We start from the raw sequence: 226,024 nt of genomic DNA on the forward strand, positions 1-226,024 counted from the left end.
CCGAATTTCTCAATCCCGGTGGTTCGATCAAGGATCGCGCGGCGCTCGCCATGATCGACGATGCCGAGCGGCGCGGCAAGCTGATGCCGGGCGGCGTCATCGTCGAAGGAACGGCCGGCAATGTCGGCATCGGCATAGCGCTTGTGGCGAATGCGCGCGGCTATCGCAGCGTGATCGTGATGCCTGACACGCAAAGTCAGGAGAAGAAGGACATGTTGCGGTTGTGTGGTGCCGATCTGCGGCTGGTGCCCGCTGTGCCGTATTCCAATCCCGGTCATTACGCCCGCTATTCCGGTCAGCTCGCCGAGGAGCTCGGCGCGTTCTGGGCCGATCAATTCGACAATGTCGCCAATCGGGAGGGCCACTATCGCACGACCGGTCCGGAGATCTGGCAGCAAACGGGCGGACGTATTAACGGCTTCACATGTGCCGTCGGCAGCGGCGGGACCTTGGGTGGAGTCGCGCGAGCGCTCAAAGAACGAAATCCGAGCATTAAAATCGCGCTCAGCGATCCCATGGGCGCCGCTCTCTACAATTGGTTCACCAAGGGCGAGCTGACGACGGACGGAGACTCCATCGTCGAAGGGATCGGGCAAGTGCGCGTGACCAGGAATTTGGAAGGTACGCCGATCGATATCGCCTATCGGATCACGGACGAGGAAGCCTTGCCCGTTCTGTTCGACCTGATCGCGCACGAAGGACTGGTGTTGGGCGGCTCGAGCGCGATCAACATCGTCGGAGCGATGCGGCTTGCGCGCGACCTCGGTCCCGGTAAAACCATCGTGACCATCCTCGCCGATGGCGGACAGCGCTATCAATCCAAGCTGTTCAACCCGGAATTCCTGCGCCAGAAAAACCTGCCCATCCCACGCTGGATGCGATAGCAGGCCGCGGGCCGAATGACCGTCAACTCACGATTTCCGCGAACGGGCGATGTCGCTCCTGAGCGCTTCCAGCTCCTTGTGCACGGCGCGCGCGGCGTCGCGCTCGATCTTGCGGTAGCGCGCAACGAGTTTTTCGCCGAAGGGCGTGAGCATCGCGCCGCCGCCGTTCTTGCCACCGGCCTGTGGCTCCACCGCGGCATGCCCGCAGATGCGGTTGATCTCGTCGACGAGATCCCAGGCGCGCTTATAGGACATGTCCATGGCCCGGCCTGCCGCCGAGATCGAGCCGTGCTCGCGGATCTGCTCCAACAGCTCGATCTTTCCGGGGCCGATCCGGTCCTCGCTGTCGAGGTCGATCCGAACGCTCAGTTGGGGCAGCGGTTTGGCGCTCGCGCGCGACATGACGAAGTCTCTTGAGCCAATTGCTTGCGACATTGCCACTCTTGCCCGCCGCGGACAAGGTGAGCGCGCCCTTCATCACCGCACGGCGTGCATCTCCAGAAACGCCTTCACGCCGGTCACCGCGCCGGTATCGGACGGTACGTAGCCGGGCAGGGTGGCGATCGCGGCGCGAAAGTCGGCGCTGCGGATGATTTCGAGGATGCGCTGCATCGGCCCGGTATCGAGGAACGCGCGCTTGCAGACGAAGAAATAATCCTCGGTGAGGATGCGGATGAAATCGAGGCCGAAATGCCGTGCGGCCGCCTCGACGCCGAAACTCGCATCCGCCATGCCGCTCGCGACATAGGCCGCGACGGCGGCGTGGGTGAACTCGATCTGCTGCGCGCCATTGATCCTGCTCTCGTCGATGCCGTTTGCGGCGAGCAACTGGTCGAACAGCAGGCGCGTGCCGGAATCATGGTCGCGATTGACGAAGCGGACGTTTGGTCCGGTGAGGTCATGAAGCGAGGCGACGCGCAGCGGATTGCCGCGCGCGACCATCAGGCCCATCTCGCGGGTGACGAAACTGATGATGCGGTCCTCGCGCGGATCGAGCCATTCGCGCGCCGCCTTGATGCCTTGCGCGCGTAGCGCGCCGTGCGGCAGATGCAGGCCGGAGAGATCGCAGGCACCTTGCGCCAGCGCGACCAGCGAATGCTGGTTGCTGACATAGCGCAGATCGACGCCGATGCCGGGCTCGCGGTCGAGGAATTCGCGCAGCTTTGCCACCGCAAAGCCGTGGCTGGCATGGACGCGGATCACCGACGGGCGCTGCTCGAGGAACGGCTTGATCTCGCTCGCGAGCTCCTGCGCCAGGTTTTCGAGCTGCGGCCCGAGCCGGGCCTGCATGCGCTCGCCGGCCCACACCAGCCGCTCGCCGAACGGCGTGAGTTTTGACCCCTTGCCGCGCTGGGTTTCGACCAGGGGAGTGCCGAAGAACTCCGACCACTGTTCGATCAGATTCCAGACATGGCGATAGGAGAGCTGCGCGTCGCTGGCCGCGCTGGTGATCTTCCCGGTCCTGCGGATTTCGTTGAGGACGCCGAGCATGACGACCACGGAGCGTGGATTGCCCTCGCGGCGAAACCGCCAGACGGCCTCGATCTCGATCTGAAGCATCGGCCTGCCTTATGAACTTGGCTTCATATATGGGGCACCCAATTGCAAACCATATCATATTTACTCCGGCCAATAGGCGCCTATCCTGGTATGCCAGAACAGGGAGAAATATGATGTCAGTTGCATATGACTTTGCGCATTCGCCGGCAACCGAGTTCATGGCCCGGCCACAGCATCTGCTCATCGACGGCCGCCGCGTTCCCGCCAGCTCCGGCCGCACCTTCAAATCCCTCAATCCCGCCACCGGGCAGGTCATCGCAATCGTCGCGGAAGGCAACGAGGCCGATGTCGAGCATGCGGTCGCCGCCGCGCGCCGGGCGTTCGAAGGCCCCTGGCGCACGATGCGCGCCTCCGAGCGCGGCCAGATCCTGCTGCGTTGGGCGGAGTTGCTCAAGCAGCATGCCGATGAGATTGCCGAGATCGAGTCCATCGATGCGGGCAAGCCGATCTCCGCGACGATGCGCCAGGATTTTCCGGCCGCCGTCGACACGCTGACCTACTACGCCGGCTGGGCCGACAAGATCAGCGGCGACGTCGTGCCCGTGCGCGATGATGCCCTGACCTACACTGTGCGCGAGCCGGTCGGCGTGGTCGCGGCGATCGTGCCGTGGAATTTCCCACTGATGATCGGGATGTGGAAACTCGCGCCGGCGCTGGCCTGCGGCTGCACCGTGGTCATGAAACCGGCCGAGCTGACCTCGCTGTCGGCGCTGCGAATCGCCGAGCTCGCGCTCGAAGCCGGCCTGCCGGCGGGCGTCTTCAATGTCGTCACCGGTCCCGGCCGCGTCGTAGGCGACGCGCTGGTCAATCATCCTGATGTCGACAAGGTCACCTTCACCGGGTCGCCTGGCGTCGGCCGCGGAATCATGAAAGGCGCGGCCGGCAATTTCAAGCGTGTCTCGCTCGAGCTTGGCGGCAAGTCCGCTAACGTCATTTTCGACGATGCCGACCTTGAAGCAGCAAGCAAGGCTGCGGCCTCCGGCATCTTCTTCAATGCCGGCCAGGTCTGCTCGGCCGGCTCGCGCGTGCTGGTGCAGGAGAAGGTCTATGACGAGGTCGTCGAGCGGATCGCGGCGCGCGCGAAATCGCTCAGGATCGGCGATCCGCTCGATCGCAAGACCGCGCTCGGCCCCGTCATCTCCGAGAAGCAGATGAAGTCGATCCTCGACTATGTCGATATCGGGAGGGCAGAGGGCGCGAGCCTCGTCACCGGCGGCGAACGTGTCGGCGACCGCGGCTACTTCATCAGCCCGACCGTGTTTGCAAATGTCGCGCACGAGATGAGGGTCTCGCAGGAGGAGATTTTTGGACCTGTCGTCAGCCTCATCAAGTTCAGGGACGAGGCCGACGCGCTCAGGATCGCCAACGGCACGGCCTATAGCCTCGCCGCCGGCGTCTGGAGCCGCGATATCGGCAAGCTGCAACGCTTCGCCAAGCGGGCACGCGCCGGCACGGTCTGGATGAACACCTATGGCTACACCGATGTGCGGCTGCCCTGGGGCGGTGAGCGAGATTCCGGCCTCGGCCGCGAGCACGGCACCGCCGCGATCGACAATTTCACCGAGCCCAAGGCGGTGTGGATGAATCTGGCCGTCTGATAACCTCCCGATCGGCCAAGCCTGGAGCCCGCCTGATCCGGTCAGGCGGGCTTCTTTTTCGAGATCGATAAAATTGTCTGCATTCCGCTCAGGAGCGGCAAACCCTGCGGACAAGAAGGCGACCGCCTTAAACCTCGGTTTTGGAACCGGCATGCATCCTCGCCTCAAAAGGTTGGGGCATCAGCATGTCTATTTTCAGGGAGATCGTCGCTGCGATCGCGGGCGTCTACGCGCTCCTGTTCGTCTGCGACGCATTGTTCGGCGTCGGTGAGGCGCGCTTCGACGACGCCTATTACCGTGCCAGCTTCTACGCGCCGAAGCCGAAGGAATTCCGTTTCGCCGGCGACACGCCGCCGGCCGTCCGCGTCAGCGACGCTTTTGCGCAATTCGCGCCGGGCGAAGCCAAGCCGAACAGGCGCTACTCGTCGCTGACGACGATTATCCGCTGACGCTCACTCCCCCTGGATCCATTCCGCGACGCCGCGCCACAGCGTGTCGCGGTGCTCGGGGCGGAAGAAGCCGAAATGGCCGATGGCCTTGGTGCCGACCTCGGATGGTTTGACCGTCAGTACCTCCGGCTTGATCGCGGTGAAGCCGCCCGTGAGGAGCTCGACTGCGGGCCGTGTCGCCCAGGGATCGTCGGAGAAGCACAGCGCGCGCAGCTCGCCCTTGAACTTCGCGAAGTTGTCGAGCGCCGGCAATTTTGAATCGAAGAGATAGCGCGGACTCGACACCCACTCGGCCCATTGCAGAAAGACGCCCTTGGGCAGATCCTCGCCGATGCCGGCCCAGCCGGGCGCATAGCCGAGCGCGTGGACGAGCGGCACGCCGACAAAATTCATGAAGGCGAAGACGCGGTATCTTTCCGGCGAATTCATCAGCCGCCAGGTCGCGGCCTGCGAGGCCACGAAGGCGGCGCGCGCGATGTCGCTGTTGTTTTCGATCAGCCCGAGCGCCTGGCCGCCGAAGGAATGGCCGACATAGGCGAGCGGCAGGCCATGATAGCGCTCGCGCATCCAGCGCACCGCGGCAGTGACGTCGAGCGCGGCCCAGTCCGACATCGAGGCCTTGAAGCCGACCAGCGATTTCGGCTGGTTGTAGCCGACCATCGCCGGCAGGCGGGAGTCGCCGATGCCGCGATAGTCGTAAGTCAGGACCGCGCAGCCGCGATGGGCGAGATAGGAGGCAAAGCCGCGATAGATTTTTCGCGGGACGGCGGTGGCGGAGTTGATCAGCACGGCATGGCGCTTGGTGCCGCGCGGCAGGAACAGGGTGCCGGTCAGCACATACCCGTCGGTCGCCGGGAAGCTGATCTCGTCGATGAAAACGTCGTCCAGTGCCGCGCCCATGGGCAGAAGCTGTCCTGCCAGTTTCCTCAAGCTTTCCCAGCAAATGCGAATTTGACTTTTCCTGCAAGGGTTTGCAGTGCCAAATGGATTTACAACTGGCGGGCCGCGGCCAGCCTGTGTATAAGGCGGCCCTCGCAACCCCTAGATCAGGTTGTGGTTTTTGCTTCACGGAGAGATTGCGATGTCCGAGCGATGGACGCCCGAGTCCTGGCGCAGCAAGCCGGTTCTGCAGGTGCCCGATTATCCCGACGCCAAGGCTCTGGCCGACGTCGAGGCGCAGCTTGCGACATTTCCGCCGCTGGTGTTCGCGGGCGAGGCACGTAATCTGAAGAAGTCGCTGGCCCGCGTTGCGGCCGGCGAAGCCTTCCTGCTCCAGGGCGGCGACTGCGCCGAGAGCTTCGCCGAGCACGGCGCCAACAACATCCGCGACTTCTTCCGCGTGCTGCTCCAGATGGCGGTGGTGCTGACCTATGCCGGCGCCGTCCCGGTGGTGAAGGTCGGCCGCATCGCCGGCCAGTTCGCCAAGCCGCGCTCCTCGCCGACCGAGAAGGTCGATGGCGTCGAGCTGCCGAGCTATCGCGGTGACATCGTCAACGACATCGCCTTCACCAGGGAAGCGCGCGTCCCGGATCCGCAGCGCCAGCTCATGGCGTATCGCCAGTCGGCCGCGACGCTGAACCTGCTGCGCGCATTCGCGACCGGCGGCTTCGCCAATCTCGGCAGCGTGCATCAATGGATGCTCGGCTTCCTCAAGGACTCGCCGCAGTCCCGCCGCTACAAGGAGCTGGCCGACCGCATCTCGGACGCGCTCAACTTCATGCAGGCCTGCGGCCTCGATCTCGAAAGCCATCCGGAGCTGCGTGCCACCGATTTCTACACCAGCCACGAGGCGCTGCTGCTCGGCTACGAGCAGGCCATGACCCGGGTCGATTCCACCACCGGCGACTGGTACGCGACGTCAGGCCACATGATCTGGATCGGCGATCGCACCCGCCAGCTCGATCATGGCCATGTCGAATATTTCCGTGGCATCAAGAACCCGATCGGCCTGAAGTGCGGCCCCTCGCTCAAGCCCGACGAGCTCTTGAAGCTGATCGACGTGCTCAACCCCGACAACGAGCCGGGCCGGCTGACGCTGATCAACCGCTTCGGCTCCGACAAGGTGGCCGACCACTTGCCGGGTCTGATCCGCGCGGTGAAGCGCGAGGGCAGGGTGGTGGTCTGGTCGTGCGATCCGATGCACGGCAACACCATCACCTCGACGTCAGGCTACAAGACGCGCCCGTTCGACCGCGTGCTGTCGGAAGTGAAATCGTTCTTCACCATCCATGCGGCGGAAGGCACTCATGCCGGCGGCGTGCATCTGGAGATGACCGGCCAGGACGTCACCGAGTGCATCGGCGGCGCCCGCGCCATCACCGACGAGGACCTCAACGACCGCTATCACACGGTCTGCGATCCGCGCCTGAATGCCGAGCAGTCCATCGACATGGCTTTCCTGGTCGCGGAGCTCCTCAAGCAGGAGCGCGCCGGCAAGGTCAGGCCGATGCCGGCCGCAGCGGGGCTCTAAGATCTTGCTGCGGATCTGGAAGGCCACGATCAATTCCCGTAACGGTCTGGCCTTTGCGTTCCGATCGGAGCAGGCCGTCCGGGAGGAGATTTTTGCGCTCCTCGCGTCACTGCCGCTCGCCTGGTTCGTCGGCGCGACCGCGATGCGCGCGGTCGAGCTGGTCTGTGCGGTCGCGTTCGTGCTGGTGGTCGAGCTGCTCAACACCGCGATCGAGAAGCTCGCCGACCGCCTGACCATGGATCACGACAAGCAGATCGGGCGGGTCAAGGACATGGGCTCGGCCGCGGTCGGCGTTGCGTTGCTGATGGCCGGCGCGTTCTGGATCATCGCCATCATCGAGCGATTGGGGTTCCTCTAGCCCGACAATTGGAGTGCGGCGGCCATGACCGAACGTCTCACCACATTCGCGGTCACGCTCGCCCAGCTCAATCCGACCATGGGCGACATCGAGGGCAACGCCGCCAAGGCGCGCGCAGCGCGTGCGCAGGCTGTCGCCGACGGCGCCGAACTCGTGCTGTTTCCGGAATTGTTCATCGCCGGCTATCCGCCGGAAGACCTGGTGCAGAAGCCGGCATTCCAGGTTGCCTGCCGCACCGCGATCGAGGCGCTCGCGCGCGAAACCGCCGACGGCGGCCCGGCCATGCTGGTCGGCACGCCCTGGGTCGAGGATAACAGGCTCTACAATGCCTGCGCGCTGCTCGACGACGGCCGCATCGCCGCGCTGCGCTTCAAATGCAATCTGCCGAATTACGGCGTGTTCGACGAGAAGCGGCTGTTTTCGCGCGGCCCTGCGGCGGGCCCCGTGACCGTGCGCGGCGTCCGCATCGGCGTGCCGATTTGCGAAGACATCTGGCTGGAAGAGTCCGAGGACTACGAGAACGTGGTGGAGACGCTGGCCGAGACCGGCGCCGAGATCATCCTGGTGCCGAACGGCTCGCCCTACGCCCGCGACAAGAGCGACGTGCGCCTGTCGGTCGCGGTGGCACGCGTCACCGAGAGCGGCCTGCCGCTGGTCTATCTCAATCAGGTCTGCGGCCAGGACGAGCTGGTGTTCGACGGCGCCTCCTTCGCGCTCAACGGCGACCTCTCGCTCGCAGCGCAACTGCCGGCGTTCGCGGAAAGCGTCACGACGCTGCGCTTCACCCGTAACGGTGACGACTGGCGTTGTGCGGGTCCGATCGCCGAGCAGCTGGAAGGCGACAGGGCCGACTACGCCGCCTGCGTGCTGGGCCTGCGCGACTACGTCGCCAAGAACGGCTTTCCCGGCGTGCTGCTCGGCATCTCCGGCGGCATCGACTCCGCCCTGTGCGCAGCGATCGCGGTCGATGCGCTCGGCGCCGACCAGGTGCACGGCGTGATGCTGCCTTATCGCTACACGGCAGCACACTCGATCGCGGATGCCGGCGAGCTCGCCGGCCATCTCGGCATCCGCTACGAGGTGCTGCCGATCGCGGAAGCCGTGACCGGGTTCGAGACCATCCTGTCCGGTCTGTTCAAGAATCTGCCGCCCGATATCACCGAGGAGAATCTCCAGGCGCGGACCCGCGGCACGCTGCTGATGGCGATCTCCAACAAGACCGGGCTGATGGTGGTGACGACGGGCAACAAGTCGGAAATGTCGGTCGGCTACGCCACGCTCTATGGCGACATGAACGGCGGCTTCAACCCGATCAAGGACATCTACAAGACGCAGGTGTTTCGGCTGGCGGCGTTGCGCAACAGCTGGAAGCCCGATGGCGCGCTCGGACCGGCGGGCGAGGTGATTCCGCCCGACATCATCACGCGTCCGCCGACGGCGGAGCTGCGGGAGAACCAGACCGACCAGGATTCGCTGCCGCCCTACGACGTGCTCGATGCCATCCTGCAAGGCCTCATCGAACGCGAGGAGCCGCTCGACAAGATCATCGCTGCCGGCTTCGATCGCGACACGGTCACCCGCATCGACCATCTGCTCAACGTCGCCGAATACAAGCGCCGCCAGGCCGCGCCCGGCGTGAAGGTGACGGCCAGGAATTTTGGCCGCGACCGCCGTTATCCCATCACCAACCGCTTTCGCGACAAGGGCGAGCCGTTGCCTGCGGCGGACGAGACGCTGGTCTCGCGCGGGAGCAAGGCGTCGATCGACGCGTTCGAGGGCTGAACATAAGTCTTGAGCGACAGCGGGGGCCCTATGACGGGGTTGCGAAGAACAGCACCCGCAGGAAGTGCGTGTATTCAGATTCGAGCACCATGATTGTCACAAACACCATTACCGCGATCGGTGGCAGCAGGATGGCATAGGTGAGGGCCAGCCGCTCCCAGGCCATGTGCATGAAGACGGCAACGATCAGGCCGGCCTTCAACACCATGAACAGCAGGATCAGCGACCACCTGAGGTAGCCGTGTAGGCCAAAATAGTCGACAAGGTAGGAGCACGTGCTGAGGACAAACAGCCAGCCCCAGACCACGAGGTAGAGCCTGATCGGGTGCTGTTGCCCCTTGGCGTGCACGGCTGCTGTTGCGACTGCGCCGTGCGCTGGAGCGTGAAGCTGGCCTTCCATGTGTACCGCCGCGTTTGTCATGCGCCGACCTCACCAAAGATAGAACAATGCAAAGATGAACACCCACACGAGATCGACGAAGTGCCAGTACAGGCCCATGATCTCGACGATCTCGTAATAGCCCTTGCGGCTCGTGAAGAAGCCGCGCCTCTCGAGGTCGAAGTCGCCGCGCAAGACCTTCCGCGCAATGGCGATCAGGAAGATCACGCCGATCGTCACGTGGGTGCCGTGGAAGCCAGTTATCATGAAGAAGCTTGCACCAAACTGCGGTGCACCCCACGGATTGCCCCAGGGCCGGACGCCCTCCATGATCAGCTTGGTCCATTCGAAGGCCTGCATTCCGACGAAGGTTGCGCCGAAGGCTGCCGTGACCAGCATCAAGGCCGCGGTTCTGACGCGATCGCGGCGGTAGCCGAAATTGACGGCCATCGCCATCGTGCCGCTGCTGCTGATCAGGATAAAGGTCATGATGGCGATCAGGATCAGGGGGATGTGGTTGCCCCCGATATTGAGGGCGAAGACTTCGCTGGGATTCGGCCACGGCACGGTCGTGGACATGCGCGCCGTCATGTAGGAGAGCAGGAAGCAACTGAAGATGAAGGTGTCGCTGAGGAGGAAGATCCACATCATGGCCTTGCCCCAGGACACGTTCTTGAAGGCGCGCTGATCGGACGCCCAGTCGGCGGCGATGCCGCGCCAGCCTTCAGGCCGCGCAGGCGATTGGCCCGAATGTGTCAGCACGGTTTCAGCCATCTGGTCTCGCCTCCCTAGCTCAGCAATTGACGGCAGACGTTGACGAAATCGTCGGTCCAGCCCGTGAGAAGACCGAGCAGGACAAGCCAGACCAGCAGCAGGAAATGCCAGTAGATGGCGCACAGCTCCACGCTCAATCGCACCTCGGCGATCTCGGTGCCGCGCCACACCTTGGCCGAGGTTCGCCCGAGGGCCACCAGGCCGCCCGTCAGATGCAGCCCGTGCACCGCGGTCAACAGGTAGAAGAAGGAATTCGCCGGATTGGACGCCACGAAATATCCGGCAGCCCCGAGCCGTTGCCAGGCCAGGAGCTGTCCGGCGAGGAAGATCGCGGCGGATGCTCCGCCCGCGAGCAGGCCGATCTTGACGCTCTCGGTGTCGTGCCGCCCGGCAGCCACGTACGACCATTGCAGCGCGACGCTGCTCAGGACCAGGACGCCTGTGTTGACCCAGAGCAGCCGCGGTACCGGCAGCGGCCGCCAGTCCACCACGCTCATGCGCATCGAGTAGGCGCTGATGAAGAGGACGAATAATGCGCTCGCGACGGCGAGAAACACGCCAAGTCCGACCTTCGCTGCCGGCCAGGTCATGCTATCGCCGCCCGGGAAATCACCGACCGAGCCTTCCTCCAGCCAGGGCTTGGACATCAGCCGCTGCTGCGACAGCCACCATCCGGCGATCACCGCAAGCACAGCCAGGAACAGGATGATGGCGCTCACGAAGCAGCCCCCTGAACGAGCTGCGTCGCGCGTGGTGGCTGGTTCTGCGGAATGAAGTCCTCCGCGGCGCCGGGCACACTGTAGTCATAAGCCCAGCGGTACACGACCGGAAGCTCCTTGCCCCAGTTGCCGTGCCCCGGGGGCGTCTCCGGCGTCTGCCACTCCAGCGTTGTCGCCCGCCACGGATTGCCGCCTGAGGCCTCACCCTTGAACAGACTCCAGGCAAGATTGAACAGGAACACCATCTGGCTGAAGCCGACGGTCAAGGCCACCACGGAGATGAACGCATTCAGTGAATGGGCCGAGGACGGGATGAACGCCGCGTCGCCGAGTTCGAAATACCGGCGCGGAACCCCGAGCAGTCCAAGATAGTGCATGGGGAAGAAGATCAGGTAGGCGCCGAGGAAGGTGACCCAGAAGTGAAACTTGCCCAGGACGTCGTTCAGCATCCGCCCCGTGACCTTGGGGTACCAATGATAGATCGCGCCGAGCACGACCATGATCGGCGCCACGCCCATCACCATGTGGAAATGCGCGACCACGAACATGGTATCCGAGAGGGGCACGTCCACGACGACGTTGCCGAGGAAGAGGCCGGTGAGGCCGCCATTCACGAAGGTGATGATGAACCCGAGGGCGAACAGCATCGGCACCCTGAGATGAATGTCGCCGCGCCACAGGGTCAGCACCCAGTTGTAGACCTTGATCGCGGTGGGGATGGCGATGATGAGCGTCGTGGTGGCGAAGAAGTACCCGAACTGCGGGAACATGCCGCTCACATACATGTGGTGTGCCCATACGATGAAGCTGAGCGCGCCGATGGCCACGATTGCCCAGACCATCATGCGGTAACCAAAGATGTTCTTGCGTGCATGCGTGCTGATCAGATCGGAGACGATGCCGAAGGCGGGCAGGGCGACGATGTAGACCTCGGGGTGGCCGAAGAACCAGAACAGGTGCTGGAAGAGCAGCGGGCTGCCGCCGCCATATTTCGACAGCTGGCCCATCTCGACGAGGGAGGGCATGAAGAAGCTGGTTCCCAGGAGACGGTCGAGCAGCAGCATGACCGAGGCGACGAAGAGTGCAGGGAATGCCAGCAGCGCCATGACGGTCGCCGTGAAAATGCCCCACACCGTCAGGGGCAGGCGCATCAACGTCATGCCGCGGGTGCGCGCTTGCAGCACCGTGACCACGTAATTCAGTCCGCCCATGGTGAAGCCGATGATGAACAGGATCAGGGACGACATCATGAGAATGATGCCCCAATCCTGTCCGGGCGTTCCGGAGAGGATGGCTTGCGGCGGGTATAGCGTCCAGCCGGCGCCGGTGGGGCCGCCGGGCACGAAGAATGTCGAGGCCAGCACGAGGACTGCGAGCAGGTAGACCCAGTAGCTCAGCATGTTCACATAGGGGAAGACCATGTCCCGGGCGCCGACCATCAGCGGGATCAGGTAGTTGCCGAAGCCGCCCAGGAACAACGCGGTGAGCAGATAGATCACCATGATCATGCCGTGCATGGTGATGAACTGGAGGTACTGGTTGGCATCGATGAAGGAGAAGGTGCCGGGGAATCCCAGTTGCAGTCGCATCAGCCACGACAGCACCAGGGCCACCAGCCCGATGGCCGAGGCCGTCAGCGAATACTGAATGGCGATCACCTTGGCGTCCTGCGAGAAGACATACCGTGTCCACCAACTCCTTGGATGATAGAGTTCGACTTCAGGTACTTCGGCAGGCGGGATGCCTGCGATCCCTTCATATGGAATATCGACCATAGAAACCTCCTCGGTCGTTTCCATCGGGGGTGAGGGGTTGGCCTCGTGCACCCGATCGATCTTCGCAGCGGCAGCTTGCTACTTGCCACCGGATTGGTACGTCGCCTTCACGACAGCTTTTGCCGGCGACAATTCGGCAAACGTCTTTTGTTGCTCCAGCCAAGCGTGATATTCACGCTCTTCGTCGACGATGACCTTGGCCCGCATCTGATAATGAGCAGCGCCACAAAGCTCCGCACATAGAACGTCGAACGTTCCGGTTCGGATCGGCGTGATCCAGAAATAGGTCACCATGCCCGGGACCATGTCCATCTTGGCGCGGAATTCGGGCACGTAGAAATCGTGCAGGACATCAACCGAGCGGAGGAGAACCTTGACCGGCTTTCCCATTTGAAGGTGCAGGTCGCCGTTCTCGATCACGACGTCGTCCTGCGCGTGCGGGTCGTCACGATTGAGTCCCATCGGATTGTCGGAAGCGATGTTGCGGACATCGGATGTGCCCAGCCGTCCATCCTTGCCCGGAAGGCGGAAGCTCCATTGCCATTGCTGGCCCATGACCTCGACCTCGGTGGCATCCGCAGGCACCGTCACGAACTGGTGCCAGACCACGAGGCCAGGCGCCAACATGGCCGCGACGCCGACGCCGGTCCCGACGCTCAGCCACCATTCGAGTCTTTTGTTTTCCGGATTGTAGTCAGCCCGTCTTCCCTCTTTGTGGTGAAAGCGGAAGACGCAATAGGCCATGAAGGCGATGACCGCGACGAAAACAAAGCCCGTGATCCAGAACGTGATGTTGATGGTGTGATCGATATAGGCCCAGTTCGTGGCGATCGGCGTCCACCACCACGGGCTGTAGAGGTGAAACAGCACCGAGCCGATCGCGACCAGAAGCAGTATCAGTGCGACAGCCATCCTGATCCATCCTTGCCATCGAAGGCTACGGATACGAATCCAGGGCGGAGCTCATGTCTGTCGCGATGGTTGGCCTTTCTTGACTGGCATCTATGCCATCGCCGGCCTTTTGCCTCGCCCATTCCTCTTGGTCGCGAAATCAAGCGAACGCTCGCGACCATCAATTTCATCGGAGCTAAGGGCGTCTGGGTCTAAGATGGTCCCAGCCTGATCCGGCGTCAATAGAGCATGTAGGCGTGGGGACGTGGCGTGGGCGTTGTCGCCCGGCAGGTCGACAAAGCCTCAGGTGCGCGTGTTGGGTGGCGGCGTCCCGGGCGATGCAGCGCACAAATCAGGTGCACATTCACCCAACCGTGAGTGCAGCCGTGCCCCGCGCGCGCTAAGCTGGCGGAGCAGGTCGCGACGGGTTCCGTCCGGCCAGGCTCCTTTCGCTGAACCTGACTTGCCGTACTCGACCCACCGCGTTTCCTGCTCGACAGGCGGACACGCGTGGCTGGAAAGCGCGTGTGATCGAAACCGCGATTTTCAGCACGGGAGGGTTCATTCATGGCCACTCTGTACTCCCACGACATCATCAGGCGGCACGTATTCGGCGAAGCGGCCTCCTATCCCATTCGCAAGATCAGCTTGCCCGACCTGACCGAGGCCCTACGCCTGGGTTGGGAGGATTTCCAGGCGATGCCGAGCCACGCGATCGTCGTGTGCGTGATTTATCCCGTTCTCGGTCTCATCCTGTTCCGGATGGTTCTCGGCTATTCGGTGCTGCCGCTCCTGTTTCCGCTGGCTGCCGGCTTTGCCTTGATCGGCCCCTTTGCCGCGATCGGTCTCTACGAACTCAGCCGGCGTCGCGAGCGCGGCGAGGAGGTCGATGCATGGGATGCGATCAAGGTGCTGCGCGCACCGTCGTTCGGCGCCATGCTCGAGCTCGGCGTGCTCCTGCTGGTCCTGTTCGGGGCCTGGATCGGTGTCGCGAACGCAATCTATGTCACGATCTTCGGTCACGCGGCGGCCGCAAGCATCCCCGATTTCGCAACGCGCGTGCTGACGACACCGGAAGGCTGGTCGCTCATCATCGTCGGTTGCGGTGTCGGCTTCCTGTTTGCGGTTGTGGCATTGTGCGTCAGCGTCGTGTCATTTCCGTTGATGCTCGACCGGCATGCGACTGCGATCGACGCGATCCGCACGTCGCTCCGAGCGGTGGCCGCGAATCCGGTTGCGATGGCTGGGTGGGGCATCATCGTGGCGGCGCTGCTCGTGATCGGCTCGCTACCGCTCTTCGTTGGTCTCGCTGTCGTCCTGCCGGTGCTCGGTCATGCCACCTGGCACCTCTATCGGCGGGTGGTCGAGCCGAATCCGAATCCTCCGGACGAGCGGCCGCCGCGCCCGAAGGGAAAGCGCTACGCGGCGGACTTTCCGGCCAATCTCTTCCCGTGGAGCCGCGAGGGGGAGCAGTAACAGTGAAACGGCTGCGCCTGGCGGCCGCCTTCGCGGGGCATGACGGGTGAGGGCCTACTTCTGCTGCTGCGGCAGGAACGTCGGCCCGACCGAGCGGATCGGCTTGTTCTCCGACGGCGTGGCGGCCGTTCCGGTATCCGCCGGCGGTGTCGCGGCCGGCGCCGTGGCCGTCGTTGGCGCGGGAGCTGCGCCCTTCTTGCCATTCGCAGGCGTGCCCTTGTTGAGCCGCTGCTGCTGCATCCTCTTGGCGCTCTCCTCGGTGACGATGATGTCACCCTGCTGCTCGGCGGCCGCCTTGTCGTCCGCCGATTTCAGCGCGTCGGCCCAGGTCTGGCCTGCGGCCTTGCAGGAGCAGGACGGGTTGAACTCGCTGCGGAATTTGAACGCGGTCGGCAGCGCCGTGTAGGGCTGGCCGCTGATGGAGACCGCGGAGTTCATGTCCTCGCCGGGATTGCGATGGGTGTAGAGCACCGCTTCCGCGGCCGGGCACAGCGCCTTGCAGGTCTTCTCGTCGTCGGGGAAGCGCGCCGGCACGGTGGCGAACGAGACCGGGAAATAGGCGCCGTCGCAGGTGCGCACGCATACGGTGCGGTAGGTGCCGGATTGCGGCCCGAGATCGGACGGCGGCATGGCCTGCGGATTGCCCGCATTGTTGCCGCCGAACAGATTGCTCAGGAAGTTGCCGCCGCCTTGCGACTGCGCGGCGTTGGCATATTGCGGGCCGCAATTGTTCTGGGCCAGCGCCGCCAGCACCGAGCGGCGCTGGTTGTCGCGCTCCGGACTGAAGCCGCCGGAGCCGCCGCGCAGGCGCTCGAGATTGCCGGTGATCTGGTCAAGGTTGGCGCGCATCTGCTGGATCTGGGTGTTGACCGGGCCGCATTGCGCCGACTGGCCGTTGAACAGCGAGAAGAAGCCGGAGGAATCGCAGCCCATGCGCTTGGCCTGCATGGTGACGCGGTCGAGCTCGGCCTGCTGCTTGGCCTGGGAATCCTGGTAGCGGCGGATCTGGTCTTCGCGCGCGGGATCGCCACCGCCGCCGCCCCGATCGAGCGCGGCGAGTTGGCCTTCCAGCCGCGAGCACATCGGGTTCGGCCCAAGTCCGTTTTGAGGCGCAGGTCCCGGCGGGCCCGCCTGCGCAAAAGCGCCGGTGGCGAGCACGACGGTGCCGAGGAGCACAGTGCAGGCAAGGAGGAAGGGGGCACGGGAGAGCGACAAAAATTCAGGCATATCCGCCATTCTAGCGAGGTCACGGCCCGGCATGACTTGGGGGGCCGAAGCGCGCCCTCCAATAGCCGCTTCCTGCGGCATCGTCACGTCGTTTCAGGGGCCAAAGATTGGGCCTAAGGTCCGCCAGTTCCGAGCGAATTCAGCGCTGGCAGGTGATTGCGACATATTCGTCGCAACGGCCATGGGAGCAGTTTGCGCCGGTTTTGGGGACAGAGCCGGTAATTTCGTCGGGATCGACCCGGCGATAGCTTGATGCCTGGGCAAAATCGCGTGACTGGCAATAAGTCCGCGCGACCTGCGCGCCGCACTTGTCACCCCGGGCGAGGCACTGATCGACGCCGTAGCCGTCCGCCTGGTTGGCGATGATGAAGACGCGGGTCTCGGCGCATGCGCTGGATGCCGCAAGCATGGAGGCGCAGGAAATGAGCGCGAGCAAGGATCGCATGAAAACACCTGGGGGCAAAAACGGGGAACCGCCGGTTCCAGAATGGGCTCAAATGGTTAAGGATGATGAACCATCAAGGCGGGCGGCTGCGCTTTGCGGAGATAGGACGGCATTTTCGCGGCTCTCTTGACGCGGGGCCGCCTCATAGCCCATATGTGGCCGCATGAACGGTCTCCTCGCCATTTGCGCCATTTGCCGCGAGATTACGAGCTAGCGATTCGCTGGCTGGAGCCGTCTTTTCTCAAAACCATTGAGAGCCCTGGACGCCCGGCCAACAGCCGACGGGTATCCTTATGGAATTGCGCCTTTACGATACGCTGAGCCGGGAAAAGCGCACCTTCGTGCCGCTCGATGCGAAGGACGTCCGCATGTATGTCTGCGGACCGACGGTCTACGACTTCGCCCATATCGGCAATGCGCGTCCGGTGATCGTGTTCGACGTGCTGTTTCGGCTGCTGCGCCATCTCTATGGCGAGGCGCACGTCAAATATGTCCGCAACATCACCGACGTCGACGACAAGATCAACGATCGCGCCGCGCGGGATTTTCCCGGCCTGCCGCTGAACGAAGCCATTCGGAAGGTCACCGAGCAGACCGGCAAGCAGTTTCACGCCGACGTCGATGCGCTGGGCGCACTGCGGCCGAGCGTCGAGCCGCGTGCGACCGAGCATATCGGCGAGATGCGCGAGATCATCGAAAGGCTGATCGCCGGAGGCTTTGCCTATGCCGCCGAGGACCACGTGCTGTTCTCGCCGCAGGCGATGAACGCCGCCAATTCCGGCCTGCCGCGCTATGGCGCGCTGTCCAATCGCTCGCTGGACGAGATGGTCGCCGGCGCCCGGGTCGATGTCGCGCCCTACAAGAAGGGCAACACCGACTTCGTGCTGTGGAAACCGTCCAAGCCTGGCGAGCCGTCATGGCCGTCGCCGGCCGGCATCAAGGCCGAGGGGCGTCCGGGCTGGCACATCGAGTGCTCGGCCATGGCCTGGAAGCATCTCGGCGAGCACTTCGACATCCACGGCGGCGGCATCGATCTCGTGTTTCCGCATCACGAGAACGAGGTCGCGCAGACCTGCTGCGCGTTCCACCGGGAGCGCATGGCGAACTACTGGATGCATAACGGCTTCCTGCAGGTCGAGAGCGAGAAGATGTCGAAGTCGCTGGGCAACTTCATCACGATCCACGAGCTGCTCAAGGACTGGCCGGGCGAGGTGCTCCGGCTCAACATGCTGAAGACGCATTACCGCTCGCCGATCGACTGGACCATGAAGTCGCTGGAGGAGAGCGCCAGGACGCTCGACGACTGGTATCGCGTCGCCGCCGACGTCACGCCCGGCAAGCCAGCTCCGACCGTGGTCGAGCCGCTGCTCGACGACCTCAACACGCCGCTGGCGATCGCGGCGCTGCATGGCCTGCGCGGCAGCGACGTCGGTGCCTTGGCGGGATCCCTGCGGCTGCTCGGATTCCTGTCCGAGAGCGCCGCGCAGTGGGAAGGGCGCAAGCAGCAGGCGAGCGGCGTCGATGCCAGGGAAGTCGAGCGCCTGATCTCGGAGCGCACGGCTGCGCGTGCACGGAAGGATTTCAAAGAGTCCGACCGTATTCGCGATCTGCTCGCCGCGATGGGCGTTGCGATCAAGGATTCCAAGGACGGGACGACCTGGGAGATCGCGCGATGAAGCGGCCCGATACGCCGTTCCCGCGGCATTGGCTCTATTACATCGCGCTGAAGATCCTGCTGCTCGGCGCCGCCGTGGCGATCGTGCTGAAGCTTTATGGGATGTGGTGAGGACGATGGGACAGACTTTGCCAAAGCCCGGTTTGCGGCCGTTCCTGCCTGATGACGTGCCGGTGCTCGCCGCGATCTTCACCGCCAGCATCGAGGAGCTGACCGGCGACGACTACAGCGAAGCGCAGCAGCAGGCCTGGATGGAGGCGGCGGAGGATGAAGAGTTCGGCAAGCGGCTCGCGGCGGACCTGACGCTGATCGCGACGCTGGAGGGCTCGCCCGTCGGTTTTGCGTCACTCCGCGGTGCCGATCACATCCGCATGCTCTATGTGCATCCGGCCGTCCGCGGGCAGGGCATTGCGACCATGCTGGTCGATGCGCTGGAGAAGCTGGCCGGCGGCCGCGGCGCGACGAGCCTCACGGTCGATGCCAGCGACACCGCGGAGGGCTTCTTCGCCAAGCGCGGCTACACCGCCCAGCAGCGCAACAGCGTTACCATCAACGACGAGTGGCTCGCCAACACCACCATGAAGAAGACGCTTGGAGCTGCGCAATGAGCAGGGAGCGCCTCTATCTGTTCGACACCACGCTGCGCGACGGCGCGCAGACCAACGGCGTCGATTTCACGCTTGAAGACAAGCAGGTTATCGCCGCGATGCTCGATGATCTCGGCATCGACTATGTCGAGGGCGGCTATCCCGGCGCCAATCCGACCGACACCGAGTTCTTCGGAAGCAAGCCCAAGCTCAAGCATGCGCGCTTCACCGCCTTCGGCATGACGCGCCGGGCCGGGCGCTCGGTCTCCAACGATCCGGGCGTTGCCGGGTTGCTCGAAGCGAAAGCCGATGCGATCTGCTTCGTGGCAAAATCCTCGGCCTATCAGGTGCGCGTCGCGCTGGAGACGACGAAGGAAGAGAACCTCGCCTCGATCCGCGACAGCGTCGCGGCCGCGAGGGCCGCAGGCCGCGAAGTGATGCTCGACTGCGAGCACTTTTTCGACGGCTACAAGGAGGATTCGATTTTTGCGCTCGCCTGCGCCAAGGCCGCCTTCGATGCCGGCGCGCGCTGGGTGGTGCTGTGCGACACCAATGGCGGCACCATGCCGAACGAGATCGAGGCCATTGTCAGCGAGGTGACGAAGCACATCCCCGGCGACCACGTCGGTATCCACGCCCATAACGACACCGAGCAGGCGGTGGCGAATTCGCTCGCTGCAGTGCGCGCCGGTGCGCGGCAGATCCAGGGCACACTGAACGGCCTCGGTGAGCGCTGCGGCAACGCCAATCTCTGCTCGCTGATCCCGACCCTGAAGCTGAAGAAGGAGTTTTCGGACGCCTTCGAGATCGGGGTCACCGCAGAGAAGCTGGCGACGCTGGTCAAGGTGTCGCGCACGCTGGACGACATGCTCAACCGCGTGCCGAACCGGCACGCCGCCTATGTCGGCGAGAGCGCCTTCGTCACCAAGACCGGCATCCATGCCTCCGCCGTGCTGAAGGATCCGCAGACCTACGAGCACGTGCTGCCGGATCTGGTCGGCAATCACCGCAAGGTGCTGGTGTCCGACCAGGCCGGCCGCTCCAACGTCATCGCCGAGCTCGACCGCGCCGGCATCGCTTATGAGAAGAGCGATCCGAAGCTGACGCGGCTGGTCGAGGAATTGAAGGAGCGCGAGGCGCAAGGCTACGCCTATGAATCCGCCAACGCCTCGTTCGATCTCCTGGCGCGCCGCACGCTCGGCAAGGTGCCGCATTATTTCGAGGTCGAGCAGTTCGACGTCAATGTCGAGCAGCGTTACAATTCGCATGGCGAACGCGTCACCGTGGCGCTCGCGGTGGTGAAGGTCGACGTCGCCGGCGAGCATCTGATCTCCGCGGCCGAAGGCAACGGCCCCGTCAACGCGCTCGACGTCGCCTTGCGCAAGGACCTCGGCAAGTACCAGAAATACATCGAGGGCTTGACGCTGATCGACTACCGCGTGCGTATCCTCAACGGCGGCACGGGGGCGGTCACGCGCGTGCTGATCGAGAGCGAGGACGAGAACGGCGACCGCTGGACCACGGTCGGCGTCTCCCCGAACATCATCGACGCCTCGTTCCAGGCGCTGATGGATTCGGTGATCTACAAGCTGGTGAAATCGGGAGCGCCGGCGTAGGTCACGACGGCTGTCATACCCCGCGAAGGCGGGGTATCCGGTACGCCGCGGCTTCTCGGTCGCTCTCGGGCGTCTCGGAATACCGGGTCGCCCGTTCCTAGTGCGCAATTGCGCACTGGCCGGGCGATGGCAGTTGAGGTGAGGAGGGGGCAGCATGATCGACCACATCTCCGTCGGCGTCAGCGATCTCGAACGCGCCGCACGCTTCTACGAAGCAACGCTCGCCGCCCTCGGGCTCACGCGCCTCGTCACGCGGCCGCGGACGGTCGGCTTCGGCAAGGCCTATCCGGAGTTCTGGATCAATCTGCGCGAAGGCATGCCGGCTGTTGCGCCTTCGAGCGGCGTGCACATCTGCCTGCGGGCGAAGACGACAAGCGAGGTCGATGCGTTTCACGCCGCGGCGCTGTCGGCCGGCGGCGCATCCGACGGCGCGCCGGGCATCCGCCCCCACGACCGCGTGCGATATTATGCGGCCTTCGTCACCGATCCTGATGGCAACCGGATCGAGGCGGTGACGTTTCCGCAAGGATGATCAGAGCTTGCGCGCCACTTCCGGGGCGAGCTGCTTTTCGGACTCGGCGATCTGTGCCGCAGCCGCCTTCAGCTTCGGCAGGATCTCCTCGACGCGATCGGCCTTGAGGATGTCGACCGAAAGGCCGGCGCGGATGAACTCGGTCTGGCGCATGTGCGACAAGAGCGAGAACAGCGGCTCCCAGAAATTGTCGATATTGGCGAGCAGCACCGGCTTGGCGTGACGGCCGAGCTGCTTCCACGTCAATTGCTCGACCAGCTCTTCCAGCGTGCCGACGCCGCCCGGCAGCGCCACGAAGGCGTCGGAGCGCTCGAACATCAGGCGCTTGCGCTCGTGCATATCGGGGGTGACGATCATCTCCTGCACGCGGGTCAGCGCGTTCTCGCGCATGCGGAGGAATTCGGGAATGATGCCGGTGACGGTGCCGCCGTGATCGAGCACGGAGGTCGCGACCGACCCCATCAGGCCGAGCGATCCGCCGCCATAGACGAGGCGGACGTTGTTCTCGGCGAGGGCCTTGCCGAACGCTTTTGCGCCTTCGGTGAAGCGGGGGTTGGTTCCGGGGCCGGAGCCGCAATAGACGCAGACGGTTTTGATGATGCTCATTGGTGTCATGATGCATTGCAGCGAAGGGGCGTCAAGCCCAATCGGTGATTCGGATCACCCGGAAATCTACCGGTAAATGGCGACAAACAATCGAAGATTCGCCATCTGGCGGGGTGCGCTGGCATCGGGAAGGCTTTATATGACGGGCGAAAATCGCAAATCGTGACGCTGCCCGCATCCGGCGGGCTTTCAGGCTTTTTGATGGACCAACCTCAATCGTTCGACGGCGCCGACGTTCCCGATCCTTCCGCTGGGGGGCCATTGGAACGGGCTACGCTGATGGGCACGCTGGCGCATCTGTGGCCCTATATCTGGCCGGGCGACCGCTTCGATCTGAAGATGCGGGTGGTCTGGTCGATGGTGCTGCTGCTCGCGGCCAAGCTGATCACGCTGACGGTGCCGTTCAGCTTCAAATGGGCGACGGACGCGCTGACCGGCGCCAACACCGCGCCGGTCGCGGCCGACAATTGGCACCTCTGGGTGATCGCCTCGCCGTTATTGCTGACCGCCAGCTACGGCGTGATGCGCATCGTGATGGCGGTGCTGACGCAATGGCGCGACGGCATCTTCGCCCGCGTCGCCATGCATGCGGTGCGCAAGCTCGCCACCATTACCTTCGTCCACATGCACGAGCTGTCGCTGCGCTTTCACCTCGAGCGCAAGACCGGCGGCCTGACGCGCGTGCTGGAGCGCGGCCGCGAGGGCATCGAGGTCATCGTGCGCATGGTGATCCTGCAACTGATCCCGACCATCGTCGAGGTCTCGCTGCTGATGGCCGTGCTGCTCTGGCAGTTCGACTGGCGCTACGTGGTCGCGACGCTGATCACGGTCACGGTCTACATGTACTACACCTACATCGCGACCGAATGGCGGATCGGCATCCGCCGCAAGATGAATGATTCCGACACCGAGGCGAACACCAAGGCGATCGACTCGCTGCTCAACTACGAGACCGTGAAATATTTCAGCGCCGAGACGCGCGAGGCGCAGCGCTACGACAAGTCGGTCGCGCGCTACGAGGAGGCGAGCGTCCACACCTATACCTCGCTCGCGGTGCTCAACACCGGACAGGCCGTGATCTTCACGCTGGGGCTGACCGCGACCATGCTGATGTGCGCGATCGGCGTGCGCAACGGCACCAACACGGTCGGCGATTTCGTGCTGGTCAACGCCATGATGATCCAGCTCTACCAGCCGCTGAATTTCATGGGCATGGTCTATCGCGAGATCAAGCAGGCGATCATCGACATCGAGAAGATGTTCGGCGTGATCGGCCGCGAGGCCGAGATCAAGGACGCGCCCGGTGCGCAGCCGCTGACCGTTTCCGCCGGCACGGTGCGCTTCGAGGACGTGCGCTTTGCGTACGAGCCGACGCGCCCGATCCTGAAAGGCATCAGCTTCGAGGTGCCGGCTGGGAAAACCGTTGCGATCGTCGGCCCGTCCGGCGCGGGCAAGTCGACCATCTCGCGGCTGCTGTTCCGTCTCTACGACGTCTCCGGCGGCAAGATTTTGATCGACGGCCAGGACATCCGCGAGGTCACGCAGGCCAGCTTGCGCGCCTCCATCGGCATGGTGCCGCAGGACACGGTGCTGTTCAACGACACCATCCGCTACAACATCCGTTACGGCCGCTGGGACGCGACCGATGCCGAGGTCGAGGAGGCCGCGAGCCTCGCGCAGATCGACAATTTCATCCGCATGGCGCCGATGGGCTATGAGACCCAGGTCGGCGAGCGCGGCCTGAAACTGTCCGGCGGCGAGAAGCAGCGCGTCGCGATCGCGCGCACCGTGCTGAAGGCGCCGCCGATCCTGGTGCTGGACGAGGCGACCTCGGCGCTCGACACCCACACCGAGCACGAGATCCAGGGCGCGCTCGACCGCGTGGCGAAGAACCGCACCTCGCTGGTGATCGCGCACCGGCTCTCCACCATTGTCGGCGCCGACGAGATCATCGTGCTGGACCAGGGCCGGATCGCCGAGCGGGGCACCCACGCCAAGCTGCTGACGCAGGGCGGCCTCTATGCCAGCATGTGGAACAGGCAGCGCGAGGCCGAGGCGGCGCGCGAGAAACTGGCCAAGATGGCCGACTCTAGCGAGGCGCCCAACCGGGAGCCGCCGCCGGTCAATGACGCCCTGACGACATCAGCGGCCGCGGAGTGACCTTGTCTCCGGTCCCAACTCTGGCCTAAACAAGCCCACCGCACGGGGACGCCCCGCGCGCCATCAACTCCTAGGCGGCAGATAACGATGTCCATTCTCGATTCGATCCAGCGTCAGATCCCGCCGATCCACAAGGAGGGCTATCCCTTCATCGGCGGTTTTGCGCTGGCAAGTCTCGTCCTGTTCTGGCTGTGGTCGCCTCTGGGGTGGATCGGCACGATCCTGACCGTGTGGTGCGCGCTGTTCTTCCGCGACCCGGTTCGTGTGACGCCGGTGCGCGAGGGGCTCGTGGTGTCGCCGGCCGACGGCCGCGTCTCGATGATCAGCATGGCACTGCCGCCGGCCGAGCTCGGGCTCGGCGACCGGCCGCTGCCGCGCATCTCGGTGTTCATGAGTGTGTTCAATTGCCACGTGAATCGCAGTCCGATCGCGGGCAGGGTGGATCGTATCGCCTACCGGCCCGGCCTGTTCATCAACGCCGAGCTCGACAAGGCGAGCGAGGACAATGAACGCAACTCGCTCGTGATCACGACGCCGACGGCGCGGATCGGCGTGATCCAGATCGCTGGGCTCGTCGCCAAGCGCATCGTCTGCTTCGTCAAGGAGGGGCAGGCCATCGGCGCCGGCGAGCGCTTCGGCCTGATCCGCTTCGGCTCGCGGCTCGACGTCTACCTGCCGCTGGGCACCAAGGCGTTGGTCTCGGAAGGGCAGACCGCGATCGCCGGCGAGACGATTTTGGCCGATCTCGCCGGAGACGACCCGAGCCGCGCCTATCGCGCCAATTAACCAATAAGTCGGTGCTGGAGGGCCTTCCGCCGCAATGGCGGAGGGGAGCGCGGCTTGCTATATCTCACTTGAGGTAAGCCATGACGCCCTATGATTTCAAAGACCCTGACGTACGCCGCCGGCGGTTCCGCCCGATCCCGGTGCGCATGCTCGTGCCCAACGTCATCACGCTGCTGGCGATCTGCGCCGGCCTGACCTCGATCCGCCTGTCGATCGAGGGGCGGATGTCGCTCGCCGTCTACGCCATCGTGTTCGCGGCCGCGCTCGACGGCATCGACGGTCGCGTCGCACGCATTCTCAAGGGCCAGTCCAAGTTCGGCGCCGAGCTCGACAGCCTCGCCGACTTCGTCAATTTCGGCGTCGCGCCCGGCCTGATGCTGTACTTCTGGCAGCTCCACGAGCTCGGCAATGCCGGCTGGATCGCCGCGATGGTGTTCGCGATCTCCGGCGGCTTAAGGCTCGCGCGGTTCAATGCCACCATGGACGATCCGAACAAGCCGGCCTTCGCCGCCAATTTCTTCACCGGCGTGCCGGCGCCCGCCGGCGCGATCACCGTGCTGCTGCCGATCTATATCGCGTTCCTCGATCTCGGCCGGCTGCCCGCGGCGGTGACGGCCGCCTATACGCTGCTGATCGCCTTCCTGATGGTGTCACGCCTGCCGGTGTTCTCCGGCAAGACCAAGCGTATGCGCGTGCCCCCCGAGCTGGTGCTGCCGGCGTTCGTCGCGGTCATCGTCTTCATCGCGCTGCTGATCGCCTATCCCTGGCACGTGCTCTCGATCGGCACGGTGCTGTATCTGCTCGCCCTGCCGCTCGGTTACAAATCCTATCGCGACCAGGCGCGCGCGATGGAGGCCTCCGCGCCATCGGGAGGCGAGGTCCCGTCGCCGCCTTCGGCGCCGACGCTGGCCAATTTGTCGGAGCCGCCGCACGACGACGACCGGCCCGGACGGCTGCACTGAACGGCAAGACGCGGATATCTGCCATGAGGCGCCCTGAGTTGGGTTGAGACCCGATCTCGGCTATATCGCCCTGTGCCGGCGGCACCGCGCCAACAGCGGCCGCCAATCTGGGAGAGAACGCTGTGACTGATACTGCGACCGGGCCGCTGCCCGCTTCCGTCCTCGAAGCGCTGGGCCGCTATGACACCCCGACGATCTGCAACGCCATGGAGATCGTGGCACCCGAACGCCGCTTGATCGGCTACACCACCAAGCAACTGGTCTGCCCGTTCCCCGAGTTGCCGCCGATCGTCGGCTATGCCCGCACGGTCGCGATCCGCTCGGTGCTGAAGTCTTCGCTGCCGGCCGAAGAGCAGTCCAGGCGCCGCATCGAATATTACGAATATGTCGGCACCGGCTTTGGGCCGCGCATCTCGGTGATCCAGGACATCGACGGTCCCGATGTCGGCTACGGCGCGTTCTGGGGCGAGGTGCAGAGCAACGTGCACAAGGCGCTCGGCTGCCTCGGCGTCATCACCGACGGCTCGATCCGCGACATCCCGCAATGGGCCCCTGGCTTCCAGGCGCTGGCCGGCTCGATCGGCCCGTCGCATGCATGGGTGCACGCCGAGAGCTTTGGCGGCGAGGTCCGCGTCGCCGGCATGACCGTGAAATCCGACGATCTCATCCATGCTGACCAGCATGGCGCCATCGTGATCCCGCGCGACATCGCGGCCAAGCTGCCCGAGGCCGCCGAGCTCTGCGGCCGCCGCGAAACGCCGATCCTGGAGATCGCCCGCAGCCCCGACTTCTCGCTGGAGAAGCTGAAGGCCGCGCTGAAACGCTCGGCTGAGATCCATTAAAGGTCTGAATAAGGCCTACGGCCGCGATGCCGGCCGTGGGCCGCCGTGTTCCAGAAACAGGGCGGCCTGATCCGGCTCGCCGAACACTGCGGCGGCGCATCCGATCAGGGTGAAGCCGCCGGCGAGATCCCACAGGGTGATATCGTCCGCATTGTCCGGCAGATGAATCAAGTGTGCCGCGATCACGGCGAAGCCGGCCTCGACAAAGAGCAACACGCTGAATGCCGGCAGGACCAGCTCCGGCTCGAGCAGGTGAAGCGCCAGGACCGCGGGCAGCGCGGTGAGAAGGCTGAACAGCGTCAACATTGTAAAACGGCTCCCGTGATGGAGCATGTCGCACGGCCACAGAATACTGCATCGTCTCTCGCCGCGGATGTGGCGCAGGGCCGCAGCCGGAGGACGCACGATGAAGATGAATGGCAAGACGATCCTGGTCACCGGCTCGACCGACGGCGTCGGCCGCTACGTCGCGCGCCGGCTGGCCGAAGACGGTGCAAGGGTCCTGATCCATGGCCGTAATGCGGCGCGTGCGAAGGTCTTGAGCGACGAGATCGCGAAGGCCGGCGGTGCCGCGCCGACCTTCTACCAGGCCGATCTGTCGTCGATGGCGGGCACGCGCGCGCTTGCCGACGCTGTGAAACGCGATCACCAGCGCATCGACGTCCTCATCAGCAATGCCGGCATCGGCTCGCAGAACGATGGGCCGGAACGACAGGTCAGCGCCGACGGTCACGAGCTGCGCTTTGCCGTGAATTACCTCTCCGGTTTCCTGCTGGCCCATCTGTTGCTGCCGTTGCTCAAGGCTGCGGCGCCGTCGCGTATCGTCAATGTCGCTTCCCTCGGCCAGCACCCGATCGATTTCGACGACGTCATGATCACGAAAGGCTACAGCGGCTCGCGTGCCTATGCGCAGAGCAAGCTTTCGCAGATCATGTTCACCATCGATTTCGCGGACGAGTTGAGAGGGGCCGGTATCACGGTCAACTCGCTGCATCCTGCGACCTACATGAACACCACGATGGTGCGTGCCGGCGGCGTCACGCCGATCTCGACGGTGGAGCAAGGCGGTGCAGCGATCCTGCACCTCGTCGAGGGCGACGATGTCGCTGACAAGAGTGGCCTGTTCTTCAACGGCATGAGCGAGGCGCGCGCTAATCCGCAGGCCTACGATGCCGACGCGCGCAAGCGCCTCCGTGCCCTCAGCCTGGAACTGACGGGCCTGTCGTCCTAGTGCGCCGCAATTATGGTTAGCGAAGCGTTGAAATTCCTGTTGGCGGGCGGCAAAGCCGGCCTTCATTCAGCGCGCTGCGCACCTCTGGCGCGCCGCCTCAACTTAACCTTTACGCGGCTTTAAGGGCGGCGCTCTAGGGTTTCCGGTGCGGTTCGGGGTTGGGCCGCGCCAGCGGCCAGGACGGCCGTTGTTGCGTTCGCGTTGGAGTGTCCCATGGATATCATGACGAGCGTCGGGCTCATTGCGGGCATCATCGTCATCACGATGATGATCTTCATGGGCGGCGACCTGCATATGTTCATCTCCGAACATGCCATGATCATCATCTTCGGCGGCTCGATCTCCGCCACCATGATCCGCTTTCCGCTCTCGGCGCTGCTGCACGGCCTTCCGCTCGGCGCCAAGTTCGCCTTCACCATGAGCCGCCTGTCCGCCCACGACCTCGTCGACGAGCTCGCCCGCATCGCCGAGATCGCCCGCAAGCAGGGCCCTGTGGGCCTCGAAAAGGTCGAGACCGACGAGCCGTTCCTCGCCAAGGGCATCCGCTACGTCGCCGACGGCTACGACCTCGACTTCATCCGCGACAATCTCGAGCGCGACCGCGACAACTTCCTGATGCACCTCGACGAAGGCAGCAAGATCTACCGCGCCATCGGCGACTGCGCACCGGCCTTCGGCATGATCGGCACGCTGATCGGCATGGTGCAGATGTTCGCGAACATGACCGACCCCTCCAAGCTCGGTCCGTTCATGGCGACCGCGCTGCTTGCGACGCTCTACGGCGCGCTCGTCGCGAACCTGTTCTGTCTGCCGATCGCCGACAAGCTGCACGGCAAGCTGCTCGACGAGGAAACCAACCGCACCCTGATCATCGACGGCATCCTGATGATCCGCGACTCCAAGAGCCCGACGCTCGTGCGCGAAATGCTGCTGGCCTATTTGCCGGAGAAGCATCGTCACGCCGAAGGCGAGCCGGTGCCGGCCTAAGGCCGCCCGGTCCGGATATTGAGAGATGGCCAAGAAGAAGCGCGGCGATGCTCACGGTGGCGGTCACGGCTGGTTCGTGACCTTCGCCGACCTGATGGGCCTGATGATGAGCTTCTTCGTGATGCTCGTCGCGTTCTCGACCCAGGACGCCAACAAGCTGAAGATCGTCGCCGGCTCGATGCGCGACGCCTTCGGCGTGCAGAGCGAAGCGCGCTACGCCGGCATCGTCGAATCCGACGGCCTGCCGACCCGCCCGCGGCTGAAGAACGTCGATCACATCCAGCCCGAGGATGCCTCTAACACGCCGACGCCGGATCAGGAGGACCGCGACAAGACGTCAGGGGCGAAGATCAAGGTCGACCGCAATTTCGCGCTCGCTGCGGCCTCGCTGCGCCAGGCCTTGCAGGACATGCCGGAACTGACCGAGATGTCCAAGCACATCATGTTCGAGGAGACCAAGCAGGGCCTCAATCTGGAGATCGTCGACCAGGACGGCCGCTCGATGTTCGCCGACGGCTCCAAGGTGCCCTATGACCGCACCCGCCGCCTGATCGAGAAGCTCGCGATTCCGCTCAAGGCGACGCCGCTCCGCGTCTCCATCGCCGGCCATACCGCGGCCGGCTTCGTGCCGGTCCGCAGCGATTACGGTGCCTTCGACCTGTCGGCCGACCGCGCCAATGCCGTGCGCCAGATCCTCGAGCGTGAGGGGCTGCCGGCCTCGCACGTCTTTGCCGTCGCCGGCAAGGCGGACACCCAGCCGCTGTTTCCGGACGATCCCTCGCTCGCCGCCAACCGGCGGGTGACCATCACCCTGATGCGCGAAGATCCGCCGCTGCCGCCGAATTTGAAGCCGTAGAGCGTTTTCGAGGGAGGGGAGCCATCGACTCGCGCCCTAGGCGCTTGCGCTACCATCCTACCTGAGGCATGTCGTCGCGCTGGCAACGACCGTTGCTGCATCGTCACAGCATCTGCCCCGCCGGCTGCTATGGTGGGGCTCCGATTGACAGGCGCGCCGGAACCGTCAAAAGGCGCCGGATCAATTCTCGGGAAGAAGCGTTTCCAGTTTCACATGACGGCGAGCATCACATCGACCGAAGCTCAGGACGGGCCGGTCACCTCGGGTTTCTGGGGCCTGACGCTCGGGAGCATCGGCGTCGTCTTCGGCGATATCGGCACATCACCGCTCTACGCATTCCACGAGGCGGTCAGGGGCGCGGCCCATGGCGAGCCGGTCTCACGGGTCATGGTGCTCGGCGTGCTCTCGCTGATCCTCTGGGCGCTCTTGATCGTCGTCACCGCCAAATACGTCCTGCTGCTGCTGCGCGCCGACAATAACGGGGAGGGCGGCACGCTCTCGCTGATGGCGCTCGGCCAGCGCGCGCTCGGACGGCGGAGCTGGTTCCTGCTCGCCCTCGGCGTGGTCGGCGCCTCCATGTTCATCGGCGATTCCATGATCACACCGGCGATCTCGGTGCTGTCGGCGGTCGAGGGCCTCAAGCTCGCAACGCCTGCCTTCGAGCACTACGTCGTGCCGCTCACCGTCCTCATCCTGGCATTGCTCTTTGCGGTCCAGAGCAAGGGGACGGCGCTGGTGGCTTCGGCCTTCGGGCCGGTGATGGTGATCTGGTTCACCGTCATCGCGGTGATGGGCGCCGTTCACATTGCCGACGATCCGTCGGTACTGGCCGCGATCAATCCCTATTACGCCCTGCAATTCCTGCTGTCGCACGGCACGATCGGCCTGGTGACGCTGGGTGCCGTGTTCCTCGCGGTGACCGGGGGCGAAGCGCTCTACGCCGATCTCGGCCATTTCGGCCGCAAGCCGATCCAGTCGGCCTGGATGTTCTTCGTGCTGCCTGCGCTCTTGATCAACTATTTCGGGCAGGGCGCGCTGGTGCTGTCCGATCCCGGCGCGATCGAGCATTCGTTCTACCGCATGGTGCCCGAGAGCCTGGTGCTGCCGCTGGTGGGCCTGGCGACCGCCGCAACCGTGATCGCGAGCCAGGCGGTGATCACCGGCGCCTACTCGCTGGTCTATCAGGCGGTGCAGCTCGGCCTCCTGCCGCGATTCGAGGTGCGCTACACCTCCGAAACCCATGCCGGTCAGATCTATCTGCCGCGCGTCAACCGGCTGCTGCTGATCGGCGTGATGTTGCTGGTGCTGCTGTTCCACACCCCCAGCAACCTGGCCTCGGCCTACGGCATCGCGGTCTCCACCACCATGGTCGCCGACGGCATCATGGGCTTTATCGTAATCTGGAAGTTGTGGAACTGGCGTGCTGCCGCGGCTGCGGCCGTGATCTTGCCCTTCGTCGTCGTCGACATAAGTTTTTTCAGTGCCAATCTGCTCAAGCTGCTCGAGGGCGCCTGGGTGCCGCTGCTGTTCGGTGCCGCCATGGCCGGGACGATCTGGACGTGGCGGAAAGGCTCGGCAATCCTGATCCAGAAGACGCGGCGGATCGAGGTGCCGCTCGACGATCTGATCCGGAGCCTGGAGAAGCGGCCGCCGCACATCGTCAAGGGCACCGCCGTATTCCTCACCAGCGATCCCTCTTTCGTGCCGACCGCGCTGTTGCACAATCTCAAGCACAACAAGGTGCTGCACGAGCACAACGTGATCCTGACCATCGAGACCGCGCATACGCCGCGGGTCGATCTGTCGGAACGTTTCCGGATGGAGAAGATCAGCGACAAGTTCTTCAAGGTCCGCCTGCGCTTCGGCTACATGGAACAGCCGAACGTGCCCAAGGCACTTGCGATCGCGCGCAAGCAGGGCTGGCAGTTCGACATCATGTCGACGTCGTTCTTCGTGTCGCGGCGGTCGCTGAAGGCCTCGGCGCAGTCGGGCATGCCGCTGTGGCAGGACCATTTGTTCATCGCGCTGAGCCGGTCCGCCAATGACGCCACCGACTATTTCCAGATTCCCACAGGGCGGGTGGTTGAAGTTGGCACGCAAGTCACCATTTGAACGCAATCGGCGGACCCATGCAAAATTCGCATGGCGAGGGCCCAGATTCGGGCTAGGCTATGCCGGCGGCGCAGGACTATAAGCCGCGCGCTCTTCCGCCGTTGTGCAGCGAAGCATTTTTTAGAGGCCACTGGGCTCTCCCATGACAAGCGACGTAGCAATCCCCGCCCCGGAAACGGCGGCGGCCAATGGGCATGGCGACGCCCACACCACCGCCCGCTTCGGCGCGCTGACGCTCGGCAGCATCGGGGTCGTCTATGGCGACATCGGTACCAGCCCGCTCTACGCGTTCCGCGAGGCGGTGACGGCGGCCTCGGGCGCCGAAGGGCTCGCGACGCCCGCGGCCGTGCTGGGCGTGCTCTCGCTGATCCTGTGGGCGCTCATCGTCGTGGTGACGCTCAAATATGTCGTGATCCTGCTCCGGGCCGACAACAACGGCGAGGGCGGCACGCTCGCGCTGATGGCGCTGGCCCAGCGCGCGGTCGGCACTGGCGGAGCGACCATCGTCCTGCTCGGTATCATCTCCGGCGCCCTGTTCTACGGCGACGCCGTCATCACCCCCGCACTTTCCGTGCTGTCGGCCATCGAGGGCATGAAGGACGTCACCCTGACGTTCGAGCCTTATGTCGTGCCGCTGACTGTGGTGATCCTGGTCGGCCTGTTCGCCGTGCAGTCGCGTGGCACCGCCCGTGTCGCCGCGTTCTTCGGCCCGATCATGTGCGTCTGGTTCGCGGTGATCGCGATCGCCGCGATCCACCCCATTATCCAGCAGCCGCAGGTGCTGTTCGCGCTGAACCCACTCTACGCCGTGTCCTTCATGCTGCACCACGGCATCATCGGCTTCGTGACGCTGGGCGCCGTGTTCCTGGCGGTCACCGGTGCCGAGGCGCTCTATGCCGATCTCGGCCATTTCGGCAAGCGGCCGATCCAGACCGCCTGGCTCTTCATCGTGCTGCCGTCGCTGGCCCTGAACTATCTGGGGCAGGGCGCGCTCGTGCTTGGCGATCCCGGCGCGATCGTCAGCCCGTTCTTCCAGCTCTTCCCGCAAGGCTTTTTCCGCGGCTGCATGGTCGTGCTCGCGACCGCTGCGACCGTGATCGCGAGCCAGGCGGTCATCACCGGTGCCTATTCGCTGACGCGCCAGGCGATCCAGCTCGGGCTGCTGCCGCGCTTCGAAATTCGCCATACATCCGAAGCCCATTCCGGCCAGATATTCATCCCGCGCATCAACCAGCTGCTGCTGGTGGCGGTGGTGCTGCTGGTGCTGCTGTTCCGTTCCTCCAGCGCGCTGGCCTCCGCCTACGGCATCTCCGTCACCGGCACCATGGTGGTCACGGCGATGATGGGCTTCGTCGTGATCTGGAAGGTCTGGCGGTGGTCGCCGTTCGCCGCCGCCGCCCTGATCGTGCCGTTCCTGTTCCTCGACCTGACCTTCCTCGCCGCAAACCTGCTCAAGGTGTTCGAGGGCGGCTGGGTGCCGCTGGCGCTCGGCGCGCTCATGATCATCCTGATGTACACGTGGCGGCGCGGCAGCCGGCTGCTATTCGAGAAATCGCGCAAGCTCGAATTCCCGCTCGCCGACCTCGTCGCGATGCTGGAGAAGCGGCCGCCGCAGCGGGTGCCCGGCACGGCCGTGTTCCTGACCAGCGATCCCCTCAGCGCGCCGACCGCGCTGATGCACAGTCTGAAGCACTACAAGGTGCTGCACGAGAAGAACGTCATTCTCACCATCGAGACCGCGCAGACCCCGCGGATCGATCCGGCCGAGCGCGTCAAGCTGGAGCAGATCTCGCCGACCTTCTCCAAGGTGACGCTGAAGTTCGGCTTCATGGAATCGCCCAACGTGCCGAAGGCCCTCGCCATCGCCCGCAAGCTCGGTTGGCAGTTCGACATCATGTCGACCTCGTTCTTCCTGTCGCGCAGAGCGCTCAAGCCCGCCGCCCATTCCGGCATGCCGCGCTGGCAGGACCGGCTGTTCATCTCGCTCAGCCGCTCCGCCAACGACGCCACCGACTATTTCCAGATCCCGAGCGGCCGTGTGGTCGAGGTCGGCACCCAGGTGACGATCTAGCTCCACCGACGTCGTCGCCCGGCTTGACCGGGCGACCCAGTACGCCGAGACGTTTGTGGTTGAACCGAGGAGCCGCGGCGTACTGGATTCCCCGCTTTCGCGGGGAATGACACCGAATGCGCGGTGCGGGCCGGAGCAGGTTTTTCAGGGTCCCGAAAGCCACACTTCAAGTCGCTGCGATTTAGCTTTAACTTGCGCCGCGCGGCTCAAGCCTTTGTAGCGCTTGATTTTCGCCGGCCGAGAGGCGAGGTTGCCGCCGGCCGGGATCGCCCCGGCCGGCAGGCGCGACGTTGGAGGATGATGTGGCAAACCAGGTACAGGATCTGACCCCGGACGAGGTCTCCAAGGGTGTCGAGGAAGGCCGCTATCTGCTCGTCGACGTGCGCGAGCCGAACGAGGTCGAAGCCGAAGCCTATCCGTACGGCGTCGTGGTTCCGCTCTCGACCTTCGACCCCAAGGCGATTCCCGATCCGCAAGGCAAGCAGGTCGTGTTCGCCTGCCGCTCCGGCAAGCGCTCGGTCACGGCCTCGCTCGCGGCGCAGGCGGCGGGCCTGCCTTACGACAAGCATTTGGCCGGCGGCATGCTCGGCTGGAAAGCGGCGGGGCTTCCCAGCAAGGTCGGTGGCTGACCGGGCCGATGTCGAAAAGCTCTTCCCTGAACAAGGTCTTCTCCGACCTTCCCGTCACCATCTTCGAGGCGATGTCGCAGGCCGCGCGCGACAATGCCGCCATCAATCTCGGCCAGGGCTTTCCTGACGATCCCGGCCCCGAGGATATCCGCCGCGCCGCGGCCGAGGCCTCGCTGAACGGCTACAACCAGTATCCGTCGATGATGGGCCTGCCGGAGCTGCGCCAGGCGATCGCGACCCATTACGGCCACTGGCACGGCCTCAAGCTCGATCCGATGAGCGAGGTGATGGTCACCTCCGGCGGCACCGAGGCGCTGACTTCGGCGATCCTCGCGGTGGTCCAGCCGGGCGACGAGGTGGTCTGCTTCCAGCCGGTCTATGATTCCTATCTGCCGATCATTCGGCAGGCCGGCGGCATTCCGCGTCTCGTCCGGCTCGAGCCGCCGCACTGGCGGCTGAATGAGGACATGCTGAAAAGCGTCTTCAATTCAAAGACCAAGGCGGTGCTGTTCAACAATCCCCTGAATCCGTCCGCGGTGGTCTATCCGCGCGAGGATCTCGAGCTGCTCGCGCGCTACTGCCAGGAGTTCGACGTCATCGCGATCTGCGACGAGGTCTGGGAGCACGTCACCTTCGACGAGCACAAGCACATCCCGCTGATCACCATCCCCGGCATGCGCGAGCGCACCATCAAGGTCGGCTCGGCCGGCAAGATCTTCTCGCTGACGGGCTGGAAGATCGGCTTCGTCTGCGCCGCGCCGCCGCTGCTGCGCGTCGCCGCCAAGGTGCACCAGTTCCTGACCTTCACCACCGCACCGAACCTGCAGGCCGCCGTCGCCTACGGTCTCGGCAAATCCGACGACTACTTCCTGTCGATGCGCAAGGATTTGACGCGGAGCAGGGATCGGCTGACCAAGGGCCTCGAAAGCCTCGGCTTCCCCGTGCTGAAGTCGCAAGGCACCTACTTTCTCACCGTCGACCTGTCGCCGCTCGGGCTCAACGAGAGCGACACCGAGTTCTGCTGGCGGATCGTGAAGGACTACAAGGTGGCGGCGATCCCGGTCTCGGCCTTCTACGAGCAGGACCCCGTGACCTCGGTGGTGCGCTTCTGCTTCGCCAAGAAGGACGAAACCCTCGACACCGCGCTGGAGCGGCTGTCGGATGCGGTGCGCGGACGCAAGAGGTAGATCCAGATGACCAACGTCAGCCGCTCCAGGCTTTGCCTTGGTTTTGCAATCGCCGCCGTGCTGACGTTGCTCTCACCTCCCGCAGGGGCCGAGGAGCGCGTCGTCAACTTCTACAACTGGTCCAACTACATGGCGCCGGACGTCCTGGAGGCCTTCACCAAGGAGACCGGCATCAAGGTGGTCTACGACACCTTCGATGCCAACGAGACGCTGGAGACACGCCTGATGGCCGGCAAGTCCGGCTATGACGTCGTGGTTCCCACCGCCTATTTCCTCCAGCGCCAGATCAAGGCCAACATCTTCCAGAAGCTCGACAAGTCGAAGCTGCCCAATCTCGCCAATGCCTGGCCGGTGGTGACGCAGCGGCTTGGCATCTACGACCCCGGCAATGTCTATGCCGCCAATTACATGTGGGGCACGACGGGGATCGGCTACAACGTCGCCAAGGTGAAGCAGATCCTCGGGCCGGACGCGAAGATCGACAGCTGGGACATCGTCTTCAAGCCGGAGAACCTCGCCAAGTTCAAGGACTGCGGCGTCCACATGCTGGATTCCGCCGACGACATCTTTCCGGCGGCGCTGAGCTATCTCGGGCTCGATCCGAACTCGACCAGGCAGGCGGACCTCGAGAAGGCCGCCGATATCGTCGCCAAGGTCCGGCCCTCGGTGCGCAAGTTTCACTCCTCCGAATATTTGAGTGCGCTCGCCACCGGCGAGATCTGCTTCGTGGTCGGCTGGTCAGGCGACATCATGCAGGCCCGCGCCCGCGCCGCGGAAGCCAAGAGCGGCGTCGAGATCGGCTACACCATTCCGAAGGAGGGCGCGCAGATGTTCTTCGACAATCTCGCGATCCCCGCGGATGCCAGGAACGTCGCGGAAGCCTACGCGCTGATCAACTATCTCTACCGTCCTGATGTCGCCGCCAAGAACTCGGACTTCCTGTCCTACGCCAACGGCAACCTCGCCAGCCAGAAGCTGGTCGATCCGAAGATCTTGAACGACAAGAACATCTATCCGGACGAGGCGACGCTCGCAAAGCTGTTCGTCATCACGGCGCGTGAGCCGGCGACGCAGCGGATCATCAATCGGCTCTGGACCAAGGTGAAGACGGGGCGGTGAGGGCTGCTCTCAACGTCGTTGCGAGGAGCTAAGCGACGAAGCAATCCAGACTGTTTCTGCGGAAAGATTCTCGATTGCTTCGCTGCGCTCGCAAGGACGGAGCAAAGTTCACCGCCACCTTCGGTGCAGCCACAGCCACTGCTCGGGATGCTCGCGGACCCAGCTTTCCACCACGCTGGTGATCGCCTGCGTCGTGCCCTGGATGTCGATCTTGCCCTCGGCATCGCGCACCGGCGGGACCTCTTCGGTGAGCTCGGCGGTGAAGCGGCCGTCGGGCAGGCGGATGATGCGGACGCCGTGGATCGGGCATTCGACCTGGCGGAGCAGGCGGGCCAGCATCGGGTTGGCGCGGGTCTTGCGGCCGAAGAAGGTGACCTCGACGCCACCGGTCAGATACTGGTCGATCAGCATGGCGACGTGCTTGCCGTCCTTGAGCGCCTGCGCGAGGCGCAGCGGCGCATCACGTCCCGCCGGGATCAGCGTGCCCATGTTGACCTGGCGCATCTCCTGGATGATGCGGTCGGCAGAGGCGATGTTGGGCCGGCGGTAGAGGATCGCGGCATCCAGCCCGTGCGCGACGGCGGCGAGCGCGGGCAATTCCCAATTGGCCAGATGCGCGGCGAAGATCAGCGCCGGCTTGCCGTCGTCGCGGATCTGGTCGAACAGCTCGATACTGCGCGGCGGCAGCTCGATCCGGCTCTTGTCCGGATTGTCGCGGTCATAGTCCCAGACGCGGTCCATATGGGCGAATTCGGCGCCGACGCGGCCGAGATTGTCCCACACGCCCATCAGGATCTGCTCGATCTCTTCCGGCGATTTCTCGGGAAAGGCAGCGGTGAGGTTGGCGCGGCCGATGCGGTGCTCGCGCAGGCGCGGCCCGATCAGTTTGACGACGCGCGCGAAGAAGTCCGAGGTCTTGGCCGGATCGAAATAACGCGTGGTGCGGAGCAGGCCGACGGTGGCCGCGCCGATCAGGCCTCCGCCGATCGACTTTGCTGCCTCCCGCGCGCGGGCCTTCGTGCTCGCAGGAAGCAGCGCCATGCGTCCGGTCAGGCCGGTTCGCGGGTCAGGATCAGCGAGGCGTTCTGGCCGCCGAAGCCGAACGAGTTCGACATCACCGCGGTGACGCGGGCGTCGCGCGCCTTGTTGCCGACCACGTCGAACAGGATCGTGGGATCCGGATTGTCGTAGTTGATCGTCGGCGGGATGCGCTGATGCTCGAGGGTGAGCAGCGAGAAGATCGCCTCGACTGCGCCTGCGGCCGAGATGGTGTGGCCGACCATCGACTTGTTGGAGGTGACCGGGATCTTCGAGACGAGATCGCCGAACACGGCCGATGTCGTGTTGTACTCCATCTTGTCGTTCTCGGGCGTCGCGGTGCCGTGCGCGTTGATGTGGTCGATCTGGTCCGGCGTCATGCCGGCATCGGCCAGCGTCTTGTTCATGCAGCCGATGATCGGCTTCCCATCAGGAGACGAGCGGGTGCGATGGAAGGAATCGGTGAGCTCGCCGCAGCCGGCGATCACGCCGAGAATCTTTGCGCCGCGCGCGGTGGCAGCCTCGTAGCTTTCCAGCACGAGCGCACCGGCGCCTTCAGCCATGACGAAGCCGTCGCGGTTCTTGGAGAAGGGACGGGAGGCGGCCTGCGGCGGATCGTTCTGGGTCGACAGTGCCGAGAGCAGCGAGAAGCGTACCAACGCTTCCGGATTCACGGTGCCGTCGGTCGCGACGCACAGCGCGGCATCGGTCTCGCCGCGGCGGATCGCCTCGACGCCGAGCTGGATCGAGGTCGCGCCCGAGGCGCAGGCCGTCGACAGCGAGATCGGCGAGCCCTTGGTGCCGAAGGTCTCGGCGAGGTGCGCGGCCACCGAGCCGAACATGAAACGGTGATGATAGGCGCTGTATTTGCCGCCGCCGGAGATGCGCAGGAGATCGTCATAGGTGAAGTCGGGCGCGCCGACGGCGCGGCCAAGCTCGCGGCGCTGCGGCCATTCGACCTCGACCGGCGCAACGGCGAGGAAGAGGGGACCGGGGAAATCGGCCTTGGCGCCGATGCCGGCCTGCGCGAGCGCTTCCTCCGTCACGAGTTCGGCCATCCGCTCGGACAGGCCGGTGGAGGAGAACGGATCGACGCTGACGAAATCCACCGTTCCGGCCATCGTCGTCTTCAGGCCGTCGACCGGAAAGCGCGTGATGGTGCGGATGCCGGATTCGCCGGCGACGAGCTTGGCCCAATTGTCGGCCTTGCCGGCACCGAGCGAGGTCATGATGCCCATGCCGGTGACGACGACGACGGGACGCCCGAGTTTGTCGCGTGGTGCAGTCATGTCGATCCCCCGATCAAGCTAGAGCATCATCCGGCCAAAGCGCAGGCGCGCTTCAGCTCACGGCCTCGACCAGCGCCATGCCTTCGCCGCGCCAGTGTCCGGCTCCCACCACCACAATCTGGGTGGGCGCCCCCTGCATTTCAATCTCGGTCCCGGTCGAATCATTCGGCGGGAACAGCGCGCCGCGCGAGATCGACAGCGCAGCGAGCGCAATGCCAAGCGGGAATTGCGTTTCCATGGTGTGACCGAACATCGTGCCGGTCGAGCGCACCGGGAAGTCGGCGTGGCTCTTCAGGAAGCCGCGCTCTTCCGAGGTCGCGGGCTCCGCGCCGGTCGCGCCTGAGATGATCGCGCCCTTGCCCTCGCGCCTGGGCAGCTTGTCCCAGAGCTTCTCCAGCGTCGCGGCCATGTCGCCGGGCTGCTTGCGCCGGGCGAGGTCGGCAACGACGCTCGACAGCTTTGCGAACGGCTTTGCGCCGCGTGCCTCCGCATGCGCCTTCGATTCCAGCACCAGGAACGCGCCGGCAGATCCCAGTGCGAAGCCGGCGTGGTCCTTGCGCGCCCACACCGGAGCGAACTTGTCCTTCAGATTGAAGTCGCCGAATTCGTAGAGGACCATGAGATCCTTGCGCTCGCCATTGTGCGAGCCGCCGATCAGCGCGATGTCGCTCTCGCCCGAGGCGATGCGCGCCAATGCGATGCGGGCGGCATCGGCGCCCGCGACCTCTTCGCCCATGAAGGTGCGCGAGGTGCCGCCGAGACCGTGCACGATGGCGATGTTGCCGGCGAGCAGGTTCGAGAGCTGGGCCAGGAACAGCGTCGGCCGGAGATCGCTCATCAGCCGTTCGTTGAGGAAACCGGGCGCATTGGCGCCCTTGGCCTCAGCCGTGAGCACGCCGGTATCGACGTTGAGATCGCGCTCGCCGCCGCCGGCGGCGACCACCATGTCGATCTTCGACAGGATGTCCTTGTTGCCCTTGATCCCGGCGGAGTCGAGCGCAAGCCCCGCGGCATAGGTGCCGATGCGCTGCCAGGCTTCCATCTGGCGCTGGTCGCCCTTCTTCGGGATCTGGCTGTCGAAGCTCACGGGCATCAGGGGATGCACGATGTAGGGCGCAAAGCCCTTCTCGTCGACATTGATGCGCTTGTCCTGAAGCGCGGCCCAATTGGCGTCCAGGCCTTCGCCGAGTGAGGTGGCAAGGCCAATGCCGGTGATCCAGACTTCCGTCTGGCCGGGCTTCGAAGCAGTGTCAGTCATGGCGATACGGCCTGTTGCGGAAAGCCGACGCGTTTGGCGACCGCGTCCATGTAGCCGCGCATATCCGCATTGGGGAAGGGGATCTGCGTGAAGGTGAGCGTCGAATTCGCGCGCAGCTTGCCGCCGACCCTGATCTTGGCCTCGGTCACCGCGTAGCCCGAGCCCTGATGCGACAGGGTCGCCTCGATGCTCATGAGATCGCCGGGGAACACCGAGCCGCGGACCTTGGCCTCCTTGACGGCGGCCAGGATCGGCATGCGCTCGAACTTGAGCACGCCGAGCTGAAGCCAGCCCGAGGCCTGCGCCATCGATTCGATCAGGAGCACGCCGGGCATCAGCGGATAGCCCGGGAAGTGCCCCTCGAAGATGGTGCTCTCCTTCGGGACCTGCGCCTCGACGACGATCGTCTTCGCGTCGACGTTGAGGTCGACGACGCGATCGATCATGTGGAAGTATTCGAGTTGCATGACTGCGCGCTTAGGCGCCCGCGCCCTTGGCCGCAACCAGTTCGTCGATGCGGGCGCACAGATTCTTCAGCACGAAATACTGTTCCGTGGTCGCCTTGCCGTCGTTGACCTCCTGGGTCCACTTTTCCAGCGGCAGCTTGATGCCGAACTGCTTGTCGATCGCGAACGCGATGTCCAGAAAATCGAGGCTGTCGATGCCAAGGTCATCGATGGCGTGGCTATCGGGCGTGATCGTGTCGCGCGGAATGTCGCAGGTTTCAGCGATGATCGTAGCGACCTGATCGAATGTGGAGGACATCACTAAGCCTTTGATATATTGCGGATATTTGTCAGATTTTCCAGAGTGGCATGGTGGGTGGGCATCGCGCCCCTGATGACGCCCTCAACCCCCCCTCTGGCCGGGTCGAAAGCCCGTATATCGGAGCGCCGCCCTGAGTTCAATGGAGCCGGACGGCCTCGGGGACAGGGGCTGGGGATGCCGTCGGCTGGGCTTTCGCCGGGGGACTGGAGGCGGGCCGTGGCTAAATCTGCGGCGTCGCGATCCTGGCGCAGTCCCGGCGGCCCATCAGCACGCAATCCTGGGTCCGGCGCAGGTCGGCGATGCTCACCGCGAGCCAGATCCCGACCGCAGTCAGCGCGATGGTGAAGGCGAGCGCGGCGATATTGGCGAGCATGCGGTGGCGGAAATGGTCCGGCTCGGGGCGGGGCCGCTCGTAGCGCGACAGGTCGAGCGGCTCGGGTGCGACGCGCAGCGGCTGCACGGTGCCGCTGCCCCGTTGCACCGCCGGCGAAGGCGCGTTGCGCGGCCTGAACTGGAGCACCCGGTGCTCCTCATCCGAGCTGATGGGCCGCTGGGTTTTCATGGTGCGGGGATCACTCCGAAGCAGCGATTTCAGATAGCACACGTGGCGAAGGCGTTGCAGAAAATCTTCTCAACGCGCACGTGCATTGCGCTTTCGCACTATCTTTCATGGTCGTTCCCGGGGTGCGCCGCAGCAACCGTCCTGGAAGGGCGTCGAACGCATTTTGCCGCCGCAGGGCCCATGGCATAATCGAGGGAACCGGATCACCCATTACAACCAGGCGAGGGCCCTTCGACCATGACCACCAACGCGCGCGAGCCGAGAGTGCATCCGGTGCCGATCCTGTCGCTCCGGCCGACGCAGATGACGGTCGGCATGCGCGAGGTCAAGGAGAAGCGCAAGCGCTGGCGCGAACACGGCAAGAAGAAGCAGTCCGAGCTGCTCGGCAGCCACATGATCCCCGTCGTCTACGGACCCGACCAGCGCTACTACGTGATCGACCATCATCATCTCGGCCGCGCGCTGCATGACGAGGGCATCGAGGAGGTGCTGGTGACCGTGGTCGGCGATCTCAGGATGGTCGAGCGCGAGGCGTTCTGGGGCGTGATGGACAACAAGCGCTGGGTCTATCCCTACGACGCCAAGGGCGAGCGGCGGCCGTTCCGCGATTTGCCGAAATCGGTGGTCGACCTCAAGGACGACCCGTTCCGCAGCCTTGCCGGCGAGCTCCGCCGCATGGGTGGCTTCGCCAAGGACACCACGCCGTTCTCGGAATTCCTGTGGGCCGATTTTCTGCGCCGGAAACTCTCGCGCAAGGCGGTGGACGCCAATTTCGACACGGCGCTCGAAAAGGCGTTGGCCGCGGCCAAGAGCAAAGATGCGATCTATCTGCCGGGCTGGTGCGGGCCGGCGGACGATGATTAGGCGCGCAGCATACGCATCAGTCGCGCTGGTAGATCTTGGCGCCGGGGTAGGCGCGGCGAGCGTAGTTGACGACCAGCGCGCGGTCCTGGGTTTCCAGGAAGGGCGTTCGGATCTGGCATGACCCGACAATGAGATGCCACAGACCATTGAGCTTCCGAATAACGACTTTCATTTGAGTATTCCCTGATCACTCCACATGCCGGCAGATGCTGCTTGTCGCTGCAGTCTTGCGAATCGCGATCGTGATGGCACAGGGAGAATTCCCGGCACGCGCACGGTCGCAGGACAACGACCACCATGATTAGTTGGTTACGGGCGCGCGGCCGGATAAGCCGGATCTCATCACAGCCGCTTGAGCGACACCATTTTCCGCGCCGACGAAGCCGTCCTGAAACAGAGCCGTCCCATCCTATGGGGTAGCCGAGCTCACACAGGAGGCCGAAATGCGCCGTCTGGTTTTCGCCATCGCCTTGCTCGCCGTCGCTTCAGCAGGAATTTCGGCATCGTTTGCCGCGGTTCACCACGCCAAAACCCTGACATTCTCCGAGCGCTTTGCCCCGGCGCTCGACTTGATGGCGAAACGCTAGCGCCGTAGCGCTCGGGCAGCCGCAAGCAGCACAGCGGCCGCTCCATCACTTCGGATTTTGCGACGCGGGTGTGGACAGCAGGCGCTCCATCTCCGCGGCGGCCTCGCCGTCGCGCACCTTCTGCAGCAGCGCGTGGCGCTCGGCGCCGGCCGGCTTGTCCTTGGCGGCGTCGCGGGCTTCCTGCGTGAACTTGTTCAGACGCTCCTGGAGCGTCAGGGCTGGTCGCGTACGGTTGCGCTTCTTGGTCATGATTTGCCTTTGTCAGCGCAAAGACAACCATGGGCCGGCAAGCCGCGTCCTTAACTTTTGTTGGAACCGGGGACGCGGATCGCGGGTTTTCGTTGCACGCGCTGCGGCGCAGAGTCCATGAATAACGCGGAGTACCCCCGTGCCCAGCGACGCGATCCGCGCGGCGCTAATTAGTCGCCTGCGCGTCTCTTCCGGCATCTCGGAGGACGACGTCAAGGAAATCGAAGCCCTTCCGATTTCGGTGCGGCAATTTCCCGCCGAGACGCCGGTCGTGCGGGACGGCGAGCGGGCAACCGATTGCTGCCTGATCGTCGATGGCTTCTGCGTGCGCTCCAAGACGATTTCGAGCGGCAAGCGGCAGATCCTCTCCATCCACATTCCCGGCGAAATTCCGGACCTGATGAGCCTGTTTCTGCATGTGATGGATCACGATTTGACGACGCTGACGCCGTGCACGCTGGGCTTCATCAATCACGAGACCCTGCGAAAACTGCACCATCGCCGGGTGACGCTTGCCGAGATGTTCTGGCGGGACACGCTGATCGATGCCGCGATGTTTCGCGAATGGATCGTCAATGTCGGCCAGCGTCCTGCGCCGGCGCGGCTCGCCCACGTCATGATCGAGCTCCGCGAACGCCTCAGGCTCATCGACCGCGTCGACGGCAGCAGTTTCGAGATGCCGCTGACGCAGGAGCAGATCGGCGAAGCCCTGGGAATCACCGCCGTACATGCCAATCGCGTGATCAAGCAGTTGCGTCAGGATGGCATCGTCGAGTTCCATCGCGGCCGCGTCACTGTCCTCGACGAGCCAAAACTTTTGGAACTAGCCGATTTCGACGGCCGTTATTTGCACCAGTCGCCAACACTTTGAGCCGCTGATGCCGCGATTCCATTTCGACATCCATGAGAACGGCCGCTTTATTCCGGACGAGGACGGGCAGGATTTCGTGAATATGGAAGGCGCGCGCAAGGAAGCGGTTGTCACCGGCGCATCCATCGCCCGCGACGCCTTCATCGCCGGCAGCGCGCATCGTGTCGTCGTCGATGTCCGCGAGGACGGCTCGCCCCGCATGAAGATATCGATCACGCTCGCGGTCGAGGAGGCCTAGCCTACGTCTTCGGCAGGCGCCCCATCAGGTAGAACTCCTCGTTCGGTCGCATGCCGGTGAAATTGGCGAGGCGGTTCGACAGCGCGAAAAAAGCGGAGATCGCGGCGATGTCCCAGATGTCGTCGTCGCTGAAGCCGTGGGGCGCAAGCGCTGTGAAATCCTCCTCGGAGACGCGCTGTGCGTCCGCCGAGACCTTCATCGCGAAGTCGAGCATCGCCTTCTGCCGCGGCGTGATGTCGGCCTTGCGGTAGTTTGCCGCGACCTGGTCGGCAATGAGCGGATTCTTGGCGCGGATGCGCAGGATGGCGCCGTGCGCGATCACGCAATACTGGCACTGGTTGGCGGCCGAGGTCGCCACCACGATCATCTCGCGCTCGGCCTTGGTGAGGCCGCCGTCCTTCTCCATCAGCGCGTCGTGATAGGCGAAGAACGCGCGGAACTCGTCCGGCCGGTAGGCCAGCGTGAGGAAGACGTTCGGCACGAATCCGCTCTTTTCCTGCACGCCCAGAAGGCGCGTGCGGATGTCGTCGGGGAGCGTGTCGAGCGCTGGGGCGGGGAAGCGTTGTGCGGCGGTTTTTGTCATGAGCATGGTTCCGGCTAGGGGCCGGCGCAACCATAGTCGATGCGGGCAATGGCCTCAATGTGCAGCGATATTCCGCGGGGCGCGCCATACACTCGGTGTCATCGCCCGAAAGCGGGCAATCCAGTATTCCGAGACGGTGATGAAATACGGAGAAGCTGCGGCATACTGGATGTCCCGCTTTCGCGGGGCATGACAGCGGAATTTGCGGCCTTACCGCAGCGGCTTCTTCAGCAGCGAGAAGCGGTCGGGGTCGAGCCCCATCGAGGGTTGCAGCATCGGGGCTTCGAGGCTGGACATCGACTTCGCGGGCGGAGCCGAGAACACCGGGTCGTTCGGCACGTCGCGCTGCGAGGTGGCGCCGCGCCAGCGCTCGAGCACGGCGCCGACGAAATGCATGTCGTGGCCGGAGGTGACGGACGGCACGCTGCTGATGGTGGCTTCACCGCGCGGCAATTGGTGCGGCGGCACCTCCTTGAAGCGCAGGCGCGTCGGCAGTGCGACGCCTTCGCCGAACGCCAGCACCTCGCGGGTGCCGAGCGAGGGGACGAAGGAGAGCAGGTTCGCGGCGGCGTCCGACACCGCGGCGCGCAGCAGTGCCTGGTCGCGCTCGTTGGCAAGACGCATCGTGAACAGCGTGTTGCACTGGGAGATGATGGTGGCGTCGAGCTCGGCCGGACGCTGGGTGATGAGGCCGAGATAGACGCCGTATTTGCGGCCTTCCTTGGCGATGCGCGACACCGCCTTGCGGGTCGGGCCGAAGCCGACGTTGCGGTCGGCGGAAGCGTAGCGGTGGGCCTCCTCGCAGACGAACAGCATCGGCGAGACGCCGTCGCTCCACAGGCCGAAGTCGAAAGCCATGCGACACAGCACCGAGACGACGGAGTCGATGACCTCGGCCGGGAAGCCGGCGAGCTGCATCACCGTCATCGGCTTGCCGTTGGCGGGCAGGCGGAACAGATGGCTGATCACCTCGGCCATGGTGTCGCCGCCGACATTGGCGTTGTCGAACATGAAGGCGTAGCGCGGGTCGTTGCGGACCGCCTCGATGCGCGAGATCAGCTTGTGATAGATGATGCGCGAGGAGCGGTTTTCGAGCTTGCCCATGCGCTCGTCGATCAGCGAGATCAGGTCGACGAGGCGGTACGGCACCGGCGTGTCGACGGTGAAGCCGACCTGCTTGGGATCGATGCGCTTGAGGCCGATGCGGTCGGCGTTCTGGTACTGGGTGTAGACGCCCTTGGCGATCGGAATCACCTCGGCGAGGACGTCGAGCTCCTCGGGCACGCCGGCGCGGCCGCCGAACAGCACGTCGACGATCTCTTCGAAATTGAACAGCCAGAACGGCAGCTTCAGGTTCCGCGGGTTGAGCACCAGCGCGCGGTCGCCGAAGCAGCGGCCATATTCGTTGTGCACGTCGAGCAGGAAGATGCGCAGGTTCGGCCGCGCCTTGAGGATCTCGTTGAGCAGCAGCGATACGCCGGTCGATTTGCCGACGCCGGTCGATCCCAGCACGGCAAAATGCTTGGACAGCATCTCCTCGATGTCGACATAGGCCACGACGGAGCGGTCCTGCTGGAGGAAGCCGACATTGATCTGGTCCGACCCGGTCGGCGCGTAGATCGTGCGCAGCTCCTGGCTGGTGATCAGGTCGACGGCATCGCCGATGGTCGGATAATTGGTGACGCCGCGCTGGAATTTCGGCTTGTCGGCGGCGTTGAGGATCTCGCCGAGCAAATCGACCGAGGCGGCCGCGATGTAGTTGTCGCTGCTCGACAAATTCTCGCAGGACACTTCGGTGATCATGGCGACGATGACCGAGCTCGAACTGCGGATGCTGACGAAACGGCCAACGGTCGCCCGAACCTCCGAGACCGGCATCCGGCTTTCCGCCAGGAGGCCGACCCGGGCGAGCGATCCGCGAACCGAAATCACGCGTCCAAAAGATGTCACGATGGATGAACCCGAGAAGACAAGATGTTTTCCCGACTATGCGCGGCGGTGGCTGCACAAACGGTTAAACGGCAGATGCGGGCGCTTTGTTAAATCCGCGACAATTCGGTCGTGAAGTTTGTTCCCAATGCATACTTGTGGGCAGAAAAGGCGGGAAAATGTTGCATCTCTAGGCCGGCAGGCGAAATTGAAATTAAGGAGTATTTTACCATTCGCGCAGTCCGTCCGCCCCTCGCGGGACAATCCTCCTCGCCCGGCGAGGCCGGCATCGGTCGCGGGAGACGCGCTTTGGTTTGTTGACGAGACCTAATCATTTGTACATTAGTGCAAATGAACCCGCGGTCGCGGGCGCCGACCGGGCGCGCCCGTTAACGTTTGCGGTCGGCGCCGATTGCGCGCCTCCGTGACCGGGATCGCAAGCCACGCCTTGTCTAGCCACGCCTGGAGGAGACCATGCAGCCCGAACCGATCCTCGATCTCGCCCATCTCGGCCACATGGAACTGCTGACGCCCAAGCCCGATGAGAGCCTGAAGTTCTTCGTCGACGTCATGGGCATGACCGTCAGCGGCGAAAAGGGCGAGTCGGTGTACTTGCGCGGCTGGGACGATTACGAGCGCTATTCGCTCAAGCTCACGGCGTCGAAGACATCAGGCATGGAGCACATGGCGCTGCGCGCGCGCAGCCAGCAGGCGCTGGAGCGCCGTGTCGCCGCCCTGAAGGGCTCCGGCTTCGATATCGGCTGGATCGACGGCGACATGGGGCAGGGACCGACCTTCCGCTGCCGCGATCCCGACGGCCATATCGTCGAGCTCTATTACGAGACTGAATGGTATCAGGCTCCGCCGGAACTGAAACCAGCGCTGAAGAACCAGGCGCAACGCTTTCCCGCGCGCGGCGTCAATGTGCGCCGGCTCGACCATCTCAACTGCCTCGCCGTCGACATCAAGGCCAACCGCGAGTTCTTCGAGACTTATCTCGGCTGCCGGCTCACCGAGCAGATCGTGCTCAACGACGGCCGCGAAGCCGCGATGTGGCTGACCATGTCGAACAAGAGCTACGACTTTGCCTATTCGCTCGACCATTCCGGCACGCCCGGCCGCTTCCACCACGTCACCTACGCGCTCGACAGCCGCGAGGAGATCCTTCGCGCTGCCGACATCTTCCTGGAGAACGGCATCCACATCGAGACCGGTCCGCACAAGCACGCGATCCAGCAGACCTTCTTCCTCTACGTCTACGAGCCCGGCGGCAACCGCGTCGAGGTCGCCAATGCCGGTGCGCGGCTCATCCTTGCGCCCGATTGGAAGCCGATCGTGTGGACCGAGGAGGAGCGCAAGAAGGGCCAGGCCTGGGGCCTCAAGACGATCGAGTCCTTCCACACCCACGGCACGCCGCCGGTGGAGATGAAGAAGCACGGCTGATTTAGTGCATTGACGTCCTCACGCGCGCGATGGTCTCGCGCACGCCGGTCCACGCCGGCTTGTCGGGCGCGAACTGCCTGCGCAGGAACGTGACGAGCTCTTCGATCTGCACGTCGCTCATGCTGTTTTTGAATGCCGGCATGTAGCCGAGATCGCTGGACACAGGCTCCGCGATGCCGTGCAGGATCACCTGCACGAGATTGTCCGATGTCGCGCTGTGCAGATTGCTGTTGAGCGCGAGCGAGGGCCGACTGCCGAACAGCGGCAGGCCGCCGACCTCGTGGCAGACGGCGCAGGCGCCCTGATAGAGCCGCGCGCCCGTGGACGAGGCGACGGTGACTTGCGTTGCGCTCTCGAGCTTCGTTGCGAGTGCGGGCGCGTCGGCCGCATTGTCGTTGAACGCGTTGAGATAGACCGCCATCGCGCGAATGTCCTGGTCGGGCAGGGCCTTGAGGTCCCTGACAACAGGCGCCATCGGACCCGCCGCAACGCCGTGATAGCGCGAATGGCCGGTGCGCAAATAGGCGAACAGCTCGTCCTCGCTCCATGGGATCGGCGCGTGTGAGAGCGAGGCCAGCGGCGGTGCCTCCCAGCCTTCGGCGAAACCGCCGGCGAGATAGGCCCCACGCTGCTCGGCGCCGAGTGCATTGCGCGGCGAATGGCAGCCGCTGCAATGGCCGAGGCTCTCGACGAGATACGCGCCGCGATTCCAGGCCTCGGATTTGGCGGGATCGGGCGTGAATTCTTTCGTCTGGTGGAACAGCGCATTCCAGCCCGCGAGCAGCGGACGCAAGTTGAATGGGAAGGTGAGCGTGTTTGAAGGCGCCGTCGCGCGTATCGCGGGCTGTGCCATCAGGTAGGCGTAGAGCGCCTGCATGTCGGCATCGCTGGTCTTGGAAAAGTGCGTGTAGGGGAAAGCGGGATAGAGCTGTCGTCCGTCGCGATGCAGCCCGTCGCGCATCGCGCGCTCGAAGGCGGGATAGGACCAGGCGCCGATGCCAGTCTCGACGTCGGGCGTGATGTTGGTGGAGTAGATCGTGCCGAACGGCGTCTCCAGCGCGCGGCCCCCGGCGTTGCGCACGCCCGTGAGGCTGGTGTGGCACTCCGCGCAATTGCCGAGCGCCGCAAGCTGCTCGCCGCGCGCGATCGTCGCGGCGGAATAGACCGATGCATCGGGCCGTGCGATCGGCGCGATGGCGCGCACGGGCAGCAGCGCCGCGCCGATGCCGATCGCGGCGGTGCAGACGGCCGCAATCGTCGCGACAATGCCGGCGCGTTTGGCGAACGGATTTTCCCAGATGCGGGACGGTCTTGGCGCAGCGGGTGCAGGCAAAGCCTGCGGCACGGGCGATGCCTCACCGTGCAATCCCTTCAGAATTCGTTCCGGCGTGAACGGCGGCTCGCGAAAGCGGACGCCGGTGGCATCGAAGATTGCGTTGGCGATTGCCGCGGCGCTCGGCACCGAGGCGGACTCGCCGACGCCGAGCGGCGGCTGGTCCTGATGCGGCAACATCAGCACGTCGATCTTGGGGACGTCAGGGAAGGGGATGATCGGATAGGCGCCCCATTCCCGCGCCGCCACCGTACCGCGCTCGAACGAGACCTCCTCCATCAGCGCGCGGCTGGTGGACTGGATGACGTTGCCATGGATCTGGTGGCGCACGCCGTCCGGATTGATCATCAGGCCGGAGTCCTGCCCCGCGACGACGCGCGTAACGCTGACATCGCCGGTGGATTTGTTCACGGCAACGTCGGTGACCCACGCCGACCACGCCGCGCCGTAGCCCGGAAATTTGCTGTGGACATAGAGCGCATAGGCAAAGCCGCGCCCGTGCACGATTTCGCCGTCCTTCTCCTCGCGAACCGGACGCGGCGTCCAGCCTGCGCGTTCGGCGACCGCGTTGACGAGATCGACCGCGCGCTGGTCCTTCAGATAACGCAGGCGATATTCGATGGGATCGACGCCGGCCTCGGACGCGGCCTCGTCGATGTAGGATTCATGCGCAAAGGTGTTCGGCAGCGCCGAGACGCCGCGAAACCAGGACGCGCGCACGATCGGCGGCATGTCGTGGGCGACGACGCGCATGTTGTCGTAATCATAGGGCGGGATCGCGGTGCGGTCGCCCATCTGCAGCACGGCGGGCTCGGATGAGATGCGACCGGTCAGCAGGAGTGCGAGCGTCGGCGCGGCGTTCGAGGGATAGCGCGTGGCGAGATCGTAGGCCGCGATGCCGCCGTCGGCATCGAGGCCGCCATTGACGTCGATGAGCTGCGCCGTGCCCTTGGGCTCCCAGGCGTGCTCCTGCTCGCGCGTCAACTGTACGCGCACGGGCCGGCCGACCGCGCGCGAGAGCAGCAGCGCGTCCGCGGTGACGTCATCGGCGCAGTTGCGGCCGTAGCAGCCGGCCGCTTCCAGCCTGGTGACCTCGATCTCGCTCTCGGGACGCTCGATGAGGAGTGCAAGATCGCTGCGCAGAATGTGCGGGTTCTGCGTGCCCGACCAGACGCGGATGTTGCCGTCCTGGAAGTCGGCGACCGCGCACGAGGGACCGATCGAGGCGTGCATCTGGTACGGCCAGACGTAAGTGCGCTGCATCGGCGTGGCCGCGCTCGAAATCGCCGCATCGACGTCGCCCTTGTCGATGAGTGTGCGCGGGGTCGATGGATTGGCGCGGAGCGCGGTCTCGACATCGGAAAGATCGGTCAGCGCCGGTGTCGGCTTCCAGCTCACCGCGAGTTGCTCGGCCGCGCGGATCGCATTCTCCTCGCGTTCGGCGACGACGCCGATGAAATCGCCGATGCGCACGACGGCGATGATACCGGGAACGTCTTGCACCGAGGATTCATCGACCGCGATCAAGCTGGTGCCGACGAACGGGCCGGCATCGACGCCGGCATAGGGCGGTCGCACCACACGGCCGTGCAGCATGCCCGGCACGCGGATGTCGTGGACGAAGGTCAGCTCACCCGTGGCCTTGGCGGGCAGGTCGACACGCGGCATCGACTGGCCGACGATGGCGTAATCGCCGACTGGCTTGACCGCCACGTCGTCGGCAAGCTCGAGGCGAATGGTCTCGCCACCGATCAGCTCGCCATAGCTGACGCTGCGATTGTCGTGCCCGCGCACGAGGCCGTCTTCGATTTTGAGGTCATCCGCCGGCAGTTCCAGCCGGTCCGCCGCAAGCGCAATCAGGAAGTGGCGCGCCTGGGCAGCCGCCTTGCGCAGCGGGACAGCGGTGATCTGGATGGTTTCGCTGGCGATCGTCGCGCCCTGGTTCGGAACGACGGCGGTGTCACCGAGCACGACGACGACGCGGGCAAAGGACACATCCAGCTCTTCGGCGACGATCTGGCCGAGGGCGGTACGGATACCGGTGCCGAGATCGACATGGCCGTTATAGGCCGTGACCGAACCGTCCGCGGTGATGCGGACGAAGGTCTCGGCTGTGACCTCGTCCACGGTGCGGACGACGACGAGCGAGCCCCGCTCAGCTCCGTTCGAAACTGGGGAGGCCATCAATCACCGGCCTCGGCGAGCTGGCCCGACGCCCGCATCACGGCGCGCAGGATTTCGATATGGGTGCCGCAGCGGCAGAGATTGTAGCGCAGCGCTGCCAGCGCCTCCTGCTCCGTGGGCTGCGGGTTGATCGCGAGCAGCGCCTTGGTGGTCATGATCATGCCGTTGAGGCAGTAGCCGCATTGTGCGGCCTGCTCGTCGATGAAGGCCTGCTGCACGACATCGGGCTTGTCGCGCGTGCCGAGCCCTTCGAGCGTCACGATGTCGCGCCCAGCGCAGCCGCCAATGGGAAACACGCAGGAGCGCGCGGCCGCACCGTCAATCAGGACAGTGCAGCTGCCGCATTCCCCCAGGCCGCATCCATATTTCGGTCCGTTGAGCGCGAGATCGTTACGCAGGACGTAGAGCAGCGGCGTGTCGCGCGCCGCTGTGATCTCGTGGATCCTGCCGTTCACGGTGAGGCGGATCGGTGTCTGCGTCATCGTCGTTCCCAAGCCCAAGACTATGCAATCAAGACTATGCAATCGCGAAAGTTCTGCGTCGTGACGATACCGTTTGTACACAAACGTGCAAGCCGTGCATGCCGCACTGCAACGCGACTGCCTTCTTTGTGGACAGAGCGGATAGGCAAATGAGGTTTTATGCGGCAGCTGCATCTTTTGCGCCGCACCGCCGCTTGACAGTCCTCCGGAGCGCGCGCAACATCGTTCGTATACGAATGATAACCGCAGTGTCCGCTGACTTTGGCATGGTGATGGAAACAACGAGCGCTGCCATCGACAAGATCCGCTGCGATGCCTGTCCGGTGATGTGCTACATCAAGCCGGGCGCGGCGGGCGCTTGCGATCGCTACGCCAATCACGACGGCAAGCTGGTCCGCGTCGATCCGCATGTGATCCTGGAGCGCACGGTCTCGCATGGCGGCAAGCTCGTCCCGTTCAGCCGCACCGAAGACTGGGACGGCAAGATCGTCCACGAACCCTCAACCTTTGTCACGGCGATCGGCGCGGGCACGACCTATCCCGATTACAAGCCGGCCCCGTTCATCGTCTCTGCGGAGGTCGATGGTGTCGACATGGTGACCGTGGTCACCGAGGGCATCTTCTCCTATTGCGGCATCAAGGTGAAGATCGATACCGACCGCTATCTCGGGCCGGAAACCGCGACCGTCCGCGCGCAGGGCGAGGCCGTCGGCCACGTCACGACCAGCGAATACGGCTCGCAGATGCTGTCGCTCGGCGGCGTGCATCATCTCACCGGCGGCTCCAAGAAGGAGGGCCGCGTCACCTGCGACACGCTGATGGACCTCGCCAATTGCAAGCCGGTGGAACTGACCATCGACGGCGGCGCCAGCGTGGTGGTGCAGGCCGGGCAGCCGCCGATCGTCAACGGCGTGAAGGAAGAGCGCATGCGGGTCGGCTGCGGCTCGGCGACGATCGGCATGTTCGCCAAGCAATGGCACGGCAAGGTCGACGAGGTCGTCGTGGTCGACGACCACATCACGGGCGTGCTCAGCGAGCATCAGGCCGGCAAGCTGCTCGACATCGCGGACACCGGCATCAAGATGAAGGGGCGGCGCTCGACGCCCGGCCGCTATTTCCAGGTCGCCGATCCCGGCACGGGGTGGGGCGGCACCAACATTTCCGATCCGCTCGCGATCCTCGGTCCTTTCGACAAGAAGGAGGCGAAGGCCGGCCTGTCGATGTTGATGGTCTCCACGACCGGCGAGCATTCGTCCTATTACGTGCTCGACGAAGCCTTGAATCCAGTCGCGACCGAGATGCCGGCCGACCTGAAGTTTTCGGTCGAGCGTATCCAGGAAAATTGCGAGCCGGCGCTGTGCACGGTGCTGTTCATGGCGGGTGCCGGCGGCTCGCTGCGCGCGGGCGTCACCGATAATCCGGTGCGGCTGACGCGCTCGGTGAAGGATGCGTTGACGCGCGTCACCAGCGGCGGCGCGCCCGTCTATGTCTGGCCGGGCGGCGGCATCACCTACATGGTCGACGTGACGCAGATGCCGGCGGGTGCGTTCGGCTATGTGCCGACGCCGGCGCTGGTCGCGCCGATCGAATTCACGATGAAGCTGTCCGACTACGCCGCGCTCGGCGGGCACATGGATTATGTGAAGCCGCTGGCCGAAGTGCAGAATGGCGACGATGTTCGCCAGTTGCCCTGGCAGAATCCGATTCCGGGACCGCGGGCATGACGAGGCTCCCGCAAATCGCATTGCTGTCAGATGGCCGGCGGCTGCATTTGCAGGATGGACCGATTGACCTGATCATCGAGGCAAGGGGGCCTGTGGACGAAGTGCGTGCGGCCTATGAGGCTGCGGCGCACCGTTTCACCGGTCTGCTCGATGAGCTCTGCGCGGAATTGCTCGAACTGCGCATGGCCGCTGAGAAGCGGACCGCACTGAAAGGCGTGGTCGCGCGTCGCATGCACGCCGCTGTCGTGCCTTATGCGTCTGATGGCTTCATCACGCCAATGGCGGCGGTTGCCGGCAGCGTGGCGGAGGAGATTCTCGGTGCGATGCTCGGGGCTGCGACGCTCGATCAAGCCTATGTCAACAATGGCGGCGACATCGCGCTGCATCTCGGTCGGGGTGAGCATTTCACGGTTGGCCTGATGGATCGCCCTGACCGCGACGGCGTGATGCGGACGTTACGGATCGATGCGGATGATCCCGTGCGCGGCATCGCGACCAGCGGACGCCACGGCCGGAGCTTTTCCCTCGGCATTGCCGATGCCGTGACGGTGCTGGCGGCGAGGGCCTCGCAGGCCGATGCGGCCGCGACGGTCATCGCCAACGCCGTCGATCTGCCCGGGCATTCCGCCATCATTCGGCACCCCGCGAACGAGCTTCAGCCCGATAGCGATCTCGGCGCGCGTCTTGTCACCCGCGGCGTCGGTGAATTGTCGCAGAACGAGATCGCGGCCGCGCTGGAATCTGGCTCGGAATGTGCACGGCAATTGTTCGATCGCGGATTGATCGAGGGTGCCGTGTTGCAGCTTTGCGGTGATATGCTTGTCATCGGACCGAAAGATATTGAACGGCAGCGATCGCGCCCACTTGTGCTGGAGAATGCGGTTGCCTGAACAGGGAAGCGAAACATGAGCGCGATCATCCGCAAGATCGTCACCGTCGTCGAAGAGACGCAGATGGAGATGGGCCGCCAGGTCTCGCCGCCGACCCGGCGCGCGGCTGCGATTGCCGTGATCGAAAATCCCTTTGCAGGGACGTATGTCGAGGATCTCTCGCCCCTGATCGCGATCGGCGAGGAGCTCGGCGAGCTCCTGTCGAAGCGCGCGGTGGCCGCGCTCGGCATCGACGGTGCGAAGGCGCAGAGCTATGGCAAGGCAGCCGCCGTCGGCGAGAATGGCGAGCTGGAGCACGCCGCTGCGATCCTGCACCCGAAGATGGGTGCACCGGTGCGGAAAGTGCTGAGCAAGGGCGCGGCGCTGATCCCGTCGTCGAAGAAGCGCAGCGGCCCCGGCACGACGCTCGACATTCCGCTCGGCCACAAGGACGCGGCCTTCGTGCGCAGCCATTTCGACGGCATGGAAGTCCAGATCAACGACGCGCCGCGCGCCAACGAGATCATGGTCGCGGTCGCCGTCACCGACAGCGGCCGTCCGCTGCCGCGTGTCGGAGGCCTGACCGTTGCGGAGATCAAGGGCGAAGACGGTTTGAGATAGAGCATGATCCGGAAAAGTGGGAACCGGTTTTCCGATAAGATCATGCTCAAGAAATAGTTCAAAACTGGAGGTTGGGATGCGAGCAAGAAATTACTTCGTCGGCGCGGCCTTTGCGCTTCTGGCGGGCGGCATGGCTCATTCGGCCATGGCACAGGACATCAAGATCGGCGAGATCAACAGCTATTCGCTGCTGCCGGCGTTCACCGAGCCCTATCGCAAGGGCTGGCAGCTCGCCGTCGAGGAGATCAACGCCGCCGGTGGTATCAACGGCAAGAAGCTCGTGGTCGTCTCCAAGGACGATGGCGGCAAGCCGGCGGACGCGCAGACCGCGGCCAATGAGCTGATGTCGAGCGAGGGCGTTGCGATGCTCACAGGCACTTTCCTGTCGAACATCGGCCTTGCCGTCAGCGACTTCGCCAACCAGAAGAAGGTGTTCTTCCTCGCGGCCGAGCCGCTGACGGACGCCGTCACCTGGTCCAAAGGCAACAAATACACCTTCCGTCTGCGGCCTTCCAACTACATGCAGGCGGCGATGCTGGTGGAAGCCGCCAGCAAGCTGCCGGCCAAGCGTTGGGCGACGATCGCGCCGAACTATGAATACGGCCAGTCGGCCGTTGCCGTGTTCAAGAAGTTGATGTCGGAGAAGCGCCCTGACATCCAGTGGGTCGACGAGCAGTGGCCGCCGCAGGGCAAGATCGACGCAGGTCCCGTGGTGCAGGCGGTTGCCGCCGCCAATCCCGAAGCGATCCTCAACGTCACCTTCGGCGCCGATCTCGTGAAGCTCGTGCGTGAAGGCAACACCCGCGGCCTGTTTAGGGGACGCGAGGTGGTCTCGTTCCTGACCGGCGAGCCCGAATATCTCGATCCGCTCAAGGACGAGACGCCCGAGGGCTGGATCGTCACCGGCTATCCCTGGTACTCGATCAAGACGCCGGAGCACGACGCGTTCCTGAAGGCGTATCAGGCCAAGTACAACGACTATCCGCGTCTCGGCTCGATCGTCGGCTACCAGACCATCAAGGCTGCGGCCGCGATCCTCGCGAAGGCCGGCTCGACCGATCCGGAGAAGCTGATTGCCGCAGCGGAGGGGCTGTCGATGCCGTCGCCGTTCGGCGAGATCACCTTCCGCAAGATCGACCATCAGTCGACGCTCGGGGCCTATGTCGGCAAGACCGCGCTGAAGGACGGCAAGGGCGTGATGGTGGACTCGTCCTACAAGAAGGGCGCGGACTATCTGCCCAGCGACGCCGAAGTCGAGAAGCTGCGTCCGAAGGATTGATGCGAGGAGAGACCGGGGCCTCGTGGTTCGAGACGCGCGGCGTTGCCGCGCTCCTCACCATGAGGGTCCCGGCCCTCATCCTGAGGAGGCGCGCAGCGCCGTATCGAAGGATGAAGCCCAGAACTCAGACTTAACTAACCCGGATCGCCGATGGCATTTTACGTCGTACAGTTTCTGACCGGTCTCGCCAGCGCAGCGTCGCTGTTTCTGGTGGCCTCGGGCCTGTCGATCATCTTCGGCGTGACGCGGATCGTGAATTTCGCCCATGGCGCCTTCTACATGATCGGCGCCTACATCGCCTTCACGCTCACCGAGCGCCTGTCGGGTGCGCTCGGCTTCTGGGGCGCGATCGTGATGGCCGCGTTTGCCGTGGCCTTGATCGGAATCATCGTCGAGATGGTGCTGCTCCGCCGCATCTATCACGCGCCCGAACTGTTCCAGTTGCTCGCGACCTTCGGCCTGACCTTGATGGTCGAGGACCTCGTCGTGCTGATCTGGGGGCCTGACGATCTCGTCGGCCGCCGCGCGCCGGGCTTCAAGGGCGCCATCGACTTCTTCGGCCAGAACATTCCGAGCTATGATCTGTTCCTGATCGTGCTCGGACCGGTCGTGCTCGGCATTCTCTGGCTATTGTTCCAGCGCACGCGCTGGGGCGTGCTGGTGCGCGCGGCGACGCAGGACCGCGACATGGTCGCAGCGCTGGGCGTGAACCAGAAATGGCTGTTCACGTCGGTGTTCGCGGTCGGCGTCTTCCTCGCCGCCCTCGGCGGCGCGCTCCAGATCCCGCGCGACGCCGTGCATCACGCCATGGACCTGCGCATCATCGTCGAGGTCTTCGTCGTCGTCGTGATCGGCGGCCTCGGCAGCATCGTCGGCGCCTTCGTCGCGGCCGTGCTGGTGTCCGAACTGAATGCCTTCGGCATCCTGATCTTCCCGAAGATTTCCATCATCCTGGTCTTCCTGGTGATGGCGGTCGTGCTGATCGTCCGTCCCTGGGGCCTGTTCGGCAAGCCGGAGGCGGCCGCGCGCAAGACGCCGGGCCTCACCGTCAATCCCTGGCGGCCGCTGACGTCGAACGAGCGGCTGGCGTCGCTTGTGGTGCTCGTCATCGCGGCGACGCTGCCGCTGTTCGCCGGCAATTACCTCCTCACCGTCGGCTCGGAGATCGCGATCTTCGTGATCTTTGCCGCCAGCCTGCACTTTCTGATGTCGGTCGGCGGGCTCGCGTCCTTCGGTCACGCCGCCTATTTCGGCCTCGGCGCTTACGGCGTTGCGTTCCTCGCCAAGATGGCGGGGCTGCCGATGATTGTATGTCTCCTGCTCGGGCCGCTGCTCGGCTGCATGGGCGCCGCCGTGTTCGGCTTCTTCGCGGTGCAGCTCTCCGGCGTCTACTTCGCGATGCTGACGTTGGCCTTTGCGCAGATCGTCTGGTCGATCGCGTTCCAGTGGGTGAGCGTAACGGGCGGCGACAACGGCATCCTCGGCGTCTGGCCGGAGAAGTGGGCGGCGAGCCCGTCGAGCTTCTATTGGCTGGCGCTGGGCGTCGCGGCGCTCGTGACGATCGCGTTGCGGGCGATGGTGTTCTCGCCCTTCGGCTATGCGCTCCGCGCGACGCGCGACTCGTTGCTGCGCACGGAAGCGATCGGTATCAACGCCAAGCGCATCCAGTGGACGGCGTTCGTGATCGCGGGAACGACGGCCGGGATCGGCGGCGCACTGTTCGCCTATCTCAAGGGCAGCGTCTTCCCTGACAATCTCGGCATCTCGCTGTCGGTCGATGCGCTGGTCATGGTGCTGCTCGGCGGTGTCGAGACGGTGTCGGGCGCGGTGATCGGCGCCATCGTCTACAAGGCTCTGAACATCTGGCTGGTCAGCCAGACCGATTTGTCGAAGCTCGTGCTCGGCGGCTTCATCGTGCTGATCGTCGTCGTCTTCCCCAAGGGCATCGTCGGCATGCTGGAGATGCTGGCGCAGCGCCGCAGGAAGGCATCGCCGCCGGGATCCCCCCTGCTTGCCAAGCCGATCGAGTCCGCCGAATGAGCGTTGCACCCCCACTTCTCGCGGTCGAAGGCCTGACCAAATCCTATGGCGGCATCCATGCCGTGCGCGGTGTCTCGTTCTCGCTGCGCGCTGGCGAAATCCTGGCGCTGATCGGACCGAACGGCGCGGGCAAGAGCACCTGCTTCGACATGCTCAACGGCCAGAACAAGCCGGATACCGGCCACGTGCGTTTGGCGGGCGAGGAAATCACCGGCAAGAAGCCGCGCGAGGTCTGGCGGATGGGCGTGGGCCGTACCTTCCAGATCACCGCGACCTTTGCGACCATGACGGTGCGCGAGAACGTGCAGGTCGCGCTGATCTCGCACGGCAAGCAGCTGTTCAATGTCTTCGGCTCGGCGCCGAATTTCGACCGTGGCGAGGCGGGGCGGCTGCTCGAACTGGTCGGCATGGGCGGCTACGCGGATCGCCCCTGCGGAGAGCTCGCCTATGGCGACCTCAAGCGGCTTGAGCTTGCGGTGGCGCTCGCCAACCAGCCGAAGCTGCTGCTGATGGATGAGCCGACCGCCGGCATGGCGCCGCGCGAGCGCGTCGACCTGATGCGATTGACCGCGCAGATCGCACGGGAGAAATCGATCGGCGTGCTCTTCACCGAGCACGACATGGACGTGGTGTTCGAGCATGCCGACCGCATCATCGTGCTCAATCGCGGCACGCTGATCGCCGAGGGCTCGCCAGCCGAGGTGCGCGGCAATGCGCAGGTGCAGGCGGTCTATCTCGGCGAGGGCCTGGTCTACGATGCCCGCCACCGCGAGGGGGCATCGACATGAAGCTGACCGTCGAGGGGCTCAACAGCCATTACGGCCCGGCGCACATCCTGTTCGACATCGGCTTCGAGGTCGGCGAGGGCGAGGTGGTCGCGCTGCTCGGGCGCAACGGCGCTGGCAAGTCGACGACGTTCCGCTCGATCGTCGGCCTCGTCGCGCAAAGAACCGGCCGCATCCTATTCGAGGGCAAGGACGTCTCGATGCGTCCGACCCACGAGATCGTGCGCGAGGGCCTCGGCTATGTGCCGGAGGAGCGGCGCATCTTCACGGATCTCACGGTGGAGGAGAATCTCGAGGTCGGCCGCCAGCCGAAGCGCGCGAATGCGCCGCACTGGACGCGCGAAAAACTGTTCGCGTTGTTTCCAAACCTTGGCGAAATGAAAAATCGGCCGGGTGGCCGCATGAGCGGCGGCGAGCAGCAGATGCTCACCATCGCGCGCACGCTGATGGGCAATCCGTCGCTGGTTCTGCTGGACGAGCCTTCGGAAGGCCTGTCGCCCAAAATAGTGGAGCAGATGGTCGAAGCCATCCTGACCATGAAGAAGGAAGGCGTCAGCATCGTCGTCTCCGAGCAGAATCTGCACTTTGCGCGGCTGATCTCCGATCGCGCCTATATCATCGAGCGCGGCCGCATCTGTTTCGGCGGCACCATGGCCGAGCTCGATGCGCGTCCGGATATCCGCGACGCGCACTTGTCGTTGTGACAGCAAAGGGAAGGGCAGCGAGCGGATGGCGAGAAGCGTCGCGGCGAAGAAGAGCGTCAAGCCGTCCAAATCGTCTTACGTGCTCGACGAGCAGGTCGGATTCATCCTGCGCCAGGTCTGGCAGCGCCACAGCGCAATCTTCTCCCGCGACATCGGCACCAACATCACGCCGACGCAATGGGCGGCGCTGTCGAAGCTCGCCGAGGCCGGGCCATGCTCGCAGAACCAGCTCGGGCGGCTGACGGCGATGGACGTCGCGACCATCAAGGGCGTGATCGATCGCCTGACGGCGCGCGGCCTGACCGAGACCAGCCAGGATCCCGAGGACGGACGGCGGCTGCTGGTCAGCCTGACGCGCGCCGGACAGCAGCTCGCGGAGAAGGTCGCGCCGAACGCGCTTGCCATCACCCGTGAGACGCTGGCGCCGCTCGACGCCAAGGAGCGCGAGACGCTGATGGCGCTGTTGAACAAGCTGCGGTGAAGGTGTCGTAGTGACGTAGTCTCGTAGGGTGGGCAAAGCGAAGCGTGCCCACCATTTCTCTCAATCAGGAAAAAATCGTGGGCACGGCGCTTCGCGCCTTTGCCCACCCTACGGCAGTTGAACAAGCTGCGGGGACTGGCGACTAATCTCGATGAGGGGCTTATCGAGGTTTACGTCATGAGAGCGGCGACGCGGGTTGCGATGTTTCTGAGTCTCGGCGTGGCACTGGCAAGCCAGTGCGCTCCCGCCTCGGCGGCGCAGGCCTACGAGGGCTTCTGGGCGTCCAGCAAAAAGGACTGCCGCGACGACGACAGCCCCAACCGGATGAGCATCGAAGGCGGCAATCGCCTGTACTGGTACGAGACGCGGTGCCGCGCCAGCGAGATCACCGCGGACGGCAAGCTCGGCTGGAAAATGAAGCTCGCCTGCGAAGGTGAGGGCGAGAAGTTTCGCTCCAATCCGCGCATCTCCATCGCTGCCGATGGCAGACTGGTGATGGACAACGGCCCGGTCGGGCAGGCCAAGCGCCAGACCTATGTGCGTTGTGAGATCGCGAAGAAGCGCTGATCCCTTACGACTTTCCCGGCCATTTGGCGCGATAGCGGATTTCGCTGCCGTCAGCGAGCCGCCGCCAAGTCCCGAACTCCGGCGCATGCGGCGCCCGGGCGCTCAGATCGATCGGATAGAGCCGGCCCGGCTGACCTTGAATGTTGACGCCGAGCTGCCGGTGCGAGGTGCGAAACGCGAGCTCGACCTCGCCCGCGATGACGTACTGGTCGCCGTCGCGATGGAAGCCGGCCGGTGTCATTTCGCCCGGCATGGTGTTGAGATCGGTCTGCAATTCGATGCTGATGCCTTGCGCCGGCACCGTCGCGCCGGGCGGAAAACGAACCTCGAACACGAGCAGGGGATTGGCGCCGTTCCGGTTGAGCCAGGGCGTGGCGGTTGCATAGGCGTAGGCGATGTAGATGCCGAGACCGGTGACGCAGAGCAGGGCGACCACGCCGAGCGACTTCAGGCTGTTGCGCGCGAGGCCGCCATTGTTTGCCTCCTGGCCTGAACGCGTCACTAGCCAGCTGGCAAGCACCGCGCCGGCGATCGCGCCGATGGGGGAGTAGACGAACAATCCCAACAGACCCGATGTGATCGGGTCCGCCCGGTTGCCGAAATCGAGCAGGGAGAACAGCACGAAGATCGCGACATAGCCCGCCACGGCGCCGGCAACGCCAGCGGCTATTCGCGATGAGTTTTTCATGCCCCCTCGATGGTCCAGCAATGAACTGCCGCCGCCGAGGGCTGCCTGCGTTAGACGCAGCAGGCAGGAGACTTGTTCAACGCCTTCGAGAGACGACGCGGAGCGGGGGCCGCTCCGGCTGCGTCACTTCGCCACCACCTCCGGCACCCGGCCTGCGGGCGGGGTGTTGCGGCTGCGCTGGGTACGCACGATGCCGTCGATGATGGTCATGCCGATGCCCGGGAGGTCGCCGAGCTGGACGCTCTCCAGGATGGTCTTGCCGGGCGAGTGCTGCGCCTTGTCCATGATGACGAAGTCGGCGGAGCGGCCGACTTCAATGAGGCCGCAGTCGAGCTGCCGCATCCGCGCGGTGTTGCCGGTGGCGAGACAGAAGGCGAGTTCGGCTGGGAGGTCGCCGAGCGAGGACAGCATCGAGACCATGCGCAGAATGCCGAGCGGCTGCACGCCGGAGCCGGCCGGCGCGTCGGTGCCGAGGATGACCCGGTGCAGGTCGTTCATCTCGCGCGCGATGCGTAGCGTGAACAAAGCCGAGCGCTCATTGCCGTTGTGCACGATCTCGAGGCCGCGCTTGCAACCCTCGCAGATGCAGCGGATCTGGTCGTCGGGCAGCGCGGTGTGGCCGCCATTGATGTGGCCGACCACGTCGGTGTCGGCCTCCAGCACCACGTCCTTGTCGATCAGGCCGGAGCCGGGGATCGAAGGGCCGCCGGTGTGAATCGTGCTCTGGATGCCGTATTTGCGCGCCCAGCCGACCATCCTGCGCGCTGTCGGACCGTCCTTGACGCCGCCGAGGCCGACCTCGCCGAGCAGCTTGACGCCGGCCGCGGCCAATTCCTTGAAATCCTCCTCGACCATCTCGCACTCGATCACCGGCGCGCCGGCGTGAACCTTCACGCCGCCCGGACGCAGATTCCAGAACGCGCGCTGGGCGAAGATCGCCATCGCCTTCAGCCCCACGACGTCGCGGGGCCGCCCGGGCATGTGGACTTCGCCGGCCGAGATCATCGTGGTGACGCCGCCGTGAAGGTTGCTGTCGATCCAGCCGATCTGGTTCTGGCGGGGTGTCCAGTCGCCGGCGACAGGGTGGACATGGCTGTCGATCAGGCCGGGTGCCACCGTGGTGCCGTTGGCCTCGACGATGGTGGTCGCGCCTTCGGTGTCGAGGTCCTTGAAACTTCCGATGGCGGTGATCTTGCCGTTCTCGGCGACGATGGTGTCGCCGTCCAAGATCGGCTTTTCCAGGGCGCCGGACAGGATCAGGCCGATATTCCGGACCACGAGCTTCGAGGGTCCGGTGGCCTGGGGTGCGTCATGCGCCATGGAAGGGGCTCCTTATTCGTAACTGCAACGCTCGCGATCTTGGGCAGCCTTGACCCCGGGAGCAAGCAGGATTATTCATTAGTACACGAATGATCGTGTACAAACGACGCATAGCTGCCCGCCTCGGAACCGCAATTGACGCGACAGGGAAGGTGAGATGAGCAATTTCAACCAGGAAAGCGTTTTGAGCGTCCACCACTGGACCGACACGCTGTTCTCCTTCAAGACCACGCGCAGCCCGACCTTCCGTTTCCGCAACGGCGAGTTCACCATGATCGGGCTCAAGGTCGGCGAGAAGCCGCTGCTGCGGGCCTACAGCGTCGCCAGCGCCAATTACGAGGACACGCTGGAGTTCTTCTCGATCAAGGTGCCGGACGGTCCGCTCACCTCGCGCCTCCAGCATTTGCAGGAAGGCGACGAGATCATCGTCAGCCGCAAGGCCACCGGCACGCTGGTGATCGACAATCTGGAGGAGGGGCGCAACCTCTACCTCATCGGCACCGGCACGGGCCTCGCGCCGTTCCTGAGCGTGATCAAGGACCCCGAGACCTACGAGCGGTTCGAGAAGGTGGTGCTCCTGCACGGCTGCCGTCACGTCAAGGAGCTCGCCTATGGCGAGATGATCACCGAGACGCTGCCGAAGGACGAGCTGATCGGCGAGTACATCCGCGAGCAGCTGATCTATTACCCGACCGTGACCCGCGATCCTTTCCGCAACCGCGGCCGCATCACCGATCTCATCACCTCAGGCAAGCTGTTTGCCGATATCGGTCTGCCGGGCCTGGAAGCCGCCCATGACCGCGTCATGATCTGCGGCAGCCCGGCGCTGGTCGCGGACACCCGCCTGCTCCTGGGCGAGCGGGGCTTTGTCGAAGGCAACCACGGCGAGCCGGCCCAGTTCGTGGTCGAAAAGGCCTTCGCGGAACGCTAGGTCCAGAATTCCTGCCCAATAACACCGCATTTTCGCCGTCTGGCGCCCGTTGCGGCGCCGATTCGGCGCTTGATACTATGTGGGAGCGAATCAGCGGAGTTCCCACATGGTTGCGGACAGCGACAGCAACATCGCCTGGCACCGGGTCCAGTTGAAGAAGAACCGCGCCGAGTTGAAGGCGCTGGAGACCGCGCGCTTCACGATGGGCGAGATCGCGTCCTCGAAGCGGAACGGCCAGACCCAGAAGGCGGTGGTGGAACTAAAGCGCAAGATCGCGCAGTCCGAGCGGGTGATCGCCGATCACGACAAGCGCACGCGCCGTCCGCTGGGCACTGACATGCAGAGCCTCAGCAACGGCAGCTGGAGCCATTGGGACTCCTATACGCAGCAGCGCAAGACCGGCCAGCGGCCGCCCGGGCGCGGCTGATATTTCGGAACGAGAGTTCCGGGCCTTGCGTGGCGCATCCCGCATCCCATCTGGTTGAGGCGCCACCAACCCTTTCGGTGATCCCATGACACCGCGCCTCGATTTCACCAGCGAGGCCTTCTTTCGCGATCCACCCAAGGCCATCGCCGCGTTGCGCGCGCAAGGCCCTGTGGTGGCGACGCGATTTCCTATCGTCGGCGATGTCTGGATCACAGTGACCCATGATGCGACGGCGCAGGTGCTGAAGGACGGCGCGACCTTCACGCTGCGCAAGGAGGATGGCAACGTCGCGGGCCTGCGCTGGTGGATGCCAGGGATCGTCAGGACCATCGCCAACAACATGCTGTCGATGGACGAGCCGGATCATACGCGGCTTCGCAGCATCGTGGACGAGGCCTTTCGTCGCCGCGCGATCGTCGCGATGGAGCCGCGCATCCGCGCCATTGCCGACGGTCTCGCCGGCGAGCTGTTTGCGAACGGAAGCCCGGCTGATCTCATCCCGCGCTATGCGCGCATCCTGCCGCTCGCGGTGATCTCGGAGCTCCTGGGCCTGCCTCCGGCGGATCGGCCAAAATTCATCGCCTGGGCCAACGCGATGTCCTCGCTGACGAATGCCGTCAGCTTCTTCCGTCTGCTGTTCGCGTTTCGCAAGATGCGAGACTACCTCGCACAACAATTGCAGATAGCTCGCGAGCAGGGCGGCGAAGGGCTGATTGCCGAACTGGTCCAGGTCGAGCGCGAGGGCGGTCAGATCACCCCGGGCGAAATGGTGGCGATGGTATTCCTGCTGCTCGGGGCAGGCTCGGAAACCACCACGCATCTCATTAGCGGCTCAATCTACGAGCTGCTCAGGAATCCGGGTGTGCGCGACTGGCTGGAAGAGGACTGGAGCCGCACCTCGCTTGCCGTGGAAGAGTTTTTGCGCTTCGTCTCGCCGGTGCAATTTTCCAAGCCACGCTATGTGCGGCGGGATGTCGAGCTCGAGGGCGTGCGCTTGAAGAAGGGCGACCGCGTTATGGTCATGCTGGCCGCCGCGAACATGGACCCCGCGGTGCACGACCAGCCCGAGCGGCTTGACCTGGAACGCAAGCCCAACCGCCATATGTCCTTCGGCACGGGAATCCATTTCTGCCTGGGACATCAGCTCGCACGGATCGAGGCGATCTGCGCGCTTCAGGCCCTGTTCACGCGCTGGCCGCGGCTTGGTCTTGCGGTCGAGGCTTCGCAGATCCACTGGCGCAAGCGGCCGGGGATTCGCATGATTGCGAAATTGCCCGTGATTGCCGATGCCGGCGAGAGACGGCGGTCAAGCGAGGCAAAGCAGTTGCTCGCAAGCTAGGCGGAACTTCGACGTTCCCCGATGCAACCGCGAAACAAACCCGGCGGGCCATGCGTTGGCGAACTGCGGACAATCATGATTGGAGCAAAGCATGCCCCATGGAGGCAAGACGCATATCGGTTCAGGCGCGCACGGCAAGGGCGCAGGTAATGGAGCGCTGACTGATATCCCCAAGGACAAGATCGGCGATAACATGATCCTGTCGAACCGCGACAAGGCGCAGCATTCCGACATTCGCGGCATGGATGGCAAGTCCATCCAGACCGAACAATATCAGGACCATGCAGCCAATCGGCTCATTGAGGAGCCGGAGATCGACGAGACCTGAGAGGGACGTTCCTCCCGCTCGACTTGCGGACCGGTGTTCAGCCGGTCCGCTTTTTTGTCGGCGCGAGATCGCGCTCCCAGCCGAACACGGAGCGGCCGTCGAGATCGGGTGAGGCGGCACGCTCACCGGCGATGTAGGTCTCGACTGACGGGCCCTGCGCGGTGCTCTCCAGCCGCCGCGCCTGGTCGTCGAGGCGCTTGATCGCCTGCATCTCCTCCTCGCGTCCGAGCCCGGCGTTCTGGATCGCACCTTTCAGCACGCGGATGGTCTCGTCATAGACCTTGATCGGGACGGGGTAGGGATGCCGGTCCTTGCCGCCATGGGCGAGCGAGAAGCGCGCGGGATCGTTGAAACGATAAGGCGCACCGTGCACGATCTCGGCCACCATAGCCAGCGAGCGCACTGTGCGCGCGCCGACGCCGGGCGTCAGCAGCAATTCCGGGAAATCAACTGGGCCACGCTCGGCCGCGGCCGCCAGCGTGCCGTGCAGGCGGCGTGCGAACACGTCCTTGGGGCGCACATCGTGATGCGCCGGCATGATCAGGTGCGGAAGCATGGCCTGCGCAGGTTCGGGCGCAATCCCCGTGAGCCGTTCGAACTCGGAGACGATGCGATCCGGGCCGAGATCGCTGAGGAGCTCAAGCTGCGCGCTGCGCGAGACCTCGGCGCGGTGGTCGGTGAGATTGACGATCTCGCCCTGCTGCGGCCCGTCGATCGCACTGTGCGGCGTATCGACGAAACTCTTCAGCGCCTCGGAATGCCAGTGATAGCGGCGGGCCTGCCGCTTGTCGCCGTTCATGCCCTGCTGAACCACCGTCCATTTGCCGTCGGCGGTGACGAAGAAGCCGTGGAGATAGAGATCGAAGCCGTCCTGCACCGCGGCGCTGTCGACCTTCGCCACCAGACGGCTGGCGCGCGTGAGCTTCACGCCATCGAAGCCGACGCGGTCGCCGAGCTGCAGCAGTTCGTCCGGCGTCTTGCGCGAGTGTTGGCCGCGGCCGCCGCAGACATAGATGCCGAGCTCATCCTGGAGCGGTCCGAGCCCGCGCTTCAGCGCGCCGATCACGGATGTGGTGATGCCGGAGGAGTGCCAGTCCATTCCCATGACGGCGCCGAACGACTGGAACCAGAACGGATGCGAGAGGCGCTGGAGAAACGCGTCGCGGCCGTAATGATGCACGATCGCCTGCGTGACGATCGCACCCAGCGAGGCCATACGGCTCGCCAGCCAGGGCGGAACCCGGCCGGTGTGGAGAGGAAGATCGGCGCTGCCGGTACGTCTGGTCATGAATGCCCAAGATTAGCGCAGTTCGGTGACGGTTGCATCAGCGGAATGCTGCGTTGCACAGGGTGGGGGGAGCGAAAGCCCGCCGGCAGGCGTTGAGCCGGCTATGTGAATGCAAGCATGGGGACAGCAATGAATTGGCAGGCCGTCATGGCCGACATCGACAGGATGCTCGGCTGGATACCCTCGTGGTTTATCGGCCTCAGCCTGGTTGCCGGCGCGATCCTGTTTGCCCTGTTCGTGTACAGGGTCGCAATCTGGCTGCTCGACCGCGCCTTCGGAACCCGCTTGCCGCTCTTGAGCGTGTTCATCGAGCGCACGTCGGGCCCGGCCCAGCTGGCGCTTTGCCTTGCCGCCGTCGCACTGGTCCTGCCGCTCGCGCCGCTCGACGACACGATCCGCACGCCCTTGATGCGCCTGTTCGTCGTCGCCTTCATCGCCCTGATCGGCTGGATCTCGATCCGGATCGTCGACATGAGCGCGGCGCGATATCTACAGAATTTTCGTGATGTCACCGAGAACTTCGTTGCGCGCAAGCACGTCACGCAAGTCCGCGTGTTCAAGCGCGTCACCGACACCATCATCGTCATCATCACGGTGTCGACCGCGCTGATGACGTTCGACTCGGTCCGGCAATATGGCGTCAGCCTGTTCGCCTCGGCCGGCGCGGCCGGTATCATCGTCGGTCTTGCCGCGCGGCCGCTACTCAGCAATCTGATCGCGGGCTTGCAGATCGCGATCACCCAGCCGATCCGCATCGAGGATGCCGTCATCATCGAGAACGAGTGGGGCTGGGTCGAAGATATCGCCGCGACCTATGTGGTGATCCGGCTATGGGACTGGCGCCGCATGGTGGTGCCGCTGTCCTACTTCATCGAAAAACCGTTCCAGAACTGGACGCGTGACACCGCGTCGCTGATCGGCGTCATCGCGCTGCATGTCGACTATCGCGCCGACGTGCCGCGCATCCGGCGCTGGCTGGAAGGGGCGGTGAAGGAGTCCAAGCTGTGGGACGGTGCGGTGGTCAATCTCCAGGTGATCGACGCGGATTCGCGCACCATCGAGCTGCGCGCGCTGGTCAGTGCGCGAAACGCGCCGCAATCCTGGGATCTGCGCTGCGAGATGCGGGAGAAGCTGATCGCCTTCATCCGCGACGAGATGCCGGAGGCCCTGCCGCGCGAACGCGCGATCCTGATTCCGTCGGCCAACAATGACGCCGAATTCCTGCAGCGTACGACGTCGCCGGAGACGATGCGGGCGAGCGCACGCAACTGAACCCGAGCGCCGATCAGCCGGCGCCGACCACGGCCGCGCCGGCGCGCCGCTCGGCGCGCGGTCGCCGTCTGCGCAGTTTACGTCGCGCCCAGATGAGCAGGCCGGTCGACAGCAGCGTCAGCAGTGCGATCGACGTCACGACGTTGAGCGGCGCGGCGATCAGGGCCGACCAATTCCCCTCGTGAATCAAGCGCGGCCAGTTGCGCGGCAGCGGTGCGATCTCCGACGAAGTGACGGCATAGGCGCGCAGCTCGCCGTCCTCGTAGAGCCGCGCCATCGTGCGCCCGCCGCGTGAGCCGATCGAGATCACATTCGATAGATCATGGGACGCCGCGACCACGCCTATCGCATCCGGCAGGGAGAGGGGACGGCCGCCGCCGGCCGGCGCGGCCCCGCCCTGAAACGTCAGGCCGAAGGCCATGCATAGGCCGGTGAGTGGGCTCAGGAAGATCGGCGGCAGTGCGAACCAAGCCGTGCCCTTGTGCCATCCGGAGAGCGTGTTGCGCAGCCGCGGCAGCCCCATGAAAATGCCGAGCACCATGAGGGCGATCATGGCGACAGTTGAGCTCGTCACCAGCCATGCCTGGCCGAGCAGCCGTTCATGCGTGACGCGTGCCCACAGGAAGAGATCGGGGAGGCCGGAGCTGGCGGCGGCCGGTGCGCCCGTTGCGAGATCAATCACCGGGCCTCCCGTCCCTTGCAGCGTCATCCGGTGCGCGGCGGCGTTGATCGAAAGCCCGCGTGCCTTGCTGTCAGGATCGTATCGCTTCACCAGCTCGACGATGCGTGCGGACTCGATCGGCGCGCCGCCAATGCCGTTGACCTGCACCAGAGGCTCGAAGGACAGGATCAGGCCGGTGACGATGATGGCGAGCAGGGGGAACGCAAAGATCAGCGTGATCCAGCGATGGAGTGTCAACAGGAAAGGCTTGCTCATTCTCGATCTCCGGCGATGCCAGGCTTTGGTCGCCCAGCGCGTCCCCGAAGACAAATGATGCTTTGTCCATGTTGTTCGCGTTGATCTGCGACAAATGGAGTGAGGGCCGTCAGGTTGGTGCGATCGCCAATCGTTTGCAGGTTCGAACTTCGTCAGCAGTCTTAGCCATACAGCCTGCTACTGGCGCGTCGCCCTGGTCGCGCCGCGCAGGCCTGCCTGCTGCTGGATCGTGTCCAGCTCGCCCGAGGACTGCTCTTCCGTGACGAAGCGGTTGAGCAGGGGCAGGGCGTCCTCGCGCCCCTTCGGGATCGCGATGGCCATGTGCTCGGCGCCCCAATTGCCGTCGAGAATTTTCGCGCCCGGCATCTGGTCGGACATCTCGAACAGCGTCGGCTTGTTGGTCGCGTAGAGATCGATCTCACTGCTCCCGAACATGGCGATGGCGACCTTGACGCTTTCGGCGGGGACGATGGTTGCATTCTTGAACTTGGTCGGCAGGGTACGCTCGGAGGTCGAGCCTTTGGTGACGCCGATCTTCACGCCCGGTTTGTCGATGTCCTCGATCTTGCCGATCGGGGAGCTTGCCGGCACCAAAAAGCCGAGTTCGATCGCCAGCACGGGCTGGGTGAAGCTGACCTCGTTCGCACGCGCCGGCGTGGCATTGGTGACGGTGAAGTCGACCTGGCCGTCGTGGATCGCGGTGACGATGTCGGCCACGCGCTGAAACCTGACATAGTCGATACCGACGCCGAGCCGCTTTGCGAGCGCGCCGCCGAGATCATAGGCAAGGCCGTGCGGCTTGCCGGCGGCATCCGTCACCATCGAGGTCGGGCTGCCCGGATAGATGCCGACCCGCAAGGTGCCGCTTGGCGCCAGCAGCTTGGCCTCGCCATCGGCGCGCGCGGGCGCGCCGATGAGGCTGATGACCGCGACCGCGAGCAGGGCGGTGCGCGCGAGGCGTCCAGAAGGGGTCCTCATGTGAAAGACCTTACTGTGCCTTGATGTTGGCGGCCTTCAGCACCGGCTCCCATTTGGTCGCCTCGGCGTGCATATAGGCGTCGAAATCCTTGGAGGAGGAGCCGAGCGGAGCAGCCCCGATCTTGCCGAGCGTCGACAGCACGTTCGCATCCTGCAGCGCCGCCTTCAGATCGGTTTCGAGCTTGGCCACGATTTCCGGCGGCATCTTTGCGGGACCGAGGACGCCCCACCAGACCGAGACGTCGTAGCCGGGGACGCCGGACTCTGCGACCGTCGGCACATCCGGCAACGCCTTGGAGCGCTCGGCCGAGGTCACCGCGAGCGCGCGCACCGGGCCGCCTTCGAGCTGGCCGATCGCTTCCGCAAGCGGATTGATGCTGAGCGGGATCTCGCCGGCGATCACCGCCGTCAGCGCCGGGGCGCCGCCCTTATAGGGGATCGCGACGATCTTGGTGCCCGACATGTGCTTCAACAGCTCGCCGGCGAGATGCGCCGAGGTGCCGTTGCCGGACATGCCGTAGGAGAGCTTGTCTGGATCCTTCTTGGCGGCGGCGAGGAGATCGCCGAGCGTCTTGTAGGGGCTGTCCTTGGCGACGACGATCGCGAGCGGCGAGGAGGCGACTTCGGTGATCGCGGTGAAATCCTTGAACGTGTCGTAGGGCACGCTCGGATAGATGAACTGGTTGAGCGGATGGCCGCTCGCGACCAGGATCAGCGTGTAGCCGTCGGGCGCGGCCTGCGTCAGCGCCTGCGAGGCGACGATGCCGCCGGCGCCGGGGCGGTTGTCGATCACCGGCTGCTGGCCCCAGGTCTTCGCCAGTGCCTGAGCGAGCGTGCGCGCCAGTACGTCGACGGCGCCACCGGCCGCGTAGGGCACGAGGATGTGAACCGGCTTGCTTGGGTAATTGTCGGCGGCCTGCGCGGCGCCGCCCGCCAGCAGCAGGCTAGCCCCCAGCATCAAACCGCCGATTGTCTTGTTCAAACCCAGCATTTTCCAGCACTCCTTGTGGGCGTTCGCGCTCCGGCCCCGGTTTTCCGAGCCGTCCGGACGCCGCCCCTAGTTTTTGTTGACGAGACCTGATCTTTTGTACGATAGTACAAATCACATGGTACGCAAGCCCACCAGCAAGGAAACGGCCCGCAAGCCGAACATGCGCGAGGCGATCCTCGCCGCGGCCGAGGAGCTGTTCGCCACCAACGGCTTCAACGCCGTCTCGGTCCGCGACATCGCGCAAGCGGCCGGGGCCAATCCCGGCAGCGTGACCTATCATTTCAAGACCAAGGACGGCCTGCTGCTGGAGATCTACCGGCGCCATTGCGGTCCCATGAACCTGCGCCGCTCCGAGTTGCTCGCCGCTGCCAAACGCGTGCGCGATCTTCAGGACCGGCTCGAAGCGGTCGTGCGCGCCTATGTGGTGCCGGCCTTCACCTCGGGCAGCGATCTCGCCGGCGGCGGAGCGCGCTTCACGCGGCTGCGCGCCGTGATGTCGGCGGAAGGCAACGAGGTCGCGCGGAAAATCATCGCGCAGACGTTCGACGACACCAGCCACGCCTTCATCGATGCGATCCATGAGAGCCTGCCGCACGTTCCGCGCACCGATATCGTCTGGCGCAGTCACTTCCTGCTCGGCGCGCTCTATTATTCGCTGGTGACGCCGGATCGCGTCTCGCGCCTGTCGCGCGGCGAGGCCGACGGGAGCGATGCCGCCAGCGCCATCGAGCAATTGGTGCAAGCCACCGTCGCCGCATTCCAGGCGCCGGCGCTGGATCAGGCAGCGCCCACGCGGCGGCGGCCGGTCGTCAGCAGCAAGACTTGAAAGAAACCGCCGAGCGAAGGCGCGGCCTCGCGCTTCCGCTCGCAAGCGGACCATGTAACGGGGTGTTTGGGAAATGAACAGGCGGGAGTGCTTGCAACTCTTGACCGGACTGGCAGGCTCCACGCTCGCGGGCGAAGCGCGCGCGCAGAGTGCCGAGAAGGCGATCCCGACGATCACCCCGCCGGATCCAGATCCGAAGACGCCGTCGTTCAAGCTGCCGCCAAAATCCTGCGATAGTCACACCCATATCTTCGGGCCGACATCACGTTACCCCTTCTCGGAGAAGCGCCCCTACAACACGGCCGATGCACCGCTGGAGACGTTCCGCGGCCTGCACGAAAAGATCGGCGTCGAGCGCTGCGTGATCGTCAATGCGACCGTGCACGGCACCGACAATCGTGTCGTCACCGACGCCATCGCCCAGAGCGAAGGCGCCTACAAGGGCATCGCCAACGTCAATGACGAGATGACCGAGAAGGAGCTGGCGGCGCTCGACAAGGGCGGCATCTGCGGCTGCCGCTTCGCCTTCCTCAAGCGCCTCGGCGGCGTCGGCGACATGACCAAGTTCCAGCGTATCGTGCATCGCGTCGCCGAACTCGGCTGGCATATCGACGTCTATTTCGAGCCCGGCACGATTCCCGAGTTCGCGCCCATCCTTACCGCGATGCCGACGCCTTACGTGATCGACCATATGGGGACGGTGCAGGCGGGGAAGGGGCTAGATGATCCCGGCTTTACCGCGCTGCTCGATCTCCAGAAGAAGGACGAGAAGTGCTGGGTCAAGATCACGGGGCTGGAGCGTGCTTCCGCGGCCGGCAAGCCGTTCCATGACGCCGTGCCGTTCGCGAAGGCGCTGATCGACAATGCGCCGGATCGTGTCATCTGGGGCACCGACTGGCCGCATCCCAACGTCAAGATCATGCCGAACGACGGCGATCTCGTCGATCTGATCCCTCTCTACGCGCCCGATGCGAAGGTCCGGCAAAAGCTGCTGGTCGACAATCCCGCGCGTCTGTTCAAGTTCAGCTGATGAATATGATGTACACGCCGACCATTCCGCCGCCCGATCCGAACACGCGCACGCCGAAATTCAAGCTGCCGAAGCTGTCCTGTGACGCGCATTGCCACATCTTCGGGCCCGGCGCGAAATACCCCTATGCGCCGGACCGTTCCTACACGCCGCCGGATGCGCCGTTGGAGGATTTCCGCATCCTGCATGCCAAGCTCGGCGTCGAGCGCGCGGTCATCGTCAACGCCAGCGTGCACGGCACCGACAACACGGTGGCGCTTGATGCGATTGCGCAGAGCAACGGCGCCTATCGCGCAGTCGCCAATATCGACGACACCATCACCGAGCGCGAGCTCCAGGTACTGCACGAGGGCGGTTTTCGCGGCTGCCGCTTCAATTTCGTCCGCCATCTCGGCGGCGTGCCCGACAAGAGCGTGTTCAACCGAATCATCACCATGGTCGCGCCGCTCGGCTGGCACATCGATTTTCATTTCGATGCGATCGACCTGCCTGAATATGCCGACATGCTGGCCAACCTGCCGCTGAGCTACACCATCGACCATATGGGACGGGTGAAGGCGTCCGAGGGGCTCGACCAGCTGCCGTTCAAGATCCTGATCGAGCTGATGCAGCGCGACGAGAAGTGCTGGGTCAAGATCTGCGGTTCGGAGCGGGTATCCTCAGTTGGTCCCCCGTTCACGGATGCCGTGCCGTTCGCGCGAAAAATCGTCGAGACGGCGCCTGACCGCGTGATCTGGGGCACCGACTGGCCGCACCCCAACGTCAAGGCGATGCCGAATGACGGCGACCTCGTCGATTTGATCCCGCTGTTCGCGCCGGAGACGGAGTTCCAGCAGAAGATCCTGGTCGACAATCCCGCGCGCCTGTTCGAGTTCGACCGATGACGGCGCTCGCGATCGAGAAGCCGCGCGGCCGCGCCTGGTGGAAGGAGCTCTGGATCCAGGTGCTCATCGCCATGGCGGCCGGCATCGCACTCGGGATCGCGAGTCCGGACATTGGCGCCAAGATGCAGCCGCTTGGCGACGCCTTCATCAAGGCAATCCGGATGCTGATCGCGCCGATCATCTTCTGCACGGTCGTGCACGGCATCGCGCACATGGCCGACATGGCACGGGTCGGGCGTGTCGCCGTCAAGGCGATCGTCTATTTCGAGATCATGACGACGATCGCGCTGATCATCGGTCTCATCGCGGTGAACCTGCTCAAGCCCGGCGTCGGCATGAACATCGATCCGGCCAGCATCAACGCCAGCGCGATCGAGCCCTATGTCAAGCAGACCGGCGCCATCGGCTTCGTGCCGTTCCTCCTCAACATCGTGCCGGCAACGTTCATCGGCGCCTTTGCCGAGGGCAACATTCTCCAGGTGCTCTTCATCTCCGTGATGTGCGGTTTTGCGCTGGTGCAGCTCGGCGAACGCGGCGCACCGCTGGTCCATCTGATCGACATCGCCGCCAAGATGGTGTTCGCCGTCGTCGGCTTCGTGATGTGGGCGGCGCCGATCGGCGCGTTCGGTGCCATCGCGTTCACGGTCGGCAAGTTCGGCGTGGGCTCGCTGGCCTCGCTCGGCAAGCTGCTCGGCGGCTTCTACCTGACCTGCCTGGTCTTCATCGTCGTCGCGCTCGGCCCCGTCGCGCGTCTCTGCGGCTTCTCGCTGGTCAAGCTGATCCGCTACATCTGGGAAGAGCTGCTGATCTGCATCGCCACGACGTCGTCGGAGACGGTGCTGCCGCGGATGCTGACCAAGCTGGAGAAGGCGGGCTGCGAGAAGAGCGTGGTCGGCCTCGTGATCCCGACCGGCTATTCCTTCAATCTCGACGGCACCTGTCTTTACCTCGCCGCCGCCTCGGTATTTCTCGCACAGGCGACCAACACGCCGTTCGGGCTCGCCGAGCAGATCGAGCTGCTGCTGATCCTGCTCGTGACCTCCAAGGGCGCGGCGGGAATCGCGGGTGCCGCCTTCGTCGTGCTGGCGGCAACGCTGTCCGCCACCGGTTCCATTCCGGTGACGAGCGTCGCGCTCGTGCTCGGCATCCATCGCCTGATGTCGCAGGGGCTGACGCCGACCAATCTGATCGGGAACGCGGTTGCGACCATCGCGATTGCCAAATGGGAAGGCGCGCTCGACGTCGAACGCTTGACGCGCGTGCTCGACGGCGAGGAGCCCGTGCCCGCCGCGGCCTGAATGTACCTGCTGCCTGCACGAGCCGGGCAGCCTATGATGCCTACGATTGAAAGAGGGGAGTTTGTCCCATGAAAACGGGTCTCGTGATCACCGCCCATCCCGGCGATTTCGTCTGGCGCGCCGGTGGTGCCATCGCGCTGCATGCGAAGAAGGGCTATCGCATGAAGATCGTCTGCATGTCCTTTGGCGAGCGCGGCGAGAGCCAGTTCGCCTGGAAGGAGAAGGGCGCGACGCTGGAATCGGTCAAGGCCGGCCGCAAGGACGAGGCGGAGCGGGCGGCAAAGCTGCTCGGCGCCGAGATCGAGTTCTTCGACTGCGGCGATTATCCGCTGAAGCTGACCGAGGCGCATTTCGACCGCATGGTCGATATCTACCGCGAGTTCAACCCGAGCTTCGTGCTGACGCACGCGCTGGAAGATCCCTATAATTTCGACCATCCGAACGCGGCGCATTTCGCCCAGGAGACCCGCGTGGTGGCGCAGGCGATGGGCCACAAGCCCGGCGCGCAGTACAAATACTCGGCGCCGCCGGTGTTCCTGTTCGAACCGCACCAGCCCGAGCAGTGCAATTACAAGCCGGACCTGCTGCTCAAGATCGACGAGGTCTGGAAGGAGAAGTACGAGGCGTTCCAGATCCTCGCGGCGCAGAAGCATCTTTGGGGCTATTACGAGCGCGTCGCGCTCAACCGCGGCATCCAGGGCAGCCGCAACACCGGCGTGCCCATGACCTATGGCGAGGCCTATCAGCGGTTGTTCCCGACCGTTGCGGAGGAGTTGGCATGAAGCCGGTCGTCGTTCGCAACATTGAGCGAGCCGATCCCGCGGGGATGGCGGAATACGGCGTCTCGACGGTGCACGAGGCCTATGGCCGTCTGGGCCTGATGAAGCCTTATCTGCGGCCGGTCTGGGCCGGTGCGTCGATTGCCGGTCCCGCGGTGACCGTGCTGGCGCAGCCCGGCGACAATTGGATGATCCATGTCGCGGTCGAACATTGCAGGAAGGGCGACATCCTCGTCGTCGGCTGCACCACCGACAACACCGACGGCATGTTCGGCGAGCTGCTCGCGACCTCGCTTCAGGCCCGCGGCGTGCAGGGGCTGATCATCGATGCCGGCTGCCGCGACGTGAAAGCGCTGCATGAGATGAATTTTCCGGTGTGGTCGCGCGCGGTCTCGGCCAAGGGCACGGTCAAGGCCACGCTCGGCTCGGTCAACATCCCCGTGGTCTGCGCTGGCGTCAACGTCGATCCCGGCGACATCATCGTCGCCGACGACGACGGCGTCGTCGTGGTGCCGAAGCGTTACGCGGCCGAGGTGGCCCAGAAGGCGAAGAAGCGCAACGCCGACGAGGGCGGCAAGCGCAAGCGGCTCGCCTCGGGCGAGCTCGGCCTCGACATGTACAGCATGCGCGAGGCGCTGGCGAAAGCCGGGCTCGTCTACGTCGACCATCCCGAGGACGTCTGAAGCGGAGCGGGCGGATGGATCGTCTCAAGCTGAAGGCCGTGCTCGGCAGTCACCCCCACGTCCAGGCGGTGAAGAGCGGCGCGCTGCGCTCCGACCTTTTCGATCTCGACTTCATCGAATACACGCCGACCAACACCGCGTTCAAGCCGATGGTGCGCGAGCAGGCGTTCGACGTCTGCGAGATGGCAATCGTCACCTACCTGATGGCCAAAGCGCACGGCAAGCCGCTGGTGCTGCTGCCGGCGACCATGATGGGGCGCTTCCAGCATTCCTATGCGCTCTACAATCCGGCGCGGGGAACGCTCGGGCCGGGTGACCTGGAGGGCAAGCGCGTCGGCATCCGTTCCTTCACGACGACGACGGGCGCCTGGATCAGGGGCATTTTGGCCAACGACTACGGCGTCGATCTCGACAAGATCAAATGGGTGACGTTCGAAGACCCGCACGTCGCCGAATATGTCGACAGCACCGAGCGCGCGCCAAAGGACAAGAAGGTCTTGCAGATGCTGCTCGACGGCGAGCTCGACGCCGTCCTCGGCGAGACCTCTGATAATCCCAAGTTGAAGCCGCTCTTCCCCGATCCCGTTGCGGAAGCCGCCAAATGGTACGCGCGGCGCGGCGTCGTGCCGGTCAACCATCTCGTGGTCGTGACTGAGCAGCTTGCGAAATCGCGCCCCGACGTGGTTGCTGGCGTCTATGATCTGCTCAAGCGGAACAAGCAGCAGATGGGTGCTGCGGCGACGCCGGACTTCGTCCCGTTCGGGATCGAGGCAAACCGAAAGCCTTTGGAGCTGATCGTCGACTACGCATTCCAGCAGGCGCTGATTCCGCGCCGCTATGCGGTCGAGGAACTGTTCGACGAGACCACACGAGGACTCAACTGATGGTGGATCCGAAGCGATGGCAGATCGGGCTGGTCGGCTATGGTGAGGTCGGCAGGATCCTGGCCGAGGATCTGCGCCAGCAGGACATCAAGGTCTCAGCCTTCGACATCAAGCTCGGAGGCGATCAGGCCGCTGCGCTGAAGGAGCATGCGGCGACGTTCGGTGTTGCGCTTGCCGCCTCTCATGCCGAGCTGACCGCGAAATCGGATTTCATCATCTCTGCGGTCACGGCGAGCCAGGCTGTGCCTGTGGCAGAGGCCAGCGCAGCCGCGATCAACCAGGGCACCTGGTTTCTCGATTTCAATTCGGCGTCGCCCGGCGCCAAGCAGCGTGCCGCCGCGCTGATCGACGGCGCCGCCGGGCGCTATATCGAGGGCGCCGTAATGACCTCGGTGCCGCCGTATCGGATCAAGGTGCCGCTGCTGCTCGGCGGTCCCGGCGCCAGGGAACTCGAGCCACTCCTGAACGCGATCGGCTTTGCGGCCAAGGTTGCGAGCGACAAGCTCGGCGTGTCGTCGGCTGTAAAAATGTGTCGCAGCATCATGATCAAGGGCCTCGAGGCCATGGTCATCGAGAGCTTCACCACCGCGCGCGCCTACGGCGTCGAGGACGCGGTGCTGGCCTCGCTTGCGGAAACCTTTCCCGCGATCAATTGGGAGAAGCAGGGCGCCTATTTCTTCCAGCGCGTGATCGAGCACGGCCGCCGCCGTGCCGAGGAGGTGCGCGAGGTCGCCGAGACCGTGCGCGAGGCTGGGCTGACGCCATGGTCGGCGCAGGGCACCGCCGAGCGGCAGGCGTGGGTCGCCGATCTCGCCGATGAAGGCCTGTTCGGTACGAAAGGAACGAAGGAGTTCGCCCGCAGCGCCGACTGGCGCACCGAGGCCGACCGCATCCTGGCGAAGATCAAGCGCGCGACATAGCGCGCGGCCTCAGATCAGGACCGTGCCGCGATAGTTCAAGACTTCGTCGCGGGCCTGCTCGATCAGGTCGATCAAAGCCCTGGATTTGCGAACGAGTTGTTCCGTGGCCGGTTGCGCGCGAAATTCGACGAGCACCGCCCGGACGCATTTGGCGGCGGCGTCGAGGGTCCAGAGCGCACGGGTCATGTCGCCCTGCGTCTGGATCGCCGATAGATCCAGATCCGACAGGACATGGCCGATGCCGTCGAGCCGCTTGGCGGCAGCGTCAGCGGGAGTCTGGGTGCGAATGGAATGATAGTCGATGCTGCTGAATGCGCCGAACATGTCCAAACTCCCCATTGAACGCAAACCTCAGTGCAGGGCCTAATTATGATCCGCTGGATCGACTCGCAACGCGTTGAGCTACGGTCCGGGATTCTACCGGACTCGGACGGGGCTTGCGCTCGCCGGTAAAATCGAACGGAGGCGGCCCGACAGCTAGCCGCGTTTCCCGATAATCTTACCGCTGGAGGCGACGAGCCTGCCTTCCTTGTAGACCGAACGCGCCTGCGGCACCGCGACGACGGCCTCGGGAACATGTTCCGCGTGCAGCGTCACGAAATCGGCCTTGGCACCGACGTGCAAGCCGTAGCCTTCGAGCCGCAGCGCCCTGGCGCCGGCTTCGGTGACGACATCGAACGCGACGCGCAATTCTTCGTCGAGGTTGAAGCCCGAGCGATAGCCGAGCGTCGTCGCCCTGCGCAGCATGTCGCCGTCGCCATAGGGCCACCAGGAGTCGCGGATGTTGTCGTTGCCACTGAAGACGGTGACGCCGGCGTTGCGCAGGGCGAGGATGGGCGGAAAGGGCCGGGCACCCGGCGCGTTGGTCATGATCGCGACGCCGGAGCGGGCGAGGATGTCGGCGATCTTCTTGAGCTGATCCATGGAGATATCGCCGAGCCCGTAAGCATGACTGACGGCAACGCGGCCCTCCATGCCGAGCGCGTGCGTGCGCGCTGCGATCTGCTCGATCTCGAATGCGCCCAGCGTGCCCATGTCGTGCAGATGGATGTCGACATCGACGCCGTGTTTTCCGGCCACACCGAACACGACGTCGAGATGCTTCTCGACGTCGCGATCGAAGCTTGCGGGATCGAGCCCGCCGACGAGGTCGGCACCGATCCCGACGGCCTCGTCCAGCAATTGCGGCGTGCCCGGGCTCATCAGGATGCCGCTCTGAGGGAAGGCGACGAGCTGGATGTCGATCAGGCCCTTGTACTCCTCGCGCACGCGCAAAATCGTCTCGAGCGATTTCAGGCCGACCGAGCCGTCGACCATGACGTGGCTGCGCATCTGCGTGGTGCCGTTGGCGATGCAGAGATCGAGCTGATGGCGCGCGCGCACATCCATCGGCGCGGCCTCGGCCATGTTCTGGGCCTGGAAGGCGACACGTTCATGGACGTCGAATCCGTCGGTGCATGGCTTGTGCGGCCGCCAGGCGTCGCCATAGAAGCTGGTGTCGAGATGGATGTGGCCTTCGACGAAGCCGGGAACGACGAGGGCGTTGCCGAGGTCGATGGCCTCGTTTGCAGCGGGCTTCTCATCGACGGAGGTGATCGCGGCGATGTGGCCATCCTTGACCGCGATGTGATGCCGGGCGCCGCCGTCGAAGCGCGCGTTGAGGAAGATCGTATCGAAGGTCATTTTGGTTCCTCCGTTGCTGGATTTAGCGCCTTGGGCGGAATAGTTCGGGCCGTTGCCGCGCAAACGTCTGCTGTCCCGCCTTGAAGCCCATCACGATGTCGGGCAGCTCCGCGATGGCAAAACGGCTGTCTTGGGTGTCGAGCACGATGAGATCGGCGGGATTGCCGACCTCGATGCCGTAATCACCGAGGTTCATCAGCCGCGCCGGCAATTCGGTGACAAGATCGAGACAGGTATCGAAATCACTGACTGAGGCGTGAGCGACGTTGGCATAGAAATTTGCCATCCGCAGCAACGAGGCGTCGCCGAATGGCGTGAAGGGATTGAGCACGTTGTTGGTCGCGATCGAGCACAGCACGCCGTCGCCCGCGAGCTTGTGCGCGAGCGTCAGTCCGCGCGGTGCATTGTGGGTGGCTTCGCGCCCCATGAGGTAGAGGTCGGTCGCGGGCAGCACGGTGACGGCAACGCCTGATGTCGCCAATTGCGCGGCGGCGGCCTTCATTCGCTCCGGCGGCAATGCCGAGAGTTTTGTGGCATGGCCGATTGCCACGCGCCCCTGATAATTGCGCCGCTCGGTCTGCCGGCAGACCTCGTCGAGATGCCACCAGGAGGGATCGAGATCGAAATCGAGATGGAGATCGACGTCGACGTCGAACGCCTCGGCGAGGTCGAAGATGCGTTCGAGATGGGCGTTCGGGTTGGTGTCCGTATAGGGACAGCCGCCGATCACCTCGCCGCCGTCGCGCAGCGCCTGGATCAGCAATTCCTCAGCTCCGGGGTCGTTTGTCAGGCCCTCCTGCGGAAATACGCAGAGCGACAGGTCGATCGCCCAGGCATAGTCGCGCTTCAGCGCCTTGACCGCCTCGAAGCCGCGCAAGCCGATGCGCGGGTCGATCTCCACATGCGTGCGCATGCGCGTCGTGCCGTGCAGGATGGCGCGTTCAAGCACCCGGGCGCTGCGCGCGTAGACGTCGTCCACGCCAAAGTCGCGCTTCATCGCCGACACGGCCCGGATGGCATCGCCCAGCGTGCCGTGGATGTGCCCGCAGCGCTCAAGCAGGCAGGCCTTGTCGAGATGGACGTGGGTGTCGACGAAGCCGGGCAGGGCCAGCCGTCCCCCGACATCGACCTCGACGGCCTCGCAGGCGAGCCTGGGTTCGATCGCTGCGATACGTCCGCTCTTCACGCCGATATCGACTGATGTTGCGGATGATCGCAGCAGGGCGTTACGGAAGATCAGGTCGAAGGCTGTCTGGGTGGTCATGGCAGGGAATCTGGCTGGAGGACTTATAGCAGTCTGCGAGGTTGCGAGTGTGGAGCAATGTAGCGGGAGATATGATCAAAATATATGCGGTCCTCCGACCCCCGGGCGCATATCGAAAGCCGTGATAGCTGATAGACGCAGGCTGGTCTGGCGGCTGGCGTACGCCTGGGCTATCAACCGTCCGATTGCGCCCGGCATGGAGGCGCAGCCCCCTGAGGAGCTCCCGATGCGTCTTCCCACCGTTCTCCTGGCCCTGACATGTCTTGCCGGCGCCGCCTCAGCCGAGGACCTCTCGGGCACGCTCCAGAAGGTGAAGGAGACCAGAAAGATCACGCTGGGCTATCAGGAGGCCTCGGTCCCCTTCAGCTATCTCGACGGCAACCAGAAGCCGGTCGGCTTCGCCATGGACATCTGCCTCAGGATCGTGGACGCCGTGAAGAAGCAGCTCGGCATGCCCGACATCGCCGTCGACACGCTCGCCGTGACCTCGTCGAACCGGATTCCGCTGATGGTCAACGGCACGCTCGACCTGCATTGCTCGGCGACCACCAACAACGCCGACCGCCAGAAGCAGGTCTCCTTCACCAACACGCACTTCCTCAGCGCGACGCGGTTCGCCGCCAGGAAGGCCGCGAAGATCAACACCATCGACGATCTCAAGGGCAAGGCCGTGACGGCGGTGGCCGGATCGGTCAACCTGACCCAGCTCGCCAAGGTCAACACCGAGCGCAATCTCGGCATCAACATCATGCCGGCCAAGGACCAGGCCGAGGCCTTCCTGCTGCTGGAGACCGACCGCGCCCAAGCCTACGCGCTGGACGACGTCCAGCTCGCGGTCGCGATCGCCCGCTCGAAAGAGCCGCAGCTCTTCATGATCAGCGAAGAGACGTTCTCGAAGCCGGAGCCTTACGGGATCATGCTGCGCCGGGAGGACGCGCCTTTCAAGGCGCTGGCCGATCGCGCGACGGCGGAGCTGTACGCGAGCCCGGAGATCGAAGTGCTCTACAGGAAGTGGCTGGAATCGCCGACGCCGCCCAACGGCCTCAACTACAACGTCCCGATGTCGCCGGCCCTGCGCAACGCCTTCAAGAAGCCGAGCTCGAGCGCAGATCCGGATGTGTACGTGGTGAACTGATTGGGCCACAACTCGGCGAGCATCGCTTCTACGCGTTCGAATATTTCTTCAGCTCGAACCGCGCGATCTGGTTTCGGTGCACCTCGTCCGGCCCGTCGGCGAGCCGCAGCAGCCGAGCGGTCGCGTAGGCCTGCGTTAAACCGAAATCGTTCGACGTGCCGCCGCCGCCATGGGCCTGGATTGCCCAGTCGATGATCTGGCAGGCCATATTGGGCACGGCGACCTTGATCATCGCGATCTCGGCTTTCGCCACCTTGTTGCCGACCGTGTCCATCGCGTAGGCGGCGTTGAGCGTCAGCAGCCGGGCCTGCTCGATCATGATGCGGGCTTCGGCGATGCGCTCCTGCGTCACCGTCTGCTCCGAAACCGGCTTGCCGAAGGCGACGCGGCTGCGCACGCGGCGACACATCTTTTCCAGCGTGCGTTCGGAGAGCCCGATCAGCCGCATGCAGTGATGGATGCGGCCGGGGCCAAGACGTCCCTGCGCGATCTCGAAGCCACGGCCCTCGCCGAGCAGCATGTTTTCCTCCGGCACGCGAACGTTGGTGAAGATCACCTCGGAGGCTCTGTCAGGCACGCCGTAGAAACCGAACACGGGGAGGGGGCGCTTGACCTCGATACCCGGCGTGTCCATCGGCACCAGGATCATCGACTGCTGCTTGTGCCGGTCGGCATTGTCAAGATCGGTCTTGCCCATGAAGATACAGATCTTGCAGCGCGGATCGGTCGCATTGGTCGTGTACCATTTGCGGCCGTTGATCACGTAATGGTCGCCGTCGCGCATGATCGAGCTTTCGATGTTGGTTGCGTCGGACGAGGCCACCGCCGGCTCGGTCATGGCGAAGCAGGAGCGGATTTCGCCTGCGAGCAGCGGCTTCAACCAGCGTTCCTTGTCTTTCTCCGTGCCGTAGCGTTCCAGCACCTCCATGTTGCCGGTGTCGGGCGCCGAGCAGTTGAAAACTTCGGGCGCGAGATGCGAGCGGCCCATGACCTCGCAGAGCGGGGCGTATTCGAGATTGGTCAGGCCGGCGCCGTGGCTCGACTCCGGCAGGAACAGATTCCAGAGGCCTTCGGCGCGCGCCGGCGGTTTCAGCTCCTCGACGACGGGATAGACTTTCCACGGCCCGAGCTCCTCCGCCTCGCGATAGAATCGCTCCTCATTCGGATAGATCTGCCGGTCCATGAAACTCTCGAGCTTGCGCTTGAGCTCGGCGACCTTGGGCGACATTGGATAGAGCATCTTTGATCTCCTTGCGCGATCGGCGGCAGGATCAGCCGATCTCGAGATAATCCGGGCCGGGCAGTTTCGGGAACGGCGCGGTCGGCAGCGTCTGGTACCAGAACGCCACCGAGGCGATGTCGTCCTGCAGCGGAAGATATTTTGCTTCCTTGACGCCGGGCAGCCATCCCAGCGCCTGGATCGTCACGCGCAGGTCGGAGCGGAAGCGCACGGGGTCGGGGATGTGCCAGCGGTACATGCCAAAACGCTGCTGCGACTTGTAGACGCCGTCGGGGCGGATCACCTGGGGCAGGCCGGCATAGGGCGTGGTGAATTCCTGATAGCGCGATTGGCGTTCCGGGCCCTGGCCGGAATGGGCGACATGGGGATCGAAATTATAGGCGCCGCAGAAATAGTCCTCGGTGCCGGTGCCGCAGATGGTCGGGAATGCACCGTCGCCGTCGATGAAGAACTTGATCTCGCCTTCGCCCCACCAGCCATTGTTGTTGACGCCCCAGGCCATGTAGGTGCCGACATAATGGCCAGCGCCGCTGATGCCGTCGAGGATGGTATAGACCTCCTTGTAGGGCAGCGGGTTGGTGCGCCGGAATTGGGCGTGGAAATAGGCGCAGTCCTCGGGCACTTCGGTGAGCGTGTAGTTGATCTGGTAGTAGACGGTGAGCTGCTCCTCGCTGCGATTCTCCAGCGTGAAGCGCGCACGCTTGCGGAACGGCATCTCCCAATAGCAATTGAAGGCGCGACCGGGATTGACGCAGACCGCGAGCGAGGACACCTGTGCAAACTCCTCCCACCCGCAGGCGAAGAAATCGCCGGCCGGGCATTCCACGCTCGGCAGCGTCTGGTCGTCCCAGTAAACGCGAAGGATGGAATGACGGAGACGTCCGCGTGCCAGCGTCATCCAGATCTGCTGGATCGCGCCCTGGCCTTCGATGTCGGCGAGCGTGAATGTCGCGCCGGGCTCGATGACGACGTAAGGAGAGACTTTCCAGCCCTGGCCGAGATCGCGGGCCTGGCGTGCGGCGGGGCCGTCGACGGACATGCCGCCCTTGCCCTTTTCGCCCGAAAAGTTCTCGGGGCTGATCGAGCGCGTCTGCGCATTCGACAGGCGCGAGAGATTGCCGAGATGCAGGCCCAATCCGGAAAACGCCATGGAGTCCTCGATAGGGGATTAGCGATGTCCCGGTATATCGCTCCCGAATTGACCAAAAGATGAAGACCGCGCATGGAATTGTCCGAACGCGGTCGAGTGTCGTCACGCCACGCGATACTCCCTGAATTTCTCGCGCAACGCCGACTTCAGCACCTTGCCTGTGCCGGTCATCGGAAACTCGTCCAGGAATTCGACCGCGTCGGGCATCCACCAGCTCGCGATCTTCGGACGCATGTGCTCGAGCAGGGCCTTGCCGTCCACGGTCGCGCCCTTCTTGCGCACGACGAGGAGCAAGGGGCGCTCCTGCCATTTCTCGTGGTTGATCGCGACCACCGCGGCCTGAAGCACATCGGGATGTGACAGGGCGACATCCTCGAGCTGGATCGAGGAGATCCATTCGCCGCCGGACTTGATGACGTCCTTGGAGCGGTCGGTCAGCGTGACGTGGCCTTGGCCGTCGATCACCGCCATGTCGCCGGTGATCAGCCAGCCGTCACGGTCGAGGCCTTCATCTAACTTCATGTAGCCGGAGGCGACCCACGGGCCTCGCGCGCGCAGATGACCGACGGTCTTGCCGTCGCGTGGCAGCTCATTGCCGGCGTCATCGACGATGCGCAAGGCGGTGCCGAAGCAGGCGCGGCCCGATACCTGGCGGCGGTCGAATTTTTCCTTGTCGCCGAGATGCTCGGAGCCAGGCCGCAGGCTCGGCATCGAGCAGCCCAAGGCCTCGGTCATGCCCCAGGCCTGGATGTAGTCAACGCCATAGTCGCGCTTGAGCTTCTCGACCATCGCGCGCGGCGGCGCCGAGCCCGATGAGAGCGTTGCGCGCAGCGTGGAGAATTTGTTGCCGGTGCGCCCGAGCCAGTCCAGCAGGATCAGCCAGAAGCTCGGCACGCCGGCCGAGAGCGCCACCTTCTCGCCTTCGAGCAGCTCATAGAGCTTGTCGGGCTCGTAGTTGCGGCCTGGCAGCACCAGTTTTGAGCCGGTATAGGGCGCGGTGAACGGCATGTTCCAGCCGTTGCCGTGGAACAGCGGCGCCATCGGCATCATCACCTCGCGCACGCCTTCGACATGTCCTGGCAGGAAGTCGAAATTGCAGCAGGTCATGGTTTGCAAGATCGCGGCGCGGTGGGAATAGATCACGCCCTTGGGATTGCCGGTCGTGCCCGAAGTGTAGCAGATGGTGGACGCCGATTTTTCGTCGAACTCCGGCCAGGCGAAGCCGGCGTCGTTCTCCTTCTCGAGAAGCTCCTCGTAGCAATGCACGTTGGCAAGCCTCGTCTCCGGCATCCGCTCGCGCGACGACATCACGACGAAGGCCTCGATCGTCTTGAGCTGCGCCGCGATCGCCTCGACCAACGGCAGCGTGGCGCGGTCGATGAACAGCAGCCGGTCCTCGGCGTGGTTGATGATGTAGACGAGCTGCTCCGGAAACAGCCGCGGGTTGATGGTGTGCAGCACGTAGCCCATGCCCGGCGCGGCATAGAACATTTCGAAATGGCGGTGCGTATTCCAGGCCAGCGTGCCGACGCGGTCGCCTTGCGTCATGCCGAGCCGCTTCAAGGCGAGTGCCATGCGCTTGATGCGCGGATGGGCGTCCGCATAGGTGTAGCGGTGGATGTCGCCCTCGATCTCGCGTGCAACGACCTCGGCTTCGCCGTGATAGTCGGCGGCATACTGGATCAGGCCGCTGATCAGGAGCGGCATATCCATCATCAATCCCTGCATGGTCTCCTCCGGATTGCCACGTCGTTGCATGGCGTAGGCTTGTGATTTGCAGGCACGGTAGCGGAACGTCCCGCGACGTTCACGCAAAAAAGAATGGGCGCGATTGCATGCGTCACTTTTTCGGGGCTAACTGATCCGAAGCAGCGTTCGCGTGGAGGACATGGATGTCAGCGGAAAGACACAAGACCGGTACAGCCGGCGACTCTACGATGGACATTGCCTCGCTCCGTTCGCGTTATCGCGACGAGCGTGACCGCCGCCTGCGCACCGAGGGCAAGGCGCAATATGTGGAGGTGACAGGCGGTTTCAGTCGCTACCTCGACGATCCCTGGGCCGATCCCGGATTTGCGCGCACAGCCGTCAGCGAACAGACCGAGGTGCTCATCGTCGGCGGCGGCTTCGGCGGCCTTTTGTGCGGGGCGCGTCTGCGCGAGGCCGACATCGATGATTTTCGCATCGTGGAAAAGGCCGCCGATTTCGGTGGTACCTGGTATTGGAATCGCTACCCTGGTGCGGCCTGCGATACCGAGAGCTACATCTATCTGCCGCTGCTGGAAGAGACCGGTTACATGCCGGTGCGCAAATATGCGCGGGCGCCGGAGATCTACGAGCACTCCCGCCGCATCGGCCGCCACTTCGGCCTCTACGAGCGGGCACTGTTTCAGACTGTCATCGCGCGGATGGAATGGCAGGAAGGCGAAGCATGCTGGCTGGTCGAGACCGATCGCGGCGATCGCATCCGCGCTCGCTTCGTCATTCTCGCCGGTGGACCGCTGAGCCGTCCGAAGCTGCCGGGCATTCCCGGCATTGAGACCTTCAAGGGCCACAGCTTCCACACCAGCCGGTGGGATTACGGCTACACCGGCGGCTCCGCCGAGGGCGGGCTCACCGGTCTCTCAGACAAGCGCGTCGGCATCATCGGCACCGGCGCGACCGCTGTGCAATGCGTGCCGCATCTCGGCCGTTCGGCGAAGGAGCTCTACGTCTTCCAGCGCACGCCGTCGGCGATCGGCGTGCGCGACGACCGGCCGACGGATCAGGACTGGGCAACGAGCCTTAAGCCGGGCTGGCAGCGCGAGCGCATGGATAATTTCACCGCGGTGATTTCAGGCGAGCCGATCGAGCAGGATCTGGTGCAGGACGGCTGGACCGGCCTGCTCGGCGAGATCCTGCTGGCGCCACGCCGGCAGCCACAGCCGGTGACCTCGATGGAGGAGGCGCTGAAGGTCATCGAGCAGGCCGACTACCGCAAGATGGAGGAGATCCGCGCGCGCGTCGATGCCATCGTCAAGGACGAGGCGGCCGCGGCGGCGCTAAAACCCTGGTACAAGGCGTTCTGCAAGCGGCCGTGCTTCCACGACGAATATCTCGACACCTTCAATCGCCCCAACGTGCATCTCGTCGACACCAGGGGGCAGGGCGTCGAGCGCATCACGGAGAATGCCGTCGTGGCGGGCGGCAAGGCCTATGAGCTCGACTGCCTGATCTATGCCAGCGGCTTCGAGGTCGGCACCGATTACGCGCGCCGCATGGGCTTTGAGATCTACGGCCGTGACGGCATCAGCCTGTCCGAGCGCTGGCGTGACGGCGTCAAGACGCTGCATGGCTTCTACAGTCGCGGTTTTCCGAACTGTTTCCTGATCGTCACCGTGCAGGCGGGCCAGAGTGCCAACTTCCCGCACATCATCGACGAGCAGTCGCAGCACATCGCCTATGTCATCGCCGAGGCGCGCAAGCGCAAGGCGCGGACGCTGGAGCCGACGCTGGCCGCCGAGAACGCCTGGGTCGACGAGGTCGTGAAAGCCGCGCTTGGCCGGCAGACTTATCTCGCCGAATGCACGCCCGGCTATTACAACAATGAAGGCGTGCTCGATCCTATCGCAGCGAGAAACAGCCAATATTGGCGCGGACCGGTGGCGTTCCTGCGGCTGCTCGAAAAGTGGCGCAAGGAGGGCAATCTGGACGGACTGGAATTGACCCGGGGAACAGCTGAAGAGGCGGTTTCGGCTTGAACGACATGATCCCGGCTCCATCAGGTGCGACGCGGCTCTACGTCATCGTCGGCGATCCCATCGCGCAGGTGCGCTCGCCGGCCGGCGTGAGCGCCGCCTTCGCTGCACGCGGGCACGACGGCATTCTGATGCCTGTGCAGGTCGCGCCGACGAATCTGCCCGATTTCCTCTCGGTGGCGACACGATTGAAAAATCTCGACGGCATCGTCGTGACCATCCCGCATAAGTTCGCCTGTTATCAGGCCTGCGCCAGTGCGACCGAGCGCGCTCACTTTTTGCGCACCGTGAATTTGATGCGCCGGCGCGCGGACGGTTCATGGCACGGCGACATGGTGGACGGCCTCGGCTTCGTTGGTGCGGCGCGCGCGAAGGGGATCGATCCCAGCGGCATGCGGGCGCTCCTCGTCGGCGCCGGCGGTGCTGGCTCGGCGATTGCGCTGGCACTGGTCGAGGCCGGCGTGAGCGAGCTCGCCATTCATGACAGCGCTACCGAGCGCCGCGACGCGCTGATCGGCCGGCTCAACGGGCTCGGCAAAGCGTCTGTGCGGGCCGGCACTGTGGATCCCGCCGGCTTCGATTTTGTCGCCAATGCGACGCCCGCGGGGATGAAGCAGGGCGATCCGCTGCCGGTCGACGTCGGGCGGCTGGCGCCGTCGGCCTATTGCGGCTGTGTCATCACCAAGCCCGAGGTCTCGCCCTTTATCGCGGCGGCTCGAAAGGCCGGCTGCGTGACCGGGACCGGTACGGACATGTACCAGCAGCATCAGGGCATCATGGTGGATTTCCTGCTTCACGGTGACGGTGAGGGTTAGGCGTTCACACTGGTGTCAAGGTACCCAGAGGGCTTGAGCGATCAGGGCCGACGTAGGATCATGCGCCCGCGCGAGCCGGTCGCGCACCTTTAAGTGAGAGGAACGACGAATGACCAAGGGCAGGACCGTTGCGACGGCCATGATCGGTGCGACCGCGCTGCTTCTTTCTCTGGCGCCGATCGCCGAGGCCGCCACCTGCGGCAACGGGCCTGGCGGCTTCGAGGCCTGGAAGCGCGAGTTCAGCGCCGAGGCGCAAGGAAAGGGCATCGGCCAGACCGCGCTCGGGGCGCTGATGCAGGCCAATTACGCCAGCGCCACCATCGCCGCCGACCGCGGCCAGCGCAGCTTTTCGCTGACGCTCGACCAATTCCTCGCCAAGCGCGGCGCCACCACGATCGTCGCCAAGGGGCGGCAGCTCAAGCAGTCGCAGGCCGCCTTGTTCGCCTCGATCCAGCAGCGTTACGGCGTGCCACCGGGGCCATTGATCGCGATCTGGGGCATGGAGACCGGTTTCGGCAGCCAGCGCGGCAACCAGAACATGCTCTCGTCGATCGCGACGCTCGCCTATGACTGCCGCCGTCCCGAATTCTTCACCGACCAACTCTATGCTGCCCTGAAGCTGATCGACCGCGGCACGCTGTCGGGGGCAACCCGGGGCTCTATGCATGGCGAGGTCGGCCAGACCCAGTTCATGCCCAAGAACATCCTGGCTTATGGCACCGGCAATCTCGAAGTTGCCGCCAACGCGCTGAACTCGACGGCGAATTTCCTCAAGGCCCATGGCTGGCGCGCGGGAGCCGGTTACCAGCCGGGCGAGCCGAATTTTGCGGCCATCGAGGCCTGGAATGCTGCAGGCGTCTACCAAAAAGCGATTGCGCTGATGGGCCGGCAGATCGACGAGGGCGGCGGAGCCGCTGCATCGCGGTGAGGTGATTCGCCAGATTCAACGCGCCGGCGTAGGAGAAAGTTGTTGCCGTCGGGAACTGACGGCACGAGGTTTGCTTTGATCAGGTTCAGGGCCGGGCATGAGGAGACTCAAGATGGCAACCCAGATCGTGATGGACCAGACTGGCGACACCCGCCACGAGTTTGATCCTGGCAATGCCGAAGCGCTGGCGCGGGCCGAACAGCGCTTCCGTGAGCTGACCGGAGCCGGCTTTACCGCCGCCTTCCGAACCGGGCCCGGTGAAGTCACCCGTATCAGATCGTTCGACCCGACCGCGCAGGAAACGTTGTTCTATCCCCGCCTGGTCGGCGGCTGATCTGAGCTGCTCATGTTCGCAGCAGTTTGGCTCCGCGCGCCGGCGCGTGCGCGTCTGCACGCGTTGCGCGAACTCTACCGGCGCTTCTTCGGCGAGAACACGCCGGATGCCCGCGGGCGCCGGCTGTTGGCCGAATGGTTGTCGCCTGTGCAGCGCGCGCAATTCGAGCAGCACCGCTATTTCGATGTCATCGGGTGCGATACCGGAAAGACCTATCGCATCCATTATGGCACGGCCGCCAATGTCCATGAGATCGATGGCGATGGGCATGCGACGATGGGATGGTGCTTCGTCCCGTCAGGCTTCCTCGTGCCGGGCGACGTGATGCTGGCACAGAAGGTCGCGCTCGAGACGGACGAGAAAGGGGCGCTTGCGCTCGCCAACCGGTTTCCGCCGGCGACGCATTCAGAGCACTTCTACCGGCGGCCGTTCTAGCGCCCGAAGATATGGACGAGACGCAGTATTCACCTCTCCCTTCCGGAGAGGCGAAGCCAACCCACGGCGATTCCTGTCAGTCGTGCGTGGTGCGATAGGCATCCACTGCATGCGCCGCGAAGACGCCGATGCTGCAAAGGGCGAGCAGGCCGGAGATCAGCTCGATCATGACTCATTCTCCCGCAATGGCTGGGCGACGAGATTCTGGCAGCAGGAATAATCCAGGATGAGGTCGAGGAAGAATTGCATGGTGGCCGTCCCTGTATTTATTTTGATAACCACTTAAACGGCGATCTGTTTCAGGCGTGTTTCGTCGCATCGGGAAAGGGGTTTCGCGGGGGAACCCCGGACTGGTTTGTGCGCTGCGAACCCGTTACATCCTGCTCTTATTCAGTCCTTTAGCCGGGCCTTTCCTGGCGGGCGGCAAACCATATTGCGAGGCAAAATCATGGCGCAGGTCGAGTGGTTCGACGATCTCACGGTCGGAATGCGGTTCAAATCGCCCGAGGTCGCGGTCACCGAAGCCGACATCAAGCGTTTCGCCGCCGAGTTCGATCCGCAGCCGATGCATCTCGACCACGAGGCCGCCAAGGGGACCCTGTTCAAGGGCCTGGCTGCGTCGGGATGGCACACTGCCGCGATTGCCATGAACCTCGCGATCCAGGCCCGCCCGTTCGGTCCGCATCCATTGATCGGCGCGGGCGTCGATGGCCTGCGCTGGACCATTCCGGTTCGGCCCAACGACCGTCTGCATCTGGTCGGCGAGGTCATGAGTCTGACGCCGTCGAAGTCGAAGCCGCAGGGCATCGCGCTGGTGAAATGGACCATGTTCAACCAGAACGGCGAGGAGGTTTACACCTTCACCCCGATCGCGATCATCCCGCGGCGGGCGTAGGGCCGGCTCGTTCACCGGCGGCCAGCCTTCAAACCCTTGCGAGCCGCCGGCAGAGATGGTCATGTCGGCATGGGGACCACGCGGGAGGCTGACATGAGGCGTTTCCTTCTCGCCACTGCGTTGCTCGCGGGCGCCTTCGTCATCGGGCTGAGCGCCGGGCTCGCGCTTGCGCAACAATCCAAGGTCGGCGACTGGACCATCGAGAAGCGCACACAGGATACGCATTGCAATGCGAGCCGCGGCTACAAGGACAAGGATGACGAGAACCGCGACTACGTCATCGTCATTACCTATTCCGACAAGGCCATCGTGATCGTGATGATCTATGACGGCTGGGAGTGGGACAAGCCCGGCGAGATCCTCCGGGCCGATGTCGGCACCGATGACGCCGACATCATGAAGAAGGCGAAGTGGGAGGTCATGGACAAGACCACGCTGCGCGGCATCTTCGAATACAATCAGTCGATCATGGACCGGCTGTCGAAGGCCAGGCGCCTCACGCTCGATTTCGAGGACGATGACGAAGACAGCATCGAGATGCAGATCCCGCGCGCCGGCGAGGCACTCGCCGCGCTGAAGTTCTGCGAAGAGAATCGGAAGTAAATTGCCGGCGACCGCGTCGGGCGCAGCTGTCGTAGGGCGGGCAAAGCGCAGCGTGCCCACCATCTCTCCATTCGGCGCAAGAGGGTGGGCACGGCGCTTGCGCGCCTTTGCCCACCCTACGAGAGCTGGTCGTAACGAAAGTGCGCCCGAGCCTAACCGCCGCATCAGCGGGAACTGTCGGCGATCAACTCCGGCGGCAGCGCGCGAACGCGTGACACAACGCACACAGTCCGCGCGCTGTTCGCAATTATCCTAGTCTTTGGCGAAAACGTCCAAGCCGCACCCTGCGGTTGACGTTACGCAAGGACGATGTTCGATATTTTAGCATCTCGCTGCATTGCCTTTTCCTCGTCGAAGGCGACGGTTGACTGGTCTGTCGCCTCCACCAATTTTCAATGTGCAAGCCCCTTTTGCCAACGGGGCAGTACGCCGATCGCACCGTTCCCCCGATGACGATCCTTCAGGCAAATCGATTCTCGTCTCTCGTCGGCGAGATCTATGATGCGGCGGTCGATCCTGCGCTGCGCAGCGGCGCGCTGGAACAGGTTTCGCATTACGTCGGCGGGTGCGCCGCGACCATCCTGTCCCGCGATGCGGCAAGGCTCTCGATCGAGATCCATCAGCATTTTGGAACCGAATCCCGCTTCCGTCAGCTCTATCGCGACAGATACGTCGAGCAGGATCCTCTGCTCGATCGTCATCTCGCTTTCTCCGCCGAGCAGACCATCGGCGTGACCGACATCATGCCGCATGCCGATTTCGTGGCGACGAGCTTCTATCGCGAGTGGGTCGAGCCGCAGGGCGCGATCGACCTCGCGACCGTCGCGCTCGAAAGGTCGGACACGCGCACCACGGTCTTGCAGGTGTTGCGCCACCGATCGCGAGGAACCGTCGACGATTCGATGCGCGAGCGCATGCGCCTGCTCGCGCCTCACATCCAGCGTTCCAGGATCATGGGACGGCAGATCAGGGCGCGCTCGCATACCGTGGACGACCTTGCCGATGTGCTCGACGGTCTGAGCACGGCGATCTGCCTGCTCGACGCAGACGGCCGGGTCGTGCATGCCAACGCGGCGTGCCGGCAGCTTTTCGTCGATGCCAATCTGCTCGCGATGGTCGGAGACAGGATCGTTGCGCGCAACACCCAGGCCGACAAAATATTCCGTAGCCTGTTCGAAATAAATTTGGATGACCAAACTCATTCGACCGGTCGCCGACGTATCGAACTCATGACATCGGCTGACGGTCAGCACTATCTTATCCATGCTCTTCCGTTGAGGCGAGAGCGTAGCCTGCCACGGGACGTCGCGGCGACGGTGCTCCTCGTTCAGAAAGCAGCGATGGTGCCCTCGCTCGTGCCCGGCGCGATCGCCTCGGCTTTCAGGCTGACGCCCTCCGAATTGCGTGTATTGATGGCAATTGTCGAGATCGGCGGCGTTCCCGACATTGCGGCGAAGCTCGGCATTGCCGAGACGACGGTGAAGACGCATCTCGGTCGCCTGTTCGAAAAGACGGGTGCCGGCAGGCAGGCGGACCTCGTGAAGATCGCGGCCGGATTTACCGCGCCGTTTGCACAGCGGACGAGCAGCGACGACGACGCCGTGTGATTCATTTCACGGCGCGAGCCGCGCGGATGATGCAATCTCAATCCATTGTGATGAGCAGGACCGTCAGGTCCTCCGAACGTAGGACGCGTGACGTTTGAGACTTTCGTATATCGCGCCACCTGGAACGAGAAGGGCAGTGTGCGCCACGGAACGATGCGCGCCGGCACCGGACGGGGGTGCGGGGAGACGACAGCGCGTGGCCGAGCCTGCTTGTCGGTTGGAGAAATTGCAGTGAGCGGCAAGGACGAATTTTCCATTCTCAATGTTTCGACGGACGATATTCCCGAAGACGAGCGTGTGCCGCTGCTGCGCGAATTCTATCGCCGCGGCGTGCTGAAGGCCGAGGTCGAGCCAACGGACGAAAAGCCGTTCGCCGCGAGCCTCACGTCCCATGGTTTGCCGGACGCCCAATTGGTGGTCGGCGGGCTGGTCGGAGCGCGGGTCATCCGTACCAAGCAACTGGTCATCGACGGCGACGACAGTCTTGGCCTGATGGTCAATCGATCAGGCATCGTCGAGGTCTCCGCGCGAGGACGGGATCTGCGGCTTCATCCCGGTGACGCGCTTCTGACGAGTGCGGAGGACGTGACGATCTACGAGCGTCTCTCGCTGGGCAATTGTCTGTCGATCCGCGTGCCGCGGCGGGTGCTGGCACCCATGATCGTGGATATCGACGATGCGGTGATGCGCATTATTCCGGAACATGCCCCCGGACTTCGGCTGCTGGTCGATTATGCGACGTCTCTGGTGCGAGAGCGCGCGTTCGCAATGCCGGCGCTGCGCCAGCTTGGCGTTGCGCATATCCACGATCTGATGGCGCGCGTTCTCGGCGCGACCGATGACATTCACGAACTGGCCGGGCGGCGCGGCGTCAGGGCCGCGCGGCTGCGCAAGGTGAAATCCTTCATCGTCAATAATTGCTGGCAGCAGGACCTGTCGGTCGCGACCGTGGCGCAGGAGTTCGGCGTGACCACGCGCTATCTCCAGCGGCTGTTCGAAGCCGACGGCAAGACGTTTTCGTCCTTCCTGACCGAGCAGCGTCTCAAGCGAGCCCATCGCATGCTGCGTGAGCCTGATTTCGCCGGGCGGCCGGTGAGCTCGATCGCCTATGACGTCGGCTTCGGCGATCTCTCTTATTTCAACCGCTGTTTCCGGCGGGCCTATGGCGCGACGCCGAGCGGCGTCAGGAGCGGCGAAGCGCTGTGACCACGCGCGACTGAATTTCAGCGACGTGTCGATTTCGAGTCCGCACGGACATGCGTCGTGCGCAGTTGGAGTGTTGAATGCATCGTTTCTTCTTTGATCTCCTGGTCGACAACGTCGTGAAGATCGATCCGGGCGGCATGGTCTTCGAGCAGACCAGGGCCACGTTCGTCGTTGCCGACGAGATGGCGCGGCATCTGTTCGTCTGGCGTGACGATCTGCGCGATTGCGATGCCTGGATCCGTGTCAGGGATGCCGGAGGACGCGAGATCTATCGCGCCGCGGTCTGGGCGGAGAGCGAGGAGCGAATTGGCTGGGATCAGCCGTAATCCATTTGGGGGATGAAAATGTCGCAACTCTGCATCAGTGCTCCACGAAACGGCATCGGTTCGTTCTGAGCTGAAAAGCGGTCGCTGCCGTCCAAGTCGGGAGCGGCAACCCTTTCTACCTTGGCGTTCAGCGAGTCCAACTCGCATTGGTCGGCTTCCTCCGATCGGAGGAGGTCGGTGACACGTGCCTGACGCCGGCGGGGCGAGACGGCGACGACCGAGGAACTAGAAATGAATGTGAAGGTTCTGAGCGGTATTGCACCATGGCGTTTGACGTGGCGGTCGATGTGCTTTCTTGCGCCGGCGGTCCTGGCTGCGCCGCTGTTCATGATCGGGCGGGCCGAGGCGGCCTGCACGCCGGTGGCACCGGTGAACAACGCGACGATCGTCTGTTCCGGCAACGTCGACAGTCAGCAGAGCGGCAATACCGGTTACGGTACGATTGACGATCACAACAACACTTACCGGATCGAGGCAGGGGCCAACGTTAATGGCAGCGCCTTCGGTATCTTGAGCGGCGATGATAATACCGTTATCAACGCCGGCATCATCGACGGAACCAGTGCGGTTGGTCTCCGTGGTGTGAAGGCTTTGACCGTGTCGAACCTTCGTGGGGCCACGATTGGCGGATTCCACGCTATCGTAGCATCCTCCTTGACCCTCGATAATGCTGGCACGATCAGGAGTGAGGCCGGCGCGGGAGGGAGCGGACTCGAGGTGAGGGGGGCCATCACCGTTAGCAATTCCGGCACGATCATCGGAATTGGTTCCAACACCATCGGAATCCAAGCGGGTACACTGAACGTGACCTCGAATACCGGCATCATCGCGGGAGAGGCGGTTGGGATCTCGGTGGACAGCGACGCGACCATCGTCAACGGCTTGGGTGGGAGGATATTTGCGAACGGAGCAAGTGGCACGGCCATTTCCTCGGGCGCTTCGGGCAAGGTGCACGTGGACAATGCAGGCGAAATTTCCGCTGCTGTCGCCGGGATTGCGGCCGGCGAGGTTGTTGTATCCTCTAACTCGGGCACCATCGGCGGGATCAACATCGGCGTGCTGGGCAACGGCGTCACTGTGACCAATGGAAGGCGCGGCGCCATCGTGTCGGTTGGTGCGAACGGCTCTGCCATCAATGCGGTGACGGCAAATGTCTCGAATGCCGGAGGCATCAGAGCGCTCATGACCGGTGGAGTCGCGATTTTGGCCGGCGAGGTGCATGTCGTCGCGAACACCGGATCGATCGAGGGCGAGCAGCACGCGATCTCCTCGGGCATTGGCACCGTGACGGTGACCAACAATGCCGGTGGTATGATCAGCAACACGAACGCCAATGGCGCGGCCATTCGCGCGCAGACGGACGCGATCATCAACAATGATGGGACAATCACCGGCGGGGGAGGCGCGATCGATGCGCGCACAGGGGACGTGTTCCTCACCAACACCGCGACCGGCGTCATCTCCTCGAGCGGCGACGCCGTCACGGCCGATGGCAACATCGCAGCGGGCAAGGGCAACGCCACCATCAACAACGCCGGCGTGATCCGCTCGACCTCGTCTCTCGCCGGTGCGATCTTCGCCAACAATCTTGCCGATGTCGCCAATTCCGGAACCATTGAAGGCGGCTTCGTGGGCATTTTCGGCGAAAACGTGAAACTGGCGAACCTGGCTGGCGGCAGCGTCAGCGCTCATGGCGTCGCGGTGTTCGGCAATACGTCCGTTATCGTCGACAATGCCGGTATCATTGCCGGTGACGGGAGCAGCGGCATTGCTATCATCGCAGATTCCGGCGACGCAACCGTCCGCAACAGCGGCACGATTTCCGGAGCCGACTCCGGCATTCGCGCGAACCTCACTGCAAACGTGGTCAACAGCGGTACCATATCCGGAGCCGTCGCGATTAGCGCCGCGACGCTCAACGTGACAAACACGGGACTGATTTCGTCGCCGATCGGCTTCAGCCTGAGTGGTCTCACGGTCAATCTCGAAAATGCTGGAACCATCACGGGAGGCCGCGGGGTCGCTGCGATAGTCGGAAATATCATCAATTCCGGAATAATCATCGGAAGTGACGCTGCCATCAGCGCAAACATGGCCAACGTGACAAACACCGGCCTCCTTCGGGCGACGGGCAGCAACGGCACCGGCCTGGTATCGTCCACGGCAAACGTCGTCAACGCCGGCACCATCATCGGCGCGAACGGTATTTCTTCAAACGCCGGCGCGACCATCACGAACTCCGGCACGATCACCGGCACCGGCGGCACCGCGATCAAGCTGACGAGCGCAGCCGATACGCTGACGCTGCTGCCGGGCTCGAAGATCAACGGCGTGGTCGATTTCGGGTTCGGTGCCGACGTCGTCAACGTCAACCTGTCGCCGATCAGCAGCCGGGTGTCGTCGCTGACGAGCATCCAGCTGCCGACCTTCGTCAACTTCGAGGGGACCATCAACACCACCATCTCGGGTGGCAGCTTCAACGGTCCGTCGGTCGTCTCCGGTACCACGCTCGCGACGCTGGATCCGACCGCGCTGGCGCAGACCGACCGCACGCTGATGGATTTCACCGGCGGCGTGTCCTCGCTGTTGCAGGGGCGGCTCAACGGTGGCACCGGCCAAGCCGGCAGCAACATGATGGCGATGGCCTATGCGCCGGAGACGGTGCAGGCTGGGCCCTTCACCAAGGCGCCGCGCAGCCTGTGGACTGACCCGGCGCCGATCACGGTGTGGGCCAACAGCTTTGGCGGCCAGCGCATTCAGGACGAGACCGCCGCAACGCTGCGCGCGACCTCGACCGCCTGGGGCGGGGCGATCGGCATCGACCGCAAGGTGCGGCCGGACTGGCTGGTCGGCGCCTTCCTCGGCGGCGGGCAGGGCGGCCTCTCGGTCGATCTCAACTCGCAGTCGGTCGATACCAACTATGTATTCGCCGGCGCCTACAGCCGCTTCGAATGGGCCGCGCAGTTCTTCGATTTCACCATCCAGGGCGGCAATGCCGACAACAGATCGCGTCGCCTCGTGCTGAACAATGCCGCAGTCGGCGGCATGGAGACGGCGACCGCGAACTACAGCGGCTGGTACATCAGCCCGGAGGTCGCCTACGGCTACCGGCTCAACATCGGCAACGGCTATGTGCTGACGCCGACTGCGCGGCTGCGTTACGTCGCGGGCCGGTTCGACGGCTACAGCGAAACCGGTTCGGCGCAGGAATTGTCGGTCGGCGGCCGCACGCTGCAGGATTTCGAGGAGCGCGGCGAGGTCGATCTGTCGCGGGTGACGAGCCTGGCCGGCGGCGAGCTCAAGGCCAACATCCACGGCGGCATCATCGCGCTCCAGCGCGCCGGCGACACCAATATCAACGCGGTACTGCTCGGGCAGAACCTGTCCTTCGTTACGCCCGGCAGCCGCAGCACCGTCGGTGCGGTCGCCGGCTTCGGCTTCGACTATCGCACCAGCCGCAACGTATCGGTGTTCGGCGCGGTCGAGGGCATGATGATGTCCGATCAGAGCCGCACCGGCACGGCAAAGGGAGGCGTTCGCGTCGCGTTCTGAGCCGGCATCAGCCCTGGCGGCTTGAACGCGATGCCCGCCGGCCGGGCCCCATCCGCCCGGCCGGCGCCTCCTCCGATCGGAGGACGCCGTATGCTGTGGCAGTGGTATGCTTGGTGATATTGATCACTCAGGCCATTTCAAACCATGCATGGACCACGGAAGCTGCCCGAATTGGTCGCGTCCATCTACGACGCGGGACTCGATCCCTCCCGGTGGAATAACGTCGTTGCCGGCATCCGCGATTTCGTCGGCGGACAGGCCTGCGGGCTGTTTTCCAAGGACTCGATCAGCAAGTTCGGCGTCACGCACTACTACTGCGGAGCGGACCCGCACTACATCCAGCTCTATTCCGAGACTCATTCGAAGTTCGACCCGCTGACGGTGCTGCCGCCGCACGGCGAGATCGTCAGCATTCCGGATCTCGTCAATTTCGACGAATACAGGAGAGGGCGGTTTTACCAAGAATGGATGCAGCCGCAGGGCTGCAGCGATGCGGCCAATGTCGTGCTGGAGAAATCGAATGCGAGCTGTCCGGTGATGATGACGGTGCTGTCGGGCCGCCGCATGGTGGACCCGGCGATGAAGCATCGCCTTTCCCTGATCGTGCCGCATGCCAGCCGCGCGTTGCTGATCAACCGCGCCGTCACCTCGCAACTGACGCTGGCCACCGCATTGGCGGATGTCCTGGACAATCTGGCGTCCGGCATCTTCCTGCTCGATGCCGCTTGTCGGGTGATTCACGCGAATTCGGCTGGCCATGCCCTGCTCGCGGCCGACGACGTCGTCGGGTCCGTTGCCGGGCAGCTCGTGACCTGCAGCGCCGAGGCCAACCAGACGCTGCGGGAAGCGTTTGCGACCCGCAGCGAAATGGCCCTGCTTGCCGCGAAGGACCGCGCGATTCCGCTGCTTTCACCCGGCGGCGAGCGTTACGTCGCGCATCTCCTGCCGCTGTCGTCCGTGCTCCGCAACGGCAGCGAGCGTGTGGCCGATGCCGCCGGCGCGCTGCTCCTGCGCAAGGTCTCGCTCGGCGGGCCATCCTATGGCGAGCTGATCGCACGGACGTTCGATCTCACGCCGGCCGAGCTGCGCGTGCTTCTGTCGATCGTCGAGGTCGGTGGCGTCCCGGAGACGGCGGCGGCACTCGGCATCGCGGAGACGACGGCGAAGACGCATCTGCATCGCGTGTTCGCCAAGACCGGCGTTTCGCGGCAGGCCGACCTCGTCAAGCTCGCGGCGGGATTCTCCAATCCGCTCCTCAACTAAACGGTCAATAGTGCCGTCCGGATTGAACCTTTCGCTCCCGCGATAGACTCACCTAGGCCGCGAGGCATCAAGAACATTTCGCTGTTTCCAAGTGTCACCATTGGCTGTTCCGATGCCCCGTCCTCCCCAACAGTCCGAATTGATCGAGAGCATCTATGATGCCGGACTCCACCCAGAGTTGTGGAGCGACGTCGTCGTCATGCTCAATGCGTTCATCGGCAGCCAGGCCTGCGGCCTGATTTCAAAGGACCCGGTCAGCAAATCCGGCGCGACGCATTATTACTGCGGGGTCGATCCGCACTACATCCAGCTCTATGCCGAGACCTACGCCCGCTACGATCCACTCGCCAGGCTTCCGCGCTATGGCGAGGTGCGGAACATCCCCGACCTCGTGAATTTCGACGAGTACCGTCGCGGGCGCTTCTATCAGGAGTGGCTGCGACCCCAAGGCTGCGTCGATGTCGCCAACGTGGTGCTGGAACAGTCGAAGTCGCCATGTCCGATGTTGATGACCGTGATCCCGGGCAGAGAGATGCTCGACACCGAGCAGCGGGCGCGGATGCAGCTCCTGGTTCCGCATGCGAGCCGGGCGTTGCTGATCAACCGGGCGATCGAGCGAAAGCAGCAGCGGGCGATCGCGCTCGCTGACGTCGTGGATCGGCTGAATGCCGGCGTCATGCTGCTCGATACGGCCTGCAACATCGTTCACAGCAATCCGGCGGCGGAGGCCTTGCTCGCCGCTGACGATTTCCTGCGGTCGGTCGCGGGCCGGCTGGTCGCGCGATCCTCTGCGGCAAATGCGGCCCTGCGAGACATTTTCCGCGACGCAGGCGAGGTTGCCCTGGCGGCGGATGCCGGCCGAAAGATTTCGCTGATGTCGCATGACGGTACCCATTACGTCGCGCACGTCATCGCGCTGCCATCGCTGCTGCGTGAAGGCGCGGCGGAGCGCAATTCGGCCGTCGGCGCCTTGTTCGTCTGGAAAGCGGAACTCGATGGCCGCTCCAGTGCAGGCGTGATTGACCGCACGTTCGATCTCACGCCTGCGGAACTGAGAGTCTTGCAGTCGATCGTCGAAGTCGGCGGCGTGCCGGAGACGGCGATTGCGCTCGGCATCGCGGAGACGACGGTGAAGACGCATCTACACCGCGTCTTCGCCAAGACGGGCGTCAGCCGCCAGGCCGATCTCGTCAAGCTCGCGGCGGGATTCTCCAACCCGCTCGTGCACTGACGCGCATTCGCGGCGCGGGCGAGTCGCTCCAGCGCGCAATAGGTTCAATCCGCGACATCATTAGAAAGTTATTGCGTGTCACTCGATCGAATGACGCGATTTGCCGCGTTCTCTTCTAGAGACACGTCACACGATTTATTGTTCGACGTCTCGGATCGTTGTGTGAAGCAATTCACAGCAAGCAGAAGCGGGTTCCACCAATCTCTCGTCCAGGTTGAGAGGAGATTGTCATGCCGACGGCGTCACCTGTTCTGACCAGCAAGTTCCGCGACATCGTCGCGCGCGTGGGCTCGGTGTTGCGTGAGCAGCGAAAAATCGACGCGCAGCGCATGCTGCAGCGTTATCGCCATTTGCTGGCGAGCCCGCACGAAACATTGTCTTTGAATGAAATCATTTCAGTCAGCAGGGAAAAGGATACTTCAGGAAATGCCCACGGATCTGATGCGTGCGAGCGTGCCGCCGGCCAGCCCAAATTCGAACGCGCGTAACGTCAACCTCGTCGCGGTCGCGCTGACCGCGGCGCTGGTCACGCTTCAGTTGATCGGATTGTTGATTCTGGAGCGATCCCACGCCCATGCGAAGCATGTGTCGTTTGCACACGAACCGGCCGTTTGCACCGAGAGCCCGGATGCTCCCGTTGCGCAGATTCCCTACGATTGACCGGAGGACGGTTTGTGCCCGATGTCACGACTCTGATCCTGCTTTGCGTTGCCGTATTCGCCGGCGCCTTCGTATCCGGGCTCTCGGGCTTTGCGTTCTCTGCGGTGGCGGGCGCGATCCTGCTTCGGGTGTTTCAACCACTGGAGGCCGTGCCGCTGATGATGGCGTGCAGCATCGGCGTGCAGGCCACAAATCTGTGGGCGCTTCGGCGCAGCATTCGCTGGGAGGGCAGCCTGCTGCTGATCGTCGGCGGGCTGATCGGCGTGCCCATCGCGGTCTCGCTGCTCCAGTCCACGGACACCCATCTGCTCCGGCGCGGCTTCGGCATCATCGTCGCGCTCTATGCGGCCTACATGCTGCTGCGGCCGACGCTGGTGACGGCCGGCGAGGCCGTCGGCCGCCACTGGGTCGCGCTGATCGGGTTCGGGGGAGGGCTGGTCGGCGGGCTGACCGCCATGCCCGGCGCGATCCCGACGATCTGGTGCGACATGCGCGGCATGCCCAAGAGCGAGCAGCGCGGCCTGGTGCAGCCGTTCATCGCCGCGATGCAGCTGTTTGCGATCGCGCTGCTGGTCGGACACCAGGACCTGTCGTCAAAAGTTTTCGTCGACCTCGCGATCAGCCTGCCGGCGCTCTTTGCCGGATCCGCGCTCGGTGTGATCGCCTTTCACCGGGTCAACGAGACGGTCTTTCGCAAGACCGTGCTCGTTCTGTTGCTGCTCTCGGGGATTTCCCTGATCTAGTGACTTGATCTAGTGACTTGCTCTAGTGACTTGCGCCTTCGTGCTTTAGTCCCTGGACCGGCGCGGCGCTGGTGTCGCTGCCGTGATGCGTCAGCGGCTTCATGCCGGTGATGGTTCTGAGCAGCACATAGAACACCGGCGTCAGGAACAGGCCGAACACGGTGACGCCGATCATGCCGGAGAACACGGCAACGCCCATGGCGCGCCGCATCTCCGAGCCTGCGCCGGTGGAGAGCACCAGCGGCAGCACGCCCATGATGAACGCCATCGACGTCATCAGGATCGGACGCAGCCTTAGGCGGCTCGCCTCGATCGCCGCTCGGATCGGCGTGCGTCCTGCGAATTCGAGCTCGCGCGCGAATTCGACGATCAGGATCGCGTTCTTGGCGGAGAGGCCGACCAGCACGATCAAGCCGATCTGGGTGAAGACGTTGTTGTCGCCCTTGGAGATCCAGACGCCGAACATCGCAGCGAGCAGCCCCATCGGCACGATCATGATGATCGAGAGCGGCAGGGTCAGGCTCTCATAGAGCGCGGCCAGCACCAGGAACACCAGTAGGATCGCCAGCGGGAACACCCAGATGCCGGAATTGCCGGCGATGAACTCCTGATAGGTCAGGTCGGTCCATTCGAAGGCGAAGCCGGGCGGCAAGGTCTCCGCCGCGATCCGCGTCGCCGCCTCCTGCGCCTGGCCCGATGAGAAGCCGGGCGCGGCGGCGGCGTTGATGTCGGACGACAGGAAGCCGTTGTAGCGGATCGCACGCTCCGGACCCGCGCTCTGGCGGATCGTCATCAAAGCCGACAACGGCACCATGTCGCCGGAGGACGAGCGCACCTTCAACTGCCTGATGTCGTCGGCGCGGGCGCGGAACGGCGCGTCGGCCTGGACCCGGACCGAATAGGTGCGGCCGAATTTATTGAAGTCGTTGACGTAGTAGGAGCCGAGGTAAATCTGGAGCGTGTTGAACACTTCCGTCACGGGCACGCCGAGCTGGAGCGCCTTGGTGCGGTCGATGTCGGCGAAGAGCTGGGGCACGTTGACCTGGAAGCTCGAGAACACGCCGGCGATCTCCGGCGCCTTCTGCATCGCCGCCATGAACGCCTTTGTCGCCTCGTTCAGCGCCTCATAGCCGAGACCCGCGCGGTCCTCGATCTGGAGCTTGAAGCCGCCGATGGTGCCGAGGCCGTTGACCGGCGGCGGCGGGAACATGGCGATGAAGGCTTCCTGGATGCCGGCATACTTCTTGTTGAGGTCGGCAGCGATGGCGTTGCCGCTCAGGGCCGGTCCCTTGCGCTCGTCGAACGGTTTCAGGGTCGAGAACACGATGCCGGCATTGGAGGAGTTGGTGAAGCCGGAGATGGACAGGCCGGGGAACGCGACCGAGCTTTCGACACCGGGCTGCGTCAGCGCGACATCGCTCATCTTGCGGATCACCTCCTCGGTGCGGTCGAGCGTTGCACCATCAGGCAGCCGCGAGAAGCCAACCAGATATTGCTTGTCCTGGCCTGGCACGAAGCCGCCTGGGACCTGCTGGAACAGCAGGGCCGTAACGCCGACCAGCAGCACATAGAGGCCCATCACCGCGGCCTTGCCCGAGATCACTTTGGTAACGGAGCCGCTGTAACTCTCCGATGAATAGGTGAACACCCGATTGAAGCCGCGAAAGAACCAGCCGAGGCTGTTTTCCATGATGATCGTCAGCCGGTCCTTCGGCTCGTTGTGCCCCTTGAGCAGCAGGGCGGACAGTGCCGGCGACAGCGTCAGCGAGTTCACGGCCGAGATCACGGTCGAGATCGCGATCGTCAGCGCGAACTGCTTGTAGAACTGTCCGGTGAGGCCGGAGATGAAGGCGAGCGGCACGAACACCGCGATCAGCACCATCGCGATCGCGATGATCGGTCCCGACACCTCGCGCATCGCCTGATAGGTGGCATCGCGTGGCGACAGCCCGCCCTCGATGTTGCGCTCGACGTTCTCGACCACGACGATGGCGTCGTCGACGACGATGCCGATCGCGAGCACGAGGCCGAACAGGCTGAGCGCGTTGATGGAGAAGCCGAACACGTGCATCACCGCAAACGTGCCGACGATCGACACGGGCACGGCGAGCAGGGGGATGATGGAGGCGCGCCAGGTCTGGAGGAACAGGATGACGACCAGCACTACCAGCGCGATCGCCTCCAGCAGCGTGTGGATGACGGCCTCGATCGAGGAGCGCACGAACTGGGTGGGATCGTAGACGATCTGGTAGGACACGCCCTCCGGCATGTTCTTCTTGATCTCGGCCATGGTGGCGCGGACGTGGTCGGAAATCTCCAGCGCGTTGGAGCCGGGCGCCTGGAAGATCGGGATCGCCACCGCCTGCTTGTTGTCGAGCAACGAGCGCAGGCCGTATTCGGAGGCGCCAAGCTCGATGCGCGCGACGTCGCGCAGCCGCACCACTTCGCCGCGCGTTCCGGTCTTGACCACGATGTCGCCGAACTGCTCCTCGTTGGCGAGACGTCCTTCGGCATTGACGGAGAGCTGGAGGTCGATGCCCTGCACATTGGGCGAGGAGCCGACCACGCCGGCCGCGGCCTCGACGTTCTGTGCCTGGATCGCCCTCACGATGTCGCTGGCGGTGAGGCCGTGCTCCGCCGCCTTCTGCGGATCGACCCAGACCCGCATCGAATAGTCGCCGGCACCGTAAAGCTGGACGTCGCCGACGCCGTCGATCCGCGCGAGGCGATCCTTGACGTTGAGGACCGCGTAGTTGCGCAAATACGTCATGTCGTAGCGGCCGTTGGGCGACAGGAGATGCACGACCATGGTCAGGTCGGGCGACGACTTCTTGGTGATGATGCCGAGCTGGCGCACCACGGCGGGCAGGCGCGGCTCGGCCTGCTGCACGCGGTTCTGCACCAGCTGCGTCGCCTTGTCGGGGTCGGTGCCGAGGCGGAACGTCACCGTCAGCGTCATCGCGCCGTCGATGGTCGCCTGGCTCGACATGTACAGCATGTTCTCGACGCCGTTGATCTGCTCCTCGATCGGGGTCGCCACCGTTTCCGCGATCACCTTGGGATTGGCGCCGGGATAGGTCGCGCGCACCACGACGGAGGGCGGCACGACATCCGGATATTCCGAGATCGGCATCGCGAACAGCGAGATCAGGCCGGCGAGGAAAATCAGCACCGACAGCACGCCGGCGAAAATCGGACGGTCAATGAAGAACTTTGAGAGATTCATGGCTTTGCCCCTGCGCGAGAGACAGCTCTCCCGTTAGCCGGGACGCGAGCAGTGCCCGCGAAATCCGGAATCGAGATGCGATGTCTTGGTCGTTATGACTTGGTCATTCCGGACTACGCGGCCCGGAATGAGGTGACTAGCGTTGCACCACGTCCTGGTTGCTGTGGTTGGAAGCCGCTTGCTGCCCACGCGCGCCCATCGCCGCGACCTCCGTCTTGAGGAGGGCGCCGGGACGTACGCGCTGCAGGCCGTTGACGACGATGCGGTCGCCGGGCTTCAGGCCCGCGGTGACAATGCGCAAACCGTCAACCGCGCCGCCAAGCGTGACCGGCCGGTAGACCGCGCGGCTATCGTCAGAGACCGCCATCACGAACTTCTTGTCCTGGTCGGTGCCGATCGCGCGCTCGTCGATCATCACCAGCGTCTGCTGCTTCGGCTGGCCCATGCGCACGCGCGCGAACTGGCCGGGGATGAGACGCCCGTCCTCGTTCTGGAATACCGCGCGGACGCGGATGGTGCCACTCTGGCCGTTGACCTGGTTGTCGATGAGCTGGATGTGGCCCTTCGCCGACAGACCGCCGGAGGTCGCCATCTCCACCGGGATCTGGTCGAGCTTGCCACGCTGGCCGGAGCCATCCGCGATCGAGTTCAGCGCACGCAGCACCACCTCTTCGTCCGCATCGAAGGAGGCGTAGATCGGATTGACCGAGACCAGCGAGGTCAGGACCGGGGAGGCAGTGCCGGCGGCGACCAGATTGCCGACGGTGATCTCGAACTTGCCGACGCGGCCGTCGACGGGCGCGCGCACCTCGGTGTAGTCGAGATTGAGCTTTGCGGTCTGGAGCGTCGCCTCCGCCGCCTTCACATTGGCGATGGCTTCGCGATTGGCGTTGTCGCGCTGGTCGTAATCGCGGCGCGTGACCACGGCGTTGCCGACGAGCTGCGCGCCGCGCTCGAGCTCGCTCTGGGTGAACACCACGCGCGCCTTCGCCGCTTCGAGCTGGGCCGCGGCCTTGTCGACCTCCGCCGCGTAAGGCGCAGGATCGATCTTGAACAGGACGTCGCCGGATTTCACCAGCGCGCCTTCGGTGAAGTTGGTCGACATGATCGCACCCGCAACGCGCGGGCGAAGCTCGACGCGCTGGATGGCTTCGAGCCGGCCGGAGAAATCGTCCCACAGCACGGTCTGCTTCGGCTCGATCATCGCGACGGTGACGGAGACCGCCTGTTCAGCCGCGGCGGCCGTTGCCGTCGCCTGGGCTGCACGGAAGTAGTGGCCGGTCGCGATCGAGCCGGCCACGGCGAGGGCGCCCACGATGGCGACGCCGCCGAGAAGGCGGCGGAAACGGCCGGTGCGGGCGGTATTTTGGGAGGGATGCATTTGCGCGCTCCAGATATGTAGTGTTCACTACAGATGTGGAGCTGGATGCCGCAGTGCAAGATACTTATGTACCATTCACTAAGAAAATTGTAGCGGCATACCGCAAGAATTGGAAGTGGCTGAGAAAATAAAGCTAGAACAAATAGATAGGATTGGGCGTTAGTCTCCGGCAGACCGCCAATTCCAAGGAGAGCAGGCACATGGGCATGGGACGCCCCCGCGAGTTCGACGCCGAAACGGCGCTGGACCAGGCGATGGAAGTGTTTTGGCGCCATGGCTATGAGGGCGCCACCATTGCCCAGCTCACCGAGGCCATGGGCATCAACCCCCCGAGCCTCTATGCCTGTTTCGGCAACAAGGAAGGCCTGCTGAAGGCCGCGCTCGACCGCTACACCAAGCTGCGCGGCATCTGGATGGACGAGGTGGTCGCGGCACCCACCGCCCGCGACGTCGCCGAACGGATGCTGATGGGCATCGCCGACAAGCAGACCGATCCCGCCAATCCGCCTGGCTGCCTGCTCGTGCAGGGCGGCATCGCCTGCGGCACCGGCTCGGAAAACGTCCCCTTCGAGCTCGCCGCCCGGAGAGCCCAGAACGAGGACCAGCTTCGCGACCGTTTTGTCCGCGCCAAGGCGGAGGGCGACCTCAAGGACAGCGCGGACCCCGCGGCCCTCGCGCGCTACGTCTCGGCCGTTGCGGTCGGCATGGGCGTGATGGCGTCCTCGGGCGCGGATCGCGAAGCGCTGCGGCAGGTGGCGAGCGTGGCGATGCAGGCGGTCGAGGCGCAGTCGGGGCGGGGGTGAGGCAAGCCGCAGGGCTCTCTGGGTGAACGACGGTCTGTCCGCTCGGGAGCGAGAAAGATCGCAAGACCCCGCTTAGCTCAGGTCGTGCAGGTCCTTTCCAAGCGGCGGCGTCAGACGAAACGTCGAGAATACGACGTCGAGGCCCGCCCGCTCGGGTGTGCCGGCCATCGGCCCCACAAGGTAGGAGCTTGCGCTCGGGAACGGTGCGAGCCGCATGAGAGGCCAGTACTTGCCGTCGGCCGAAACTTGCAGACGAAGGACGCCGTCGGCGACGGTTGCGCGCATCCAGAAGTCACCGGCATCATGCTCATAGGGGGCGGTTGCCCAGTCCGATCGCCCATCTGTTAGCACGCTCGCGAGCATGGCGCGGCCGTCCGAGAGTTCGATCCCGGCCTTCACCCAATGGTGCGCGTCGATGCGCACCATGATGCCCGCCTGATCGTAGAGCGCCTGGAAGTGGCCCTGGATGCGCAAGCTGGCGGTGAACGCCTCGCCGGTTGGAAAACCCAGGAAATGGCCGCTGTCGCGATTAAAGCCGTAGTGGGTTTCGCGCCAGAAGTCTGTGCCTTTGTCAGTGACGATCCGGAGACTATCGCCCTCTGCCGTCCATCGTTCCGGTTCATTGAGCCACACGCCATCACTTCTGCGGAGAGTCATTTTTCACCTCGATTGCCGAAGTCTGCCGGGCTCGATCCGTCGACTGGCCAAGCATGGCATTGTGCAAACTGAGATCGGGCGTGTTCATGGAGCTCTGCCTCGCGCTGCCGACTGTCGACTTGATGCCGAAGGGGCCCTCGCGTTCGGAACAGCAATGCCTTCCGAACGGTTAATGACATCGGCACGACTTGCGGATTCACACTCGGCGATCATGCAATCCTGCGTCTGTTTTGCCCGACGTGTCAAACGTCCTCGCTCGCAGCGCTCGCGCCATGCCAGGCGAAATTCTTCAATGATTTGTACTGTGCATGGGGTTGTTTTCGCGTTTTTTGTTTGAGCGCTCCCGAGCCCCAACATCAGCCGTCGGAATCCGTATCGATACGGGCACTCCTAAGAGTTTTTACACACAGTTCTGGCACGCTCCGCGCGTCAAGATCCGCAACCTGCATCGTCGTGTTTCATTGCGCGCACGAAAAGACGGGGCCCGCGGGAACCGAGGGGGCGTGAGCCATGACTGCACTTGCTTCGGATGCCGGTCGCGCCAGGAGCGGGATCGTGCCGATCCTGCTGTGCGTCGTGCCGTTCAGCCAGATCCCGCTCGATGCCTATACGCCGGGCCTGCCGCAGATGGTGGTGGATCTCGCCACTGATTCCGCGTCGATGCAGAACACCGTGACCGCCTACATGCTCGGCATGAGTCTGGCGCTGGTGCCGGTCGGCATCGCCTCCGATACGCTCGGCCGCCGCAACGTCCTGCTCGCGGGGCTGTCGGTGCTCATTGCGATGAGCATCGCCTGTGCGCTTGCGACCAGCGCTTCGCTGCTGCTGGGCTTACGCTTCCTGCAGGGCGTCGGCGGCTGCACCTGCCTCGTCGTTGCCTATGCGGTCGCAGCCGACTGCTATCGCGGACGTGAGCTCACTGCGATCTCCGGCTTGCTTGGCGCGGCCTGGGGGCTTGCGCCGGTACTTGCCCCCGCGGCCGGCGGCTTCATCGTCGAGCTGACGTCCTGGCGCGGCGTCTTCATCATCATCGCCATCGCTGCCGCGATCGTCGCTGCGATCGTCGTATTCCTTCTACCTGAGACGTTGCCGGCCGAGCGGCGTGCACCGTTCGATCCGCGCCGCACCGCCGGTATCTTGCGCGAAGCACTTGTCCGTCCCGGCTTCCTCGCCTTCGTGCTGGTCTTTGCCGCATCGCCATCGCTGCCGCGATCGTCGCTGCGATCGTCGTATTCCTTCTACCTGAGACGTTGCCGGCCGAGCGGCGTGCACCGTTCGATCCGCGCCGCACCGCCGGTATCTTGCGCGAAGCACTTGTCCGTCCCGGCTTCCTCGCCTTCGTGCTGGTCTTTGCCGCGGCAGCGAGTGCGCAACTGGCGTTCGGCGTCGTCGCGCCGTTCTTCTACCAGACCGGCCTCGGCTATTCGGCGGCGATCTACGGCCTCGTCGCGCTCGGCCTCGGCGGCGTCAATCTCGCCGGCGAGCTCGGCTGCGCGCATTTCGCGCGCTTCATGCCGGCGCGCGTGATGGGCTTTGGCGCCTTCGCGCTGTTTGTGGCCGGCGCCGCGGTCCTGACGGCGACTGGCATGGTCGTCGGTCTCGATTTCATGTCGATCACGATCGGCGGCGCGCTGGTGCTCGGCGGCTGCGGCGTGCTGTGTCCGATGATGTACGGCATGGCGCTCGGCCTGTTCGAGCGCGACCACGGCCTGATCGGCGGCCTCATCAGCGCGCTCTGCTATCTCGCCGTGAGCGGCGCCATGGCGATCGCGGCGGTGCTGCCCGAAGCGACGCAGGCGCCGATCGGCTGGCTCTATCTCGGCCTCTGCGCCGTGGCGGGCATGCTGCTCGCGATCTCGCTGCCATCGGTGCGCCACGCCACACAGAGTTAAGGAAGGAACCAGATCATGACCACCGTCGGTATTCGCGGCACGTTCTTCGACTTCGTCGACGATCCCTGGAAGCACGTCGGTCACGAGCAGGCCGCCGCGCGCTTTCATCAGGACGGCCTCATGGTCGTCACGGATGGCGTCATCGAGGCGTTTGGCCCGTACGAGAAGATCGCCGCCGCGCATCCGGGCGTCGCGATCACTGAGATCAAGGACCGCATCATCGTCCCGGGCTTCATCGACGGCCACATCCATCTGCCGCAGACCCGCGTGCTGGGGGCTTATGGCGAGCAGTTGCTGCCGTGGCTCCAGAAGTGGGTCTATCCGGAAGAGCTCAAATACCGGGATCGCAACTACGCGCGAGAGGGCGTGAAGCGTTTCCTCGACGCCCTGCTGGCGTCGGGCACCACCACCTGCCAGGCCTTCACGAGCTCCTCGCCTGTTTCGACCGAGGAACTGTTCGAGGAAGCGGCCCGCCGCAACATGCGGGTGATCGCGGGTCTCACCGGCATCGATCGCAACGCGCCGGCCGATTTCATCGATACTCCGGAGAATTTCTATCGCGACAGCAAGCGGCTGATCGCGCAGTACCACAACAAGGGCCGCAACCTCTACGCCATCACGCCGCGCTTCGCCTTCGGCGCTTCGCCGGAGCTGCTCAAGGCCTGCCAGCGCCTCAAGCACGAGCATCCGGACTGCTGGGTCAACACCCACATCTCCGAGAATCCGGCCGAATGCAGCGGCGTGCTGGTCGAGCATCCGGACTGCCAGGACTATCTCGGCGTCTACGAGAAGTTCGACCTGGTCGGTCCGAAATTCTCCGGCGGCCACGGCGTCTATCTCTCGAACAACGAATTCCGCCGCATGTCGAAAAAGGGCGCGGCGGTGGTGTTCTGCCCGTGCTCGAACCTGTTCCTCGGCAGCGGCCTGTTCCGCCTCGGCCGTGCCACCGATCCCGAGCATCGCGTGAAGATGTCGTTCGGCACGGACGTTGGCGGCGGCAACCGTTTCTCGATGATCTCCGTGCTCGACGATGCCTACAAGGTCGGCATGTGCAACAACACGCTGCTCGACGGCAGCATCGATCCCACGCGCAAGGATCTCGCCGAGGCCGAGCGCAACAAGCTCTCGCCTTATCGCGGCTTCTGGTCGATCACGCTCGGCGGTGCCGAAGGTCTCTACATCGACGACAAGCTCGGCAATTTCGAGCCCGGCAAGGAAGCCGATTTCGTCGCGCTCGATCCGAACGGTGGCCAGATTGCGCAAGCGTGGCACCAGTCGCTGATCGCCGACGGCGCCGGCCCGCGCACGATGGATGAGGCCGCGAGCATGCTGTTTGCCGTCATGATGGTCGGCGACGATCGCTGCGTCGACGAGACCTGGGTGATGGGCAAGCGCCTCTATAAGAAGAGCTGAAGCGGACAGCGGCTCATGAGCGCATCTCCTGACACAGCCGGCCAGCCGGTCGCCCTCGTCATCCAGCGCCGCATCGCCGACGACGGCTTTGCCGCGTTTGCGCGCTGGAACGGCGAGGTCGGCGAGGTGCTCAAGGCGTGGCCCGGCTTCCTCAGCCAGGAGGTGGTGCCGCCGCAGCCGCCGGCGCATGTGGACTGGGTGACGATTTTGCGTTTCGCGAGTCCGGCCGCGGCGCGCGCCTGGCTTCAGAGCGAGGTGCGGGCACGGTTGATCGCGGACGTGCAGCGCCTCTTCGTCGGTTCGGAGGACGTCCATATCCTGCCGGACACCGGCGTTCAGCGCGACAGCGCGGTGTCGGCCGTCATCTCGTTCAGGGTGCCTGACGGGCTCGAGGATGCGTTCCTCAAATGGCAGCAGCGGATCCAGGCCGCGGAGGCCGAATTCAAGGGGTTTTTGCGCCACAAGATCGAGCGGCCGATTCCGGGCCTGCACGACGAATGGATCGTCATCCTGTCGTTCGACAGCGATGCCAACCTCAATGCGTGGCTCGACTCGCCCGTGCGGCAGACGCTGCTGAAGGAGGGCGCGCGCTTCAACGCCGGCATGAACGTGAAGCGGGCGAGCTACGGCTTCAACTTCTGGTTCCCGGCCGGCAAGGCCCAGGCGCCCGAGCAAAGTGCGGGCCTGATCTGGAAGAGCAACCTCATCGTCCTCCTGGTGCTCTATCCCGTGGTCTATCTCTGGGGCACTTTCGTCAGCGCACCGCTGATCGACAGCCATGGCGTGCCGGTCTGGCTGTCGCTGTTCGTCGGCAATCTCGTCAGCACCCAGCTGCTCGGCTGGTGGCTGGTGCCGACCGCCTTCAAGGCGCTGGACTGGTGGGTCACGCCGAAAGCAGCGGTCGGCCGCCAGATTGCGGGATACGCGCTGCTGGTCGCGCTCTATGCGGGGTCGATGGGCCTGTACGCGCTGCTGCTCGCGTGGCATTGGGGGCGGTGACGCCCGCTCATGTGCCGCTGGATGCCTGACCACCATGTTCGCCCTGACATTTCTCGGGACCTCGGCCAGCGTTCCCTCGGCGGAACGTAACCATCCGGGTCTCCTCGTGGAGGCCGCGGGCAAGCGCATCCTGGTCGATTGCGGCGAGGGCACGCAGCGCCAGTTGCTGCGCAGCGGCGCCGGCTTCCGGCGGCTCGACCGCATCCTGCTGACGCATGGTCATCTCGATCACATGCTCGGCATTCCCGGCCTGTTCTCGACGCTGGGCTTGCGGCAGAGCACCGATGCGATGACCATTCATGCAGGACAAGGCACGCTCGACGTTGTCATTCGCATGCTGGCCGGCCTGTGGGGCGCGGGCAGGGCGCCGATCCCTGTGGTGTTCGCGCCGCTGACCGAAGGGCAGGTCATCGACGCCGGCGACTTCATCATCGATTGCTTTCCCGTGCGCCATCGCGACACCGACAGCTTTGGCTTCGTCTTCGAGAGCCCCGCACGGCGCCATCTTCGGACGGAGCGCCTGGCTGAGCTTGGTGTCCCGGACGGGCCCATGCGCGGAGAACTCGCCGCAGGACGGCCGGTGGTGATCGCGGATCGAACGATTGATCCGGAAGACGTGCTGGGGCCGCCGGGCGGTGGCAAAAAACTCGTCGTGATCGGCGATACCGAAACCACCGATGGATTGTCAAAGCATGTCGCCGACGCCGATCTGCTGGTGATGGAGGCGACGTTCCTCGATCGCGACGCATCGACGGCGCGGGCCTACGGCCATCTCACGGCAATCGAGGCGGCTTCGTTTGCCGCTGCCAACAACGTCAAACAGCTCGTGCTTGTCCATATGTCAGGCCGCTATCCGGACGACGAGATCCTGGCTGAAGCGACAAAGGTCTTTCCAAGCACGCGGATCGCCGCCGACTTCGATCATATCGTGGTCTAGAGCGGCCTCAGCTCGTCAGTCCCGACTTGATCGCGAGATCCTGCACCTGGGCGGTCACCTGCATCAGCCGCGGTAGCGCCTGATCCCGGAAGGCCGACATGTCCATGCGCATCGCATCGACCGTGACGCTCAATCCCCCGATCACGAGACCTTGGGCGTCGAAGATCGGCGTTGCCAGCGTGCGCAGGCCGTAGGCGTTCTCGCCGTCCGAGACGGCGTGGCCCTTCTTCTTGACCTGATCGAGCCGGGCGAGCAGGGCGTCGAGATCGGTCAGCGTTCGCTCCGACAGCTTGACGCGCGGGCGCGCTTCCAATCGTGCGATCTGCTCATCCCGTGCCAGATGCGCCAGCATGACATGGCCGAGCGCGGCGCTGTAGGCGGGAATGCGCGTGCCGGGCCGGCGGTCCATCTTGTGGCGGTCGAGGCCGGCACCGATGCGCGCGAGATAGATCACGTCGCCGCCGTCGAGGATGCCGAGCGAGGCGGCATCGCCCACTGCCGGGACGAGATCGCGCAGCAGCGGCTCGACGATCGGCCGCAACGAGCCGTGCGAGAGCACGGTGTAGCCGAGGTCGAGACAGGCAACCCCAAGGCGGAACCGGCGGCTCTGCGGTACCGCCTGGAGATAGCCGAGCTCGATCAGGGTCTGGATCAGGCGGAACGCCGTGCCGCGGTCGAGATCGGCCCGTGCGGCAATCTCACTCAGGGTCAGCTCGAAGGCCTCGCTGCTGAAACTCTTTAGCGCGGCGAAGGCCTTGCCGACCGAGGCGACGTAGTTCTTGGGATTCTTCGCGTCAGCTTCCGATTTGCGCTTTGCGGCTTTCTTTTCGACCTTGGCCATGCCCGAATGCCCCGCCATGACAGCCATCGCCCTTGACGTGGGGACGAGCTGATTTTACGACAGCATTAGCAAATAACAAATGTTCGCATTCCGAACAATATCGATTTGGCGATCGGAGGAAGTTTTGTCGACATCATCGCTGCACCCTCATGGCGTGTTCTCCGCCGCGCTGACGCCGCTCGACGCCGAGCTTGCTCCCGATCACGCGCGCTTCGTCGCGCATTGCCGCTATCTCCTGGATGAAGGCTGTGACGGCATCGCGATGCTCGGCACCACGGGCGAGGCCAATTCCTTCTCGGTCGCCGAGCGCACCGCGCTGCTCGAAGCCGTGGTCGGCGCCGGCATCGCGCCCAGCCAGCTTCTGCCCGGCACCGGCGTCGCCGCGCTCAGCGACACCATCGCGCTGACGCGCCACGCGCTCTCAGTCGGGGTCGACACCGTCGTCATGCTGCCGCCGTTCTATTACAAGGGCGTCACCGACGATGGCATCTACGCCTCCTACAGCGAGATCGTGCAGCGCATCGGCGATGCGCGGTTAAAAGTCGTGCTCTATCATATCCCGCAGATGTCGGCGCAGCCGATCTCGCATGCGCTGATCGAGCGGTTGCGCAAGGCGTATCCGGCAACGTTCACCGGCATCAAGGATTCGTCCGGCGACTTCGCCAACATGACAGCGATGGTCGAGCGCTTCCCCGGCTTCTCGGTTCTGGTTGGCGCGGACCCGCTGCTGCTACCGCTGCTGCGCAAGGGCGGTGCGGGTTGCATCACCGCGACCTCCAATCTCATCGCGCGCGATCTTGCCTATGTCTACAAGCACTTCCGCGATAGTGACGACGACGCGGCGCTGAAGGCGGCGCAGACGCGCATCGTGAAGGCGCGCGAGCTGGTCTCGCAATTCCCGCAGATGGCGTCCCTGAAGGCGCTGACGGCCGACCGCACCAAGCATGCCGGATGGCAGCGCCTGCGGCCGCCGCTGGAAACCCTGCCGGCGGCTCAGCTGAAAGAGCTGCTTGCGAATGCCGCGGCATTCGCAGCCGCAGTCTAGGCGGCGCGACGACGAGGCGATCCGATGTCCGAGTCTTTCCAGGATGCGTTGGCCGGGCTTGTCGCTATCGTCGGTGACAAGCACGTCATCGTATCAGGGCCCGACCAGGAGCCTTATGTGGTGGACTGGCGCGGGCGCTATCACGGACGCACCGTGGCGGTGGTGAAGCCCGCCTCGACCGCCGAGGTCTCTTCCGTCGTCAAGTTCTGCGCGGAAAGGCGGCTCGCGATCGTGCCGCAGGGCGGCAACACCGGCATGTGCGGGGCCGCGACGCCGGACGATCGCGCCGGCAATGTCGTGATCAGGCTCGACCGCATGCGGGCCGTGCGCGACGTCAGCCCGCTTGCCAATACGATCACGGTGGAAGCCGGCTGCATCCTCGCCGAGGTGCAGAATGCGGCTCGTAGCGTCGATCGCTACTTCCCCCTGAGCCTCGGTGCCGAGGGGTCCTGCCAGATCGGCGGCAACATCTCGACCAACGCGGGTGGCACCGCCGTGCTGCGCTACGGGCCGACGCGCGATCTCGTGCTCGGGCTGGAGGTCGTGCTGCCGGACGGGCGTGTCTTCAACGGCCTGCGCGCATTGCGCAAGGACAACACCGGCTACGCGCTCAAGCAGCTCTTCATCGGCGCGGAGGGCACGCTCGGCATCGTCACCGCGGCTGTGCTGAAACTGTTCGCGCCGCCGCGCAGCTCGGCGCTGGCGCTGTTGAAATTGCAGAATGTCGAGCAGGCGCTCGAGGTCATGGCGCGCCTGCGCGGTGCGGTCGGCGACCGGCTCGGCAGCCTCGAGATCATGTCGCGCTCGCAGATCGAGGCGATCGCGGAGACCGTGCCGCATGTCACGATCCCGTTCGAGCTGACGACGCCGTGGTATCTGATCGTCGAATTGACCGACACGCTTCCCGGTGTCGATCTCGACGAGCCGCTCGCCACGGTGCTCGCGGATGCGATGGAGGCCGGACTCACTGAGGACGTCATCCTGGCCACCAACCTTGCGCAGGCCAAGGCGATCTGGGCGGTCAGGCACAGTGTGTCCGAAGGCAACAAGCGCAGCGGCTATGTCGTCTCGCACGACAGCGTGGTGCCGCTGGAGCGCCAGGCCGCCTTCGTCACCAATGTCGAAGCGCGGATCAAGGCCGCCGTGCCGCATGCGAACGTCGTGATGCACGGTCATATCGGCGACGGCAACATCCATGTGATCGCCCTGATCGATCGCGCACGCTGCCAGGAGCCGGCGGCGACGGCCGCGCTGGTGGCGCAAATCAACGAGATCGTCGACGACGAGACCGCGGCGCAGGGCGGGGCGATCAGTGCCGAGCACGGCATCGGGATCACCAATCGCGGCCGGCTGGCCCGCGTCGCCGATCCGCTCGATATCGAGCTGATGCGCGGCATCAAGCGCCTGCTCGATCCGAACGGCCTGATGAATCCGGGCAAGATCTTTTCCGCGGGAGGCGCGCAGGGATGACGAGCGTCCGCCTGCTTGCCGACGATCTCACCGGTGCGCTCGACACCGCGGCGGAATTCGTCAGCCTGTGCGGACCGTTTGACGTCACCTGGACGGATGCCGCCGCGACGTCGGGCTTGCAAAGCCTCGCGATCGACAGCGGCACCCGCGAGCGGTCGAAAGCTGACAGCGTCGAGATCGTCGGACGGCTGGCGCCGCTGCTCCACGGTGGGTCGATCGCTTACAAGAAAGTCGACAGCCTGCTCCGCGGCGCCTGGGCGGCCGAGCTCGGCGTCTGCCTGCGCAGCGGCCATTGGGCGTCGTGCGTGGTCGCGCCGGCGTTCGACTATCAGGGACGCCGCACCGTGGGTGGCCAGCAATTTGCGCGGACGGTGCAGGGCGACTGGCATCGCGTCGGCGACAATCTGCTCGATCAATTGCGACAAGACGGCGTCGAGGCGCGACAGGGTGGTCCCGACACGCTGTTGCAGGGCGGCGTTCAGGTCTTCGACGCCGAGAGCGACATCGACCTTGACCGTATCGTCGAAATGGGACGCCACATGCCCGCGCCTGTGTTGTGGTGCGGAAGCGGAGGATTGGCCGGCGCGCTTGCCCGCAACCATCGCGCTGATGCGCCAAGCCAGTTGAAGCGGCCGGTGCTGGGGCTGTTCGGTTCTGATCAGGCCGCCACGGCCTGCCAGCTTGCAGCATGTGGCGACGTCACCGTCGCGCTAACTGAAGGTGAGGGTCGCGCGGGCGTCGAGCGCAAGCTGGCAGCCGACGGCGTGGCCTTGGTGAAATTCGCGTTCCCAGACGGCCTTTCGCGTGCCGAGGCCGCGCAGAGGATCGCGCGCGAGCTGGCAGCGCTGGTTACGGCGCTTGATCCGCCCGGCACGTTGATCGTCGCTGGCGGCGAGACCCTGAAGGCCGTATGCGTTGCGCTCGGTGCGCATGCGCTTGAGGTCACTGGGCGCATCGTGCCGGGATTGCCGCGCTCGGTACTGCAAGGCGGTCGCTGGGCCGGCGTCGACGTGATCTCGAAGTCCGGCGCGTTTGGCCCCAGCGAACTGTGGCGCGACTTGCTCCGGCACAATCATCTGCTCAGAATGGAGAGTCCGACATGACCTCTCGTCATCTTGCCATCACCATGGGCGATCCGGCCGGGATCGGACCGGAGATCATCGTCAAGGCCTGCGTCGGGCTGAAGGACCGGATCGCGAAGGGCGATTTGCGCATCCTGATCATCGGCAGCGGCACCGCGCTCGATGGTGCGAAGGCTGCGCTCGGCGCCGACATTGCCATCCCCGAAGTGAATAGCGACGATCGCGACTGGCCGAACCTGTGCTTCCTCCAGGCCGACGCCGAAGGCGATCCGATCAAGCCCGGCGTGCTCAGCGCCGACGGCGGCCGCTTTGCCTACAAGGCGATCGAGCAGGGCGTGCGCATGACGCAAGGAGGCCGGACCGCGGCCATCGTCACCGCGCCGCTCAACAAGGAGGCGCTCAACAAGGCCGGCTATCACTTTCCCGGCCATACCGAGATGCTGGCGCATCTCACCGGGGTGCGTGGCTCGGTGATGCTGCTCGCCCATGGCAACATGCGCGTCAGCCATGTCTCGACCCATGTGGCGCTGGAGGACGTGCCGAAGCGCCTGACGCCGGAGCGCCTGCGCATGGTGATCGATCTCACCAACGATGCGCTGTTGCGGCTCGGTATTGAGAAGCCCAAGATCGCGATCGCCGCGCTCAACCCGCATGCGGGCGAGGGCGGTCTGTTCGGCCGGCAGGATATCGATGTCTCGGCACCGACGATCGCCAAGGCCGTTGCCGACGGTCTCGACGTGGTCGGTCCGGTGCCGGGCGACACCATCTTCGTCAAGCTGCGCGCCGGCCAATACGATGCCGCGGTCGCGATGTATCACGACCAGGGGCACATTCCGGTCAAGCTGCTCGGCTTCCAGGTCGATCCCGCCACCGGCCGTTGGCAGGAGCTCTCTGGCGTCAACATCACGCTGGGCCTGCCGATCATCCGCACCTCCGTCGATCACGGCACCGCCTTCGACATCGCCGGCAAGGGCATCGCCAACGAGCACAGCCTGATCGAGGCCATCGACTATGCCGAGCGGCTGGCCGCTGGCGCTTCCTCCGCATCCAAGTAACGAGATCGACCCCACCGATGACCAACGCCTTCACACCCATCGAAATCCAGCGTCCCACCATCCTCGAATTCGGCAACGGCACGATCGGTGCTGCGGCACGCTTTGCCGAGCGGATCGGTGCGAAGCGGCTGCTGGTGATCTCCGACCCGTTCAATGCGCGCCGCGTCGACACGCTGGCGCTGCCGGGGGCCGTGAAGGTGTTCGGCGATGTGAAGCCGGAGCCGGACCTGCCCAACCTCGAAAAGGCGGTCGCGATGGCGCGCGACGTCAAACCCGATCTCGTGATCGGCTTCGGCGGCGGCAGCGCGATGGATCTGGCCAAGCTGGTCGCGGTGATGTGCACGGGTGACGTCGCCTTTGCGGACATCGTCGGACCGGAGAAGGTCGCCGGCCGCAGCGTGGCGCTGATGCAGATTCCGACCACGTCGGGCACCGGCAGCGAGGCCGGCACGCGCGCGCTCGTCACCGACCCCGTCAGCCAGAACAAGCAGGCGGTGCAGAGCCGCTTCATGCTCGCCGATATCGCCATCGTCGATCCGGATTTGACGATGACCGTGCCGAAGGAGGTCACTGCGGCGACCGGCGTCGATGCGCTGGCGCATTGCGTCGAGGCCTATACCAGCCGCAAGGCGCATCCGATGATCGACCTCTACGCGATCGAAGGCGCGCGGCTTGTCGGGCAGTATCTCAAGCGGGCGGTCGCCGACGGCAGCGATCGCGAGGCGCGGGCAGGGCTTGCGCTGGCGTCCCTCTACGGCGGCTATTGCCTCGGGCCGGTGAACACGACCGCCGGCCATGCCGTCGCCTATCCGCTCGGTACGCGCCACCATGTCGCGCATGGCCTGGCCTGCGCCGTGATCTTCCCGCACACGCTGGCCTTCAACATGCCGGCAATGGAAGCGAAGACGGTGGCGGTGCTTGCGGCGCTCGGTCTGCCGGAGCAACGCGATCCGAAGCTTGCCTTCGAGGCGACTTATGGGTTTTGCAAAGATCTCGGCATCGAGATGCGGCTGTCGGCGCTCGGCGTGCCCAAGGATGATCTCGGCGTGATGGCCGACGAGGCGCACGCCATTCGCCGTCTGCTCGACAACAATCCCCGCGACCTCGGCCGGGATGCGATCCTCAACATGTACGAGGTCGCGTTCTAGCCATCTCCGCCGCTCGTTCGCGGCAGCCAATCAACAACACCGAAAACAGAGGAAACTTCGATGAGATCGATGTGGCTTGTCCTTGCCTCAGCCGTGCTGCTGGCGATGTCACCGGCAAAGGCGCAGGACGGCTATCCGTCCAAGCAGGTGACGGTGATCGTGCCCTTCGCCGCCGGTGGCACCGCGGATATCTTCGCGCGCATGGTGTCCAACCATTTGCAGGTGAAGCTGGGCAAGCCGTTCGTGGTCGAGAATGTCGGCGGCGCCGGCTCGATCCTCGGCGTGACACGGCTGGCGAAATCCGCGCCCGACGGCATCACGCTCGGGCTTGCGAGCACGTCTGCCCTCGCGATCAACCCGACGCTCTACGGGCCGAAGCTCAGCTACCAGCCGGACAAGGATCTGGTGCCGGTCACGCAGATCAGCGTCGTGCCCAACGTTCTCGTCGTGAACCCCGACAAGATCAAGGCGCGCACCGTGCCGGAGCTGATCGCTTACCTCAAGGCGAATCCGGACAAGGTCTCGTTCGGCTCGGCGGGCGTCGGCACCTCGCAGCACCTGGCCGGCGAGCTGTTTCAGCAGATGACCGGCACCAAGATGGTGCACGTGCCCTACAAGGGCTCCAGCCAGATGCTGACGGATCTATTGAGCGGCCAGATCGATCTCGCCTTCGACAACGTGCCGCTGCTGCTGCCGCAGGTGAAGACGGGCCAGCTCGCGATGCTGGCGACCGCAACGCCGAAGCGCGCCGCTTTCGATCCCGAAGTGCCCGCCGTCGCCGAATTCCTGCCGGGCTTCGAGGCGGTGGCGTGGCACGGCTTTTTCGTGCCCGCTGGCACGCCGAAGCCGATCGTCGAAAGGCTCTCGGCCGAGATTCGCGCCTTCATGCAGCAGCCGGAGACGGTGCAGAAGATGGCCGAGCTCGGCGCTGCCGCGGTGGCCGTGGATTCCGAGCCGTTCGCGGCCTACATCGCATCCGAGACGGAGCGGTGGAAGAAGGTGATCGACGCTGCGAACATCAAGCTGGAGTAGGGGGCCGGCTTGCGCCCGGGCGTTAGTCTTACCTGTCAAGGTTGACGAGACATCGTGCACACATGGGGACCCGTTCGGCATATTTTGGATATCCGAAGAGTAACCCATGTCTTGAGAGTCCGATGTCTCGTTCCGTTGAATTGATCGTCGAAGGCTATGTGCGGCTGAACGATCGCGATGCACTTCACGATATTCTGGCGCATCGGCAGGACCTGCTGCGGCAGCTTGTGTCGGTCACCGGCGTAGACCCCGGGAAGGCCATCGCGCAGGTCAACGAGGAGATCACGATCATCGAAGCCGGGCTTGCGACGCTCGCGCCGGACTAGACGTATCCGGGCCCGATATTGGGTCAACAGCTCCGTGCACCGCAGCGCTTGCCAGCACAGGGGCGAGCGGGTAGAACGCTGCCACGCCTGAGCCGTGATTTGCGCCAAACGCGCTTCCGGCCGCAGCTGGACAAACAAGTAAGTCGTTGAATTTGTTCAGCTATTCCGTTGGGGAATGGTGTAACGGTAGCACAACAGACTCTGACTCTGTTTGTCTTGGTTCGAATCCAGGTTCCCCAGCCAATTGCCGGCGATCTCCCGTAGATGAATGTGCCGGGCCTGCCGCGCCGCTATGACGGGAGCGAGCCTCCGGCAGTGGTGCTATCCCGGTTTGCTCCGAGCTGACTTCTTCTTCGCCGCTGCCTTCTTTTTCTTCGCTGCGGTTTTCTTCGTCTTGGCCAGCGTGAAGGGGCGCGCGGCCATGAAGGCCGGATTGCCGGCGCCCACCAGCGACAGTTTCGGCGACTGATCCGGCGGCATCTTGGCGCCGATCGCGGTATGGAAGCGGCGGTAGGATCCCTTGAACGTGCCGCCGTTCCAGACGGTCTTCAGCGTTCCCGTGAACAGGCCGTTGAATGTGCCGTCCTGCGAGAGCTGGTTGTCCTGGCAGCCGGAGATCAGCAGCACCGATGCCTTGACGTTGCCGAGGGCCTCGGACAAATCGCGCCGCTTCAGGATCGGATCGTAGGTCTTCCTGTTGCCCTGGTAGACGCGCAGCGCCACCTCGTCCGGCATTGCGCGATAGACGGTGCCGGGGGCGCTGCGTGCCCTGGCCTGATAATGCAGCGCCTTGCTCACGCTGCCGCTATGGCAACTGTCAGAGAGCAGCAGGATGCGCACGCCGGCTGCAAATGCGCCCCATGAGGAATACAGCTCGTCGTCGACGAGCTCGCCGTCGTAGAGGCACCAGGTCTCGTCCTTGCCGTCGGGCTCGTCGCCGTTGAGGTCCGGCAGCTGACCGCCGTGGCCCGAATAGGTCACGAAGAACATGTCGCCCGATTTGAGGGTCTTGGCCGCGTGCGCGATGCCGCCGAGAACGGCGGCGCGGGTCGCCTTGCGGGTGAGCAGCTTGGTCGGTGCAAAGCCGCTCGTGTGGGCGAGGTCCGCCATGTCGTTGGCGTCGGCCTCGCAGGCGTTGAGGGGTCCGCTCCAGCCTTCGTAATGCTGCGGATCGACCGCGTTCAATCCGATGTGCAGGGAAATGCCTGTCGCCATGATGACTTCTCCAAAGTCTGATTGGCCGATACTCGATGCCTGCTATCGCTTCTTCTTCGCCGCACTCTTCTTCGCTGCCGGCGCCTGCTTGCGGCTGGTCTTGCGCGATCGTCTGGACGATGATTTCGGGCCGGCCTGCGCGGTGGGCTTGGCGGCAGACGTGCCTTGCGAATTGCCCCACGGCACGGGCGCGTCGCAGCGGATCTTGGCGCCGACCAGATTGGGCGTCTGGTTGTATCTCATGCGCCTCAGCTTCTCCGTGACGAGCTCATTGAGCGTGTTGAACGATGGATTTTCGCCCTTGGCTCTCAGCTCGCGCAGCGTGGCGGCCATGGAGTAGGTGTAGACGCCGTAGGACGTCACGCCATCCCGATATTCGTAGGAGAGCTGCTGCTCCTGACAGGCCTCGAGCAGGATCGGCATGTACGGCCCGTAATGATCGAGCTCCTTGCGCGTCTTGTTGTAGTCCTTGTCCGGCTTGGTTCGCAGCATCATCGCGCGCCCCAGCCGTTGCGTTGCCCCGTTCTGCCCGAGGAAATCGGCGCCGTTCTTCCTGTCCTTCAGGCTCTTGTTCAGTGGCGCGAAGTCGCGCGGCATCCACATCCGCTCGGCCGCATCCCACTTCAGCGCACGGTGGCGGATGTCGTCCGGCGGGCTCAAGCCCCGGACACGCGGACCGCCGTCGCGCGTCAGCCCGCCCGAATGGCAGCAATCGAACATCGCCACGAAATAGCTTTCATAGGGCAACTGCGAGTACAGCTCGGCGAACTGGCGGTCCAGAACGGCGTGCGCCGGCGACCAGTCGAAATCATAGGGAACGAGACATTCGTCGACGTGATCCGGCTCGCCCTGGATGTTGTAACGCGGAATCTGGGCGCCGTGTCCCGAATAGAACAGCATGCGCTCGTCACCATCGCGAACGCCGTCGAGCAGCCAATGCAGCCGGTCCATGATCCCTTGCGTCGTGGCGCGGTCGTTGAGGACGATGCGGATATCCTCCGGCTCGAAACCGCTCTCCTGGAGCACTGAGCTCATCAGGAAGACATCGTTGACGCAGCCTTCGAGCCTGCTGGCGGGGTCGGGGTAGTCGTTGATGCCGATCAGCAGGGCGCGGCGGCCGGGTTTGACCGCAAGGCTCGTCATCTCGCGCGCCGCGCTCACGATGGCGCGCGGGGTGGGCGCCGGGGCGGCATCATGCCAGACGGTCGCAACCGTGCTGGTGTGCGACAGATACCACGTCGCATCATGATTCAGTACGTCGTTGGGAACGTCGAAAGGCACCGTGACCTGCTGGTAATTATCCGCCCGGATGTCGAGCGGATAGGTCAGCACGTGATCCCCGGGATTGTAGAGGTGATACCATTTCCGGCAGGTCAGGGGCTTGATACGACCGGCAAAGACGTCGCGCACCGCCGGGTTGCCGATTTGCGATCCGAAGCTGACGAAGATCGCGTTCTTGATCGCGTCACTGTCGTGCAGGAAGGTGTCGTAGCAGATCAGCGAGCCGAGGCTGTGCGCCAGAACCATGTCGTAGGTCTTGGCCTCGATCTTGTCGAGAATGACCTGGCGCAGGTCCTTGCGGAGCTGCTCGTCGGTTGACCACTGGGCGACCATGCCTGCGGTCCATTTGACGACGGCGGGGATGTCTCCAATGCCGCGTGCGCCGGTCAGGAGGTCGCCGAAGCCGTGAACGACCGCGCTCGCCAGCAGCTTGGCCGAGGCCGCGGCGTAGGTGAACGCATTGAGCGGGGCCTTGTCGAACAGATCGTCGTAGCGAACGAAGTCGATCGAGAGCTGGACGTCCGGATCGACCGACTCGACAGCGCGCGTGATGACTTTGGACCAGGACTGCTGAAACCCGGCGTCGATCTCGGCGTGACCGACGCCATGCACGCAAAGCAAAGACAGGCGGGTGCTCATGAAAGCTGCCTCGTTCTCAAATACGATCTGAAAAGACGACGCGCGTGCAATCGCTGGGGATGATGCCACGGTATCGCTACTTCCGGATGTGAAGTAGCGCACAAAAAATTCGCGACAGTTTGCCTCACTTCGCGGGCGCCATGACGAGTCGGATTGCCGGGCGCAGCTTCGTCCTCAGGGCTCATGCCACTCCAAGGAGATCCGCAAATGCCCTATGTCGATGGTTTCGTGCTGGCCGTGCCGAAGGACAAGATCGAGGCCTACAAGACGCTGGCGACAACCGCCTGTGCGCTCTGGATGGAGCACGGCGCGCTCGACTACGTCGAATGTATCGCCGACGACGTGCCCTATGGCGAGCTGACCTCGTTTCCGCGCGCGGTGATCGCGAAGGAGGACGAGGTCGTGGTGTTCGCCTGGATCGTCTACCGCGATCGGGAGACGCGCGATGCCGTCAACAAGAAGGTGATGGCCGACCCGCGGCTGAAGATGGAGGGCATGCCGTTCGACGGCAAGCGCATGATCTATGGCGGCTTCACGACGCTGCTTCGGGCGAGCGACGTCGTGACCTGACGCTGCCCTTACTTGATCTTGTCGTAGGCCGCCGCGAAATCATTCAGCGGCATCGGAATCGCGATCGTCTCCTTGGCCATGTTCTGGAAGGAGACCTTGAGCTGCTTGCCCGACCGCAAGGTCGCCAGCAGATCCGGCGCGATCGGCGTCGAAGCGTAGCAGCCGCGATTCTCGCAGGTCTGGATCTGGAGGTCGACGGTCTTGCCCTCGTCGACCTGGAGCTTGGCGCCGACGGGCAGGTTGAGGCCGAGCGGCAATTGCAGCAGCGCCACCGGCGTGCGGGTGTCGGGCGCGATGCGGATGTTGACCAGCACGATGGTCTGGCCGGTCTTGGTCAGCACCGCATTCTGCTCCATCGCGCATTCGAGCGGCGCGTCGCGGCTGATGCTGGTGCAGCGCACCACCCAGCCGGGCTGCTGCGCCGGAGCACCGTCCACCTGTGCCTGCGTCGGGGCCGGCGCGGGCTGCGCCGCCGGAGCAGGGGGGGCGGCGTTCTTCTTGGCGCCCTGCTGGGCATACGCGGCGCCCGTCGACAACAGGACAGCGGCGGCGAGGGCGGCAAGTCTGGATTGCATGAGCATGGCGAAACCGCGTTGGCGTGAACCGGGGCCTCGCTGTAGCGTCGCGGGAGCTGTGGCGCAAGCTACTCGGCGGCTTCCTTGACGGTGTCGCGATCGGGGGTCTCGTGACCCTCGCCGTCGCCGGAGCGGCCCCAGCCCGAGAACCAGTTGTTGAGCTCGTCGAGATAGAGATAGACGACGGGTGTGGTGAACAGCGTCAGCGCCTGGCTGACGATCAGGCCGCCGACCATGGCGTAGCCGAGCGGCTGGCGGATCTCGGCGCCGGTGCCATGGCCGAGCATCAAGGGCACGCCGCCGAGCAGCGCCGCCATCGTCGTCATCATGATCGGACGGAAGCGCAACAGCGCGGCCTGACGAATGGATTCCGCCGGCGTCTTGTGCTCGTCGCGTTCGGCGGCGATGGCGAAGTCGACCATCATGATGCCGTTCTTCTTCACGATGCCGATCAGGAGAATGATTCCGATCAAAGCAATGAGGCTGAAGTCGAAGCCGGCCGCCATCAGGATCAGCAGCGCGCCGACGCCGGCCGAGGGCAGGGTCGATAGAATCGTGATCGGATGGATGTAGCTCTCGTAGAGGATGCCGAGGATCAGATAGACCACGACGAGGGCTGCGAGGATCAGCAGCGGTACGGTGCCGAGCGATTGCTGGAACGCCTGGGCGGTGCCCTGGAAGCTCGAGTTCAGCGTCGGCGGAGCGCCGAGATCGGCCATCGCCTTCTGCACGGCTTCGGTGGCCTGGCCGAGCGCGACGCCCTGCGCGAGGTTGAAGCTGATCGTGATCGCCGGGAACTGGCCCTGGTGGCTGATCGAGAGCGGGCGGACCGGATCGGTGCTCCAGCTCGCGAAGGTCGACAGCGGCACCTGGTCGCCGGTCAGCGGCGATTTCAGATAGAGCTTGTTCAGGCTGTCGAGATTGCCCTGCAGCTCCGGTAGGATCTCGAGGATCACCTTGTAGGTGTTGAGCTGGGTGAAATATTGCGTCACCTGCCGCTGTCCGAAGGCGTCGTACAGCGTGTCGTCGATCAGCTGCGGCTGGATGCCATAGCGGGCAGCGGTATCGCGGTTGATCTTGAGCTGCACCGTGGTGCCTTGCGTCTGCTGGTCGGTGGCGACGTCGCGCAGCTCCGGAAGTGTCTGCATCTTGGCGAGGATCTTCGGCGCCCAGTCGTTGAGCTCGGCGAGATCCGCATCCTGCAGGGTGAACTCGAACTGCGTGCGCGTCGGCCGGCCGCCGAGCCGGACGTCCTGGGCCGCCTGCATGTAGAGGCGAGCACCGGACACCTTCTCGAGCTTGGGACGCAGCCGCGCGATGATCTGCTGCGCCGAGGCCTCGCGCTGGTTGCGCGGCTTCAGCGTGATGAACATGTTGCCGTTGTTGCCGGCGCGGCCGCTGCCGCCGATGTTCATCGCGATCGTCGCGACATCAGGGTCCTCCATCACGAGCTTGCCGAGCTCGACCTGCCGCCGCTGCATCTCCTTGAACGAGATGTCCTGGGAGGCTTCCGAGGTCGCGGTGATCAGGCCGACGTCCTGCTGCGGGAAGAAGCCCTTCGGGATCAGGACGAACAGATAGACCGACAAAGCGAGGGTCGCGAAGAAGATCGTGAGCGTGGTGCGGCGCCAGGCGAGAGCATGGTCGAGCACGTATTCGTAGCCGCGCAGCATGCCGTCGAAGGCGCGCTCGCTCCACTGGTAGAACTTGCCGTGGGTCACCTCGCCATGCGCGCGAAGGAACCGCGAGGCCATCATCGGCGTCAGGGTCAGCGACACGAACATCGAGACGAAGATGGTCATCGCCAGCACGACGGCGAATTCGCGGAACAGGCGGCCGATGATGCCGCCCATCAGCAGCAGCGGGATCAGCACCGCGACCAGCGAGATGCTGATCGAGACGATGGTGAAGCCGATTTCCTTCGAGCCCTTGAAGGCCGCCGCCATCGGCGATTCGCCTTCCTCGATGTAGCGGGTGATGTTCTCGAGCATCACGATGGCGTCGTCGACGACGAATCCGACCGCGATCGTGAGCGCCATCAGCGACAGATTGTCGAGCGAATAGCCGACGACCCACATCAGGGCGCACGCGCCCAGCAGCGCCAGCGGAACCGTGATGGTGGGAATGACGGTCGCCCAGAAGCTGCGCAGGAAGATGAAGATGACCATGACCACGAGGGCGATGGTCAGGAGCAGCGTGAACTGGACGTCCTCGACCGCGGCGCGGATCGTCGTGGTGCGGTCGCTGATGAGCTCGATCTTGATCGCGGGCGGGATCGCCGCCACGAGGCGGGGCAGGGTGGCCTTGATCCGGTCCACGGTCTCGATGACGTTGGCGCCCGGCTGCTTGAAGATCACCAGGAATACGCCGCGTTTGCCGTTGGCCCAGGCCGCCTGCTTGGCGTCTTCGGCACCGCTGACCGCCTGGCCGATGTCGCGGATTCGCAACGGGCCGCCATTGCGATAGGCGATGATGACGTCGTTCCAGTCCTTTGACTGGGTCAGCTGGTCGTTGGCGTAGATCGTGTAGGCGCGCTTCTCGCCGTCGATATTGCCCTTGGGGCTGTCGACGGTGGTGATTGCGATCTGGCTGCGCACGTCCTCCATCGACAGGCCCTTGGCGACCAGTTTCGCCGGGTCGACCTGGATGCGGATGGACGGCTTCTGCTGACCGCCGATGAAGACCTGCGCCACGCCCGAGAGCTGGCTGATCTGCTGTGCGAGCTGGGCGTCGACCGCGTCGCTGACGCTGGTGAGTGGCAGCGTCTCCGACGTCGCCGACAGCAGCAGGATCGGCGCATCGGCCGGGTTGACCTTGCGGTAGGTCGGCGGCGAGGGCAGGTTCTTCGGCAATTGGCCGCTGGCGGCGTTGATCGCGCCCTGGACGTCGTTGGCGGCGCCGTCGATGCTGCGGTTGAGGTCGAACTGGATGGTGATCGAGGCGGTGCCGAGATAGCTCGTCGAGGTCATCTGGGCGATGCCGGGAATCTGGGCGAATTGCCGCTCCAGCGGCTGGGCCACCGACGAGGCCATGGTCTCGGGGCTGCCGCCCGGCAAATTGGCGGTGATCTGGATGGTCGGAAAGTCCACCTGCGGCAGCGGCGCGACCGGCAGCAGCGGATAGGCGACGAGACCGACGAAGAGAATGCCGGCCATCAGCAGCGAGGTGCCGATGGGATAACGGATGAAGGGTGCCGAAATCCCGCCCTCGGTCATTCCCGTCGTACCTTGTTCTGGGCCGGATCCGAGCTTGCCACCGCCGTCGAGACGAGGCTTCCGGGCTGCACCTTGAATTGACCGCCGGTGATCACCTGCTGGCCGGGCGCGAGGCCCTCGTCGACGACCGAACGTCCGTCGATGGCGTAGCTAACCTTGATCTTGTGCACCTCGGCCTTGTTGTCCTGATTGACGGTATAGGCGTAGAGGCCGCTGGTGGAATGCTGGACCGCATCATCCGGAACCACGGTCGCATCCTTCAGCGTCCGCACCAGCAGGCGCGTCGAAACCGACTGGCCGGGCCACAGCGTATGGTCCTTGTTGTCGAACACCGCCTTGAGCCGGATAGTCCCGCTGGTGGTGTCGACCTGGTTGTTGATGACCGCAAGCTTGCCTTCGGCCAGCGTCTTTTTCCCGTCGGTCGTGAACGCAATCACTTTCAGTGCGCCAGCCTTCTGGCCTTCGCTGATATAGGGGAGCTGATCCTCCGGCGCGGTGAAGATCACCGAGATCGGCTCGACCTGCGAGATCGTGACGATGCCGGTCTGCGTCGAGGCGTTCACGATGTTGCCGACGTCGACCAGACGCAAGCCGGCGACGCCGGTGATCGGTGCCTTGATCTGGGTGTAGTCGAGCTGGGTCTGGGCGTTGGAGATTGCGGCTTCGTCGGCAGCGATCTGGGCGGTGAGCTGGGCGACGGTGGAGCGCTGGGTGTCGACCCGCTGCGCGGTGGCGAATTCGCCGAGCTTCATGGCGCGCTGGAGTTCGAGATTGGCGTTGGCCAGGCTCGCCTCGTCCTGCGCCTTCTTGGCCTTGGCCTGGTCGAGCGTGGCCTGATAGGGGCGGGGATCGATCGAGGCCAGAAGCTCGCCCTCTTTGGCGATCTGGCCTTCGGTGAAGGCGATCTTGTCGATCTGGCCGTCAACCCGGGTCCGGACCTGCACCGTGTTGAAACCCTGCACCGTGCCGAGACCCGTCAGATAGACCGGGAAGTCGACCTTCTGGACCGGCGAAACGCTCACCGGGACGGCGGCTGGACGCGGCGGACCCTTTTGGGCGGTCTGGGCCTTTCCGACATCCGCCGAGCCGAATTTCTGCCAACCATAGTAACCCGCGGTGGCCACGGCCGCGACGATGACAATCCAGAGAATCGGCCGTGATTTTTTCATATCGGCTCGTTGGCTCGTGTGCCCAGAACACGAATTGTGGGGCAATCATAGGGTTCCAGCAGGCTTGTATATTACACGCCAAGTTCCAGTGTAAACAGCACTATCAGTTGAGAATCCTAAACAATTGGAAAGCTTTGCACTGCCTAGGCAATGCTCTGGCGCGGCGGTGTGCAGTGCTGCATTTTCCCGGCGCGAGCGATCGGCGAGCAAACCTTGGGCAGTGCTCGGAGCGGGTGCGGCGGATTGGGGCGCGCCGTGGGGAGCCGCATCGCCGGGGGCGTCACAAGAACGGTTCTAAATCGTGCGCGGGGCGTTTCGGTTGTCAGGAAAATCAGCATCGGTCATATCGGCCCTGCCACACACGGAGTGCAGGGATGGACGAGTTGAACGGCAAGCTGATCGCTTGTCAGATTCTGATCACGGGACTGATCGCGCGCGTCGCCAACGAGCAGCGTGATCCGCTGCGATTTCTCACCGACTTCCGCGACGAGATCAAAGCCGTCGTCAACGGCGTCAACATCGCCGGCATGGACAACACCGACCGCGTGCGCGCCGTCGCACAGAAAACCGTCGACGAATTGTTCTCGCTGATGAAGCCGCCGAGCAGCGATTGAGGCCGAGAGCGCGCCGCGGATTGAGCGGTTTTTCTGCGCGGAATTTTAGAACGAGTCCAATCTCAACTTAGAACGATTTCAAAGTTCGGATTTAGAATCGTTTTGATCTGGACATATTCCGGGGTTCTCGCGGGTTGCCCGCATTGACCCGCTATTTTGCGGCCGATACCAACATCCATCGTTCGTCGAAGTGGTCGAGCGAACAAGAAGATGGGGCGTTTGGTAATGGGGCAGGTGGTCGCACCGAAGTCGTTGCGTTCGGTCGCAGCGTTCAATCCGATGGATGACAAGTCCGCGGGAATTTCCGGCAAGAAGGTCTCGGCGGTCGCGAGCTTGATCGCGGTGGCTTCGGTGTCGAGCGGTGCGCAGGCGCAGCAGTCGAACCTGCCGCCCGTGACGGTCGATGCTCCCGTCGAGCGCCCGCGTCCGGCCGCCTCGAAGCCGTCGGCGGAGCAGGTCCGCGCGCGCAATGCGCTCCGCCGCGCCGCGCAGCGCCAGCAGCAGGCCGCAACTGCCACGCCGACCGTGACCGGCGAAGCCGATCGCAATCCCTATTCCGATCCGGCGGCGCCCTACAAGGTCGATCACGTCCAGGCCTCCGGCAAGTTTCCGGAGAAGATGCTGAACACGCCGAAGAGCATCACCGTGCTCAGCAAGGAGGTGCTCGAGGACAAGAACGCCACCACGCTGAAGGAGATCGGACGCTCGACCGCCGGCGTGACGCTGGGCTCGGGTGAAGGTGGCAACGCGTTCGGCGACCGCTTCTTCATCCGCGGCTTCGACGCGCGCAACGACGTCTTCATCGACGGCATCCGCGATCCCGCGGTCTCCATACGCGAGAACTTCTTCACCGAGCAGATCGAGATCCTGCGCGGCCCGGCCTCGTCCTATGCCGGCCGCGGCACCGCCGGCGGCGCCATCAACATCGTCACCAAGCAGGCGGGCGACGTCAATTTCCAGCGCATGGATACCGAGTTCGGTACCGACAGGACCAAGCGCGTCACGATCGACGTCAACCAGGTGATCGACCCGACCTTCTCGGTGCGCACCGGCGGCCTGTTCCAGGACGCCAACGTGGCCGGCCGCGACTACATTACCGACAATCGCTGGGGCAGCTTCATCTCGACCAAGTACACCCCGACTAGCGACATCAAGATCACCACGAACTACGTGCATACCGATCTCAGCGGTCTGCCGGATTTCGGCGTGCCCTACTACAAGCAGGGCAACGTGCCGGTCACCTCCGCCGGCATTCCGCGCGGCACCTGGTACGGCTTCCTCAACCGCGACTTCCAGACCGCGCGGCAGGATTTCGGCACCGGCACGATCGAGTACAAGGTCAACGACGCCATCACGCTGACCAGCAAGGTGCGCGGCGAGCACTCGCTGCTGAACTACATCGGCACGCTGCCGCAGAACCCGATCACGACCAGTCCCAATCCGCTGCTCTGGACCACGACGGCGAGCGCACAGAGCCGCTACCAGAACGTCGACGTGTGGGCCAACCAGAACGAGGCCACGTTCAAGCTCGACACCAACGGGGTCAAGCATACCGCGGTGTTCGGCGTTGAATATTCGAACGAGAACATCTCGATCGACCGTTACGCCGGCCTCGCGTCGGAACTGGCCGGCTCGCCCTTCACGAGCACCGGGGCCATCTCGGGTGTCAATGTCTACTCCCCTCAGTACACGTATCTCTCCGGCTTTGGCACGCCGTCGCTGGTTGGAAATCCGACGCGCTATGGTGTCAACACCAGCAGCGTCTACGTCATGGACACCGCGAACTGGCAGGACACCATCATCGTCAATGGCGGCATCCGCTATGACGGCTACAGCCAGAGCGCGTCGAACAACTCAAATTATGTCAAGCAGAACAACGATCTCGTCAATTACAACGTCGGCCTGGTCTACAAGCCGATGTCGATCGGCAGCATCTATGCAGCCTACGCGACCTCCGCCAATCCGTTCGGCTCGGAGCTCGATGCGACCGGCACCGATTACGGTGGCGTTCCCGCCAATTCGACCATCTTGCTCGGGCCCGAGCGCAACAAGGCGATCGAGCTCGGCACCAAATGGGAGCTGGCCGACCGCCATCTGCTGGTGACCGGCGCGCTGTTCCAGACCACCAAGGACAACGCGCGCGAGACCGTCAGCGGCCTGCTCACCTCGGGCGCTGCCTACAGGATCCAAGGCATCGACATCGAAGCCGAGGGCAAGATCACAGATCGCTGGAGCGTCTTCGGCGGCTTGGTGCTGATGCAGTCGAAGGTCACGCAGAGCGGCGTTGCCTCGAATCTCGGCCTCCAGCTTGCCAACGTTGCGCACCAGTCGTTCAGCATGCTGACCAAGTACAAGTTCGACGACGGCTGGGAGCTAGGCGGGCAGGCGGTGTACCGCTCGAAAGTCTATGGCGGCACGTTCGCGGCCAACACCAACGAGCTGCCGAGCTACTGGCGCTTCGACGCGTTCGTCGAGAAGAAGATCGACAAGAACTGGACCATGAAGTTCTACGCCCAGAACCTCACCAACAAGCTCTATTACGACTCGTTCTATCGCAGCAACGTACCGTTCGTGGCGGTCGCGCCGGGCCGGGCATTCTACCTCGTGACGACGGCGAAGTTCTGATCATGTTGACGTGCTTGCCTGGTGTCCTGAGCAAAGATGATGTGGTGGATTTCCGCCGCATCATGGATGCCAGCGACTGGGAAGACGGCCGCTCCACCGCCGGCGCGCAGTCGGCGATGGTCAAGCGCAACGAGCAATTGCCGCCGGATGGCGAGGTCGCGCGCAAGCTCGGCAACCGCATCATCTCGGCGCTGACAGCGAACCCGCGCTTCATCGCGGCGGCGATCCCGCTCCAGATCTTCCCGCCGCTGTTCAACCGTTATGCGGCGAGCAGCGGCCATCATTTCGGTCTGCATGTCGACAATGCGATCCGCGGCGACCGGCTGACCGGCCTTCGCATCCGCACAGACCTGTCGGTTACGCTGTTCCTCGCCGAGCCGGAAGAGTATGACGGTGGCGAACTTGTGATCGAGGACACCTACGGGTCGCACGAAGTCAAGTTGCCAGCCGGCGACTGCGTGCTCTATCCCTCGACCAGCCTGCATCTGGTCACGCCGGTGACGAAGGGAACGCGAGTTGCGTCTTTCTTCTGGCTTCAGAGCATGATACGGGACGATCAAGCCCGGAGCATGATCTTTGACCTCGACACCGCGATTCAGGCGCTGGTGGAACGGCTCGGGCGTGACGATCCCGAAACGGTCAAATTGACGGGTATCTATCACAACCTCATTCGCTACTGGGCCGAAGTATGAAGATCATGTCGTTCCAAGCAAGCCTTGCCGCAGCCGCCATGCTGGCCGCCGCCTGGCTCGCATCCCCTGTTTCTGCCCAGACACAAACCGCGCCGGCGGCAGCACCGGCCCAATCGACGGCTCAGCAGCCCGCGGCCAGCCCGGCCCCGGCGCCAGCTCCGACCGCCGCGGCGCCTGCGGCTCCCTCGGCCGCCATGCCGGCAGCCGCCAAGCCCGAAGCTGCCGGCGTCGCGCCGGCCATGAAGGAATTGTCGCCCTGGGTGATGTTCCAGTCGGCGGACGTCATCGTGAAGGCGGTGATGATCGGGCTCGCCTTCGCATCGCTCATGACCTGGACTGTCCTGATCGCCAAGTCGATCGAGCTGTCGGTTGCCTCGACGAAACTTCGTTCGGCGCTGAAGAAGATTGCAGAGGCGCGCTCGCTCGCCGAAGCGCAGATGGCGCTCGGCGCGAAGGAGGGCGTGTTGCCGTCCTTTCTGGCGGCGGCGCTGCGCGAGGCGCGGATGTCGGCCGGCTTGTCCAGCGATGCCGGCATCAAGGAGCGCGCGGCCTCGAGCTTCCAGGAGATCGTGCGCGCCGAGGCGCGGCGCATCCGCATCGGCATGGGGGTGCTCGCGACCATCGGCTCCACATCGCCCTTCGTCGGCCTGTTCGGCACGGTCTGGGGCATCATGAACAGCTTCATCGGCATCTCGAAATCGCAGACGACGAACCTTGCCGTCGTCGCGCCCGGCATCGCCGAAGCGCTGCTCGCCACCGCGATCGGCCTCGTCGCCGCCATTCCCGCGGTCATCATCTACAATCACTTCTCGCGCGTGACGAAGAACTATCTCGAGCTCGTCAACCGTGCCTCGGGCGCGGCTGGGCGGCTGCTCTCGCGCGATCTCGATCGCAGCCACGGCAGCGTGCATTCGCGCGCGGCGGAGTGAACCATGGGCGTTTCGCTCGCAGACAATGATGACGACGACGATTTCGGCGAGACGCATGACATCAACGTCACGCCGTTCATCGACGTCATCCTGGTGCTGCTGATCATCTTCATGGTCGCAGCGCCGCTGTCGACGGTGGACCTTCCGATCGACATGCCGACGTCCACGACGGTGACGCAGCAAAAGAAACCGGACAAGCCGACCTTCGTCACGATCAAGTCGGATCTTGCGATCGCGATCGGTGAGAATTTCGTCAAGCGTGCCGACCTGGTCCGCGCGCTCGACAACAGGCCCGATGCAGGCAAGGAAAAGCCGATCTTCCTGCGGGTCGACCGCGGCGTTCCTTACGGTGAGTTCTTCGACGTGCTCGAGATCTTGCGCGGGGGCAATTACAGAAACCTCAAGGTCGAAGCCCTTGAAGGCGTGCCCGGGCAAGCCGGAGCCGCACAAGCCGAGCCTGCAAGCCCGGCGAAGCAGTAAGATATGAGCGAGCCTGACAGCAAGAAATGGCGATCACGCGCCCTTTGGGCGCTGGCGGCGATTGTCGCGCTGTTTCTGCACGTCGGCGGTGCGGCGCTGGCAATCTCCAATCTCGAAGCCACGAATCTCGATGAGGGACTGGGTGCCGATGACGGCGCGATCGGTCTGGAGATGGTCGCGCTGAAGGCCGAGGAAACCGATCTTCCGCCGGGGCCGGAAAGCGACGCGTCGGTGGCCTCGCCGGCGCTGGCCCAGCAGAAGGCGGTCGAAAAGGAAGTCGACCTACCGAAGGAAAAGCCGACCGACACGCAAGAGGAAGCCGACAAGGTCGTCACCGAGAACAATGCCAAGAAGCCGCAGGAAGACGAGCCTGAGCCGGCTAAGGTCGAGACCAGCCAGTCGGTCGAATCCGTCGCCTCGGAGGCTACGGCGCCCCGCAAACCTTCCGACGATGCAACTCTCGGCGAGAAGGCCCAGATCATCGAGAAGGGGCTTCTGGACGACAAGAAGAGGCTCGTGGCCGGCTGGACCAAGCAGATTACGGCCTGGTTCGAGCGCCACAAGCGCTACCCGAAGGTCGACAAGGTCAAGGACGCCAAGGTGGTGGTCACCTTCGAGCTCGATCGCACCGGCAACGTCCTTACGGCCGAGGTCCAGGAGACCTCCGGCGACAAGCGATTTGACGAGGAAGCCATCGCCATGCTCCACCGCGCGAGCCCGCTGCCTGCGCCGCCGGCGGTGCAGGCGGACGAAGGCCTCAAATTCAGCGTCCCCGTCATCTTCAATCAAAAGAAGAAGTAGCGGGGCGTCCCCGGCTCAGCGCCAGTAGAGCCGGATCCCGACATAGACCACCGCCAGGCAGGCAAAGATCAGCGCCACCGGGAGCGGCCGTTTCTGGGGTCCGCTGGCGGCATTCGACCCGAAGAAGCTCGCCTTCTTGGGCTTCGGCTCCGGGCGGCGGAAGGCGGTAACATTGTCCGCTGCCGGTTCAGTCGGGCGGGGACGGACGTCGGGCGGGGTTCCCGCGCCACCCATCTCGGCATAGTAGGCCTTGTAGATCGCGCCGATGGTGGCCTCGGTGGCCTGGCCCTCGCTCATCTGCGCCAGCAGGTTCTTGTAGCTGACGAGGAACTCCTGCGCCTCCGGCGGCAGCGCGGACGACCCGTTGAGCTTGGCCATCATCTTCCAGGTGGCAAAATCCGCGCGGGCACGGGTATCCGCGCGTCGCGCGATCAGCATATCGGCAGCTTTGACCAAGTCGGCCTCTGGCCCTTCGGCTTGTATTCGGGTGTCGGTGTTCAACTACGCATTGCCGGTCAGAAAGAGAACAGCCTGTTTCACATAACCGGTCACCGTTCGCAGTATTGCTGAAATAACATCAAGATTTAGACCGAACTGCGAGCCCAGAAGAGGTAGCAGGATCAGGAGTCCGATCAGGATCAGCATCCCATACGGCTCGAGCCGCGCCAGTGGCAGGGCGAGCGGTCGCGGCAACAGCCCGACGGCGACCCGGCCGCCATCGAGCGGCGGAATCGGCATCATGTTGAATACCGCCAGCACTACGTTGATCTGGATCGCATTCCAGATGTTGTCGGAGATCCATAGCGCCGAGCCGGCGGGCGCCCAGGGCAGGGCGTGCAGGCCGAGAGCCGCCGCGAGCGCCAGCAGGATGTTGGTGGCGGGCCCGGCCAATGCCACCCAGACCATGTCGAGCCTGGGGTTGTTCAGCTTGCGGAAGTTCACCGGCACCGGCTTGGCGTAGCCGAACAGGAACGGCGAATGCGCGAACAGCAGCATCGCCGGCAGGATCACCGTGCCGAACGGATCGATATGCCGGAACGGGTTGAAACTGACGCGGCCGAGCTGCGCAGCCGTGTTGTCGCCGAGACGGTCCGCGACAAAGGCGTGTGCGGCCTCGTGGAAGGTGATGGCGAGCACCAGCGGCAGCACCCACACGGAGAGGTCATAGAGGGAAATGTTCACGGCTCGTCTGCCCCGGTTCGCTCGCGGCTTTGCAGCCAACCCGGCCGATCCGGTGATGGGGCAACGCGTCAGGTCAGGATATGGGACACCGGTTCCGAAATCCCAAGCTGTAAATGATCCGCCAGCAGCGCCGCCGGCTGCGACAGGTTGCGCGCGCGGTGGAGGCGGATGTCTGCGGCCGGCAGCGCCGGCAGGCCGTTCGACAGGACGCGCAGGCGGGCGGGCAGGGTGCCGGCTTTGACCACGGTGATCGCGAGGCCCTGCGCCGCGACGGCTTCGACCGCTGCGAGCGTCCGGCTGACAAAGGCGAGCCGCCAGGGCCGGCCGGCGGCATCGAGCGCCTCGGCGGCCCATTGCCGGAACAGGCAGTCCGCCGGGTAGAGCGCGACCGACAGCGTGTCCTGGGCTTCGGCCGAATACGACGCGGCCGCGGCCCAGACCGCCTGCTCGCGGCGCAGCAACTCGCCATTGCCACGTCCTTCCGGATGCATGGCGATGACGAGATCGTAGGCCTCCCCGAGCCGCGCCGGCATCGTCGCAGTCAATCCGGTCTCGATCTCGACCCGGATCTCCGGATGGCTTTTGGCAAAGTGTGCCAGCAATGGCGGAATGACGATCGTGCCGTAATCGTCCATCACGCCGAGGCGGACCACGGCGTCGCGCTTGCACGTGCGGAGCGCATCGACCGCCTCTGCATTGAGGTCGAGAAGCCGCCTCGCATAGACGAGGAGTTCATCGCCCGCGGCAGTCAGCGCGACGCCGGCCCTGGTGCGCTGAAACAGCTTTGTGCCGAGCCGCTCCTCCAGACGCCTGATCTGGACGCTGACGGCCGATTGGGTTCGGTTGAGCGTCGCGGCCGCACGCGTGAACGAGTGCTGCTCGGCAACGGCGAGAAAGGCCTTCAGCAGATCGGGATCGAGAGCGGATGTGGTCATGACGAAAACTTATCCCAGCATGATGGAAATTCCATTCCCTGTTTCGGTGCGCCTCATATGCTGCCTCGGCATTGACAGGAGGACGTGTGGGCGAGATTTCTGGTGTTCTGGCTGCCGTGCTGTCGAGCGGCCTCGGCGGCACATCGATCGGCGCCACGCGCTATCTGGTCAGCGCGATCGATCCGTTGGCGATCGGCTCGTTCCGGTTCGGTATCGGCTTTCTGCTGCTGCTGCCGCTGACGTTGTTGCGCGGCGACCGTTGGCCGGGGCGAGGGGACTGGGGCGCTGCGATCGGGCTCGGCATCCTGTTCTTCGCCCTGTTTCCGATCCTGTTCAACGCATCGCTGATCTTCACCACCGCCGCGCGCGGCGCGCTCGCACTGTCGACGCTGCCTCTGTTGTCGCTGGTGATCGGGGCTGCGCTCGGCGCCGAAGCGCTGACCTGGCGCAAATCGGTCGGCGTCGTGATAGCGACGTCCGGCGTGGCCGTCGTGCTTCTCTCCGACCTGACATCGGCGCCATCTGGCGCCTGGCGCGGCGATCTCCTGATGATGGCGGCGGCGCTGTGCATGGCGCTGTACGGCATCTGGTCAAAGCCGCTGATCCGGCGCTCCAGCCCGATCGCCTTCACCACGATGAGCATGGCGGCGGGCGCGGCCTGCTTGATCCTGCTCTCCTATATCCGAGGCAGCTTTGCGCCCGTCGCCGGCTTCGGCGCGCCGCAATGGGGGGCCGCTTTCTATCTCGGCGCTTTCGGTGCGGCGGTGACCTTCTATCTCTGGGCGCTCGCGCTGGAGCGGACGACGCCGACGCGCGTCGCCATCTCGGTGACGGTCAATCCGATCACGGCCTCGCTGGTCGGGGCCTGGCTGCTGAATGAGCCGCTGCGCTGGAATCTGGCGGCCGGAATCGTCGCGGTGTTTGCCGGGATCCGGATCGCCACGACCACGGGCGGGCGTGCCGCGACTGCCTCACAGCAGGCCTGACATCACGACGGAATGGTCCCCTGATATTGCGTCAGGCCGTCGTCGAGCTTCAGCCAGGCGAGCTTTTCCGAGACCCAGATGTGCTCGGTCGGGGCAAAGGCGTTGCGGTCGTCGAAGGTGGTGAGCGAGACGCCCGCGAGCGTGCCGTTGCGCCGCCACGCAAACAGGCGCGTGCCGCAGCGCTTGCAGAACACGCGGTCGATGTTCTCCGACGACGCATAACGCTCGGTGTCGCCCTCGACGGTCAGTGCGCGCTGGTCGAACTGCGCCCGGGCGAAGTAGGGCGATCCCATCGCCTTCTGGCAGATACGGCAATGGCAGATGCGGACGTTGAGCGGCTCGCCCTCCGCCTTGAACCGCACCGCGCCGCACAGGCATCCACCTTCCCGGATCATGCCACCCGCCATTCGCCGACCTGGCGCGCCATGTTCCAGTTGAGATTGTCGAGATCGCCATCCATGTCGGAATTCCTGCGTCTGGTGTTGGTGAAAGCGGCCCAACAGAAGCCGCCATGGGTGCGCACGGCAATCGTGCTCGTGCCCGGCAGGCTGCCATTATGCCACCAATTGTCAGATTTGTTCACGGCGAAGCCTTTGGCATAGTTCGGGCTGTAGGCGGGGGCTGTGGTCATGACCTCGATGGTGCGCGGCCGAAGGATGTTCGCCGGTCTCGTGTAGCCGTCGACGTGCATCAGGAACTGGACGAGATCCGCCGGCGTCGCGATCCAGCCGCCATGGGAATCCATCCGCCCGACGTTCATGCTGTAGGGATTTTCGCCCCGGCCGTAATAGGCGACTTCGCCCGCCTGGCGCTGCTCGCGGGTGTTGCCGGCGATCGTCATGTCGGTGACGCCGCAGCGCGCCAGCACTTCATTGCGGACATGCTCGGCATAGGGCTGGCCGGTGAGCTTCTCGATCACGCGGCCCAGCACGCAATAGCCGAAATTGGAATAGGCGTTGTGCTGGCCCGGCGCCCGGTCCAGCGGCCGGTTGGCAAGCGTCCAGGCGACCAGCCCCGCATGATCCATCCGCGGATGGGTGAACATCGGATCGCGGTTGTCGTTGCTCCAGCCGCCGGCGGTGTGGGTCAGGAGATGCTCGATCGTGATCTGGTCGATGCCGGCAGAATAGGGTGGCTGGCCATAGTCGGTGCCGAGCAGCGCGCCCGGGCCGAACACGCGATCCGTCAGCTTGAGGCGGTTCTCCTCGATCAGGCGGAAGATCGTGACCGAGGTGATCATCTTGCTGACGCTGGCGATCCGGAACAGATGCCGCGGCGTCACGGCCTCGTTGCGCTCGATATCGGCCAGACCGAAGGCGTCCTCATGAACGATCGTGCCGGCATAGCCGATCGCAACGGACAGTGCCGGTACGCCGTACTTGTCCATGAAGCTGTGCGCGAGCCGCGCCATGGCGCCGCGCTCGGCCGGCGAGGGCGGGGGGATGCTCGGCGGGTTGGGCGCGAGTTGCGCGAGCGCACCACGGGAAAGCAGCGGCAGCAGGCCTGCGCCGGCTGTGAGCTTCACGAAATCCCGACGCCCAAAATCGCGCCCAAGCCGCATGGTTCGCCCCCTCGGGCGGCCAGTATCTCAGTAGGTTGCCCGTCCGCCGGAAATATCAAACACCGCGCCGGTGGAGAAGGCACAATCTTCCGATGCGAGCCAGCTCACCATCGCAGCGAGCTCTTCCACCAGCACGAAGCGCGCCTTGGGGATTTTCGACAGCATGAAGTCGATATGCTGCTGCGTCATCTGGTCGAAGATCGCGGTCTTTGCCGCGGCCGGCGTCACCGCATTGACGAGGATGTCGTGCGCGGCGAGCTCCTTGCCGAGCGATTTGGTCAGCGCGATCAGGCCGGCCTTGGACGCCGAATAGTGCGAGGCGTTCGGATTGCCTTCCTTGCCGGCGATCGAGGCGATGTTCACGATCCGCCCGTACTTCTGCTTGAGCATGACCGGCACGATCGCCTTGCAGACGATGAAGGGACCGTCGAGGTTGATGCGCAGGACCTTGCGCCATTCCTCGAGGTCGGTCTCCCAGACCGGCTTGTTGATGCCGGCGATGCCGGCATTGTTGACGAGGATGTCGATCTTGCCGAAGGCTTTGAGCGTCGCATCGCGCGCCTGCTCGACGGCCGCGGTGTCGGTGACGTCGACCTTGAAGACGCGGACGCCGTCACCGATCTCTTTTGCGGTTTTCTCGGCGAGGGCCGCGTCAAAATCCCAGATCGCGACCGTGGCGCCGGAGGCGACGAAACGCTCCGTGATGGCGCGGCCAAAGCCCTGCGCACCGCCGGTGACGATTGCGACGCGGCCGTTGAGGTCGATCTTGTTCATCGAGAAATCCTCTCTATCCCTCACGGTGAGGAGCGCGCACTTGGCGCGCGTCTCGAACCATAGAGCCCGTGGCCCATCCCTCGAGACGGCGCTGGCGCGCCTCCTCGGGATGAGGTCTGATCACAGCATGTAGCCGCCGTCGACGACGAGGTCGACGCCGGTGGTGAAGGCGCTCTCGTCACTGCCGAGATAGACCGCCATGGACGCGATCTCGTCGGCGGTGCCGAGCCGGCCCATCTTCTGGCGGGAGACGAACATCTCCTTGCCCTGCGGCCCTTGGGCAGCGGCGCGGTCGAGCATCGAGGGGGTCTCGACGGTGCCGGGGCAGATCGAGTTGCAGCGGATGCCCTTGGTGATGAAGTCGAGCGCGACCGCGCGCGTCAGCAGCGACACCGCGGCCTTCGATGAGCTGTAGACGTAACGATTGGCCGGCGGCCGCAGCGCGGCGCAGGACGAGATGTTGACGATGCTGCCGCCGCCACCCGCCAGCATGTCGGGCAGGAACGCCCTGATGGTCCGATGCATCGACTTGACGTTGAGGTCGAACGAGAAATCGAAATCTTCTTCCGAGCACTCCAGGATGGTGCCGTGGTGCACGAAGCCGGCCGCGTTGAGCAGGATATCGATCTTGCCGACGCGTTTTGCAAACGCGTTGACGTCGGCGGTGTTGCGGACGTCGAGCTTGGCGACCTCGGCGATGCCTTCCTTGGTCAAGCCAGCGATGCCGGACTCGTTGATGTCTGTGGCAATGACGGTTGCGCCTTCACGCGCGAACGCGATGGCGCACGCGCGTCCGATGCCTGCGGCTGCAGCCGTGATGACGGCGCGCTTACCCTTGAGGCGGTCTGCCATGTTGTTTTTCTCCTTGGCTCGAATTTGTCTATCGGCTCGTCATTGCGAGGAGCACTTGCGACGAAGCAATCCAGACTGTCTCCTTGGAGATATCCCTGGATTGCTTCGCTTCGCTCGCAATGACGACTTGGCTGTTAGTGGTTGTCTCTGGCCACACCAAACGTGCCGGCGACGTTCTGGTAGCGCGTGGCGAGCTCCATGCAGGCGCCGGTCGATTGCTGACCGACCGTATTGCGATAGATCTCCTGCCACGGCGTCTGGTTCGCCGGATGCTTGAAGCCGCCATCGGCCATCAGCGCGGCGTGGCGCTTCTTCACCTCGTCGTCCGAGATCAGGATGTTGGCGGTGCCCTTGTTGAGGTCGATGCGCACCTTGTCGCCCGTCGTCAGGATCGCGAGGCCGCCATTGGCGGCGGCTTCCGGCGAAGCGTTCAGGATCGAGGGCGAGCCCGAGGTGCCGGACTGGCGGCCGTCGCCGATGCAGGGCAGGGCGAGGATGCCGCGCTTGATCAGCGCCGCCGGCGGCTGCATGTTCACGACCTCGGCGCCACCGGGGTAGCCGATCGGGCCAGTGCCGCGGATGAACAGCACGCAACGCTCGTCGATGTCGAGCGAGGCATCGTCGATGCGCGCGTGATAATCCTCGGGACCCTCGAACACGACGGCGCGGCCCTCGAACGCGTTGAGGTCCTTCGGGTTGCTGAGATAGCGGTCGCGGAATTCCTTGGAGATCACGCTGGTCTTCATGATCGCGGAATCGAACAGATTGCCCTTCAGCACCAGGAATCCGGCGTCCTTCACCAGCGGCTTGTCGTAAGCCCAGATCACGTCATTGTCGGGCTTGGGCGCATCCTTGCAGTTCTCGCCGATGCCGCGGCCGTTGACCGTGACGGCATCCTCGTGGATGCGCTTGTGCTTCATCAATTCGCGCACCACGGCCGGCACGCCGCCGGCGCGGTGGAATTCCTCGCCGAGATAGAAGCCGGCCGGCTGCATGTTGACCAACAGCGGCACGTCGTGGCCGAATTTCTGCCAGTCGTCGATGGAGAGCTCGACGCCGATGTGGCGGGCCAGCGCGTTGATGTGGATCGGCGCGTTGGTCGAGCCACCGATCGCCGAGTTGATGACGATGCAGTTCTCGAACGCCTTGCGGGTCAGGATGTCCGAGGGTTTCAGGTCTTCCCACACCATCTCGACGGCGCGCTTGCCGGTCTCGTAGGCGATCTGGCCGCGCTCGCGATAAGGCGCGGGGATCGCGGCGCAGCCCGGCAGCGAGAAGCCGAGCGCTTCGGCAAGCCCGTTCATGGTCGAGGCGGTGCCCATCGTGTTGCAATGGCCGACCGAGGGCGCCGAGGACGCCACGATCTCCATGAACTCCTCATAGTCGATCTCGCCGGCGGCGAGCCGCTCGCGCGACTTCCAGACGATGGTGCCGGAGCCGGTGCGCTCGCCGGCATGCCAGCCGTTGAGCATCGGGCCGCCCGACAGCACGATCGCGGGCAGGTTGACCGTTGCCGCCGCCATCATGCAGGCCGGGGTGGTCTTGTCGCAGCCGGTGGTCAGCACCACGCCGTCGAGCGGATAGCCGTAGAGGATCTCGACGAGGCCGAGATAAGCGAGGTTGCGGTCGAGCGCCGCGGTCGGGCGCTTGCCGGTCTCCTGGATCGGGTGGGTCGGGAATTCCATCGCGATGCCGCCGGCCTCGCGGATGCCTTCGCGGACGCGGTGGGCCAGCTCGATATGGTGGCGGTTGCACGGGGAGAGGTCGTTGCCGGTCTGGGCGATGCCGATGATCGGCTTGCCGGACTGGAGCTCGGCGCGGGTGAGGCCGTAATTCAGATAGCGCTCCATGTAGAGCGCAGTCATGCCCGGATTATGCGGGTTGTTGAACCATTCCTGCGAGCGGAGATGGCGGCGAGCGCCGTTGCTGGCGGGCGCGTGCCCATTGGTCGGCTTTTTTGTCATTGGTTTCTCCTGCAATGCAAACGCACTGGTGTCCGTTTCATGGTGTCGGCTTGTGCGATGCCCAACGGCGCGAGCGATGATCTGCCTGCCCGCTGGCGGGTCGTTTCCTCACAAGTGCGATACTAGTCATGGCTACTTGGTAACGCTACCATTTTGTTCGGCGCGCCCGCACCCGTTACGGCCGGCCTGTCGTCCGAGCGCCGCGACGACGAGCTTTGCCGCTCGATCACCTTGAAGCCGAGATCGAGCACCGGCTGCTCGGGACGCCGTCCGTCGATCGCTTCGATCAGCATGGTGGCGGCCGTGTTGCCCATCTCGTAGCGATTGGTGCGCACGCTGGTGAGAGTGGGGACGGCTGAGGCCATGAATTCGAGGTCGTTGAAGCCGACGATCGCGATCTGCTCGGGCACGGCGATCTCGCGGCGCCGGCATTCGAACAGCACGCCGAGCGCGAGGTCGTCATTGGCGCAGAACACCGCATCGAGGCCGGGCTCCCGCGCCAGCAAATCGGTGAACAGCGCGCCGCCGAGCGTCACCGAGGTCGGTGTCGCGGTCGTGACGACGAGGCGTTGCTCGAACAACCCGGCATCCTTCATGGCCGAGACATATCCGTCCAGCCGCCGCTGCACCCGCGGATCCATGCGCGCGCCGACGAAGCCGATCTTGCGATGGCCTTGCGCGAACAGGTGCGAAATCGCCGCGCGGGCTGCATCATAGTGCGAAAAGCCGATCATCATGTCGACCGGGTTGGGTCCGATTTCCATGATCTGCACGATCGGACAGTCGGCCGCCTCCAGCATCGCGCGCGATTCCGTGGTCTGGTCGATGCCGGTGACGATCAGCCCGGCCGGCTTCTGCGCGAGAAACAGCCGCAGCAGCTTCTCTTCCTGGAGAATACTGTAGCGTGTGTTGGACAATTGGATCGAGTAGCGGCTGCCTTCGGAGGCGTCATAGATGCCGCGCAGCACGTCCGAGAACACGTTATTGGTGAGAGAGGGGATCAGCACACCGATCACTTCGGTGCGTTGCGAGGCGAGCGCCCGTGCCGCAAGGTTCGGCACGTAGCCGAGCTCCTTGGCGGCGCTCTCGACCCGCGTCCGCTTGGCGACCGACAGCGCTTCCGGATTACGGAAGAAGCGGGACGCTGTGATCGGGCTGACGCCGGCAAGCTCGGCGACTTCCGCCAGCCGGATTTTGCCTGACTTGGTGCGTTTTCGACCCATTGCTGCTCTTAGCATAGCCACCTCCGCAAACAAAGGATCGTTGACAGCGCTACCAGCACAGACTAACCAAAGACAAATTGCCAAAACCGCACAAACTGCTGACAATGTCGCCCGCTAAGATCGGGCTTCGGTCGGTGAAGTCTGAAAAAACAAGACGGTCGCGGCGCGAGAGGCGTCGTGGACTTTCGAGGAGGGAGCTAGATGTCGTCTGTGCAAATCCGCGACGTGCGGAAATCGTTCGGCAATTTTGAAGTCCTGCACGGCGTTTCGATACCGATCGAGGACGGTCAGTTCGTCGTCCTGGTTGGCCCCTCCGGCTGCGGCAAGTCGACGCTTCTGCGCATGCTCGCCGGTCTTGAGAACATCACCTCCGGCACGATCTCGATCGGCGACCGCGTCGTCAACAATATCCAGCCCAAGGAGCGGGATATTGCGATGGTGTTCCAGAACTACGCGCTCTATCCGCACATGACGGTCGCCGAGAACATGGGCTTCTCGCTGAAGCTGCGGAATGCCAGCTCCGACGAGATCAACAAGCGCGTCAAGCGTGCCGCCGAGATTCTCGCGCTGGCGCCGCTGCTCGAGCGCTATCCGCGCCAGCTCTCCGGCGGCCAGCGCCAGCGCGTCGCCATGGGCCGCGCCATCGTGCGCGATCCGCAGGTCTTCCTGTTCGACGAGCCCTTGTCGAACCTCGATGCCAAGCTGCGCGTCGCCATGCGCACCGAGATCAAGGAGCTGCACCAGCGGCTGAAGACCACCACCGTCTACGTCACCCACGACCAGATCGAAGCCATGACCATGGCCGACAAGATCGTCGTCATGCATGACGGCATCGTCGAGCAGATGGGCACGCCGCTCGAGCTCTACGACAAGCCGGACAACCAGTTCGTCGCCGGCTTCATCGGCTCGCCCGCCATGAACTTCCTGAAGGGTCATGTGCGCGTCAACGGCGTTGCGACCTTCGAAGGTCCGAACGGCGTCAAGCTGCCGCTCAAGAGCGCGCCGGCGGCCTCCGACGGCCGTCCTGCGGTCTACGGCGTGCGGCCCGAGCACTTCACCATCGCCGATGACGGCGCCGAGGCCGAGATCATCGTGGTCGAGCCGACCGGCTCGGAGACGCAGGTGTTCGCCAAGGTCGGCGGCGAGCAGGTCGTCGCGGTGTTCCGCGAGCGCCACCAGTTCAACCCGGGCGACAAGGTGCGGCTGAAGCCCGACCCGTCGCTGGTTCATCTGTTCGACGAGGCGACAGGCAAACGCATGTAGCGGCGCCGAAGAACGGCCCAAGAACGACCCAATACAAATATAAAATTTAAGGGAGAGAACGATGAGCGATTTCGACAGGCGAAGTGTGCTTAAAGCCGGCCTGGGCGGCGCGGCCTTGCTTGCGGGTCCGGGGATCGTCCCGGTCCGCGCGGCGGAGTGGACCAATACGCCGGAGCCGAATGCGTCCATCCGCGTGCTGCGCTGGAAGCAGTTCATCCAGGCCGAGTTCGACAAGTTCGCCGAGCAGACCAAGAAGTTCTCCGAGAAGACCGGCGTCAAGGTCAAGCTCGAGGCCGAGAGCTGGGAAGACATCCGCCCGAAGGCGGCGGTCGCCGCCAATGTCGGCGCCGGTCCCGACCTCATCATTGGCACGCTGGATGATCCGCACAAATTCCCGGAGAAGCTGATCGACGTCACAGACGTCGCCGACTACCTCGGCAAGCAATATGGCGGCTGGTATCCGGTCGCCGAGAAGTACGGCAAGAAGGGCAATGGCTGGATCGCGATCCCGCAGGGCGCGACCGGCGGCTGCCTGAACTACCGCATCAGCCACGTGAAGGCCGCCGGCTTCGATGAATTCCCGAAGGACACCGCCGGCTTCCTCAAGCTCTGCCAGGCGCTGAAGAAGAACAACACGCCGCCCGGCTTCGCGCTCGGCCACGCTACGGGCGATGCCAATGGCTGGTGCCAGTGGGCGCTGTGGGCGTTCGGCGGCAAGGTCGTCAACGAGAAGAACGAGGTCGTGATCGACTCGCCCGAGACGGTTGCCGCGCTCGAATACGTCAAGCAGCTCTACGACACCTTCATCCCCGGCGTGCTGTCGTGGAATGACAGCAACAACAACAAGGCGTTCCTGAACGGCGAGCTCAGCCTGACCTTGAACGGCATCTCGATCTGGACCGTCGGCAAGAACTCCACCGATCCGAAGCAGCAGGAGATCGCCAAGGACATGAACCACGCGCCGATGCCGATCGGGCCCGTGGGCGTGTCGACCGAGCAGCAGAACGTGCTGGTCTATTACGGCTACAAGCACTCGAAGTATCCGAAGGCGGTCAAGGAATACATCAAGTTCATGATGGACAAGGAGAACTACGACGCGTGGGAGGTTTCCTCCAACGGCTACGTGTCGCCGCCGCTCCCGGCCTACAACGACAACCCGGTGTGGACGTCGGATCCGAAGATCACGCCGTATCGCGACTGCCTCAAGCGCTGCCGCGACAACGGCTTTGCCGGCGATCTCGGTTATGCCTCCGCCGCCGTGATGGGCGACTTCGTCGTCGTCGACATGTTCGCGGAAGCTGCCTCCGGCTCGGCGACGCCGAAGCAGGCGGCCGCCCGCGCCGCCGAGCGTGCCAAGCGCTACTACCAGGTCTGATCAACTCCAATCCGCACGGCGTCCGGTTCGCCGGACGCCGTGACTCTTCTTTCGTGGGGAATCCGACATGGCAGTTATGGCTGAGTCCGGTGTCGCGCAGGTCAAGCGCGCCAGCCTGTGGACCAGGGCATTCGAGAGCCGGAATTTTCTCGGCGCGATGTTCATGGTGCCGGCGATCACGATTCTCATCCTGTTTCTGGCCTACCCGCTGGCGCTGGGCTTCTGGCTCGGCATGACCGATACCAAGATCGGCGGGGCCGGGCGCTACATCGGCTTCCAGAACTTCGTCTCGCTGGCCAAGGACTCCGTGTTCTGGCTCTCGGTGTTCAACACCATCTTCTACACGGTCACCGCCAGCATCGTGAAATTCGCCATCGGCCTCTATCTGGCGCTATTGCTCAACGAGCGGCTGCCGATGAAGTCGATGATCCGGGCCATCGTGCTGCTGCCCTTCGTGGTGCCGACCGTGCTCTCCGCGATCGCGTTCTGGTGGATCTATGACAGCCAGTTCTCGATCATCTCCTGGGTGCTGATCAAGGCCGGCCTGATCACGCGCTACATCGACTTCCTCGGCGATCCCTGGAATGCGCGCTGGTCGGTCGTCGCCGCCAACATCTGGCGCGGCGTGCCGTTCGTGGCGATCACGCTGCTGGCGGGCCTTCAGACCATCTCGCCCTCGCTCTACGAGGCCGCCAATCTCGACGGCGCCACCAACATGCAGCGCTTCCGCCACATCACGCTGCCGATGCTGTCGCCGATCATCGCGGTCGTGATGACGTTCTCGGTGCTGATGACGTTCACCGACTTCCAGCTGATCTACACCATCACGCGGGGCGGGCCGATCAATTCCACCCATCTGATGGCGACCCTGTCGTTCCAGCGCGCCATCACCGGCGGCAATCTCGGCGAGGGCGCGGCGATCTCGAACGCGATGATCCCGTTCCTGGTCGCGGCGATCCTGCTCAGCTTCTTCGGGCTTCAGCGCTCTCGCTGGCAACAGGGCGGGAGGGACTGACCATGAGCACCGCAGACGACCAAAGCGTCGGAATGGACTACCTGGAAAGTTTTCCGCGCAAATTCCTGCGCGTCTACCTTCCGCTCGGCCTTATCATCTTCTTCCTGCTGTTCCCGTTCTACTGGATGGCGGTTGCGACGTTCAAGCCGGATGCGGAGATGTACGACTACGAGAAGTACAATCCGTTCTGGATCCTGCATCCGACGCTGGAGCACATCAAGAAGCTGTTCTTCGACACCGACTATCCGCTCTGGATGTGGAACACCGTGATCGTCTCGGTGTCCTCCACCTTCATCTCGCTGTTCGCCAGCGTCTGCGCCGCCTATGCGATCGAACGCCTGCGCTACAAGGGCTCGCGCTATGTGGGCCTTGCGATCTTCCTCGGCTATCTCGTGCCGCCCTCGATCCTGTTCATCCCGCTGGCGGCGATCGTGTTCCAACTCGGTCTGTTCGACGGCAATCTGGCGTTGATCCTGACCTATCCGACCTTCCTGATCCCGTTCTGCACCTGGCTCCTGATGGGCTATTTCCGCACCATCCCCTATGAGCTGGAGGAGTGCGCGCTGATCGACGGGGCGACGCGGCTTCAGATCCTGATCAAGATCACGCTGCCGCTGTCGCTTCCCGGGGTGATCTCGGCGGGCATCTTCGCCTTCACGTTGTCCTGGAACGAGTTCATCTACGCGCTGACCTTCATCTCCTCGTCGGAGAACAAGACCATTCCCGTCGGCGCCATCACCGAACTCGTCAACGGCGACGTCTATCATTGGGGCGCACTGATGGCGGCGGCCCTGACCGGCTCGGTCCCCGTAGTTATCCTTTATTCCTTCTTCGTGGAGTACTATGTGTCGGCAATGACCGGCGCCGTGAAGGAATGATCGCGGGGCCTGCCTGAAAACGCGCCAGTAGACCAAGGGCGGCGCGTTCCGGCCAATAAGAAGGAGTAGGCTCTTGCACATTCTGGTTCTCGGCGCCGCCGGCATGGTCGGCCGCAAATTGTGTGAACGGCTGTTGCGCGACGGCCGGCTCGGCAAGAGCGACATCACCAAGCTGACCATGCATGACGTGGTCGAGCCGAAGAAGCCGGAAAAGGCCGGTTTCGCCGTCGAGACCGTCTCGGGCGATTTCGCCGTCCCGGGCGCGGCCGAGAAGCTGATCGCCGGCCGCCCGGACGTGATCTTCCATCTCGCCGCGATCGTCTCGGGCGAAGCCGAGCTCGATTTCGACAAGGGCTATCGCATCAATCTCGACGGCACGCGGATGTTGCTCGATGCGGTCAGGCTGGTCGGCGGCGGCTACAAGCCGCGCGTGGTGTTCACGTCCTCGATCGCGGTGTTCGGCGCCCCGTTCCCCGATGCGATCGGCGACGAGTTCTTCCACACCCCGCTGCTCAGCTACGGCGCGCAGAAGGCGATCGGCGAATTGCTGCTCGCCGACTATTCGCGCCGCGGCTTCCTCGACGGCATCGGCATCCGCCTGCCGACCATCTGCATCCGGCCCGGCCTGCCCAACAAGGCGGCATCGGGCTTCTTCTCCAACATCCTGCGTGAGCCGCTGGCCGGCAAGGAAGCGGTCCTCCCGGTCTCCGAGGACGTCCGCCACTGGCACGCTACGCCGCGCTCCGCGGTCGGCTTCCTGCTGCACGCCGGCACCATGGACCTCGCCAAGGTCGGCCCGCGCCGCAATTTGACCATGCCTGGCTTCTCGGCCACGGTCGGTGAGCAGATCGCAGCACTCAGGCGAGTGGCCGGCGACAAGGTCGCCGCGCGCATCAAGCACGAGCCGGATCCCTTCATCGTCGGCATCGTCGGCGGCTGGCCGCGCAATTTCGAGGCGAAGCGGGCCCGCGAGCTCGGCTTCACCACCGAAGAAAAGTCCTTCGACGACATCATCCGCATTCACATCGAAGACGAGCTCGGCGGCAATTTCGTCGCCTGACGTTACAGATGAACAGAGTGGATATGACGATGGCGAGCGTGGCTTGCATCGGCGAATGCATGGTTGAGCTCCGGCAGGCCCAGGGGGGACATTCCTCCGGGCAATCTGCCGGGCAGGGCGGTGGGCTGTACTCGCGCGGCTTTGGTGGCGACACCCTCAACACGGCGGTGTATCTGGCGCGGCTCGAGGTCAAGGTCGACTATCTCACTGCGCTCGGCGATGACGCCCTGAGCGATGAGATGATCGCGGCCTGGAATGCGGAGAGCGTCGGGACAAGGCGGGTCGTGCGGCTGCCGGGCAAGCTGCCCGGCCTCTACATGATCCAGACGGACGCGAAGGGCGAGCGCCAGTTCTTCCACTGGCGCGACAGTGCGGCAGCCCGCCAGCTGATGAGCCTGCCGGAGACGGACGAGCTGCTCAACTCGCTGATGAGCTACGACATCGTCTATCTCTCCGCGATCACGCTCTCGATCTACGACGCGCCGGGACGCGAGCGCCTGTTCGCGGCGATCAAGCGGGCGCGCCTGCTCGGCACCCGCTTCGTGTTCGACACCAATTTTCGCGCCCGGGGCTGGCCCGATCGCGACGTGGCGCGCGAGGTGTTTGCCACGGCCTTTGACGCCGCCGACATCGTGCTGACCTCGACCGAGGATCTGCTCGCGCTCCATCCCGGCGAGAGCCAAGATCAGTTGATGGCGCGCATCCCCACGCCGGAACTGGTGTTCCGGCTGGCCGAGCCCGTCAGCCTGCTGCGCTTCCCCGGCGGGACCAGCGAGGTCCGCGCCGAACCAATGACAAAACCCGTCGTTGATACCACGGCGGCCGGCGACAGCTTTGCCGCGGCCTATATCGCGGCCCGGCTCGGCGGCGCGGATCCGGTGGAGGCGGCCCAGGCCGGGCATCGCCTCGCCAGCCTCGTGATCTGCTATCCCGGCGCCATCATTCCGGGCTATGCCATGCCCCCGAAGAAACGGCACCGGCCGGCGACCTCTCGCCAAGCCACCAAGTAAGATCGAGACCCAAGGTTAGATCAACAGATGACCACGACTGCCCAACAGAACCACCTCGCTGCGCTGCTCAAAGCCGCGACCGTCATTCCCGTTCTGACCATCGAGCGTATCCATGATGCCGTGCCGCTGGCGCGTGCGCTGGTGGCCGGTGGCGTCCGCACGCTGGAGGTGACGATGCGCACCCCCGTGGCGATCGAGGCGGCGAGGGCGATGATGGCCGAGGTCCCAGAGGCGGTCGTCGGCATCGGCACCATTCTCAATCCGGCCGACTTCACCCGTGTCGAGAAGCTCGGCGTCGCATTCGGCATCAGCCCGGGCCTGACCCCCGATCTCCTCAAGGTCGCCGCTCACAGCTCCCTGCCGTTCGCGCCGGGCATCGCGACCGCCTCCGAACTGATGATGGCGCTGTCCTATGGCCTCGACGTCGCAAAATTCTTCCCGGCCGAGCAGGCCGGCGGCATCAAGGGCCTGCGCGCCCTCGCTGGGCCGTTCCCGAATGTGCGGTTCTGCCCGACCGGCGGGGTCGGTGAGGCCAATGCGGCGACCTGGCTCGCCGAGCCCAACGTCGTCGCGGTCGGCGGTTCCTGGCTCTGCCCGACGGCGGAGATCAAGGCGGGGAACTGGGCCGGCATAACTGCCATCTGCCAGCGCACCCTCCAGGCCCTTAAACCGGCGTGAAGTCTTGCCATCCCTGCGCTAAGACTTAGCTCAGGAAGAGACCCCAGGGAGAAGAGACCATGACCGCCAGCATCGTCGGATGGGCGCATACGCCGTTCGGCAAGTTCGACACCGAAACCGTCGAAAGCCTCGTCACCCGCGTGACCAACGAGGCGCTGGCGGATGCCGGTATTTCGGCCGGTGACGTCGACGAGATCGTGCTCGGCCATTTCAACGCCGGCTTCTCGCCGCAGGATTTTACCGCCTCGCTGGTGCTGCAGGCCGACCCGAAGCTGCGCTTCAAGCCGGCGACCCGGGTCGAGAACGCCTGCGCCACGGGCTCGGCCGCCGTGCATCAGGGCCTGCGCGCGATCGCCGCAGGCGCGGCGAAGATCGTGCTGGTCGTCGGCGTCGAGCAGATGACGCGCACGCCAGGCCCGGAGATCGGCAAGTACCTGCTCAAGGCGTCCTACCTGCCCGAGGACGGCGACACCGTCGGCGGCTTTGCCGGCGTGTTCGGCAAGATCGCCAGCTCCTACTTCCAGAAATACGGCGACCAGTCCGATGCGCTGGCGCTCATCGCGGCCAAGAACCACAAGAACGGCGTCGCCAATCCCTTCGCCCAGATGCGCAAGGATTTTGGCTTCGACTTCTGCCGCGCCGAGAGCGAGAAGAACCCTTACGTTGCCGGCCCTCTGAAGCGGACCGACTGCTCGCTGGTCTCCGACGGCGCCGCCGCCCTCGTGCTGGCCGATGCCGAGACGGCCAAGACCATGAACAAGTCGATCGGCTTCCGCGCCACGGCGCACGCCCAGGACTTCCTGCCGATGTCCAAGCGCGACATCCTCCAGTTCGAGGGCTGCACGGTCGCCTGGCAGCGCGCGCTGGAGAAGGCGGGCGTTGCGCTCACCGATCTCTCCTTCGTCGAGACCCATGACTGCTTCACCGTTGCCGAGCTGATCGAATACGAAGCGATGGGCCTGACGCCGAAGGGGCAGGGCGCCCGCGCCATCAAGGAGGGCTGGACGCTCAAGGACGGTAAGCTGCCGGTCAATCCGTCAGGCGGCCTCAAGGCCAAGGGCCATCCGATCGGCGCCACCGGCGTCTCCATGCACGTCATGACCGCGATGCAGCTTGCAGGGCAGGCGCCCGAGGGCATGCAGCTCAAGAACGCCAAGCTCGGCGGCATCTTCAACATGGGCGGCGCGGCGGTGGCCAACTACGTTTCGGTACTCGAGCCGCTGAAGTAGTCTTGTAGGGTGGGCAAGGCGCGCAAGCGCCGTGCCCACCTTTTCCTTGCGTTAGATCATGGTGGGCCCGCTTCGCTTGGCTCACCCTACGGCTCCTGATTGATTGGCGAGACGTGCATCATGAGCAATGACTACGAAGACTCACTCTCTCTCGACGCACTCAACGATCGCATCGCGATCCTCGAGGACAATATCCGCCAGCTCATCGAGCAGGCCGCGGCAGCCTCGGGTGAGCAGAACGAGTCGCGGATCGCCGACCGCATCAACCAGCAGAACGACGAACTCGACCGTCTGATCAAGATCCGCGAATCCCGCCAGAAGAAATAGCGGACGCACCGCCGCGCATGCGGCCATACCCCGGCCGCCCTTGCGCGCGCAGCGGCGCTGCCTTTAGCTGGACTGAAATCGCGGGGCCGCTTCGAGACCCCGCGCAATCGGGAGCGAACGGATGGGGCCGCTGAAGGGCATCAAGGTCGTCGATATGACCACCGTGCTGATGGGTCCCTACGCGACCCAGATGCTCGGCGACTACGGTGCCGATGTCATCAAGGTGGAATCGCTCGACGGCGACGTCACCCGGCTGATTGGTCCGATGCGGCACGCCGGCATGGGCCCGGTGTTCCTCAACACCAACCGCAGCAAGCGCTCGATCTGCCTCGACCTGAAGAAGCCCGCGGGACGCGAGGCCGTGCTGCGGCTGCTGAAGGATGCCGATGTGCTCGTCTACAACGTCCGCCCGCAGGCGATGGCGCGGCTTCAACTCGGCTACGATGTCGTCTCCACGATCAATCCGCGCCTGGTCTATGCCGGCGTGTTCGGCTTCGGCCAGGACGGCCCCTATGCGGCCAAGCCCGCTTACGACGATCTGATCCAGGGCGCCACGGCGCTCCCTGCATTGATGGCGCAGACCGGCGACGGCGTGCCGCGCTATGTGCCGAATGCGCTGGTCGACCGCATCGTCGGTCTTACCGCCGTCGGCGCGATCTGTGCCAGCCTCGTGCACCGCGACCGCACCGGCCGCGGCCAGCGCGTCGACATCCCGATGTTCGAGACCATGGCCGGCTTCGTCATGGGCGATCACATGGGCGGGCTCACCTACGAGCCGCCGCTCGACAAGGGTGGCTATGCCCGCCATCTCTCGCGCGACCGCAGGCCCTACAAGACCGCGGACGGCTATCTCAGCGTCATCGTCTACAACGACAAGCAGTGGGAGAACTTCTTCAAGGCAACCAGCCGCGACGATCTGCGCACTGACCCCAAATTCGCAACCTTTGCGGGGCGCGCCGCCAACATCGACGTCGTCTATGCCGAGCTCGCACGCATCTTCGAGACGCGCACCACGGCAGAATGGATCGCGCTTCTGACCAAGGCCGACGTGCCCGTGATGCCGATGCACGACCTCGCGTCGATCCTGCACGACGAGCATCTGGAGGCGACGAATTTCTTTCCGGTCGTGAACCACCCGACCGAAGGCCAGATCCGCAGCATGAAGGTGACGGCGACCTGGTCGGAGACCGAGGCCGAGCCTGCCAGGCTGGCGCCCCGGCTCAACGAGCACGGCGCGGAGATCCTGCGCGAGATCGGCTACTCCCAGGACGAGATCGACGCCATGGTCCGCGACGGCGTCACACGGTCGGCGCCTCGGAATGACGATGCCGAGGTGCGCCCATGAGCTTCATCACCGGCGTCGGCCTCACATCTTTCGGCAAGCACGAAGGCTCGTCCTCGCTCGACCTGATGAGCGAGGCCGCGCAAGCCGCGCTCGACGATGCCGGGCTGAAGCGCGCCGAGATCGACGGTATCCTCTGCGGCTACTCCACCGTCTCGCCGCACATCATGCTGGCGACCGTGTTCGCCGAGCATTTCGGCATCCGTCCGTCCTACGCGCATGCCGTGCAGGTCGGCGGCGCCACGGGGCTCGCCATGACGATGCTCGCCCATCACCTCGTCGAGGCAGGCGTCTGTCGCAACGTGCTGGTCGTCGCCGGCGAGAACCGCCTGACCGGGCAGAGCCGCGATGCCTCGATCCAGGCGCTGGCCCAGGTTGGCCATCCCGATTACGAGGTGCCGCTAGGGCCGACCATTCCCGCCTATTACGGCCTCGTCGCTAACAGATACATGCACGAATATGGCGTGACCGAAGAAGATCTCGCCGAATTCGCGGTGCTGATGCGTGCTCACGCCTGTACCCATCCCGGCGCGCAATTTCACGAATCCATCACGGTTGCCGACGTCATGGCCTCGAAGCCGGTGGCGATGCCGCTCAAGCTGCTCGACTGCTGCCCGGTGTCCGACGGCGGCGCGGCCTTCGTCATCAGCCGTGAGCGGACGGGAGAACGAGGCGTGCGCATCCGCGGTTGCGCGCAGGCCCACACCCACCAGCACGTCACGGCCGCGCCGGCACTGAGCGAGCTCGGCGCCGAAATCTCCGTCGCGCGCGCGAAGGAGGCCACGGGTCTTGCGATCTCCGACGTACGCTACGCCGCGATCTACGACAGTTTTACCATCACGCTCGCGATGCTGCTGGAAGACCTCGGTCTTGCCGGCCGCGGCGAGGCGGCCGCCCGCGTGCGCGCGGGCCATTTCGGCCGTGACGGCGCGATGCCGCTCAACACCCATGGCGGCCTGCTCAGCTACGGCCATTGCGGCGTCGGCGGCGCCATGGCGCATCTGGTCGAGGCGCATTTGCAGATGACGGGGCGGGCAGCCGGCCGCCAGGTGCACGATGCGTCTATCGCGCTCTTGCACGGCGACGGCGGCGTGCTGTCGTCCCATGTCAGCATGTTTCTGGAGCAGGTGCGATGAGCGAGCGAATCGTGGACTGGACCAGGGGCGAGCAGGCCATCACCTTTCAGACCTGCAGCTCATGCGGCCATCTGCAGTATGTCCACCGCGCCTTCTGCGCTGCGTGTGGAACCGCCGACCCGCGCGAGGCGCGCGCCAGCGGCAATGGCAGGGTGTACGCGACCTCTTTGGTCTGCCGCGCCGCCACGCCCGAGACGCGCGCACACGTGCCCTATAACATCCTGCTGGTCGATTGCGCCGAGGGTTTTCGCATGATGGCGCATGGCGATAACGAGATTGCCATCGGCGATGCCGTCACCGCGAGCTTCAGGCCGTTTGCCGGCAAGCTCGTGCCGTACTTCACGAAGGTATCGTGACGGCGCTCAGAGGGATTCGTCATTCGGGGGCGGTCCAAAGGACCGAGCCTGGAACGGGTATTCTGGGCCTGGCCTGTGCGACAGCCACCCCGGAATGACGAAAACTCTCACACAACTCTTACCTAACGCCCGTAGAACAAGATGCTGGCGATGACGAGCATCGCCATCACCGCCAGCATATGCGCAAGCGCTTCCGAGGCCGCCCCCTTGGTGGCTTCCTTCATGCCTTTTCTCCCTAGACTTGGGCGTGACTCATCGTTGTGCGGCTAGCGCACCCAATGGCCAATTATTTTACTCGGAACACCCCATTTGCGAGTACGCGCCGCGATGTGTCCCCACGCGGCGAATATCGACTGTACCAAGGTCGATCAGCAATGCGGCGGCATTTTGACTCGATGATGTTGCTCCTGCGGTCGCGCAAGAATAGAGTTTCGTGGAACTTATCCGGCTCACGACAAAAAGCATCAAAGGCCCAAGACAAAAAACTCAAGGAAAATCATGGCCCGTATCGACTACAGCGACCCGTTTAAGGCATCCGACCGCACCCGCGAAATTCTCGACAAGAACCGCAACGCCAACATCTTCCGGATGATGGCGCACTCGCCGAGCTATTTCGAGCAGTACTGCCGTCTCGGCGGCGCCATCCGCCACAAGGGCGAGCTCGATCCAATCGTGCGCGAGCTCGCGATCACGCGCACCGGCATTTTGTGCGAGGCGCCGTACGAGATCGTCGCGCACAAGCGCATCGGCAAGAATGTCGGGGTCACCGATGAGCAGAACGAGGCGCTCGAGAACTGGCAGGCGGCCAAGTGCTTTGACGAGACGCAGCGCGCCGCGCTCGCCTTCACCGACGAGATCGTGAAATTGAACAAGCCGACGGATGCGACCTTCAAGGCGATCGCGGCGAAGCTGACCCCGGCCGCGCTGGTCGAGCTCCAGCTCTCGGTCGGTTTCTACATCATGACGTCAAAATTCCTTGAGACGTTCGAGATCGATCTCCAGCCCGTCACCGAAGTGGTGGGCTGATCAGGCGCAAGCTGCGAGGGATGGTCATGACGATCGATGAATATGCGGCTTGGGCGGCAAGCGTTGCGAAAGTCGATGAACATCCCTCGAACGAGCGGCTCTCTTATCTCGGGCTCGGCCTCGCCGGCGAATCCGGTGAGGTTGCCGAGCACATCAAGAAGCTGTTGCGCGACGACTGGCTCGACAAGGCGGGTCTCGTCGAAGAGCTCGGCGATGTCATCTATTACTGGGCCTGCCTGTGCGCCGCGACCGGCCAGCAGCCGTCCGGATTGCTCGAGGCCAGCGCCGCCAAGATCAAGCGGCGGATCAGCGAGGCGGCAAGCCGCTGAGCTATGATGCCGAGAAGGCCTCTGTCCACCTCTCCCCGTCGGGGAGAGGTCGGATTGCGCAGCAATCCGGGTGAGGGGGCTACTCAGAATATAGACTGTAACCCCTCACCCGGATCGCATCTTCGATGCGACCCGACCTCTCCCTACGGGAGAGGTGAGCGGGCGCGGCTCACGTCGAGGTCAGGATATCCACCTTGGCGTTGGCGACGATCAGGCGATCGGCGAGCAACTGGGCGAGATTGCGCATGATGCGCTCGCTGGCGCGCGGGTGCTGCTTGCGGAAACGTTCGAAATCTTTCAGGGGGACTTCGAACGCCGTCGCCGCCATGTCGGCAAACACATCGGCCGAGCGCGTCGCCTCCAGCAGCGCCATCTCGCCGAAGGCCATGCCGGCGGTGAGCGTCGCCAGCCTGACGCCGTCCGGCAACGTCACATGGACCGCGCCGCTGCGCAGGAAGAACAGGGAATCGGCAGGATCGCCTGTCGTGATGATCTTCGTGCCGGACCGATAGGTCCTGATCGTGCAGATCGAGGCGAGGTCGGTCAGCTCTTCCTCGGTCATGCCTGATAGCAGCGGCTGCTCGGCAAGCTCGGTGGTCTCGTGAAAATCGATCGAGCCGCCATAGCGGTAGACGATCTGGTCTTCGGCCCATTCGATCGCGGTGTCGAGCAGGTAGAAGTCGCGGACGTTTTTCAGCTCCGCGGTCCATTCCCGCAACGTGTTCCACTCTTTGGACGCCCGCCTGACGCCCGACAGCACCACGGTGACGTTCAGCGCCGCCAGCTCCTCGAACGCTTCGGCGACGAGTCGCGCGCCGGCGCGGGTGGTGGAGGTGACGCGGTGCAGATCGAAGATCACGAATTGCGGTCGCGGCCGTCCCGCCAGCCGCCGTGAAACATAGTCGACCGCCGACAGCGACAGCGTACCGACCAGCTCGATGACACGCACCTCCTGCTCATGCGCCGCCAGGATCTCGCGCTCCTGCTGCCGGCGGACACGTCGCGACGGGCTCTTGCCGATGTCGTAGTCGGCGATGACGGCGTTGCGGGCGTCGTCGCTGCGGTTGAGCATGTGCAAATCGTAATGCGAGGACAGGGCTTCGCAGACCTTGATGCCGCGCACGCTGTTGCCGTGCTTGTCGAGCTTGGGCGAATAGCTGCCGAGGCCGAGGCGGGCAGGGAGCGCTGCCAAAATGCCGCCGCCGACGCCGCTCTTGGCGGGGATGCCGATCCGGTAGATCCATTCGCCGGCATAGTCGTACATGCCTGACGAGGTCATCACCGAGAGCGTGCGCGAGATCGCGTAAGGCGTCAGCACCTGTTCGCCCGTCACCGGATTGATGCCGCGGTTGGCGAGCGTCGCCGCCATCACCGCGATGTCGCGCGCGGTGACCAGCACCGCGCACTGCCGGAAATAGACGTCGAGGACGCCGGCGACATTGTCCGAGATCACCGCGTTGGTCTTGAGCAGATAACCGATGGCGCGGTTGCGGTCGCCGGTCTGGCTTTCGGAGGCGTAGACAGCCTCGTCCACGGCGAGGTCGCGTCCCGCAAAGCGGCCGAGCGCAAGCCGGATCTGCTCGAAGGCATCCGAGCCCTTGCTGTCGTAGATCAGCCCGGTGCAGGCGATCGCGCCGGCATTGACCATCGGGTTGAACGGATGGTTCTCGGAATTGAGCCGGATCGAGTTGAAGGGATCGCCCGAGGGTTCGACGCCGATCGCGCTCTCGACCTTGCCTGCACCGAGCAGGTCCAGCGCCAGCGCGAACACGAACGGCTTCGACATCGACTGGATGGTGAAGGGCACCCTGGAGTCGCCGACCTCGTAGACATGGCCGTCCAGTGTCGCGAGGCTGATGCCGAAATAGGCAGGGTCGGCTTTGCTCAGCTCGGGAATGTAGTCGGCGACCGCGCCTGAGGTCTCGGCGGAGAATTCGTTGAGGCAATTGTCCAGAAACCGCAGCAAAGGCGGTTTCGAGCGGGTCCAGGCGGAGGCGAGAGGCGAGAGCGGTTTCATCGCCTCACTTGTGCAACGCAATCAGGGTGCGCGCAACCCGTCCGGGACCACGGTCTGTCGTCGGACCAGCAGCAGGGCCAGCAAGACTGTCGGCACGAGAATGGCAAGGCCAAGCAGCGTCACCTGCATCTGCGACAGCGGCATGATCCCGCCGCCGGGCGTGGCCACCACGAAGCCGCCGATCACCAGCAGCACGCGGATCGGCCATTCCAGGCTGCCGGCGCCGCGCAGATCGCCGACGAAGGGCTGGTAGCCCTGGATGCCGCCGCAGATGAACAGCGTGCCGAACGCGGCGAGCGCCATCAGGCCGAGGCCGGCCAGATACGGGCTCGGCCCCTGCAGCACCAGCGCCGGATTGAGCACGAAGAAGAACGGGATGAAATAGATGATGCTACCGACCCACATCGATTCCCAGCCGGTCTTCATCGCCGGCGAGCCGGCAATGCCCGCGGCTGCGAAGGAGGCGATCGCGACCGGCGGGGTGATCGACGACAGCATGCCCCAGTAGAAGATGAACATGTGCACGGCCATCTTGTTCAGCCCGAGCTTCTCCAGCGCGGGCGCGACCAGGATGGCGAGGAAGATGTAGCATGCCGTCGTCGTCAGCCCGAGGCCGAGGATCAGGCTGGTGAGGGCGCACATGCCGAGCAGCAGGAGCGCGTTGTCGCCGGCGAGCGTCAAGAGATCGTTGGCAAGGCTCGACACCACGCCGGTCATGGAGAACGCGCCGATCAGGAGGCCGCAGCCAGCGAGGATGCCGACCAGCTCGACGAAGGTGCGGCCGTTGACCTCGAGGAATTTGCCGATGGTGCCGAGCGTCCAGCGCGTGTCCTTGGAAAAGAGCTGGTTGAGCACCAGCAGCAGCGCGGTGGCATAGAACGGCGCATGGCTCTCGCGCTTGAAGTAGAGCAGCATCACGATCAGCAATGCGATGACGAAGACGTAATACCAGCCGTCCTTGATCGTATCCATCACCCGCGGCAGCTCGGCGCGCGGAATGCCCTTGAGCCCGTGACGGGCGGCATAGGAATCGACCTGCATGAACAGGCCGATGTAATAGAGCGCGGCGGGAATGATCGCCGCGAGCGCGACATCGGCGTAGCTGACATTAAGGAATTGCGCGATCACGAAGGCGGTCGCACCCATCACCGGCGGCGCCAGCACCGCGCCGGTGGAGGCGCAAGCCTCGATCGCGCCCGCATACGATGCGCGAAAGCCGCTCTTCTTCATGACGGGGATGGTCATGGTGCCGGCGGTGAGCACGTTGGAAATGATCGAGCCCGACATCATGCCGAGTAGGCCGCTGGCGAAGATGCAGACTTTTGCGGCGCCGCCGCGGAAGGTGCCGCACAGTGCGAAGGCGAGGTTGATGAAGAACTTTCCGGCACCCGTCATCATCAGCGCAGTGCCGAACACGAGGAAGCCGATCACGGTGTCGGCAAAGGCCTGGATGGGAATGCCGAGCAGGCTCTCGCCCGACAGCACGTGATAGGCGGTCGCCTGCTCCAGCGTCGACTGCGTGCCGCGGAACGGCCCGAGCCAGCCGGACTCGGCGAACAGCGGATAGACTGTGAAGGGAAGCACGCTGAGCAGCAGGCTCCAGCCGCCGGTGCGGCGCAGCGCCTCCATCAGCATCACCCACATCACGAGGCCCGCGGCGATCACGCTGTTGGGCGCGCCGCCGAATTCCCAGCCGGCCTCCGCCGCCTTGCGCACGTTCGACATCAACAGCAGCGCCGCCGCGAAGGTCACGACGAAGAAGACGAGGTCGTACCAGGGAATGCGGTCGAGCGGCGCGCGCTCGGTGCCCGGGAAGATCAGGAAGGTGAAGGGCAGCATCAAGGCGATGAGGAGGTAAAAATACTCCGTATTGAGCTGGGTGTAGCCGACGAAGAAACGCAGCGAGAATTGCTGGTTGATGCAGAGCAGGATGGTCGCCGCGGTCGCGACCACGAGCGTCCAGCGCCAGGCGCCGCGCAGCGTGCGGACGCGCGTGACTTCCGCTTCCTGCATGTTGGCGGCGGCGCCGTGCGGATCGTCGAACACGATCCGCTTGGGCTGGTCTTGAGGGTCGGAAATTGAAGCAGACGACATGGTCGACCCCGCGCGTAGGCTATGAAACGCTAACGAATACGAATGGCTGTTGTTTGAATCGATCGGGCCGCGGGCTCGCTTAACCTCTCCCGCTTGCGGGAGAGGTCGCCGCGAAGCGGCGGGTGAGGGCTCCTTCCTCTGGGGGAGCCCCGCCGTGGAGACACCCTCACCCCAACCCTCTCCCACAAGCGGGAGAGGGCGCGCACCTCCATCGTGGAGACTCTCGCGCCCGTTCTCATAGGAGACTAATCCTCGAAGCCGTTCGGCATACCGGCCTTTGCGAGCGCCGCCGCGCGCGCCTTCATCCATCCCTCGAGAAACGTCTTGTCATCCGCGGGCGGATTGGACTTGCCGTAATCGGCCCACGCTGCGCCGAGCACCTCCTGGCGCTTGATCAGCCTGGTGTTGTGCGCCTCCTGCGCGTCGCTCCATTGCCCGGCCTCTTTCAGCGCCTTCACCGCGCCGGGATGCACCGGCACCACCCAGTTCTTGGTCTGCCGGTCGGCCGCGAGACCGCCGGCGCCGGGCGCGGAGTCCTTGTAGGCATCGTAGTTCACGATCATCGCCTTGGTGATGGCATAGACCTGATCCGCCGGCTGCGAAGCATAGGTGACGAAGATCGGATAGGGATAGTTGCCGAGCTCGATCGGCTTCTCCGGCGTGATGCCGGCGCCGCAGGTTGCGACTTGCGGGAAGAAGAACGAGCCGACCTTCTGCATCCGCGCCCAGCCCTCCTTGTCCTTGGCGGGCAAGGGCGGCCAGACCAGGCCGCGCGGCGAGGTCTCGGCTTCCTTGGCGGGGCCGGTGATGGTGGTGCCGAACGCGGCATCGGTGTCGTTGTTGATCAGGCCCTTCCACATTGCGCCGTAGCTTGCGAATTCGACGACCTTGACGTCCTTCTGCGTCAGGCCGGCGAAGGCGAGCACGGCGAGCGAGTTCTGGTTCAGCGCCGGCGAGCCGACCACGAATCCGACGCGCTTGCCCTTGAGGTCCTTCAGCTCCTTGACGCCGGTGTCGGCGGCAACCGCGAGCGAGCCGCAATTGCAGTCGACGGTCGAGAGCAGGATCTGGAGTGGCTGCGGCCCCCATTCCCTGGAGCCGAACTCGAACACGCCCTCCTGCGCGAAATAGGTCCCCGATCCCATCGCCGCGGACGCCGCGCGCTTGGCACGCAGCGGCGCAAGCCGCGCGACGTCGTTGCCGGCGGGGAGCACGCGCACGTCGGTGCCGAACTTGTCCTTCATCATCTTGCCGACGCCGACCGCGATGTTGAACCCGGCGGTGCCGGTGTCATAGGCGGTGAACGTCAACGTCGCCGGCAGCTTGACGTCCTCGGCGAACGAGTAGCGTGTAGACGCAAAAGAAATGCCCGCAACCAAGGCAGGCGCGAGCACGAGCAGCCCACGAAGCATGTTTCCCTCCAACGATCCCCGCTTTGTCGCGAAGATTTTCTTTCTTTGTTTGAAACAACGTTTTGTTTGCAGCCGATCATGTCATCGCGATCAAGCGATGGCAACGCCGTCCGGAGCATGCGGGAATGCGACTGACAGATTGTCGCGGAATCCGCAGTTAATGTTCTCAGTTCGCGACAATCGCGATCGCCTGTCCCTCGGCAACGACGTCGTCGAGTTTCACAAGGAGCGACGTAATCGTGCCGCTCGCGGGCGAGGGCACCGGTATCTCCATCTTCATCGCTTCGACCACTACAACGTCATCGCCATCCGCAACGGTTCCTCCAACTTGCACGGGAGTTGCGCAGATGCGGCCCGCGACCTCCGTGACAATCTTAATTTCTGGCATGCCATCGCCTTTTTGTTGTCGTCGCAAAATGCCTGAGGTAGCGTCGTCTGCAAGCGGAATTTAATTCCGCAGAGCGGAACAGCTGGTAGGGAACATGGGACGACGTTCAGAGCGGTTGAGTAGGCAAGGTGCGCTCGCTGGCGACGCCGGCGAGGGTGATGTCATCCAGGTGGTGTCGCGCGCGTTCGACGTGTTGCGATGCTTCGAGGGCCACGAGGCGCGGCTCGGCAATCTCGAGATTTCGAATCGCTGCGGCCTGCCGCGCTCGACGGTGTCGCGGCTCACGCACACGCTGACGCGGATGGGTCAGCTCGTCTACCTGCCGCGTGATCAAAAGTATCGCATCGGCCCGAGCGCGGTTGCGATGAGCGCCTCGATGATGAAGGGCGCGCAGCTGCGCAGCATGATCCGCCAGCGGCTCCAGGAAGTCGCCGAGCAATTGCCGGGCACTGTCGGCTTGGTCGTGCCCGATCGCTTCAATCTCGTTTATGTGCAATTCGCGCGCTCGGCGGCCGCACTCGGCCTGCACGAGGGCACGGGCAGTCGCATCTCGATGGCCTCGACTGCCGCGGGCGCGGCCTACACCGCGGCGCTGGCGCCGGAAGTCGGCGATGCCTTCATCGCGGACATGGAACGGGAAGCCCCCGAGGCTGCAAAGATCCTGAAGCCCCGCATCGAGGCCAACCGGCAGTCGTTGCGCGAGCGTGGCTATGTCGTCGCCTGCGGTCTCTGGAGCCCGCACATCAACGGGCTCGCGGTGCCGATCTGGTCGCCGCAATATCAGACCTTCGTCGTCATCACGATCGGCCTTCTGTCTTCGATGTACGACGAGCACCGCCTGCATGCGGAGGTCGCGCCGCTGATGGTCGAACTGGGCCGGTCGCTGGCCAGCTTGGTCGAAGGCGCCGAAGGCGACGTCTTCAACAACCGCATCTCGCGTAAACCGGTCGCAATGGCCGTGCACAACAATAACAAGCCGATCAATTCGGAGGGAGTGAATGAACTGGAAGCCGGAACTCGACGAGCTCGCCCGGCGCGAAGCCTTCGCGCGGGAGATGGGCGGCGTTGACAAGGTCAAGCGTCAGCATGACCAGGGCCGACTGACTGTTCGGGAGCGTATCGACAGACTGACCGACAAGGGCAGCTTTCACGAGATCGGTGCCGTCTCCGGCATCGGCGAGTACGATTCCAGCGGCGAGTTGCAGAAATTGACGCCGGCGAACTGCGTGTTCGGCCGCGCGCGCGTCGACGGCCGCACGATCGTGGTGGTCGGCGACGATTTTACGGTCCGCGGCGGCTCGGCCGATGCGTCGATCTCGGCAAAGCCTCTGATGGCGGAGGAGATGGCGCATGACTTCCGTCTGCCCATCGTCCGCATCATTGAGGGATCCGGCGGCGGCGGCTCGGTCAAGACCATCGAGACCAAGGGCGCGGCGAATTTGCCTGGAGGTATCGGCGGCACCCGCTGGTATCGCTTCACGACCGAGAACCTCTCGCGCGTACCGGTCGTTGCGCTCGGCCTCGGCTCGGTCGCAGGGTTAGGTGCCGCGCGCCTCGCCGCCAGCCACTATTCCATCATGACGCGAAAATCCGCGATGTTCGTCGCGGGGCCGCCGGTGGTGAAGGCGCTGGGGCAGGACCTCTCGAAGGAGGAGCTCGGCGGCGCCGACATCCAGACCCGCGCCGGCGCGGTCGACCATGCCGTCGACACCGAGGAGGAGGCTTTTGCCTGCGCGCGGCGCTTCCTGTCTTACCTGCCGTCGTCAGTCTACGAGCTGCCGCCGACCTTGCCCTGTGCCGACAATCCCGAGCGCAGCGACGAGGCGCTGATGAACGCGGTGCCGCGCAACCGCAAGCAGGTCTACAAGATGCGCCCCATCGTCGAACAGGTCGTCGACAAGGGTTCGTTCTTCGAGGTCGCAAAGAATTTCGGCAAGCCCATCATCGTCGGTCTGGCGCGGCTCGAGGGCAGGGCGGTGATGGTGCTCGCCAGCGACAGCTTTCACTATGGCGGCTCCTGGACGGCGGATGCCTGCCAGAAGGTGGTACGCTGGGTCGACTTCGCCGAGACCTTCCACCTGCCGATCGTCTATCTCATGGATTGCCCGGGCTTCATGATCGGTCTCGATGCCGAGAAGGCGGCCACCATCCGCCACGGCGTCCGCGCCATGGCCGCGGTCAACCAGACCACCGTGCCCTGGTGTACCGTGATCCTGCGCAACGCGTTTGGTGTTGCCGGTGTCGTGCATCAGCCCGCCGACCGCTTCTCGATCCGCTACGCCTGGCCGTCGGCCTATTGGGGGTCGCTGCCGCTTGAAGGCGGCATCGAAGCCGCCTACCGCGCCGACATCGATGCGGCCGAGGACAAGGCGTCGAAGCTGGAGGAAATTCAGGGCCGCCTCAACAAGCTGCGCTCGCCGTTCCGCTCGGCCGAAAAGTTCTGGGTCGAGGAGATCATCGATCCCCGCAAGACGCGCTCGCTGCTGTGCGAGTTCGCGCGATTGGCGGAGCCGTTGCGAAAGCCGGGGCCGCCGGAGAACTTTTCGATCAGGCCGTAGGCCCGGCTGTCGTGGCGAACACAACCGTCATTGCGGTCACAGCCGCAGCACCTTGCCCGGATTCATGATGTTCTGCGGGTCGAGCGCGCGCTTGATGGTGCGCATGATGTCGAGCTCGGTCTTCGACCGGTAGTGGTTGAGCTCGTCGAGCTTGTCGATGCCGATGCCGTGCTCCGCCGAGATCGAGCCGCCCATGGAGGTGACGAGATCGTTCACGGCCCGCGTGATGGCGGCCTTGTATTGGGTCAGCGTCTGCTGATCCATGCCTGTGGGCCCCATGAACGAGAAATGCAGATTGCCGTCGCCGATATGCCCCAAAGGATAGGGGCGGATGCTCGGAAGAATGTCGAGCACGGCCTCGAGCCCCTTGTCGATGAAATCGGGTATCCGGGAGATCGCCACCGAAACATCGAAGCTCAGCCCCGGCCCCTCGGCCCGGGACGCCTCGGCCATCGCTTCGCGGATGTGCCACATGTTGCGTGATTGGCTGACCGTCTGCGCGATCGCCGCATCCAGCACGTGGCCAGCTTCGAGTTGATCGGTCAGAAACTGCTCCATCTTCTCGGACATGCCCTCAGTTCCCTCCGGGCGCGCCCGCGCAGATGACCATTCAAGCAGGAGATACCAGGGCGTGTCCGCTTTCAGCGGATCCTGGGTTCCTGGAATGTGGCGCAATGCCAGGTCGATGGCGGCGCGGCTCAACAGCTCGCAGGAGCTGACATTGTCCTCGGATGCCGCGTGCGCCTCGGACAATATCTCCAGCGCCGCGCGCGGATCGCGGATCGCCAGCCATGCCGTGCAGACGTCCTTCGGCGCCGGCCACAGCTTGAGGACGGCCTTGGTAATGATGCCGAGCGTGCCTTCGGCGCCCATGAAGAGGTGCTTGAGGTCGTAGCCCGTGTTGTCCTTCTTGAGCGCGCGCAATCCGTCCCAGACATCGCCGCTCGGCAGCACGACTTCGAGCCCCAGCACGAGATTACGGGCATTGCCATAGCGGAGCACCTGCACGCCGCCGGCATTGGTCGACAGATTGCCGCCGATCATGCATGAGCCCTGGGCACCAAGGCTGAGCGGCAGGAACCTGTCGTGCTGGCTCGCGGTCTCCTGCAGCGTTTGCAGGACGCAGCCGGCCTCGACGGTCATGGCGTAACCGACGGGATCGACGTCCAGCACGCGGTTCATCCGGCCCATCGACAACACGATGCCCGTATGCGCCGGCCAGGGCGTGGCGCCGCCCATCAGGCCGGTGTTGCCACCCTGCGGCACGATCGCGACGCCGTGCTCGTGGCAGAGCCGGACTACTTTCGAGACTTCCTCGGTGCTGCCGGGACGAACGACGGCGCCGGCACCGCCTACCAGCAATCCGCGCCAGTCCGTCACGAACGGCTGCTTGCCGTGGTCGTCCTCGATAAGACCCTTCTCGCCCACGATCGCGCGCAATGATTCGCGCATCCTGGCACTCAATGGAACGGTCGGGATGGTGGGCTCGGAGGATACGGCAACCGGCATTTGCTTCCCCTGGGTACATCTTGGCGTGTACTGCGCACGTGACGTGCTCGGGGGCATTGTCCACGTTTGCGCCGTGGAATCCAACGGCAATGTGGCTTGAACCCGCCGGGCTCGCTCCCCCTCGGGCTCGCGGAGGCCGCGCGGGCTGGCGCCGGCGCATCGTATCGGGCCCCCTCCGGATACCTCATACCCCCCGATCTCTACGGTCGCGTTTAACCGACGTTAATGATGTCTTCTCGATATGGAACATCCCGCCCTGTTGCAGTCCGTGTTTGCGGATTGCCCGTAAGCGTTGATTAAGAAGGCCATATCCATATTGCAGCCTGCGACTGGCGGGCGATCGGCAGCGGTAACCTCACGCTCGCCCCCGATCAAGGATTTCAGGGAAGTGCTTTCTGCCGCCACGACGGCAATCAGGATGAAGGTCATGCTCCGCCGGTTAGTGCTCCGTTTCGCAAGAGATCGGAAGGCCAACATCGCCGTCATCTTCGCGCTCATGACGGTTCCGATCATCTTTCTGCTCGGCATGACGCTCGACTACACCCAGGCCGCGCGCAAGCGGGAGCAATTGAACGCCGCCGCCGACGCGGCCGCGATCGCGGCCGTGAGGCCGGCGATGTTGGCGCAGACCGACCCCGATGTCGTCAAGGCCACCGCGTCAACCGTCTTTGCAGCGAAGGCAAATCTTGCCGGTCTGTCGTCGGTCCCGACGCCGGAGGTTACCGTCGCGGATGTCGGCCTCGCGCGGACCATCACGGTTTCCTACACCGCGCAGTCCGTCAATAATTTCCCCAGCGTTCTCGGCAAGCAAACCTGGCAGGTTAACGGCTCCGCGACGGCGAAGGCTTCGAGCGCGCCCAACATGAACTTCTATCTGCTGATGGATGACTCCCCATCCATGGGGATCGGGGCAACCACGACAGACATCAGCAATCTCATCAAGTACACGGCCTCTGCGTATCAGTCTGCGGCGGGCTCGCAGAATTGCGGCTTCGCCTGTCATGAAACCAACATCGCTAAGGACGGCGGGACCAAGGATAACCTCGCGATCGCGCGACAAAGAAATATCACTTTGCGGATCGATCTCGTGACGAGCGCCGTCAACCAGCTGCTCAATAGCTGGTCGAGCTGCCCGCAGTCGGGCATTTCGGGAGGCGTCATGCAGTGCATGTCGGTGTTGAACAACACCACATACAAAGCGGCGCTCTATACGTTCGACCTGGGTTTGAACGAGCTGGCGAAGCTGACCACCCCGAGCAGCGCCGGAGCCCAGGTTTCCAATATCGCGCTGATGCCGGTCGCCTACCAGAACTGCGTCGTTCCGACGACGAACTGCAAGACCGACAACGGCACAGATATTGCCACCGCGCTCACCAACCTCAACAAGATCATGCCTGACCCCGGCCTTGGCAGCAACGCGGCGAAGGATACGCCGCAGGAAGTGGTGTTCCTCGTTACCGACGGCGTCGAGGACAAGATCTCCGCAACTTGCCCCAACGCGACCTTCGCCGGCAACAGCCGATGCCAGCAGCCGCTCGACACGGCGATGTGCAAGACCATTAAGGACCGGGGCATCAAGATCGCGGTCCTCTACACGGAGTATCTGCAGCTCAAGACGCCCAATATCCCGGCCACGAACAGCTGGTACATGAGCTGGGTAGACCCCTACAACGGGCCTACTTCCTTGACCGGCAAGATCGCGCAGAACCTGCAATCATGCGCCTCGCCTGGCTTCTATGCCGCGGTTCAAACCGGCGGTGACATTTCGAACGCGCTGACCGACCTGTTCATCAAGGTTGCGACCAGTACGGCCAGCCTGGTGCAGTAGGGACATCGCCATGGCCGGTCCGGATGCAACAACAAAGACACGACGCCGCAATCGCCGCGCTGCCTTCGCGCGGGACGACAGGGGCGCCACGGCGGTCGAATTCGCGCTCGTCGCGGCGCCGTTCCTCGCCCTCATCATCGCGCTCATGCAGACGTTTCTGGTCTTCTTTGCCCAGCAGATGCTCGAATCCGTGGTGCGCCAGTCGGCGCGCCTCGTCATGACCGGGCAGGTCCAGTCGGCGCAAATGACGCAGGCGGTCTTCAAGCAGAAGGTCTGCGATCAGATCGTGATCCTGTTCAATTGCAGCGGCCTGATGGTCGACATGCAGGTCGCGACGTCATGGTCTTCGGCGAACACGGCCACACCCGCCCTGACCTTCGACGGCTCGGGCAACGTGACCAATAGCTGGCAGTACGATCCGGGCGATCCCGGCGATATCGTCGTTCTCCGCGTCATGTATGTATGGCCAGTCGTTCTCGGGCCGCTCGGTTTCAATCTCTCAAACCTCACCAATGGCAGCCGGCTGATCATGTCGTCTGCCGCGTTCCAGAACGAGCCATGAGGCACCTGATGATCTCTGCCCTGACGTCCCGCGCCCGGCACTTGTTGACCGATGTCCGCGCCGTTGCAGCGACGGAGTTCGCCATTGTGACGCCGTTCATGCTGGTGCTCTATGTCGGCGGCGTCGAGCTCGGCAACGGGCTCGCGATGAACGTCAAGGTCAGCGCGACCGCGCACAGTGTTGCCGACATGGTCTCGCAGAACACGGCCGTGACATCGACCCAGATGGACGGCATTCTCGCGGCGGCGACGGCCATCATGGCTCCGTATCCCCTCAAGAACGGCAGCACCCCCTTGATGACGATCACGGTCTCGGAAGTCTCGACCGACTCCTCGGGCAACGCGACGGTTCAATGGAGCAAGTCGACGAGCTCGACAGGGGCGAGGACCAAAGGTCAGGCGATGACCTTGTCGTCCTTTACCGCGCCGGGTGGCACCAGCAATGCCAACATCTCGCTCATCCTGAGCGAGGTGTCCTACGACTACGCGCCCAACCTCGGCTTCACGATTGCTGGCACGGTGAAGCTGTCCGACAGCTACTATTTGTTCCCGCGCTGCTCGACCAATGGTCCGAGCACATTGACCCCTCCCTATTACGACGTGAAATATCCGGCGACGGCGACCTGTACCTGCGTGCAGCATTTGCAGCAGAAGATCTGTTAGCATCGCGAGGCGCCCCCAAGACGGCCGCCCTTGTGCGCGCCGCCCATTGGGGCTGGATTTAGGCATTCTTTTCCGGCGTATATCGCTGCCCTCAATTTTGTTTCATTTGTGCTGGAGGCGCCTGAACGCCTCGCCTGCGACGTTCAATCCGCGTTGACCGGCATGTGGCTCCTTGCGTCCTGCGAGAGACCCGTGACGTCTTCCGAGGGACAGGACGTTGAGGACAATCGTCATATTGGACGGCCACGGACCGTCATCGCGTGCGCTCGCGTGCTGGCTCTCGGCGCTGCTGGTTCTGGCGGCGGTTTCCTGTCGGCCGTCGGCGGCGGAAGCCGCCGACCACGGTCCCCCGAGACGAGGAGATGCGACCAGACAAACCGAGGCGAGGTTCGTGTCCCTCGGCGTGGGCAAATCGTTCGTGATCGATCTTCCGCGCGACGTGAAGGATGTGCTGGTCGCTGACCCCAAGATCGCCAATGTCGTGCTGCGATCGGCGCAGCGCGCCTACGTCATCGGCGCGGCCGTCGGGCAAACCAACGTGGTGTTCTTCGATACAGCGGGGCAATCGATCGTTGCCTATGACATCGCCGTCAAGCGTGACCTGAACGGTGTTCGTGCCGCGCTGAAGCAGGCGCTTCCCGCTGCCAATGTCCAGATCGACGGCGTCGGCGATGGCGTCATCCTGACCGGCACCGTCGCGACACCCGTCGAAGCGCAGCAGGCCAACGATATTGCTGCACGGCTCGCGGGAGCGGCCGACAAGGTCGTCAATCTGATCACGGTTCGGGGACGTGACCAGGTGATGTTGAAGGTGACGGTCGCCGAGCTTTCGCGCGAGATCGTGAAGCAGCTTGGGGTCGATCTCAGCACGAGCCTCAGCTCGGGCACGTCGGTCGTGAGCCTGACGAACGCGAATCCCTTTACCGCCTACGGCAAGAACCTCGTCGACGGCAACAACGTGTCTCTGTCGGCCGGCGGCACGACGGCCACGCTGCGGGCGATGGAGAAAGCGGGCGTCATCCGTACCTTGGCGGAGCCCACGCTGACGGCGATATCGGGCGAGGCCGCCACGTTTGTCTCCGGCGGGGAGTTTCCCGTTCCCGCAGGATATTCCTGCGACCCGACGACACATGTCTGCACGACGCAGATCAGCTTCAAGAAATTCGGAATGTCGCTGAGCTTCACGCCGGTCGTGCTTGCGGAAGGCCGCATCAGCCTGCACTTGATGACCGAAGTGTCGGATCTCTCGAACGAGAATTCGATAACCCTGTCGCAGGCGGTGAGCGACACGACGACCAATTCCCTGACCGTTCCGTCGATCAAGACGCGGCGGGCGGAAAGCACGCTCGAGATCCCTTCCGGCGGGTCCATGGCGATCGCCGGCTTGATTCAGGACCAGACCAAGCGAGCCGTGAATGGCTTGCCCGGGCTCATGCAGGTGCCGTTGCTGGGCGCGCTCTTTCGCAGCCAGGATTTCGTCAACAACCAGACCGAGCTCGTCGTTCTCGTGACGCCTTATCTCGTTCGCGCCGTGAGCCCGAGAGAGCTGTCGCGGCCGGATGACGGATTTGTCAGCGCGAGCGACCCGCAAGCCAATCTCATTGGCAACATCAATCGCATCTACGGCCGAACGGGGACGACACGAGCCCCTCGCGGTGACGTTGGCTTCATCACGGATTGACCCATGATCCATGCATCGAAAAGGTGCCGGCCCGCGGGCAGGCCCGGCCGTGCGGGTGTGCTCCGGACATGCAACGTGGTTCCTCGCCTTCCACGCCGCACCTGCGCGTCGATGTTGCCAGGCCCTCGGCAACGTTCGGGCAAGGTTTGCAACATACGAAAACATCTTCGCCAACATCCTGCGGCTGTTGCGGCCTAGGAACGGTGCATACCGTCCGGATCGGGAACATTGGATGCGACTGAACTCTCTTGCGACGCGCGCGGGCGTGGGCGCGATCTGCCTCTTGCTAGCGAGCGTCACCCCGTCGCGCGCGGAGCCGGTGTTCGACAGCCTGGGCGGCACATGGTCGGGTACCGGCACGATGAAGCCGTCGGACGGCCCGCGTGAGAAGGTCCGTTGCAAGGTGGCCTACAACATCACCAAGCCCGGACGTTCCGTGAGCCTCGACCTGCGCTGCGCGAGCGATGCCTACAAGATGGTTCTATCCGCAAATATCGATCAGAACGGGACGGTGCTTTCGGGCAACTGGTTCGAGAGCGAATACCGGCAGGGCGGCAAGGTCTATGGCACCAACAAGGATGGCCTGATCGAAGCGCGCATTGAAGGAAACACCGTCGCGGCGCTGGTGACGATCCAGACCAAGGGCGTTCATCAGTCGTTCCTGATGGAAGCGCCGGGATCCTGGATGTCGGAGGTGGCGATCGAATTGAACAAGGAAGCGAGGTAACCTCGATCGGCATTGATGCGCAGCGGGACTCTCTCTCAAGTCCCGGCCTCCCTCGTATTTTGTAAGAGTCCATTGCCGAACTCTCGCGCAAATGTCCCCGGAGGAGGTGCGAGGCCGACGCGTCGGCCGCTCCGGTCGCGGTTCGGGAAGGGCCGGGAGGCTCCGGCCCGAAGTTTCTGGTGCAGGATCAATTCGGACAGGGTTGTCCGGCCGCTCCCCACATCGCCATGTCCTTGACGTGCTCCTCGAAGCTGCCGGGCGGCATCGAGCGGCCTGCGCCGGGCGCCCATCCGCGCGGGATGAATCCGTTCAGGGAGGCATCATGCCTGAGGTGCTCGACGAGACCCGCGGCGTCGCGGCCGCCGTTGCGCTTGGGATCCTTCATTTGTGCGCAGATCTCGGCGCCGCTCTTGCCGAACCAGATGAATTCCACCGGGGCCAGCTGCCAGTCGATGCCGGCGCGCGGCGGCGCCGGCGCCGGCTCATTCGCCTGGGTGGAGGTCATGTGGCAGGTCGAGCAGGGGATCGCTTCAGCGCCGATGCGGCTTTCTCCGCCATGAATGTTCATGCCGTGCACACGCGGCTTGGTTTCGCCGGCCGGCGTCCATATCGGGATCGCCTTGGCGTCGACGTGACAGTTGGCGCAGCGCGGATGCGTCACCACGGCTTCGATTCGTTTCCAGGCCTCCAACCCCTCGGCGCGGCTGATGCTGCCCGCCGGCAACGTAGCCTTCGCGGGCTCGTCCTTGGCTACGACAATGCCCGTGAGGGCCGCGATCGACGAGGCGGCGAAGACGACCGCGATCAGGGATCTCTTCATGGCGCGCCTCACACGAAATCGATGAACTTGTTGAAGGGCATTTCGCGGATGCGCTTGCCGGTCGCAGCGAAGATCGCGTTGGCGAGCGCAGGCGCGGCAGGAGGAACCGGCGGCTCGCCGACGCCTCTCACCTTGGGATCGTTCTCGAGCCCGCGCACCTCGATGACGGGGCATTGGTAGATCCGCATCGCTTCGTGATGGTTGTAATTGGTCTGCTGCACCGCGCCCTTGGCGTAAGTGAGCTCGCAATTGATGGCGTGGCCGAGGCCCCAGATGACGCCGCCCTGAACCTGGTTCTCGAAATTGACGGGATCGATCACCTTGCCGACATCGGCCGCGATCCAGACCTTGTCGATCTTGATGCCCCTGTCCGTCATCGAGACCTCGACGACTTCTGCGACCGGTGTGCCAAAGGATTCCACGAACGCGACGCCGCGGCCCCTGCCGTTGCCGAGCGGTCCCTTCCAGTCCGACATCTCCGCGACCGTCTCCAGCACCTTGCGATAGTGCGGCACGGTGCACATCGCGACGCGTGCCTTCATGGGATCGAGACCGGCCGCATGGATCAGCTCGTCGATGAAGCTTTCGGTGAAGAAGCCCGATGTGGAGGCGCCGACCGACCGCCACGTGGTGCACGGCGACAGTCCTTGCGCCTCGTAGCTCGTGCCCCGGAAATTGGGGATGTCGTAGTAGACATTCCAGAGCCCTGCGGCCAATTGCCCGTCGGGATCTTTTGTTGGTGTGCCCGAACGTTCGAGCAGTCCCTTGAACGGAGCCGTCGAGGCGAGTTGCAAGTCTGCTGCGACGATCTTGTTCTTGTCGACGCTGCCGCGGTGCCGGGCGATCGCAATCTGCCGCGGGATATCCTGGAGGAAATCCTCCTCGCGCGAGAACACCAGCTTGATCGGCGTGCCCTTCATCTGATCGGCGATCTCGGCGAGAACGCGGACGTTCTCGTATTCGAGACGGTGGCCAAAACTTCCACCGGACCACTGATTGTGGAAGGTGACCTGTTCCGGCTTGAGGCCGATCGCCGTCGCCGCGACATACTGCACGAAGCGGGGGCTCTGATGGCCGACCCAGATCTCCATCCCCTTGTCGGTGACGAGGCCGATTCCGTTCAGTGGCTCGAGCGGCTGGTGCCCCACATAGGGGGCGCGATATTCGGCCTCGACAAGCTTGCCCGTCTTTAGCGCGGCTTCGACATCGCCGGTCTTCCGCCACTCCTTACCGAGGAATTCAGGCTTGAACGAGGATTCCAGCACCTTCCAATGATCGGCTTGGTCGGCGGGATAGGTTGAGGGCGCCCACTCGCAAATGACGGCGTCGACCGCCTTCATTGCGTACCAGCTGTTCGTCGCGATCACCGCGACGCCATTCTTGATTTCCAGGATCTTCTTGACCCCCGGCATCGTGCGCGCCTTGCTCGCGTCGTATGACTTCAGGGGCTGGCCCTTGCCGGGGTTCAGCTTGACGGCGGCATACAGCATGCCGTCCATCTTCAGGTCGATGCCGAATTTCAGCTCCCCCATGACCTTGTCGCGAATGTCGAGGCGCATCATCGGCCTGCCCAGGATGCGCCATTTCGAGGGATCACGCGGCTTGGCATCGAGCACCGGCGGAATTTTTGCGGCGTCCGCGGAGAGATCGACATAGGCGATCTTGGTGCCGTCGGGCATGATCACATGGCCTGATTGGGTGCGCAGGTCAGCCACAGCGATGCCCGACCGCTTGGCGGCGGCGGCCTTCAGTGTTTCGCGTGCGACCGCGCCGGCAACACGCAGCTTTTCATAGGTGTCCGGCAGCGTGCTCGACCCGCCGGTCATCTGCAAGCCGGACTGCCTGAGCCATTCGAGCGTCTTGGCGCGCGCTTCCTCGGCGGCCGGACTCTGGTCAGGCGCAAGAAACGGCGCGAGTTCTTCTGCAAAACCGGTATTGAAGTAGGCGGGGCTGGGGCCGGCGAAGCGAACTTCGAACTGGCCGGGATCGAGGTCCATCTCCTCGGCGATCATGATCGGCTGCACCGAGCCGACGCCCTGGCCGATGTCGGCGTGCTGCGCGATCAGCGTGATCTTGTCCGGGCTGATCTCGACCCAGGGATTGAAAGTCACGGAGTTCGGTCCGAGACCGGCGGAGAGGGGATTGTCACCGGCGGTGGTGGCTGCTTCCGCAATACCATAGGAACCGAAAGCGATGCCGCCGGCGATGGCGGCGGAGCCAAATGCGAAAGCGCGGCGGGACAGATTATGCATGTGGCCCATCTCACTTCTCCGCCATCTTTCTTGCGGCAGCTGCATGAATCGCCGCGCGGATGCGCGGATAGGTGCCGCAGCGGCAGAGATTGCCCGACATCACCTGGTTGATCTCGTCGTCCGTCGGGTTGGAAATCAGATCGAGCAGCGAGATGGCCTGCATGATTTGGCCGGTCTGGCAATAACCGCATTGCGGCACCTGATGTTCGATCCAGGCCTGAATGACCGGGTTCTGCTCCCGTTTCTCCAGGCCTTCGAGCGTAACGACCGACTTGCCCGCGACCTCGCCGATATGCGCCTGACAGGACCGGACGGCCATTCCGTCGATCTGGACGGTGCAGGCGCCGCATTGCGCGACCCCGCAGCCGTATTTGGGGCTGGTGATGCCGAGCTCGTCGCGCAGGACCCAAAGCAGTGGCATCTCGGGAACGACATCAACGCGATGTTTGGTCCCATTGACGGTGAGCTCGATCATGTCGGTGCGTCCTTCGGGAAATTGCCGTCTTCACGGCCGAAGTAGCGGTCCGAGCGCAGCCATCGCCACCTCGGCAACGGATCCTGACCGTCCATTCAAGTCTAGCGAGGTGTCGAGAGGGCTGCGGTTAAATGTGGTAAAAGCGTATGCGGGGAACGGTGCGGAACTCGTGCGATCATGCAAACACGGCCAGACATGCGGTCATATTTGTCGCACCACATCACGCAGATTGCGCGCGATCGAATGGGCTTGATCGCGGGTCGCTGGAGAACTGTCGTCCTCCAGCGATCATGACGTTTAATCCTTAGGCGGCTGCCTTGTTCGCGCGGTCGAGTCCTGCGATCAGTTTTGCCGCGATAGTCGTGCAACCGCGCCGCCTTCATCGCGCTGTCGCCTGCTTTGCAAGGATTGATGATAGCCCTTGTGCGGCTTCGATCGCGTCGAGGGCTGCACGGGCCACTTCTTCGTCCTGCTCCACCGAGCCTGCACTTGCACCGACGGCGCCGACGATGCTGCCGGCGATCCGCACCGGCAGTCCGCCGCCGAAAATCACGACCTTGCCCTCGTTGCTCTGCGCGATGCCGAACAACGGACCGTTGGGCTGGGCCAGATGCGCGAGCTCCGCCGTGGTCTTGTCGAACAGTCGCGCCGTCCTGGCCTTGCAGATGGCAAGATCGATGCTCCCGATCAGGGCGCCGTCCTGCCGTACGAACGCGACGAGATTGCCGCCAGCATCGACGATGGCAATGTTGTAGGGAAGCCCGATCCTGAGAGCGGCAGCCTCGCTCGCCGCCAGCATGCGCTTGGCATCATCCAGTGTGAGCCTGGTGTAGGATCTGGGCATGGCTTCCTCCTCGCCGCTGGCGAGGTCGCCGGCAGCCATTGGAATGATCGAAATTTGATCGGACGAGAGTGTCGCGCCGGCGAAGAGCGGCCGGCGTTTACTTGAATACGATCTTTAATTTTGCTTCCAGCGCGGCGGCATCATCACCGGATAGCTGGGTGATCTCTTTTCGGTCGAAGGCCTGGACAACTTTCATCAGGTTTCACTCCACGCTGAGCTGTGTTCCTGCGTGGCGTTAGGAGCGTCGTCGCGCATGAACAGTCTAACGAGATGCGGGGGAACCGGCGGTTAATTCCGGTAAAAGCATATGTGCGTTCTCACCGCGGCGAGGTTCGTTGTCGAGCGAAGCTGGAAGGAGAGGGCGCCGGCCTCGCCGAGGCTCCTGTTGCGCAGTCTATGGTCACTAGCGCACAGCCAATGAGTTATCGCAGGCAGGCGTGATGCCCGAGCGTAAACCGGCACCGAGGCCGCGGCGCTGATGCTTGGCATCACGTCGTCGAAAATCAAAATGGATAGGAGGCGATGATAGTATCCTGCTCCTGTTTTGCCCGACGAGTCAAAACGCCTTTGCGGATGCATTCCGTCGACACGCGCCAAGTCATTGATCCGCCACGCCCCGGCTACTGTGCATGGGGTTGTTTTCGCGTTTCTCGTTTGACCGCCCCGCGCAAAGCTCCGTTTACGCGCTCTCCGTCTCCCGGTGCACATCGTGCACCACGAGGCCCATGCCTTCGTCGGGCATCTTGATCCAGTCGCGGCGCTTCAGGGTGCGCTTGGTGTCTTCATAGCCGCTGGTCCAGTGCTCGCGCATCGAGGTGCCCGAGAATTCGTGGTCCTTGGCGTCGCCCTCATAGGCCTTCTGCTGGTAGATCAGATGCAGGATCGCGATCTCCGGCATGTTGCACAGGCTCGCCTTCAGCTTGCGCTCCTCCTCCGACAGTTCGTCGTCGGGAAGCTTTGCCAGCGCCTTGTAGAGCAGCACCTTGAGATTGTGGGTGCGGCGGTAGACGTCGGTGTTGTGGCGCGTGCGCGAGGAATACATGATGTCCTTGTGGCGGGCCATCACGTCCTGGATCGAGCGCGGCAGCACGCCGCGCGCGCTGAACAGGTCGACCTGGAACACCAGCGAATTGAGCGCGTCTTCCTGGTCGAGCAGATGCTGCAGCGGCGTGTTGGAGACGATGCCGCCGTCCCAGAAATGATCGGTGCCGATCCGCACCATTGGCAGCGCCGGGGGCAGGGCGCCGGAGGCCATGATGTGCTCCGGCTCGATCTCGTCATGGGCGTTGTCGAAATAGATGAAATTGCCGGAGAGCACGTTGACGGCGCCGACCGCGAAGCGGACCTTCTTCTCGTTGATGAGGTCGAAGTCGACGAGCTCGAGCAGGCTCTCCTTCAGCGGCATCGTGTCGTAATAGCTGGTCGCGGTCTTGGCGCCGACCGGGCTGAGCCAGGGATTGACCTGGTGGGGCGTGAAGAAGCCGGGCTGGCCCATCGCCGAGGTCATCCAGGAGCTGTAGAGGTTGCGCCACTGGCGGAAGACGTCGCCGTCGGGCGTGTAGTGCCAGATCTTGCGGTTGGTGATGCGCTCCCAGAAGATGCGCAGCGCCTCGAGCCGCTTCTCCGGCTTGTTGCCGGCGATGATGGCGGAGTTGATCGCACCGATCGAGACGCCACAGACCCAGTCGGGCTCGATGCCGGCCTCGTGCAGTGCCTGGTAGACGCCGGCCTGGTAGGCGCCGAGCGCGCCGCCGCCCTGCAGCACCAGCGCGACGCGGTCGCAGCGCTCGGGCCGCCAGCCCCGTGACGGCGGCTGATGTGTTGGATGAGCCGGTTGCGACGTGCGGGCGTCCATGGCGTGCCTCCCTGCGTGAGCCAAAACGATTGCGTCCGGCAGTGACGGCGTGATGACAATTCCGGCGCCGATGCATCGCCTGCATGCAGGATGACCGCCTTGGGAATGGCTGCGGTCGTGCGGCTGACGGAAAACCTTCACATCGCAGTCAATGACCGCCGCTAGCAATTCCTGCCGAACAGGATCACAGGAGAGCCGCGATGCGCAGCGAAGACGTGTTGAGACTTCCGTCCATGCCGGCAGCCGGGCCGAGCTATCCCGCCGGGCCGTATCGCTTCGTCAACCGCGAATTCCTGGTCATCACCTACGAGACCGATCCGGATCTGATCCGCGCCGGCCTGCCCGAGCCGCTGGAGCCGATCGACCAGCCGATCGTGCATTACGAATGGATCAAGATGCCGGACTCCTCCGGATTCGGCAGCTACACCGAGTCCGGTCTCGTCATCCCCGCGCGCCTCAACGGCGAGGAGGTCAATTTCGTCTCGCAGATGTATCTGGACGACGATCCGCCGATCGCCGCCGGCCGCGAGATCTGGGGTTTCCCCAAGAAGTACGCCCATCCCAAGCTCGAGATCGTCAAGGACACGCTGACGGGCACGCTGGAATATGCCGGCCAGCTCGTCGCCATGGGCACCATGGGCTACAAGCACGAGAGCATGGCCGGCAACGGCGATCTCACCCGCGCCACGCTGTCGAAGACGCAAATCAATCTGAAGATGATCCCGGGCGTCGACGGCCGTCTCGAAGTCTGCCAGCTCGTCGCGATCAACCTCGTCGACATCGTGCCGAAGGGCTCGTGGATGGGACCCGGCCGGCTGCATCTGGTGCCCCACGTCAATGCGCCGGTCGCGGATTTCCCGGTCCGCCGCTGCATCGGCGCGCATCACTACATCGCCGATCTGACGCTGCCGTTCGGCCGCGTCGTGCACGACTACGTCAAGGAAGCCGAGGCGGCGGCTTTGACCGGGCTGGCGGCGGAGTAGGGCGCCCCGCCATCATCAAACTGTAACAAAGCCGTAATTGAGTACCCGGGTGGATCTGGAAGGCGCTGTCAGGCGCCTTCCAGATTGGGGATTTGTTGACGGGTGGGATGGCCATGGCTGAAGCGGCAAAGCTCGTCGGCACGATCGCGAATGCCGAGCCCGCCATTCCCGGCCTGGTCTGGGCGTTCCGCCTGCACGGCGACGGCGGCGCCGAGGCGCTGCCGATCGACCAGCCGATCGAGTTCAGCCATGACGGCCGGCTCTGGCTGCATTTCAACCTGACGGATGCGCGCGCACGGCCCTGGATCGCGTCATCGCAGTTGCCGCCGCTCGCCCGCGAACTGCTGCTGTCGAACGACACCTTCCAGCAGCTTCACGTCATCGACCACTGCGTCTACGGCGTCTTCTCCGACCTCGTGCGCGAGATCGACACCGCAACGGAGGAGACCGCGTTCCTGCGCTTCGCCATGACCGAGCATCTCCTCATCAGCGGCCGTCATCAGGCACTGTGCTCGGCGGACGCGACGCGCCGCGTGCTCGAAGGCGGTTACCGCGTCGACAATGTCGCCCATCTCCTGGAGAAGATCGTCGACGAGGTCGCCGATACGCTGGACAGGATGGCCGACAAGCTCGGCCAGGAGATCGACGACATCGAGGAACGCATCCTAGCCGACGACGCCAAGCCGGAGATGCGCCGCAACCTCGGCCGCCTGCGCCGCACCTGCGTCAGGCTGCATCGCCAGCTCACCGGCCTGCGGGTGCTGTTCCACCGCCTCGACCAGAAGAACACCGATCATCTCTCACCCGCCTTGCGGATCCATGCCGGCAAGCTGGCGCAGCGGCTGGATGGGCTCGACCATGACATCGTCGAGCTTCGCGAGCGCAGCCGTCTCCTCGAAGAGGAGCTGCGCTTCAAGAACGAGGAGGAGAGCAACCGCCACCTCCACACGCTCTCGATCGTGACCTCGCTGCTGCTGCCGCCGACCTTGATCACCGGTATCTTTGGCATGAACACCAAGGGCCTGCCGCTCACGGAGGTCGAGACCGGATTCCTCTGGGCGGCGGTGCTGATGGCCTCGTCGGTCGCTGCGGCCTATCTCTTCATGCGGCGCACGGGCATATTCAAGTAGAGTATGCCAGCGGATATCAGCCGTGATCGGGACTGCCCATAGCTTTCTGTTGCGACGCGCGAGCGCGATTGTGCTGGCCTGCACGGCTGCGAGCACCAGCGCGCTCGCCGGTGCCAAGGACGAGAGCGCGGCCGAGTGGCTGTTTCCGAAATGGTTCAATGAATGGCATGACGGCCTTGCCAACAAGGGCCTGAATTTCGGCGCCACCTACATCGCCGACAACATTGCCAACGTCTCCGGCGGCGTGAAGCGCGGTGCCATCCATTTCGGCCGGCTCGATCTGTCTGTCGATGCCGATCTCGACAAGCTGGTCGGCTGGACCGGCGGCCGGTTCTACGCCAATGCGTTCGTGATCTATGGCCAGGGCCTCTCCCGCAACTACGTCATGAACCTCGCCACCATCAGCGAAATCGAGGCGCTGCCGGACCAGCGGCTCTACAATGCGTATTTCGAGCAGAGTTTTTTCAACGACCGCCTCAACATCCGGGCCGGCCAACAGGCGGCCGACGTCGAGTTCTTCGACAGCCAGACCGACGACCTCTTCATCAACGGCACCTTCGGCTGGCCCGCGATCAAGGCATCCAACCTTCCGGCCGGCGGCCCGGCGCCGCCGATCGCGGTGCCTGGCATTCGCATCAAGGCCGCGCTGAACGACAAGATCACCGTGTTCGGCGCGGTGTTCAACGGCGATCCGTCCGGGCCGGGCGCGGCCGATCCGCAACTGCGCGATCACCATGGCCTCGCGTTCCGCGTCAACGATCCGCCCTGGGTGATCGGGCAGGTGCGTTTCAACTACGACATCGATGTCGGGGGACGTCCGCTCGCCGGCAATTTCACACCCGGTGCCTGGAAGCACTACGGCTCCTTCGACAGCCAGCGCTTCACGGCCGAGGGGCTGTCGATCGCGGACCCCGGCGGCACCGGCATCCCCGCAAAGCTGCGCGGCAATTACGGCATCTTCGCCGTGATCGAGCAGGTGCTCTATCGCCCGCCGGAGGTCAAAGAGAACAGCACGTCAGCCTCGATCCCTGGCGTCACCGCCTTCGGCCGTATCGCCTATAGCCCACCGGACCGCAACCTGATCGACCTCTATCTCGACGGCGGCATCGGCTTCGTCGGCTTCGTCCCTGGCCGTCCGCTCGATCGCTTCGGCGTGGCGGCAGCCTACATGCGCATCTCGAACATCGCGCGCAATCTCGACGTCGACACGCAGGCCTTCACCGGCATTCAGAGCCCGGTGCGCAGCAACGAGACGCTGATCGAGATGATCTACGAGGCGCACGTCAAGCCGGGCTGGCTGGTCGCGCCTTACTTCCAGTACGTGTTCCGCCCCTCGGGCGGCATCCCCAATCCGAACGATCCGACCGGCGTCTCGCGGATCGGTGACGCCGCGGTGTTCGGCGTCACCACCACGATCAGGTATTAGGCCATCGCCGGCTTCGGCTCGGCCTTCGGTTGCCGCGACAGCGCCAGCACGATCAGCGAGGCGAACACGCAGAGCGCGCCCGCGATGAAGAACGCGGGCAAATAGCTCTGATAGACCGTCCGCGAGAAACCGGCGCCGAACGCGGCCGTGCCGGCGCCGAGCTGATGGCCGGCAAAGATCCAGCCGAACACCAGATTGGCGCGCTCGGGCCCGAACTTCTGCGCGGTGAGGCGCACCGTCGGCGGCACCGTGGCGATCCAGTCGAGCCCGTAGAACATCGCGAAGATCGACAGGCCGTAGAACGAGAAATCGCTGAACGGCAGGAAGATCAGCGAGAGCCCGCGCAGGCCGTAGTACCAGAACAAGAGGTAACGGTTGTCGTAGCGGTCCGACAGCCAGCCCGACATGATGGTGCCGAAGAAGTCGAAGATGCCCATCGCGGCGAGCAGGCTCGCGGCCTGCACCTGCGGGATGCCGAAATCGAGGCACATCGGGATCAGGTGGACCTGGACGAGGCCGTTGGTCGACGCGCCGCAAACGAAGAAGGTCGCAAACAGGATCCAGAACGCGCTGCTCTTCGAGGCGTCGCGCAGCGTGCCGAGCGCCACGCCCGTGATCGAGCCGTGGCTGACCGGCGGGACGGGCAGGGGAGCGGTACCCTCGTCGCCGAACGGGCGCAGGCCGACATCGCTCGGCCGGTCGCGCATCGCGAGCAGCACGGCGAGCGCGGAAACACAGAGCGCGATACAGACGAAGCCGAGCGCGAGCCGCCAGCCGTAACGTTCGGTCAGGCTCGCGAGCAGCGGCAGGAATACGAGCTGGCCGGTGGCGACGCTCGCGGTCATGATGCCGACGACGAGGCCGCGCCGCGCCGCGAACCAGCGCGTCGCGATGGTGGCGCCGAGCACCAGCGCGGTCATGCCGGTGCCGATGCCGATCACGACGCCCCACAGCGCCACGAGCTGCCAGACCTGCGTCATGCCGAGCGAGGCCACCAATGCCGAGACGACGATGAGCTGCGCGGTGAGCGTCACATTGCGCAGGCCGTAGCGATTCAGAAGCGCGGCCGCGAACGGCGCCATCAGTCCGAACAGGATGAAGCGGATCGAGAGCGCGGAGGAGATCTCCGCCGTGCTCCAGCCGAACTCCTGCTGAAGCGGAACGATGAACACGCCGGGTGCACCGACCGTGCCCGCGCTGATCAGCGCGGTCAGGAAGGTCACGCCGACCATCACCCAGCCGTAGTGGATATTGCGGCGGCCAAGTGTTGCCGCGAGCCAATTCGAAATCATTGGGCCTCAATCAGGGTAGGCAGGCCGCAACAGACCTGCGCGAAGTTGCAGAATGGCACGAAAGAGGGAAGTCTAAAATGACAGACTTCCCTCATTTACAGACGCCGGCGATCAGTGCGCGAGACGCTCTACCGCAATCGCCGTGGCTTCGCCGCCGCCGATGCAGAGCGCCGCGACGCCGCGCTTGAGGTTGTTGGTCTCCAGCGCATGCAGCAGCGTCACGATCAGCCGTGCGCCAGTGGCGCCGATGGGATGGCCGAGCGCGCAGGCGCCGCCATTGACGTTGAGCTTCTCTCTGGCGATGCCGAGATCGCGCTGCGCCGCCATCGCCACCACGGCGAAGGCTTCGTTGATCTCGAACAGATCGACATCGCCGGCGCTCCAGCCGACCTTGTCCAGCAGCTTGCGGATCGCCGGGATCGGCGCGGTGGTGAACCATTGCGGTTCCTGGCTGTGGGTGGCATGGCCCTTGATCTCGGCGAGCATAGGCAGACCATTGCGGTCGGCAAGCGAGCGCTTGGTCAGCACCAGCGCCGCGGCGCCGTCGGCATTGGCGGAGGAGGCCGCCGGCGTGATGGTGCCGTTGGCGCGGAACGCCGGCTTCAGGCCGGGAATCTTGGCGGGATCGACCTTCAGGGGATGCTCGTCATTGGCGATGATGCGGGGACCTGCCTTCTCGGTCAGCGTGATCGGCGCGATCTCGGCCTTGAACGCGCCGCCTTCGACGGCCTTGCGGGCGCGACTTAGCGTCTCCATCGCGTAGGTGTCCTGGTCCTTGCGGGTAAACTGATAGGCTTCCGCGGTGGCCTCACCGAAATCGCCCATCGAGCGGCCGGTCTCATAGGCATCCTCGAGGCCGTCCATCATCATGTGGTCGATGATGCGGTCATGGCCGACGCGATAACCGCCGCGTGCCTTCGCCAGCAGGTAAGGCGCGTTGCTCATGCTCTCCATGCCGCCGGAGACGACGATCTCGGCGGATCCCGCGCGGATGATGTCGTGCGCCAGCATGGTCGCCTTCATGCCGGAGCCGCAGACCTTGTTGACGGTGGTGGCGCCGGTGGCATCGGGAAGCCCGGCGCTACGTGCGGCCTGCCGCGCCGGTGCCTGGCCTTGCCCCGCCGGCAGCACGCAGCCCATGAAGACCTCGTCGACCTTCTCGGGCGCAAGTCTTGCGCGCTCCAGCGCTGCGCCGATCACGTGCGATCCGAGCTTGTGCGCCGGAAGCGCCGACAACTCGCCCATGAAGCGGCCGAGCGGGGTGCGGGCGGCGGAGACGATGACGACGGGATCGGTGGCTTCGGCCATGACAAAACTCTCTGCAATGACGGGTAAGATTATGATCATCATATGATGCGACGCAAAAAATGCAACTGCGGCCGGCATGAGAAATTGTCGTGGTTCGGATGAGATTTGGTCGTTCGAGTGAGAGCGGTGGTCGACGCCGTACTTCGGCGTCAGCACAGCCGTCACCCTAAACGACGCTGTCATTGCCCGCGAAGGCGGGCAATCCAGTATTCCAGAGGCCTACGTTGGCGAACTCGCTCTTGCCACTGGCGCCGCGGCGTACTGGATGCCCCGGTCAAGCCGGGGCATGGCACCTTGAGCTTGAAGAGAAGTTCTTTAGTGCAACGGTGAGGCGCCCCTACCGCTTCCTGTTCACGAACGCCTGCATCAGCCGCGTCGGCTCGTCCGTCAGGAACGACTCGCCGAACACCTTCACGCTCAAATTCACCGATTCCGTCAGCGGCAGTTCCTCCCACTGCCGTAGCAGCGCCTTCTGCGACCGCAGCGCCTCCGGCCCGCATTCGAGCAAGGCCTTCACGAGATGCTCGACCTCGGCATCCAAGCCGCCTGCCGGCGCGACCTTGTCGACCAGTCCCCAGGCGAGCGCCGTCGGCGCGTCGATGTTTTCGGCCGTCATTACCAGCCAGCGCGCGCGGGCCCAGCCGATCAGGCGCGGCAGCAGGGCGGCATGGATCACCGAGGGGATGCCGACGCGGACCTCCGGCATGCCGAAATGCGCATCATGCGCGGCGATGCGAAAATCGCAGGCCGCGGCCACTTCGAGGCCGCCACCGAGGCACCAGCCGGGCATGCGCGCGATGACGGGAGCCGGGAATTGGCGCACCGCCTCGCAGAGATCGCGCAAGCGGCTGATGAAGGCTTCGGCCGAGGTCTGGTCGAGCTTGGCCATCTCCTTGATGTCGGCGCCGCCGATCATGCTCTTCTCGCTCTGGCCGCGCAGCACGACGACGCGGATGCTGCGGTCGGAGCTGAGTTGCTGCAAGCCATCGCGGACCGCGTCGGAGACGGGCGAGCCCAGAATATTCAGCGAGCCCGCATTGCAGATCGCGACATGAACGACGCCGCGCGCATCGCGTGTCACACCGCAGTGGTTGTTGAGCATTTCCATCGTGGCATCTCGAAGGTTTCGTGGACAGGCGCGAGGCGCGCCGGTCGGCATGACTTCCGGGCCGAAATGCCAGGCTTGTCAAGCGGGCCGGGGAGCCGGAGTTGCCAGCGCGAAGTCCGCGGCATAGTATGACAAATATCATACAAAGAGGTGGCCATGACCGACATCAATCAGCTCGACCTGTTTTCGCCCGTACAGCGGCGGGAACGCGTGGTGGACTGGCAGGTGCCTGCGCCGGTCGCAAAAGTGGCGATGGGGCTTTCAGGCATGGACGCCATGCTGGGCATCCGCGACGGCCGGCTGCCGCCGCCGCCTTTCGCCAAGCTGATCGGCTTCGTCATGGCTGTGGTCGAGCCGGGCCGGGTCGTCATGGAACTGGAACCGCGCGAGGACCTCGAAAATACCATCGGCCTCCTGCACGGCGCGACGGCCGCGGCGCTGATCGACACCGCCATGGGCTGCGCGATCTCGACCCGGCTGGAGGCGGGGCAGGCGTCCGTGACCCTCGACCTGAAAATGACCTTCCTGCGCCCGCTGTCGGTTCGATCCGGGCTGATCTCGGCCGAAGGCAAAATCATCAAGCTGGGGCGCCAGACCAGCTACACCGAGGGTTTCGTGCGCGACGGCAAGGGCGCGCTCGCAGTCCATGCAACTGCAACCTTTTCCATGACCGGCAACGTCTTAACATGAATTAATGCACCGCCTGGTCCATTTCTGTGTTATGAGATGATCTCCGACATTCAATGAGACCCGCATGCGCTATTCCCGGGAACACAAGCAGGAAACCCACGACCGCATCGTGAAGAAGGCTTCGGTGCGCCTGCGCGAGAAGGGCGCCCACGGCATCGGCGTCGCCGACCTCATGAAGGAGGCGGGGCTGACCCATGGCGGCTTCTACGCGCATTTCGACTCGCGCGAGGCGCTGGTGATCGAGGCCTTTGCCTACGCGATGGACCGTGGGATGGAGCACTGGCGCAAGCGGTCCGATCAGGTTGCGCCCGAGAAGCAGCTCGGCCAGATGGTCGAGACCTATCTCTCGGCACTCCATCGCGACAATCCCGGCCATGGCTGCTCGATCCCCGCGCTCGGTGCCGAGATCGCCCGCGAAAGCCCGAAGACGCGCAAGGCATTCGCCGGCAAGCTCGATGAGATGGTTGAGATGATGACCGATTTCATCCCGAACCTGTCGCGCAAGGCGGCGCGCAAGCAGGCAATCGCGACGCTGGCGACGATGGCAGGCACCATGCTGCTGGCGCGCATTGCGGGCTCGAGCGAGCTGTCGGACGAGGTGCTGAAGGCGGGCAGGGACAGCGCGCTCGATGGCGCGAAGCGTGAGCCGAAGGTGACTGCGGCGAAGAAGGCGAAGCAGAGTTAGGCGAGGTCCCGTAGGGTGGGCAAAGGCGCGTGAGCGCCGTGCCCACGATCTCTCTCGGTCGCAAAAAATCCGTGGGCACGCTTCGCTTTGCCCACCCTACGAGAGCGGTGCTATCGCCCCCCAAACAGCGCCCGCTCGCTACGGGACCGATGCTCACCTTCCTGCAAACAACGCCCGCTCGCGCTCCACGATCTCGCCGATGTAATCCGCTACCGCCCGGATCCGCGCGAGGTCCTTGCTGTCCGCGTGCATCAACATCCAGAAGGTCCTGATGATCGAGACCTCTTCCGGCAGCACCGGCACGAGCTGCGGATAATCGCTCGCCATGAAGTGCGGCAGCACGGCGATGCCGAAGCCCGACAGCGTGGCATTGAGCTGCGCGATCAGATTGGCGCTGCGGAAGCGTGCAGAGATCCGCGGCGACACCTGCGGCAGATAGTCGAGCTCGGGCGTGAACAGCAATTCCTCGATGTAGCCGACGAAACGGTGCTGTGGCAGCACCTCGCGCGAGGTGATTTTCGGGAAGCGGTCGAGATAGGCGGGGGCGGCGTAGAGCCCGAGCCGGTAGTCGAGCAGCTTGCGGCCGACGATCCGGCCTTCCTTCGGCATGGTCAGGCTGATCGCGATATCCGCCTCGCGCTTGGAGAGGCTGAACAGCCGCGCGGTGGCTACAAGTTGCAGATCGAGATCGGGATAGCGGTCGGCGAAGGGCGCCAGCCGCGGCGCCAGGAAGGCGGTGCCAAACCCGTCGGGCGCACCGATCCGCACCGTCCCCGTCAGCCGCGCCACCGAGCCGCCGACCTGCTCCTGGTTGGCGACGATGGTGGATTCCATGGCTTCGGCGCTGTCGGCGACGCGCCGGCCAGCCTCGGTGAGGAGATAGCCAGTCTTGCGGCGGTCAAACAGCTTCGCGGAGAGGTGCTTCTCCAGCCGGTCGACGCGGCGGATCACCGTGGCGTGGTCGACGCCGAGCTGTTTTGCCGCAGCCGACACCGAGCCGCCCCGCACGATGGCCAGCACGAAGCGGAAGTCGTCCCAGTCGATGTGACCTTGATCCAGCATTTTCGCACATCTATGGTGCATTATCTCAGACTTGAATCCTATAAAATGCAGGTCGATAGGATTTGTCAAAGCGTTCAAGCTCGGCCTCAAGGAGATCATTCCATGCGTTCAGTCGGACATTTCATCGGTGGCAAGGAGGTCAAGGGTACCTCGGGCCGTACTGCCGACGTTTTCGAGCCGATGACCGGTGACGTCCAGGCCAAGGTCGCACTGGCGTCCAAGGCCGAGGTCCGCGCCGCCGTCGAGAACGCCCGCGCCGCGCAGCCGGAATGGGCCGCGACCAACCCGCAGCGCCGCGCCCGCGTCATGTCGAAGTTCGTGGAGCTGGTGCAGCGCGACTACGACAAGCTCGCCGAGCTGCTCGCGCGCGAGCACGGCAAGACCGTGCCCGACGCCAAGGGCGACATCCAGCGCGGCCTCGAGGTCGCGGAGTTCGCCTGCGGTATCCCGCATCTGATGAAGGGCGAGTACACCGAAGGCGCCGGCCCCGGCATCGACATCTATTCGATGCGCCAGGCGCTCGGCGTCGTCGCCGGCATCACGCCGTTCAATTTCCCGGCGATGATCCCGATGTGGAAGTTCGCGCCCGCGATCGCCTGCGGCAACGCCTTCATCCTGAAGCCGTCCGAGCGCGACCCCGGCGTGCCGATGCTGCTCGCCGAGCTCATGATCGAGGCGGGCCTGCCGGCCGGCATCCTCAACGTCGTCAACGGCGACAAGGAAGCGGTCGACGCCATTCTCGACGACCCCGATATCAAGGCCGTCGGCTTCGTCGGCTCGACGCCGATCGCGCAGTACATCTATGAGCGTGCTGCCCAGACCGGCAAGCGCTGCCAGTGTTTCGGCGGCGCCAAGAACCACGCCATCATCATGCCGGACGCCGACATGGACCAGGCCGTGGATGCGCTGATCGGTGCGGGCTACGGCTCGGCCGGCGAGCGCTGCATGGCCGTCTCCGTCGCCGTTCCCGTCGGCAAGTCCACCGCCGACCGCCTGATGGAAAAGCTGATCCCGCGCGTCGAGAGCCTCAAGATCGGCACCTCGATCGATCCGTCGGCCGATTACGGTCCGCTGGTCACGCGCGAGGCGGTCGAGAAGGTCAAGGGCTATATCGACATCGGCATCAAGGAAGGCGCGACGCTCGCCGTCGACGGCCGCGGCTTCAAGATGCAGGGCTACGAGAACGGCTTCTATCTCGGCGGCTCGCTGTTCGACAACGTCACCAAGGACATGCGGATCTACAAGGAAGAAATTTTTGGCCCGGTGCTTTCAGTCGTGCGCGCGCATGACTACAAGGAAGCGCTGGCGCTGCCATCCGAGCATGACTACGGCAACGGCGTTGCCATCTTCACCCGCGACGGCGACGCCGCGCGCGACTTCGCGGCCAAGGTGAATGTCGGCATGGTCGGCATCAACGTGCCGATCCCGGTGCCGATCGCCTATTACACCTTCGGCGGCTGGAAGAAGTCGGGCTTCGGCGATCTCAACCAGCACGGCCCTGACTCGGTCCGCTTCTACACCAAGACCAAGACGGTGACCTCGCGCTGGCCGTCGGGCGTCAAGGAAGGTGCGGAGTTCTCGATCCCGCTGATGAAGTAATCCTCTCAGGAGCGAGGCCGGGATGCAATTCGCTCTGAACGAGGATCAGATCGCGGTTCGCGACATGGCGTTGGCGTTTGCGGCGGAAAAGATCGCGCCGCACGCGCTGCGCTGGGACGAGGAGAAGCATTTCCCTGTCGACGTCATGCGCGAAGCCGCGACGCTCGGCATGGGCGGCATCTACATCCGCGAGGATGTCGGCGGCTCTGCCATGACGCGGTTCGACGCGGCGCTGATCTTCGAGGCGCTGGCGACGGGCTGCCCGACCACCTCGGCCTTCATCTCCATCCACAACATGGCGAGCTGGATGATCGATGCCTACGGCAGCGACACCCAGCGCAACACATGGCTGCCGAAGCTCTGCACCATGGAGCTGATCGCAAGCTACTGCCTGACCGAGCCGGGCGCCGGCTCCGATGCGGCGGCGTTGCGGACGCGCGCCGTGCGCGACGGCGATCATTACGTCCTGAACGGCCAGAAGCAGTTCATCTCCGGCGCCGGCGGCACGGATCTCCTGGTCGCGATGGTGCGCACCGGCGGCGACGGCCCCGGCGGCATCTCGACCCTCGTCATCGACGGCAAGACGCCGGGCGTGTCCTTCGGCGCCAACGAGCGCAAGATGGGCTGGAACGCGCAGCCGACCCGCGCGGTGATGTTCGAGAATGCCCGCGTGCCTGTTACCGGCCGGCTGAGCGAAGAGGGCGTCGGCTTCAAGATCGCGATGGCCGGCCTCGACGGCGGGCGTCTCAACATCACGGCATGCTCGCTCGGCGGTGCGCAAACCGCGCTCGACAAGGCGCGCGCCTACATGAAGGAGCGCAAGGCGTTCGGAAAACGTCTCGACGAATTCCAGGCGCTGCAATTCAAGCTGGCTGACATGGCGATCGAGCTCGAGGCCGCGCGCACCTTCCTGTGGCGCGCCGCCGCTGCGCTCGACCGCAAGGACCCCGACGCCACCATGCTCTGCGCGATGGCCAAGCGCTTCGGCACCGATGTCGGCTTCGATGTCGCCAACCACGCGCTGCAGCTTCACGGCGGCTACGGTTACCTCAGCGAATACGGCATCGAGAAGATCGTGCGCGATCTGCGCGTGCACCAGATCCTCGAAGGCACCAATGAAATCATGCGGCTCATCGTGGCGCGCAAGCTGATCGAGGGCGCGCGATGAGTTCAGTGGAAGAGGGCGATCTGGTCGCTCGCGTCGAAGGCGCGGCCGGCGTGATCAGGCTCAATCGCCCCAAGGCGATCAACGCCGTGACGCTGGAGATGTTTCGCGACATCGACAAGGCGCTCGACCGTTTCGGGGCCGATCCCGCCGTCGCCGTGATCCTGCTGGAAGGCGCCGGCGAGCGTGGCCTGTGCGCCGGGGGCGACATCCGCACGCTCTGGGAAAGCTCGAAGGTCAATGGTGACCTCGGCAAGATCCTCTGGCGGGAAGAATACATCCTCAACGCCCGGATCAAAAAGTTTCCAAAACCCTATGTCGCCTTCATGGACGGCATCGTGATGGGTGGCGGCGTCGGGCTCTCCGCCCATGCGAGCCATCGCGTCGTCACCGATCGCACCAAGCTCGCGATGCCCGAGGTCGGGCTCGGCTTCTTCCCCGACGTCGGCGGCACCTATCTGTTGGCCCATTCGCCGGGCGAGATCGGCACTTACTTTGGTTTGACCGGCCAGACCATGAACGGGCCAGACGCGATCCACGCGAAGTTTGCGGACGCCGTGGTGCCGGCCGCCAGATGGCCGGAGCTGCGCGCGGCGCTGATCGGGGTTCGTCCGAGCGTGACCGCAGCCGAGGTCACCAAGCTCATCGACGGTTTTGCGACCGGCGAGGTCGCGGGGCCCGTCGCGGCAAAAGAGCCGATCATCGACGCGCTGTTCGGCTTTGATCGCATGGGTGACATCTTTGCCGCGCTTAGGCGCGACGGGTCTGACTTCGCGCTGGCCACGCTCAAGACGCTCGGCGAAAAATCGCCGCGCGGCATGGTAGTGACGCTGAAACTGCTGCGGCTTGCGCGCGCCGCGTCGAGCCTGGAAGAGTGTCTGGTACGCGAATATCGCGCCGCGCTGGAGGTCTTCCGCAGCGACGACTTTCGCGAGGGCGTGCGCGCGGCCGTGATCGACAAGGACCGCAATCCGACCTGGTCGCCGCCGCGGGTCGAGGATGTGACGCCACAAATGCTTGCGCCCTATCTCGCCGAGATCGGCGCCGATGAGCTGAAGTTTAGCTAAAACAACGTTCAAGCGGAGGAAACGACAATGGCCACGATCGCATTCATCGGTCTCGGCAACATGGGTGGCCCGATGGCCGCCAATCTGGTCAAGGCCGGCCACAAGGTGGTCGCGTTCGACCTCGTCGAGGCCTCGCGCGCGCAAGCCAAGGCCGACGGCGCCGGCATCGCCGATAGCGCATCGGGCGCGGTGAAGGGCGCCGATGTCGTCGTCACCATGCTCCCCGCAGGCAAGCACGTGCTCGGCGTCTGGAACGAGGTCGTCCCTGCCATGACCAAGGGCACGCTGATCATCGATAGCTCCACCATCGACGTCGAAAGCGCGCGGCAGGCGCATGCGCTGGCGGCCAAGGGCGGCGTACTCTCGGTCGATGCGCCGGTCTCCGGTGGCACGGGCGGCGCCAAGGGTGCGACGCTCACCTTCATGTGCGGTGGCGAGGAGAGCGCGTTCGCGGCGGCAAAACCCGTGCTGGAGAACATGGGCAAGAAGATCGTGCATTGCGGCGGCGCCGGCGCGGGCCAGGCGGCCAAGATCTGCAACAACATGATCCTCGGCATTTCCATGATCGCCGTGAGCGAAGCCTTTGCGCTCGGCGAGAAGCTCGGGCTCTCGCACCAGGCGCTGTTCGACGTTGCCTCGACCTCGTCCGGCCAGTGCTGGTCGCTGACGACCTATTGTCCGGTGCCGGGCCCGGTGCCGACCTCGCCGGCCAACAACGACTACAAGCCGGGCTTTGCCTCGGCGCTGATGGTGAAGGATCTGACGCTGGCGCAGGATGCCGCCAAGGCCGCGGGCGCGGCGACGCCGCTCGGCAAGCATGCGCAGGAGATCTATCAGTCTTTCGACGCAGCCGGGCAAGGCGGGGTGGATTTTTCCGGAATTATCGAGCACGTTAGGGGGCTTGCTCGATCGTCCTCATCCTGAGGCGCGAGCGGAGCGAGCCTCGAAGGATGAAAAGACGGTACCTGTGGCCATCCTTCGAGACGCCGCTTCGCGGCTCCTCAGGATGACGGCAGTGAACGTGGTGAAGCCGGATGACAACCTTTCAGGAAGCGCGCGCGTTTCTGCTGCGACACCGCGCGGATTACGAGACAGCGGTCAAAGACTTCCGCTGGCCCGATCCGGTTCCCTTCAACTGGGCGCTCGACTGGTTCGACGAACTGGCGAAGGATGCGGACGCCAAGGACCGACCCGCGCTCTGGATCGTCGATGCTGCGCAGGACAGACAGACAAAATTGTCCTTTGCGGCGCTTTCGATGCGGTCGAACCAGGTCGCAAACTTCCTCCGCGCGCAAGGCTTGAAGCGCGGAGACCATCTCCTGCTGCTGCTCGGCAATGTGGTTCCGCTGTGGGAGACGATGCTGGCGGCGATGAAGCTCGGCGTGGTCGTGATTCCCGCGACGACGCTGCTCACCGCCGACGAGCTGCGCGACCGGCTCGATCGCGGCAGGGCGAAGGCGGTGGTGGCCGCCGAAGACCAGGTCGCGAAGTTCGCAAGCCTTGGCGCCGAGAACATCGTCCGCATCGTGGTGGGCGCGGCGTCGGACGGCTGGCTCGCCTATGACGAGGCGGGGAAAGCGCCGGAGCATTTTACACCTGATGGCCCGACCAACGCCGACGACCCGATGCTGCTCTATTTCACCTCGGGCACCACGGCGAAGCCCAAGCTCGTGCGGCACAGCCAGCGCAGCTATCCGGTCGGCCATCTCTCGACCATGTACTGGATCGGGCTGAAGCCCGGCGACGTCCATCTCAACATCTCCTCGCCGGGCTGGGCCAAGCACGCCTGGAGCTGCTTCTTCGCGCCGTGGAATGCCGGTGCCACCGTGTTCGTGGTCAATCAGCCGCGCTTCGATGCCAAGGGTCTGCTTGCCACCATCGGTCGCTGCGGCGTCACCACGCTGTGCGCGCCGCCGACGGTGTGGCGGCTGTTCATCCAGGAGAACCTTGCCTCGTTCAAGGTGGCGCTTCGCGAAGTCTGCGGCGCCGGTGAGCCGCTCAATCCTGAAGTGATCGATCAGGTGCAGGCCGCCTGGGGCCTCACCATCCGCGACGGCTACGGCCAGACCGAGACTACGGCGCTTGCAGGCAATTCCCCAGGCCAGCCCATCAAGGTCGGCTCGATGGGCCGCCCGCTGCCAGGCTATCGCGTGCAGGTCAGCGATGCCGATGGCAACCCGGCGAAGGAAGGCGAAGTGGCGCTGGTGCTCGGCGCTGACCGCCCGGCCGGCCTGATGCAGGGCTATCAGGGCGACGACGGCAAGCTGTCAGGGGCCGAAGGCGAGCTCTATCGCAGCGGCGACGTCGTATTCGAGGATGAGGACGGCTATCTCACCTTCGTCGGCCGCTCCGACGACGTGTTCAAGTCTTCCGACTATCGCATCAGCCCGTTCGAGCTGGAGAGCGTGCTGCTGGAGCATGAGCTTGTCGCAGAAGCCGCCGTGGTGCCGAGCCCGGATCCGATCCGGCTCGCGATCCCCAAGGCCTTCGTGTTGCTGACCTCGGGCGCAGAGCGCTCCCCGGAGACCGCGTTGTCGATCTTCAAGCACCTGCACACACGCCTTGCGCCGTTCAAGCGCATTCGTCGCCTCGAGATCGTCACTGAACTGCCGAAAACGATCTCTGGAAAAATCCGCCGCGTGCAGCTACGCAGGCTCGAGCGCGACGATGATCGCAATGATCCGCTGCGCGGCCGGGAATTCCGCGAGGAGGATTTTCCGGAGCTGCCGAAAACCCGGAGTGAGACCTAAGTGAACGAAGTCTGGAAGAAGCCGCCGATCACGCTGGATGCCTATCAGGCCATGGTCGGCAAGGAGATCGGCGTATCGTCGTGGCACCTGATCGATCAGCCCCGCATCGACACCTATGCCGACGTGATCGAGGATCACCAGTTCATCCACGTCGACCCTGAAAGGGCGAAGAAAGAGACCGCCTTCGGCACCACCATCGCTCACGGGTTTCTGACGATGTCGCTGCTGTCGATCATGTCCTACGAGGTGATGCCTGTCATCGCGGGCACCACGATGGGCGTCAATTACGGCTTCGACAAGCTGCGTTTCATCTCGCCGGTGCGCTCGGGCAAGCGCGTCCGCGGCCGCTTCGTTCTGGCGGAAGCCAGGCTGCGCAAGCCGAACGAGCTGCAATCCCGCACCAATGTCACGGTCGAGATCGAGGGCGAGGACAAGCCCGCGCTGGTCGCGGAATGGCTGGGGTTGATCTATTTCGCCTGACCTGAGGCGTCGTTGCCGGGCTTGACCCGGCAACCCATCGCTGCTCAAAAAGCGATCCAGAGCGGGGTTTTACCCTCTCCCCTTGTGGGAGAGGGTGCCTCGCGGAACGCGGCGGGTGAGGGGTCTCTCTCCGCGAGCGCATCTGCCGAGAGAGACCCCTCATCCGGCGCCGTAGCCGACGCTACGCGCCGGCGTCCATTTTAGGTACGGCGGCCGTAGGCCGCCTATGCCACCTTCTCCCACAAGGGGAGAAGGAAGAAGACAGGAACTGCTCTCATGGCAATCAGGTTCGACGGACGCGTCGCCATCGTCACCGGCGCGGGCAATGGGCTCGGCAAGGCACATGCGCTCGGGCTGGCCAGCCGCGGCGCCAAGGTCGTCGTCAACGATTTCGGCGGTGCGCGTGACGGCAGTGGCGGTTCGCTCTCGCCGGCCGAAGCCGTGGTCGAGGAGATCCGCAAGGCCGGCGGCACGGCAATGGCCGACGGTGCCGACGTCTCGAATTTCGAGCAGGTCACGGCCATGGTCGAGCGCGCTACCAAGGAGTGGGGCAGCGTCGACCTCATGTGTGCCAATGCCGGCATTTTGCGCGACAAGTCGTTCGGCAAGATGGAAGCCGCCGATTTCCAGAAGGTGCTCGACGTGCATCTCGTCGGCACCTTCTATTGCTGCAAGGCGGCCTGGGCCGGCATGCGCGACCGCAACTACGGGCGCATCGTACTGACGACGTCGTCCTCCGGCCTCTATGGCAATTTCGGCCAGGCCAATTACGGCGCGGCGAAGTCTGGCATGGTCGGCCTGATGAACGTGCTCGCCGAGGAAGGCCGCAAGAACGACATCCGCGTCAACATCATCTCGCCGACGGCGGCAACCCGCATGACGGAAGAGCTGTTGCCGCCGCAGGCGCTGCAATTGATGAAGCCGAACGCGATCACGCCCGCGGTCGAGTACATGCTGAGCGCGGACGCGCCGACCCGCACCATCATGGGCGCCGGCGCAGGCTCCTTCGCGGTGATCAAGATTGTCGAGAGCGAGGGCATCAACTTGCCGGAGTCCGAATGGACGCCGGACGCGATTGCCGCGCATTTCGCCGAGATCAGCGACATGTCGAAGGCCAAGGCGCTGCAAGGCGCGTTCGAGCAGACGCAGAAATACGTCGCGCAGGCCGCGGCTCGGGCGGGGATCAAGCTCTGACTGACGTCGCCGTCATCGGTGCCGGTCCCGCCGGGCTGATGGCGGCGGAGGTGCTGGCGCAGGGCGGCGCCCGCGTCACCGTCTACGACGCGATGCCGTCCGCGGGCCGCAAATTTCTGATGGCGGGCCGCGGCGGCCTCAATCTCACCCACAGCGAACCGCTGCCGCAATTCATGGCGCGCTATCGCGAGGCGGCCCCGAAGCTGCAGGCTGCGATCGCGGCGTTTTCGCCGGACACGCTGCGCGCCTGGAGCGAGGCCCTGGGCGAGCCGACCTTCGTCGGCACCAGCGGGCGTGTGTTTCCAAAAGCGTTCAAGGCCTCGCCCTTGCTACGCGCCTGGCTACGGCGGCTCGATGCGGCCGGCGTGCGGTTTGGGTTTCGCCATCGCTGGACCGGCTGCGATGACGAGGGACGGCTGCTGTTTCGAACACCCGATGGCCCGCTTGTCGTCGCGGCCAACGCCACGGTGCTGGCGCTCGGCGGCGCAAGCTGGCCGCGGCTGGGCTCGGACGGCAGCTGGACGGCGATCCTGGCTGACAAAGGCATCGCGCTGTCGCCGCTGCGGCCTGCCAATTGCGGCTTCACCGTCGCCTGGTCCGACATCATTCGCACGCGCTTCGAAGGCCAACCGCTGAAGGGGATTGCGCTGACCTTCGGCCCGCACAGCCTGCGCGGCGAGGCGATCATCACGCAATCCGGCATCGAGGGCGGGGCGAGCTACGCGCTCTCAGCTGAATTGCGCGAGGCGATTGCCGCGAACGGCGAGGCGGTGCTGCACGTCGCCTTGCGGCCGGATGTCGATCAGGCTGAGTTGGTCCGACGCCTGTCCGCGCCGCGCGGCAAGCAATCGTTCTCCAACTTCCTGCGCAAGGCCGTGCAGCTTTCACCGGTTGCAGTGGGGTTGCTCCAGGAGGCGGCGATCGGCGCGGGCCAGTCGCTGTCGGGTATGCCACCCGAACGATTGGCGGAACTCGTCAACGCTGTACCCATCAAGCTCACCGGCACAGCGCCCATCGTGCGTGCGATCTCCAGCGCCGGCGGCGTCTCGTTCGACGAGCTCGATGCCGATTTCATGATCGGCAAGCTGCCCGGCGTGTTCGCCGCCGGCGAGATGCTGGACTGGGAGGCGCCAACCGGTGGCTATCTGTTGCAGGCCTCGTTCGCGACGGGAGCCGCCGCGGGCAGGGGCGTCTTGCGACGGCTGGCGCAAGTGTCGTCCTGACCGTGCCGATCACGATGTGCCGGTCTTTGTCACGATATCCGTGATGAGGCCGAGCGCACCAAAGCTGGCAGCCACGATGCAGACCATCGTCCAGCCGCCATAGGTCCAGGCGAGCGATGCGGCCGCGGCGCCGACCCCGCCGCCGATGAAGAACAGCGCCACGAACAGGCCGTTGAGGCGGCCGCGCGCTTCCGGTCGCAACAGGTTGATTGCGCGCCGGCCCAGCGTCTGGTCGGTGGTGATGCCGACGTCGAGCAGGATCGTGCCGAGGCTCAGCAGCAGGAGGCTGGCGGTGCCGGACTCCAGCGCAGCCGCCCATGCACAGAGCGCAAGCGACGCGACGATGAGCAGATGGGCTGCGAGCAGCATCGGCCGGGCCCAGCCACGGTCGCCCCAGCGGCCGTCGAGAGGCGTCGCCGCAGCGCCGACGACGCCGATCAACGCGAACGCCGCAATTCCCTTTGTGTCGAGCAGGAACGGCGTGTCCGGCAGGCGCAGCGCGACGGCCGACCAGAAAGCGGTGAAGGACGCCATGACAAGCGCTGCCGTCCATGCGCGGACGCGCAGCACGGGCTCTTCCTGCAGCAGCTTCGGGAACGAGCGGAGCAGCCCTCCGTAGCCGGACTTTGCGGCCGGGCGCAGCGTCGGCAGATAGCGGCTTAGCCCCACGGCAAGAAGCGTCATCAATCCCGCCGAGACGACGTAATACACGCGCCAGCTCCAGAGATCCGCGATCAGGCTCGCCGCCGGCCGTGACAGCAGGATGCCGATCATCAATCCGCCCATGACCTCGCCGATCGCCTGGCCGCGCCGTTCCGGTGCCACCTGGGAGGCGACGAGCGGCACCATCATCTGGATCGCGGCGCAGGAAGCACCCAGGATGAAAGTTGCGAGCAGCAGCAGGTACGGGCTCGGCGCCAGCGCCGTGCCGAGGGCAGCCAGGATGGCGCAGCCAAGCGTGCGCAGGATCAGGCGCTTGTTCTCGACGAGATCGACGAGCGGCACGAGCAGAAGCAGGCCGAGCGCATAGCCCAGGAGCGTCAGCGTGCTGACCATGCCGGCTTGCCCCGCCGTCAACGCCAGCGATCGGCCGATCAGGCCAACCAGGATCTGGGGCGCGAACAGGTTGGTGACGACGACGCCGGCGGTGATGGCGCCAAGCCAGATCATGGATCGCTCGGCAACCGGCTTTGCGGAGGCAAGCTTCGTGGTTTCGGAGATGCTCATGGGACCTCGCAAGCTATTGGCGAGCCCCCTTTAAGCGAGAGATCTAATATGCTACAATTCAAATAAGGTGATAAAGAATATGCGGGATTGTAATGAACACCCATGACCTCGTCGCGTTCGTCGCTGTGGTCGAGACCGGTTCGATCGTCGCGGCATCCGCGCGCCTGAACCTCACCCAGCCCGGCGTGACCCGGCGTATCCAGAACCTCGAGGAGATGCTGGGAGCGCAGCTTCTGGACCGGCTGTCGAAGCCGCTGAAACCGACGGCTGCGGGCCACGAGGCCTATGAGCAGGGCCGGCGCTTGCTCAGGATGCTGGACGACCTCAAGTCGGGCGTCGCCAATGATGGCGTGGTGCGTGGCGAGTTCAGGCTCGGTCTGACGCCGTTCCTGTCGGAGGCCGGGCTCACCGCACCGCTTGATGCGGTGCGCGCCGAGTTTCCCGCGCTTGCCGTGCGGGTCGTGTCGGGCTGGTCGCCCAATCAGGTCGAACGCGTCTCGCGCAACGAGCTGGACGCTGCCGCGGTTTGCCTGCCTGATGGTGCGGTGCCGCCTGCCGATCTCGTCGCCGACGATCTCGGCGCCCAGCCGGTTGTGTTTGTCGTCGCGCGCGACATGAAGATCCCGAAGTCGGCCGACCTGGAGCAGCTCTCGCAGATGTCATGGGTGATCAACCAGGACGGCTGCGGGTTTCGCGACGCGTTGAAGCGGCGGTTCGACGCCGAGCATCTGCCATTCAACATCGCCGTAGAGGCGCTCGACAGCGAGCTTCGCCTGTCGCTGGTCGCGCGCGGCCTCGGCGTCGGCCTGGTGACGCCGATCGCACTGAAGCGGAGCGCATTCCGCGACAAGCTCAAGGCGGTGAAGACGCGAGACTTCAACCCCGCGGTGCGCGCATGGATGGTGCATCGCGCGCCCGCCGGCCGTCTCGCGCGCCCGATCAAGCTGTTTCGCGACGGCCTCGAAGGCGAGCTCCAGGCGCTGATGCGCGCCTAGCGCAGCTTCCCGCGCGCAGCCACCGGCAGTGTGCCGATGATCTCCTCGCCGCGGACCATCACCACCTCGTCCATCATGTTGACGACGACGCAGACGTGGTTCGGCACGATCCGGACGACGTCGCCGACATTGGGCCGCGTGTTGCTGCGGGAGAGGTCGAGAAAGCCGTGCTCCTCGGCAAATTTCGCGATCTTGGCTTCGGGATGCTCCAGGATCAGGCCGTGGCCGTCGAGGCCGCCGGTGTCCGTGGTCAGTGTCTTCGAGCCGGCATCGAGAATGCCGCGCTCGGGGGCAGCGCGGCTCACCACCGTCGAATAGATGTGCAGCGCGCAATCGTCCCAGGTCGCTGAACCCGCCGCGACCTGCATGCGGTCGTTGTAGATGTAGGTGCCGAAGCGGTGCTCGGTGCCGCCCTTGAGCTTGCCGATGTTCTTGAGGTTCGGCGTGCCGCCAGTCGAGACGATTTTTGCATCCAGCCCGTGCGCGCGCACGCCGGCGAGCGCCTCGTCGTAGAATTTCTGTGCGTCAGCCCAGCCGGTCTCGGTCGGGTAGAGCATGAAGCCGGCGAATTCCAGCCCCTTGGATGCCGCGATCTCGCGCGCCAGCGCGATCGCTTCGGCTGGCGTCTCGACGCCGGCGCGCTTGCGGCCCGTGTCGCATTCGACCACCACCGAGAGCGGACGGCCCGACGCCGCAGCGGCCTTGGGCAGGCCGGCGACGACGGTCGAATTGTCGGCGGCGACCGTCATGTTGGCCTTGGCATTCAGCGCGCCGAGCCGCGCCATTTTCTCTTCGCCCAGCAGATTGTAGCTGATCAGGATGTCGTCGATGCCGGCATTGGCCATGATCTCGGCCTCGCCGATCTTCTGGCAGGTGATGCCCTTGGCGCCGGCCGCGACCTGCATCTTGGCGATGGTCGGGTTCTTGTGCGTCTTGATGTGCGGCCGGTTGGCGACGCCGGCGTCGTCGCAGGCCTTCTGGATCCGCGCGATGTTGCGCTCGACCTTGTCCATGTCGATGACGGCGCAGGGCGTGCCGTATTCACGTGCGATCTTGGCGGCGAGGGTGGTTGTCATGGTTAAGCCTGCTCTATTTCTTCGCGAAGCATTTCGAGTTCGAGCCAGCGCTCTTCGGCAGCTGACAATTCTTCATGCGCCTTGGCGATGGCGGCCGACGTGTCGTCGAATGTCTTGCGATCCTTCGTATAGAGATTGGGATCGTCCAGCACGCGCTGCCATTTTGCAATATTGGCCTGCAATGTTTCCATCCGCTTCGGCAGCGTCTCCAGCGCGTGCTTCTCGTTGAAGCTCAGCTTCCGCTTGGGCGCGGAGGCGGGAGCAGCGGAGCGCTCCTCTTTCTTCTCTGCCGGCGCTTGCACCTTCGCCGTCTCGCGTTTCAGGTCCGCACCGCGCTGGGTCAGCATGTCGCTGTAACCGCCGGCATATTCAGTCCACTTGCCGTTGCCCTCGGGCGCGATCACCGAGGTGACGACGCGATCGAGGAAGTCGCGGTCGTGACTGATCAGGATGACCGTGCCCTCATAGTCGCCGAGCATGTCTTCCAGGACATCGAGGGTTTCGAGATCGAGATCGTTGGTCGGCTCGTCCAGCACCAGCAGGTTCGACGGCTTTGCGAGCGCGCGCGCCAGCATCAGCCGGCCGCGTTCCCCGCCGGAGAGCACTTCCACCGGCGTGCCGCGCTGCTCCTGCGCGAACAGAAAGTCCTTCATGTAGCCGACGACATGCTTCGGCTTGCCACCGACCATGATCTGGTCGCCGCGGCCTCCGGTCAGTGCATCGGCCAGCGTCGATTTGGGATCGAGGCTTTCGCGGTGCTGGTCGAGCGTCGCCGTCTCCAGATTGGCCCCTAACCGCACCGTGCCGGAATCGGGCTGCGCGCCGCCGGTGAGCAGATTGACCAGCGTGGTCTTGCCGGCGCCGTTCGGCCCGACGATGCCGAGCCGGTCGCCGCGCTGGATGCGCGTGGAGAAATTGTCCACGATCACGCGCTCGCCGAACGCCTTGGTGACGCCCTTGGCCTCGATCACCAGCTTGCCGGATTGCTCCGCTTCGGCAGCCGCGAGACTGGCGGTGCCGGCCGTGCCGCGATAGTTGCGCCGCTGGTCGCGCAGGGCATGCAGATTGCCGAGACGCTTGACGTTGCGCTTGCGCCGGCCGGAGACGCCGTGGCGCAGCCAGTGCTCCTCGTCGACGATCTTGCGGTCGAGCTTGTGCTGGTCGCGCTCTTCCTCCGCCAGCACTTCGTCGCGCCAGCTCTCGAACGAAGCAAAGCCGCGGTCGATCTGCTTGATCTTGCCGCGGTCGAGCCACGCCGTGGAGCGCGACAGGTTGGTGAGGAAGCGGCGGTCGTGGCTGATGATCACCAGTGCGCTGCGCCTGGAATCGAGCTCCTTTTCCAGCCATTCGATGGTGGAGAGATCGAGATGGTTGGTCGGCTCGTCCAGCAGCAGGATGTCGGGCGAGGGCGCCAGCACGCGAGCGAGCGCCGCACGGCGGGCTTCGCCGCCGGAGACGTTGGCCGGGTCCTCTTCGCCGGTAAGTCCGAGCTGCTCCACGAGGTAGCGCGCCTGGTACGGGTCGTCGCCGGGCGCAAGGCCCGCCTCGACATAGGCAAGCGTGGTCTTGTGCTCGCCGAAATCCGGCTCCTGCGGGAGGTAGCGCACGGTCGCGCCCGGCTGCACGAAGCGCGTGCCGCCATCGGGCTCGACGAGGCCGGCCGCGATTCTGAGCAGCGTCGATTTGCCGGAGCCGTTGCGGCCGATCAGGCAGAAGCGCTCGCTCGGCGCGACGTTGAGCTCGACGCCCGACAGCAGCGGCGTGCCGCCGAAGGTCAGCTTGATGTCTTTCAGTTGGATCAGCGGCGGCGCCATGACTAGCCTTGACTCGAATTCTGGCTCGTTGCGGCCGTATCGGCGCGGCGACGCTGGATCCGGCGCAGAGTCTGGTCGAGCGCCGAGAGGAAGGTGGAGCGGTCGCGCGGCGAGAATGATCGCGGACCGCCGGTGACTTCGCCGGCCGAGCGCAGATCCGTCATCAGATTACGCACCGCCAGCGTCATCCCGATCGACTCTTCCGTGAACGGTTTTCCGTTCGGCGCGATCACGTCGGCACCCGCTTTGACGCAGCGGCTGGCCAGCGGAATGTCCGAGGTCACGACGACATCTCCGGGCTTGACGCGTTCCACGATCCAGTCGTCGGCGGCATCCATGCCGGGACCGGCGGCAATGCGCTCGATCAGGGGATCGTGCGGCACGCGAATGAAGTTGCCGGCGACCACGCTCACGGCCACGCCGTGCCGGAGCGCGACGCGGTAGATCTCGTCCTTCACCGGACAGGCGTCGGCGTCGACATAGATGCGGGTGGGGGTGTCAGTCATTCGCCGCGTGGTACCGCATTCGGGCCGCAAAGGCGAGGGGATTGACCCGTGTTCCCGGGGCCCTACGATCAGCGCCGAAACAACAAGAATTTGGGGAAAGCCAAGCCATGCCGAACCGGCTCGAAACCTGGCGCGTCGAGGCCTACAACACCGCAAAACAATCCGAAAACAAGATGCATGACCACACGGTGGCGCGCCGCTTCGGCTTTTCCGGCGGGCTGGTCCCCGGCGTCGACGTCTTCGCCTACATGATGCACGTGCCAATCGCCCGCTGGGGCGGCGATTTCCTGTCGCGCGGGCTGGTCGAGGCCCGCTTCATCAAGCCGGTCTATGACGGCGAGACTGCCGATGTCGACGCCACCGAGCACAATGAGCTTCTGACGATCGAGGTGTTCAGCCGCACCGAGCTTTGTGCCACGGGCACGGCCTCCCTGCCGGCGGCCGCGCTTGCGGTGTCGTTGAGCGACTATGTCGAGGTGCCGGTTGTGGCCGAGCGCAAGCCGGTCAGCCCCGCGACGTTCGAAATGGGAAAATGGCTCGGTACGACACCCCGCCGCTGGGCCGGGCAGGACGCGGCTGACTATCTCGCCGACATCAGGGAGGCCGATCCGGTCTTCGCACGCGAGGCCCTCGGCCATCCCGGCCTGATCCAGCGCGTCATGAACCGCGTGCTGGTCGACAACACCATTCTGGGTCCGTGGATCCACGTCGGCAGCCGCATGCAGCTGCTGTCGCCTGTGCGTATCGGCGATGAGATCACCGCGCGGGCGAAGGTGACCGCGAACTACGAGAAGAAGGGCCACCGCTTCGTCGAGCTCGACGCGCTGGTCGTCGCCAATGGCACCACGCCGCTGGCACATTGCCAGCACACCGCGATCTACCAGCCGCGCGAGCAGGCGGCGGCGTAGCACAGGAAGCCACTCCGAGACCGGTGTCATGCCCCGGCTTGACCGGGGCATCCAGTACGCCGCGGCCTCTCGCTTTAGTCACTGCTGCCTCTGGAATACTGGATCGCCCGCCTCGCGGGCGATGACAGTTGTATGTGTGGAAGCGGCGAGTGACCGTCTACGAAGGATCCTACGCCGCCTTGCTCTTCGCATCCTGGATCGCACGCCACACGCGCTCCGGGGTCAGCGGCATGTCGATGTGCTTGATGCCATACTCCGAGAGCGCATCGACCACCGCGTTCACCACCGTCGACATGCTGCCGGCGCAGCCGGCTTCGCCGCAGCCCTTGCTGCCGAGCGGGTTGGTTGTGGCGGGCACCGGGTGATCGCCGACGGTCATGTTCGGCACATCCTCGGCACGCGGCAAGGCGTAATCCATCAGCGAGCCCGTGATCGGCTGGCCGCTTTCGTCGTAGCGGATCTGCTCCATCAGCGCCTGGCCGATGCCCTGGACCACGCCGCCATGGAGCTGGCCTGCAACCAGCAGCGGATTGATCACCGTGCCGAAATCGTTGACCGCGCTGTAGCGCACGATCTGCACCACGCCGGTCTCAGGATCGATCTCGACCTCGGCGACGTGGCAGCCGTTCGGGAACGCCGAGGGCACCGGCTCGCTGGTGTGGTCGACGTCAAGTGAATCAGGCACGCCGTCCGGCGTCTTGCCGTCATGCAGCTTCTTGGCGAGCTCCATGATGTCGATGCTGCGGTCGGTGCCGGCGATGGTGAAGCTGCCGCCTTCGAACTCGATGTCGGCCTCTGACGCTTCCAGCATGTGTGCGGCGGCGCGCTTGCCCTTCTCGATCACGAGCTTGGCCGCGCCGACGATCGCCATGCCGCTCGCGGTGATCGAGCGCGAACCGCCGGTGCCGTTGCCGGTGTGCACGATGTCGCTGTCGCCCTGCACCAGCTTGACACTCTCGAAGGGAACGCCGAGCTGCTCGCACAGCACCTGCGCGAACGGCGTGGCGTGGCCCTGGCCATAGTCGAGCGTGCCGGTGATGAGCTGCACAGAGCCGTCAGCATCGAACACGATCTTGCCGAGCTCGGGGCTCGGCGGCGCGGTGACCTCGAGATAGGAGCCGACTGCGATGCCGCGCAGCTTGCCGGCCTTCTTGCTCTCCTTCTTGCGCTTGGCAAAGTTCTCATGGTCGGAGATCTCGAGCGCCTTGCTGAACACCGCCTGGAAGTCGCCGCTGTCATAGGTGACGCCGGAGGAGGCCGCGAACGGCATCTGGTTCTGCTTGATGAAGTTGCGCTTGCGCAACGCCAGGCGGTTGATGCCCATCTCGTCGGCGGCGCGGTCGATCAGCCGCTCCATGTAATAGTTCGCCTCCGGCCGGCCGGCGCCGCGATAGGCGCCCATCAGCGTGGTGTTGGTGAGCACGGTCTTGATGTCGATGCCCATCAGTGGAGTACGGTAGACGCTGGAAAAGTTCTTGCCGGTGTTGAGCGAGAGCGGGCCGGGCGCAACGCCGGTGATGTAGGCGCCGAGATTGCCGTAGCCGGACAGCTTTGCCGCGAGGAAATGGCCCTCGGCATCGAGCGCCAGCTCGGCATGGATTTTCTGCGCACGGCCGTGGCTGTCGGAGAGGAAGCTGGTCGAGCGCTCGTCCAGCCACTTCACCGGCCGCGCCAGCGCCTTGGCCGCGTACAGAATGCACATGTATTCGGGATAGTTGATGTTCTTCATGCCGAAGGAGCCGCCGACATTGGCGGTCAGGATGCGCACCTTCTCGTTCGGCACTTTCAGGTTCTTGGCGAGATTGGCGCGGTTGCCCGCGACGCCCTGCGTCGGCACCTGGAGCGTGTAGCGCTCGGCCTTCTTGTCGTAGGAGGCAAGGCCGACGCGCGGCTCCATCGAGACCACGGCGACGCGGGTGTTCTCGATGTCGAGCTTGGTGACATGGGCGGCGCTGGCGAAAGCCGCGTTGACCTTCTCCATGTCGCCATAATGGTAGTCGAGCGCGACATTGTTCGGAATGTGGTCGTAAAGCTGCGGCGCGCCGGGCTTGGCGGCGTCCTCAGGATCGGTCACCGCCGGCAGCGGCTCGATGTCGAGCTCGACGGCCTCCGCCGCATCGCGCGCCTGGGCCAGCGTCTCGGCGACGACGAAGGCGACGGGATCGCCGACGAAGCGGACCTTGTCGGTCGCGAGCGGCTGGCGGTTGGTCTGGAGCAGGGGCGAGCCGTCGCGGCTCTTCAGCGGCAGGCCGCAGGTGAAGGGGCCGTAGCCGGCGGCATCGAGGTCCTTGCCGGTCCACACGCCGAGCACGCCCGGCATCGCCCTGGCGGCATCAAGGCCGATGTTTCGGATGATCCCGTGGGCATGGGTCGAGCGGACGACCACGGCATGGGCCTGGCCGGGCAGGTTGAAATCGTCGGTGTAGCGGCCCTTGCCGCGCACCAGGGTGTCGTCTTCCTTGCGGCGGACCGGTTGCCCGACGCCATATTTTTGCAGTGCAATAGCGTTTTCGAGCGTGGAGGATTTGGTGTGTTCTTGCATGGAAATGACCTGAAAAGCCGGCATTTGCGCATTTTCGCGGCAGCGGGGGACCGGATCCCTTTCAGATAACCCACCACCCCGTTCACGACAACGCACGAATGGGCATGGTCCCATGTGATGCGTTGTTGCGCAGGCCTGCCGCGCTGCTAATGTTTCAGGCGAAAAATCAATTCCAGACCGGCCCTTTGGGCCGCGGAAAGACAGTTTGTATGAATGACCACACGCGGCTCCGCGACGGCCATGTGCCGCACGGTGAGCTGGAGGGGTCGATGGCGGCGGTGGCGTTGGTCACCGAACCGGCCGTCGGCGCGCAAGCGCCGGGAACCGGCGTCTATGCGGCGCTGGACCTCGGCACCAACAATTGCAGGCTGCTGATCGCCTGTCCGACTCACGACGGCTTTCGCGTGGTCGATTCCTTCTCGCGCATCATCAGGCTCGGCGAGGGCGTCTCGGCCACGGGGTGCATCAGCGAGGCCGCGATCGAGCGCGCCGTCGCCGCACTCAGCATCTGCCGCGACAAGATCAATCTGCGCAAAGCCAAGCGGCTGCGGCTGATCGCGACCGAAGCCTGCCGCGCCGCCTCGAACGCCGAGGGTTTCCGCAGCCGCGTCGCGGCCGAGACCGGCATCGAGCTCGAGGTGATCGACCGCGAGACCGAGGCTGCGCTCGCCGTGCTCGGCTGCTCGCCGCTGGTCGATCCCAGGGGGCGGGGTGCGATCCTGTTCGACATCGGCGGCGGCTCGACCGAGCTGGTCCGGATCGAGCGCGATCCGCAAAATCCGGAACCGCGCATCAAGGCGTGGATGTCGATCCCGCTTGGCGTCGTGACGCTCGCCGAGCAGTTCGGCGGCCGTGACGTGACGCCGGAGATCTATGCCGCGATGGAGCAGGAGGTGGCGAACCACGTTGCGCCGTTCGCCGAAGCGCACGGCGGCGATCTCACCGAGATGCATCTGCTCGGCACGTCCGGGACCGTGACGACGCTCGCCGGCATCCATCTCAACCTCGCGCGCTACGACCGCCGCCGCATCGACAGCATCTGGATGAACGACACCGACATCACCGCGACCATCAGCAAGCTGCTCGGCATGAGCTACGAGGAGCGCGCCGGCAACAGCTGCATCAGCGTCGAGCGCGCCGATCTCGTGCTGGCCGGCTGCGCCATCCTCGATGCTATCAGGCGCGCCTTTCCGCTGCCGCGCCTGCGCGTCGCCGACCGGGGCCTGCGCGAAGGCATGCTGGTCGAGATGATGCGCGAGGACGGCGCGCTCAGGAGCTGGTGAGATGGCGAAAGACACCACCGGCCGCTTGCACGTCCAGGTCAAGACCGGCGGCAAGCGCAAGCTCTCGTCGAAGCTGTGGCTGGAGCGGCAGCTCAACGATCCCTATGTCGCGAAAGCCAAGGCGGCGGGCTATCGCTCGCGCGCGGCGTTCAAGCTGCTCGAGATCGACGACAAGTATCGGTTTCTGAAGCCCGGCATGGCGGTGGTCGATCTCGGCGCCGCGCCCGGTGGCTGGAGCCAGATCGCCGCCAAGCGCGTCGGCTCTACCGAAGGCAAGGGCAAGGTCGTCGCGATCGATCTGCTGGAAATGCCCGAGATTCCCGGCGTCGAGTTCGCGCAGCTCGACTTCATGGACAATGACGCGCCCTCGAAGCTCACCGCGATGCTCGGCGGCGGCGCCGATATCGTGATGTCCGACATGGCCGCCAACACCACCGGCCATCGCAAGACCGACCAGCTCCGCATCGTCGGCCTGGTCGAGACGGCGGCCGCCTTTGCGTGCGACGTTCTGAAGCCGGGCGGGGCGTTTCTGGCCAAGACGTTCCAGAGCGGCGCCGATGCCGACCTGCTCGCCCAGCTCAAGCGCGATTTTGCAGCGGTGCGTCATGTGAAGCCGGCGGCGAGCCGGCAGGATTCGTCGGAGCGCTACGTGCTGGCGACAGGGTTTCGCGGCGAAGCGAAGGCGTAGCCACAACCTCCGTCATTGCGAGGAGCTCGCGACAAAATTGCAAAGCAATTTTGCGCTGAAGCGACGGAGCAATCCAGAATCCGTCCGCGGATACAGGCCGGATTGCTTCGCTTGCTCGCAAGGACGAGAAGAGAGGCTATCCAAGCCTCTGATCCCGCACGTCCTGGGTATCCTCGGTCGCCGCCTTCACAGCCGCCTTCTCCGCCCCCTTGCCGGCACCCTTGCGGCTGGCGATCTCCACCGCCTTGCGGCCGGAGATCTCGTGGCCGGCGTCGGCGGGCATCTGCCAGAAGAACCAGCTCGAAGCCGCCGAGGTCAGTGCGACCACGACGAAGGCGGGGGCAAACACGGTGGCATTGAGCTCGCTGACATGGCTGAACCACATCGTCGTCTCGACGCAAGCCGCGCCGACGGCGACGCCGGCGGAGACCGCGAGCTGCTGGTTGACGCTGACGAGCGTGGTGGCCCGGCTCATCTGCGGCGTCTCGACGTCGGCATAGGCGACCGTGTTGATCGCGGTGAACTCGAGCGAGCGGAAGAAGCCGCCGACCACCAGGATGACCATGATGATCAGCAGCGGCGTTGTCACCGTGAACAGCGCGCAGACGCCGAGGAAGAACGCGCTGACGATCGCGTTCACCGTCATCAGATTGCGGAAGCCGAAGGTCCGGATGAGGCGCGCGGCGAGCGTCTTCATGCCCATGGCCCCGAGCGAGGAGGCGAAGGTGACGAGGCCGGAATGGAACGGCGACAGGCCAAAACCGATCTGCATCAGCAGCGGCAGCAGGAATGGCAGGGCGCCGATGCCGAGCCGGAACAGGAAACCGCCGAAAATGGCCGCGCGCAGCGTCGGCAGCTTCAGCAGCGAAAAGTCCAGCACCGGCGATCCCGTCCGCCGCGCGTGCAGGACATACAGCGTCATCGAGATCGCGCCGCCCACGACCAGGGCCGCGACCGTGCTCCAGGGCAACAAATTGAGCCCGGCCACCGAGAGACCGAAGGCGATGCCGGCGAGGCCAATGCCGGCGAGCACCATGCCGTAGAGATCGAACGGCTCCTGCGTCTCGCTCTTGATGGGATCGATGAACTTCAGCGCCATGAAGATGCCGAGCAGTCCGATCGGGATGTTGATCAGGAAGATCCAGTGCCACGAGGCGTAAGTGGTGATGAAGCCGCCGAGCGGCGGGCCGATCACGGGGCCGATCAGGGCCGGGACCGTCACCCAGGCCATCGCGTTGACCAGCGCGCTCTTGTCGACCGAGCGCAGCAGCACGAGGCGCCCGACCGGCGTCATCATCGCCCCGCCCATGCCTTGCAGGATGCGCGCGAACACGAAATCGGTGACCGAGGTCGACAGCGCGCAGCCGACCGATCCGACCATGAACACGCCGACCGCGATCGCGAACACCATGCGCGCGCCGAACCTGTCGGCGGTCCAGCCGCTCGCCGGGATGAACACCGCGAGCGAGAGCAGATAGGAGGTGATGGCGAGCTTCAGCGTCAGCGGGCTGGTGCCGATGTCGGCCGCGATCGCCGGCAGCGAGGTGGCGATCACCGTCGAGTCCATGTTCTCCATGAAGAGAGCAGTGGCCACGATCAGCGGAATGACGCGTTGCTTGTCGACCATGACGGATTGGTAATGAAAATCAGAAGGAGGGTGGACTTGCGGCTTATCACCGCCGTCAGGCGGGGACCATTGCGGATCGACGCATAGCACCTAAGTCCCGCGTAACATCGGTGTGACCGGACGCGCGGGTGCATCGCCGGGCCGGAGGCACCGGGAGGGCGTGGACGCGATTGCCGGCGCGAGCCGCCCGCCGGGCCATCCCCGCTGAATTTGCCTGAAAAAGCCTGTGCATGGCTGGCCGGCGGTGCGAATTGCTTTGATTCGTCACGCAGCCGTGCTATCGACCCGCGTCAACCCCACCGATGGGCTCCGATTCTCCGGCGTTGCCGCAAGGTACGCCGAGGGCGGCGCTCATCCATAGCTATTTGCGGCAGGGCCGCAGGAAGGAGTTGGCAGATGGCCACGGTGCAACTTCAAGGCATTCGCGAAGCCCTTACGTTCGACGACGTGCTGTTGAAGCCGGGCCTGTCGGACGTCATGCCGGGCGAGGTCGACATCCGCTCCCGCGTCACCCGTGCCATTCCGCTCAACATCCCGATCATGGCCTCCGCCATGGACACCGTCACCGAAGCGCGCATGGCGATCGCCATGGCGCAGGCCGGCGGCCTCGGCGTCATCCACCGCAATTTCGATCCCGAAGGGCAGGCCGCCCAGGTGCGGCAGGTCAAGCGCTACGAGTCGGGCATGGTGGTGAACCCGCTCACCATCAGCCCCGAGGCAACGCTCGACGATGCGCTCAAGCTGATGAGCGACCACGGCATCTCCGGTATTCCCGTCGTCACCGGCGCGGGCAAGAACACGCCCGGCAAGCTGGTCGGCATCCTGACCAACCGCGACGTGCGCTTCGCGACGAACCGTCAGCAAAAAATCTCCGAGCTGATGACGCACGAAAACCTCGTCACGGTGCGCGAGAATGTCAGCCAGGACGAAGCGCGGCGAATGCTGCACCAGCATCGCATCGAGAAGCTGCTGGTCGTCGACGAGCAATATCGCTGCGTCGGCCTGATCACCGTCAAGGACATGGAGAAGGCGGTCGCCCATCCGCTGGCCTGCAAGGACGCGCAGGGCCGCCTGCGCGTCGCCGCCGCCACCACGGTCGGTGACACCGGTTTCGAGAGGACCGAGCGGCTGATCGATGCCGGCGTCGACCTCGTCGTCGTCGACACCGCGCACGGCCATTCCCGTCACGTGCTGCACGCGGTGAACCGCATCAAGCGCCTCTCCAACTCGGTGCAGGTCGTTGCCGGCAACGTTGCCACCACGGAAGGCGCGCAGGCGCTGATCGACGCGGGCGCCGACTGCATCAAGGTCGGCATCGGCCCGGGCTCGATCTGCACCACGCGCATCGTCGCCGGCGTCGGCGTCCCGCAGCTCACCGCGATCATGGATGCGGTGGAGGCGGCGAAGAAGTCCGACATTCCCGTCATCGCCGACGGCGGCATCAAGTTCTCCGGCGACCTTGCGAAAGCGCTCGCCGCCGGTGCCGACATTGCGATGGTCGGCTCGCTGCTCGCCGGCACCGACGAGACGCCCGGCGAAGTGTTTTTGTGGCAGGGCCGCTCCTACAAGGCCTATCGCGGCATGGGCTCGGTCGGCGCGATGGCGCGGGGATCGGCCGACCGCTACTTCCAGCAGGACATCAAGGACACGCTCAAGCTCGTGCCGGAAGGCATCGAAGGACAGGTGCCCTACAAGGGTCCGGTCGGCAATGTCATGCACCAGCTCGCCGGGGGCCTGCGCGCCGCGATGGGCTATGTCGGTGCAAAGGACATGAAGGACCTGCACGAGAAGGCGAGCTTCGTCCGCATCACCGGCGCAGGCTTGCGCGAAAGCCACGTCCACGACGTGACGATCACGCGCGAGAGCCCGAACTATCCGGGCGGGGGTTAGTAGCTCCGCATTCGGCCGCGCGTCGGTTTCGACGCGCGCACCTCGATGACGGTGTCATTCCCCGCGGAAGCGGGGAATCCAGTACGCCGTGGCTTCTCGGTTCAATCACAGCCGCCTCTGGAATACTGGATCGCCCGCTTTCGCGGGCGATGACAGCGAGTGTTGGGATTTGCTTCATTGCCACGCACCTCCTAAATGACTGCAACAAGCAGTCAGGAGGAAGCCATCATGTCCCAGGCAAAACGCATCGTTCTCGCCGCGCGTCCCGTCGGCGAGCCAAAACAGTCCGATTTCCGCATCGAGGAATTTGCGGTGCCGACGCCAGGCGCAGGCGAAGTCCTGCTGCGCACCATCTGGCTCTCGCTCGATCCCTATATGCGTGGGCGCATGAGCGACGGTCCGTCCTACGCCGCGCCGGTGCCGGTCGGTGGCGTGATGGAAGGCGAGGCGGTCAGCGAGGTCGCGGCGTCCAACAACCCTGACTTTGCCAAAGGCGAGATCGTGCGAGCCCGTACCGGCTGGCAGTCGCACGCGATCTCCAACGGCAAGGGACTGATCAAGGTCGATCCGAAGCTCGGGCCGATCTCGACCTCCATCGGCGTGCTCGGCATGCCCGGCATGACGGCGTACACGGGCCTGCTCGACATCGGCAAGCCGCAGGACGGCGAGACCGTCGTCGTTGCCGGCGCCTCCGGCGCGGTCGGCTCGGCTGTCGGCCAGATCGCGAAGATCAAGGGCGCGCGTGCGGTCGGCATCGCCGGCGGCAGGGACAAGTGCGACTACGTCGTGAAGGAGCTCGGCTTCGATGCCTGCATCGATCACCGCGATCCTGATCTGGCCGCGAAGCTGAAGGACGCCTGCCCGAAGGGCATCGACGTCTATTTCGAGAATGTCGGCGGCGCCGTGTTCGAGGCGGTGTTCCCGCTGCTCAATCCGTTCGCGCGCGTGCCGGTCTGCGGCCTGATCGCGCATTACAACGACACCGAGGCCAAGCCGCCGAAATGGGCCGCGGCGATGATGCGCGCGACGCTGACCAAGCGGCTGACCTTCCGCGGCTTCATCGTCTCCGATTTCGCCGCCCGCCATGGCGACTTCCTGCGCGACATGTCCGCCTGGGTCCGCGACGGCAAGGTCAAATACAAGGAGTTCGTCACCGAGGGCCTGGAGAGCGCGCCCGGCGCCTTCATGGGGCTCCTGAAGGGGGCCAATTTCGGCAAGCAGCTGGTCCGGGTCGGGCCTGACAGGGCGTAGTCGGCGCGTGCGGCCCCCTCGGGGGCCGCACAAAGGTTAACAAAGAGTCACCGATCGGCAACACTCGGCCCGTAAAATCCGAAAGTATGACCGTCGGTTCATTGACGTCCGGGCGAAGGCATTGAATCATCGCGCATATTTTAGGTGCTGCGATGTTAGAGATTGGTATTTTCTGCGTAATCCTTCTGGCTGCCGGCTATTGGACGACCATGTTCGTCATGGGCCGGCGCGACGACGTCATCCATGGCAAGTTCGTCCATGTCGACGAGGAGGGCGCGTTCACTCGGCCCTCGATGCCGGCGCCACCGCCGCCGTTCCCGAAGCGTCCGGTCAAAGCTGGGCAGTCTGCCAAGCCAGCGCCGTCCAATGATCTGGCGGCCAAGCCAGTGAACAGCGCGGCGCTGCAATCCCTGCTCGCCGCGATCCAGCAGGATCTCAAGAGCGTCGCTTAAGTCGCGCGCTCAGACGCTGCCGCGCTCGACCAGGAACAGCTCGACTGCGAGCCGTTGCTCGGCCGCCGGTGCGCCGGAGAGCCGTGCCAAAAGCAATTCGCCCGCGATACGCCCCATGGCCGCCGCATCGAACGAGATGGTGGTGAGACCCGGGGTGATCTGATCGGCGACGTCGTTGTCGCCGAAGCCGAGCACGGCGAGATCGCGCGGCACCGACAGGCCGCGGGCGCGAGCCTCGATCAGCGCGCCGGTCGCGAGCAGGTCGTTGGCGCAGAACACGGAATCGACGTCGCCGCCGCGATCGAGCAGGGCGGTGAAGGCGCCGCGGCCGTCGACCAGCCCCGTGACCTCTCCAACGAGGATCTCGTGCACGATTTCGAGCCCGAGCTCTGCCGCCGCCGCGCGAAAACCGTCGCGTCGGAGTGCGCCGCGGCCGCTGCTGCGGCCGATGAAGGCGACGCGGCGATGTCCAGCCTCGGCCAGTCTGCGCGCCGCCATCGCGCCGGCATCCGCATTGGGCAGGCCGACCAGCATGTCGATGGGGTCGCGCGGAAACGCCCAGGTCTCGATCACGGGAATGCCGAGCTCCTGGAGCGCGGCACGATTCTCCTCGAGCTCGATCACGCCGGTGAACATCACCGCGGCGGGGCGGATGCCGCGCAGCGACTGGATCATCGCGACCTCCTTGGCATAGGAGTAGGAGGTCTGTCCGACCAGCACCTCGAAGCCTTCAGGCTCGAGCGTGGCCGCGAAGCTGCGTACCGCGAGGCCGAACTGCTGGCTGAGGATATTCGAGACGAAGGCCATGACCACGTTCGAGCGGCCCGAGCGCAACGCGCGCGCATGCGGGTTGGAGGCGTAGCCGGTCGCCTCGATCACTTCGAGGATGCGCTCGCGGGTTTCGCGATTGACCTTTTCCGGATGGCGCAGCACCCGTGACACCGTGATCGGTGCGACGCCGGCGCGTTCCGCGACCTCCTCGATCCGCGGCGGCCGTCCGGTCGCGCTGGCGCGGCCGGGCGGCGCCGGAATGCGCACCACGTCGTCAAAGGTCGGCTTTGCCGGATCGGTCATCGAATCCCTGGAGAGGAAAGGTCGGGTTGGAGCTTGATGAGATTGGTCGAGATTGCAACCGCAACGGGACTGCGCTCCCTCCCCCGCTTGCGGGGAGGGCTGGGGAGAGGGTGTCTCCGCGTGGGGATCGTCTGAGGCTTACGGGGGAAATCCCCAAGAGGAGAAAGCCCTCACCCGGCGCTACGCGCCGACCTCTCCCGCAAGCGGGAGAGGTTGCAGCGAGTATGCGGCCAAAGCTCAGCGAGCCACCTCGTCGCGTAGCAGCGCGCGGCCGACCTGGACCAGGCAGTCGCCGCTCTGGCTGTCGGTGTGCAGGCGCTGCGAGATCACGATGCCGTCGGCGGGGAAGCGCAGCACCTCTTCCGGCAGCTCAGGGCGCTCGAAATCATGGTACCAGCCGGCGATGTCGCCGGCCGCAACGCGCGCGCCGACCATGACCGCGGGCTCGAACCAGCCGCGCCGTGTCGCGAACACCGCCTGCGCATGGCTTTGCAGCGCCAGCAATTCTGTGGCGCGTTCGACCGGCGCATGCGGCCCGAGCACCGGGGCCTGAACGAGGCCGAGCGCGAGCAGCAGGCGGTCGACGGCGCGCGCGGTGAGCGCCATCGTCTGCGGCGTGACGGTGCCGCCGCCGCCGAACTCGCCGGAGAGCCCGATCGCGCCGGCACGTGCGGCCGCCGCCATCGAGGTCGGCGCCGTGGCCCCGTTCTCGGCGACGAAGGCGAAGGGCATGCCAAGCCCTTCCATGAGACGCAGCGCGTGGGCGAACATCTCGGGCGGTCCTTGCCGCTCGATCAGCGCGCAAGGCACATGCGCCATCGAGGTGCCGCCGGAATGAATGTCGAAGACGACATCATGCCGTGGGAACAGTTCGTGCTCGAGGAAATGCGCAAGCCGGAACGTCGGTGTGCCACCGGCGTCGCCCGGGAAGGCGCGGTTGAGATTGCCCTCGTCGAGCGGCGAGCGGCGGCGCGCCGCCATCACGGCAGGCAGATTGGCGAAGGGCAGGATCGTGATCTCGCCCTTGACGGCGGCGGCATCGAGCCGCCGATACAGCCGCGTCAGCGTGATCTCGCCCTCATATTCGTCGCCGTGATTGCCGGCCATCAGGAGCAGCTTCGGGCCGGCGCCGTTCTTGATCCGGAAGATCGGGATCTTGAGCTGGAAGTAGGGGGAGCGATCGATCGAGAAGGGAATGCCGAGATGGCCGGACCATTTCTGGTCCTTCTCGAAGTCGATGTCGTTGAAAAGTCCGGTATGCATGGGAAGCCTCGAGGCCGCGTCGTCGCTGACGCCGGCTGAAGGTTGGAAGAAGCGCGCTTCAGAGCAAGGCGACCGCGGTCATCTCGACGCGCAAATCGGGATCGGCGAGGCGGGCTTCGACGCAGGCGCGTGCCGGCGGGTTGGCCGGATCGATCCAGGCATCGTAGATCGAGTTCATGGCGTCGAAGTCGGTGATGTGCGGCAGGAAGACGTTGACCGCGATCAGCTTGGCGCGATCGGAGCCGGCCTCTTTCAAGAGCGCGTCGATCTTGGCCAGCACCTGCTGGGTCTGCGACACGATGCCTGCCTTGCGGTCGTCGGCGACCTGGCCGGCGATGTGCACCATGCCGCCGGCGGCGACCGCCTGGCTCATGCGCGAGCCCACGACGTAACGTTTGATCATCCGAAAAAGTCTCCTGGTGTGGTTGGCGCTCCCGCGACGGGCGCGGGAGCGGTGTCGGCCTACAGCGTCGGAAGCGTCTGCTCTTCCTTGAACCATTTCAGCTGCAGGGCGCCGAGCTTACCGTTGAGCTTGTTGAAGAAGATGTCGGTGTTGATCCAGTTGAGCAGGTTCTGCTCGCCCTGGCGCACGCCGACATGGGCCGGCGACTGACGGATCAGGAATTTCAGCTCGACCTCCTTGGTCGGGTTCTGGTCCTGCACCTTCAGCGCGATGGCGCTGTTTTCGGCGAAGGTATCGGCCTGACCGGAGAGAAAAGCGGCAAGCGCGGCCGGGGTGTCCTCGAAGCGCACCAGCTTCACCTTCGGCGCGTTGTCGGTGAGCCAGACGTCGAGCGTCGTGCCCTTGGCGACGGCAACGGTGCGGCCCTCCAGATTGTCGGGCTTCTTGCCTGTTGCAGCCGGAATAGACTTGGCGCCGTAGACGCCGAGATTTACCACCGCATAGGGCTGCGAGAACATCACCTGCTGGGCGCGCTCGGGCGTGGCGCCGAGACCGGCGATCAGCATGTCGATCTTGTCCGAGAGCAGGTTCGGGATGCGCGCTGCGCCCGTCACCGGCACGAGTTCGAGCTTGACGCCCATATCGGCGGCGATCAGCTTGGCGAGATCGGCATCGAGACCTGCGATCTCGCCCTTGTCGTCCTTGAAGCCCCAGGGCGCAGCATCGGTGAGAATGCCGACGCGCAGCTTGCCTGAGCCCAGCACGTCCTGGAGCTTGTCGGCTTGGGCGAGGGTTGGGGCGGCGAACACGGCGAGCGCCGTGGCTGCGATCGCAAAGAGGGACTTCAATGGTCTCATGGCTCTCTCCTGGTGGTGGATGGGTGGCGGAAGTTCATTTGGACGATGCGATGAAGCTCGCGAGCTCGGGTGTCTCGGGGCTTGCAAACAATTTTGCCGGCGGCCCCTGTTCCCAGACGCGGCCCTGATGCATGAAGACGATGCGGTTGGCGACGTTGCGGGCAAAGCCCATCTCGTGGGTGACGAGGATCATCGTCATGCCCTGCTTGGCCATCGCCTCCATCACCTTGAGCACTTCGCCGACGAGCTCGGGATCGAGTGCGGAGGTGACCTCGTCGAACAGCATGAGGTGAGGGGCCATGGCGAGGCAGCGCGCAATTGCGACGCGCTGCTGCTGGCCGCCGGAGAGCTGCTCCGGCCAGGCGTCGATCTTGTCGGCGAGACCGACACGGGTGAGCACGTCTTCGGCGAGCGCGCGGGCCTTGGCCTTGTCGATGCGGCGGGTGAGGAGCGGAGCCAGCGTGACGTTGCGCTCGACCTTCAAATGCGGAAACAAATTGAAGGCCTGGAACACGATGCCGACGCGCTGACGGAATGTCTTGAGGTCAGGCATCTTCGCATGGACCTTCTGCCCCTCGACGCGAATTTCACCGGAATCGACGCTCTCCAGCGCGTTGATGCAGCGGAGCAGCGTCGACTTGCCCGAGCCCGAGCGGCCGATGATCGTGACGATCTCGCCTTCCTCGACGTCGAGCGAGACGCCCTTGAGCACCTCGACCTTGCCGAATGTCTTGTGCACGTCGCGGATTTCAACGAGAGCCATCGAGGCGGGCCTCCAGGGTGCGGGACCAGAGCGTGAGCGGCAGGCACAGCGCGAAATAGATCGCGGCGACGAGCGCGTAGGTGAGCAGCGGCTGGAACGTCGCCGCGCTCACCACTTGTCCCGCGCGGGCGAGCTCGACGAAGCCGAGAATGGAGGCGAGAGAAGTGCCCTTGATGAGCTGCACCAGAAAGCCGACCGTCGGCGGCAGCGACAGCCGCAGCGCCTGCGGCGCGATGATGTGGCGGAATTGCTGCCAGGCGGAGAGGCCGAGACAGGCGCCGGCCTCCCACTGCGCCTGCTTCACGGCTTCCAGGCCGCCGCGCCAGATCTCGCCGAGGAAGGCGGCGGTGTAGAGCGTGTAGGCGACGGTGACGGCAATGATCGCGGGCACCTGGATGCCCAAAAACATCGGCATGCCGAAATAGAAGAAGAACAAGAGGCCGAGCAGCGGCACGCTCTGGATCACCTGGATGCAGGCCGCCATCGCCCAGCGCAGGCCGGCAAAGCGGCTGATGCGACCGAGCGCGAGGCCGAGCGCCAGCGGCGCGCCGAAGGCGAGCGCGAGCACGACGAGCGCTACGGTCCAGCGCAGCGCCGTGAACAGCGAGACGAAGTCGATGAGGGAGAAGGATCGCATCGCCTTGCCCTCAGCGCCGCCGCGGCCAGCGGAAAGCCGCCACACCGATGATGGCGAACAGCGCCTTGAACGACATCGCCATGGCGAAATAGACCGCGCAGATCACGGCGTAGACCTCGAAGCTGCGGTAGGTGCGGCTCTCGATGAAGCCGGCGACATGGAACAGCTCGTCGGCCGCGACCTGCGAGGCGAGCGAGGTGCCGAGCAGCAGCAGCACGAACTGGCTGGTCACGGCGGGATAGGCGTTGCGCAGCGCCGGCGGCAGGATGATGTGGCGAAACACCTGCCAGCCGGAGAGGCCGAGGCACGCACCGGCCTCGACCTGGCTGCGTGGAATGGAATCGAGACCTGAGCGGATGATCTCGACCGAATAGGCGCCGAAATAGAGCGAGAGCGCGACGGCGGCGGCCTCGAACGCCGGCAGCTTCAGGCCGAAGTTCGGCAGCACGAAAAACACGATGAAGATCTGGATCAGCGACGGCGTGTTGCGGAATAGCTCGATGTAGCCGCGCACCAGCCAGCGCAGCGGTGTGATGCGCCCGTTCAGCGCCACTGCGCCGGCGATGCCGATCAGCAGGCCGCAGACTGCCGAGATCACCGTCAGCTCCAGCGTGACGATGGCGCCGTCGATGAGCTGGTTCTGATAGCGCCAGAGCGGCAGGAAATTCATCGCCGCTCTCAGCCGAACCGGGTGGGGAGGGCGCGCGTCACGACGCCGGCAGCATCGAGCCCGAAGATCACGCGCCAGCGGTCGAGGCAGGTACAGGGATGCGAGATGCCGAAGGCGATGACGTCGCCGACCGCAAGCGCGCTGCCTGATACGACCGACAGGAACGCATGCTGGTCGTTGAGACGCGTGACCGACAGGGTCTCGGCCAGCTCTTGCTGCTCAACGCCGTCGCGGAACACGCGTAGCGGCACCGGCAATCCCTGATCGAAGGAGGCATCGCGCATGCCGAAGCCCGCGATCGCAAGGCCGGCCTCCGGGCGCGACAGCACTTCGGCCCACAGCGTCAGCGCAGGCCGGAAACTTCCGGCCGCCGAGTGCTGCGCGCCGTCGATGATGAGACCGCCGCGCCGGTCGATCTCCGCGAAGGCGCGGGCATAGATGCCGTGATCGGCAAAGAACAGCGCGCCGGAGCGCAACAGGACGGTGGCGTTGCCGTCGGCCTGCGCGATTGGAGCCAGGGCGCGGGCGACGACATCGAAATAGGCGGAGCCGCCGGCGCTGATGATCAGCGGCAGGTGCGGGGCGGCAGTGCGCACCAGGGCGAAGGCTTCGATCGTGCGCTCCATCAGCGCGGAGATCGCGCGTATCGTCTCGCCGGCATCCGCCGTTGCGACAGCCCCTTCGTAGGTGGCTACGCCGCCGAGCACGAGCCGGTCAGCCGCAAGCACCGCGGCCATCGTCGCCTCGATAGCGGCGCGGTCGCGCGCGCCAGCCCGGCCCGCGCCGAGCTCGACCAGCACCGACAATTCGCGGCGGTCTGCGACCCGCGCGGCTTCCGCCAGCGCTGCGACCGCTGCCGGGGAATCCGCGAAGGCGTGAAACTCTGTCTGCGGATAAGCGCTCAGGACTGCGCCGAGCCGCCGGCCGGCCGCAAGCCCGCCGATTTCGTTGGCGAGCAACAGGCGTCGCTCGCCGCTCGCAAGCAACACGGCGGCCTGCTGGATACTCGCGACCGTCGTGCCCCAGGCGCCGGCTGCGCGCAGCGAGTGGGCAAGCTCCGGCGACATCGGCGTCTTGGCGTGCGGCGCCACAGTGACGCCGGCGCTCGCGCACCAGCGCAGGAAGAGGTCGCGATTGGCCGCGAAGGCGGTCTCGTCGAAGGTGAGGGCGGGCAAAGCCAGATCGCCATGAGCAGGCGACCAGCGCTGGTTGCCGATGTCCTCGGTGGCCAAGCCATCGACCAGGGGAATGCCCCGTGTCGTCGTCGAAAGGCGTTGGCTCTCCCACCGGGACAAGAACTGCATTGTCGCTCCCTCAGCGGCCCTTGACCGCAGGATGAACAATAAGTCCGAATGACAACGTTGTCATTACTCAAAAACAGGCATGCCAGGCCAAATTTGCTGCGATGAGGTAATATGATAAGGGACAGTGCCCGCCGGCTGGGCCGGCACTCCCGGTGACGAGCGAGCACCATCAAAGAACTGCACCCATCGCATCTGCGATGATCTGCATGTCTGCATTTGTGACCTCGAACAGGCCGAAGCGGAGCTGGTATCCCCAGGACTTCTGCCCCAAGGACTGGCCCTCGCGTGCGAAGCCAAGCTGACCGAGCAGCGGCCGGATCGGCGCCTCCCGCGCCTCGGCCCACTGCACGTCCCGGCGAAACGGGCGAAACCCACCGCCGACATCGACCTGATAAGGCACGCCTGCCGTTACGATTCCGATCGCGGTGAACGTCTGCAGTCTGTCATTGCCGCGGAAGGTTTCGGTCGGCGAGTAATATGCCACGCGGTCGCCGGGTGGCAGGCGATGCAGTGGCGCCGCCTTGCCGTGACAGACTTGCATGAAGCCTTGAGCCCGGCCGATGCGCACGTGGTCGGCCGAGGCGACGGCGAGCCAGCTTCTCGGGCTCATGCGGCCTCCGGCGCGAACACGCGCAAGCGATGACCATCGGGATCGAGCGCGACGAAGGTCGTGCCGAAGTCCATTCGGGTTGGCGGCTGGGCGATGGCAAGTCCGCGCATTGTCCAGGCGGTGTGTGTTTCCTGCACGGCCGCCGCGTCGGTGACCGTGAACGCCACTTCGCTGCTGCCAGGCCCTGCGGTCTTCGGTTCGACGGTGGCGCGCGACCACAATCCGAGCATCACGCCGTCACGCAATGGCAGCATGGCGAACGTCGGCGACTGCTCGATGATGGGGATGCCCAACAACTCATTGTAGAACTTGGCGCTTGCGGCCGGGCTTTCGACATGGAGCAGCAGGAAGCTGAAGTCTGGCATGTGAGGTCTCCTTGTTCAGCGCTCGCTGAAGCGAGCACGATGCAGAAACCCATAGCTCGGCATGCTGTCAGTTTATGTCAGCAGTGTCGATCTCGATCACTGTTCCGCTACACCCTCCAAGGCGCGCCATTCCTTCAGCAGCGCGGCGCGCCGTCGCGGATAGGGTTTGGCCGTCGATTTCAGCGTCGCGATGCGGTCCGTCCGGAAGTGCCGATAGCCGTCACGAAGTTCGCACCAGGCGACGACGACGCGCACGC

General features: G+C 64.7%; 215 protein-coding genes and 1 tRNA gene (2 of these 216 running past the window's edge). 129 read left to right on the plus strand and 87 right to left on the minus strand.

Going from position 1 to position 226,024, the window contains the following annotated elements:
• On the plus strand, positions 1-884 hold the 3' portion of the coding sequence (locus I3J27_RS14920; protein WP_270170500.1) for a cysteine synthase A. Its footprint begins 103 nt before the window's first position; the window shows 884 of its 987 coding nt (coding positions 104-987); its start codon lies beyond the left edge, outside the window; the stop codon is at positions 882-884.
• Between the two features lie 27 nt (positions 885-911).
• Here the strand turns inward: I3J27_RS14920 and I3J27_RS14925 are convergent, their stop codons facing one another.
• Together I3J27_RS14925 and I3J27_RS14930 are read right to left on the minus strand one after the other, a co-directional pair.
• Complete coding sequence (locus I3J27_RS14925; protein WP_270170501.1) at positions 912-1,286, minus strand: winged helix-turn-helix domain-containing protein; 375 nt, start codon at positions 1,284-1,286, stop codon at positions 912-914.
• 75 nt (positions 1,287-1,361) lie between these two features.
• Positions 1,362-2,444, minus strand: coding sequence for a substrate-binding domain-containing protein (locus I3J27_RS14930; protein WP_270170502.1), 1,083 nt, complete (start codon positions 2,442-2,444; stop codon positions 1,362-1,364).
• Between the two features lie 113 nt (positions 2,445-2,557).
• Here I3J27_RS14930 and I3J27_RS14935 point away from each other — a divergent pair, with 113 nt between their 5' ends.
• Positions 2,558-4,042 carry an aldehyde dehydrogenase family protein gene (locus I3J27_RS14935; protein ID WP_270172782.1) on the plus strand — a complete coding sequence of 495 codons (1,485 nt, stop codon included), beginning with the start codon at positions 2,558-2,560 and terminating at the stop codon, positions 4,040-4,042.
• A 185-nt stretch (positions 4,043-4,227) separates the two neighbouring features.
• Entirely contained in the window at positions 4,228-4,491 is a 264-nt protein-coding gene (locus tag I3J27_RS14940) for a hypothetical protein (RefSeq protein WP_270170503.1), read from the plus strand.
• Between the two features lie 3 nt (positions 4,492-4,494).
• Here I3J27_RS14940 and I3J27_RS14945 read toward each other — a convergent pair whose 3' ends face one another.
• Positions 4,495-5,391 (minus strand): alpha/beta hydrolase family protein, encoded by an 897-nt coding sequence (locus tag I3J27_RS14945; RefSeq protein WP_270170504.1) that lies wholly within the window; start codon positions 5,389-5,391, stop codon positions 4,495-4,497.
• Positions 5,392-5,572: 181 nt separating this feature from the next.
• Between I3J27_RS14945 and I3J27_RS14950 the strand changes: the two genes are divergently transcribed.
• From I3J27_RS14950 to I3J27_RS14960, 3 genes are read left to right on the plus strand one after another with little or no spacing between them, the layout of a single operon-like run.
• Entirely contained in the window at positions 5,573-6,961 is a 1,389-nt protein-coding gene (locus I3J27_RS14950; RefSeq protein WP_270170505.1) for a class II 3-deoxy-7-phosphoheptulonate synthase, read from the plus strand.
• A gap of 4 nt (positions 6,962-6,965) precedes the next feature.
• On the plus strand, positions 6,966-7,319 hold the full coding sequence (locus I3J27_RS14955; protein WP_270170506.1) for a diacylglycerol kinase: 354 nt from the start codon (positions 6,966-6,968) through the stop codon (positions 7,317-7,319).
• 24 nt (positions 7,320-7,343) lie between these two features.
• Positions 7,344-9,101: an NAD+ synthase gene (locus tag I3J27_RS14960; RefSeq protein WP_270170507.1), complete on the plus strand. Its 1,758-nt coding sequence runs from the start codon at positions 7,344-7,346 to the stop codon at positions 9,099-9,101.
• A gap of 28 nt (positions 9,102-9,129) precedes the next feature.
• Here I3J27_RS14960 and I3J27_RS14965 read toward each other — a convergent pair whose 3' ends face one another.
• The 5 genes from I3J27_RS14965 to I3J27_RS14985 form a co-directional block, all read right to left on the minus strand.
• A complete protein-coding gene (locus tag I3J27_RS14965; RefSeq protein ID WP_270170508.1) occupies positions 9,130-9,522 on the minus strand; it encodes a cytochrome C oxidase subunit IV family protein in 393 nt (130 codons plus the stop codon).
• A gap of 9 nt (positions 9,523-9,531) precedes the next feature.
• Positions 9,532-10,254 (minus strand): heme-copper oxidase subunit III family protein, encoded by a 723-nt coding sequence (locus tag I3J27_RS14970; RefSeq protein WP_270170509.1) that lies wholly within the window; start codon positions 10,252-10,254, stop codon positions 9,532-9,534.
• A gap of 14 nt (positions 10,255-10,268) precedes the next feature.
• Positions 10,269-10,973: a cytochrome c oxidase subunit 3 gene (locus I3J27_RS14975; protein ID WP_270170510.1), complete on the minus strand. Its 705-nt coding sequence runs from the start codon at positions 10,971-10,973 to the stop codon at positions 10,269-10,271.
• The gene (locus I3J27_RS14980; protein ID WP_270170512.1) at positions 10,970-12,748 is read right to left on the minus strand and encodes a cbb3-type cytochrome c oxidase subunit I; all 1,779 of its coding nucleotides are present in this window, start codon (positions 12,746-12,748) and stop codon (positions 10,970-10,972) included. The genes I3J27_RS14975 and I3J27_RS14980 overlap by 4 nt, the downstream gene beginning before the upstream one ends.
• A 78-nt stretch (positions 12,749-12,826) precedes the next feature.
• Positions 12,827-13,660 (minus strand): cytochrome c oxidase subunit II, encoded by an 834-nt coding sequence (locus tag I3J27_RS14985; protein ID WP_270170514.1) that lies wholly within the window; start codon positions 13,658-13,660, stop codon positions 12,827-12,829.
• A gap of 546 nt (positions 13,661-14,206) precedes the next feature.
• Here I3J27_RS14985 and I3J27_RS14990 point away from each other — a divergent pair.
• Positions 14,207-15,115 carry a DUF2189 domain-containing protein gene (locus tag I3J27_RS14990; RefSeq protein WP_270170516.1) on the plus strand — a complete coding sequence of 303 codons (909 nt, stop codon included), beginning with the start codon at positions 14,207-14,209 and terminating at the stop codon, positions 15,113-15,115.
• Between the two features lie 54 nt (positions 15,116-15,169).
• Here I3J27_RS14990 and I3J27_RS14995 read toward each other — a convergent pair whose 3' ends face one another.
• Together I3J27_RS14995 and I3J27_RS15000 are read right to left on the minus strand one after the other, a co-directional pair.
• Complete coding sequence (locus I3J27_RS14995; RefSeq protein ID WP_270170518.1) at positions 15,170-16,351, minus strand: DUF2865 domain-containing protein; 1,182 nt, start codon at positions 16,349-16,351, stop codon at positions 15,170-15,172.
• Positions 16,352-16,481: 130 nt separating this feature from the next.
• Positions 16,482-16,787: a hypothetical protein gene (locus I3J27_RS15000; RefSeq protein WP_270170520.1), complete on the minus strand. Its 306-nt coding sequence runs from the start codon at positions 16,785-16,787 to the stop codon at positions 16,482-16,484.
• 293 nt (positions 16,788-17,080) lie between these two features.
• Between I3J27_RS15000 and cysS the strand changes: the two genes are divergently transcribed.
• From cysS to I3J27_RS15020, 4 genes are all read left to right on the plus strand, one after another.
• Complete coding sequence (gene cysS / locus I3J27_RS15005; protein WP_270170522.1) at positions 17,081-18,463, plus strand: cysteine--tRNA ligase; 1,383 nt, start codon at positions 17,081-17,083, stop codon at positions 18,461-18,463.
• 115 nt (positions 18,464-18,578) lie between these two features.
• A complete protein-coding gene (locus I3J27_RS15010; protein WP_270170524.1) occupies positions 18,579-19,070 on the plus strand; it encodes a GNAT family N-acetyltransferase in 492 nt (163 codons plus the stop codon).
• Positions 19,067-20,665 (plus strand): citramalate synthase, encoded by a 1,599-nt coding sequence (cimA, locus tag I3J27_RS15015; RefSeq protein WP_270170526.1) that lies wholly within the window; start codon positions 19,067-19,069, stop codon positions 20,663-20,665. Before I3J27_RS15010 ends, cimA begins: the two co-directional genes overlap by 4 nt.
• Positions 20,666-20,819: 154 nt before the next feature.
• A complete protein-coding gene (locus tag I3J27_RS15020; RefSeq protein WP_270170528.1) occupies positions 20,820-21,197 on the plus strand; it encodes a VOC family protein in 378 nt (125 codons plus the stop codon).
• Here I3J27_RS15020 and I3J27_RS15025 read toward each other — a convergent pair whose 3' ends face one another.
• A complete protein-coding gene (locus I3J27_RS15025; protein WP_270170530.1) occupies positions 21,198-21,803 on the minus strand; it encodes an LOG family protein in 606 nt (201 codons plus the stop codon).
• A 201-nt stretch (positions 21,804-22,004) separates the two neighbouring features.
• Between I3J27_RS15025 and I3J27_RS15030 the strand changes: the two genes are divergently transcribed.
• From I3J27_RS15030 to I3J27_RS15045, 4 genes are all read left to right on the plus strand, one after another.
• Complete coding sequence (locus I3J27_RS15030) at positions 22,005-23,963, plus strand: ABCB family ABC transporter ATP-binding protein/permease (RefSeq protein WP_270170532.1); 1,959 nt, start codon at positions 22,005-22,007, stop codon at positions 23,961-23,963.
• A gap of 87 nt (positions 23,964-24,050) precedes the next feature.
• Positions 24,051-24,749, plus strand: coding sequence for a phosphatidylserine decarboxylase (locus I3J27_RS15035; RefSeq protein WP_270170534.1), 699 nt, complete (start codon positions 24,051-24,053; stop codon positions 24,747-24,749).
• Between the two features lie 80 nt (positions 24,750-24,829).
• A complete protein-coding gene (locus tag I3J27_RS15040) occupies positions 24,830-25,711 on the plus strand; it encodes a CDP-alcohol phosphatidyltransferase family protein (RefSeq protein ID WP_270170536.1) in 882 nt (293 codons plus the stop codon).
• 122 nt (positions 25,712-25,833) lie between these two features.
• Positions 25,834-26,553, plus strand: a complete 720-nt coding sequence (locus tag I3J27_RS15045) for an RraA family protein (protein ID WP_270170538.1) — start codon at positions 25,834-25,836, stop codon at positions 26,551-26,553.
• 15 nt (positions 26,554-26,568) lie between these two features.
• Here I3J27_RS15045 and I3J27_RS15050 read toward each other — a convergent pair whose 3' ends face one another.
• A complete protein-coding gene (locus I3J27_RS15050; protein ID WP_270170540.1) occupies positions 26,569-26,859 on the minus strand; it encodes a hypothetical protein in 291 nt (96 codons plus the stop codon).
• A 100-nt stretch (positions 26,860-26,959) separates the two neighbouring features.
• Between I3J27_RS15050 and I3J27_RS15055 the strand changes: the two genes are divergently transcribed.
• The 8 genes from I3J27_RS15055 (at position 26,960) to I3J27_RS15090 (ending at position 36,745) form a co-directional block, all read left to right on the plus strand.
• A complete protein-coding gene (locus I3J27_RS15055; RefSeq protein WP_270170542.1) occupies positions 26,960-27,784 on the plus strand; it encodes an SDR family NAD(P)-dependent oxidoreductase in 825 nt (274 codons plus the stop codon).
• A gap of 213 nt (positions 27,785-27,997) precedes the next feature.
• A complete protein-coding gene (locus I3J27_RS15060) occupies positions 27,998-28,771 on the plus strand; it encodes a motility protein A (RefSeq protein ID WP_018320941.1) in 774 nt (257 codons plus the stop codon).
• A gap of 25 nt (positions 28,772-28,796) precedes the next feature.
• The gene (locus tag I3J27_RS15065) at positions 28,797-29,627 is read left to right on the plus strand and encodes an OmpA/MotB family protein (protein ID WP_270170548.1); all 831 of its coding nucleotides are present in this window, start codon (positions 28,797-28,799) and stop codon (positions 29,625-29,627) included.
• A gap of 213 nt (positions 29,628-29,840) precedes the next feature.
• Positions 29,841-31,739 (plus strand): potassium transporter Kup, encoded by a 1,899-nt coding sequence (locus I3J27_RS15070; RefSeq protein WP_270170550.1) that lies wholly within the window; start codon positions 29,841-29,843, stop codon positions 31,737-31,739.
• A 142-nt stretch (positions 31,740-31,881) separates the two neighbouring features.
• Positions 31,882-33,810 (plus strand): potassium transporter Kup, encoded by a 1,929-nt coding sequence (locus I3J27_RS15075; RefSeq protein ID WP_270170552.1) that lies wholly within the window; start codon positions 31,882-31,884, stop codon positions 33,808-33,810.
• 302 nt (positions 33,811-34,112) lie between these two features.
• The gene (locus I3J27_RS15080; protein WP_166816950.1) at positions 34,113-34,439 is read left to right on the plus strand and encodes a rhodanese-like domain-containing protein; all 327 of its coding nucleotides are present in this window, start codon (positions 34,113-34,115) and stop codon (positions 34,437-34,439) included.
• A gap of 8 nt (positions 34,440-34,447) precedes the next feature.
• Positions 34,448-35,626, plus strand: a complete 1,179-nt coding sequence (locus I3J27_RS15085) for an aminotransferase (protein WP_232955977.1) — start codon at positions 34,448-34,450, stop codon at positions 35,624-35,626.
• 6 nt (positions 35,627-35,632) lie between these two features.
• The gene (locus I3J27_RS15090; protein WP_270170558.1) at positions 35,633-36,745 is read left to right on the plus strand and encodes a polyamine ABC transporter substrate-binding protein; all 1,113 of its coding nucleotides are present in this window, start codon (positions 35,633-35,635) and stop codon (positions 36,743-36,745) included.
• A 108-nt stretch (positions 36,746-36,853) separates the two neighbouring features.
• On the opposite strand, the gene I3J27_RS15095 is transcribed toward I3J27_RS15090, so the two are convergent.
• The 6 genes from I3J27_RS15095 to I3J27_RS15120 form a co-directional block, all read right to left on the minus strand.
• A complete protein-coding gene (locus tag I3J27_RS15095) occupies positions 36,854-37,786 on the minus strand; it encodes a lipid A biosynthesis lauroyl acyltransferase (protein WP_270170560.1) in 933 nt (310 codons plus the stop codon).
• 8 nt (positions 37,787-37,794) lie between these two features.
• A complete protein-coding gene (locus I3J27_RS15100; RefSeq protein WP_270170562.1) occupies positions 37,795-39,072 on the minus strand; it encodes a beta-ketoacyl-ACP synthase in 1,278 nt (425 codons plus the stop codon).
• A gap of 52 nt (positions 39,073-39,124) precedes the next feature.
• Positions 39,125-40,330 (minus strand): beta-ketoacyl-ACP synthase, encoded by a 1,206-nt coding sequence (locus I3J27_RS15105; protein WP_270170564.1) that lies wholly within the window; start codon positions 40,328-40,330, stop codon positions 39,125-39,127.
• Positions 40,327-40,797, minus strand: a complete 471-nt coding sequence (locus tag I3J27_RS15110) for a 3-hydroxyacyl-ACP dehydratase FabZ family protein (RefSeq protein WP_270170566.1) — start codon at positions 40,795-40,797, stop codon at positions 40,327-40,329. Before I3J27_RS15110 ends, I3J27_RS15105 begins: the two co-directional genes overlap by 4 nt.
• Positions 40,798-40,807: 10 nt before the next feature.
• Positions 40,808-41,095 (minus strand): acyl carrier protein, encoded by a 288-nt coding sequence (locus I3J27_RS15115; RefSeq protein ID WP_094974763.1) that lies wholly within the window; start codon positions 41,093-41,095, stop codon positions 40,808-40,810.
• A gap of 223 nt (positions 41,096-41,318) precedes the next feature.
• Positions 41,319-41,660, minus strand: coding sequence for a hypothetical protein (locus I3J27_RS15120; protein WP_270170572.1), 342 nt, complete (start codon positions 41,658-41,660; stop codon positions 41,319-41,321).
• A 237-nt stretch (positions 41,661-41,897) separates the two neighbouring features.
• Between I3J27_RS15120 and I3J27_RS15125 the strand changes: the two genes are divergently transcribed.
• The gene (locus I3J27_RS15125) at positions 41,898-42,524 is read left to right on the plus strand and encodes a ParB-like protein (RefSeq protein WP_270170574.1); all 627 of its coding nucleotides are present in this window, start codon (positions 41,898-41,900) and stop codon (positions 42,522-42,524) included.
• Between the two features lie 16 nt (positions 42,525-42,540).
• On the opposite strand, the gene I3J27_RS15130 is transcribed toward I3J27_RS15125, so the two are convergent.
• Positions 42,541-42,696 carry a hypothetical protein gene (locus I3J27_RS15130; protein WP_270170578.1) on the minus strand — a complete coding sequence of 52 codons (156 nt, stop codon included), beginning with the start codon at positions 42,694-42,696 and terminating at the stop codon, positions 42,541-42,543.
• 271 nt (positions 42,697-42,967) lie between these two features.
• On the opposite strand from I3J27_RS15130, the gene I3J27_RS15135 reads away from it, so the two are divergent.
• On the plus strand, positions 42,968-43,111 hold the full coding sequence (locus I3J27_RS15135) for a hypothetical protein (protein WP_270170580.1): 144 nt from the start codon (positions 42,968-42,970) through the stop codon (positions 43,109-43,111).
• A 45-nt stretch (positions 43,112-43,156) separates the two neighbouring features.
• Here I3J27_RS15135 and I3J27_RS15140 read toward each other — a convergent pair whose 3' ends face one another.
• Positions 43,157-43,360 (minus strand): hypothetical protein, encoded by a 204-nt coding sequence (locus I3J27_RS15140; protein ID WP_270170582.1) that lies wholly within the window; start codon positions 43,358-43,360, stop codon positions 43,157-43,159.
• Positions 43,361-43,499: 139 nt separating this feature from the next.
• On the opposite strand from I3J27_RS15140, the gene I3J27_RS15145 reads away from it, so the two are divergent.
• Both I3J27_RS15145 and I3J27_RS15150 read left to right on the plus strand, forming a co-directional pair.
• Positions 43,500-44,231, plus strand: coding sequence for a Crp/Fnr family transcriptional regulator (locus I3J27_RS15145; protein WP_270170584.1), 732 nt, complete (start codon positions 43,500-43,502; stop codon positions 44,229-44,231).
• Positions 44,232-44,238: 7 nt separating this feature from the next.
• Complete coding sequence (locus tag I3J27_RS15150; protein ID WP_270170586.1) at positions 44,239-44,469, plus strand: DUF6894 family protein; 231 nt, start codon at positions 44,239-44,241, stop codon at positions 44,467-44,469.
• Position 44,470: 1 nt separating this feature from the next.
• Here the strand turns inward: I3J27_RS15150 and I3J27_RS15155 are convergent, their stop codons facing one another.
• Positions 44,471-45,052: a peroxidase-related enzyme gene (locus tag I3J27_RS15155; RefSeq protein WP_270170589.1), complete on the minus strand. Its 582-nt coding sequence runs from the start codon at positions 45,050-45,052 to the stop codon at positions 44,471-44,473.
• Positions 45,053-45,262: 210 nt separating this feature from the next.
• Entirely contained in the window at positions 45,263-47,002 is a 1,740-nt protein-coding gene (locus I3J27_RS15160) for an ATP-binding protein (RefSeq protein WP_270170591.1), read from the minus strand.
• A 453-nt stretch (positions 47,003-47,455) separates the two neighbouring features.
• On the opposite strand from I3J27_RS15160, the gene I3J27_RS15165 reads away from it, so the two are divergent.
• On the plus strand, positions 47,456-48,424 hold the full coding sequence (locus I3J27_RS15165; protein WP_270170593.1) for a catechol 2,3-dioxygenase: 969 nt from the start codon (positions 47,456-47,458) through the stop codon (positions 48,422-48,424).
• 1 nt (position 48,425) lies between these two features.
• Here the strand turns inward: I3J27_RS15165 and I3J27_RS15170 are convergent, their stop codons facing one another.
• A complete protein-coding gene (locus I3J27_RS15170; protein ID WP_270170595.1) occupies positions 48,426-51,941 on the minus strand; it encodes a molybdopterin cofactor-binding domain-containing protein in 3,516 nt (1,171 codons plus the stop codon).
• Positions 51,941-52,423: a (2Fe-2S)-binding protein gene (locus I3J27_RS15175; RefSeq protein ID WP_270170597.1), complete on the minus strand. Its 483-nt coding sequence runs from the start codon at positions 52,421-52,423 to the stop codon at positions 51,941-51,943. Before I3J27_RS15175 ends, I3J27_RS15170 begins: the two co-directional genes overlap by 1 nt.
• 266 nt (positions 52,424-52,689) lie before the next feature.
• On the opposite strand from I3J27_RS15175, the gene I3J27_RS15180 reads away from it, so the two are divergent.
• From I3J27_RS15180 to I3J27_RS15220, 9 genes are all read left to right on the plus strand, one after another.
• A complete protein-coding gene (locus I3J27_RS15180; RefSeq protein ID WP_270172785.1) occupies positions 52,690-54,147 on the plus strand; it encodes a 6-hydroxynicotinate reductase in 1,458 nt (485 codons plus the stop codon).
• A complete protein-coding gene (locus I3J27_RS15185) occupies positions 54,144-55,037 on the plus strand; it encodes a UPF0280 family protein (protein ID WP_270170603.1) in 894 nt (297 codons plus the stop codon). The genes I3J27_RS15180 and I3J27_RS15185 overlap by 4 nt, the downstream gene beginning before the upstream one ends.
• Positions 55,038-55,052: 15 nt before the next feature.
• Positions 55,053-55,637, plus strand: a complete 585-nt coding sequence (locus I3J27_RS15190) for an amino acid synthesis family protein (RefSeq protein ID WP_270170605.1) — start codon at positions 55,053-55,055, stop codon at positions 55,635-55,637.
• 76 nt (positions 55,638-55,713) lie between these two features.
• A complete protein-coding gene (locus tag I3J27_RS15195) occupies positions 55,714-56,916 on the plus strand; it encodes an ABC transporter substrate-binding protein (protein WP_270170607.1) in 1,203 nt (400 codons plus the stop codon).
• Positions 56,917-57,066: 150 nt separating this feature from the next.
• Positions 57,067-58,956 carry an ABC transporter permease gene (locus I3J27_RS15200; RefSeq protein WP_270170609.1) on the plus strand — a complete coding sequence of 630 codons (1,890 nt, stop codon included), beginning with the start codon at positions 57,067-57,069 and terminating at the stop codon, positions 58,954-58,956.
• Positions 58,953-59,744, plus strand: a complete 792-nt coding sequence (locus I3J27_RS15205) for an ABC transporter ATP-binding protein (protein WP_270170611.1) — start codon at positions 58,953-58,955, stop codon at positions 59,742-59,744. The genes I3J27_RS15200 and I3J27_RS15205 overlap by 4 nt, the downstream gene beginning before the upstream one ends.
• Entirely contained in the window at positions 59,741-60,445 is a 705-nt protein-coding gene (locus tag I3J27_RS15210; protein WP_270170613.1) for an ABC transporter ATP-binding protein, read from the plus strand. Before I3J27_RS15205 ends, I3J27_RS15210 begins: the two co-directional genes overlap by 4 nt.
• Positions 60,446-60,470: 25 nt before the next feature.
• A complete protein-coding gene (locus tag I3J27_RS15215; RefSeq protein WP_270170615.1) occupies positions 60,471-60,926 on the plus strand; it encodes a MarR family winged helix-turn-helix transcriptional regulator in 456 nt (151 codons plus the stop codon).
• 177 nt (positions 60,927-61,103) lie between these two features.
• Positions 61,104-61,493 carry a hypothetical protein gene (locus I3J27_RS15220; RefSeq protein WP_270170617.1) on the plus strand — a complete coding sequence of 130 codons (390 nt, stop codon included), beginning with the start codon at positions 61,104-61,106 and terminating at the stop codon, positions 61,491-61,493.
• A 4-nt stretch (positions 61,494-61,497) separates the two neighbouring features.
• Here I3J27_RS15220 and I3J27_RS15225 read toward each other — a convergent pair whose 3' ends face one another.
• Both I3J27_RS15225 and I3J27_RS15230 read right to left on the minus strand, forming a co-directional pair.
• Complete coding sequence (locus tag I3J27_RS15225) at positions 61,498-62,181, minus strand: hypothetical protein (RefSeq protein ID WP_270170619.1); 684 nt, start codon at positions 62,179-62,181, stop codon at positions 61,498-61,500.
• A 123-nt stretch (positions 62,182-62,304) separates the two neighbouring features.
• Positions 62,305-63,501 carry an amidohydrolase family protein gene (locus I3J27_RS15230; protein WP_270170621.1) on the minus strand — a complete coding sequence of 399 codons (1,197 nt, stop codon included), beginning with the start codon at positions 63,499-63,501 and terminating at the stop codon, positions 62,305-62,307.
• Positions 63,502-63,658: 157 nt separating this feature from the next.
• On the opposite strand from I3J27_RS15230, the gene I3J27_RS15235 reads away from it, so the two are divergent.
• The 4 genes from I3J27_RS15235 to I3J27_RS15250 all read left to right on the plus strand — a co-directional run bounded on the left by I3J27_RS15235 (position 63,659) and on the right by I3J27_RS15250 (position 66,526).
• Positions 63,659-64,432: a ferredoxin--NADP reductase gene (locus I3J27_RS15235; RefSeq protein WP_270170623.1), complete on the plus strand. Its 774-nt coding sequence runs from the start codon at positions 63,659-63,661 to the stop codon at positions 64,430-64,432.
• A 106-nt stretch (positions 64,433-64,538) separates the two neighbouring features.
• Positions 64,539-64,859: a hypothetical protein gene (locus tag I3J27_RS15240; RefSeq protein ID WP_270170625.1), complete on the plus strand. Its 321-nt coding sequence runs from the start codon at positions 64,539-64,541 to the stop codon at positions 64,857-64,859.
• 85 nt (positions 64,860-64,944) lie between these two features.
• Positions 64,945-66,198 carry a cytochrome P450 gene (locus tag I3J27_RS15245; RefSeq protein ID WP_270170627.1) on the plus strand — a complete coding sequence of 418 codons (1,254 nt, stop codon included), beginning with the start codon at positions 64,945-64,947 and terminating at the stop codon, positions 66,196-66,198.
• A 91-nt stretch (positions 66,199-66,289) separates the two neighbouring features.
• A complete protein-coding gene (locus I3J27_RS15250; RefSeq protein ID WP_270172787.1) occupies positions 66,290-66,526 on the plus strand; it encodes a hypothetical protein in 237 nt (78 codons plus the stop codon).
• 37 nt (positions 66,527-66,563) lie between these two features.
• Here I3J27_RS15250 and I3J27_RS15255 read toward each other — a convergent pair whose 3' ends face one another.
• Positions 66,564-67,814 (minus strand): DUF763 domain-containing protein, encoded by a 1,251-nt coding sequence (locus I3J27_RS15255; protein ID WP_270170629.1) that lies wholly within the window; start codon positions 67,812-67,814, stop codon positions 66,564-66,566.
• Between the two features lie 129 nt (positions 67,815-67,943).
• Here I3J27_RS15255 and I3J27_RS15260 point away from each other — a divergent pair, with 129 nt between their 5' ends.
• Positions 67,944-69,086 carry a mechanosensitive ion channel family protein gene (locus I3J27_RS15260; protein ID WP_270170631.1) on the plus strand — a complete coding sequence of 381 codons (1,143 nt, stop codon included), beginning with the start codon at positions 67,944-67,946 and terminating at the stop codon, positions 69,084-69,086.
• A gap of 13 nt (positions 69,087-69,099) precedes the next feature.
• Here I3J27_RS15260 and I3J27_RS15265 read toward each other — a convergent pair whose 3' ends face one another.
• The 3 genes from I3J27_RS15265 to I3J27_RS15275 form a co-directional block, all read right to left on the minus strand.
• The gene (locus I3J27_RS15265) at positions 69,100-70,023 is read right to left on the minus strand and encodes a PepSY domain-containing protein (RefSeq protein ID WP_270170633.1); all 924 of its coding nucleotides are present in this window, start codon (positions 70,021-70,023) and stop codon (positions 69,100-69,102) included.
• 177 nt (positions 70,024-70,200) lie between these two features.
• Positions 70,201-71,001 carry an ABC transporter substrate-binding protein gene (locus I3J27_RS15270; RefSeq protein WP_270170635.1) on the minus strand — a complete coding sequence of 267 codons (801 nt, stop codon included), beginning with the start codon at positions 70,999-71,001 and terminating at the stop codon, positions 70,201-70,203.
• A gap of 10 nt (positions 71,002-71,011) precedes the next feature.
• Complete coding sequence (locus I3J27_RS15275; RefSeq protein ID WP_270170637.1) at positions 71,012-71,992, minus strand: tripartite tricarboxylate transporter substrate binding protein; 981 nt, start codon at positions 71,990-71,992, stop codon at positions 71,012-71,014.
• A gap of 115 nt (positions 71,993-72,107) precedes the next feature.
• On the opposite strand from I3J27_RS15275, the gene I3J27_RS15280 reads away from it, so the two are divergent.
• From I3J27_RS15280 to I3J27_RS15315, 8 genes are all read left to right on the plus strand, one after another.
• Positions 72,108-72,818 carry a TetR/AcrR family transcriptional regulator gene (locus I3J27_RS15280; RefSeq protein WP_270170639.1) on the plus strand — a complete coding sequence of 237 codons (711 nt, stop codon included), beginning with the start codon at positions 72,108-72,110 and terminating at the stop codon, positions 72,816-72,818.
• 73 nt (positions 72,819-72,891) lie between these two features.
• The gene (locus tag I3J27_RS15285; protein WP_270170641.1) at positions 72,892-73,848 is read left to right on the plus strand and encodes an amidohydrolase family protein; all 957 of its coding nucleotides are present in this window, start codon (positions 72,892-72,894) and stop codon (positions 73,846-73,848) included.
• Positions 73,848-74,732 carry an amidohydrolase family protein gene (locus tag I3J27_RS15290; protein WP_270170643.1) on the plus strand — a complete coding sequence of 295 codons (885 nt, stop codon included), beginning with the start codon at positions 73,848-73,850 and terminating at the stop codon, positions 74,730-74,732. The genes I3J27_RS15285 and I3J27_RS15290 overlap by 1 nt, the downstream gene beginning before the upstream one ends.
• Positions 74,729-76,030, plus strand: coding sequence for a C4-dicarboxylate transporter DctA (gene dctA, locus I3J27_RS15295; protein WP_270170645.1), 1,302 nt, complete (start codon positions 74,729-74,731; stop codon positions 76,028-76,030). Before I3J27_RS15290 ends, dctA begins: the two co-directional genes overlap by 4 nt.
• A gap of 68 nt (positions 76,031-76,098) precedes the next feature.
• Entirely contained in the window at positions 76,099-76,812 is a 714-nt protein-coding gene (locus tag I3J27_RS15300) for a PIG-L deacetylase family protein (protein WP_270170647.1), read from the plus strand.
• A complete protein-coding gene (locus I3J27_RS15305; protein ID WP_270170649.1) occupies positions 76,809-77,492 on the plus strand; it encodes a 4-carboxy-4-hydroxy-2-oxoadipate aldolase/oxaloacetate decarboxylase in 684 nt (227 codons plus the stop codon). Before I3J27_RS15300 ends, I3J27_RS15305 begins: the two co-directional genes overlap by 4 nt.
• A 14-nt stretch (positions 77,493-77,506) precedes the next feature.
• Entirely contained in the window at positions 77,507-78,376 is an 870-nt protein-coding gene (locus I3J27_RS15310; RefSeq protein ID WP_270170651.1) for an ABC transporter substrate-binding protein, read from the plus strand.
• On the plus strand, positions 78,376-79,296 hold the full coding sequence (locus tag I3J27_RS15315; RefSeq protein ID WP_370691956.1) for a DUF1932 domain-containing protein: 921 nt from the start codon (positions 78,376-78,378) through the stop codon (positions 79,294-79,296). The genes I3J27_RS15310 and I3J27_RS15315 overlap by 1 nt, the downstream gene beginning before the upstream one ends.
• A 9-nt stretch (positions 79,297-79,305) precedes the next feature.
• Here the strand turns inward: I3J27_RS15315 and I3J27_RS15320 are convergent, their stop codons facing one another.
• The 3 genes from I3J27_RS15320 to I3J27_RS15330 form a co-directional block, all read right to left on the minus strand.
• On the minus strand, positions 79,306-79,620 hold the full coding sequence (locus I3J27_RS15320) for a hypothetical protein (RefSeq protein WP_270170653.1): 315 nt from the start codon (positions 79,618-79,620) through the stop codon (positions 79,306-79,308).
• A 153-nt stretch (positions 79,621-79,773) separates the two neighbouring features.
• On the minus strand, positions 79,774-80,979 hold the full coding sequence (locus I3J27_RS15325; RefSeq protein ID WP_270170655.1) for an amidohydrolase family protein: 1,206 nt from the start codon (positions 80,977-80,979) through the stop codon (positions 79,774-79,776).
• A 22-nt stretch (positions 80,980-81,001) separates the two neighbouring features.
• Positions 81,002-82,243, minus strand: coding sequence for an amidohydrolase family protein (locus tag I3J27_RS15330; protein WP_270170657.1), 1,242 nt, complete (start codon positions 82,241-82,243; stop codon positions 81,002-81,004).
• A 226-nt stretch (positions 82,244-82,469) separates the two neighbouring features.
• Here I3J27_RS15330 and I3J27_RS15335 point away from each other — a divergent pair, with 226 nt between their 5' ends.
• Entirely contained in the window at positions 82,470-83,378 is a 909-nt protein-coding gene (locus I3J27_RS15335) for an amino acid ABC transporter substrate-binding protein (RefSeq protein ID WP_270170659.1), read from the plus strand.
• 28 nt (positions 83,379-83,406) lie between these two features.
• Here I3J27_RS15335 and I3J27_RS15340 read toward each other — a convergent pair whose 3' ends face one another.
• The 3 genes from I3J27_RS15340 to I3J27_RS15350 all read right to left on the minus strand — a co-directional run bounded on the left by I3J27_RS15340 (position 83,407) and on the right by I3J27_RS15350 (position 87,496).
• A complete protein-coding gene (locus I3J27_RS15340) occupies positions 83,407-84,618 on the minus strand; it encodes an acyl-CoA dehydrogenase family protein (RefSeq protein WP_270170661.1) in 1,212 nt (403 codons plus the stop codon).
• 31 nt (positions 84,619-84,649) lie between these two features.
• Positions 84,650-85,768, minus strand: coding sequence for a glycoside hydrolase family 172 protein (locus I3J27_RS15345; RefSeq protein ID WP_270170667.1), 1,119 nt, complete (start codon positions 85,766-85,768; stop codon positions 84,650-84,652).
• A 102-nt stretch (positions 85,769-85,870) separates the two neighbouring features.
• Entirely contained in the window at positions 85,871-87,496 is a 1,626-nt protein-coding gene (locus I3J27_RS15350; RefSeq protein ID WP_270172793.1) for a long-chain fatty acid--CoA ligase, read from the minus strand.
• Positions 87,497-87,660: 164 nt separating this feature from the next.
• On the opposite strand from I3J27_RS15350, the gene I3J27_RS15355 reads away from it, so the two are divergent.
• The 10 genes from I3J27_RS15355 (at position 87,661) to I3J27_RS15400 (ending at position 96,654) form a co-directional block, all read left to right on the plus strand.
• Positions 87,661-89,508 (plus strand): flavin-containing monooxygenase, encoded by a 1,848-nt coding sequence (locus I3J27_RS15355; protein WP_270170670.1) that lies wholly within the window; start codon positions 87,661-87,663, stop codon positions 89,506-89,508.
• A gap of 5 nt (positions 89,509-89,513) precedes the next feature.
• Positions 89,514-90,320 carry a shikimate dehydrogenase family protein gene (locus I3J27_RS15360; protein ID WP_270172795.1) on the plus strand — a complete coding sequence of 269 codons (807 nt, stop codon included), beginning with the start codon at positions 89,514-89,516 and terminating at the stop codon, positions 90,318-90,320.
• A 109-nt stretch (positions 90,321-90,429) separates the two neighbouring features.
• A complete protein-coding gene (locus I3J27_RS15365; RefSeq protein WP_270170672.1) occupies positions 90,430-91,248 on the plus strand; it encodes a lytic murein transglycosylase in 819 nt (272 codons plus the stop codon).
• Between the two features lie 112 nt (positions 91,249-91,360).
• Positions 91,361-91,582: a hypothetical protein gene (locus tag I3J27_RS15370; RefSeq protein WP_151642305.1), complete on the plus strand. Its 222-nt coding sequence runs from the start codon at positions 91,361-91,363 to the stop codon at positions 91,580-91,582.
• 12 nt (positions 91,583-91,594) lie between these two features.
• The gene (locus tag I3J27_RS15375) at positions 91,595-92,017 is read left to right on the plus strand and encodes a hypothetical protein (protein ID WP_270170676.1); all 423 of its coding nucleotides are present in this window, start codon (positions 91,595-91,597) and stop codon (positions 92,015-92,017) included.
• A 448-nt stretch (positions 92,018-92,465) separates the two neighbouring features.
• On the plus strand, positions 92,466-92,912 hold the full coding sequence (locus I3J27_RS15380) for a MaoC family dehydratase (RefSeq protein ID WP_270170678.1): 447 nt from the start codon (positions 92,466-92,468) through the stop codon (positions 92,910-92,912).
• A gap of 93 nt (positions 92,913-93,005) precedes the next feature.
• Positions 93,006-93,515 carry a hypothetical protein gene (locus I3J27_RS15385; RefSeq protein WP_270170680.1) on the plus strand — a complete coding sequence of 170 codons (510 nt, stop codon included), beginning with the start codon at positions 93,006-93,008 and terminating at the stop codon, positions 93,513-93,515.
• A gap of 449 nt (positions 93,516-93,964) precedes the next feature.
• Complete coding sequence (locus I3J27_RS15390; RefSeq protein WP_270170682.1) at positions 93,965-95,122, plus strand: helix-turn-helix transcriptional regulator; 1,158 nt, start codon at positions 93,965-93,967, stop codon at positions 95,120-95,122.
• Between the two features lie 231 nt (positions 95,123-95,353).
• Positions 95,354-96,328 carry a helix-turn-helix transcriptional regulator gene (locus I3J27_RS15395; protein WP_270170688.1) on the plus strand — a complete coding sequence of 325 codons (975 nt, stop codon included), beginning with the start codon at positions 95,354-95,356 and terminating at the stop codon, positions 96,326-96,328.
• A 77-nt stretch (positions 96,329-96,405) separates the two neighbouring features.
• The gene (locus I3J27_RS15400) at positions 96,406-96,654 is read left to right on the plus strand and encodes a DUF6894 family protein (RefSeq protein WP_270170690.1); all 249 of its coding nucleotides are present in this window, start codon (positions 96,406-96,408) and stop codon (positions 96,652-96,654) included.
• Here I3J27_RS15400 and I3J27_RS15405 read toward each other — a convergent pair.
• Both I3J27_RS15405 and I3J27_RS15410 read right to left on the minus strand, forming a co-directional pair.
• Positions 96,645-97,055 (minus strand): hypothetical protein, encoded by a 411-nt coding sequence (locus I3J27_RS15405; RefSeq protein WP_270170692.1) that lies wholly within the window; start codon positions 97,053-97,055, stop codon positions 96,645-96,647. The two genes, I3J27_RS15400 and I3J27_RS15405, sit on opposite strands and share 10 nt — an antisense overlap.
• Before the next feature lie 60 nt (positions 97,056-97,115).
• Positions 97,116-97,838, minus strand: coding sequence for a hypothetical protein (locus I3J27_RS15410; RefSeq protein WP_270170699.1), 723 nt, complete (start codon positions 97,836-97,838; stop codon positions 97,116-97,118).
• Here I3J27_RS15410 and I3J27_RS15415 point away from each other — a divergent pair.
• From I3J27_RS15415 to I3J27_RS15435, 5 genes are all read left to right on the plus strand, one after another.
• Positions 97,837-100,206, plus strand: coding sequence for an autotransporter family protein (locus tag I3J27_RS15415; RefSeq protein WP_270170701.1), 2,370 nt, complete (start codon positions 97,837-97,839; stop codon positions 100,204-100,206). The two genes, I3J27_RS15410 and I3J27_RS15415, sit on opposite strands and share 2 nt — an antisense overlap.
• A 144-nt stretch (positions 100,207-100,350) precedes the next feature.
• Complete coding sequence (locus I3J27_RS15420) at positions 100,351-101,469, plus strand: helix-turn-helix transcriptional regulator (protein ID WP_270170704.1); 1,119 nt, start codon at positions 100,351-100,353, stop codon at positions 101,467-101,469.
• A gap of 112 nt (positions 101,470-101,581) precedes the next feature.
• On the plus strand, positions 101,582-102,700 hold the full coding sequence (locus I3J27_RS15425; RefSeq protein ID WP_270170706.1) for a helix-turn-helix transcriptional regulator: 1,119 nt from the start codon (positions 101,582-101,584) through the stop codon (positions 102,698-102,700).
• A 230-nt stretch (positions 102,701-102,930) separates the two neighbouring features.
• Positions 102,931-103,188 carry a hypothetical protein gene (locus tag I3J27_RS15430; protein ID WP_270170708.1) on the plus strand — a complete coding sequence of 86 codons (258 nt, stop codon included), beginning with the start codon at positions 102,931-102,933 and terminating at the stop codon, positions 103,186-103,188.
• 186 nt (positions 103,189-103,374) lie between these two features.
• Positions 103,375-104,103: a sulfite exporter TauE/SafE family protein gene (locus tag I3J27_RS15435; RefSeq protein WP_270170710.1), complete on the plus strand. Its 729-nt coding sequence runs from the start codon at positions 103,375-103,377 to the stop codon at positions 104,101-104,103.
• A gap of 22 nt (positions 104,104-104,125) precedes the next feature.
• On the opposite strand, the gene I3J27_RS15440 is transcribed toward I3J27_RS15435, so the two are convergent.
• Together I3J27_RS15440 and I3J27_RS15445 are read right to left on the minus strand one after the other, a co-directional pair.
• Complete coding sequence (locus tag I3J27_RS15440) at positions 104,126-107,329, minus strand: efflux RND transporter permease subunit (protein WP_270170712.1); 3,204 nt, start codon at positions 107,327-107,329, stop codon at positions 104,126-104,128.
• 136 nt (positions 107,330-107,465) lie between these two features.
• Positions 107,466-108,710 (minus strand): efflux RND transporter periplasmic adaptor subunit, encoded by a 1,245-nt coding sequence (locus I3J27_RS15445; protein ID WP_270170714.1) that lies wholly within the window; start codon positions 108,708-108,710, stop codon positions 107,466-107,468.
• A gap of 200 nt (positions 108,711-108,910) precedes the next feature.
• Here I3J27_RS15445 and I3J27_RS15450 point away from each other — a divergent pair, with 200 nt between their 5' ends.
• Positions 108,911-109,513 (plus strand): TetR/AcrR family transcriptional regulator, encoded by a 603-nt coding sequence (locus I3J27_RS15450; protein ID WP_270170716.1) that lies wholly within the window; start codon positions 108,911-108,913, stop codon positions 109,511-109,513.
• Positions 109,514-109,585: 72 nt separating this feature from the next.
• On the opposite strand, the gene I3J27_RS15455 is transcribed toward I3J27_RS15450, so the two are convergent.
• Positions 109,586-110,170, minus strand: coding sequence for a DUF1349 domain-containing protein (locus I3J27_RS15455; RefSeq protein ID WP_270170718.1), 585 nt, complete (start codon positions 110,168-110,170; stop codon positions 109,586-109,588).
• Between the two features lie 510 nt (positions 110,171-110,680).
• Between I3J27_RS15455 and I3J27_RS15460 the strand changes: the two genes are divergently transcribed.
• From I3J27_RS15460 to rnz, 5 genes are read left to right on the plus strand one after another with little or no spacing between them, the layout of a single operon-like run.
• A complete protein-coding gene (locus I3J27_RS15460) occupies positions 110,681-111,697 on the plus strand; it encodes an MFS transporter (RefSeq protein ID WP_270170720.1) in 1,017 nt (338 codons plus the stop codon).
• Entirely contained in the window at positions 111,682-112,062 is a 381-nt protein-coding gene (locus I3J27_RS15465; protein ID WP_270170722.1) for an MFS transporter, read from the plus strand. The genes I3J27_RS15460 and I3J27_RS15465 overlap by 16 nt, the downstream gene beginning before the upstream one ends.
• A 15-nt stretch (positions 112,063-112,077) precedes the next feature.
• A complete protein-coding gene (gene guaD, locus I3J27_RS15470; protein ID WP_270170724.1) occupies positions 112,078-113,475 on the plus strand; it encodes a guanine deaminase in 1,398 nt (465 codons plus the stop codon).
• Positions 113,476-113,490: 15 nt separating this feature from the next.
• Positions 113,491-114,474, plus strand: a complete 984-nt coding sequence (locus I3J27_RS15475) for an antibiotic biosynthesis monooxygenase (RefSeq protein ID WP_270170727.1) — start codon at positions 113,491-113,493, stop codon at positions 114,472-114,474.
• Positions 114,475-114,508: 34 nt separating this feature from the next.
• Positions 114,509-115,411 (plus strand): ribonuclease Z, encoded by a 903-nt coding sequence (rnz, locus tag I3J27_RS15480; RefSeq protein WP_270172797.1) that lies wholly within the window; start codon positions 114,509-114,511, stop codon positions 115,409-115,411.
• A 7-nt stretch (positions 115,412-115,418) separates the two neighbouring features.
• Here rnz and I3J27_RS15485 read toward each other — a convergent pair whose 3' ends face one another.
• Positions 115,419-116,270, minus strand: coding sequence for an IclR family transcriptional regulator (locus I3J27_RS15485; protein ID WP_270170729.1), 852 nt, complete (start codon positions 116,268-116,270; stop codon positions 115,419-115,421).
• Positions 116,271-116,376: 106 nt separating this feature from the next.
• On the opposite strand from I3J27_RS15485, the gene I3J27_RS15490 reads away from it, so the two are divergent.
• The 8 genes from I3J27_RS15490 to I3J27_RS15525 all read left to right on the plus strand — a co-directional run bounded on the left by I3J27_RS15490 (position 116,377) and on the right by I3J27_RS15525 (position 123,653).
• Positions 116,377-117,297: a dihydrodipicolinate synthase family protein gene (locus I3J27_RS15490; protein WP_270170731.1), complete on the plus strand. Its 921-nt coding sequence runs from the start codon at positions 116,377-116,379 to the stop codon at positions 117,295-117,297.
• Positions 117,298-117,321: 24 nt separating this feature from the next.
• Positions 117,322-118,767: an FAD-binding oxidoreductase gene (locus tag I3J27_RS15495; protein ID WP_270170733.1), complete on the plus strand. Its 1,446-nt coding sequence runs from the start codon at positions 117,322-117,324 to the stop codon at positions 118,765-118,767.
• A complete protein-coding gene (locus tag I3J27_RS15500; protein WP_270170735.1) occupies positions 118,764-119,870 on the plus strand; it encodes a four-carbon acid sugar kinase family protein in 1,107 nt (368 codons plus the stop codon). Before I3J27_RS15495 ends, I3J27_RS15500 begins: the two co-directional genes overlap by 4 nt.
• Entirely contained in the window at positions 119,867-120,904 is a 1,038-nt protein-coding gene (gene pdxA / locus I3J27_RS15505; RefSeq protein ID WP_270170737.1) for a 4-hydroxythreonine-4-phosphate dehydrogenase PdxA, read from the plus strand. Before I3J27_RS15500 ends, pdxA begins: the two co-directional genes overlap by 4 nt.
• A gap of 17 nt (positions 120,905-120,921) precedes the next feature.
• On the plus strand, positions 120,922-122,052 hold the full coding sequence (locus tag I3J27_RS15510) for an iron-containing alcohol dehydrogenase (RefSeq protein WP_270170739.1): 1,131 nt from the start codon (positions 120,922-120,924) through the stop codon (positions 122,050-122,052).
• Between the two features lie 60 nt (positions 122,053-122,112).
• Positions 122,113-123,084 carry a Bug family tripartite tricarboxylate transporter substrate binding protein gene (locus tag I3J27_RS15515; RefSeq protein ID WP_270170741.1) on the plus strand — a complete coding sequence of 324 codons (972 nt, stop codon included), beginning with the start codon at positions 122,113-122,115 and terminating at the stop codon, positions 123,082-123,084.
• A gap of 122 nt (positions 123,085-123,206) precedes the next feature.
• On the plus strand, positions 123,207-123,410 hold the full coding sequence (locus tag I3J27_RS15520; protein WP_270170742.1) for a hypothetical protein: 204 nt from the start codon (positions 123,207-123,209) through the stop codon (positions 123,408-123,410).
• A 169-nt stretch (positions 123,411-123,579) separates the two neighbouring features.
• Positions 123,580-123,653 (plus strand) — tRNA-Gln (locus tag I3J27_RS15525).
• Between the two features lie 78 nt (positions 123,654-123,731).
• Here I3J27_RS15525 and I3J27_RS15530 read toward each other — a convergent pair.
• Together I3J27_RS15530 and I3J27_RS15535 are read right to left on the minus strand one after the other, a co-directional pair.
• Positions 123,732-124,625, minus strand: coding sequence for a caspase family protein (locus I3J27_RS15530; RefSeq protein WP_270170744.1), 894 nt, complete (start codon positions 124,623-124,625; stop codon positions 123,732-123,734).
• A gap of 42 nt (positions 124,626-124,667) precedes the next feature.
• The gene (locus tag I3J27_RS15535; RefSeq protein WP_270170746.1) at positions 124,668-126,545 is read right to left on the minus strand and encodes a caspase family protein; all 1,878 of its coding nucleotides are present in this window, start codon (positions 126,543-126,545) and stop codon (positions 124,668-124,670) included.
• A gap of 207 nt (positions 126,546-126,752) precedes the next feature.
• Between I3J27_RS15535 and I3J27_RS15540 the strand changes: the two genes are divergently transcribed.
• Positions 126,753-127,115: a DUF1428 domain-containing protein gene (locus I3J27_RS15540; protein ID WP_270170748.1), complete on the plus strand. Its 363-nt coding sequence runs from the start codon at positions 126,753-126,755 to the stop codon at positions 127,113-127,115.
• Between the two features lie 8 nt (positions 127,116-127,123).
• Here the strand turns inward: I3J27_RS15540 and I3J27_RS15545 are convergent, their stop codons facing one another.
• The 3 genes from I3J27_RS15545 to I3J27_RS15555 all read right to left on the minus strand — a co-directional run bounded on the left by I3J27_RS15545 (position 127,124) and on the right by I3J27_RS15555 (position 132,074).
• Complete coding sequence (locus I3J27_RS15545; RefSeq protein WP_270170752.1) at positions 127,124-127,696, minus strand: invasion associated locus B family protein; 573 nt, start codon at positions 127,694-127,696, stop codon at positions 127,124-127,126.
• Between the two features lie 62 nt (positions 127,697-127,758).
• Positions 127,759-130,905, minus strand: coding sequence for a multidrug efflux RND transporter permease subunit (locus I3J27_RS15550; RefSeq protein WP_270170755.1), 3,147 nt, complete (start codon positions 130,903-130,905; stop codon positions 127,759-127,761).
• The gene (locus I3J27_RS15555) at positions 130,902-132,074 is read right to left on the minus strand and encodes an efflux RND transporter periplasmic adaptor subunit (RefSeq protein ID WP_270170771.1); all 1,173 of its coding nucleotides are present in this window, start codon (positions 132,072-132,074) and stop codon (positions 130,902-130,904) included. Before I3J27_RS15555 ends, I3J27_RS15550 begins: the two co-directional genes overlap by 4 nt.
• Before the next feature lie 374 nt (positions 132,075-132,448).
• Here I3J27_RS15555 and I3J27_RS15560 point away from each other — a divergent pair, with 374 nt between their 5' ends.
• From I3J27_RS15560 to tolA, 6 genes are all read left to right on the plus strand, one after another.
• Positions 132,449-132,688, plus strand: coding sequence for a hypothetical protein (locus tag I3J27_RS15560; protein ID WP_025035676.1), 240 nt, complete (start codon positions 132,449-132,451; stop codon positions 132,686-132,688).
• A 225-nt stretch (positions 132,689-132,913) separates the two neighbouring features.
• Complete coding sequence (locus I3J27_RS15565; RefSeq protein ID WP_270172799.1) at positions 132,914-135,313, plus strand: TonB-dependent receptor; 2,400 nt, start codon at positions 132,914-132,916, stop codon at positions 135,311-135,313.
• A gap of 2 nt (positions 135,314-135,315) precedes the next feature.
• Positions 135,316-136,005 (plus strand): Fe2+-dependent dioxygenase, encoded by a 690-nt coding sequence (locus I3J27_RS15570; protein WP_270170775.1) that lies wholly within the window; start codon positions 135,316-135,318, stop codon positions 136,003-136,005.
• Positions 136,002-136,934, plus strand: coding sequence for a tonB-system energizer ExbB (gene exbB / locus I3J27_RS15575; RefSeq protein ID WP_270170777.1), 933 nt, complete (start codon positions 136,002-136,004; stop codon positions 136,932-136,934). The genes I3J27_RS15570 and exbB overlap by 4 nt, the downstream gene beginning before the upstream one ends.
• A 3-nt stretch (positions 136,935-136,937) precedes the next feature.
• Entirely contained in the window at positions 136,938-137,414 is a 477-nt protein-coding gene (locus tag I3J27_RS15580; protein WP_270170790.1) for a biopolymer transporter ExbD, read from the plus strand.
• 3 nt (positions 137,415-137,417) lie between these two features.
• Positions 137,418-138,215, plus strand: a complete 798-nt coding sequence (tolA, locus tag I3J27_RS15585; RefSeq protein ID WP_270170797.1) for a cell envelope integrity protein TolA — start codon at positions 137,418-137,420, stop codon at positions 138,213-138,215.
• A 15-nt stretch (positions 138,216-138,230) separates the two neighbouring features.
• On the opposite strand, the gene I3J27_RS15590 is transcribed toward tolA, so the two are convergent.
• The 3 genes from I3J27_RS15590 to I3J27_RS15600 all read right to left on the minus strand — a co-directional run bounded on the left by I3J27_RS15590 (position 138,231) and on the right by I3J27_RS15600 (position 140,332).
• Positions 138,231-138,653, minus strand: a complete 423-nt coding sequence (locus tag I3J27_RS15590) for a hypothetical protein (RefSeq protein WP_270172801.1) — start codon at positions 138,651-138,653, stop codon at positions 138,231-138,233.
• Between the two features lie 63 nt (positions 138,654-138,716).
• Positions 138,717-139,397 carry a site-2 protease family protein gene (locus I3J27_RS15595; protein ID WP_270172805.1) on the minus strand — a complete coding sequence of 227 codons (681 nt, stop codon included), beginning with the start codon at positions 139,395-139,397 and terminating at the stop codon, positions 138,717-138,719.
• Between the two features lie 68 nt (positions 139,398-139,465).
• Positions 139,466-140,332 (minus strand): LysR family transcriptional regulator, encoded by an 867-nt coding sequence (locus I3J27_RS15600; protein WP_270170799.1) that lies wholly within the window; start codon positions 140,330-140,332, stop codon positions 139,466-139,468.
• 86 nt (positions 140,333-140,418) lie between these two features.
• Here I3J27_RS15600 and I3J27_RS15605 point away from each other — a divergent pair, with 86 nt between their 5' ends.
• On the plus strand, positions 140,419-141,318 hold the full coding sequence (locus I3J27_RS15605; protein WP_270170801.1) for a DMT family transporter: 900 nt from the start codon (positions 140,419-140,421) through the stop codon (positions 141,316-141,318).
• 2 nt (positions 141,319-141,320) lie between these two features.
• Here the strand turns inward: I3J27_RS15605 and I3J27_RS15610 are convergent, their stop codons facing one another.
• From I3J27_RS15610 to gntR, 6 genes are all read right to left on the minus strand, one after another.
• Positions 141,321-141,713: a GFA family protein gene (locus I3J27_RS15610; RefSeq protein WP_270170803.1), complete on the minus strand. Its 393-nt coding sequence runs from the start codon at positions 141,711-141,713 to the stop codon at positions 141,321-141,323.
• Positions 141,710-142,843 carry a serine hydrolase domain-containing protein gene (locus I3J27_RS15615; protein WP_270170817.1) on the minus strand — a complete coding sequence of 378 codons (1,134 nt, stop codon included), beginning with the start codon at positions 142,841-142,843 and terminating at the stop codon, positions 141,710-141,712. Before I3J27_RS15615 ends, I3J27_RS15610 begins: the two co-directional genes overlap by 4 nt.
• Before the next feature lie 63 nt (positions 142,844-142,906).
• A complete protein-coding gene (locus I3J27_RS15620) occupies positions 142,907-143,653 on the minus strand; it encodes an SDR family NAD(P)-dependent oxidoreductase (protein WP_270170819.1) in 747 nt (248 codons plus the stop codon).
• Between the two features lie 120 nt (positions 143,654-143,773).
• A complete protein-coding gene (locus tag I3J27_RS15625) occupies positions 143,774-144,505 on the minus strand; it encodes an SDR family oxidoreductase (RefSeq protein WP_270170822.1) in 732 nt (243 codons plus the stop codon).
• Positions 144,506-144,639: 134 nt separating this feature from the next.
• Positions 144,640-146,469: an IlvD/Edd family dehydratase gene (locus I3J27_RS15630; protein WP_270170824.1), complete on the minus strand. Its 1,830-nt coding sequence runs from the start codon at positions 146,467-146,469 to the stop codon at positions 144,640-144,642.
• A 122-nt stretch (positions 146,470-146,591) separates the two neighbouring features.
• Positions 146,592-147,692: an HTH-type transcriptional regulator GntR gene (gntR, locus tag I3J27_RS15635; RefSeq protein WP_270170826.1), complete on the minus strand. Its 1,101-nt coding sequence runs from the start codon at positions 147,690-147,692 to the stop codon at positions 146,592-146,594.
• A 201-nt stretch (positions 147,693-147,893) separates the two neighbouring features.
• Here gntR and I3J27_RS15640 point away from each other — a divergent pair, with 201 nt between their 5' ends.
• The 14 genes from I3J27_RS15640 to I3J27_RS15705 all read left to right on the plus strand — a co-directional run bounded on the left by I3J27_RS15640 (position 147,894) and on the right by I3J27_RS15705 (position 160,716).
• On the plus strand, positions 147,894-148,955 hold the full coding sequence (locus tag I3J27_RS15640; RefSeq protein WP_270170828.1) for an ABC transporter ATP-binding protein: 1,062 nt from the start codon (positions 147,894-147,896) through the stop codon (positions 148,953-148,955).
• Positions 148,956-149,016: 61 nt separating this feature from the next.
• Positions 149,017-150,330 carry an ABC transporter substrate-binding protein gene (locus I3J27_RS15645; protein WP_270170830.1) on the plus strand — a complete coding sequence of 438 codons (1,314 nt, stop codon included), beginning with the start codon at positions 149,017-149,019 and terminating at the stop codon, positions 150,328-150,330.
• A gap of 67 nt (positions 150,331-150,397) precedes the next feature.
• Entirely contained in the window at positions 150,398-151,345 is a 948-nt protein-coding gene (locus tag I3J27_RS15650) for a carbohydrate ABC transporter permease (RefSeq protein ID WP_370691957.1), read from the plus strand.
• Between the two features lie 2 nt (positions 151,346-151,347).
• Positions 151,348-152,223 carry a carbohydrate ABC transporter permease gene (locus I3J27_RS15655; RefSeq protein WP_270170832.1) on the plus strand — a complete coding sequence of 292 codons (876 nt, stop codon included), beginning with the start codon at positions 151,348-151,350 and terminating at the stop codon, positions 152,221-152,223.
• 73 nt (positions 152,224-152,296) lie between these two features.
• On the plus strand, positions 152,297-153,283 hold the full coding sequence (gene denD, locus I3J27_RS15660) for a D-erythronate dehydrogenase (protein ID WP_270170834.1): 987 nt from the start codon (positions 152,297-152,299) through the stop codon (positions 153,281-153,283).
• Between the two features lie 29 nt (positions 153,284-153,312).
• Positions 153,313-154,293 (plus strand): sugar kinase, encoded by a 981-nt coding sequence (locus I3J27_RS15665; protein ID WP_270170839.1) that lies wholly within the window; start codon positions 153,313-153,315, stop codon positions 154,291-154,293.
• A gap of 27 nt (positions 154,294-154,320) precedes the next feature.
• A complete protein-coding gene (gene eda / locus I3J27_RS15670; protein ID WP_270170841.1) occupies positions 154,321-154,971 on the plus strand; it encodes a bifunctional 4-hydroxy-2-oxoglutarate aldolase/2-dehydro-3-deoxy-phosphogluconate aldolase in 651 nt (216 codons plus the stop codon).
• Between the two features lie 59 nt (positions 154,972-155,030).
• The gene (locus I3J27_RS15675; RefSeq protein WP_270170870.1) at positions 155,031-156,200 is read left to right on the plus strand and encodes an acetyl-CoA acetyltransferase; all 1,170 of its coding nucleotides are present in this window, start codon (positions 155,031-155,033) and stop codon (positions 156,198-156,200) included.
• Between the two features lie 120 nt (positions 156,201-156,320).
• Positions 156,321-156,527, plus strand: a complete 207-nt coding sequence (locus tag I3J27_RS15680) for a hypothetical protein (RefSeq protein ID WP_270170872.1) — start codon at positions 156,321-156,323, stop codon at positions 156,525-156,527.
• Positions 156,528-156,648: 121 nt separating this feature from the next.
• Positions 156,649-157,872, plus strand: a complete 1,224-nt coding sequence (locus tag I3J27_RS15685; RefSeq protein WP_270170874.1) for a CaiB/BaiF CoA transferase family protein — start codon at positions 156,649-156,651, stop codon at positions 157,870-157,872.
• Positions 157,869-159,005 carry a thiolase family protein gene (locus I3J27_RS15690; protein ID WP_270170876.1) on the plus strand — a complete coding sequence of 379 codons (1,137 nt, stop codon included), beginning with the start codon at positions 157,869-157,871 and terminating at the stop codon, positions 159,003-159,005. Before I3J27_RS15685 ends, I3J27_RS15690 begins: the two co-directional genes overlap by 4 nt.
• Complete coding sequence (locus I3J27_RS15695; protein WP_270170913.1) at positions 159,002-159,361, plus strand: Zn-ribbon domain-containing OB-fold protein; 360 nt, start codon at positions 159,002-159,004, stop codon at positions 159,359-159,361. The genes I3J27_RS15690 and I3J27_RS15695 overlap by 4 nt, the downstream gene beginning before the upstream one ends.
• A 498-nt stretch (positions 159,362-159,859) precedes the next feature.
• On the plus strand, positions 159,860-160,387 hold the full coding sequence (locus tag I3J27_RS15700; RefSeq protein ID WP_270170916.1) for a carboxymuconolactone decarboxylase family protein: 528 nt from the start codon (positions 159,860-159,862) through the stop codon (positions 160,385-160,387).
• A 26-nt stretch (positions 160,388-160,413) separates the two neighbouring features.
• Complete coding sequence (locus I3J27_RS15705; RefSeq protein WP_270170918.1) at positions 160,414-160,716, plus strand: nucleoside triphosphate pyrophosphohydrolase family protein; 303 nt, start codon at positions 160,414-160,416, stop codon at positions 160,714-160,716.
• Positions 160,717-160,885: 169 nt separating this feature from the next.
• On the opposite strand, the gene glsA is transcribed toward I3J27_RS15705, so the two are convergent.
• The 4 genes from glsA to I3J27_RS15725 all read right to left on the minus strand — a co-directional run bounded on the left by glsA (position 160,886) and on the right by I3J27_RS15725 (position 166,627).
• Positions 160,886-162,733 carry a glutaminase A gene (gene glsA / locus I3J27_RS15710; RefSeq protein ID WP_270170920.1) on the minus strand — a complete coding sequence of 616 codons (1,848 nt, stop codon included), beginning with the start codon at positions 162,731-162,733 and terminating at the stop codon, positions 160,886-160,888.
• Between the two features lie 21 nt (positions 162,734-162,754).
• The gene (locus I3J27_RS15715) at positions 162,755-164,827 is read right to left on the minus strand and encodes a TRAP transporter permease (RefSeq protein ID WP_270170922.1); all 2,073 of its coding nucleotides are present in this window, start codon (positions 164,825-164,827) and stop codon (positions 162,755-162,757) included.
• 245 nt (positions 164,828-165,072) lie between these two features.
• Entirely contained in the window at positions 165,073-166,239 is a 1,167-nt protein-coding gene (locus tag I3J27_RS15720; protein WP_270170924.1) for a TAXI family TRAP transporter solute-binding subunit, read from the minus strand.
• 166 nt (positions 166,240-166,405) lie between these two features.
• On the minus strand, positions 166,406-166,627 hold the full coding sequence (locus I3J27_RS15725; RefSeq protein WP_014495968.1) for a biotin/lipoyl-containing protein: 222 nt from the start codon (positions 166,625-166,627) through the stop codon (positions 166,406-166,408).
• A gap of 94 nt (positions 166,628-166,721) precedes the next feature.
• Between I3J27_RS15725 and I3J27_RS15730 the strand changes: the two genes are divergently transcribed.
• Together I3J27_RS15730 and I3J27_RS15735 are read left to right on the plus strand one after the other, a co-directional pair.
• Positions 166,722-167,696 carry an IclR family transcriptional regulator gene (locus I3J27_RS15730; RefSeq protein ID WP_270170931.1) on the plus strand — a complete coding sequence of 325 codons (975 nt, stop codon included), beginning with the start codon at positions 166,722-166,724 and terminating at the stop codon, positions 167,694-167,696.
• Entirely contained in the window at positions 167,626-169,185 is a 1,560-nt protein-coding gene (locus I3J27_RS15735) for an acyl-CoA carboxylase subunit beta (protein WP_270170933.1), read from the plus strand. The genes I3J27_RS15730 and I3J27_RS15735 overlap by 71 nt, the downstream gene beginning before the upstream one ends.
• A 36-nt stretch (positions 169,186-169,221) precedes the next feature.
• Here I3J27_RS15735 and I3J27_RS15740 read toward each other — a convergent pair whose 3' ends face one another.
• Positions 169,222-170,694: an FAD-binding oxidoreductase gene (locus tag I3J27_RS15740; protein ID WP_270170938.1), complete on the minus strand. Its 1,473-nt coding sequence runs from the start codon at positions 170,692-170,694 to the stop codon at positions 169,222-169,224.
• A gap of 427 nt (positions 170,695-171,121) precedes the next feature.
• Here I3J27_RS15740 and I3J27_RS15745 point away from each other — a divergent pair, with 427 nt between their 5' ends.
• The 5 genes from I3J27_RS15745 to I3J27_RS15765 all read left to right on the plus strand — a co-directional run bounded on the left by I3J27_RS15745 (position 171,122) and on the right by I3J27_RS15765 (position 176,154).
• Positions 171,122-172,522, plus strand: coding sequence for a TadE/TadG family type IV pilus assembly protein (locus I3J27_RS15745; RefSeq protein ID WP_270172811.1), 1,401 nt, complete (start codon positions 171,122-171,124; stop codon positions 172,520-172,522).
• A gap of 10 nt (positions 172,523-172,532) precedes the next feature.
• Positions 172,533-173,084, plus strand: a complete 552-nt coding sequence (locus tag I3J27_RS15750; RefSeq protein WP_270170940.1) for a TadE/TadG family type IV pilus assembly protein — start codon at positions 172,533-172,535, stop codon at positions 173,082-173,084.
• Positions 173,085-173,092: 8 nt separating this feature from the next.
• The gene (locus I3J27_RS15755; protein WP_270170942.1) at positions 173,093-173,746 is read left to right on the plus strand and encodes a TadE/TadG family type IV pilus assembly protein; all 654 of its coding nucleotides are present in this window, start codon (positions 173,093-173,095) and stop codon (positions 173,744-173,746) included.
• 286 nt (positions 173,747-174,032) lie between these two features.
• Complete coding sequence (locus I3J27_RS15760) at positions 174,033-175,427, plus strand: type II and III secretion system protein family protein (protein WP_270172813.1); 1,395 nt, start codon at positions 174,033-174,035, stop codon at positions 175,425-175,427.
• A gap of 232 nt (positions 175,428-175,659) precedes the next feature.
• Complete coding sequence (locus I3J27_RS15765) at positions 175,660-176,154, plus strand: hypothetical protein (protein ID WP_270170944.1); 495 nt, start codon at positions 175,660-175,662, stop codon at positions 176,152-176,154.
• 187 nt (positions 176,155-176,341) lie between these two features.
• Here I3J27_RS15765 and I3J27_RS15770 read toward each other — a convergent pair whose 3' ends face one another.
• The 5 genes from I3J27_RS15770 to I3J27_RS15790 all read right to left on the minus strand — a co-directional run bounded on the left by I3J27_RS15770 (position 176,342) and on the right by I3J27_RS15790 (position 182,400).
• Entirely contained in the window at positions 176,342-176,974 is a 633-nt protein-coding gene (locus I3J27_RS15770; RefSeq protein WP_270170946.1) for a hypothetical protein, read from the minus strand.
• Positions 176,975-176,982: 8 nt separating this feature from the next.
• Positions 176,983-179,235: a xanthine dehydrogenase family protein molybdopterin-binding subunit gene (locus tag I3J27_RS15775; protein WP_306417061.1), complete on the minus strand. Its 2,253-nt coding sequence runs from the start codon at positions 179,233-179,235 to the stop codon at positions 176,983-176,985.
• Between the two features lies 1 nt (position 179,236).
• The gene (locus I3J27_RS15780; protein ID WP_270170951.1) at positions 179,237-179,701 is read right to left on the minus strand and encodes a (2Fe-2S)-binding protein; all 465 of its coding nucleotides are present in this window, start codon (positions 179,699-179,701) and stop codon (positions 179,237-179,239) included.
• Positions 179,702-180,080: 379 nt separating this feature from the next.
• Positions 180,081-180,545, minus strand: coding sequence for a GlcG/HbpS family heme-binding protein (locus I3J27_RS15785; RefSeq protein WP_270170953.1), 465 nt, complete (start codon positions 180,543-180,545; stop codon positions 180,081-180,083).
• Between the two features lie 679 nt (positions 180,546-181,224).
• Positions 181,225-182,400 (minus strand): patatin-like phospholipase family protein, encoded by a 1,176-nt coding sequence (locus I3J27_RS15790; protein WP_270170955.1) that lies wholly within the window; start codon positions 182,398-182,400, stop codon positions 181,225-181,227.
• A 200-nt stretch (positions 182,401-182,600) separates the two neighbouring features.
• On the opposite strand from I3J27_RS15790, the gene I3J27_RS15795 reads away from it, so the two are divergent.
• The 3 genes from I3J27_RS15795 to I3J27_RS15805 all read left to right on the plus strand — a co-directional run bounded on the left by I3J27_RS15795 (position 182,601) and on the right by I3J27_RS15805 (position 185,939).
• Entirely contained in the window at positions 182,601-183,383 is a 783-nt protein-coding gene (locus tag I3J27_RS15795; protein WP_270170957.1) for an acetoacetate decarboxylase, read from the plus strand.
• A 113-nt stretch (positions 183,384-183,496) separates the two neighbouring features.
• Complete coding sequence (locus I3J27_RS15800) at positions 183,497-184,513, plus strand: transporter (RefSeq protein WP_270170959.1); 1,017 nt, start codon at positions 183,497-183,499, stop codon at positions 184,511-184,513.
• A 22-nt stretch (positions 184,514-184,535) separates the two neighbouring features.
• Complete coding sequence (locus I3J27_RS15805) at positions 184,536-185,939, plus strand: carbohydrate porin (RefSeq protein ID WP_270170961.1); 1,404 nt, start codon at positions 184,536-184,538, stop codon at positions 185,937-185,939.
• Here the strand turns inward: I3J27_RS15805 and I3J27_RS15810 are convergent.
• The 3 genes from I3J27_RS15810 to I3J27_RS15820 all read right to left on the minus strand — a co-directional run bounded on the left by I3J27_RS15810 (position 185,936) and on the right by I3J27_RS15820 (position 189,647).
• Positions 185,936-187,231, minus strand: a complete 1,296-nt coding sequence (locus tag I3J27_RS15810; protein ID WP_270170963.1) for an MFS transporter — start codon at positions 187,229-187,231, stop codon at positions 185,936-185,938. The two genes, I3J27_RS15805 and I3J27_RS15810, sit on opposite strands and share 4 nt — an antisense overlap.
• A 111-nt stretch (positions 187,232-187,342) precedes the next feature.
• Positions 187,343-188,539: an acetyl-CoA C-acyltransferase gene (locus tag I3J27_RS15815; protein WP_270170965.1), complete on the minus strand. Its 1,197-nt coding sequence runs from the start codon at positions 188,537-188,539 to the stop codon at positions 187,343-187,345.
• A gap of 337 nt (positions 188,540-188,876) precedes the next feature.
• Complete coding sequence (locus I3J27_RS15820) at positions 188,877-189,647, minus strand: enoyl-CoA hydratase (RefSeq protein ID WP_270170967.1); 771 nt, start codon at positions 189,645-189,647, stop codon at positions 188,877-188,879.
• 156 nt (positions 189,648-189,803) lie between these two features.
• On the opposite strand from I3J27_RS15820, the gene I3J27_RS15825 reads away from it, so the two are divergent.
• Positions 189,804-190,337 (plus strand): PaaI family thioesterase, encoded by a 534-nt coding sequence (locus tag I3J27_RS15825; RefSeq protein WP_270170969.1) that lies wholly within the window; start codon positions 189,804-189,806, stop codon positions 190,335-190,337.
• Positions 190,338-190,401: 64 nt separating this feature from the next.
• Positions 190,402-191,022, plus strand: coding sequence for a TetR/AcrR family transcriptional regulator (locus I3J27_RS15830; RefSeq protein ID WP_270170971.1), 621 nt, complete (start codon positions 190,402-190,404; stop codon positions 191,020-191,022).
• A gap of 153 nt (positions 191,023-191,175) precedes the next feature.
• Here I3J27_RS15830 and I3J27_RS15835 read toward each other — a convergent pair whose 3' ends face one another.
• On the minus strand, positions 191,176-192,084 hold the full coding sequence (locus I3J27_RS15835; RefSeq protein ID WP_270170973.1) for a LysR family transcriptional regulator: 909 nt from the start codon (positions 192,082-192,084) through the stop codon (positions 191,176-191,178).
• 102 nt (positions 192,085-192,186) lie between these two features.
• Here I3J27_RS15835 and I3J27_RS15840 point away from each other — a divergent pair, with 102 nt between their 5' ends.
• The 8 genes from I3J27_RS15840 to I3J27_RS15875 all read left to right on the plus strand — a co-directional run bounded on the left by I3J27_RS15840 (position 192,187) and on the right by I3J27_RS15875 (position 201,562).
• On the plus strand, positions 192,187-193,683 hold the full coding sequence (locus I3J27_RS15840; protein WP_270170975.1) for a CoA-acylating methylmalonate-semialdehyde dehydrogenase: 1,497 nt from the start codon (positions 192,187-192,189) through the stop codon (positions 193,681-193,683).
• A 22-nt stretch (positions 193,684-193,705) separates the two neighbouring features.
• Positions 193,706-194,851: an isobutyryl-CoA dehydrogenase gene (locus I3J27_RS15845; protein ID WP_270170977.1), complete on the plus strand. Its 1,146-nt coding sequence runs from the start codon at positions 193,706-193,708 to the stop codon at positions 194,849-194,851.
• Positions 194,848-195,915: an enoyl-CoA hydratase/isomerase family protein gene (locus tag I3J27_RS15850; protein WP_270170979.1), complete on the plus strand. Its 1,068-nt coding sequence runs from the start codon at positions 194,848-194,850 to the stop codon at positions 195,913-195,915. Before I3J27_RS15845 ends, I3J27_RS15850 begins: the two co-directional genes overlap by 4 nt.
• Before the next feature lie 27 nt (positions 195,916-195,942).
• On the plus strand, positions 195,943-196,839 hold the full coding sequence (mmsB, locus tag I3J27_RS15855) for a 3-hydroxyisobutyrate dehydrogenase (RefSeq protein ID WP_270170981.1): 897 nt from the start codon (positions 195,943-195,945) through the stop codon (positions 196,837-196,839).
• 110 nt (positions 196,840-196,949) lie between these two features.
• A complete protein-coding gene (locus I3J27_RS15860; protein WP_270170983.1) occupies positions 196,950-198,665 on the plus strand; it encodes an AMP-binding protein in 1,716 nt (571 codons plus the stop codon).
• Positions 198,666-199,145: a MaoC family dehydratase gene (locus I3J27_RS15865; RefSeq protein ID WP_270170985.1), complete on the plus strand. Its 480-nt coding sequence runs from the start codon at positions 198,666-198,668 to the stop codon at positions 199,143-199,145. It begins immediately after the preceding gene.
• 276 nt (positions 199,146-199,421) lie between these two features.
• On the plus strand, positions 199,422-200,339 hold the full coding sequence (locus I3J27_RS15870) for an SDR family NAD(P)-dependent oxidoreductase (RefSeq protein ID WP_270170987.1): 918 nt from the start codon (positions 199,422-199,424) through the stop codon (positions 200,337-200,339).
• Positions 200,340-200,377: 38 nt separating this feature from the next.
• Positions 200,378-201,562 carry a TIGR03862 family flavoprotein gene (locus tag I3J27_RS15875; protein WP_270170989.1) on the plus strand — a complete coding sequence of 395 codons (1,185 nt, stop codon included), beginning with the start codon at positions 200,378-200,380 and terminating at the stop codon, positions 201,560-201,562.
• A 9-nt stretch (positions 201,563-201,571) separates the two neighbouring features.
• On the opposite strand, the gene I3J27_RS15880 is transcribed toward I3J27_RS15875, so the two are convergent.
• Complete coding sequence (locus I3J27_RS15880) at positions 201,572-202,789, minus strand: MFS transporter (RefSeq protein ID WP_270170991.1); 1,218 nt, start codon at positions 202,787-202,789, stop codon at positions 201,572-201,574.
• 92 nt (positions 202,790-202,881) lie between these two features.
• On the opposite strand from I3J27_RS15880, the gene I3J27_RS15885 reads away from it, so the two are divergent.
• A complete protein-coding gene (locus tag I3J27_RS15885) occupies positions 202,882-203,784 on the plus strand; it encodes a LysR family transcriptional regulator (RefSeq protein ID WP_270170993.1) in 903 nt (300 codons plus the stop codon).
• Here the strand turns inward: I3J27_RS15885 and I3J27_RS15890 are convergent.
• Genes I3J27_RS15890 through I3J27_RS15900 form a run of 3 tightly spaced genes read right to left on the minus strand, consistent with a single transcriptional unit; the run spans position 203,781 to position 207,180 of the window.
• Positions 203,781-204,860, minus strand: a complete 1,080-nt coding sequence (locus I3J27_RS15890; RefSeq protein WP_270170994.1) for a D-TA family PLP-dependent enzyme — start codon at positions 204,858-204,860, stop codon at positions 203,781-203,783. The two genes, I3J27_RS15885 and I3J27_RS15890, sit on opposite strands and share 4 nt — an antisense overlap.
• Positions 204,861-204,862: 2 nt before the next feature.
• Complete coding sequence (locus tag I3J27_RS15895; RefSeq protein WP_270170997.1) at positions 204,863-206,674, minus strand: ABC-F family ATP-binding cassette domain-containing protein; 1,812 nt, start codon at positions 206,672-206,674, stop codon at positions 204,863-204,865.
• 2 nt (positions 206,675-206,676) lie between these two features.
• Positions 206,677-207,180, minus strand: a complete 504-nt coding sequence (locus I3J27_RS15900; RefSeq protein WP_270170999.1) for a YaiI/YqxD family protein — start codon at positions 207,178-207,180, stop codon at positions 206,677-206,679.
• Positions 207,181-207,287: 107 nt separating this feature from the next.
• On the opposite strand from I3J27_RS15900, the gene I3J27_RS15905 reads away from it, so the two are divergent.
• Positions 207,288-208,088, plus strand: coding sequence for a MaoC family dehydratase (locus I3J27_RS15905; protein ID WP_270171001.1), 801 nt, complete (start codon positions 207,288-207,290; stop codon positions 208,086-208,088).
• A gap of 169 nt (positions 208,089-208,257) precedes the next feature.
• Here I3J27_RS15905 and I3J27_RS15910 read toward each other — a convergent pair whose 3' ends face one another.
• Positions 208,258-210,630: a xanthine dehydrogenase family protein molybdopterin-binding subunit gene (locus tag I3J27_RS15910; RefSeq protein WP_270171003.1), complete on the minus strand. Its 2,373-nt coding sequence runs from the start codon at positions 210,628-210,630 to the stop codon at positions 208,258-208,260.
• A 209-nt stretch (positions 210,631-210,839) separates the two neighbouring features.
• Between I3J27_RS15910 and I3J27_RS15915 the strand changes: the two genes are divergently transcribed.
• Both I3J27_RS15915 and I3J27_RS15920 read left to right on the plus strand, forming a co-directional pair.
• The gene (locus I3J27_RS15915; protein WP_270171005.1) at positions 210,840-211,913 is read left to right on the plus strand and encodes a Ppx/GppA phosphatase family protein; all 1,074 of its coding nucleotides are present in this window, start codon (positions 210,840-210,842) and stop codon (positions 211,911-211,913) included.
• A gap of 1 nt (position 211,914) precedes the next feature.
• Positions 211,915-212,601, plus strand: coding sequence for an RlmE family RNA methyltransferase (locus I3J27_RS15920; RefSeq protein ID WP_270171007.1), 687 nt, complete (start codon positions 211,915-211,917; stop codon positions 212,599-212,601).
• A gap of 136 nt (positions 212,602-212,737) precedes the next feature.
• Here the strand turns inward: I3J27_RS15920 and I3J27_RS15925 are convergent, their stop codons facing one another.
• A complete protein-coding gene (locus I3J27_RS15925; RefSeq protein ID WP_270171009.1) occupies positions 212,738-214,228 on the minus strand; it encodes an MFS transporter in 1,491 nt (496 codons plus the stop codon).
• 396 nt (positions 214,229-214,624) lie between these two features.
• Between I3J27_RS15925 and guaB the strand changes: the two genes are divergently transcribed.
• The 3 genes from guaB (at position 214,625) to I3J27_RS15940 (ending at position 217,821) form a co-directional block, all read left to right on the plus strand.
• The gene (gene guaB / locus I3J27_RS15930) at positions 214,625-216,118 is read left to right on the plus strand and encodes an IMP dehydrogenase (RefSeq protein ID WP_270171013.1); all 1,494 of its coding nucleotides are present in this window, start codon (positions 214,625-214,627) and stop codon (positions 216,116-216,118) included.
• Positions 216,119-216,346: 228 nt separating this feature from the next.
• Positions 216,347-217,369 (plus strand): NADPH-dependent curcumin/dihydrocurcumin reductase, encoded by a 1,023-nt coding sequence (gene curA / locus I3J27_RS15935; RefSeq protein WP_270171018.1) that lies wholly within the window; start codon positions 216,347-216,349, stop codon positions 217,367-217,369.
• A 152-nt stretch (positions 217,370-217,521) separates the two neighbouring features.
• The gene (locus I3J27_RS15940) at positions 217,522-217,821 is read left to right on the plus strand and encodes a hypothetical protein (RefSeq protein WP_270171025.1); all 300 of its coding nucleotides are present in this window, start codon (positions 217,522-217,524) and stop codon (positions 217,819-217,821) included.
• A 9-nt stretch (positions 217,822-217,830) separates the two neighbouring features.
• Here the strand turns inward: I3J27_RS15940 and I3J27_RS15945 are convergent, their stop codons facing one another.
• The 11 genes from I3J27_RS15945 to I3J27_RS15995 all read right to left on the minus strand — a co-directional run.
• Positions 217,831-218,895 carry a LacI family DNA-binding transcriptional regulator gene (locus I3J27_RS15945; protein WP_270171027.1) on the minus strand — a complete coding sequence of 355 codons (1,065 nt, stop codon included), beginning with the start codon at positions 218,893-218,895 and terminating at the stop codon, positions 217,831-217,833.
• A gap of 237 nt (positions 218,896-219,132) precedes the next feature.
• Entirely contained in the window at positions 219,133-220,158 is a 1,026-nt protein-coding gene (locus I3J27_RS15950) for a succinylglutamate desuccinylase/aspartoacylase family protein (protein ID WP_270171029.1), read from the minus strand.
• Positions 220,159-220,216: 58 nt separating this feature from the next.
• Positions 220,217-220,561: a RidA family protein gene (locus I3J27_RS15955; protein WP_270171031.1), complete on the minus strand. Its 345-nt coding sequence runs from the start codon at positions 220,559-220,561 to the stop codon at positions 220,217-220,219.
• 59 nt (positions 220,562-220,620) lie between these two features.
• Positions 220,621-221,418: a transporter substrate-binding domain-containing protein gene (locus tag I3J27_RS15960; RefSeq protein ID WP_270171033.1), complete on the minus strand. Its 798-nt coding sequence runs from the start codon at positions 221,416-221,418 to the stop codon at positions 220,621-220,623.
• A gap of 34 nt (positions 221,419-221,452) precedes the next feature.
• Positions 221,453-222,181, minus strand: a complete 729-nt coding sequence (locus I3J27_RS15965) for an amino acid ABC transporter ATP-binding protein (RefSeq protein WP_270171035.1) — start codon at positions 222,179-222,181, stop codon at positions 221,453-221,455.
• Positions 222,168-222,818, minus strand: coding sequence for an amino acid ABC transporter permease (locus I3J27_RS15970; protein ID WP_270171037.1), 651 nt, complete (start codon positions 222,816-222,818; stop codon positions 222,168-222,170). Before I3J27_RS15970 ends, I3J27_RS15965 begins: the two co-directional genes overlap by 14 nt.
• A gap of 10 nt (positions 222,819-222,828) precedes the next feature.
• Positions 222,829-223,488 (minus strand): amino acid ABC transporter permease, encoded by a 660-nt coding sequence (locus I3J27_RS15975; protein ID WP_270171039.1) that lies wholly within the window; start codon positions 223,486-223,488, stop codon positions 222,829-222,831.
• 8 nt (positions 223,489-223,496) lie between these two features.
• On the minus strand, positions 223,497-224,792 hold the full coding sequence (locus I3J27_RS15980; protein WP_270171041.1) for a type III PLP-dependent enzyme domain-containing protein: 1,296 nt from the start codon (positions 224,790-224,792) through the stop codon (positions 223,497-223,499).
• A gap of 169 nt (positions 224,793-224,961) precedes the next feature.
• The gene (locus I3J27_RS15985) at positions 224,962-225,402 is read right to left on the minus strand and encodes an EVE domain-containing protein (protein WP_270171043.1); all 441 of its coding nucleotides are present in this window, start codon (positions 225,400-225,402) and stop codon (positions 224,962-224,964) included.
• Positions 225,399-225,767, minus strand: coding sequence for a VOC family protein (locus I3J27_RS15990; RefSeq protein WP_270171045.1), 369 nt, complete (start codon positions 225,765-225,767; stop codon positions 225,399-225,401). Before I3J27_RS15990 ends, I3J27_RS15985 begins: the two co-directional genes overlap by 4 nt.
• Before the next feature lie 96 nt (positions 225,768-225,863).
• Positions 225,864-226,024, minus strand: the end of a protein-coding gene (locus tag I3J27_RS15995) for a helix-turn-helix transcriptional regulator (protein WP_270171047.1). Its footprint extends 529 nt past the window's final position; the window shows 161 of its 690 coding nt (coding positions 530-690); the start codon falls outside the window, past its right edge; its stop codon occupies positions 225,864-225,866.

Source organism: Bradyrhizobium xenonodulans (assembly GCF_027594865.1).
Taxonomy (GTDB): Bacteria; Pseudomonadota; Alphaproteobacteria; order Rhizobiales; family Xanthobacteraceae; genus Bradyrhizobium; species Bradyrhizobium xenonodulans.

Excerpts from the sequence above, each read along its gene's own strand:
- I3J27_RS15825 (WP_270170969.1), top strand. The coding sequence starts at position 189,804 with ATGACCGACATCAATCAGCTCGACCTGTTTTCGCCCGTACAGCGGCGG.
- I3J27_RS15530 (WP_270170744.1), bottom strand. The coding sequence starts at position 124,625 with ATGGCGACAGGCATTTCCCTGCACATCGGATTGAACGCGGTCGATCCG.
- pdxA (WP_270170737.1), top strand. The coding sequence starts at position 119,867 with ATGACCTCTCGTCATCTTGCCATCACCATGGGCGATCCGGCCGGGATC.
- I3J27_RS14995 (WP_270170518.1), bottom strand. The coding sequence starts at position 16,351 with ATGGCGGATATGCCTGAATTTTTGTCGCTCTCCCGTGCCCCCTTCCTC.
- I3J27_RS15340 (WP_270170661.1), bottom strand. The coding sequence starts at position 84,618 with ATGCTCTATCCAATGTCGCCCAAGGTCGCCGAGCTCAAGCGCAAGCTC.
- I3J27_RS15310 (WP_270170651.1), top strand. The coding sequence starts at position 77,507 with ATGGATCGTCTCAAGCTGAAGGCCGTGCTCGGCAGTCACCCCCACGTC.
- I3J27_RS15870 (WP_270170987.1), top strand. The coding sequence starts at position 199,422 with ATGGCAATCAGGTTCGACGGACGCGTCGCCATCGTCACCGGCGCGGGC.
- I3J27_RS15685 (WP_270170874.1), top strand. The coding sequence starts at position 156,649 with ATGGGGCCGCTGAAGGGCATCAAGGTCGTCGATATGACCACCGTGCTG.
- I3J27_RS15450 (WP_270170716.1), top strand. The coding sequence starts at position 108,911 with ATGGGCATGGGACGCCCCCGCGAGTTCGACGCCGAAACGGCGCTGGAC.
- I3J27_RS15790 (WP_270170955.1), bottom strand. The coding sequence starts at position 182,400 with ATGGACGCCCGCACGTCGCAACCGGCTCATCCAACACATCAGCCGCCG.
- I3J27_RS15625 (WP_270170822.1), bottom strand. The coding sequence starts at position 144,505 with ATGGCAGACCGCCTCAAGGGTAAGCGCGCCGTCATCACGGCTGCAGCC.
- I3J27_RS15035 (WP_270170534.1), top strand. The coding sequence starts at position 24,051 with ATGTCCATTCTCGATTCGATCCAGCGTCAGATCCCGCCGATCCACAAG.
- I3J27_RS15885 (WP_270170993.1), top strand. The coding sequence starts at position 202,882 with ATGAACACCCATGACCTCGTCGCGTTCGTCGCTGTGGTCGAGACCGGT.
- I3J27_RS15350 (WP_270172793.1), bottom strand. The coding sequence starts at position 87,496 with ATGCAGGGATTGATGATGGATATGCCGCTCCTGATCAGCGGCCTGATC.
- I3J27_RS15390 (WP_270170682.1), top strand. The coding sequence starts at position 93,965 with ATGACGATCCTTCAGGCAAATCGATTCTCGTCTCTCGTCGGCGAGATC.
- I3J27_RS14925 (WP_270170501.1), bottom strand. The coding sequence starts at position 1,286 with ATGTCGCGCGCGAGCGCCAAACCGCTGCCCCAACTGAGCGTTCGGATC.
- I3J27_RS15955 (WP_270171031.1), bottom strand. The coding sequence starts at position 220,561 with ATGATCAAACGTTACGTCGTGGGCTCGCGCATGAGCCAGGCGGTCGCC.
- I3J27_RS14940 (WP_270170503.1), top strand. The coding sequence starts at position 4,228 with ATGTCTATTTTCAGGGAGATCGTCGCTGCGATCGCGGGCGTCTACGCG.
- cimA (WP_270170526.1), top strand. The coding sequence starts at position 19,067 with ATGAGCAGGGAGCGCCTCTATCTGTTCGACACCACGCTGCGCGACGGC.
- I3J27_RS15725 (WP_014495968.1), bottom strand. The coding sequence starts at position 166,627 with ATGCCAGAAATTAAGATTGTCACGGAGGTCGCGGGCCGCATCTGCGCA.
- I3J27_RS15445 (WP_270170714.1), bottom strand. The coding sequence starts at position 108,710 with ATGCATCCCTCCCAAAATACCGCCCGCACCGGCCGTTTCCGCCGCCTT.
- I3J27_RS15940 (WP_270171025.1), top strand. The coding sequence starts at position 217,522 with ATGTTAGAGATTGGTATTTTCTGCGTAATCCTTCTGGCTGCCGGCTAT.
- I3J27_RS15815 (WP_270170965.1), bottom strand. The coding sequence starts at position 188,539 with ATGGCCGAAGCCACCGATCCCGTCGTCATCGTCTCCGCCGCCCGCACC.
- I3J27_RS15260 (WP_270170631.1), top strand. The coding sequence starts at position 67,944 with ATGAATTGGCAGGCCGTCATGGCCGACATCGACAGGATGCTCGGCTGG.
- I3J27_RS15910 (WP_270171003.1), bottom strand. The coding sequence starts at position 210,630 with ATGCAAGAACACACCAAATCCTCCACGCTCGAAAACGCTATTGCACTG.
- I3J27_RS15165 (WP_270170593.1), top strand. The coding sequence starts at position 47,456 with ATGCAGCCCGAACCGATCCTCGATCTCGCCCATCTCGGCCACATGGAA.
- I3J27_RS15640 (WP_270170828.1), top strand. The coding sequence starts at position 147,894 with ATGTCGTCTGTGCAAATCCGCGACGTGCGGAAATCGTTCGGCAATTTT.
- I3J27_RS15565 (WP_270172799.1), top strand. The coding sequence starts at position 132,914 with ATGGGGCAGGTGGTCGCACCGAAGTCGTTGCGTTCGGTCGCAGCGTTC.
- I3J27_RS15795 (WP_270170957.1), top strand. The coding sequence starts at position 182,601 with ATGCGCAGCGAAGACGTGTTGAGACTTCCGTCCATGCCGGCAGCCGGG.
- I3J27_RS14960 (WP_270170507.1), top strand. The coding sequence starts at position 7,344 with ATGACCGAACGTCTCACCACATTCGCGGTCACGCTCGCCCAGCTCAAT.
- I3J27_RS15495 (WP_270170733.1), top strand. The coding sequence starts at position 117,322 with ATGTCCGAGTCTTTCCAGGATGCGTTGGCCGGGCTTGTCGCTATCGTC.
- dctA (WP_270170645.1), top strand. The coding sequence starts at position 74,729 with ATGACGGCGCTCGCGATCGAGAAGCCGCGCGGCCGCGCCTGGTGGAAG.
- I3J27_RS15265 (WP_270170633.1), bottom strand. The coding sequence starts at position 70,023 with ATGAGCAAGCCTTTCCTGTTGACACTCCATCGCTGGATCACGCTGATC.
- I3J27_RS15385 (WP_270170680.1), top strand. The coding sequence starts at position 93,006 with ATGAGGCGTTTCCTTCTCGCCACTGCGTTGCTCGCGGGCGCCTTCGTC.
- I3J27_RS15315 (WP_370691956.1), top strand. The coding sequence starts at position 78,376 with ATGGTGGATCCGAAGCGATGGCAGATCGGGCTGGTCGGCTATGGTGAG.
- I3J27_RS15410 (WP_270170699.1), bottom strand. The coding sequence starts at position 97,838 with ATGAGCGCTCTGATGCCTCCGGCATTCGAGACATTTGCCGTCACCGCA.
- I3J27_RS15420 (WP_270170704.1), top strand. The coding sequence starts at position 100,351 with ATGCATGGACCACGGAAGCTGCCCGAATTGGTCGCGTCCATCTACGAC.
- I3J27_RS15220 (WP_270170617.1), top strand. The coding sequence starts at position 61,104 with ATGAGAGCGGCGACGCGGGTTGCGATGTTTCTGAGTCTCGGCGTGGCA.
- I3J27_RS15120 (WP_270170572.1), bottom strand. The coding sequence starts at position 41,660 with ATGAAAACCCAGCGGCCCATCAGCTCGGATGAGGAGCACCGGGTGCTC.
- cysS (WP_270170522.1), top strand. The coding sequence starts at position 17,081 with ATGGAATTGCGCCTTTACGATACGCTGAGCCGGGAAAAGCGCACCTTC.
- I3J27_RS15950 (WP_270171029.1), bottom strand. The coding sequence starts at position 220,158 with ATGCATACCGGACTTTTCAACGACATCGACTTCGAGAAGGACCAGAAA.
- I3J27_RS15960 (WP_270171033.1), bottom strand. The coding sequence starts at position 221,418 with ATGAGACCATTGAAGTCCCTCTTTGCGATCGCAGCCACGGCGCTCGCC.
- I3J27_RS15515 (WP_270170741.1), top strand. The coding sequence starts at position 122,113 with ATGAGATCGATGTGGCTTGTCCTTGCCTCAGCCGTGCTGCTGGCGATG.
- I3J27_RS15510 (WP_270170739.1), top strand. The coding sequence starts at position 120,922 with ATGACCAACGCCTTCACACCCATCGAAATCCAGCGTCCCACCATCCTC.
- I3J27_RS15655 (WP_270170832.1), top strand. The coding sequence starts at position 151,348 with ATGAGCACCGCAGACGACCAAAGCGTCGGAATGGACTACCTGGAAAGT.
- I3J27_RS15095 (WP_270170560.1), bottom strand. The coding sequence starts at position 37,786 with ATGGCGCTGCTTCCTGCGAGCACGAAGGCCCGCGCGCGGGAGGCAGCA.
- I3J27_RS15545 (WP_270170752.1), bottom strand. The coding sequence starts at position 127,696 with ATGCTCATGCAATCCAGACTTGCCGCCCTCGCCGCCGCTGTCCTGTTG.
- I3J27_RS15115 (WP_094974763.1), bottom strand. The coding sequence starts at position 41,095 with ATGTCCTCCACATTCGATCAGGTCGCTACGATCATCGCTGAAACCTGC.
- I3J27_RS15765 (WP_270170944.1), top strand. The coding sequence starts at position 175,660 with ATGCGACTGAACTCTCTTGCGACGCGCGCGGGCGTGGGCGCGATCTGC.
- exbB (WP_270170777.1), top strand. The coding sequence starts at position 136,002 with ATGAAGATCATGTCGTTCCAAGCAAGCCTTGCCGCAGCCGCCATGCTG.
- I3J27_RS15205 (WP_270170611.1), top strand. The coding sequence starts at position 58,953 with ATGAGCGTTGCACCCCCACTTCTCGCGGTCGAAGGCCTGACCAAATCC.
- I3J27_RS15990 (WP_270171045.1), bottom strand. The coding sequence starts at position 225,767 with ATGCCAGACTTCAGCTTCCTGCTGCTCCATGTCGAAAGCCCGGCCGCA.
- I3J27_RS15905 (WP_270171001.1), top strand. The coding sequence starts at position 207,288 with ATGCCGAACCGGCTCGAAACCTGGCGCGTCGAGGCCTACAACACCGCA.
- I3J27_RS15430 (WP_270170708.1), top strand. The coding sequence starts at position 102,931 with ATGCCGACGGCGTCACCTGTTCTGACCAGCAAGTTCCGCGACATCGTC.
- I3J27_RS15735 (WP_270170933.1), top strand. The coding sequence starts at position 167,626 with ATGAACTGGAAGCCGGAACTCGACGAGCTCGCCCGGCGCGAAGCCTTC.
- I3J27_RS15195 (WP_270170607.1), top strand. The coding sequence starts at position 55,714 with ATGCGAGCAAGAAATTACTTCGTCGGCGCGGCCTTTGCGCTTCTGGCG.
- I3J27_RS15840 (WP_270170975.1), top strand. The coding sequence starts at position 192,187 with ATGCGTTCAGTCGGACATTTCATCGGTGGCAAGGAGGTCAAGGGTACC.
- I3J27_RS15665 (WP_270170839.1), top strand. The coding sequence starts at position 153,313 with ATGGCGAGCGTGGCTTGCATCGGCGAATGCATGGTTGAGCTCCGGCAG.
- I3J27_RS15235 (WP_270170623.1), top strand. The coding sequence starts at position 63,659 with ATGAGCAATTTCAACCAGGAAAGCGTTTTGAGCGTCCACCACTGGACC.
- I3J27_RS15380 (WP_270170678.1), top strand. The coding sequence starts at position 92,466 with ATGGCGCAGGTCGAGTGGTTCGACGATCTCACGGTCGGAATGCGGTTC.
- I3J27_RS15335 (WP_270170659.1), top strand. The coding sequence starts at position 82,470 with ATGCGTCTTCCCACCGTTCTCCTGGCCCTGACATGTCTTGCCGGCGCC.
- I3J27_RS15320 (WP_270170653.1), bottom strand. The coding sequence starts at position 79,620 with ATGTTCGGCGCATTCAGCAGCATCGACTATCATTCCATTCGCACCCAG.
- I3J27_RS15060 (WP_018320941.1), top strand. The coding sequence starts at position 27,998 with ATGGATATCATGACGAGCGTCGGGCTCATTGCGGGCATCATCGTCATC.
- I3J27_RS15175 (WP_270170597.1), bottom strand. The coding sequence starts at position 52,423 with ATGACGCAGACACCGATCCGCCTCACCGTGAACGGCAGGATCCACGAG.
- I3J27_RS15255 (WP_270170629.1), bottom strand. The coding sequence starts at position 67,814 with ATGACCAGACGTACCGGCAGCGCCGATCTTCCTCTCCACACCGGCCGG.
- I3J27_RS15305 (WP_270170649.1), top strand. The coding sequence starts at position 76,809 with ATGAAGCCGGTCGTCGTTCGCAACATTGAGCGAGCCGATCCCGCGGGG.
- rnz (WP_270172797.1), top strand. The coding sequence starts at position 114,509 with ATGTTCGCCCTGACATTTCTCGGGACCTCGGCCAGCGTTCCCTCGGCG.
- I3J27_RS15135 (WP_270170580.1), top strand. The coding sequence starts at position 42,968 with ATGCGCCGTCTGGTTTTCGCCATCGCCTTGCTCGCCGTCGCTTCAGCA.
- I3J27_RS15500 (WP_270170735.1), top strand. The coding sequence starts at position 118,764 with ATGACGAGCGTCCGCCTGCTTGCCGACGATCTCACCGGTGCGCTCGAC.
- I3J27_RS14935 (WP_270172782.1), top strand. The coding sequence starts at position 2,558 with ATGTCAGTTGCATATGACTTTGCGCATTCGCCGGCAACCGAGTTCATG.
- gntR (WP_270170826.1), bottom strand. The coding sequence starts at position 147,692 with ATGGGTCGAAAACGCACCAAGTCAGGCAAAATCCGGCTGGCGGAAGTC.
- I3J27_RS15020 (WP_270170528.1), top strand. The coding sequence starts at position 20,820 with ATGATCGACCACATCTCCGTCGGCGTCAGCGATCTCGAACGCGCCGCA.
- I3J27_RS15290 (WP_270170643.1), top strand. The coding sequence starts at position 73,848 with ATGAATATGATGTACACGCCGACCATTCCGCCGCCCGATCCGAACACG.
- I3J27_RS15730 (WP_270170931.1), top strand. The coding sequence starts at position 166,722 with ATGGGACGACGTTCAGAGCGGTTGAGTAGGCAAGGTGCGCTCGCTGGC.
- I3J27_RS15375 (WP_270170676.1), top strand. The coding sequence starts at position 91,595 with ATGTTCGCAGCAGTTTGGCTCCGCGCGCCGGCGCGTGCGCGTCTGCAC.
- I3J27_RS15225 (WP_270170619.1), bottom strand. The coding sequence starts at position 62,181 with ATGAAAAACTCATCGCGAATAGCCGCTGGCGTTGCCGGCGCCGTGGCG.
- I3J27_RS15415 (WP_270170701.1), top strand. The coding sequence starts at position 97,837 with ATGACCGGTGGAGTCGCGATTTTGGCCGGCGAGGTGCATGTCGTCGCG.
- I3J27_RS15465 (WP_270170722.1), top strand. The coding sequence starts at position 111,682 with ATGCCGGCGCGCGTGATGGGCTTTGGCGCCTTCGCGCTGTTTGTGGCC.
- I3J27_RS15745 (WP_270172811.1), top strand. The coding sequence starts at position 171,122 with ATGCTCCGCCGGTTAGTGCTCCGTTTCGCAAGAGATCGGAAGGCCAAC.
- I3J27_RS15230 (WP_270170621.1), bottom strand. The coding sequence starts at position 63,501 with ATGGCGCATGACGCACCCCAGGCCACCGGACCCTCGAAGCTCGTGGTC.
- I3J27_RS15915 (WP_270171005.1), top strand. The coding sequence starts at position 210,840 with ATGAATGACCACACGCGGCTCCGCGACGGCCATGTGCCGCACGGTGAG.
- I3J27_RS15985 (WP_270171043.1), bottom strand. The coding sequence starts at position 225,402 with ATGAGCCCGAGAAGCTGGCTCGCCGTCGCCTCGGCCGACCACGTGCGC.
- I3J27_RS15650 (WP_370691957.1), top strand. The coding sequence starts at position 150,398 with ATGGCAGTTATGGCTGAGTCCGGTGTCGCGCAGGTCAAGCGCGCCAGC.
- I3J27_RS15535 (WP_270170746.1), bottom strand. The coding sequence starts at position 126,545 with ATGAGCACCCGCCTGTCTTTGCTTTGCGTGCATGGCGTCGGTCACGCC.
- eda (WP_270170841.1), top strand. The coding sequence starts at position 154,321 with ATGACCACGACTGCCCAACAGAACCACCTCGCTGCGCTGCTCAAAGCC.
- I3J27_RS15555 (WP_270170771.1), bottom strand. The coding sequence starts at position 132,074 with ATGAAAAAATCACGGCCGATTCTCTGGATTGTCATCGTCGCGGCCGTG.
- I3J27_RS15540 (WP_270170748.1), top strand. The coding sequence starts at position 126,753 with ATGCCCTATGTCGATGGTTTCGTGCTGGCCGTGCCGAAGGACAAGATC.
- I3J27_RS15185 (WP_270170603.1), top strand. The coding sequence starts at position 54,144 with ATGACGAGGCTCCCGCAAATCGCATTGCTGTCAGATGGCCGGCGGCTG.
- I3J27_RS15100 (WP_270170562.1), bottom strand. The coding sequence starts at position 39,072 with ATGACTGCACCACGCGACAAACTCGGGCGTCCCGTCGTCGTCGTCACC.
- I3J27_RS15365 (WP_270170672.1), top strand. The coding sequence starts at position 90,430 with ATGACCAAGGGCAGGACCGTTGCGACGGCCATGATCGGTGCGACCGCG.
- I3J27_RS15895 (WP_270170997.1), bottom strand. The coding sequence starts at position 206,674 with ATGGCGCCGCCGCTGATCCAACTGAAAGACATCAAGCTGACCTTCGGC.
- I3J27_RS15330 (WP_270170657.1), bottom strand. The coding sequence starts at position 82,243 with ATGACCACCCAGACAGCCTTCGACCTGATCTTCCGTAACGCCCTGCTG.
- I3J27_RS14970 (WP_270170509.1), bottom strand. The coding sequence starts at position 10,254 with ATGGCTGAAACCGTGCTGACACATTCGGGCCAATCGCCTGCGCGGCCT.
- I3J27_RS15810 (WP_270170963.1), bottom strand. The coding sequence starts at position 187,231 with ATGATTTCGAATTGGCTCGCGGCAACACTTGGCCGCCGCAATATCCAC.
- I3J27_RS15325 (WP_270170655.1), bottom strand. The coding sequence starts at position 80,979 with ATGACCTTCGATACGATCTTCCTCAACGCGCGCTTCGACGGCGGCGCC.
- I3J27_RS15975 (WP_270171039.1), bottom strand. The coding sequence starts at position 223,488 with ATGAATTTCCTGCCGCTCTGGCGCTATCAGAACCAGCTCATCGACGGC.
- I3J27_RS15570 (WP_270170775.1), top strand. The coding sequence starts at position 135,316 with ATGTTGACGTGCTTGCCTGGTGTCCTGAGCAAAGATGATGTGGTGGAT.
- I3J27_RS15755 (WP_270170942.1), top strand. The coding sequence starts at position 173,093 with ATGATCTCTGCCCTGACGTCCCGCGCCCGGCACTTGTTGACCGATGTC.
- I3J27_RS14980 (WP_270170512.1), bottom strand. The coding sequence starts at position 12,748 with ATGGTCGATATTCCATATGAAGGGATCGCAGGCATCCCGCCTGCCGAA.
- I3J27_RS15285 (WP_270170641.1), top strand. The coding sequence starts at position 72,892 with ATGAACAGGCGGGAGTGCTTGCAACTCTTGACCGGACTGGCAGGCTCC.
- I3J27_RS15900 (WP_270170999.1), bottom strand. The coding sequence starts at position 207,180 with ATGACTGACACCCCCACCCGCATCTATGTCGACGCCGACGCCTGTCCG.
- guaD (WP_270170724.1), top strand. The coding sequence starts at position 112,078 with ATGACCACCGTCGGTATTCGCGGCACGTTCTTCGACTTCGTCGACGAT.
- I3J27_RS15240 (WP_270170625.1), top strand. The coding sequence starts at position 64,539 with ATGGTTGCGGACAGCGACAGCAACATCGCCTGGCACCGGGTCCAGTTG.
- I3J27_RS15140 (WP_270170582.1), bottom strand. The coding sequence starts at position 43,360 with ATGACCAAGAAGCGCAACCGTACGCGACCAGCCCTGACGCTCCAGGAG.
- I3J27_RS15830 (WP_270170971.1), top strand. The coding sequence starts at position 190,402 with ATGCGCTATTCCCGGGAACACAAGCAGGAAACCCACGACCGCATCGTG.
- I3J27_RS15460 (WP_270170720.1), top strand. The coding sequence starts at position 110,681 with ATGACTGCACTTGCTTCGGATGCCGGTCGCGCCAGGAGCGGGATCGTG.
- mmsB (WP_270170981.1), top strand. The coding sequence starts at position 195,943 with ATGGCCACGATCGCATTCATCGGTCTCGGCAACATGGGTGGCCCGATG.
- I3J27_RS15170 (WP_270170595.1), bottom strand. The coding sequence starts at position 51,941 with ATGGCCTCCCCAGTTTCGAACGGAGCTGAGCGGGGCTCGCTCGTCGTC.
- I3J27_RS14945 (WP_270170504.1), bottom strand. The coding sequence starts at position 5,391 with ATGGGCGCGGCACTGGACGACGTTTTCATCGACGAGATCAGCTTCCCG.
- I3J27_RS15945 (WP_270171027.1), bottom strand. The coding sequence starts at position 218,895 with ATGACCGATCCGGCAAAGCCGACCTTTGACGACGTGGTGCGCATTCCG.
- I3J27_RS15965 (WP_270171035.1), bottom strand. The coding sequence starts at position 222,181 with ATGGCTCTCGTTGAAATCCGCGACGTGCACAAGACATTCGGCAAGGTC.
- I3J27_RS15400 (WP_270170690.1), top strand. The coding sequence starts at position 96,406 with ATGCATCGTTTCTTCTTTGATCTCCTGGTCGACAACGTCGTGAAGATC.
- I3J27_RS15360 (WP_270172795.1), top strand. The coding sequence starts at position 89,514 with ATGATCCCGGCTCCATCAGGTGCGACGCGGCTCTACGTCATCGTCGGC.
- I3J27_RS15550 (WP_270170755.1), bottom strand. The coding sequence starts at position 130,905 with ATGACCGAGGGCGGGATTTCGGCACCCTTCATCCGTTATCCCATCGGC.
- I3J27_RS15070 (WP_270170550.1), top strand. The coding sequence starts at position 29,841 with ATGACGGCGAGCATCACATCGACCGAAGCTCAGGACGGGCCGGTCACC.
- I3J27_RS15700 (WP_270170916.1), top strand. The coding sequence starts at position 159,860 with ATGGCCCGTATCGACTACAGCGACCCGTTTAAGGCATCCGACCGCACC.
- I3J27_RS15485 (WP_270170729.1), bottom strand. The coding sequence starts at position 116,270 with ATGGCGGGGCATTCGGGCATGGCCAAGGTCGAAAAGAAAGCCGCAAAG.
- I3J27_RS15025 (WP_270170530.1), bottom strand. The coding sequence starts at position 21,803 with ATGAGCATCATCAAAACCGTCTGCGTCTATTGCGGCTCCGGCCCCGGA.
- I3J27_RS15370 (WP_151642305.1), top strand. The coding sequence starts at position 91,361 with ATGGCAACCCAGATCGTGATGGACCAGACTGGCGACACCCGCCACGAG.
- I3J27_RS15750 (WP_270170940.1), top strand. The coding sequence starts at position 172,533 with ATGGCCGGTCCGGATGCAACAACAAAGACACGACGCCGCAATCGCCGC.
- I3J27_RS15455 (WP_270170718.1), bottom strand. The coding sequence starts at position 110,170 with ATGACTCTCCGCAGAAGTGATGGCGTGTGGCTCAATGAACCGGAACGA.
- I3J27_RS14950 (WP_270170505.1), top strand. The coding sequence starts at position 5,573 with ATGTCCGAGCGATGGACGCCCGAGTCCTGGCGCAGCAAGCCGGTTCTG.
- I3J27_RS15030 (WP_270170532.1), top strand. The coding sequence starts at position 22,005 with ATGGACCAACCTCAATCGTTCGACGGCGCCGACGTTCCCGATCCTTCC.
- I3J27_RS15150 (WP_270170586.1), top strand. The coding sequence starts at position 44,239 with ATGCCGCGATTCCATTTCGACATCCATGAGAACGGCCGCTTTATTCCG.
- I3J27_RS15770 (WP_270170946.1), bottom strand. The coding sequence starts at position 176,974 with ATGAAGAGATCCCTGATCGCGGTCGTCTTCGCCGCCTCGTCGATCGCG.
- I3J27_RS14990 (WP_270170516.1), top strand. The coding sequence starts at position 14,207 with ATGGCCACTCTGTACTCCCACGACATCATCAGGCGGCACGTATTCGGC.
- I3J27_RS15355 (WP_270170670.1), top strand. The coding sequence starts at position 87,661 with ATGTCAGCGGAAAGACACAAGACCGGTACAGCCGGCGACTCTACGATG.
- I3J27_RS15875 (WP_270170989.1), top strand. The coding sequence starts at position 200,378 with ATGGCGGCGGAGGTGCTGGCGCAGGGCGGCGCCCGCGTCACCGTCTAC.
- I3J27_RS15560 (WP_025035676.1), top strand. The coding sequence starts at position 132,449 with ATGGACGAGTTGAACGGCAAGCTGATCGCTTGTCAGATTCTGATCACG.
- I3J27_RS15040 (WP_270170536.1), top strand. The coding sequence starts at position 24,830 with ATGACGCCCTATGATTTCAAAGACCCTGACGTACGCCGCCGGCGGTTC.
- I3J27_RS14985 (WP_270170514.1), bottom strand. The coding sequence starts at position 13,660 with ATGGCTGTCGCACTGATACTGCTTCTGGTCGCGATCGGCTCGGTGCTG.
- I3J27_RS15215 (WP_270170615.1), top strand. The coding sequence starts at position 60,471 with ATGGCGAGAAGCGTCGCGGCGAAGAAGAGCGTCAAGCCGTCCAAATCG.
- I3J27_RS15630 (WP_270170824.1), bottom strand. The coding sequence starts at position 146,469 with ATGACAAAAAAGCCGACCAATGGGCACGCGCCCGCCAGCAACGGCGCT.
- I3J27_RS15785 (WP_270170953.1), bottom strand. The coding sequence starts at position 180,545 with ATGCCCAGATCCTACACCAGGCTCACACTGGATGATGCCAAGCGCATG.
- I3J27_RS15270 (WP_270170635.1), bottom strand. The coding sequence starts at position 71,001 with ATGAGGACCCCTTCTGGACGCCTCGCGCGCACCGCCCTGCTCGCGGTC.
- I3J27_RS14930 (WP_270170502.1), bottom strand. The coding sequence starts at position 2,444 with ATGCTTCAGATCGAGATCGAGGCCGTCTGGCGGTTTCGCCGCGAGGGC.
- I3J27_RS15155 (WP_270170589.1), bottom strand. The coding sequence starts at position 45,052 with ATGACAAAAACCGCCGCACAACGCTTCCCCGCCCCAGCGCTCGACACG.
- I3J27_RS15695 (WP_270170913.1), top strand. The coding sequence starts at position 159,002 with ATGAGCGAGCGAATCGTGGACTGGACCAGGGGCGAGCAGGCCATCACC.
- I3J27_RS15610 (WP_270170803.1), bottom strand. The coding sequence starts at position 141,713 with ATGATCCGGGAAGGTGGATGCCTGTGCGGCGCGGTGCGGTTCAAGGCG.
- I3J27_RS15190 (WP_270170605.1), top strand. The coding sequence starts at position 55,053 with ATGAGCGCGATCATCCGCAAGATCGTCACCGTCGTCGAAGAGACGCAG.
- I3J27_RS15580 (WP_270170790.1), top strand. The coding sequence starts at position 136,938 with ATGGGCGTTTCGCTCGCAGACAATGATGACGACGACGATTTCGGCGAG.
- I3J27_RS15085 (WP_232955977.1), top strand. The coding sequence starts at position 34,448 with ATGTCGAAAAGCTCTTCCCTGAACAAGGTCTTCTCCGACCTTCCCGTC.
- tolA (WP_270170797.1), top strand. The coding sequence starts at position 137,418 with ATGAGCGAGCCTGACAGCAAGAAATGGCGATCACGCGCCCTTTGGGCG.
- I3J27_RS15600 (WP_270170799.1), bottom strand. The coding sequence starts at position 140,332 with ATGACCACATCCGCTCTCGATCCCGATCTGCTGAAGGCCTTTCTCGCC.
- I3J27_RS15200 (WP_270170609.1), top strand. The coding sequence starts at position 57,067 with ATGGCATTTTACGTCGTACAGTTTCTGACCGGTCTCGCCAGCGCAGCG.
- I3J27_RS15890 (WP_270170994.1), bottom strand. The coding sequence starts at position 204,860 with ATGACAACCACCCTCGCCGCCAAGATCGCACGTGAATACGGCACGCCC.
- I3J27_RS15275 (WP_270170637.1), bottom strand. The coding sequence starts at position 71,992 with ATGCTGGGTTTGAACAAGACAATCGGCGGTTTGATGCTGGGGGCTAGC.
- I3J27_RS15250 (WP_270172787.1), top strand. The coding sequence starts at position 66,290 with ATGCCCCATGGAGGCAAGACGCATATCGGTTCAGGCGCGCACGGCAAG.
- I3J27_RS15850 (WP_270170979.1), top strand. The coding sequence starts at position 194,848 with ATGAGTTCAGTGGAAGAGGGCGATCTGGTCGCTCGCGTCGAAGGCGCG.
- I3J27_RS15645 (WP_270170830.1), top strand. The coding sequence starts at position 149,017 with ATGAGCGATTTCGACAGGCGAAGTGTGCTTAAAGCCGGCCTGGGCGGC.
- I3J27_RS15425 (WP_270170706.1), top strand. The coding sequence starts at position 101,582 with ATGCCCCGTCCTCCCCAACAGTCCGAATTGATCGAGAGCATCTATGAT.
- I3J27_RS14965 (WP_270170508.1), bottom strand. The coding sequence starts at position 9,522 with ATGACAAACGCGGCGGTACACATGGAAGGCCAGCTTCACGCTCCAGCG.
- I3J27_RS15110 (WP_270170566.1), bottom strand. The coding sequence starts at position 40,797 with ATGCAACTCGAATACTTCCACATGATCGATCGCGTCGTCGACCTCAAC.
- I3J27_RS15280 (WP_270170639.1), top strand. The coding sequence starts at position 72,108 with ATGGTACGCAAGCCCACCAGCAAGGAAACGGCCCGCAAGCCGAACATG.
- I3J27_RS15210 (WP_270170613.1), top strand. The coding sequence starts at position 59,741 with ATGAAGCTGACCGTCGAGGGGCTCAACAGCCATTACGGCCCGGCGCAC.
- I3J27_RS15820 (WP_270170967.1), bottom strand. The coding sequence starts at position 189,647 with ATGGAAATGCTCAACAACCACTGCGGTGTGACACGCGATGCGCGCGGC.
- I3J27_RS15715 (WP_270170922.1), bottom strand. The coding sequence starts at position 164,827 with ATGTCGTCTGCTTCAATTTCCGACCCTCAAGACCAGCCCAAGCGGATC.
- curA (WP_270171018.1), top strand. The coding sequence starts at position 216,347 with ATGTCCCAGGCAAAACGCATCGTTCTCGCCGCGCGTCCCGTCGGCGAG.
- I3J27_RS15245 (WP_270170627.1), top strand. The coding sequence starts at position 64,945 with ATGACACCGCGCCTCGATTTCACCAGCGAGGCCTTCTTTCGCGATCCA.
- guaB (WP_270171013.1), top strand. The coding sequence starts at position 214,625 with ATGGCCACGGTGCAACTTCAAGGCATTCGCGAAGCCCTTACGTTCGAC.
- I3J27_RS15880 (WP_270170991.1), bottom strand. The coding sequence starts at position 202,789 with ATGAGCATCTCCGAAACCACGAAGCTTGCCTCCGCAAAGCCGGTTGCC.
- I3J27_RS15065 (WP_270170548.1), top strand. The coding sequence starts at position 28,797 with ATGGCCAAGAAGAAGCGCGGCGATGCTCACGGTGGCGGTCACGGCTGG.
- I3J27_RS15835 (WP_270170973.1), bottom strand. The coding sequence starts at position 192,084 with ATGCTGGATCAAGGTCACATCGACTGGGACGACTTCCGCTTCGTGCTG.
- I3J27_RS15050 (WP_270170540.1), bottom strand. The coding sequence starts at position 26,859 with ATGTTGACGCTGTTCAGCCTTCTCACCGCGCTGCCCGCGGTCCTGGCG.
- I3J27_RS15980 (WP_270171041.1), bottom strand. The coding sequence starts at position 224,792 with ATGCAGTTCTTGTCCCGGTGGGAGAGCCAACGCCTTTCGACGACGACA.
- I3J27_RS15970 (WP_270171037.1), bottom strand. The coding sequence starts at position 222,818 with ATGCGATCCTTCTCCCTCATCGACTTCGTCTCGCTGTTCACGGCGCTG.
- glsA (WP_270170920.1), bottom strand. The coding sequence starts at position 162,733 with ATGAAACCGCTCTCGCCTCTCGCCTCCGCCTGGACCCGCTCGAAACCG.
- I3J27_RS15800 (WP_270170959.1), top strand. The coding sequence starts at position 183,497 with ATGGCTGAAGCGGCAAAGCTCGTCGGCACGATCGCGAATGCCGAGCCC.
- I3J27_RS15590 (WP_270172801.1), bottom strand. The coding sequence starts at position 138,653 with ATGCTGATCGCGCGACGCGCGGATACCCGTGCCCGCGCGGATTTTGCC.
- I3J27_RS15075 (WP_270170552.1), top strand. The coding sequence starts at position 31,882 with ATGACAAGCGACGTAGCAATCCCCGCCCCGGAAACGGCGGCGGCCAAT.
- I3J27_RS15845 (WP_270170977.1), top strand. The coding sequence starts at position 193,706 with ATGCAATTCGCTCTGAACGAGGATCAGATCGCGGTTCGCGACATGGCG.
- I3J27_RS15780 (WP_270170951.1), bottom strand. The coding sequence starts at position 179,701 with ATGATCGAGCTCACCGTCAATGGGACCAAACATCGCGTTGATGTCGTT.
- I3J27_RS15720 (WP_270170924.1), bottom strand. The coding sequence starts at position 166,239 with ATGCTTCGTGGGCTGCTCGTGCTCGCGCCTGCCTTGGTTGCGGGCATT.
- I3J27_RS15680 (WP_270170872.1), top strand. The coding sequence starts at position 156,321 with ATGAGCAATGACTACGAAGACTCACTCTCTCTCGACGCACTCAACGAT.
- I3J27_RS15620 (WP_270170819.1), bottom strand. The coding sequence starts at position 143,653 with ATGAACAAGATCGACCTCAACGGCCGCGTCGCAATCGTCACCGGCGGT.
- I3J27_RS15300 (WP_270170647.1), top strand. The coding sequence starts at position 76,099 with ATGAAAACGGGTCTCGTGATCACCGCCCATCCCGGCGATTTCGTCTGG.
- I3J27_RS15180 (WP_270172785.1), top strand. The coding sequence starts at position 52,690 with ATGGTGATGGAAACAACGAGCGCTGCCATCGACAAGATCCGCTGCGAT.
- I3J27_RS15000 (WP_270170520.1), bottom strand. The coding sequence starts at position 16,787 with ATGCGATCCTTGCTCGCGCTCATTTCCTGCGCCTCCATGCTTGCGGCA.
- I3J27_RS15775 (WP_306417061.1), bottom strand. The coding sequence starts at position 179,235 with ATGGGCCACATGCATAATCTGTCCCGCCGCGCTTTCGCATTTGGCTCC.
- I3J27_RS15105 (WP_270170564.1), bottom strand. The coding sequence starts at position 40,330 with ATGACTGACACTGCTTCGAAGCCCGGCCAGACGGAAGTCTGGATCACC.
- I3J27_RS15055 (WP_270170542.1), top strand. The coding sequence starts at position 26,960 with ATGAAGATGAATGGCAAGACGATCCTGGTCACCGGCTCGACCGACGGC.
- I3J27_RS15740 (WP_270170938.1), bottom strand. The coding sequence starts at position 170,694 with ATGCCGGTTGCCGTATCCTCCGAGCCCACCATCCCGACCGTTCCATTG.
- I3J27_RS15925 (WP_270171009.1), bottom strand. The coding sequence starts at position 214,228 with ATGGTCGACAAGCAACGCGTCATTCCGCTGATCGTGGCCACTGCTCTC.
- I3J27_RS15440 (WP_270170712.1), bottom strand. The coding sequence starts at position 107,329 with ATGAATCTCTCAAAGTTCTTCATTGACCGTCCGATTTTCGCCGGCGTG.
- I3J27_RS15475 (WP_270170727.1), top strand. The coding sequence starts at position 113,491 with ATGAGCGCATCTCCTGACACAGCCGGCCAGCCGGTCGCCCTCGTCATC.
- I3J27_RS15675 (WP_270170870.1), top strand. The coding sequence starts at position 155,031 with ATGACCGCCAGCATCGTCGGATGGGCGCATACGCCGTTCGGCAAGTTC.
- I3J27_RS15520 (WP_270170742.1), top strand. The coding sequence starts at position 123,207 with ATGTCTCGTTCCGTTGAATTGATCGTCGAAGGCTATGTGCGGCTGAAC.
- I3J27_RS15860 (WP_270170983.1), top strand. The coding sequence starts at position 196,950 with ATGACAACCTTTCAGGAAGCGCGCGCGTTTCTGCTGCGACACCGCGCG.
- I3J27_RS15345 (WP_270170667.1), bottom strand. The coding sequence starts at position 85,768 with ATGGCGTTTTCCGGATTGGGCCTGCATCTCGGCAATCTCTCGCGCCTG.
- I3J27_RS15690 (WP_270170876.1), top strand. The coding sequence starts at position 157,869 with ATGAGCTTCATCACCGGCGTCGGCCTCACATCTTTCGGCAAGCACGAA.
- I3J27_RS15010 (WP_270170524.1), top strand. The coding sequence starts at position 18,579 with ATGGGACAGACTTTGCCAAAGCCCGGTTTGCGGCCGTTCCTGCCTGAT.
- I3J27_RS15125 (WP_270170574.1), top strand. The coding sequence starts at position 41,898 with ATGACCACCAACGCGCGCGAGCCGAGAGTGCATCCGGTGCCGATCCTG.
- I3J27_RS15705 (WP_270170918.1), top strand. The coding sequence starts at position 160,414 with ATGACGATCGATGAATATGCGGCTTGGGCGGCAAGCGTTGCGAAAGTC.
- I3J27_RS15920 (WP_270171007.1), top strand. The coding sequence starts at position 211,915 with ATGGCGAAAGACACCACCGGCCGCTTGCACGTCCAGGTCAAGACCGGC.
- I3J27_RS15090 (WP_270170558.1), top strand. The coding sequence starts at position 35,633 with ATGACCAACGTCAGCCGCTCCAGGCTTTGCCTTGGTTTTGCAATCGCC.
- I3J27_RS15130 (WP_270170578.1), bottom strand. The coding sequence starts at position 42,696 with ATGAAAGTCGTTATTCGGAAGCTCAATGGTCTGTGGCATCTCATTGTC.